Genomic DNA, 230,686 nt, shown 5'->3' on the forward strand with positions numbered 1-230,686 from the left:
GATGGGGGGCAGGTAGACGACGTCGAAGCCCATCGCGGCGATCGCGGGCAGCCGGCGGGCGGCGGTGCGGAAGGTGCCGTGCGGCTGCTCGGGGGTGCCCTCGGAGCGGGGGAAGAACTCGTACCAGGACCCGAACAGCGCCCGCTCCCGCTCCACCAGCAACGGCAGCGTCTCGGAGGCGGTGACCAGCTCGCGCAGCGGATGCCGGGCCAGCACCGCGTCCACCTCGGGCGTCAACGCCGCGGCGAGCCGTGACGCGGCGGGGCGGCTTTCGTCCCTCAGGGCCTCCACGGCGGCGAGGACCACCTCCCGCCCGTCGTCCTCGGGTACACCGGCCGCGGCCCGCTCGTACAGGCGCGCGCCCTCCTCCAGGACCAGGTCCGTGTCCATCCCCGCCGGGATCTTGATCTGGGCGTGGTGCCGCCAGGTGGTGACCGGATCGGCCCAGGCCTCCACCGTGTACGTCCACAGGCCGGGTTCCCCGGCGGTGACGGTGGCTCCCCAGCGATCGGTACCCGGAGCCAGTTCCCGCAGCGGCGTCCACGGTCCGGGACGCCCCTGCGGATCCTTCAGTACGACATTGGCGGCGACGGCGTCGTGCCCCTCCCGGAACACGGTGGCCGATATCTCGAACGACTCGCCGGTGACCGCCTTGGCGGGCCTGCGCCCGTGCTGGACGATCGGGCGGACGTCGAGGACGGGTATGCGCCCGACGGCGGTCGCCCCACCCGCCGAGGGTGGCTCCGGGGCCGGCGGACCGGCCGCGGCAGGGCGCACGGAAACTGCTTCGGTACTGGACGTCGGGGGTGCTGACGAGTGGTGCGTGGCGGGCATGACCGCTCCTGTCCGCGTCAACGTGGGTGGGCGGATGACTGTGGGGAGGTGGGTCCTGCGGGTCTACCTGTGAGGTGTACGGGTCTACCTGAGGGGTGTACCGGAGGAGCCTTCCCACACTCTTCGGGTGGGCAATCCGGCACTTTGTTAACTACTCACGCGTATGTCTACACACAAGACCGGCCTCGTCCGTCACGGACGAGGCCGGTTTCCGCACGCTCCGCTCACGAACGCGGCGCCTGCAGAAGTCTGTTCGGCGAATCGAGGCCCCGCCTCGACACTTTCCCGGACACCGCGCCCGCGACCAGCGCCTTCGACACCTGCGCCGGCGTGGCCCCGGGGTGGCCGGCCAGGTGGAGCGCGGCCGCACCGGCGGCGTGCGGCGACGCCATCGACGTACCGGAGCGGGACGCCTTCGCGGTGTCACTCGTGTGGGACGCCGAGGTGATCGCCACACCCGGGGCGAACAGGTCGAGCGCCGAGCCGAAGTTCGAGAAACTTGGCCGGACATCGTTCCTGTCGGTCGCGCCGACCGTGATCGCCTGCGGCACCCCGGCCGGGGAGTACCGGCCCGCCGGCCGCCCCTCGTTGCCCGCCGCGACCGTGTATGTGACGCCGGACGCGATGGAGGTGCGGACCGCGGCGTCCAGCTGGGCGTTGCGGGGGCCGCCCAGGCTCAGGTTGGCGACCGCCGGCTTCCTGGCGTGTCGCGTCACCCAGTCGATGCCGGCGATCACCTGGGCCGTGGTGCCCGAACCGGCGTCGTCGAGGACGCGCACGCCGACGATCCTCGCCTGCTTCGCGACGCCGTACGTCGTCCCGGCGACGATGCCCGCGACATGCGTGCCGTGCCCGTTGCCGTCCTGGGCCGTCCCGTCGTTCTGCACGAAGTCCCAGCCGTGGCTCGCCCGGCCGCCGAAGTCCCTGTGCGTGGTCCGGACGCCGGTGTCGATCACGTACACGGTCACGCCCCGGCCCGCCGCCCGTGGCCATGTGTAGTTCTCGTCCAGCGGCAGGTTCGGCTGGTCGACGCGGTCCAGGCCCCAGGAGGGCGGGCTCTTCCGGGCGTGGTCCAGGGTGACGCGGGTGTCCTGGACGACGGAGGCGACGCGGGAGTCGGCCGCGAGGAGCCGCGCCTGTCTGTCGTCGGCCCTGATCGCGTAGCCGTTCAGGACCGTGCCGTAGGTGTGGCTGATGTCCACCCCGTACTTCTCGGCCAGGCTCTTTCCGGCCGCCGACGGGGCCTTCGTTCCCTCCTTGAGGGTCACCAGGTAGCTTCCGGTCACGGAGCCGGGTGCTCCGGCGCCGAGTATCCGCCCCTCCGGTGCGGCGTGCGCGGGCAGGGTGGTGGCCGAAAGCGCCACGGCGCAGCTCACCGCGGCCAGACCCCCCGCCCGGCGCAGACGCCGTGTTCGCGTCCGTGCCATGGTGTGAGTTCCCCTCCTCAACCCGGCGTACGGCAGCCGTGGTTGGCCGGCTTGGCCGGATGCGCGGGCCGGTACGCCATGGGGCAGCCTTTCGTGGCGGGTGAAGCACCACAAGGGCGCCTGCAGGGGCGGAATCGGCCATATCGGTCATGGGGGGCGTGGGGCGGCCGGGGTGCTTTCGGGGCGGGGAGGCCAGGGCGCCCGGATGGGCGGGTCCTGCTTTCAGGTGGGTAGTGCGGCCAATGCGGGGCGCAATGTCCGGTGGTGGTCCTATGATCGGCTCCACGTGTGGTGACGAAGTGTGGGGGAGCCGGGGCATGGAGTCGTACCAGGGGGACGCGAACGGCGCGCAGGCCACGGAGGAGCTGGAGTTCCTGGTGGTCGACGACACGGGCGACGAGCACGGCGGCCGCGACAAGTCGTGGCGGCGCGGCGCCGGCGGCGACACCGAACCGGTGCAGCGGCGCCGCTTCAAACCGGCCGACCTGAACGCCCAGTTGACCCGCACCCTCAACGGACTGAGCGAGGCCTTCGACGGACTCCAGCAGGCGGGCCCCGACGGCTGGGGCATCTCCGAGGTGCAGGTGTCCTGCCAGCTGACCGCCTCCGGACAGCTCGTCGTCCTCGGTGTCGGCGCCCAGGCCCAGCGCACCGGCGGCATCCAGCTGACGCTGACGCCGCGGCCGGCCGGCAGTGAGCGGTAGCGGGGGCGGACCGGGCGGGAAAGAGGGACGGTTCCGCGCCCTGCTGGTGGGCGTGGACCACTACAGCGATCCCGGCTTCGGACCGATGCCCTTCATCACCAGCGAACTGCGGGGGCTGGCCGACGCGTTGAAGGCCGCCGGGTACCAGGACGCGCAGGTCCTCGACGCCGACGAACTGCACGGCACGGCGATCAAGACCGAGGTCGAGTCCTTCGTCTGCCACGCCGCACCCGGTGACCACCTGCTGCTCGTCCTGTCCGGCCACGGCCTCCACAAGGACGGAGCGGACTTCCTGGTCACGGGACCCGCGCGCAGCTCCTCCCGGCACTTCCTGGACACCTGCCTGCGGATCGAGTTCGGCGACTACCTGATGGATTCCAAGGCCGAACAGCTCGTCGTCGCCGTCGACGCCTGCCGCGTGGACTTCGAGGACATGTTCACCAAGTCCGGCCCCGACCAGCACGGCTGGGGCAAGGGCGGCACCGGCTACGGCGGACGCCCCCGGTACGCCCACGTCTACGCCTGCACCCGCTACGGGGTGGCCGGATTCGGCCCCGCGGCCGGACCACTGGAAGGCACACCCTCCGGGACCGAGTCCAAGGGGTTCTCGTACTTCACCAAGGCCCTCACCGAGATCGCGCAGGACCCGGCAGCTCCCGGTTCCCTCGACGCGATGGAGACCCTGCTCGACGACCGGGTGCGCACGATCGCCCAGGAGGACCGGGGGCGGTCCGACCAGGGCGTCCAGATCAACTTCGCCACCGGCAGGGAGGGCCTGCTGCTGTTCCCCGGCCGGGGACCCGGCGGGCTGGACCAGGCGCCGGAGCACCGCTGGCAGACGGCGGCCGTGGAACACGAGGCCTGGCGGCGGGTCGTGTGCGAACGGCTCGGCGACGAAGAGGCCGCCGATGCCGTCCGGCAGGTGCGCGACGCGGTGGCCCGGCTCGTCGGGCTGTGGGGGCGCGAGACCGACATCGCGGACGCGTGGCTCGCCGAGCACGGCGACATCTGGCGGCCCGCAGGCAGCGAGAGCCGGATGAGCCTCGCGATCACGAACATGCTGTACGAGTCGGCCCCCGCTTCCGGCCTGACCCTGACCGAGGCCGCGATGCTGGTCGCGGCTCCCTTCCTCTACACCGCGTTCGGCACCCGGTTCCCCTACCTGGCACGGGACATCTGGCCGTGGGCCCTGGTGGACGGCACATCCGCCGCCGAGGAATGCGGATTCGCCGACCGGGCGGCCTTCGACCGGTACTGTGCCGGGCACCTGGCCCTGATGGACCGCGAGCGCAGGGCCCGGCAGCGTGGCCGTGCCCCCGAGGCCCGCGCCATCGCCTGGTGGCTCGCCCGGCAGTGGCTGCTGCGGCTGCCCGCCACCCGGGAGGCCGTACGACGGTCCGGACTCGCCGGCCTGGAGACGCTGCCGGACCTCCCCGAGTTCGAGTCACCGCTCGTCCGCGAGGTGCTCAGCCCCGCCCGCCTGTGGCGGCTCGCCGAACTGATCGGCCTGGACCTGGAGCAGTGGCAGCCCCCGGAGCAGGACACCGTCGCCGCACAGCGCGGCGAGGAGCACACCCTCGACTGGGAGAAGACCGGCATCCTGCTCACCGTCGCCCACCACATGGCCGTCGACCCGATGCTGCTGTCCTCCCTGGTCGCAGAGCACCTGGGCATCAGCGCCCCGGTCGACGGCGAGGCCTTCCGGGCCGCGCTGCGGGACGTGACCTGGCAGCAGGACGGCCCGCGCCGCCGCGCCCTGTCCACCGCCTGCCCGCACCTCGCCGTGGAACTCGCCCTGCGTGACCACACCGACGCCCTCGACCGCGCCGTGCGCACGGTGCAGCGCGGCCCGGCCGGCGAACGCGCGGCGGCCTGGGGCGTCCCGGCCGCGTTCGGCGCGGGCAAGGTCACCCCCGCCCTCGACGAGAACCGCAGGCCCCGGTACGACAGGGCTGACGTACGGTTCCGGCTCGACGGCGACCGGGTCCGTGACCTGCTCATGGGGGAGCAGCTCTACCAGGACCGCACCCTCGCCCTGCGCGAGCTGTACCAGAACGCCCTGGACGCCTGCCGGTACCGCAAGGCCCGGACCGACCTGTGGAACGCGCGGCACCCCGACGAACCAGAAGACCCGTGGCAGGGGGAGATCGTCTTCACCCAGGGGGAGGAGGACGGCCGCCCCTTCATCGAATGCCGGGACAACGGCATCGGCATGGGCCGCCACGAACTGCGCCACCTGTTCGCCTTCGCGGGGAGCCGGTTCGTGGAGGAACGGCAGTTCCTGGAGGAGCAGGCGGAGTGGGCGAGGGCCGGGATCCCGTTCCATGCCAACAGCCGGTTCGGCATCGGTGTGCTGAGCTACTTCATGCTCGCCGACGAGATCCGGGTGACGACCAGCAGACTGCCGTCCGATTTCGGCCCCGGCGAAAAGCTGGTGGTGGACATCGACGGGCCCGGGGCGCTGTTCCGTATCACGCCGAAGGGGACGAGCCGGTGGTCGGGGACAGCGGTGCGGCTGTATCTGCGCAATCCCGACAAGACGGTGTCCTGCGGGGAGGCGATGCGCAAGCACCTGTGGGTGTCGGACTTCTCCGTGAAGGTGAAGGAAGGGGAGAACGAGCCGCTGGAGTGGCGGCCCGGAGTGCTTTCCGGGTATGTCGGCCGTGATTCCTCCGATCCGAGCGCGGTATGGCGCTACGAGGGGGACACCGCTCCCGTCCAGGACGCCGGGGACGGAGTCTGGTGGTGCGGTGGGCGCGGTGCGGTCCTCGCGGACGGACTGTGGGCCGGGGAGGCCCGCTTCGGATGCGTGGTCAACCTGACCGGGAAGCACGCCCCCAAGCTGCGCCTGGACCGCGGGGCCATGCTGGACGACCATGAGGAGTACGTGGCCGGACTCCTCGCCGAGAAGATCCCCGTGCTGTTCGAAGAGGGCGGACGGGTGCTGTCGCTGGAGTGGCTGCATGCCCTGGCCATCGGCGGATGGCCGGGACCGGGCGGTCGGACACCTCCCCCGGGCGCCAGAGACGCCCGGCGACAGACGCAGCTTGCTGATCTCATCGCGGCGCAGGCCGTGGCCCGCGGCCATGAGTTCCCGTTCGACACGCGCCACGAGGCAGGGGTGGTCGCTGACGCCGCGACCGTCGGCTGCTGTCCCGGGGACCTGCAGCTGGTCCGCCGCACCCGGACGGTCGGCGCAGTGCCCCTGATCGAGGAAGAGCCCAACATATTCGTCGAATGGCGGGCCCGAGTCTGGGCCGCCTCGGCGCCGGGCTCCGGAGTGCTGCCCCGCCGCCCGCTCCCCGTCGCGCGCCCTTCGGACGAACTGCTTTTGAGCGAGATCAGCGAGGACGATGGCAGTCCGCTTCCTCCGGGCGTGGTGCGGGCCGCTGCCCGGGCGAGCGGCCTGCCCTTCGTGGATGCCGTGGACCGCCTGAGGGAGTTCCGACTGGATCTGCCCGACGAAGAGATCCTGCGGAGGGTCGCCGATGTTCGAAATTCACGGTTTCTGAGCCGCGACGGGAACGGCATGCGCCCGTGGCTACCGGTGGGCGGCGAGGTGAGCGTCGCGGCCGTCCATAGCATGGCCCGGTTCGGCGAGGACGACCCTCGCTCCATCGTGCGCCTGCTCGCCGAGCTGGGCTTCCGCGTGCCCAGAGACGAGGAGCTCGACGCGCCGCCTTCGCCGTCGGTCGGCTGGCCGCCGGACCCGGAGCACCTCGCCAGGCTGGTGCTCCGGCGACATCTCGAACCGACCGGTCCCGAGCTGCCCCGGGACCGGCCCGTGACGCTCCCCCATCTGGTGCGGGCCGTGGCTGCCTTCCCCGGACAGAGAGCCAGGATCGAGGAGGTACTCGTCACAGCAGGCTACGAACTCCCGCAGGACCCAGTGCCCGACCAGGTGGACCAGTCCGATCTGGAAATCATCAGCCGGGACGGCGACGGTGCGCCGCCGTGGATCTCCGAGGAAGAGCCCTTTCCACTGCACCACCTGCTCAAGCTTTCCCGCAACCGCGAGGAAGGGGTGGAGCTGCTGGTCCAGCGGCTCGTTGCCCTGGGCTTCTCGCCGCCCGAACTGCCTCCCGCCGCGGAGCGGAACCTGTACTTGCGACTTGTCGACGACCTGTCCCGGTACTACCACATCGACGAGTACGGAGCCGTGACCTACCCGCGCCCGGTGGAGGCCAACGCCGTCCTGACCCTGGCCCGGAACCAGGACATGACCGACCGGGATGTCGCACGGCTGCTGACCGAACTCGGCTTTGTCGTGCCCGGCCTCGACGAGCACCCGCTCCAGCCCCGCGACTACCTCGACATGGTGCTGATGAGCCGGGACCACGATGGGGGGCCGCCCTGGCTGGACGCGGAGAGCCAGGTTCCCCGGCATCACGTGCTGCGAGCCGCGCACACGCTTGGTCTGTCGCCGGACGAGGTCGTCCACCGGTTGACCCGTTACGGCTACGACGTGGCGCGCGAACCGTCCGACGGCGACTGGTCGGCCCGTGATGACTGGGCCGTGCTCCGCAGAGGCTCACGGTATTCCGTGTGGCTCGATGCGGGAACCCCCGTCCCCCTCACCCACATCCTCCGCACCGCCCACCACCTCGGCCGCACCCCCACCGCCGTAGCCCGCCGCCTGGAACAACTCGGCCACGCACTCCCGGACGACATAGAGTTCACGGAACCTCACGATTCGTGACGAGGTGCCGCCTCGATCCGGCGACGGAGGGCGCGGAGCCCCAGCGAGGGTGACACCGACACCGGTACCGTCAAGAGAGACGACGACGCACACCGCCGTGCGTCATCCAGCGAAGCGGTGAGGTGGAATGTGAAGGCGATCCGTCGATTCACCGTCCGTCCAGTTCTCCCCGACCCCCTGCGGCCGCTCAGCGATCTGGCCCGCAACCTGCGCTGGTCCTGGCACGCGGAGACCCGCGACCTCTTCCAGTCCGTCGACCCGGAATGCTGGGCGGCCTCGGGCGGCGACCCCGTACGGCTGCTCGGTACCGTCCGCCCCGCGCGCCTGGCCGAGCTGGCCGAGGACCGCCGTTTCCTGCGCCGCCTCACCGCGGTCGCCGACGATCTGCACGACTACCTGACCGGCGACCGCTGGTACCAGGCCCAGCCCGCCGAACTCCCGGCCGCCGTCGCCTACTTCTCACCCGAGTTCGGCATCACAGCCGCCCTGCCCCAGTACTCCGGCGGCCTCGGCATCCTCGCCGGCGATCACCTGAAGGCGGCCAGCGATCTCGGTGTGCCTCTCATCGGGGTCGGGCTGCTCTACCGGCACGGTTACTTCCGGCAGACCCTGTCCCGCGACGGCTGGCAGCAGGAGCACTACCCCGTCCTCGACCCCCACGAGCTGCCGCTGGTCCTGCTCAAGGAGGCCGACGGCACCCCCGCCCAGGTCAGTCTCGCCCTGCCCGGGGGCAAGGAGCTGCGCGCCCGTGTCTGGCTGGCCCAGGTCGGCCGTGTCCCGCTGCTGATGCTGGACTCGGACGTGGAGGAGAACGACCTCGGCGAGCGCGGTGTGACCGACCGGCTCTACGGCGGCGGCAGCGAGCACCGGCTGCTGCAGGAGATGCTGCTCGGGATAGGAGGGGTCAGGGCGGTGCGGACGTACTGCCGGCTGACCGGGCATCCCGAGCCGGAGGTCTTCCACACCAACGAGGGCCACGCCGGCTTCCTCGGCCTGGAACGCATCGCCGAACTCTGCGCGGAGGGGCTGGACTTCGACTCCGCCCTGGAAGCGGTCCGGGCCGGGACCGTGTTCACCACGCACACCCCCGTCCCGGCCGGCATCGACCGCTTCGACCGCGAACTGGTCGCCCGCCACTTCGGCCCGGACGCCGAGCTTCCGCGTATCGACGTCGAGCGCGTCCTCAGGCTCGGCATGGAGACCTACCCCGAGGGCGAGCCCAACCTCTTCAACATGGCGGTGATGGGCCTGCGCCTCGCCCAGCGCGCCAACGGCGTCTCCCTCCTGCACGGCAACGTCAGCCGCGAGATGTTCTCCGGGCTGTGGCCCGGCTTCGACCCCGACGAGGTGCCGATCACCTCGGTCACCAACGGGGTGCACGCCCCCACCTGGGTCGCCCCCGAGGTCTTCCGGCTCGGCGCCCGGGAGATCGGCGTCCAGCGCACCGAGGACGCGCTGAGCGTCGGCGACTCGGAACGCTGGGACGCGGTCGCCGGCATCCCCGACCAGGACGTCTGGGAGCTGCGCCGGACGCTGCGCGAGCAGCTGGTGACGGAGGTGCGGGCGCGGCTGCGTGCCTCCTGGCGGCAGCGCGGCGCGGGCGAGGCCGAGCTGGGCTGGATCGACGGAGTGCTCGACCCGGAGGTCCTCACCATCGGGTTCGCGCGGCGCGTCCCGTCGTACAAGCGTCTGACGCTGATGCTCCGCGACCGCGACCGGCTCATGGACCTGCTGCTGCACCCCGAGCGGCCGATCCAGATCGTCGTCGCCGGCAAGGCGCATCCGGCGGACGACGGCGGCAAGCGGCTCATCCAGGAGCTGGTCCGTTTCGCCGACGACCCGCGCGTCCGGCACCGGATCGTGTTCCTGCCGGACTACGGCATGGCGATGGCGCAGAAGCTGTACCACGGCTGCGACGTCTGGCTGAACAACCCGCTCAGGCCGCTGGAGGCGTGCGGCACCAGCGGCATGAAGGCGGCGCTGAACGGCTGCCTCAACCTGTCGGTCCTGGACGGCTGGTGGGACGAGTGGTTCCAGCCGGACTTCGGCTGGGCGATCCCCACCGCCGACGGCGTCGGCACCGACCCGGACCACCGCGACTCCGTGGAGGCCGCCGCCCTCTACGACCTGCTGGAGCAGCGTGTGGCCCCCCGCTTCTACGAGCGGGGCCGCAACGGGCTGCCGGAACGCTGGATCGAGATGGTCCGCCAGACCCTGAGCCTGCTCGGGCCCAAGGTGCTGGCCGGGCGCATGGTCCGCGAGTACGTCGAGCGCCTCTACACCCCGGCGGCCCGGGCGCACCGCACGATGGACCCCGACTCGGCACGCGACCTCGCCGAGTGGAAGGCCAGGGTGCGGGCGGCCTGGCACGGCGTGACCGTCGACCACGTCGAGACGTCCGCCGCCACGCCCACCGCGGAGCTCGGCACGACGCTGGCGCTGCGGGTGCGGGTCGGCCTCGGCGACCTCGGCCCCGACGACGTCGAGGTGCAGGCGGTCTCCGGCCGGGTCGACTCCGAGGACCGCATCACCGACGCGACGGCGGTGCCGCTGAAACCGGTGGGCGGCCCGGACCCGGAGGGCCGCTGGGTGTACGAGGGCCCGCTCTCCCTGGACCGCACCGGCCCCTACGGCTACACGGTCCGTATCCTTCCCGCCCACCCGCTGCTGGCCTCGACCGCGGAGGTGGGGCTGGTGACGGTGCCGTCGGAGGAACTGGTGGAGGCGGCGGGGGTGCTGATGAGGTGACCGGGCAGCGGTCCGCGCGGCAGCGCGACCTGCGGCGGCCGCACCCCGTGGAATGACAACGGCCTCTCAGGGGCGGCCGCTCAGTGGTCCTTCTCGCCGCACAACCGCCGCAGCACCACCCCGCACCGCCGCGCGTACGCGTGCTGAAGTCCCCGCGTGGCGGGCCCGCCCGCCCGCGCGTACCACTTCGCACCGCGGCTGAAGGCGTTCACGGTCAGCCAGACCGTGCCGTCGCCCGTGCGGTTCACCACGAACGCCTCCTCGCCGCACTCCGGGTGGCCGGTCAGCGTGCCGTACGCCCATCCGGCGCGGCGGGGTTCCTGCACCGTCCACACCACACGGCAGGGGGCCTTGATCATGCCGGCGAGGGTGACGGTGACGTCGACGCCGGGCGCCGCCCGGTCCGCGCTCGCGTCTATGCCCACGCCCATGGCCCGGTGCATCTCCCAGGTGAGCACCGCCTCGGACGCCCGGCGGAAGACGTCCTCACCCTCCCCGAGTCGGGCACGTACGTGCAGGGGGTAGTAGCCCGGCGGGCAGAAGCCCTGCTCGCGGGTGGCGCCGACGTCGTCGTACGTGAAGGACATGGGCACCAAGACTAGGGCGGCACCCGGGACTGCCTTCCTCCCGGGTGCCGCCCTCAGCCGGTGGTTCGTCAGCCGACGTTGACGGCGGACCAGGCCGCCGCGACCGCCTTGTACTCGGTGCTGCTGGAGCCGTACAGAGCGGACGCCGCGTTCAGCGTCGCCGTGCGGGCGCCGGAGTACTTGGTCGTCGACGTCATGTACGTCGTCAGCGCCTTGTACCAGATCAGCAGGGCCTTGGTGCGGCCGATGCCGGTGACCGTGGAGCCGTTGGACGTGGGCGAGTTGTAGGTCACGCCGTTGATGGTCTTGGTGCCGCTGCCCTCCGAGAGGAGGTAGAAGAAGTGGTTCGCGGGGCCCGACGAGTAGTGCACGTCGAGGCCGCCCAGGCTGGAGGACCAGCTGTCCTTGGACGAGCCGTCCTTGCTGGGCTTGTCCATGTAGCGCAGCGGGCTGCCGTCGCCGTTGATGTCGATCTCCTCGCCGATGAGGTAGTCACCGATGTCGGAGGAGTTGTTGGCGTAGAACTCCACGCCCGTGCCGAAGATGTCCGAGGTCGCCTCGTTCAGGCCACCGGACTCGCCGCTGTAGTTCAGCCCGGCCGTGTTCGAGGTGACGCCGTGGCTCATCTCGTGCCCCGCCACGTCCAGCGAGGTCAGCGGGTGGGTGTTGCTCTCACCGTCGCCGTAGGTCATGCAGAAGCAGCTGTCGTCCCAGAACGCGTTGACGTACGCGTTGCCGTAGTGGACGCGCGAGTAGGCCGCCTTGCCGTCGTTCTTGATGCCGCTGCGGCCGAAGGTGTTCTTGTAGAAGTCCCAGGTGACCTGGGCGCCGTAGTGCGCGTCGGCGGCGGCGGTCTCCAGGTTGGACGGGTTGCCGGTGCCCCACACGTCGTCGGAGCCGGAGAAGAGCGTGCCGGTGCCGGAGGTGCGGCGGTTGAGGTTGTAGGTCTTGTGGCTGCCGCGCGTGCCGTCGGTGAGGGTGTACGTCGAGCCGGACTTGGTGGTGCCGAGGGTGACCGTGCCGGAGTACGTGGTGTTGCCGGTGCCGGTCTCGATGCCCTGGTACTCGTAGAGCTTCTTGCCGGTGGCCGCGTCGGTGATGACGTGCAGTTCGTTCGGGGTGCCGTCGTCCTGCAGGCCGCCGACGACCGTCTCGTAGGCCAGGGTCGGCCTGCCGTCCGCGGCCCAGATCACCTTGCGGGGCGCGGAGTCGGCCTCGGTCTTCTCCGAACCGGCGGCCTTCGCGGCCGTCAGTGCCTGCTTCTCGGCCTTGGCGGCGGGCAGCTCGGCCGTCGTCGAGGCGACCTTGATGGTCGCCTTGGTCGCCTTGGTGACGCCCTGGGTCTCGCCCGACTTCGACTCGTGCACGACGAGGTCGCCGCCGAGGACCGGCAGGCCCGCGTAGGTGCGCTCGTAGCGGGTGTGGACCGTACCGTCGGCGTCCTTGACGACGTCTCTGACGATCAGCTTCTCCTTGGCGCCGAGGCCTATCTCCCGGGCGGCCTCGGGCGCGTCGGCCTGCTGCTGCTTGATGAGGGACGCGCGGGCGGGAGCGGAGAGCAGGACGGGTGCGCCGGCCAGAGCCGGCTTCCCGGCCGCGGCGGGGCCGGCCGCGGCGCTGGTCGTGGTCAGGCCGGTGGTGAGCAGGGCGCCGGCCGCGACAGCGGTGGCGATGGCCAGGGTGGTGCGGTGGTGACGCGCGTAGCGGGGGGTCACACGAGCTCCTTTTGTGGGGGATGTGCTGTGGTGCTGTGCGGCGGGTGGAGGAAGAGTGACACCTGGGACGCGTACATGTCAGGAGGGGGTAGTGATGTTGGCCGAAAGTCGACCGGCCGGTGAATGTTTCGGGAACATGAACGGCGCCGCCCCGGCGGGAGTAGGCCCCCGGGGCGGCGCCTTCGCCTGGTCTACGGGAAGGTCAGCTTCCAGCTGTTGATGTAGCCGGTGTCCTGGGCCGCGTTGTCCTGGACCCGCAACTGCCAGACCCCGTTGGCGACTTCGGAGGAGGCGTCCACCGTGTACGTGGTGTTGAGGTTGTCGGCGCTCCCGCCGGTGCCGTACGCCTTCAGCGTGTACGCCGTGCCGTCGGGGGCGACCAGCTGCACCTGAAGGTCACCGATGTAGGTGTGGACGATGTCGACGGCCACCGCGAGGTTCGACGGCGCGTTGCCCGTCCGGCCGGAGACGGTGATCGACGACGTGACCGCTGCTCCCCTGTCCGGAATCGACACGTCGGCGGTGTTCTCGAAGGAGGTGCCGCCACCGCCCCCGCCGCCGGAGCGCGAGCCGACGTTGATGCCCGCCCACGCGTCCTGCACCGCCTTGTACTCGGCGCTGTCGGTGCCGTACAGCTCACCGGCCGCCGCGAGGGTGCCGGTGCGGGCGCCCGCGTAGTTGGTGGTCGAGGTGAACTTGGTGGTCAGCGCGCGGAACCAGATCTTCTCGGCCTTGGCCCGGCCGATCCCGGTGACCGGAAGACCGTCCGAGGTGGACGAGTTGTAGGTGACACCGTTGATGGTCTTGGTGCCGCTGCCCTCGCTCAGCAGGTAGAAGAAGTGGTTCGCGGGACCGGACGAGTAGTGCACGTCGATCGACCCGATGCCGGAGTACCAGCTGTCCTTGGACGAGCCGTCCTTGCTGGGCTTGTCCATGTAGCGCAGCGGGGTGCCGTCGCCGTTGATGTCGATCTCCTCGCCGATGAGGTAGTCACCGACGTCGGAGGCGTTGGCCGCGTAGAACTCGACCGCCGTGGCGAAGATGTCGGACGTGGCCTCGTTCAGGCCGCCGGACTCGCCGCTGTAGTTGAGGCCCGCGGTGTTGGAGGTGACGCCGTGGGTCATCTCGTGACCGGCCACGTCGATGGACGTCAGCGGGTGGGTGTTGCCCGAGCCGTCGCCGTACGTCATGCAGAAGCAACTGTCGGACCAGAACGCGTTGACGTAGTTGTTGCCGTAGTGGACCCGGCTGTACGCGCCCACGCCGTCACCGCGGATGCCGCTGCGGCCGTGCACGGTCTTGTAGTAGTCCCACGTCAGCGCCGCGCCGTAGTGCGCGTCGGCGCCCGCGGTCTCCGCGTTGGACGCGCTTGAGTTGCCCCACACGTCGTCCGCGCCGGAGAACAGCGTGCCGGTGCCGGAGCTGCCGCGGTTGAGGTTGTACGTCTTGTGGTTGCCGCGCGCCCCGTCGGTCAGGTTGTACGTGGATCCCGACTGCGTGGTGCCGAGGGTGACCGTGCCGCTGTACATGGTGTTGCCGGTGCCGGTCTCGATGGCCTGGTACTCGTAGAGCTTCTTGCCGGTGGCGGCGTCGGTGATGACGTGCAGTTCGTTCGGGGTGCCGTCCTCCTGGAGGCCGCCCACGACCGTCTCGTACGCGAGGACCGGCTTGCCGTCCGCGGCCCAGATCACCTTGCGGGGCGCCCGGTTGACGTCGGGGCTCTTGGCGTCGTCGGCCTTCGCGGCGGCCAGCGCCTGCTTCTCGGCCTTCGCGGCGCTGATCGCGGGCTTCAGCGTCGCCGGCTTGATGGCGGCCCGGGTGGCCTTGACGATGCCCGTGGTACGCCCGGCCTTCGACGTCTCGACGACCAGGTCCCCGCCGAGCACCGGCAGGCCGTCGTACGTGCGCTCGTACCGCGTGTGCAAGGTGCCGTCGCGGTCCTTGACCACGTCACGGACGACGAGCTTCTCCTTGGCGCCGAGGCCCAGGTCCTTCGCGGTGTCCGCTGTGGTGGCGTCGGCCTCGCGGATCAGCGCGGCGCGCTGGGCGGGGGTGAGCCGGACCGACTCCGAGCCCGGGGTGGCCTTGCCCGCGGCCGACGGTGCCTTCTCCGGGGCGGCGGTGGCGGCGCCCGTCTGGAACGCGGCGGCGATCAGCGCGGACACGCCGACGAGGGCGACGGCGGCGGCGCGGCGGGGCGACGTGGGGCGCTGTGCTGTGTGGGAGGTGCGTCTGTGGGAACTGCTGCTCAACACTGACTCCTTCTGCGCGGCCGCGGGTCGCGCGGCCAGGGGAGACCGGTCGGCGGGTGGGCCGTCCGGGCAGAACAAGGCGGTACGCAGAACCACGTGCAGAGGAACGTGTGTGGCGCTCCGGGGATGTCTCTGTGGGGTTTCTGTGGAGCGGCCGTGGGAAGAGTGGCAGCAGATGGCCCTTTCTGTCAGGAGCGCGTCAGGAAGTTGACCAGAATTCGTTCGTTGTCCGGGAGTTGCCGTCCGTTATGCGGAGCCGCTGCCGGGCCGGTCACCCGCCACCACAGGCTCACGCCAGACTGTCCCGCCAGGCCCGGTGCAGGTCCGCGAACCGGCCCGTGCCGCCGATGAGTTCGGCCGGGCTGCCGTCCTCGACGATCCGCCCGTGCTCCATCACCAGCACCCGGTCGGCGATCTCGACGGTCGACAGCCGGTGCGCGATGACGACCGCCGTCCGCCCCCTCAGCACCGTCGCCATGGCGCGCTGCACGGCCTTCTCGCCGGGGATGTCGAGGGAACTGGTCGCCTCGTCCAGGATCAGCACGGCCGGGTCGGCGAGCAACGCCCGGGCGAACGCGACCAGTTGGCGCTGACCGGCGGAGATACGACCACCCCGCTTGCGGACGTCGGTGTCGTAGCCGTCGGGCAGCGCGCTGATGAAGTCGTGCGCACCGATCGCCTTCGCGGCCCGCTCGATCTCCTCGCGGGACGCGTCGGGGCGGCCGATGGCGATGTTCTCGGCGACCGTGCCGGAGAACAGGAACGCCTCCTGCGTCACCATCACCACCCCGCGCCGCAGTTCCGGCACGGCGAGGTCGCGCAGGTCGACGCCGTCCAGCAGGACCCGTCCGCCGGTGGGGTCGTAGAACCGGGCGAGCAGCTTGGCCAGCGTCGACTTCCCCGCGCCGGTCGAGCCGACCACCGCGACCGTCTGCCCGGCCGGGACGGTGAGGTCGAAGCGGGGCAGGACCTCGCCGCCCGTGCGGTAGCCGAAGCGGACGCCGTCGAACACGACCTTCCGGCCGGGCTGCTCGCCCTCCAGGGGCGGGAGCTGCCGGGGAGCCGACGGCTCGGGCACGGACGGCGTCTGCGCGAGCAGCCCCGCGATCTTCTCCAGCGAGGCCGCCGCCGACTGGTACGAGTTCAGGAACATGCCGAGCCGGTCGATGGGGTCGTACAGCCGCCGCAGATACAGCACCGCCGCCGCCAGCACACCGAGGGCCAGCGTGCCGTCCGCCACCCGGTAGGCGCCCCACAGCACGATCGCCGCGACGGCCGTGTTGGCGATCAGCCGGGAGCCGGTGACATAGCGGGCCATCTCCAGCAGCGCGTCGCCGTTCCTGAGCTCGTGCCGCCGGTTCAGCGCGCCGAATTCGGCGTCGTTGGCGGCCTCCCGGCGAAAGGCCCGGACCGGCCGGATGCCGTTCATCGTCTCCACGAACTTCACGATCACGGCGGCGATGGCCGTGGACCGCTGCGTGTACACCCGCCCCGCACGCCGCCGGTACACCCGCACCAGCCCGTACAGCGGCACGAAGGACGCCACCGCGACGGCGCCTAGCCCCAGGTCCAGCCAGAGCAGCATCGCCGAGATGTAGACGAAGGACAGCACGATCGTGACCAGCTCCTGCAGGCCCTCGTCGAGCAGTTCCCGCAGCGACTCCACGTCCGTGGTGGAGCGGGAGATGAGCCGGCCCGAGGTGTAGCGCTCGTGGAAGTCGACGCTGAGGGCCTGCGCGTGCCGGAAGATCCGGCCGCGCAGGTCGAGCAGCACGTCCTGGTTGACGCGGGCGGAGGCGGCGATGAACGCGTACTGCAGCCCGCCGGAGGCCAGGGCGCACGCCAGGTAGGCCACGCCCACCGCGATCAGCGGCCCCCGGTCGTGGTCGCGGAGCGCGGGGACGGCGCTGTCGATGGCGTACGCCACCAGCAGCGGGCCCGCCTGCACCGCCGCCTGCTGGAGCAGCAGCAGAAGGGTCGTGACGGCTACGCGGGCCTTCATCGGGGCGAGCAGGGAGCGCAGCAGGGCGCCGGTGGCGCCCGGGGGAGAGGGCAGGACGTCCCGGTCGAAGGAGTCGCCCGCCGTGGGGGGTTCTTCGGCGGGCCGCTCCTGGTCGGGTGCGGTGGGCGTGGGCGTCGCCGTCATCGGTCGGCCTCCTCGGTCCCGGCCATCAGATGGGCGTACTCGGCGTTGGTGCGCAGCAGTTCCTGGTGGGTGCCGACGGCGGCGACCCGGCCGCCGGAGAGCAGGGCGACCCGGTCGGCGAGCAGGACCGTGGACGGGCGGTGCGCCACGATCAGCGCCGTGGTGTCCGCGAGCACCTGCCGCAGGGCGGCCTCCACGGCGGCCTCGGTGTGCACGTCCAGCGCGGACAGCGGGTCGTCGAGGACCAGGAACCTCGGCCGCCCGACGACCGCCCGCGCGAGCGCGAGGCGCTGCCGCTGGCCGCCGGACAGACTGAGCCCCTGCTCGCCGACCTGTGTGTCCGTGCCCTGCGGCAACGCGTGCACGAAGTCGGCCTGTGCGACCGCCAGGGCCCGCTCCAGCTCCGCCGGTCCGGCCGTGTCGCCGGCGCCCATGAGAACGTTGTCGCCGACGCTCGCGGAGAAGAGAGTGGGTTCCTCGAAGGCGACGGCGACCTTGGCGCGCAGCTCCTCGCGGGACATGTGGGTGATGTCCACGCCGTCCAGCGTGATCCGTCCCGACGTCAGCTCGTGGAGGCGGGGGATGAGAGCGGTGAGGGTCGTCTTCCCGCTTCCGGTGGCACCGACGAGGGCCATGGATTCGCCGGGGCGGATGTGGAGGTCGACGCGGTCCAGGACGGGCGGGGAGCCGGGCGGGGCGTCGGGGTAACGGAAGCGGACGTCGTGGAACCGCAGCCCGCTGTCCTTGGTCTCCGTCTCCGTCTCCGCCGAGCCGGTGCGCGGCACGGCGGCCGGTGACTCCGGCTCCGCGTCCATCACCTCGAAGTACCGCTCCGTCGCGGTCGCCGCCTCCTGACTCATCGCCAGCAGAAACCCGATCGAGTCCACCGGCCACCGCAGCGCGAGCGCCGTCGACAGGAACGCCACCAGCGTCCCCGCCGACAACTGGCCGTCCGCGACCTGCACGACCCCCAGCACCAGCGCCGCCCCGATCGCCACCTCCGGCAACGTCACGATGACGCCCCAGATCGTGGCGAGCAGCCGCGCCTTGTGCAGCTCGGTCCCCCGCAGCGTCCGCGACAGCTCCCGGAACGCCCGCGCCTGGCTGCGGTGCCGTCCGAAGCCCTTGATGATCCGGATGCCGAGCACGCTCTCCTCGACGACGGTCGTCAGATCGCCGACCTGGTCCTGCGCGCGCCGCGCGACGGCCGCGTACCGCCGCTCGAAGATCACACAGGTGATGACGACCGGCGCGGCGGGCCCGAGGATCACCAGCCCCAGCGTCCAGTCCTGCAGCAGCATGATGACCACGCCGACCAGGATCGTCACGCCGTTGACCAGCAGGAACGTCAGGGGGAAGGCGAGGAACATGCGCAGCAGCATCAGATCCGTCGTGCCCCGCGACAGCAGCTGCCCCGACGGCCACCGGTCGTGGAAGGCCACCGGCAGCCGCTGCAGATGCCGGTACAGATCCGCCCGCATCTCCGCCTCGACGTGCGACAGCGGCCGCGCCACCAGCCAGCGCCGCAGCCCGAACAGCAGCGCCTCGGTGAACCCGAGCAGCAGCAGGTACAGCGCCCCGAGCCACACGCCCGCCGGGTCCCGGTCGGCGACCGGCCCGTCCACCATCCACTTCAGGACGAGCGGGATCACCAGCCCCACGCAGGAGGCGAGGACCGCGACGAACGCGGCGGTGAACAGCCGGGCGCGCACGGGCCGCACGTACGGCCACAGGCGCAGCAACGTGTGTACGGCGGAACGCTTCTCGGAGTCCTTGGCGGTGGCACGAGTCGTGGACATCAGCAGCGAGCCTACGGACCGCCACTGACACTGCCCACCGGGTTTTGGCCGGACCGGGATCGGGCGCAGGTCCTACGACCTGCGTGTTCGAGGCGCGCCGCATCGGCAGTGCCCCTCACCCGAACACAGCTTTCACCCGGTCGCGCCGTCGGGGACGCCGGCGGGACCGGGCAGCACCAGTGCGTCAGCCGGCCACCCTCAGCAGCAGCACCGTCCGCGCCGGCACCGTGATCGCCGTTCCCGCCCGGTGCTCCACGCCCGGCGCCCCGGCCTGCTCCTCCCGGCCGGTGTCGACGACCACCTCGTACCGCTCCGCCCACGGCGGCCCCGGCAGCACGAAGCTCACCGGCCCGTCCCCGGCGTGCAGGACGGCCAGGAAGCTGTCGTCGACGATCGGCGCGCCGCGCTGGTCCCGGCCCGGGATGTCCAGGCCGGACAGGTACATGCCGAGGGTGGCGGCGGGGGCGTACCAGTCCCCTTCCGTCATCTCCGTGCCCCGGGGGGTGAACCAGGCCAGGTCCCGCAGGCCGTCCGCGGAGTGCGCCCGGCCGGAGAAGAAGGCCCGGCGGCGCAGCACCGGGTGCCGGTGGCGCAGGGCGATGAGGCGGGAGGTCAGGTCGAACAGGGCCTTCCAGCCCGGGTCCTGGAGCAGCCCCCAGTCGACCCAGCTGGTCTCGTTGTCCTGGCAGTAGGCGTTGTTGTTGCCGCGCTGCGTCCGCCCCAGCTCGTCGCCCGCGACCAGCATCGGCACTCCCGTCGACAGCAGCAGTGTCGTCAGCAGGTTCCGCAACTGGCGGCGCCGCAGCGCGCGGACGGGCTCGTCGTCCGTCTCCCCTTCGGTGCCGCAGTTCCAGGACCGGTTGTCGTCCGTCCCGTCCCGGTTGCCCTCGCCGTTGGCCTCGTTGTGCTTGCGGTCATAGCTCACCAGGTCCCGCAGGGTGAACCCGTCGTGCGAGGTGATGAAGTTGACCGACGCGTACGGCCTGCGCCCGCCCCAGGCGTACAGGTCGCTGGAGCCCGACAGGCGGTAGCCCATCTCCCGTACGTCCGGCAGGGCATGGCGCCAGAAGTCCCGTACGGCGTTGCGGTAGCGGTCGTTCCACTCCGTCCACAGCGGCGGGAACGCGCCCACCTGGTAGCCGCCGGAGCCGACGTCCCACGGCTCGGCGATCAGCTTCACCCGCCGCAGCACGGGGTCCTGGGCGATGACGGCGAGGAACGGGGACAGCATGTCCACGTCGTGCATGGAGCGGGCCAGCGCCGCCGCCAGGTCGAAGCGGAAGCCGTCCACGCCCATCTCCGTCACCCAGTAGCGCAGGGAGTCGGTGATCAGGCGCAGTACGTGCGGCTGGACGACGTGCAGGGTGTTGCCGCAGCCGGTGTAGTCGGCGTACCGGCGCGCGTCCGGCTGGAGGCGGTAGTAGCCGCGGTTGTCGATGCCCTTCAGGGAGAGCATGGGGCCCAGCTCGCCCGCCTCCGCGGTGTGGTTGTAGACCACGTCGAGGATGACCTCGATCCCGGCCGCGTGCAGCGCGCGCACCATCCGCCTGAACTCACCGACCTGCTCGCCGGTGGTGCCGGAGGCCGCGTAGGCGGCGTGCGGGGCGAAGTAGCCGATGGAGTTGTAACCCCAGTAGTTGCGCAGCCCCCTGCGCAACAGGTGGTCCTCGTGCGCGAACTGGTGCACCGGCAGCAGCTCCACCGCCGTCACGCCCAGCTTCACCAGGTGCTCGATCGCCGCCGGGTGCGCGAGACCGGCGTAGGTGCCGCGCAGCTCCCGAGGTATGCCGGGGTGCAGCTGGGTGAAGCCCTTGACGTGCAGCTCGTAGATCACCGAGTCCGCCCAGGGCGTCTTCGGCCGGCGGTCGTCCTCCCACTCGTCGTCGGGTGCGTCGTCGTGGACGACGACGCCCTTGGGGACGTACGGCGCCGAGTCCCGGTCGTCGCGCACGGTGTCGGCGACATGCTGCTCCGGCCAGTCCCGGACGTGCCCGTACACCTCCGGCGGCAGACTGCTGTAGTCCTGCCCCCGCGCTCCGTCCACCGCGCGCGCGTACGGGTCGAGGAGCAGCTTCGCCGGGTTCCAGCGGGCGCCGGTCCAGGGGTCCCAGCGGCCGTGCACCCGGTAGCCGTAGCGCTGCCCCGGCAGTACGCCCGGCACGAAGCCGTGCCAGATCTCGTGCGTCAGTTCGGTCAGCCGGGCGCGGGTCTCCACGCCCTGGGCATCGAACAGACACAGCTCGACCGCCTCCGCTCCGCCCGCCCACAACGCGAAGTTGGTCCCCGCCACCCCGTCCGGGCCGACCCGGAACCTGGCCCCCAGCGGCATCGGAGCCCCCGGCCACACGGGCACGCTCTGCGCCCTGTGCGGAGCGCCGTTCACGACGGAGGCGGGGCGCCCGTCCTCGGTCACCGTCTCCTGCTCGGCTGCGCTCGACACCTGTCAGCCTCCCACGGCTCGCGGAACGACGTGGACCGGGCGCGGCTCCCCATGCGCGTCGTCCTCCCCCCTGTTCTGCCCAGAGCTTGGCTCGCACTCACGTTTCCCCGGGGCGGGGCTGATCGTTGGGGTTGGACGTGAGGCACGTACATGGGCGCGCACGGCGCGCGAGGGCCGCGTTGGCCGCCGTACTGACATGGGCAGGACTGCTGACCGGAGCCGCCGGCTGCACTTCGGACGGCGCGGACGGGTTCGCCGCCCTCGGCAAACCCCCCGCACCCGAGGACGTCATCCGCGTCACCCCGGGCGACGGGACCAAGGGAGTCCGGCCCGACGAGAAGCTGACGGTAGGGGTGACCGGCGGGCGGCTGGAGTCGGTGCGGGTCGTCAAGTCCCAGGACGCGCAGGAGTCCGCGGTTCCCGGGCGCATCACCGACGGAGGCCGGCGCTGGGAACCCGACGACGACCGGCTCGCCCTCGCCGCCAAATACACGGTCGACGCCGTGGCCGTGGACCGCCACGGGCATCGTTCGGCACGCCACACGACCTTCACCACGTATGTCCCCGGCAAGCGGTTCATCGGATACGTCACTCCGGAGAACCGCGCCACGGTCGGCACCGGAATGATCGTCTCCGTGGAGTTCAACCGGGAGATCACCCGCCGGGCCGCCGTCGAACGCGCCGTCCGGGTGACGGCGAAGCCGGCCGTCGAGATCCGCCCCCACTGGTTCGGCAGGTCCCGCCTCGACTTCCGCCCCGAGCACTACTGGAGGCCCGGCACCGAGGTCACCGTCGCGCTGCGGTTCCGGGACGTCGAGGGGGCGCCAGGGGCGTACGGGCTGCAGTACAAGACGTTCTCCTTCACCGTCGGCCGCAGCCAGGTCTCCCTGGTCGACGCGGCCAAGCACACCATGGAGGTGCGGCGGGACGGCGAACTGCTCGCCACCGTGCCGGTCACCGCCGGGGCTCCGAAGGCCACCACGTACAACGGCAAGATGGTGGTGACGGAGATGCTGGAGGTCACCCGCATGAACGGGGCCACGGTCGGCTTCAGAAAGAGGGACGGCCAAAGCGAGTACGACATCCCGGACGTCCCGCACGCCATGCGCCTGACCGAATCCGGCACCTTCCTGCACGGCAACTACTGGGCGGCGCCCGAGGTCTTCGGCCGGTCCAACATCAGTCACGGCTGCGTCGGGCTGCGCGACGTGAAGGGCGGCGGCTCGGACACCCCGGCGGGCTGGTTCTTCGACCGGAGCCTCGTCGGGGATGTCGTCGAGGTCGTCCACAGCAACGACAAAGTGGTCGCTCCCGACAACGGGCTCGGAGGATGGAACATGAGCTGGAAGGCGTGGAAGGCGGGCAGCGCGGTGAAGTAACCCTTGAGAGGGGCGGGTTGACCCGACGTTCCGCTGAAGTTGGGACTGAACGGTGACAATCATGAGCCGCCGACGCCCCTGACCATGTGGTTACTATGCGCCGGTGCGCGCGGGACGCACCGGGGCGGGCCTGACCAGGCCCGGGGGAGGGGAGAAGACTTGAACGTGCGACCGATTCGGGGGGCGTCGGTTGACGCGCGGGGACGGGCCGGACGGGGGCTTCCGGCGCTGATACTCGGCGTGCTGCTGACCGTCACGGCCTGCGGCGGGGGAGAGTCGGGCTCCGGGTCCGGATCCGGAGCCGGTGACGGCAGCGGCACCTCCGGTACGGCACAGAGCAAGAAGTCGCAGGCCGTCGTCAGCATCGCGCCCAAGGACGGCGCCAAGTCCGTGGACACCGGCGGCGCCCTGAAGGTCAGCGTCGGCAAGGGCAGGTTGACCGAGGTCGAGGTCAAGGACGCCCACGGCGAGAAGGTCGACGGGAAGATATCCGGGGACGGCGCCACCTGGACGCCGTCCACTCACCTGGCCGCCTCCACCAAGTACACGGTGCGCGCGGTCGCCAAGGACTCCGAGGGCCGCGAGGCCACCGAGGACTCCAGCTTCACGACGCTCACCCCGAAAAACACCTTCCTCGGCTACTTCACCCCCGAGGACGGCTCCACGGTCGGCGTCGGTATGCCCTTCTCCCTCCGTTTCAGCCGGGGCATCACCCACCCCGAGGACGTCGAGAAGGCCATCAGCATCAAGACCGAGCCGGCCGTCGACGTCGAGGGCCACTGGTTCGGCAACGACCGCCTCGACTTCCGCCCCGAGAAGTACTGGAAGGCGGGCACCAAGGTCACCGTCGACCTCGGCCTCGACGGTGTCGAGGGCCGCGACGGCGTCTACGGCGAGCAGGACAAAACCGTCTCCTTCACCATCGGCCGCAACCAGGTCTCCGTCGTCGACGCCAAGAAGCTCACGATGAAGGTCAAGCGGGACGGCAAGGTGATCAAGACCCTTCCCGTCACCACCGGCAAGCCCGGCATGGAGACCTGGAACGGCCAGATGGTCATCAGCGAGAAGCACAAGGCGACCCGCATGAACGGCGAGACGGTCGGTTACGCCGGTGACTACGACATCAAGGACGTCCCGGACGCCATGCGGCTCACCAACTCCGGCACGTTCATCCACGGCAACTACTGGGCCGGTGGCGCCTTCGGCAACTACAACGCCAGCCACGGCTGCATCGGTCTGCGCGACGTCCGCGGCGGCTGGGACAAGAGCGCGCCGGGGGCCTGGTTCTTCAACAACTCGCTCATCGGCGACGTGGTGATCGTCAAGAACTCCGACGACGCCACCGTCGCCCCGGACAACGGGCTCAACGGCTGGAACATGTCCTGGGAGAAGTGGAAGGCCTGACAGGCCACTGACGTACGGGCCCGGCGCTGTCACGGACGGCACCGGGCCCGCTGCCGTTGCGGCCGAGTGTGAGCGACGGCACCCGACCGTGTGCCGTTAGTCCCCGTTAACCTGCCTGCATGACCGTGAATCTGGAAGTCGCCGAGGGCGTCGGCACGCTGCGCCTGGACCGCCCGCCCATGAACGCGCTGGACGTCGCCACGCAGGACCGGCTCAAGGAACTCGCCGAGGAGGCCACCCGCCGCGAGGACGTGCGCGCCGTGGTGGTCTACGGCGGCGAGAAGGTGTTCGCGGCGGGCGCGGACATCAAGGAGATGCAGGCCATGGACCACACGGCGATGGTCCTGCGGGCCCGCGCCCTGCAGGACTCCTTCACGGCGGTGGCCCGCATCCCCAAGCCGGTCGTGGCGGCCGTCACCGGCTATGCGCTCGGCGGCGGCTGCGAGCTCGCCCTGTGCGCCGACTACCGCATCGCCGCCGACAACGCCAAGCTGGGCCAGCCGGAGATCCTGCTCGGCCTCATCCCGGGAGCGGGCGGCACCCAGCGGCTGGCCCGGCTGATCGGCCCCTCGAAGGCCAAGGACCTCATCTTCACCGGCCGTATGGTCAAGGCGGACGAGGCCCTGACGCTCGGCCTGGTGGACCGGGTCGTCCCGGCAGCCGAGGTGTACGAGCAGGCGCATGCGTGGGCCGCGAAGCTCACGCAGGGACCGGCGCTCGCGCTGCGCGCGGCGAAGGAGGCCATCGACACGGGACTGGAGACGGACATCGAGACCGGCCTCGCGGTCGAACGCAACTGGTTCGCGGGACTGTTCGCCACGGAGGACCGCGAGCGCGGCATGCGCAGCTTCGTGGAGGAGGGGCCCGGCAAGGCCAAGTTCCTCTGAAGGTTCCGCCGGACTCCCCGCACAGGACGCGGTGTCCGACGCGGATCCCTCGATAGGGCGGTTTGTGGCAGCCTTGGCGGCCTTCGGCCCGCCTTGTCGAGGGAGTCCGTCGATTGCCGCGGGCCGAACCGTCCCCGCACGTCAGACGAGATGTCACCGGCGCCGAAGTGTCGGCGGCACATGCCGGGGGAATCTCATGGGTTAGGGGCGCGCAAGGGGCGCATTCGCCGGGAACGGCCCCTGGGGGCGCCCCGGGCGGCCATGATGGGGGCATGGCGGGGCTGGAGGGTACGGAACAGCCGCGGGGACACGGCCGTGCGACCGCCGCGGCACGCTGGTCGCCGGCGATCGAGGACGAACACGCGCTGAAGGCGCTGGAGTTGTTCGGCAACCCGACGGAGAGGGAGATCCTCCTGCCGTCCCGCCCCGAGTCCGCGGCCACCGCGCGCCGACTGGCCCAGGTCGTGGTCCTGCGTCAGTGGGGGCTCAGCCCGAAGACCACGGAAGACGTCGTGTTGCTCGTCTCGGAACTGGTGGGCAACGCCGTACGCCACACCGGCGCCCGCATCTTCGGCCTCCGTATGCGCCGCTTACGCGGCCGGATCCGCGTCGAGGTCCGCGACCCCTCCCGGGGGCTGCCCTGTCTGATGCCGGTTCAGGAGATGGATCTCAGCGGGCGGGGGCTGTTCCTGGTCGACAAGCTGTCCGACCGGTGGGGAGTCGATCTGCTGCCGCGGGGCAAGACGACCTGGTTCGAGATGCGGGTGGCGGACCGGTAGGCGTACGTCCGTAGCGCCGCGACCCAACGGGCCGCCGATCGGATCAATCGCCCGATTTTGTGCTTAATGCCCGTTAAATGGTGTGGGTGACCATGACCGACCGTCGAGCGGCACTGCGCGCGGGCGCCGCCGTCCACCCCGCCTGCTCGGCCAGTCCAGGCACCACCACGGAGCTGATCGGCTGATGCACCGGAAACTCGTCAAGACCATCCTGATCGCGGGTGCCGCCCTCGCCACTCTCGCCGCGCTCGCCGCCTGCGACAGCGAGGGCGGAGGCCGGGCCGCAGAGGTTCCCCGCACCAAGGCGGCCGTGCCCGCCCCGCCCGAGAAGAAGCGCGTCCAGGGGCTGCCCGGGATGCCTCCCGTCCTCGACCCGCGGGACGTGTACGCCGCCGACCGGCCGAACATGCTCTCCCCGGTGGTCAGGGACTTCCCGTCCCGGGTCTACGTCCCCAACACCGAGTCCGACACCGTCTCCGTCATCGACCCCGGGACGTACCAGATCATCGACACCATCCCCGTCGGCCGCCAGCCCCAGCACGTCGTACCCTCCTGGGACCTGAAGACCCTGTGGGTCAACAACAACCGCGGCCACACTCTCACCCCCATCGACCCGAGCACCGGCAAGGCGGGCAAGCCGGTCGAGGTCCACGACCCCTACAACCTCTACTTCACGCCCAACGGCAGATACGCCGTCGTCATGGCCTCCCTCGACCGCGAGCTGGTCTTCCGCGACCCCCATACCATGGAGCGGAAGAAGACCGTCCCGGTCACCTGCTACGGCGTCAACCACGCCGACTTCTCCCTCGACGGCCGCTACTTCATCGTCTCCTGCGAGTTCAGCGGCGAGCTGCTGAAGGTCGACACCGAGAAGATGGAGGTCGTCGGTCAGCAGCGGCTGCCACTGGAGGGCGCCATGCCGCAGGATGTGAAGGTCTCTCCCGACGGCAAGACGTTCTACGTCGCCGACATGGTGGCCGACGGCATGTGGATCGTGGACGGCGACACGTTCGGCACCCCCGGCTTCCTGCCCACCGGCAAGGGCGCCCACGGTCTGTACGTCAGCCGCGACTCGCGCGAGATGTACATCTCCAACCGCGGCGAAGGCACCGTCTCGGTCTTCGACTTCACCCAGCACAAGCTCACCAGGAAGTGGCACCTGCCCGACGGCGGCAGCCCCGACATGGGCGGCGTCTCCGCCGACGGCAACGTCCTGTGGCTCTCCGGCCGCTACGACGCCGAGGTGTACGCCATCGACACCCGCACCGGCGCCCAGCTCGCCCGCATCAAGGTCGGCGGCGGCCCGCACGGCCTCGCCGTCTACCCGCAGCCGGGCCGCTACTCGCTCGGCCACACCGGCATCTTCCGCTGAGCACTGCCTCGCTTCCCACCGGCGCACGGCCCGCCGCAGCCTCTCCCCTGCGCTCCTTGAGTCTCCACCCACTGGAAGGTCCAGACTCACCCACATGACCGACGACGGCACCGGACTTTTCACCATCGGAGAGCTGGCCCGGGCCACCGGACTGACCGTGCGGACCATCCGCTACTGGTCCGACGCGGGCGTCCTGACCCCGGTGACCCGCTCATCGGGCGGCTACCGCCTGTACGACGCCGCCTGTGCCGCCCGCCTGGAACTGATCCGCACCCTGCGGGAACTGGGCCTCGGCCTGGACGACGTGCGCAGGGTGCTGGCCGGGGAGCGGACGGTCGCGGAGGTCGCGGCGGCGCACGTCGCGGCGCTGGACGCGCAGATCCGGTCGCTGAAGGTGACCCGCGCGGTGCTGTCGACCGTGGCGCGACGCGGCTCGACCGCAGAGGAGATGACGCTCATGAACAAGCTGGCGCGGCTGTCGGCCGCCGAGCGCACGAGGATCGTCGAGGAGTTCCTGGCGGAGATCTTCGACGGCCTCGACGCGGCCGACCCCGACATCCGCACCCGGCTGCGGTTCCACGCCGCAGAGCTTCCGGACGACCCCACCCCCGAGCAGGTCGACGCCTGGGTGGAGCTCGCCGAGCTGATCCAGGACCCGGAGTTCCGGGCGCTGATGCGCAGCATGGTCGAGTTCAACGCGGCCGACCGCGGGCCGGAGGTCCCGGCGGGCACCTCCCTGTGGTTCATGAGCCGCCTGGTGCAGCTCGCGGGGGAGGCCCTGCGCGAGGGCGTCGCCCCCGAGGCCCCCGAGGCCGACCGGATCCTGCGCGGCCTCCTCGGCGACGCCGGCCGGGCCGCCGTACTGGAGCGGCTGACGGCCGCAGCGAACGAGCGGGTCGCCCGGTACCGGCAGTTGTCGGCCGTCCTGAACGGGCTCGGACCCCAGGCGTCGTACGAGGCGGAGTTCGGCTGGGTGGTCGCCGCGCTGCGCGCTCACCCGGACCGTTAATCTGACCTGCGTCAGCAAGACGGCAAAGCACGAGATGAGGGGCGGATCGGTGGCGGACATCGAGGAAGCGCGCACACACTTCGAGAGGATCGACACGGACGGTGACGGATTCATCACCGCTGCCGAGTTCAAGACGGCCCTGGCCCAGGGCGGCGACTGGAACGTCACCGAGTCGGTGGCCGAGGCGATCATCAACTCCCGTGACCTCAACGGCGACAAGGTCCTGTCGTTCGACGAGTTCTGGTCGCACCTGAACAAGTGACACCGGCGCCAGGGGCGCCCGCCCCGCGTGGACGGGCGCCCCTTTCGTCATGTCCGGCGCCGGATCCGTACGCTCCAGCGGCCGTCGTGACGCTCCAGCACCAGCGGCAGGTCGAAGCACTTGCCGACCTGGTCGCCGGTGAGCACCTCGGCCACCGGCCCCTGCGCGAGCGGGCGGCCGTCGCGCAGCAGCAGGGCGTGGGTGGTGCCGGAGGGGAGTTCCTCCAGGTGGTGGGTGACCAGGACCGTCGCCAGGTGCGGATGGTTCCGGCGCAGCTCGTCCAGCGAGCCGATCAGCTGCTCGCGGCCCGGCAGGTCCAGGCCGGTGGCGGGTTCGTCCAGGAGCAGCAGCCGGGGTTCCGGCATCAGGGCCCGGGCGATCAGGGTCCGGCCGCGCTGGCCCTGGGAGAGGGTGGGCCAGCGTGCCCCGCGCAGTTCGGCGAGCCCCAGTGTCCGGATGAGCCGTTCGGCCCGCTCCTCCTGGTCGGGCGTCGGGCGCCGGCGGGGGACGGGCTCCACGGAATTGGTCAGCCCCGTCAGGACCACGTCCCGTACCCGCAGCGGTGAGGCCGGCGCGTGGCGCGGGTCGACGTGGCCGACAAGGGCCCGCAGCTCCCGCAGGTCGACACGGCCCAGGCGGTGGCCGAGGACCTCCACCGTGCCCCGCGTGGGGTGCACCAGGGCGCCGAGCAGGCCGAGCAGGGTCGACTTGCCCGCGCCGTTGGCGCCGAGGAGCGCCCAGTGCTCGCCGGCCCGGACGGTGAGGGACACCTCCTGGAGGATCGGCCGGCCGTCGCGGACGACGTGGACGTCCTCGGCGCGCAGTACCTGAGTCACCGCATCGCCCGGTTCAGCGCGGACAGCACCGCCCGGACCGACGCCGCCAGAGCGGACGCGTCCTGGCCGGCACCCCAGCAGGTCGTGCCGCCGACGCGGCACTCGGCGTAGGCGAAGGTCTCGCCGCCGGCGGTGTGCTCGCTGAAGTCCAGGACGTCGACCGGGTGGCCGGCGGCGGTCAGGGCGTCGAGGAAGGCGGAGAGCGGGCCGGGGCCGGTGCCCTCGTAGTCACCGGTGCGGTCGGCGGTGCGCAGGGTGCAGACGAACCGGTGGGCGCCGGAGCTCTCGGGGTGCACGGACCAGGCGTCCAGCGCCACCTCCCCGTCGTCGATCACATACGCCGCCCGGAACATCTCGTACAGCTCCTTCGGCGTCATCTCCCGCCCGCTGACGTCCGTCGCCTCCTGTACGACCCGGGAGAAGTCCGGCCGCATACGCTCCGGCAGGTCGACGCCGTGGTGGGCGCGCAGCAGGTACGCCACCCCGCCCTTGCCCGACTGCGAGTTGACGCGGATCACCGCCTCGTACGAACGGCCCACGTCGGCCGGGTCGATCGGCAGGTACGGCACCGACCACGGCGCCTGCTCCTCAGGCACCCCCAACTCGGCCGCCCGGCGGGCGTGGTGGGCCAGGCCCTTGCTGATGGCGTCCTGGTGGGTGCCGGAGAAGGCGGTGTGGACCAGGTCGCCGGCGTAGGGGTGACGGGGATGCACCGGCAGCCGGTTGCAGTGCTCGACCGTCTCCTTCACCGCGTCGAGGTCGCCGAGGTCGAGCATGGGGTCGACGCCCTGCGCGTACAGGTTGAGGGCCAGGGTCACCAGGTCGACGTTGCCGGTGCGTTCGCCGTTGCCGAAGAGGCAGCCCTCGACGCGCTGGGCACCGGCCAGCACGGCGAGTTCGGCGCAGGCGACGCCGGTGCCGCGGTCGTTGTGCGGGTGGACGGAGAGGATCACCGACTCGCGCCGGGCCAGGTGCCGGTGCACGTACTCGATCTGGTCGGCGTAGACGTTCGGGGTGGCGACCTCGACCGTCGCCGGGAGGTTGTGCGTGACCGGCCGGTCGGGGCTCGCGTCCCACAGCTCGGTGAGGCCGTCGCACAGTTCGAGGACGAAGTCGGGCTCGGTCAGGTTGAAGGTCTCCGGGGAGAACTGGAAACGGACGTACGCGCCCTGGTCTGCGCGGCGCGCCATGTGCTCGGCCGCCTCCCGCACCGTCCGCCACACCTCGCCCCGGTCCCGGCCGAGGACGACGTCCCGCCACACCGGCGAGGTCGCGATGTACAGATGGACGACGGCCCTCGGCAGCCCCTCGATCGCGTCGAAGGTGCGGTCGATCAGTTCCCGCCGGGCCGGGGTGAAGACGACCGGTATGACGTCGTCCGGCACGGCGTCATCGGCCACCAGGTGCCGTACGAAGTCGAAGTCGGTGCGGCTCGCGGAGGGGTAGCCGACCTCGATCTCCTTGAAGCCCGTCGCGACCAGCAGGTCGAAGAAGCGGCGCTTGCGGGGCGTGTCCATCGGCTCGGCGAGGGCCTGGTTGCCGTCGCGCAGGTCGACGGGGACCCAGAGGGGAGCGCGCTCGATCCGGGCGGACGGCCAGCTCCGGTCCTCGGCGGGGACCCGCACGCGGTCGTCGAAGGGGCGGTAACGGTAGTACGGCATCGGGCCCGGACGCTGGGGGTTCCAGACCGGGGCAGGGGAGAGGGACATCGTCTGCTGGTGCCTTCGGCTCGGTCGGACGGTGACCGGCAGCACGGCGTCCCGCGGCGGGGTGCCGGTCGCGTCAGGCCCCGCCGCGGCAGCCGAGAAGAAGGAGACCGCGGAGCGTCATGCCCGGTACACTATCCACTGCTCAGGTCCTCAGACAAGTGGAAACCGCGTGGCGTCCGCGCGGGATCCGCTCACTCCTCAGACAAGTTGGTGAACCGCGCATGCCGCTAGGTGCCGTCCGCCCCAGCCCCCTGGTCGAACAGGCCACCGCACGCCTGCGCGAGCAGATCACCGGCGGCCACTGGCCGGTCGGCACCCGGCTCCCCGGCGAGACCACCCTGGCCAAGGAGCTCGGCGTGGGCCGCTCCACCGTCCGCGAGGCGCTGCGCGCGCTGGCCGGCGCGGGGCTCGTGCAGCCACGCCAGGGCGCCGGCGTCTTCGTCATCGCCACCGAGCCCGTCGAGGACTGGCCCACCCGGCTGCGCCGCGCCGCGGTGACCGACGTCTACGAGGTCCGCATGGCGGTCGAGGTCCACGCCGCCCGCCTGGCCGCGCACCGCCGCACCCCCGAGGACGTCACGGCCATCGAGACCGCGCTGGAGGGCCGTCGCGCCGCCTCCACCTCGGACGACGTGACGTTCGTCGACGCCGACATCGCCTTCCACGCGGCCGTCGTCGCCGCCGCCCACAACCCGGTGCTGGCCGACCTCTTCACCGAGTTCACCCCCGTCCTGCGCGAGGGCCTGGTGGACCTGCTGACCCTGACCGGCCTGCGCACGCACGACCCGAACACCGCCGACGAGGCCCACGAGTCGCTGGTCCGGGCTGTCGCGGACGGTGACGCGGAGGCCGCCGCGGAGATCCTGCGCAAGGAGCTGGAGGACCCGTTCGCCGGGTAGGGCCCTTGGGAGGATGCCTCAGGCTCCCCCGGCCCACTCCCGCAGCTCCGCCTCGCTGGAGAAGTCGGCCACGTTCTTGTCCAGCGGGTCGTCGGTGTACTGGTGGAAGCGCCACTTGGCCTTGATGCGGGGCTTGCCCGCGGTGACGTAGTCGGCGATCCAGAGCCCGTCGCCGGCGTACGACGTGGTGTCGACGTTCAGCCAGAAGTTGCGGTTGCAGTACAGAAGGACCCGGTTGTCCGGCCGCAGCTCCTTCACCTTCCGGATGAAGCGGTCCTTCTCGGCGTTGCTCGCGTGCGTGCCGTCCCCGGTCGTCTCCCAGTCGACGGCGAGGATGTCGCCGGCCCCCTCGGGAACCTTGCCGACGAAGTACTCGGCCTGGTCCGTGAGGTTGCCGGGCCAGAGGAAGTGGTAGAAGCCGACGGCCAGATCGGCGTCGCGGGCCACCTTCGTCTGGGCGGTGAGTCTGGGGTTGACGTACGAGCGGCCCTCCGTCGCCTTGATGAAGACGAAGGAGAGGCCGTCGGTGTCGTACGAGGAGGACTGGTAGGCGCTCACATCGATGCCGTGCAGCATGGGGGGCTCCCTGAAGTGGCCGTGGGGGAAGGGGAGTCGGCGTACTTTTCACCATTGCACAAGGGTCAGTCCTCGGCTTGCGTCTCGCTCTCCTTCGTCAGTTCCTGTCGCGGGACGCCGGCGATGGCCTGCTGGTCCTGGCGCAGCTCGCGCAGCCGTGCCAGGAGGTCCTGTACGGCGGTCATGGGCAGGGCCTGGACGTAGGCCGAGATGTCACCGCCCCCGATGTAGTCGGGCACGTCGAAGTTGGCGAACTCCCGGACGATGCGGATCATCGCGACGTTCTCCGGTCCCAGCAGACGCACCTCCTTCTCCAGTTCGAGGGCGACCCGCCGGTACTCCGACTGCGCCTCCAGCTCGTCGATGAGGTCTCTCAGCTGGGCCTGCTCCACACCCACCCTGAGGTTGTCGAGGTCGTTCTCGGCGTCGAACCTCTTCTTGAGGGCCTCGGGCAGGGAGGGGTCGGTGGGCGTGAACCGGCCGAGGCTGGTGTTGAGCGTCCGCACGCCGAGCTTCTCCAGCGCGTGGGTGACCTTGTCGGTGAGGTCCTTGCGGACGTCCTCGTACCTGCCCAGGAAGTCGAGGACGGAACTCGTCGTGGCGATCTCGCTGAAGTACCCGGAGACCGTCTCCCCGAGCACGTTGCGCACGAACCGCTGTACGGGCGCCGGGTCGTCCACCAGCCCGCCCAGCCCCGACGTGGGCACGCCGCCGAACTCGCTGACCAGCCTCGGCGCGACATCGCGCGGGATCTGCAGGTTCTGCGACAGCGCCACCTCAAGATCGAAGCCCTGGACGTTCACGACGATCTTCCCGAGGGCCACGTCGTAGTTGTCGGACTCGGACTCCTGCTTGTCGGCCCACTTGAGGAAGAGCATCCGCGTCGGGATGGGCAGGACCCTCACGAACCACGGGTTCAGCGCATACGTCGTGCCCTCGCCCAGCGTCTCCTCCTGGACGCCCCGCCACCCGCCGCCCGCCAGGAACACCCAGGGCAGACGGAAGCTGCGGTGTCCCTCCACCCGCGGGCCCACCGTGCCGTCGGCGTCCTGGCGCGGCTCGGCGCCGTCCAGCGTGACGACCACGCCGGTGTAGCCCTCCTCCAGGGAGATCTCCTGGAGGTGGGCCTCGGTCAGCCCGTCACGGGAGGCCGAGACGTTGTCGGTCGTGATGACCTGGAACAGCTCGGGGTTGATGTCGTAGTACGCCCCGCCGCCGAGCACGGCCAGCTGCCGCCCCTGCTCCCCGCCGCCGTCCAGGAACGCCTGCCCGTCCTGGAAGCTGTCGCACTCCACATGGCGCCCGAACCGCTGGTCGGCAGGCCGCACGGCCCCGGCCTTCGCCTGGACCAGGCCGACCGTGCCCGGCGGCACATAGGTGCGGGGCACCATCTCGACGTCGAACAGCCGGGTGTTGATGTAGTACGCCTGACCGCCGGTGAGCGTCGCCACCTGGACGCCCTGTTCACCACCGCCGAGCAGGAAGGCCTGCCCGTCCTGGAAGCCGTCGCAGTCGACGTGCCGGCCCAGGGTGCGGCCGTCGGTGCGGGTGCGGCCCTCCTTGGCCGTCACCAGGCCGATCATGCCCGCCGGCACGTGCACCCTGGGCACGAAGTCCACCGAGTACATCAGCGGTGTGAGCCAGTGGAAGCCGCCGGGCAGCAGGGTGCGGGCCAGTACGCCGCGTGCGGTGGCCGGGTTGACCTGCTTGAACGCGGGATTGGGGTGGGCGGGGCCCAGGCGGCGGGTGACGATGCCGACATGGTCGGCGGGCACCGCGACCCGCCCGGCCCAGCCGACCCAGCCGGCGGCGCCCAGCAGGGCCGCCAGCACCGCCAACAGGGGGATCATCATGAGCGGGCCTCCCACTCTCGCAGCCGCGCGTGCAGCGCCAGCACGGTCGAACTCCAACGGTCGTACCAGTCCGGATGGTTCTCGTGCTCCGGGTCACGCAGCGTGGGGAAGAACCCGGCCCGTCTGCCGGGCCCGGCGCGCCGTACGAAATCGCGGTACAGCCGGGGCACGGGAGCCTCGGCCGTCTCCCGCCAGCCCAGAGCGGCGCCCACCTCGGCGAAGCGCGGGCCCCGCCGACCCCCGGAGGGCACCAGCGCGAGCTGCCGGCGCAGGCCCTGGCGGCCCGAGGAGTGTGCGGTCCACAGCGCGTCGACGCCGGACAGCAGGTCCAGGCCGACAGCGGCGGCGTGCCGTTCGCTCAGCCAGCCCTCGGTGAGCCGGCCGGCCGCCTCCAGGACGAGCCGGGTGGTCAGCAGGTCGGCGTGCTCGTACTCGTCATCGGCGAGGTGGTCGCGGAGCCGTTCGAGTGCGGCCGGGGCGGGCAGGCGCACCACCGGGGCCGACGGGACGCGGCGCGCCTCGGGGAGCCGGACGGGGCGGCCCTGCCGCAGGTCCGCGTGCATCCGGCGCAGCAGGTCGAGCTCGGTCTCGTCGAGCAGCTGTCCGTCGCGGGCGTCCAGGTGCCAGGTGGCGGCGAGGTGGTAGTTCACCGCCCCGTCCAGCAGGACGGGGAGGAAGGTGCGGCCGTGCACCTGGCCCTCCAGGATCATGCGGGTGATGTCCTCGGACTCCTGGGACTGAGGGCTCATCACAACCACGACGGCCAGGGCGTGGCGGAGCTGCTGCCGGATGGTCCAGAACTGGGCGTCGCCGGGCCGCAGATCACCGGTCGACCACACCGGCAGCCCGGCCGCGCGCAGCTGCCCGGCCAGCGACCGGCCGTACACCGCGTCGGCGGGGGCATGGCACACGACGAAGGCGGGCTCCTCCGGCGCGGTGACCGGCCGTGGCGGGGAGGGGTGGGCGGCGGCGAGGTTGTCCGGTGAAGGCGTGCCGCCTTCCGGGGCCGGCCGTCCGGCGATCACGGCCGCCAGCTCGGCGACCTTGCCCGCGAACTCCGGACACTCCGGACCGCTCGCGTCGCTGAAGTCCCGCCACACCCGATGGGCGGCGAACGGCGGCACGGGCACGTGCCCGAGCAGCACGGGGATGAACCTCAGTCCGCGCGCGGCCGACGCGGTGGCCAGGGCCGCGTACTCGTCCATGGCCCGCGCATCACGCAGGGAGGCGGGGCTGATCACGGCGATGCCATGGCGGGAGGCGGCCAGTTCGGCCTCCGACCTGAGCAGTGTCACCTGGCCGGGCTCGACGCTCCACTCGACGAGGAACGGCGACAGCCCGTGCCCCTTGAGCTGTTCGGCCAAGGTTGTGGCCCAGGCGGCGTCGTCGGCCGCGTAGGAAAGGAACACGTCGTTCAACCGGCTGGTACCTCCTGGGCGTGCGAGGGGGGACCAAGGTAAGGGCGGAAGACCTCATTCCGCCGCGTTTCCCGCAATCACCATCACTTCGTGCGACAAGCTGCCCGTTGGGATCTTCCGGGCGTCGATTTCATGCCCCGGGCAGTGTTCAGGCGCCGGTACCGCCCCGCAGGCGGGTGGCGATCTCCGCCAGCCGGGCGACCTCGGCCGCGTAGCGCGGACCGCCGGGTTCGGTCAGGTCGACCGGCTGACGGATGGCGGCGAACCCCGGGAGCGTGACGTCCTCCGTCCGCGCCGGCACGAACCGGAGGCCGCGCTCGTAGACACCCGTCAGCAGGGCGGCGTACTCGTCCTGGATCCTGGCGTCGGCCATCGTCCCCGGGCCGAACAGCAGCACGCCCAGGGCGGCGCCCGCCAGCGCCCGTTCCGCCTCCAGCAGCGGCCGAAGCCCCGGCTCGACCCATCGCACCAGGAACACCGACGCCCCGGCCTCCTCCAGGTCACGCGCCAGCCGCTCCGCCACGTCGGCCTCGGCGGCCGCGTACGAGACGAACACGTCGTGCGATTCCCGCGGCTCCGGCGGCCGCGGGGCCTCACCGCGCGGGCGGCGGATCCTGCCGCGCACCGCCACATGGGCGAGATACGCGGACGCCACCCCGGCGATGGTGCCGACGGCCGTGAGCACCAGGGTGACGGGGTCCTCCATGAGGGGGAGTGTAGGGACACCGTCCCCACACCGGGGAGGAGTTGACGCCCGTCACCCGAGGGCGGTCAGCACTCGATGATGTTGACGGCCAGTCCGCCCCGGGCCGTCTCCTTGTACTTGACCGACATGTCGGCGCCGGTGTCCTTCATCGTCTTGATGACCTTGTCGAGGGACACCTTGTGCGAGCCGTCGCCCCGCATGGCCATCCGTGCGGCGGTGACCGCCTTCACCGCGGCCATGCCGTTGCGTTCGATGCAGGGGATCTGGACGAGGCCGCCGACCGGGTCGCAGGTCAGGCCGAGGTTGTGCTCCATGCCGATCTCGGCGGCGTTCTCGACCTGCTCGGGTGTGCCGCCGAGCACCTCGGCGAGCGCGCCCGCCGCCATCGAGCAGGCGGAGCCGACCTCGCCCTGGCAGCCGACCTCGGCTCCGGAGATGGACGCGTTCTCCTTGAAGAGCATGCCGATCGCGCCGGCGGCGAGCAGGAAGCGGACCACCCCGTCCTCGTCCGCGCCCGGCACGAAGTTCATGTAGTAGTGCAGGACCGCGGGGATGATCCCGGCGGCGCCGTTGGTCGGGGCGGTGACCACCCGGCCGCCGGCCGCGTTCTCCTCGTTCACCGCCATCGCGTAGAGCGTGATCCACTCCATCGCGCGGGCCGCCGGATCGCCCTCCGCGCGCAGCTGACGGGCCGTGACGGCGGCACGGCGGCGGACCTTCAGACCGCCCGGCAGGATGCCCTCGCGGGACATGCCGCGCGCCACGCACGCCTCCATCACCCGCCAGATCTCCAGCAGACCCTCGCGGATCTCCTCCTCGGTGCGCCAGGCCCGCTCGTTCTCCAGCATCAGGGAGGAGATGGACAGGCCCGTCTCCTTGGCCAGGCGCAGCAGCTCGTCGCCCGTGCGGAAGGGGTACTTCAGGACCGTGTCGTCGAGTTTTATGCGGTCCGCGCCCACCGCGTCCTCATCGACGACGAACCCGCCGCCGACCGAGTAGTACGTCTTGGTCAGCAGTTCGGCACCCGAGGCGTCGTACGCCCACAGGGCCATGCCGTTGGCGTGGTAGGGCAGGGCCTTACGGCGGTGCAGTTTCAGGTCCGCGTCGAAATCGAACGCGATGTCGTGCTCGCCGAGGAGCCGCAGACGGCCGTCGGCCCTGATCGCCTCCACCCGTTCGTCCGCCGTCTCCACGTCGACCGTGCGCGGAGAGTCGCCCTCCAGGCCGAGCAGCACCGCCTTGGGCGTGCCGTGACCGTGGCCGGTCGCGCCGAGGGAGCCGTACAGCTCGGCCCGTACCGACGTCACCGAGTCCAGCAGCCCTTCGTTGCGCAGCCGCCGGGCGAACATGCGCGCCGCGCGCATCGGGCCGACCGTGTGGGAGCTGGACGGGCCGATGCCGATCGAGAACAGGTCGAAGACCGAGATGGCCACGGTGACTCCTCAATACGGGGGGTGGTGGGGCACCCGGTCCGGGTGCCCCACCGGGGACTTACTTGTTCAGAGCGGGGTACAGCGGGTGCTTGTCGGCCAGGGCCGTGACCCGGGCCTTGAGCGCCTCCCTGTCGTAGGACGGCTTCAGCGCCTGAGCGATCACGTCCGCGACCTCGGTGAAGTCCTCGGCCGTGAAGCCGCGGGTGGCGAGGGCGGGCGTGCCGATGCGCAGGCCCGAGGTCACCATCGGCGGACGCGGGTCGTTCGGCACGGCGTTGCGGTTGACCGTGATGCCGACCTCGTGGAGGCGGTCCTCGGCCTGCCGGCCGTCCAGCTCGGACTCGCGCAGGTCGACCAGGATCAGATGCACGTCCGTGCCGCCGGACAGGACGTCCACCCCGGCCGCACGGGCGTCCGGCGCGGTCAGCCGCTCGGCCAGGATCCGCGCGCCCTCGACCGTACGGCGCTGACGCTCCTTGAACTCCTCCGAGGCGGCGACCTTGAAGGAGACCGCCTTGGCCGCGATGACGTGCTCCAGGGGGCCGCCCTGGAAGCCCGGGAAGACGGAGGAGTTCAGCTTCTTCGCGAAGTCCTTCCTGGCCAGGATGATGCCGCCGCGCGGCCCGCCCAGGGTCTTGTGCGTCGTGGAGGTGACCACGTCCGCGTACGGAACCGGGTTCGGGTGCAGGCCGGCCGCGACCAGCCCCGCGAAGTGCGCCATGTCGACCCACAGGAAGGCCCCGGCCTCGTCGGCGATCCGGCGGAACTCCGCGAAGTCCAGCTGCCGCGGGTACGCCGACCAGCCGGCGATGATCACCTTCGGCCGGTGCTCCTTGGCCAGGCGCTCGACCTCGGCCATGTCGACCAGACCGGTCTCCGGGTCCACGTGGTAGGCGACCACGTCGAACTGCTTGCCGGAGAAGTTCAGCCGCATCCCGTGGGTCAGGTGGCCGCCGTGGGCCAGGTCCAGGCCGAGGACGGTGTCGCCGGGCTGCGCCAGCGCGAAGAGCGCGGCCTGGTTGGCGGAGGCGCCCGAGTGCGGCTGCACGTTGGCGTACTCGGCGCCGAACAGCTCCTTGACCCGGTCGATCGCGATGCTCTCGACGACGTCGACGTGCTCACAGCCGCCGTAGTAGCGGCGGCCCGGGTAGCCCTCGGCGTACTTGTTGGTGAGGACCGAGCCCTGCGCCTCCATGACCGCGAGCGGCGCGAAGTTCTCCGAGGCGATCATCTCCAGCGTGGACTGCTGGCGCCGCACCTCGGCGTCGACGGCGGCGGCGACCTCGGGGTCGAGCTCGTGCAGGGGCGAGTTCAGAACAGTCATCTGCGGGCGTGCTCCTCAGCCGGCGATGTGGGAGTCGTACTCGTCGGCGGAGAGCAGGTCGGCCGGCTCCTCCGCGACGCGCACCTTGAACAGCCAGCCACCCTCGAAGGGGGCGGAGTTCACCAGCGAGGGGTCGTTCACCACGTCCTCGTTGACCTCCGTGATCTCACCGCTGACCGGGGAGTACAGGTCGCTGACCGACTTGGTCGACTCCAGCTCGCCGCAGGTCTCGCCCGCGGTCACGGTGTCCCCGACCTCCGGGAGCTGGACGAACACCACATCGCCGAGCGCGTTGGCCGCGTGCTCCGTGATGCCGACCGTCGCGACGCCGTCCTCGGCGGCCGACAGCCACTCGTGCTCCTTGCTGTAGCGCAGCTGCTGGGGGTTGCTCATGGCCTGAATTCTCCTGTACGCGGGGGAGTGCTGGTGAATGGGGGACTGCAGGGACAGCGGGTGAACAGCGCGAACGCGCTCACCCGCAGGCGCCCGGTGTCACTTCTGGCGCTGGTAGAACGGCAGTGCCACGACCTCGTACGGCTCGTGGGTGCCCCGGATGTCCACGGCGACGCCGGGCGTGCCGGGCGCGCGGTGCGCGGCGTCGACGTACGCCATGGCGATCGGCTTGCCGAGCGTGGGGGAGGGCGCACCGGAGGTGACCTCGCCGATCACCTCACCGCCGGCGACCACGGCGTATCCGGCGCGGGGGATGCGGCGGCCCTCGGCGACCAGGCCGACGAGGACGCGCGGGGGGTTCTCCGCGGCACGGGCGGCGGCCTGCTCCAGTGCCGCGCGGCCGACGAAGTCGCCCTCCTTCTCGAACTTCACGACCCGCCCGAGCCCCGCGTCGAACGGGGTCAGCGAGGTCGTGAGCTCGTGCCCGTACAGCGGCATGCCCGCCTCCAGGCGCAGCGTGTCCCGGCAGGACAGGCCACAGGGGACCAGGCCGGCGCCCTCGCCCGCCTTGGTCAGCGCCTGCCACAGCTCGACGGCGTGCTCCGGCTTCACGAACAGCTCGAAGCCGTCCTCGCCGGTGTAGCCCGTACGGGCGATGAGGGCGGGGACGCCGGCGACGGTGCCGGGCAGACCCGCGTAGTACTTCAGGCCGTCCAGGTCGGCGTCGGTGAGGGAGGCGAGGATGCCGGGGGACTCCGGACCCTGCACGGCGATGAGGGCGTAGGCGTCCCGGTCGTCGCGCACCCCGGCGTCGAAGCCGGCGGCCCGCTCGGTCAGCGCGTCCAGCACCACCTGGGCGTTGGAGGCGTTGGCGACCACCAGGTACTCGGTTTCGGCGAGCCGGTAGACGATCAGGTCGTCCAGGATGCCGCCGTCCTCCCGGCAGATCATGGTGTAGCGGGCACGGCCGGCCTTGACGCCCCCGATGTTGCCGACCAGGGCGTAGTCCAGCAGGGCGGCCGCCTGCGGGCCGGTGACGGTGATCTCGCCCATGTGGGAGAGGTCGAAGAGCCCGGCCCTCGTGCGCACGGCGTTGTGCTCGTCGCGCTCGGAGCCGTAGCGCAGGGGCATGTCCCAGCCGGCGAAGTCGGTCATCGTCGCGCCGAGCGCGCGATGCACGGCATCGAGGGCGGTACGGCGGAGTGGGGATTCAGTACTGCTCATCGGACGGTCGTCTCCCGGTGCATGACAGGCGAGGAAAGGTCCTCCCCATCTGTCATCGGAACCTGAGAGGTTCGCCATGACCACAGGTGGTCCTGGCTTGCACCTTGGGTGGAGCCACCGGAACGGCGGCCCGCTTTTCAGATGTGCCTCGCCCGCGCGGTAACGGGGCCTGAGAGATTCAAGGGAGGGACTTGCTCCTTCGGCGCCCCGGCGAAGCACTGCCAGGGACTCTCCCGCGCGGATTCAAACGGCCGGTATGCAGTTGGCGCGGACATCATCGCACGCCCCGGCAGTACGCGGCAGGCCGCATCTGTAACCGGCTTGTGGCACAACGTGCATGAAACCGCGAGACACCGGGCATTACCTTCTCTTTACACTCGGCGGGGATGGGACTCCATACCTGACCCCAGGGGAGGACGATCTAGGTGAACAGGACCACGGCGTACGCCACGACCTCGGGCCTCGCGCTGCCCAAGCAGCCCGCCGCCCCGGCCCGGGATGTGTGCGGCCCGCTGGCGGCGCCCGTCGTCCGCGATCTGCGAGACCGGGCCGGCCGCAGCCCGCACGCCCTGCTCTTCGGGCCCCGCGACCTCGTCGTGGTCACCGGCCTGCCCGGCAGCGGCAAGTCGACGCTGATGCGGCGCACGGTGCGGGGCACCCGCGTCGACTCCCAGGACACCCGCGACCGCTGGGACCGCCGCATGCCGCGCTTCCTGCCGTACGCGGTCTACCGCCCCCTCGTCCGCCTCGCCCACTACGCCGGGCTGCGCCGCGCGGTCCGCACCGGCGAGGGCGTCGTCGTGCACGACTGCGGTACACAGGCCTGGGTGCGCGCCTGGCTGGCCCGCGAGGCCCGCCGCCGGGGCGGCTCCCTGCACCTGCTGCTGCTCGACGTCACCGCCGAGGAGGCCCTCACCGGCCAGCGCGACCGAGGCCGCGGCGTGTCCCGGTACGCCTTCCTGCGTCACCGCTCGGCGACCGCCCGCCTCCTGCGCGCCACGGAGAAGGGCGACCTGCCCACCGGCTGCGCCTCGGCGATCCTCCTCGACCGGGCAGCGGCGAACGCGCTGCGCAGGATCGGGTTCACGGGCTGAAAAGAGTCATGACCCGAGGCGTTAGCCTTTCAGCCACAGCAGTGGTTCCAGGCAGGCGGTAGGCAGAGATGGACTTCCCGGCGGACTTCTCCGCGGACTTCCCGGCGCAGGTGCACCCCCATTCGCACGGAGGATGGCCCGGCAACGAGCTGGAGGAGGTGCTGTCGGCCTCCCTCGGCGTCGGACCGGCGGCCGGCGGCCGGATCGTCGAGGTGCTCGGCCGCAGCTTCGTGTGGGTGCCGCTGCCGAGCGGGGGCGGCCCGCACAGCGGCCCCCTCGACCTGCCCACGCTGGAGATCGAGGGCCAGGCGTACGTGCCGGTCTTCAGCTCGGAGGAGCAGCTCCGTCAGGTCGCGGGCTCCCACATGCCGTACACCATCGCCCCCGCCGTGGAGTTCGCCCGCGGCCTGCCCCCTCAGGTCGGCATCGCCGTGAACCCGGAGGGCGTGGTCGGCATCCCGCTGCCGCCGCCCGCCGTCGCCGAGCTGTGCCGGGCCGGCCGCACCCCCCTCGACGGTCCCGCGAGCGGCGGCCGGGTCCGTCTCTTCGAACCCGACTGGCAGGACGACCCGGTCGACTTCCTGGCCGCCGCCTCGGCCGAGTTCGCCGACACCGGTGTCGTCCTCACCGCCCGCCGCTGCCTCGCCGCCATCGAGACCGCCGACCCGGTCATGTTCATCGGCGTGGAACTCTCCCAGTGGGAGGGCGACCTGAGGGAACGCCCGCTGGACGCGCTGGGCCGCGCGCTGGGCAAGGTCCCGGTGGCATGGCCGGTCAACCTGGTCCTCATGGACGTGGCGCAGGATCCGGTGGGGGAGTGGATGCGCGAGCGGGTCCGCCCCTTCTATCAGTGGGGCCAGTAGAAGTACCTGGGGGACACCCCCGAGCTCGTGGGCCGCTGCTGTCGCCGGCCCACTTAAGCTGGTTTCATATCCGGGGCAACTTTTCGAAGGGGCGGTACAGGTGAGCGCCAGCGGCATCGCGACCGGACAGGTCGAGCACATGCTGCGCCAGGTCACGCCCGGGCGTTACGACGCCTACGAGGCACTCCTGCGCGCGCTCGCGACCCCGTCGTCCGGCCAGGTCTGGATGCTGCTGTGGCACGGTCAGGCCGGCTCGCCGGACGCCCAGTACGGCACCATGGAGGTCGACGGCTACGGCTACGCCCCCTGCGTGACCTCCGCCCAGGAGCTGTCGGCCAGCGGCTGGAACCGCTCGTACGAGGTGGTCGACGGAATCGACGTCGCCCGCGCCCTCTACCCCGACCACCACGGCCTCTGGCTCAACCCGCACGCCCCGGGCGGCGGTGTCGGCATCCCCTGGCTCGACCTGCGCCGCATCGCCACCGGCCTGGACCGCCAGCCCGCCGGCCCTCTGCGGCTGTCCGAACCGTCGATCGAGATCCCGCAGTTCTACGCCCTGCTCGCGCAGAACGCCCACCGCACCCCGGCCGTCCGCTCGCTGCGCCGCGCCTGGGTGCAGCCCGCGCTGGGGGCGCCGTACCTCGCCATCGGTCTCGATGTGTACGACACCGGCCCCCAGGCCGTCGACTCGGTGCGCGCGATGATGCAGCAGTCCATCGGCGCGGTCCCGGACGGGCTCCCGGTGTCGACCGTGGCGATGTCCGACGAGCACGACCCGGTCGCCATGTGGCTGCGCGCCCACGCCCGTCCCTTCTACGACCGTGAGGCGCACGCGGCCCCCGCGCAGGCCCCGGCGGCCGGGTACGGCTACCCGCCGGCGCAGGGCAGGTACTGACCGCCAGTCGGACGGCGCCGTCTGCCGCGGTAGATCTTCGCGCGTAGAGAGAGTCGGAACGTCTACTTCCATCCTTTTTATGTAAAATTGCCTGCGTCCGGCCCGCGTTACCTGCTGTCCGGATAACGGAACCCCCCAGACAGCATCACGTTTACGCATCCTTTCACCGCCAAGTCTGGCAACAGATCGCCAAAGCGTTGAAGACTCCCGCACCAGGGGTGGTTCACCCCTGCGTACGACGGACTGATCATGCCGCCACCGCGGCAAGTGCGGGCCGGCTACCGCCGGTTGAGAGGGGTCCCTGCCAGATGACGGCACCATTGCACGAGCCGACCGCCGAAGCGGCCCCGAGCGCGGCCGAGGAAGCGGCGGCGGCGAGCGGCGCGGCGAAGGCCGTACAGGGCCGCTCCCTTGGGCGGATCGCCTGGGAGCGCCTGAAGCGGGACAAGCTCGCCCTCACGGGCGGCATCGTGGTGCTCGTCCTGATCCTGGTCGCCGTGCTCGCGCCTGTGATCACGCACCTGGTCGGGCAGGACCCGGACACCTACCACGAGGACCTGATCGACCCTCTGTTCGGCACCCCCAAGGGGTCGCTGGGCGGCATCAGCGGTGACCACCTGCTGGGCGTCGAGCCGGTGAACGGCCGTGACATCTTCGCCCGCATCGTCTACGGCGCCCAGATCTCACTCCTCGTCGGCTTCCTGTCCGCGGTGGTCGCCGTCGTCATCGGCACTGTCCTGGGCATCCTGGCCGGCTTCTTCGGTGGCTGGGTCGACTCGGTCATCAGCCGTGTGATGGACGGTCTGCTGGCCTTCCCGCAGCTGCTGTTCACCATCGCACTGGTCTCCGTCATGCCGAACCAGCTGCTCGGTCTGACCGGCACGGGTGTGCGCGTGTTCGTGATGATCCTGGTCATCGGCTTCTTCGGCTGGCCCTACATCGGACGCGTGGTGCGCGGACAGACACTCTCGATGCGTGAGCGCGAGTACGTCGAGGCGGCCCGATCGCTGGGTGCCGGGCGGCTCTACATCCTCTTCAAGGAACTGCTGCCCAACCTGGTCGCGCCGATCATCGTGTACACGACGATGATGATCCCCACCAACATCCTCACCGAGGCGGCGCTCAGCTTCCTGGGCGTGGGCGTCAAGCCGCCCACGGCCTCCTGGGGGCAGATGCTCTCGAACGCGATCGACTACTACGAGTCGGACCCCATGTACATGGTGGTTCCGGGTCTGGCGATCTTCATCACCGTTCTTGCCTTCAACCTCTTCGGTGACGGCGTGCGCGACGCGCTGGACCCGAAGGGCTCCCGCTGACCTGCCGTACTCACCTGAACCCGTGGCACCCGGCACGGGGGCTCTCATCTAATCCGGAGGATCCGAGATCGTGACTACCCAACGCACCTCAGGGCGGCGCAAGCAGGCCATGGCCGCTGCCGGCGTGGTCGCCGCGCTGCTGGCCACGGCGGCGTGCGGCGGCGGCGGCGACGACAACGAGGGCTCGAAGACCGGCGCGCCCGGCTTCGACGCCGCGAACAACAAGGTCGCCCAGGCCTCGTTGGCCAAGAAGGGCGGCACGCTGAAGTTCGCCGGTGCCCAGGACGCCGACTCGTGGGACACCACGCGTGGCTACTACGGCTTCATGTGGAACTTCGCGCGCTACTACAGCCGCCAGCTCGTCACGAACAAGACGGAGCCGGGCAAGACCGGCGCCGAGCTGACGCCGGACCTCGCCACCGGGCTCGCCAAGGTCTCCGACGACGGCAAGACCTACACGTACACCCTGCGTGACGGCATCACGTGGGAGGACGGCAAGCCGATCACCTCCAAGGACGTCAAGTACGGCATCGAGCGTGTCTGGGCGCAGGACGTGCTCTCCGGCGGACCGACGTACCTCAAGGAGGTGCTCGACCCCAAGGGTGAGTACAAGGGCCCGTACAAGGACTCCTCCAAGGACAAGCTGGGTCTGAAGGCGATCGAGACGCCGGACGACAAGACCATCGTCTTCAAGCTGCCGAAGGCCAACTCGGACTTCGAGGAGATGCTGGCCCTGATCTCGGCCTCCCCGGTCCGCCAGGACAAGGACACCAAGTCCAAGTACGGCCTGAAGCCCTTCTCCTCCGGCCCGTACAAGTTCCAGTCGTACCAGCCGGGCAAGTCCCTGACCCTGGTCCGCAACACCGCGTGGAAGCCGGCCTCGGACCCGATCCGCAAGGCGTACCCGGACAAGATCACGGTCAACCTCTTCTCCAACGCCAACGACATGGACGCCCGTCTGATCGCGGGCGACTACGACCTGGACCTCAACCAGACCGGCATGTCGCCGCAGGGCCGCACCACCGCCCTGAAGCAGCACAAGGCCAACCTGGACAACCCGGTCTCCGGCTACATCCGCTACGCGGTCTTCCCGCAGAGCGTGAAGCCGTTCGACAACATCGAGTGCCGCAAGGCCGTGATCCTCGGCGCCGACCACGTGTCGCTGCAGACCGCGCGCGGCGGCCCCATCGCCGGTGGTGACATCGGCACCAACATGCTGCCGCCGTCCGTCCCGGGTGCCGAGGGCCAGAAGTACGACCCGTACGAGCTCAACGGCGCCAACAAGAGCGGCAACGTCGCCAAGGCCAAGGAAGCGCTGAAGGCCTGCGGCCAGCCGAACGGCTTCAAGACCACCATCGCCGTCCGCAACAACAAGCCGGCCGAGGTGGCCACCGCCCAGTCCCTGCAGGCCTCGCTGAAGAAGATCGGCATCACCGTCGACATCGACCAGTACGACGGCGCGCAGAACAACTCCATCATCGGCAGCCCCTCGAACGTGAAGAAGAAGGGCTACGGCATCATCATCATGGGCTGGGGCCCCGACTTCCCGACCGTCCAGGGCTACGGTCTGCCGCTGTGGGACAGCAAGTACATCCTGGAGAGCGGCAACAACAACTACGCCCTCATCAAGGACAAGACGATCGACGGCCTGTTCGACCAGTACACCACCACGCTGGACGACGCCGGCAAGGCCAAGATCGCCACGGAGATCAACCACAAGGTCATGGAGGGCGCGTACTACCTGCCCTTCGTCTTCGAGAAGTTCATCAACTGGCGCTCCAGCCGGCTGGCGAACGTCTACACCACGGACGCGTACAGCGGTATGTACGACTTCGTCAACCTCGGCCTGAAGTCCTCGAAGTAAACCCGGCACACCCGCCGTACGGCACGAAAGGCAGGTGAAGGCCGGCGCGGCGTGAGCGCGGGCCACCGGAAAACCTCCGGTGGCCCGCGGTCCGCGGCGGGCCGTAGCTGTGCTCGCTTACCTCATCAGGCGGCTGTTCGCCGCCGCAGTGATGCTCGTCGTCATCATCCTGGTGGTCTTCAGCATCTTCTTCCTCGTCCCCAAGTGGGCGGGGGTCGACATCGCCGCGTCCTTCGTCGGCAAGCAGGCAGACCCCGCGGCCGTCGAGGGCGTGCGGCAGAAGCTGAGCCTCGATGAGCCGATCTACACGCAGGTCTGGGAGTTCTTCAAGGGCCTCTTCGCGGGCCGCACCTACGTGGGCGGCGGTGACGTCACCCAGTGCTCGGCGCCGTGCTTCGGCTACTCCTTCCGCAGCGAGCAGGCCATCTGGCCGGTGCTGACCGACCGGTTCCCGGTGACCCTGAGCCTCGCGCTCGGCGCCGCCGTGCTGTGGCTGCTCTTCGGTGTCGCCGCCGGTGTGCTCTCCGCGCTGAAGCGGGGCACCCTGTGGGACCGCGGTGCGATGGTCGTCGCCCTCGCCGGTGTCTCCCTGCCCATCTACTTCACCGGTCTGCTCAGTCTCGCGATCTTCTCCTACGGACTGGGCTGGCTGGACGCGCAGTACGTGCCGCTGGACGAGAGCTTCACCGGCTGGCTCGGCGGCATGATCCTGCCGTGGATCACCCTCGCGTTCCTGTACGCGGCGATGTACGCCCGGATCACCCGCGCCACCATGCTGGAGATCCTCGGTGAGGACTACATCCGCACCGCCCGCGCCAAGGGCCTGCGCGAGCAGACCGTCATCGGCAAGCACGCCATGCGCTCGACGATGACGCCCATCCTGACCATGCTCGGCATGGACCTCGGCGCCCTCATCGGCGGTGCGATTCTCACCGAGTCCACGTTCAACCTGCCCGGTCTCGGCAGGGAGGTGCTCAACGCCATCAAGAACCTGGACCTGCCCGTCATCCTCGGTGTCACCCTGATCACCTCGATCGCCGTGCTCATCGCCAACCTCGTGGTGGACTTCCTGTACGCCGTGATCGACCCCCGAGTGAGGCTCGCATGACCGAACTCAGCAAGAGCGGAGCGGCCGTGGGCGAGCCCACGTCCGCCTCGCCCGCCCCGACCGCGTTCCTGGAAGTGCGCGACCTGAAGGTGCACTTCCCGACCGACGACGGCCTGGTCAAGTCCGTCGACGGGCTCAGCTTCCAGCTGGAGAAGGGCAAGACCCTCGGCATCGTGGGCGAGTCGGGCTCCGGCAAGTCGGTGACCTCGCTCGGCATCATGGGCCTGCACACCGCCGGCCAGTACGGCAGGCGCAAGGCGCAGATCTCCGGTGAGATCTGGCTGGACGGCACCGAGCTGCTGTCCGCCGACCCCGACAAGGTGCGCAAGCTACGCGGCCGTCAGATGGCGATGATCTTCCAGGACCCGCTGTCCGCGCTGCACCCGTACTACACGATCGGCCAGCAGATCGTGGAGGCGTACCGCATACACAACAACGTCGACAAGAAGACCGCCCGGCGCCGGGCGGTCGAGATGCTCGACCGGGTGGGCATCCCGCAGCCGGACAAGCGCGTCGACAACTACCCGCACGAGTTCTCCGGCGGTATGCGCCAGCGCGCGATGATCGCGATGTCGCTGGTCAACAACCCCGAACTGCTCATCGCGGACGAGCCGACCACCGCCCTCGACGTCACCGTCCAGGCGCAGATCCTCGACCTGATCCGCGATCTGCAGAAGGAGTTCGGCTCCGCGGTCATCATCATCACCCACGACCTGGGCGTCGTCGCCGAACTCGCCGACGACCTCCTGGTGATGTACGGCGGCCGCTGCGTCGAGCGGGGTCCGGCCGACAAGGTGTTCTACGAGCCCCGCCACCCCTACACCTGGGGCCTGCTCGGCTCGATGCCGCGTCTCGACCGCGAGCAGCAGGAGCGCCTCATCCCGGTCAAGGGCTCCCCGCCCTCCCTCATCAACGTCCCGTCCGGTTGCGCCTTCAACCCGCGCTGCCCGTACGCCGACGTGCCCAAGGACAACGTCACCCGCACGGTCCGTCCCGAGCTGGCCGAGGTCGGCAGCCGGCACTGGGCCGCCTGCCATATGACGCAGGAGCAGCGGGAGCGTATCTGGACCGAAGAGATTGCGCCGAAGCTGTGAGCGAGAACTCCAAGGACACGGCTGTGACCACTCCCGCCGAGAGCACCGGCGCGACTCTCACCAAGGACACCGCCGACGGCGAGATCCTGCTGAAGGTGACCGGGCTCCAGAAGCACTTCCCGATCAAGAAGGGCCTGCTCCAGCGGCAGGTCGGCGCGGTGCGCGCGGTCGACGGCATCGACTTCGAGGTCAGGGCCGGCGAGACCCTGGGCGTGGTGGGCGAGTCCGGCTGCGGCAAGTCGACGATGGGCCGGCTGATCACCCGGCTGCTCGAACCGAGCGCCGGCAAGGTCGAGTTCGAGGGCAAGGACATCACGCACCTCGGGGTGAGCGGGATGCGCCCGCTGCGCCGCGACGTGCAGATGATCTTTCAGGACCCGTACTCGTCGCTGAACCCGCGCCACACCATCGGCACCATCGTCGGCGCCCCCTTCCGGCTCCAGGGCGTCACGCCCGAGGGCGGCATCAAGAAGGAGGTCCAGCGGCTGCTGTCGGTGGTCGGTCTCAACCCCGAGCACTACAACCGCTACCCGCACGAGTTCTCCGGCGGTCAGCGCCAGCGCATCGGCATCGCCCGCGCGCTCGCGCTGAACCCGAAGCTGGTCGTGGCCGACGAGCCGGTCTCCGCGCTCGATGTGTCGATCCAGGCCCAGGTCGTCAACCTGCTCGACGACCTCCAGCAGGAGCTGGGCCTGACCTACGTGATCATCGCGCACGACCTGTCGGTCGTCCGGCACGTCTCGGACCGGATCGCGGTGATGTACCTCGGCAAGATCGTGGAGCTGGCCGACCGCGACCTGCTCTACCGGACGCCGATGCACCCGTACACCAAGGCGCTGATGTCGGCCGTGCCGATACCGGACCCGAAGCGCCGTACGGCCAAGAGCGAGCGCATCCTGCTCAAGGGTGACGTGCCCTCGCCGATCTCCCCGCCGAGCGGCTGCCGCTTCCACACCCGGTGCTGGAAGGCGACGGAGATCTGCAGGACGACCGAGCCGCCGCTGAAGGAGCTCCGGCCCGGTCAGCGGGTGGCGTGCCACCACCCGGAGAACTTCGAGGACCAGGCCCCGCAGGACACGGTGCTGCTGACCGCCGCGAAGGAGGCGGCGGAGCTGGTGGCGGACGAGGTCCTGGCGGAGTCGGCGGAGACGTCGGCGGCCGTGGCCAACGAGGTGTCCAAGGAGAAGTAGCCCAGACTGAGCCCTCGCCTTGCTTTGCAAGGCGGGGGTTTTTCTGTGCGTAAGAATGGAAGGGTGCTCCAGGAACTTTTCAGCCCCTCCGTCCAGCATGCGCTCGAACTGATCGGCATCTTCGTCTTCGCGATCTCCGGTGCCCTGCTGGCCGTCCGCAAGAACTTCGACGTCTTCGGCATCGCCGTCCTCGCCGAGGTCACCGCGCTCGGCGGAGGGCTCTTCCGTGACCTGGTCATCGGGGCCGTGCCGCCCGCGGCCTTCACGGACCTGGGGTACTTCGTCACCCCGCTGCTCGCCGCGCTCCTGGTCTTCTTCCTCCACCCGCAGGTGGAGCGCATCCAGGCCGGCGTGAACGTCTTCGACGCGGCCGGGCTCGGCCTGTTCTGCGTCGCCGGGACGACCAAGGCGTACGAGTACGGACTCGGCCTGACCGCCTCCGCCTGCCTCGGCCTCGCGACCGCGGTGGGCGGCGGCGTGCTGCGGGACGTGCTCGCCAACGAGGTGCCCTCGCTGCTGCGCTGGGACCGCGACCTGTACGCGGTCCCGGCGATCGTCGGCGCCACGATGGTCGCCCTGTGCATCCGCTACGACGCCCTCACCCCACTCACCAGCACCCTCGCGGCGGTCACGGCCTTCGTGCTGCGGTTGCTCGCGATGCGGTTCCACTGGCGGGCGCCGCGTGCGTGGAATCGGCGGTCCACGGTGCGGGAGGAATAGTGCGCGTGGTTCTGCCGGTGCCGGGGTGGGGTGGGTGCGGTTGCCGGGGTGTGTTGGCGGCGGTTGCCGGGCTGTGCCGGCGGTGGTCACGGCCTTCGTGCCGCGGTTGATCGTGGTGCGGTTCCACTGGCGAGCGCCGCGTGCGGGGAACCGGCGGTCGACGATGCGGGAGGAACAGGGCCGGTGCGGGCCTGTCCCATCAGTTCCGTGAGCCAGCGGAACGCCGGGACCACCTGGGGCCGCCACAGCGCCATCGTGTGGCCGCCCGCGCTCTTCGGGATGTACACCACGCGCACGGTGGTCGGCGCCTTGGCGATCTGTTCCAGGGACACGGCCGCCTCGTAGCCGTCGTGCGGCTGGCCGGAGAGGTAGAGGGCGATCGCGGGCGGGGTGCGGGACTCCCGCAGCAGCACATAGGGGTTGTTCGCGGCGCGCAGGGCCGGGTTCTGGGCGGCGAGCGAGGCACGTTCGTCGACCGGGTCGTTGTAGCCGGACAGGCTCACCGCGGCCCGGTAGCGGTCCGGGTGGGCGACGGCGAGCTTGACCGCGCAGTGCGCGCCCGCCGAGTACCCGGCGACCGCCCACCCGCGCGGCGCGGGCTCGGCCCGGAAGTTGTCCATGACCATCATCGGCACGTCCACGCTCAGCCAGGTGTCGGCGTCGACCGTGCCCGGGATGTTGGCGCAGCCGGTGTCCACCCCGGCCAGCAGATTGGTCCGCGGCGCCACCAGGATGAACGGCGCCACCTGGCCGCCGCGCATCAGCCGCCCCAGCTGCTGCTGCGCGTGCAGCGACCCGAACCAGGCCTTCGCCGAGCCCGGATACCCCGGCAGCAGTTCGACGACCGGGAACCTGTGGTGCCGGTAGGCGGGTTGGCCGTACTGCGGCGGCAGCCAGACATAGACCTCGGCGTTCACGCCCGACACCCGGCCCTTGAGCTGGGTGACCCGCACCCCGTTCATCCCCGGTCCGTTCGCGGGCCCGAAGGTCTGCCGGACCTTCGGCAGCCGCTTCAGCGCGATTCCGCCGGTGCCGTTCGTGCCCAGGTCCGCGGCCTGCTGCACATGGTTCCCGGTGCCGAGCAGGTCGGCCCAGTTGTCGTACAGATTGTTGGCGTTGTTCACCAGCACGAAGACCAGCGACACGGCCGTGCCCTGCGCGAACAGCAGCATCAGCACCCGGGCCACGGCGCGCAGGGCCCGGGGCCCCCGTATCCGCGACCACAGGACGAGCGGCAGCGCGACGGCCACGACGGACAGCACGATCAGCGTGTAGAGGAACGCAGTCCCGGTGAGGCTCATGCCCCCGTAGAGGCGAAGGGCGGGCCCGGGGTTCACGGACGAGTCCGGACACTTACCGAGAAATTGCCGGACCCTCACCCTCGGTCTCATCGCGACCCTCGGGCAAAAGCTACCGCTTAGTAATTTCTTGTTGTACCGTTCAGCCATGCCAGAAGCAGCCTTCGCAGCGGACACCCGGGCCACCGTCGGCGACAGCGAGTTCGACCGGGACACCGCGGTCACCCTGCGCGAACCCGGCGTCTACGAAGCGGACCTCTCCGCCGGCTGGACCGTCTTCGGCGCGGTCAACGGCGGCTATCTGCTGGCCGTCCTGGGCCGCGCCCTCGCGGACGCCCTGCCGCACCCCGACCCGTTCACCGTCTCGGCCCACTATCTGACCGCCTCCCGGCCGGGCCCGGCGGTCGTCCGCACCGACGTCGTGCGCACCGGGCGGACCCTGTCGACCGGCCAGGCCTCCCTCTTCCAGTACGACGAGCAGGGCCGAGAGGTCGAACGCATCCGCGTCCTCGCCTCCTACGGCGACCTGGACACGCTGCCGGCCGACGTCCGCACCACCGCCGAGCCGCCCGCCATCCCGCCGATGGAGCAGTGCTTCGGCCCCGAGGACGCACCGGCCCCCACCTCCGGCGGCGAGCCCATCGCCGACCGGCTGATGCTCAGGCTCGACCCGTCGACCCTGGGCTGGGCGCTGGGCAAGCCGTCGGGCAGGGGCGAGATGCGGTCCTGGTTCGGGCTCGCCGACGGCCGCGATGCCGACCCCTTCTCGCTGCTCCTGGCGGTCGACGCCCTGCCCCCGACCGCGTTCGAGCTGGGGCTGACCGGCTGGGTGCCGACGGTCGAGCTGACCGTGCACATCCGGTGCCGCCCGGCGCCCGGCCCGGTGCGGGTGTCGATCGCCACCCGCAACCTCGCCGGCGGCTTCCTGGAGGAGGACGCCGAGGTGTGGGACAGCGCCGGGCGGCTGGTGGCGCAGTCCCGGCAACTGGCGCGGGTCAGGCTCGGCTGAGGGGCCGGCGCCCCAGCCAGGCCGCCAACCGGCCGTGGGCGTCCGCCCCTTCCGGGGCGGGCAGCACCGCATCGAACGGGGTGTCGCCACCGCGACCCTCCTCCGGGAGCACCCGGTGCGCGACGGCGAGCGCGAACTCGGCAGGCTCCGGGTCGAGTACCAGCGGGTGGCCGAGGGCCTCGGAGAGGTCCCAGGTGTGGGCGACGGCCTCCATCACGTACCCCGCCAACGCGGCCCGCCCCGGTGCCTCGCCCCACGGCACCCGCACCGGCGCGTCCAGGCGTGCGCCGTCGGCCCAGGCCCGCTGCACACGCGTGCGTGCCTCGTCGTAGGCGGCCGGCCAGCCGTCGTCCTCGACGCCTTCCACGAACGGCCGAACGGACAGGCCGTCGCCGCCCTCGCCGACGACCGCGATGCGCAGCGTGCCGCCGACGAGGTGGCTCAGCAGCGCCCGCACGTCGAACTCGGTGCACGGGGTCGGCCCGTCCAACTGCTCCGGTCGCACGGTCTTGATGAGCGCGGCGGCCTGGTCCGCGGCGTGGGCGTAGAGGGGGCGGGGATCGGTGACGTTCATGGACGGCTCCTTTCGTCAGTGGCCGTGAGCTTCGCCGGATAACCTGACAACCTCCGTCAACATTTGCCGGAATCCCCGAGCAACGGGATTCTGAGTGCGTGAAGTCCGACCGCCTGCTGTCGATCCTGCTGCTCCTGCAGACCCGCGGCCGCGTCCCCGCACGCGAACTCGCCGAGCGGCTGGAGGTGTCGGTGCGCACCATCTACCGCGATGTGGAGGCCCTGTCCGCCGCCGGCGTGCCGGTGTACGCCGAACGGGGACGGCACGGCGGCATCGAGCTGCTCGCCGGGTTCCGTACGGACGTCACGGGGCTGACCGCCGACGAGTCCCGCGCGCTGTTCATTCTGGCCGCGCAGGGCGCGCACGCCGCCCTCGGTCTGGACGCCGCGCTCGGCTCGGCGCTGCGCAAGGTGATGGCGGCCCTTCCGGCACCGCACCGCCCGGCCGCCGAGGTGACCAGCCGGCGCGTCCTCGTCGACGCCACCCGCTGGAAGAGCGGCCCGCAGACGGCCGTGGACCTGGAGGTGCTCCAGGACGCGGTCTTCGCGGACCGCCGGCTGCGTCTGCGCTACCGGCACAGCGGCGAGCAGAAGACGCGGACCTACACCGTCGACCCGTACGGCCTCGTCTCCAAGGCGGGCGTCTGGTACCTGGTCGCCGACCGGCGGGCGGCGCCACGGCTCTTCCGAGCCGACCGGGTGCGCTCGGCGACCGTCCTGGACGACCCCGTGCGGCGCCGGCCGGGCGTCGAACTCGCCGACGCCTGGGAGGTGCTGCGCCGCCAGGTGGAGGAGCGCCCCGGCGGACTCGACGTCACCGTCCGTGTGCGCCGGGACCGCCTGGACATGTTCCTGCGCATCAACACGGCCTCGCTGGCCGCACCGCCCGAGCCGCCCGAGCCGTCCGGGGACGGTGGTGCGAGCGACTGGGTGACCGTCCGGCTGTCGTACGGCGTCGTCGGCGAGGCCCGTCAACTGCTGCAGTTCGCCGACACCGTGGAGGTCATCGCCCCGCCCGAGGTGCGTGAGGAACTGGCCCGGGCGGCTGCTTCTGTCACGGAGCTGTACCAGCGCGGCCCCGGCGAGGGGGACGGGGGTGCGGGGAGAAGGCCAGGTCAGATGGGCGCTCTTGGGTCTGCTTCGCCTCCCGCACAGGCCGGGCACAGGCCGGCCCCAAGTCAGCCCTAAGTGCCGTTGGTTGAGTGCCCGCCTCAGGTCTCCCTCATCGGTCTTGGAGCTGGTTCTCATGAAGCGTGCGCGTCTCGTCCCCGCCGTGACCCTGCTGGTGCTCGCCCCGCCGGCCCTGGTGGCCTGCGGCTCGGGCGACTCGGGATCGTCGTCCTCGAACAGCGGCAGCGCCGGGCAGCAGGCCTGCCAGGCGCCGTCCGGGATGACGAGCGGCAACCCGTCGGGGCGGCCGAGCGGGGCACCCTCGGGGGCGCCTTCCGGCGCTCCGTCCGGTGCTCCGTCGGCGGGCGCCTCGGGACGGCCGAGCGGAGCGCCCTCGGGCATGCCCAGCGGCGCCCCCGGGGGTGGTCAGGGCGGCCCGGGCGGTGGTCAGGGTGGGGGCTGCGGCGGACCGGGCGGCGGCGCGGGCGGACAGGGACAGCAGGGGCAGCAGGCTCGGCAGGGCTGACCCGGGAGTCGTACGGCAGGGGTGGCGTGCCCGGCGGACGGGCGTGCCGCCCCTGTGCGCTGCCGGCGGTCAGTCCAGCCAGTGGTGACGGCCGATGCTGATCAGGCGCATGCGGCGGGTCGCGAGCCGGGTGATCCGCGCCCGCTCCTCCTCCGGGGCTTCGAGCGCTTCCAGGAAGAGCGAGGCCGTGATCAGCATCTGGTCGACGTAGAGGCCCGCGAGCATCAGCAGGTCGTCGTCGCTCCAGCCCTCGGACGCCGGGTCCTTGGCGAGTTCGGTCTTGACCTCCTCGGCGAACCGGGCCAGTTGTTCCCGGATGGCCTCCCGGACCGGCTGGACTCCGCCATGTCGCTCGCGGGCGATAAACCGGACATGTGCGGGGTACGCGTTCACGTGGCGGGCGATCAGCTCGATGGCGCGTGTGATGCGTTCGTCGCTGTCGCCCGCCGTGGACACCGTCGTCCGGATCATCGGGTGCAGGCTGCCCAGAGCCTCCTCGACCAGCGCCACGCCGAGGTCGGCCGTGGAGCGGAAGTGCCGGTAGAAGGCGGTCGGGGCGACGCCGACCGCGCGCGTGACCTCGCGCAGGCCCAGGCTGCTCAGGCTCTGCTCCTCCAGCAGTTCCAGGGCCGCGTCCAGGAGTGACTGCCGGGTCTTCTGCTTCTGGGCCTGCCGGATGCCGAAGGTGTGACTCATACCATGCAGTTAACAACTGTTCTCTGTAATTGGAAAGCCGTAGGGGGCGCTAGACTGGGCAGTCAGTGAACAAGTGTAACTACAAACGTTCACCGAACCGTCCTCAACAGGACCCGGAAGGGATCTGGTCCCATGCTGTTCCTCGTCGCCGCACTGCTGATGCTGGGCGTGGTGGTGGGCACCGTGGCCCACGCACCGCTCGGCTTCAGTGTCGCCGTCGCCATCGGCATCGCCGTCTGGCTCGCCGTCTTCGCGATGCGCGAACGGCACGGCCGCCGCCGCGGCACGTCCCACTGACCACCACCTGTCCGTCCGAACGTCCCACTGACCGTCGGGAGCTGATCACCATGCACCTCACCGCACCGGCGACCCGCCGCACCGGTATCCGCGATGCCGACGGCATGGCCGTCGCGTCCTTCATCCTGGGCCTCATCGGCCTCCTCGTCTTCAACGTCTTCCTCGGCCCCGCCGCCATCGTGCTGGCCGGAGTGGCCCTGTGGCGCGGCACCGCCCGGCGTGGCCGCGCGTACCTGGGCATCGGCCTGGGCGTCGCCGACCTGCTGGTCCTGCTGGCCTTCGTGCAGGCCGACCACACGGTGTCCTGGAGCTTCTGAACCGCCGGCAGGGCCGCGACCGGCCGGGGACCCCGAGGACGACGGGGCGCGCGGCCGGACGACCGCCGGAGAACCGGCCGACCTTGACCTGAGACCGGCCAGGAACGCCCCGTAGAATCGGGGCACCATGGCTTACCTCGACCACGCCGCGACCACCCCGATGCTTCCCGAGGCAGTCGAGGCACTCACCGCGCACCTGAGCGTCACCGGCAACGCCTCCTCCCTCCACGCATCCGGCCGGCAGGCCCGCCGTACGGTCGAGGAGGCCCGCGAGACCCTCGCGGAAGCGCTCCGCGCCCGCCCGAGCGAGGTCGTCTTCACCTCCGGCGGCACCGAGGCCGACAACCTCGCGGTCAAGGGCCTGTACTGGTCCCGCCGCGGCGCCGACCCGGCCCGTACCCGCGTTCTGGCCAGCCCCGTCGAGCACCACGCCGTCCTGGACGCCGTCCACTGGCTCGGCGAGCACGAGGGCGCCACCGTCGAGTACCTCCCGGTCGACACCTACGGCCGCGTCCACCCCGAGGCCCTGCGCGAGGCCATCGCCCGCGACCCCGACGACGTGGCCCTGGCCACCGTGATGTGGGCGAACAACGAGATCGGCACGATCATGCCGGTCCGGGAACTCGCCGACGTCGCAGGGGAGTTCGGCGTCCCGCTGCACGCCGACGCGGTCCAGGCCTTCGGTCAGGTCCCCGTCGACTTCGCCGCCTCCGGCCTCGCCGCGATGACCGTGTCCGGCCACAAGATCGGCGGCCCCTACGGCATCGGCGCGCTGATCCTCGGCCGGGAGCACAGCCCCGTGCCCGTCCTGCACGGCGGCGGCCAGGAGCGCCACGTCCGCTCCGGCACCCTCGACGTCCCCGCGGTCGCCTCCTTCGCGGTCGCCGGCCGGCTGGCCGCCCAGCAGCGCGAGTGGTTCGCCCGCGAGATCGGCGCGCTGCGCGACGCCCTGGTCGAAGCGGTCCGTACGGCGGTCCCCGACGCGATCCTCGGCGGGGACCCGTCGCCCGAGGGGCGCCTTCCGGCCAACGCGCACTTCACCTTCCCGGGCTGCGAGGGCGACTCGCTGCTGCTCCTGCTGGACGCACAGGGCATCGAGTGCTCCACCGGCTCCGCCTGCACCGCGGGCGTCGCCCAGCCCAGCCACGTCCTCCTCGCCACCGGCACCGATCCCGACCTGGCCCGCGGCACCCTCCGCTTCTCCCTCGGCCACACCTCCACGGAAGCCGACGTCGAGGCCGTCGCGAAGGCCATCGGCCCGGCGGTCGAACGAGCTCGCGCGGCGGGGCTGACGTAACGGCCGGACCGACGTAGCAGCGCCGATGTGCCGGGGCGCTATGCCCGAGCCGTGTGCGCCCGCTCCACCAGCTTCATGTACCGGTCCCAGTCCCAGTGCGGCCCCGGATCGGTGTGGTCGGTGCCCGGGACCTCGACGTGGCCGATGATGTGCTCGCGGTCGACGGGGATGCCGTAGCGCTTGCATATCCCCGCCGTGAGCCGCGCGGAGGCCGCGTACATCTCGTCCGTGAAGTCCTGCGGGCGGTCCACGAAGCCCTCGTGCTCGATGCCGATGCTCCGCTCGTTGTAGTCGCGGTTGCCCGCGTGGTACGCCACGTCCAGTTCGCGGATCATCTGCGTGATGCGCCCGTCCTTGCGGACGATGTAGTGCGCGGCCGCCTGGTGCTCCGGGTCCTGGAACGCCTTCACCGCGCTGGCGAAGCTGCCCTGCGTCACATGGACGACCACCATGTCGATGCCGTAGTCGTCGGGCCGGTCCGCGAGCCGCCAGTTCGCCTCCGACGCCGCCACCCACCGGGCGCCGGTGTAGTCGACCTCGCCCGCCTTGCGGGGCTTCTCGACCCCGGGCACCCGCCACCACAGGCGGCCCAGCTCGTCACGGGCCAGCACGGCCGAGCCCACGGCGGCCGCCGTCCCGCCGATGAGCAGGGCCCGCCGCCCGATGCGCCGGTCCGCGTCCTTGGATGCTCGTCTCGCCCCCATGTGATCGTCAACGGATACCCGCGGGCTCCGGTTCCCGCGCCCCCGTACCCTGGAAGGGTTATGACTGACACCCCGCAGCGCACCCGTCCCCTCCGCGTCCTCGCCGCCATGTCGGGCGGGGTCGACTCCGCCGTCGCCGCCGCCCGCGCGGCCGAGGCGGGTCACGACGTGACCGGCGTCCATCTCGCGCTCTCCGCGAACCCGCAGTCCTTCCGGACGGGCGCGCGGGGCTGCTGCACCATCGAGGACTCGCGCGACGCCCGCCGCGCCGCCGACGTCATCGGCATCCCGTTCTACGTGTGGGACCTCGCCGACCGCTTCCGGGAGGACGTCGTCGAGGACTTCGTCGCCGAGTACGAGGCCGGCCGCACCCCGAACCCGTGCCTGCGCTGCAACGAGAAGATCAAGTTCGCGGCCCTGCTGGACAAGGCGCTGGCCCTGGGCTTCGACGCGGTGTGCACCGGCCACTACGCCAAGATCGTCACGCTCGCCGACGGCACCCGCGAACTGCACCGCGCGTCCGACATGGCCAAGGACCAGTCGTACGTCCTCGGTGTCCTGGACGACAAGCAGCTCGCCCACGCCATGTTCCCGCTCGGCGACACGGTCACCACCAAGGACGAGATCCGCGCGGAGGCCGAGCGCCGCGGGCTCGCCGTCGCCAAGAAGCCGGACTCGCACGACATCTGCTTCATCGCCGACGGCGACACGCAGGGCTTCCTGGCGCAGCGGCTGGGCAAGGCCGAGGGCGACATCGTCGACGAGGCCGGCAACAAACTGGGCACCCACGAGGGCGCGTACGGCTTCACGATCGGCCAGCGCAAGGGACTGCGCATCGGCACGCCCGCCCCCGACGGCAAGCCGCGCTACGTCCTCGACATCTCCCCGGTCAACAACACGGTGACGGTCGGCCCGGCCGACGCCCTGGACGTCACCGGGCTGCGCGCGATCAAGCCCCGCTGGTGCGGCGCCGCCCCCACCGGCCCCGGCACCTACACCGCCCAGCTCCGCGCCCACGGCGGCGAGACCGAGGTGACCGCCGAGCCGGTCGACGGCGACCTTCAGGTGTCGTTCGCACAGCCGGTCCGCGGTGTCGCCCCCGGCCAGGCGATCGTCCTGTACGACGGCACGCGCGTGGTGGGGTCGGCGACGATCGCGTCGACGGTGCGCGCGACGGCCGGCGTGGCCTGAGCCGAGCCGCCGGCCACGCGCGCGTGCCCGGCCGTTTCCGTCACGCCGCGAAGAACTCCGTCAGCACCGGCGCCAGAACCTCCGGCTCCACCATGTGGCTCTGGCCCGGCAGCGAGCGGTACGTGCCCTCGGGCACGGCCTGCGCCACAGCCTGGGCCGCCTCACGCAGCCAGGCGGGGCTCGCGCCGCCCGCCAGGGACAGCACGGGGACGGTCACCGAGGCCAGCCGGGACCGGGGGACCCGGGCGTCGCCCATGACGGCGTCGTCGTGCGCGAGGCTCGGGGCGATCGACTCCATACCCGCCCACATGGGGGACTGACGGGCGCCCCGGATGACGCCCTCGCCCAGACCGGTGAGCCTCAGGAACAGCTCGACCGCGTCCCCGCGCCGCCCCTCCGTCAGCGCCTTCGTCAGCCTTTCGGTGTACTCCGCGCGCTCCTTCACGCCGTCCTCGGACATCGCGTACGGCACCTCGTACACGGCGGCCCGGCGCACCGGCAGCCCGCCCGCCACCGCCTGAAGCACCAGCGCGCCGCCCGACGAGATGCCGTACAGCGACGCCTCACCGCCCGCTGCCTCGATCAGCGCCGCCAGGTCCTCGACCTCCCGCTCCACCGCGTACGGCGCCGTCTCACCGCTCTCGCCGCGGCCCCGGCGGTCGTACACGACGACGCTGAAACGCTCCGAGAGCGGCACGGCCAGCGGGGCCAGCGTGGCGCCCGTCGACATCGCGCCGCTCACGAGGATGACCGGGCGGCCCCGTCCGGTGGTTTCGTACGCGATGCGGGTGCCGTCCCGCGAAAGGGTGTTCTTGTCCATGGCTGTGCAGACTGCCGTACGGCACGCGATTAAGCGGTGCCGACACTTCCGGTCACACCACTTCCACTTCGTAGAAGCAGAGGTGGTCCTTGATCTCCGCCACGTCCGGCTTCGGGTCCGGATACGCCCAGACGAGGTCCGGTGCCTCCGGAAGGGACCAGTAGGACGCGGTCCCCTTGAAGGGGCAGTACGTGTGCGTGCCGGACGGCGTCAGCAGGTCGAGCCGTACGTCCTCGGCCGGGATGTAGTACCGGTCCGGACAGCCGGTCTCCCGCAGGACCAGGGGCCGGTCGCTCTCCGCCAGGACCTGCTCGCCGTGCACCACGCGCACGTGCCGGCTGCTCCGCTCGATGGTGATGTGGTGGCCTTCGGTCACGATCGACCCTCCTTGGGTAGCCGAGTCTCCGGATACAGCGCAGGCTGAAGCCGAGTTCTTCCCCTCCCCAGCAGGAGGCGTCCCATGGGAGCCACCGAACCCGCCAGGAACCGCAGCAGTCTCGCCCACCAGGTCCGCTACGCCCTGCGGTACCCGGAGCGCGTTCCCGCCCACGCCCGGCGGGCCCTGCGCGACGCGCTGCTGCGGATGCGGTACCGCGACCACATCTCGTACTACCGCGCCGTGATGGCCTCCGACACGGCACGCAGCGCCGAGGCGGCGGTGGGCCACAACCCCTCGCGCGAGAAGTGGGCGCGGGTCGGCCGGATGCAGTTCGACTACCTGATGCGGCACGGGCTGAAGCCGCAGGACCGGATGCTGGAGATCGGCTGCGGCAACCTGCGTGCCGGGCGGCTGTTCATCGAGTACCTCAACCACGGCAACTACTACGGCATCGACATCTCGCCGCACATCCTGCTCTCCGCCCAGGACACCCTGGTACGCGAGGGCCTGCAGTCCAAGCTGCCGTACCTGGTGCTCGCCGACGACCTCACCTTCGCCTTCCTGCCCGACGGGCACTTCGACGTCGTGCACGCGCACAGCGTCTTCTCGCACTCGCCCCGGCACGTCATCGAGGAGTGCTTCGCCCACGTCGGCCGCATCCTCGCACCCGGCGGGTTCTTCGACTTCACGTTCGACCGGACGAAGGGTGAGGAACACCACGTGCTGCACGAGGACTTCTACTACCGGGCCGAGACGCTCGTCGAACTCGCCGCGCAGTACGGCCTGTCGGCCCGGCTCATGCACGACTGGGAGCAACTCCCGCACCGCCAGTCGAAAATGCGGGTCACCGCGATGTCCGAGCAGGCCCGTACCGTGGGCTCATGAACATCTGCGTCTTTCTCTCCGCCGCCGACCTCGACGAGCGCTACACCCGCCCCGCGCGGGAGTTCGCGAAACTCCTCGGCAAGGGCGGGCACACCCTCGTGTGGGGCGGCTCGGACGTGGGCCTGATGAAGGTGGTCGCCGACGGCGTGCAGGAGGCCGGCGGCCGGCTGGTGGGCGTCTCCGTGCGGTTCCTCGCCGCCAAGGCGCGGCCGGGCGTCGACGAGATGGTGATCGCGAAGGACCTCGCCGAACGCAAGAGGCTCCTCCTGGAGAAGGCCGACGCCGTCGTGATCATGGTGGGCGGCACCGGCACGCTCGACGAGGCGACCGAGATCCTGGAGCTGAAGAAGCACGGGCACACCGACAAGCCGGTCGTGCTGCTCAACACCGCGGGCTTCTACGACGGCCTCAAGGAGCAGTTCCGCCGCATGGAGGACGAGGGGTTCCTCCCGCGCCCGCTCACCGACCTGGTGTTCTTCGCGGAGGAGCCGGTGGGGGCGCTGGCCTACCTGGAGGAGAGCCGGGGCGTGGAGTGAGCATCCGGTGATGCGAGCATGGCGGACATGGCTACTCATGTGATCACCGGAGCGGGTTCCGGCATCGGCGCGGCCGCGGCCCGCCGTCTGCACGCGCGCGGGGACGACCTCGTGCTGCACGCGCGTGACGCGGGCCGGGCGAAGGAGCTGGCGGCGCAGTTCCCCGGCGCCCGGACGCTGGTCGGCGACCTGGCGGACCCCGACAAGCTCTCCTGGGCGTTCTCGCACCAGTCGCTCCCGGACCGCGTGGACTCCCTGCTGCACATCGCCGGCGTGGTCGACCTCGGCCCGGTCGGCGAGCTGACCCCGAAGACCTGGCGCCACCAGCTCAACGTCAACCTGATCGCCCCCGCCGAGCTGACCCGCCACTTCCTGCCCCAGCTGCGTGCCGCCCGGGGCCACGTGGTGTTCGTCAACTCGGGCGCCGGCCTGAACGCCCACGCCGACTGGTCCGCGTACGCCGCCTCCAAGCACGGCCTGAAGGCCCTGGCCGATTCCCTGCGCCAGGAGGAACACCCCCACGGCGTCCGCGTCACCACCGTCTACCCCGGCCGCACCGCCAGCCCCATGCAGGCCAAGGTCCACCAGCAGGAGGGCAAGGAGTACGACCCCTCGAAGTGGATCGACCCCGAGTCGGTGGCGACGACCATCCTGATGGCCCTGGACCTGCCGAGGGACGCGGAGGTCAACGACCTGACGGTTCGGCCGGGGAGGTAGCGGCTCGATGCCGGTCGGTGAATCCAGCCCGTCCGGCGCTTGAGGACGAGGCCGTTCTGGCCGAAGCGGGGGTCTGGGCGCGCGGCCCCCAGCGGGGGTCCGGGGGCGGAGCCCCTGGCGGGGGCCGGGCAGCGCCCCGGGAGGGGACGGGCAGGGCGGCGGGGGCGAGAACCCCACGCAAGCGCCCCCCTACGTAGGCTTCCCCATGTGAACGCACACTTCAGCTTCAGCCCCGCAACCGGCATCGGCTCCATGCCCGGCGGCGACGCCAGGGAGGCCGCCAAGACAGTCACGGGCACCTTCGAGGACTTCCCGTTCCTGCCCGAGCTGCCCGCCCGCGGACCCGGCGCGGACATGATCGGCCGGACCGCCGGAATGCTCGTCGAGCTGTACGCGCGCGTGGAGCCCAGCGGCTGGCGGATCGGCGACCGGCCGGGCCGGGACAGCAAGCGGGCACGGTCCTGGCTCGGCGAGGACCTCGACGCGCTGGAGGAGTTCACGCAGGGCTACGAAGGCCCGCTGAAGGTGCAGGCCGTCGGACCCTGGACGCTGGCCGCGGCCCTGGAACTGAAGAACGGCGAGGCCGCCCTCTCCGACCCCGGCGCCTGCCGCGACCTCGCCGCCTCGCTCGCCGAGGGCCTGCGGCTGCACCTCGCCGAGGCACGGCGCCGCGTACCCGGCGCCCAGCTCGTGCTCCAGCTCGACGAGCCGTCCCTCACCGCCGTCCTGCGCGGACAGGTGAGGACCGCCAGCGGCTACCGCACCCACCGGGCCGTCGACCGCCAGATCGTCGAGGCCACGCTCCGGGACGTCGCCGGGGTGCACGGCGGCGGCCCGGTCGTCATCCACACCTGCGCGCCGGACGTCCCGTTCGCCCTCCTGCGCCGGGCGGGCGCGACGGCGATCTCCTTCGACTTCTCGCTCCTCACCGAGCGTGACGACGACGCGATCGGCGAGGCCGTGGAGGCCGGCACCCGGCTCTTCACCGGTGTGGTGCCGGGCACGGACGGCCCATTGTCAGACCCTGCCGGTAGCGTCATGGGTGTCAGGACGCTGTGGCGCAGGCTGGGGCTGCAACCGGGACGTCTCGCGGAGGCCGTCACGGTCACCCCGGCGTGCGGGCTCGCGGGGGCTTCCCCCGAGTACGCGCGCAGGGCGCTCGCCCACTGCGTCCGGGCGGCGAGATCCCTCGCGGACAACCCAGAGTAACGGGAGGACAACACGGTGGCCGGCGACAAGCAAGCTCAGACCACGGCGGTTCCCGCCGAGGCACGGGAGAAGCACGCCCAGCTCGCTGAGCAGATCGAGGAGCACCGCTTCCGGTACTACGTGAAGGACGCTCCCGTCATCAGCGACGCGGAATTCGACGAGCTCCTGCGCTCCTTGGAGGCGCTGGAGGACGAGCATCCCGAACTGCGCAGCCCCGACTCGCCGACCCAGAAGGTCGCCGGGTCGTACGCGACGGAGTTCACGGCGGTCGAGCACCGCCAGCGCATGCTCTCGCTCGACAACACGTTCAACGACGACGAACTCGCCGCCTGGGCCGACCGCATCGCCAGGGAACTCGGTGACCAGGACTACCACTTCCTGTGCGAACTCAAGGTCGACGGCCTCGCCGTCAACCTCACCTACGAGCACGGCCGCCTCACCCGCGCGGCGACCCGCGGCGACGGCCGCACCGGCGAGGACATCACGCCCAACGTCCGCACGATCGCCGAGATCCCGGAGCGCCTCAAGGGCGACCGCGTCCCGGACCTCGTGGAGATCCGCGGGGAGGTCTACTTCCCCATGGAGAAGTTCGAGGAGCTCAACGCCCGCCTGGTCGCGGCCGGCGACAAGCCCTTCGCCAACCCGCGCAACGCGGCGGCCGGTTCGCTGCGCCAGAAGGACCCGCGGGTCACCGCCACCCGTCCCCTGCACATGGTCGTCCACGGCATCGGCGCCCTGGAGGGCTTCAGCGGCCTCACCCGTCTCTCCGAGGCCTACGACCTGCTGAAGACCTGGGGCCTGCCCACCTCCCGGCACAACAAGGTGGTCGACGACCTCGACGGCGTACGGCAGTTCATCGCGCACTACGGCGAGAACCGGCACTCCGTGGAGCACGAGATCGACGGCGTGGTCGTCAAGCTCGACGAGATCCGCCTCCAGGGGCGGCTGGGCTCCACGGCCCGTGCGCCGCGCTGGGCGATCGCGTACAAGTACGCGCCGGAGGAGGTCAACACCAGGCTCGTCAACATCCGCGTCGGCGTCGGCCGTACGGGCCGGGTCACGCCGTACGCCCAGGTCGAGCCGGTCACGGTCGCGGGCTCCGAGGTCGAGTTCGCCACGCTGCACAACCAGGACGTGGTCAAGGCCAAGGGCGTGCTCATCGGCGACACGGTGGTGCTGCGCAAGGCCGGTGACGTCATCCCGGAGATCCTCGGCCCGGTCGTCGACCTGCGCGACGGCACCGAGCGCGAGTTCGTGATGCCGTCCGAGTGCCCCGAGTGCGGTACGCCGCTCGCACCGGCCAAGGAGGGCGACGTCGACCTGCGCTGCCCGAACTCCCGCACCTGCCCGGCACAGTTGCGCGAGCGCCTGTTCTACCTCGCGGGCCGCAAGGCGCTGGACATCGAGCACTTCGGCTATGTCGCCGCGGCCGCCCTCACCAAGCCGCTGGAGCCCGAGGAGCCGCCGCTGAAGGATGAGGGCGACCTGTTCGACCTCACCGTCGAACAGCTGCTGCCCATCAAGGCGTACGTCCTCGACCAGGACAGCGGCCTGCCCAAGCGCGACCCGAAGACGGGTGAGGAGAAGGTCGTCACGGTCTTCGCCAACCAGGAGGGCAACGCCAAGAAGAACGCGCTTGCCATGCTGGAGAACATCGCGGCGGCCAAACAGCGCCCGTTGGCCCGCGTCCTCACGGGCCTGTCGATCCGTCATGTCGGCCCGGTCGCCGCAGAGGCGCTGGCCCAGGCCTTCCGTTCGATCGACCGCATCGAGCAGGCGTCCGAGGAGGAGCTGAGGAACGCCGACGGTGTGGGCGAGATCGTCGCACGCTCCGTCAAGGAGTGGTTCGCCGAGGAGTGGCACCGCGAGATCATCCGTAAGTGGAAGGCGGCAGGCGTCCGCATGGAGGACGAGAGCACCGGTGAGGACCAGGGCCCGCGTCCGCTGGAGGGACTCACCGTCGTCGTCACCGGAACCCTCGAACACTTCACGCGCGACGGAGCCAAGGAGGCCCTGCAGAGCCGGGGAGCCAAGGTGACCGGATCTGTATCCAAGAAGACGTCTTTCGTCGTGGTGGGTGACAACCCGGGATCGAAATACGACAAGGCGATGCAACTCAAGGTGCCCGTCCTGGACGAGGACGGTTTCAGCGTTCTGCTCGAACAAGGGCCCGACGCAGCGGCCGAATCCGCGCTTTCGTCCGAGGAGTAGCGGTTGAAGGCCACCCGTTCGGCGCATACCAGATGCATACGGGTGGCTGGGGTGCATTCGGGCAACCGTCTACGACCGCTGCCCCTGGAAGCCTCCCGCGGCCTACTGTTGGGATGTGCGCCTGCCGTGCCCAGCTGCGGTCGGGGCATCCCCGTGCTCGTGCAGGGCGGGGGGAAGGGTTTTCCGACGCGGAGCCGTTGATGGTGGTCGAGGCGGGGGCCGCGTGGCGTGGGCACCGCCGGCTGTGAGAGGGACGGGAATGGAACCGACCGAGAGCGCCGCTCCGGACTCACGGCTGCGCCTGCGTCGTCTGGCCGGTGTGTGGCGGGGCGGCCGGCGGGCCGGTGGACCTTCGGAGCACGGTGGCACGGAGGGGCGCGCCGCCGGGCAGAACACCACCGCGGACGCCCGCGGCTCCGCGCAACTGGCCCAGCACGGCGCCGGACTGACACAGAGTGCCGACGCGGAACGGCACCTGTCGTGGCCCGCGCTGCCCGCCGCGATCGTCGCGGCGGCCGGGCTCGTCCTGGGCGCCGGGTTCTACCGGGCGTTCACCGGCAGCCACGCCCTCTTCCCGTCCGGCACCGTCGGCTGGTCCCTGGCCGTGCTGACCGGCATCATCGTCGGCCACCTCGTGATGCTGGGCCGCTCCCGCTGGTGGGGCGGCACCGGCTCGGGCGCCGCGCTCACCCTCGCCGTCCTGCTGCTGTACGGCTGGGTTCCGGCCGGCATGGTCAGCCTCACCGTCGTCGTCCTGGTCGGCGTGGCCCGCCGCGGCAGCTGGCGGCAGGGCGTGCTGCACGGCGCGGTGGACATCCTCGGCATCGGCGCCGGAGCCCTGGTGCTGGGCGCCCTCGGCTCCGTACCGTCCGTCGAGAAGCCGTCGCACCCCGAGACCTGGACGCTCTCCACCGCACCCGAGGTGGTGCTGGTCGCCGTCGCCTACCTCGCGGTCACCCGCACCCTGCTGTGGTATCTGCACGCCCCGCGCGCCGGACTGCCCACCGTCGCCCGTACCGCCCTGGTCAGACACGGCCTGGTCGCGATCGCGCTGCTCGGTATCGCACCGCTGGTCTGCGTGGTCGCCGTCGCGCAGCCGGTGCTGCTGCCGCTGTTCTCCATCCCGCTGATCGCCCTCGACTCCACCCTGTGGATAGCCCGCGCCAGGGCGGAGGAGCAGCTGCGCGACCCGCTGACCGGGCTGCCCAACCGGCAGTGGCTGCTGGAGCGGATCTGGACCGCGCTCGACGACGCCGAACGCATCGGTGCCCGCGCCGCCCTGATGCTGATCGACCTCGACCGGTTCCGATCGGTCAATGACACGCTCGGTCATCTCGCCGGTGACAGGCTGCTGTTGCAGATCGCCGACCGGCTGCGGCTGGCGCTGCCGCGCGGAGCGGAGGCCGCGCGGCTGGGCGGGGACGAGTTCGCCGTCTTACTCCCGGTCGCGGACTCCACGACGTCCGCGACCCGGGTCGCCCGCAATCTGGTCGCGGCGCTCAGCTCCCCGCTCGACCTCGACGGGCTCACCCTCGTCCTGGAGGCCAGCGCCGGTGTCGCCGTCTTCCCCGACCACGCCCTGGACGCCGAGGGGCTGCTCAGACGGGCGGACGTGGCGATGTACCAGGCGAAGCGGGACCGTACGGGCGTGGAGGTCTACGAGTCCAAGCGGGACTCGAACACCCCGGACCGGCTGGGTCTGCTGGGCGACCTGCGCCGAGCGCTGGACGCGCACGAGGTCGAGCTGCACTACCAGCCGAAGGTCCGCTTCGACGGACAGGTCGCCGGCCTGGAAGCCCTGGTCCGGTGGGTGCACCCCGAGCGCGGCAGGGTGCCACCGGACGAGTTCATAGCGATCGCCGAGTCCTCGGGGCTGATGCCCCATCTGACGGAGTACGTGCTGGAGACGGCGCTCGGGCAGGTCGCCGAGTGGCGTTCCAAGGGACTGTACGTGCCGGTCGCGGTCAATGTCTCCCCGCGTGACGTGCACACCCCCGGATTCGCGGGCTCGGTGGCCGCGCGGCTGGCCCGGCACGGCGTTCCCGCGGGAGCGCTCCAACTGGAGATAACGGAACACGTGCTCCTGGAGGACCCGCAGAAGGCCGCCGACACGCTGGCCGGGCTCACCGGGCACGGCGTGAAGATGTCCCTGGACGATTTCGGCACCGGCTACTCCTCGCTGGTGCATCTGCGCAGGCTCCCCGTCAGCGAACTCAAGATCGACCGCTCGTTCGTGGCCCGGCTGGCCGTCGACAACGAGGACGCGGAGATCGTGCGCTGCACGGTCGACCTGGCGCACTCGCTGGGCCTGCTCGTCGTCGCCGAGGGCGTCGAGGACGACGAGACCTGGGAGCGGCTGCGCGACCTCGGCTGCGACGCCGTGCAGGGCTGGCTGGTCGCTGCCGCGATGCCGCCGGAGGAGACGACGGCGTGGCTGCGGGCACGGGGCTCACGAGGGTGGCAGCGGCCCCGGGCGGCCCTGCCGGCCGCCGAGTAGTCCAGAGGGGCCCCGGTTCAGCCCACCCCCGCCGTGGCCTGCCGTCGTCCTCGGTGACGACCTGGTCTTCGCCGGAGCGCGTGCCGAGGCCTGGTTCGTGCTCTGCGTGGCACTCGTGCCGCTCGCCGACACGCTGACCGTTCTGCGGCGCGGCGGCACGAAGTCCGTGGCCTTCGGGAACCACTTCACCACGGCCGTCGTGGTGGTGATCATCGCCGTCCTGCTCTTCGCCTTCCGACGGCACCTGGAGGGAGCCGAGTCATGTCGCTGTTCGTTCCTGAGTTCGATGAGTCCGTCGTCGTCCGTGACGCCGACGCCGAGGTGGTGGGCGGTGCCCCCGTCGCCGTCAGACTGCTTGCCGACAGCAGCGCCTGCGGCGGTGCGCTGTCCACCGTGCGGGTCACCCTCGGCCAGGGAGCCGACGGTGCCCGCCCGCATCTGCACCGCAACTCCGCCGAGATGTTCTTCCTGCTGGACGGCGAGGCCGAGGTTCTGTCCGGCGACGACATCGTCACCGCCGAGCGCGGTGACCTCGTCATCGTCCCGCCCGGGAGGCCGCACGCCTTCGCCGCGGCCCCCGGCAGCGCCGCGGACCTCCTGATCGTCATCACGCCCGGCGTCGAACGCTTCGAGTACTTCCGCCATCTGCAGCGCGTCCGCCTCGGCGAGGCCGCCCCGGAGAGCCTCCTCGAAGTGCAGGAGCTGTACGACAACCACTTCCTGAAGAGCACGGCCTGGGAAGGAAGGCACTAGCGGCAAACCGTTTCACGGGCACAGGTCCCCGCCCCATAGGATTGAGGGGCTGGCGCCACATTCCCGCCTGCCTCGCGGCGCCTGGCACGCACGCTCGCCGCGTTGCCGAATCGCCCACGTGGCTCCGCCACGAGGGCGCTCCGGCGCCTTGCGATCGCACGCACCAGGCGCCGCGAGGCCCGCCCTTCGGGCGGACGGCGGGAATGCGACGCCAGCCCCCGGCCCCAAACCCATCACACTCACCCCAGAGGATCGCTGCATGCCTGGCATCACGCGCGAGGAGGTCGCCCACCTCGCCCGGCTGGCGCGTCTGGAGCTGAAGCCCGAAGAGCTTGATCACTTCGCCGGCCAGCTGGACGACATCATCGGCGCGGTGGCCCGCGTCAGCGAGGTCGCCGACCGAGACGTACCGCCGACCTCGCACCCGCTCCCGCTGACGAACGTCATGCGCCCGGACGAGGTCCGTCCGTCGCTCACCCCCGAGCAGGCGCTCTCCGGAGCCCCGGCCCAGGAGCAGCAGCGTTTCAAGGTGCCGCAGATCCTGGGGGAGGAGTAACCCGCCATGACGGACAGCCCCATCATCAAGCTCACCGCCGCCGAGATCGCCGAGAAGATCGCCTCCGGTGAGCTCACGGCCGTCGAGGTCACCGAGGCCCACCTCGCCCGCATCGAGGCCGTCGACGAGAAGGTGCACGCCTTCCTGCACGTCGACCGCGAGGGCGCCCTCGCCCAGGCCCGTGCCGTCGACGACAAGCGCGCCCGCGGCGAGAAGCTCGGCCCGCTGGCCGGTGTCCCCCTCGCGCTCAAGGACATCTTCACCACCGAGGGCGTCCCGACGACCGTCGGCTCGAAGATCCTCGAAGGCTGGATCCCGCCCTACGACGCGACGGTCACCAGGAAGCTGAAGGCCGCCGACGTCGTCATCCTCGGCAAGACCAACATGGACGAGTTCGCCATGGGGTCGAGCACCGAGAACAGCGCCTTCGGGCCGACCGGCAACCCCTGGGACCTGACCCGGATCCCCGGCGGTTCCGGCGGCGGTTCCTCCGCGGCCCTCGCCGCCTTCCAGGCCCCGCTCGCCATCGGCACCGACACCGGCGGCTCCATCCGCCAGCCCGCGGCCGTCACCGGCACGGTCGGCGTGAAGCCGACGTACGGCGGCGTCTCCCGCTACGGCATGGTCGCCTTCTCCTCCTCCCTCGACCAGGGCGGCCCCTGCGCCCGCACGGTCCTGGACGCGGCCCTGCTGCACGAGGTCATCGCCGGGCACGACCCGCTCGACTCCACCTCCATCGACGCCCCGGTCCCGCCGGTCGTCGAGGCCGCCCGGAGCGGCAGCGTCGAGGGCATGCGCGTCGGCGTCGTCAAGCAGTTCCGCGGCGAGGGCTACCAGGCCGGCGTCATCCAGCGGTTCGACGAGTCCGTCGCGCTGCTCAAGGAGCTGGGCGCCGAGATCGTCGAGCTGGACTGCCCGTCCTTCGACCTGGCCCTGTCGGCGTACTACCTGATCGCGCCGAGCGAGTGCTCCTCCAACCTCGCCCGCTTCGACGGCCTGCGCTACGGCCTCAGGACCGGCGACGACGGCGGGCACTCCGCCGAGGAGGTCACCTCGCTGACCCGCGCGGAGGGCTTCGGCCCCGAGGTCAAGCGCCGCATCATGCTCGGCACGTACGCGCTGAGCTCCGGCTACTACGACGCCTACTACGGCAGCGCCCAGAAGGTCCGGACCCTGATCAAGCAGGAGTTCGAGCAGGCCTTCGAGCAGGTCGACGTGATCGTCTCCCCGACGACTCCGACCACCGCCTTCCCGATCGGCGAGCGCGCCGACGACCCGATGGCGATGTACCTCGCCGACCTGTGCACCATTCCGACCAACCTGGCGGGCAACGCCGCCATGTCGCTGCCCTGCGGCCTCGCCCCGGAGGACAACCTCCCGGTCGGCCTGCAGATCATCGCCCCGGTCATGAAGGACGAGCGCCTCTACAAGGTCGGCGCGGCCGTCGAGGCCGCCTTCGTGGAAAAGTGGGGTCACCCGCTGCTCGAGGAGGCTCCGTCGCTGTGAGTGCACTGACCAAGGCCAAGGGCTTCAAGAAGTCCAAGTCCGGTACGTACCTGTCCATGGCCGCCACCGCCTTCGGCGCCATCGGTGTCGCCAAGCGGCTCAAGAAGGCCCGCGCCGAGAAGGACACGCTGGTCCTGATCGACGCCACCGTGTCCGCCGCCGCCATCGTCACCGGCCTCGCCATCCTCTACCGCGAGCTGAAGCGGCTGGGCGACGACGACGTCCTGCTGGGCTGAGAGGGAAGTTTTCACCGTGACCACCACGACCGACCTGGAGTCGTACGAGGACGCGCTGGCGGCGTACGACCCCGTCATGGGCCTTGAGGTCCATGTCGAACTCGGCACCAGGACCAAGATGTTCTGCGGCTGTTCCACCGCGCTGGGCGCCGAGCCGAACACCCAGACCTGCCCCACCTGCCTCGGCCTGCCCGGCTCGCTCCCGGTCGTCAACGCGACCGGCGTCGAGTCCGCGATCAAGATCGGTCTCGCGCTGAACTGCGAGATCGCCGAGTGGTGCCGCTTCGCCCGGAAGAACTACTTCTATCCGGACATGCCGAAGAACTTCCAGACCTCCCAGTACGACGAGCCGATCGCCTTCAACGGCTACCTCGACGTCCAGCTGGAGGACGGCGAGACCTTCCGCGTGGAGATCGAGCGCGCCCACATGGAGGAGGACACCGGCAAGTCGACGCACGTCGGCGGCGCCACCGGCCGTATCCACGGCGCGTCCCACTCCCTGCTGGACTACAACCGCGCCGGCATCCCGCTGATCGAGATCGTCACCAAGCCGATCGTCGGGGCGGGCGAGCGCGCCCCCGAGGTCGCCCGGGCGTACGTCCGTGAGCTGCGCGAGCTCATCCGGGCGCTCGGCGTCTCCGAGGCCCGTATGGAGATGGGCCAGATGCGCTGCGACGTGAACCTGTCGCTGATGCCGAAGGGCTCCGACACGTTCGGCACCCGCTCGGAGACCAAGAACGTCAACTCGCTGCGGTCCGTCGAGCGCGCCTGCCGCTACGAGATCCAGCGCCACGCCGCCGTGCTGAACAGCGGTGGCACGGTGGTCCAGGAGACCCGGCACTTCCACGAGGACACGGGGTCCACGACCTCGGGCCGCGTCAAGGAGGAGGCCGAGGACTACCGGTACTTCCCGGAGCCCGACCTCGTCCCGGTCGCCCCGACCCGCGAGTGGGTCGAGGAGATCCGCGCCGCGCTGCCCGAGCTGCCGCTGGTGCGCCGCAACCGGCTCCGCGAGGAGTGGGGGGTCTCGGCGACGGACATGCAGGCGATCCTCAACGCCGGCGCCCTGGACCCGATCGTCGCCACGATCGAGGCCGGTGCCGACGCCGCCTCCGCCCGCAAGTGGTGGATGGGTGAGCTCGCCCGCGCCGCCAACGAGTCCGGCAAGGCCCTGGACGAGCTGCCCATCACGCCGGAGCAGGTCGCCCGGGTCACCAAGCTGGTGGCCTCCGGCGATCTGAACGACAAGCTGGCCCGCCAGGTCATCGAGGGCGTCCTCGCCGGTGAGGGCACGCCGGACGAGGTCGTCGAGAAGCGCGGCCTGAAGGTCGTCTCCGACGAAGGCGCGCTGACCGCGGCCGTCGACGAGGCCATCGCCGGCAACCCGGCCATCGCGGACAAGATCCGTGGCGGCAAGGTGGCCGCGGCCGGCGCCCTGGTCGGCGCGGTCATGAAGGCCACGCGGGGTCAGGCCGACGCGGCCCGCGTCAAGGAACTGATCCTTCAGAAGCTGGGCGTCAGCGAGGGCTGAACACCGTTGCCGTGAACCCTGGGGGGATGCGTCGGACCCGATGCGTCCCCCCAGGTGTGCTTCACGGCCTGCGCCCCACCACCCGTACGAAACCCAGGGCGCGCCCCCGGTCGGCATCGAGCAGGGCCACCGACTCCCGGGCCATGTCCGCCCTCCGCGCGTCGGTGCTCTCCGCGGCGCAGACCTCGCTCCACAGCAGCCAGTCCCGCCAGCCGTCCGGCTGCCAGTCGGCGGCCTCGACCTCCACGGCCCCGCTGCGCGTCCAGTGGCGCCGCCACCAGCCGGCGGAGTGCCACGCCCAGAAGCCGGGGTCCCAGTGCGCCTTGAGATGCTCCGGCGGCTCGGCGCCCTCCGGTTCCTCCCGCAGTGCGGGCACCACGACGCCGATCCGTCCGCCGGGCTTCAGCAGCCGGGTCAGGGTGGGCAGGTACAGGTCGTCGGTGCCGAAGTACTGGTACGCGTCGACGCTCACGATCGCGTCGAAGCTGCCCTCGGCGAACGGCAGGTCGTGCGCCTCGGTGCGCACCGGCAGCACACGGTCCGCGAAGCCCGCCTCGGCGACGCGCCGCGCGTTCTCGTCGGCTTCGACCCACAGGTCGGCCGCCGTGACCTGGACGTCGTACTCCCTGGCCAGGAAGACGGAGGTCAGCGCGCGCCCGCAGCCCAGGTCGAGGACGCGGGCGCAGGGGCGCAGGGCGTCCAGGCCGAGGGCGGGGGCCAGCCACTCCAGCAGCCACAGCGGGTGCGGGCCCATCTGGTTCTCGATGATCCAGCGGACGTCGTAGCCGTTGCTGCGGGGGTAGCGGGCGTGGGCCAGTCGATCGGTGAGGTCGTCGGTCGGGGTCCTCGGGGGGATGTCGGGCATCGGTGCACGGGCTCCTTGAGTCCTGGGAGGCGGAAACGGATACGGAGGAGCTCGCCCGGACGCTCAACACATCGGCCGGACCGCCCGGCATCCGGTCTCCCGGCCGGACGCGCTACGCTCCCCCGCCATGAGTGGACGCGCTGATTCCGAGATATCGGAGACTCAGGAGGAGCAGGAAGACCTCGTCGACCCGGCGCAGGAAGCGCGGCGGGCGCGCTGGACGGCGCTCGTCACCGGGGCCGTACTGACCCTCGCCGGCCTGGCCGCGGCGGTGCTCCGCCTGGCGGGCACCGCGCCCGCCCTCGTCCCCGGCGCCTACGCCCTCGGCGCCGCCGTGTGTGCGCTCGCCGCGGTCCTCGGAGCCCGGGGGCGCACCCGGCGGGCGCTGTGGCTGCTGATCGTCGGTGTGATGGTGATGGCGCTGGGCGACCAGTTCGACTGAGAAGTGAGAAGTTCCCGGCTCGTCGACGTACCTGTGTGAGGAACGCCACCTGGGACGACACAGGCCCCCCGGATGTCCAGTGAGCTGCGTCCCATTGTTGTGAATAAGCCCACGAAAGCGGCAAATGATCACCACAGGCTGCCACAGTGGCTCACATCGCTCATGTGTTCTTTGCGGGCCGTTCACCCCATGAACGACTGTTCCCGGTCAAAGATCCACACATCGTCACCCCTCTGGGAGCACGTTCGTGGCAGCCCTCGCACGCTGGTGTGTCCGACGACGCCTCGTCACCGTTCTGCTCTGGCTGCTCGCGTTCGCCGGAGTCACCGCGGGCGCCACCGTCACGGGCTCCGCCTACTCGAACGACTACAAGGTCCCCGGTACCGAGTCGGGCCGCGCCACCCAGCTGCTCGGACAGGGCTTCCCGGGGCTCGGCGGCGACAGCGACACCGTCGTGTGGCACACCACGTCCGGCACCGTCCGCGCCGCCGACGTCGAGCAGACGATGACGCGCACCCTCGACAGGATCGAGAACCTGCCCGGGGTGGCCACCGTGGCCGGCCCGTACGACGGTCAGGGGGCGGGCCGGATCAGCAAGGACGGACACACGGCGTACGCCACGGTCACCTTCGAGGACCAGGCCCAGGACATCGACAAGTCCGAGGCGCAGGCCGTCGTCGAGGCCGCCAAGGCCGCCGAGACCGACGGGCTTCAGGTGGAGCTGGGCGGCAGCGCCGTGGGCCTCACCGAGTCGAGCGGCGGGCATCTCGCCGAGGCCGTCGGCGTGATCGTCGCCGCCGTCGTGCTGTTCCTCGCCTTCGGTTCCCTCGCCGCCTCCCTGTTGCCCATCGCCACCGCGCTGGTCGGCGTCGGCACCGCGTACGCCGGGATCGTGCTGCTCGGGCACACCATGACCGTCGCCGACTTCGCGCCCATGCTGGGCATGCTGATCGGACTCGGCGTCGGCATCGACTACGCGCTGTTCATCGTGACCAGACACCGGCGCGGACTGAAGCGGGGGATGTCCGTCACCGAGGCGGCCACGAACGCCGTGGCGACCACGGGACGCGCGGTCGTCTTCGCGGGCGCCACCGTGTGCATCGCCCTGCTGGGCATGCTGATCCTCCGGCTGAGCTTCCTCAACGGCGTCGCCGTCGCCGCCTCGCTGACCGTCGTGCTGACGGTCGCGGCCTCCGTCACCCTGCTGCCGGCCCTGCTGTACCTCATCGGCATGCGCGCACTCAGCCGCCGCGAACGCCGACGGCTCGACGAACACGGACCCGAACCAGAACTGCCGACCGGGCTCGCCGCCCGCTGGTCGGCGTTCGTCGAGCGCCACCCCAAGGCGCTCGGTGCCATCGCCCTGGCCGTCATCACCGTCCTCGCGCTGCCCACGCTCGGCCTGCGCCTGGGCACCTCCGACCAGGGCAACGACCCGCGGACCACGACCACCCGCCAGGCGTACGACCTGCTCGCCGACGGCTTCGGGCCCGGCGTGAACGGCCCCCTCACCCTGGTCACCAAGGTCCACGGCGCCGAGGACCGGCTCGCCCTGGACAACCTCGACAGCACGCTCCGCGCCACCGAGGGCGTCGCGTCGGCGACCCCGGTGACGTACGACTCCGGCGGCGACACCGGGTACCTCACCGTCGTCCCCGACTCGGCCCCGCAGTCCCGGACGACCAGCGACCTCGTCGACCGGCTGCGCGACGAGGTGCTGCCGCGCGCCGAGGCCGGTACCTCGCTGGACGTGCAGGTCGGTGGCGTGACGGCGGGCTACGACGACTTCGCCGCCGTCATCGTCGACAAGCTGCCCCTGTTCGTCGGGGTCGTCATCGGCCTGGGATGCCTGCTGCTCCTGCTGGCCTTCCGGTCCGTCGGCATACCGCTGAAGGCCGCCGCGATGAACGTGGCCGCCGTCGCCGCGGCCTTCGGCATCGTCGTCGCGATCTTCCAATGGGGCTGGGGCAGTGAACTGCTCGGCCTCGGACGGGCCGGGCCGATAGAGCCCTTCCTCCCCGTGATCATGGTCTCGGTCCTCTTCGGGCTCTCCATGGACTACCAGGTCTTCCTGGTCAGCCGGATGTACGAGGAGTGGCTGGAGACCGGCGACAACCGGCGTGCCGTCCGCGTCGGCCTCGCCGAGACCAGCCGGGTGATCAACTCCGCCGCGGTCATCATGATCTCGGTGTTCCTGGCCTTCGTCCTCAGCGGCGACCGCGTGATAGCCATGTTCGGCATCGCCCTGGCCGCGGCCGTCGCCCTCGACGCCTTCGTCCTGCGCACCCTTCTCGTGCCCGCCCTGATGCACCTGCTCGGCGGCGCCAACTGGTGGCTGCCCCGCTGGCTCGACCGGCGCATGCCGCGGATCAGCATCGAAGCGCCCGAGGCCCGTGCCGCCCATGAGAGGCTGGCCGCCGCGACGGACGCCGAGGTGGCTGACGTCCTGGCGGAGGAGGAGCGGCAGCGGGATGTACGCGATACCACTGGGTGACGACGGAGCCGAACTGCGTCCCCTGGAGCCCTGGCACGCCGAGGAGTTCCTGGCCCACCTGGACCGGGGGAGGGACTTCATCAACCGGTACGTCCCCTTCGGCGCCCACGCCACGGACGTGACCTCCGCGCGGGAGCTGCTCCAGAAGTACGCCGACCTGCGCGCCGCCGACACCGCGACCCTGCACGGTCTGTGGCTGGAGAACAAGCTCGTCGGCGGGGTGCTCACCCTCAACTTCGACGCCGCGAACGGCAACTGCGAGGTCGGCTGCTGGCTGGAGCCCGCCGGCACCGGACGCGGCCTGGTCACCCGCGCGATGCGCGTCCTCATCGACTGGGCGGTCGAGGAGCGCGGCATCCACCGCATCGAGTGGGTCGCCGCCTCGGGCAACCGGCCCAGCCTCGACGTCGCCCGGCGACTCGGCATGACCCGCGACGGCGTACGCCGCGAGGCACACCCGTATGGTGGCGTACGGCACGACCTCGAAGTGTGGTCCGTGCTCGCCCCCGAGTGGCGTGCCGCACGCGCGCGTGCCGCTCACAGCGATCATTAAGAGACCTCTCAGACAGCGTCCGTACGGTGCGAGGCATGGGAACCAAGACAGTGGACGAGACCGGAGCCGCAACCGGCACCGAGACCAGGACCGACGAGGACAAGGTGGCCGTCACCAAGACCGAGACCGTGGACGAGGTGACGGACACCGACGTCGAAGCGGCGGCGGAAGGCGCGGAAGGGGACGCCCGGGAAGAGGGCCCCTCAGGCGTCGGCCAGGGCGCCGGCGCCGTCGTCTCCGCGGCGCTCGGCATCGTCTCGCTGACCGGCAGCTGGGTCGGGACCGTGGCCTCCGCGCGCGAGTCGCTCATCGGCCAGCTGCAGACCTCGGGCTCCTCCGACGTCAGCAAGATGATCAAGGAGGGGTACGGCGACGCCTGGCAGGCCAACGCGCTGTGGGGCGGGCTGTTCGCCCTGGCCGCGCTGCTCGTGGGCGTCTTCGTGCTCGCCCGGCCCGCCTTCGGGGCGCCCGGCAGGCCCCAGGCCCCGTGGATCAAGTCGGTCGCCTGGGCGGGCGTCGCGCTCGGTGTCGTCGGCCTGTTCCTGGCCGTCCTCAAGTACACCGGCATCCTGCTCGGACTGCCGTCCGCGGGCTAGCCACCCCAGCACCTTCAGGGGCCTCAGGCCCTCCCAGAGCACCTTAGGGAGGACCTGAGGCCCCTCCCGTACGTCTAAGGCCCCGCCCGGCGCCGAAGATGCGGAACTTACCCGATGTGGCCGGCCCACCTGGGAGACGAAGGTTGAGGCATCGCAGGGCTCGCGGTCAGCGAAGCCGAAACCGACCTCTCACCAGGGGAGTGCCATGTTCGAGTACGACCTTCAGCGATTCCGCTCCGCCGAACTGATCCGCCAGGCCGACCACCAGCGGCAGGTCCGCGAGGCCGTCCGGGCCCGCCGCGCCGCACGCCGGGAAGCGGCCGCACGGCACGGCTCCGAGGCCGAGGACCATACCCGCCGCTTCCGCCGGCACCGGTTCGCCCGGGTAGCGTGAGCGCCGGGGCACGCCAGGACGGCCGTACGGCACGGTCCCTGCCCGGGAGCGGGTCACGGGACCTGCCCGGGAGGGCGCCACTGCTCCCCGTTCCCGGGCATGCCGCGGCCGCCCTGGCGAAAACCGGTGCCGCGCTGTCGGAGGCTCGTGCGATGCTCGGGCCCGTGCAGACCAGGTCCGTCAGTCCCGTGTTCGTCGGCCGCACCGACGAGTTGGGCACATTGAACGACGCGCTCGCCCGCGCCGACGCGGCGGGCGAGCCGCAGGCTCTGCTGCTCGGCGGCGAGGCCGGCGTCGGCAAGACCCGCCTCGTCGAGGAGTTCGCCACGGCCGCCACCCGCCGGGGCGCCGTCGTCGCGCTGGGCGGCTGCGTCGAGATCGGCGCCGACGGGCTGCCCTTCGCCCCGTTCTCCACCGCGCTGCGCGCCCTGCGCCGCGAACTGCCGGACGCCCTGGCCGCCGCGGCCGCCGGACAGGAGGAGGAACTGGCCCGGCTGCTGCCCGAACTGGGCGAAACCGGCGCCGGGCGGCACGACGAGGAGGGCATGGCCCGCCTCTTCGAACTCACCGCGCGCCTGCTGGAACGCGTCGCCGCCGAGCACACCGTCGTCATCGCCCTGGAGGACCTGCACTGGGCCGACGCCTCCACCCGCCACCTGCTCGCCTACCTCTTCCGCACGCTGCGTACCGGCCGCCTCGTCGTCCTCGCCACCTACCGCTCCGACGACATCCACCGCCGACACCCGCTGCGCCCGCTCCTCGCCGAGCTGGACCGGCTGCGCACGGTCCACCGCATCGAACTCGGCCGCTTCAACCGGGAGGAGGTGAGCCGCCAGATCGCCGGCATCCTCGCCTGCGAACCCGACCCGCGCCAGGTCGACGAGATCTTCGAACGCTCCGACGGCAACGCCTTCTTCGTCGAGGAGCTCGCCGTCGCCGCACACGAGGGCTGCTGCACCGGCCTCACCGACTCCCTGCGCGACCTGCTCCTGGTCCGCGTCGAGGGCCTGCCCGAGTCCGCCCAGCGGGTCGTCCGGATCGTCGCCGAGGGCGGCTCCACCGTCGAGCACCGGCTGCTCGCCGCCGTCGCCCGGCTCGCCGAGGACGACCTCATCGAGGCGCTGCGGGCCGCCGTCAACGCGAACATCCTCAGCCCCGCGCCCGACGGCGACGGCTACCGCTTCCGCCACTCCCTGGTCCGCGAGGCCGTCAGCGACGACCTGCTGCCCGGCGAGCGCTCCCGCCTCAACCGCCGCTACGCCGAGGCCCTCCAGGCCGATCCGACGCTCGTGCCCGCCGCCGAGCACGTGATGCGCCTGGCCAGCCACTGGTACCACGCGCACGACGCCGCCCGGGCCCTGCCCGCCGTACTGGACGCCTCCGTCGAGGCCCGCCGCCGCCACGCCTACTCCGAGCAACTGCGGCTCCTGGAGCGGGCCATGGAGCTGTGGGACAACGTCCCCGACGAGGTACGGGCCACCCTGCGTCCCGTCGACTACACCGAGGCCTACCCGCCTTGCGGCTGCGACCCGGCCACCACGCCCCTGCGCTACCTCGACCTCATGGCCGAGGCCGCCGTCGCCGGACGGCTGTGCGGGGAGCGGGAACGCGCCCTGAAGATCACCAAGCGGGCGCTGCACCTGCTGGAGGACGAGCGGGACCCCCTGCGCTCCGCCTGGTTCTGGATCCAGCGCTCCCGGCTGGTCCAGGCGCAGGCCCGCGGTGACGGCTGGAAGGAGATCGGCACCGCGCAGGAACTGGTCCGCGGGCTGCCGCCGTCCGAGGTGCACGCCGAGGTGCTGGCCATGGCCGCCGGTTGGGCGATGCTCCACGAGCCCGGACCCGAAGCCGTGACCGCCGCCGAACGCGCCGTGGAGTACGCGCGCATGGTGGGCGCCGCCGACATCGAGTTCAACGCACGGCTCACGCTCGGCGGCCTCATGGTCGACGCGGGCCATATCGAAGCCGGCCTCGCGCAGATGTACGAGGTGAGAGACCTGGTCGTGGAGCAGGGCCGGCCCGGAGTGGTGGGCCGCAGCCATGTGAACCTGCCGTCCGTCCTGGAGAGCGTCGGCCGCTCCGAGGAGGCCGTCGGCATCCTGCGCGAGGGCCTGCGCCTCACACAGAAGATGGGCCTGCTGGAGTCCGAGGCATGGGTGTGGGCCAACCTCGCCGAGTCGCTCTTCTCCCTGGGGCGCTGGGAGGAGGCGGCCGAGGCCGCGACCAAGGCCCGGACCACCGGACAGGCCGTCAAGCCACGCGGCGGCGCCTGCCTCACGTGCTCCGCCATCGCGCTCGCCCGCGGGGAGGTGACCGAGGCCGCCCGGCTGCTCGCCGAGGCCCGCGCCTCCTACGGCACGCACGACCCCATGCCGCAGAACACCCTGCCCCTGGCCACCCTCACCGTCGGCGTCGCCGCCGCGGAGGGCCGCCTCCTCGACGCCCGAGCCGAACTGGAGCGCGCCCTCGACACCGGCTTCCCGCCCGGCACCCAGCGCTACGCCTGGCCGCTCCTGCTGGCCGCCGCCACCGCGGAGGCCGACGCACGCGGGCTGCGCACCGCCGAACAGGGCCGAGCCGAGGTGCTCGAACGCCTCGTCACATCCGCCAAGTCACTCACGACGGCCGCCCCCGTCTGGCTCGCCCACGAGAAGTGGGTCCGCGCCGAACTCCACCGCGCGGAGGGCCGGGACACCCCGGACGCCTGGTCGGAGGCGGTCACCGCCTTCGAGTGCCTGGAACGTCCCTACGAACTCGCCCGCGTCCGGCACCGGCTGGCCGAAGCCCTGCTCACGGCCGACTCCGGCGAGGACGAACGCGCTCGCGCCACGGAACTGCTCCGTCTCGCCCACGCCGTCGCCGACCACCTCGGGGCCCGCCCGCTCGCCGACGCCGTCACCCTGCTCGCCCAGCGCGCCCGCCTCACCCTCAGCCGCACGCCCGACCCGGCCCCCGCCCCCGCCGACCCGGCCGAGACCCTCGGCCTCACCAGCCGCGAACGCGACGTCCTGCGCCTCGTCGCCGTCGGCCGCAGCAACCGCCAGATAGCCGAGGAACTCTTCATCTCCCCCAAGACGGCCAGCGTCCACGTCTCCAACATCCTGGCCAAGCTCGGCGTCTCGGGCCGGGGCGAGGCGGCGGCGGTGGCCCATCGGCTCGGGCTGTTTCCGACGGGGGCCGGGGGACGCCTGGGAACGGGATAATGGAGACAGGCCCACAAGGGAGGAGCCGTGTTGTACCAGGTCGAGTTCACCGAGCGTGCCGCGGCTCAGCGTGACGCGCTTCTCGAGGTCGCTCCCGGGATAACCGTCGACTACATGGTGCACCGCGCCTTCCTGATCCTGGTCTCCGTGGCGGTCCTCGACCGATCGCTCATCGACGAGTAACCGGAGCCGCAGGGCGGCCGGGGGAAGGAACGCGATGTTCAACGCTTTCGAGGAACTGTTCTCACCCGGCCGCAAGCACACCCGCGACGAGAAGAAACGCCTGGAGCTGACCCGGATGGATGTCGGGGACAACGACCCGGGGCGCGGGCCGATAGACCTCGCTTCCGGGAAGGTCGTCGTCCGGGCACCGAAGCCGCCCGAGGGGGAGTCCGCCGCGGACGCTGACTGAGCGCCCCGGACATCACTTCACCCGCAGCTCCAGGATCCGGTCGTCCCCGTCCTTCGGATTGCCCCGGCCGTCCGTGTTGCTGGTCGTCAGCCACAGCTTGTCGCCGCCCGCCGCGACCACCGTGCGCAGCCGTCCGTACTCGCCCTCCAGGAAGGCCTGCAGATCGGCCGAGGCCTCCGTGCCCTTCAAGGGGACACGCCACAGGCGCTGACCGCGCAGGCCCGCCATCCATATCGAGCCCTCGGCGTACGCGATACCGCTGGGGGAGGCCTCGTCCGTCGTCCACTGGTCGATCGGATTGTGGAACCGCCCGTCGTCGGACCTGCCCTCCGCCTCCGGCCAGCCGTAGTTGTCGCCCGGCTTGATGGCGTTCAGCTCGTCCCAGGTGTTCTGTCCGAACTCCGAGGCGAACAGGCGCTGTCTGCCGTCCCAGGCGAGGCCCTGCACATTGCGGTGGCCGTACGAGTAGACGGGGGAGTCCGGGAAGGGGTTGCCCGGTGCCGGCTCGCCCTCGGGGGTCAGGCGCAGGATCTTGCCGCCGACCGACTCCTTGTCCTGGGACAGCCCCGTGTCACCGCTCTCGCCCGTGCCCACGTACAGCATCCTGTCCGGGCCGAAGGCGATCCGGCCACCGTTGTGGATCACGCCCTTGGGGATGCCCTTGAAGAGCGTGTCGGGCGCGCCCAACTGCTCGCCGGACGGCTTCTTCTCGTCGTACAGCATGCGGACGATGCGGTTGTCCGAGGCGGAGGTGAAGTAGGCGTAGACCATGTGGTCCGAGGCGTAGTCGGGGGAGAGCGCGATGCCGAGCAGGCCGCCCTCGCCGGCCGGCGACACCCCCGGCACCTCGCCCAGCTCGGTCTTCCTGCCCGACTCGGCGTCGACCCGTGTGATCGTGCCGTCGTCGCGGGAGGCGACCAGCAGGTCGCCCTCGGGCAGCGGAGCGAGCCCCCAGGGGCTGTTCAGTCCCGTGGCGACCGTGCGGACCACCTTCACCGAGCCCTGGGCGGGAGGGGTCTCCTCGGCCTGCCGCGAGGACGACGACTGCGGTGCCGTACGGCTCGGGGACGCGCTCGCCTGTCCGGCCGGTCCTCCGCCGTCGGAGGAGCAGCCGGCCGTCAGCAGGAGCGCGGCGGCGGCCGACACGGCCGTCACGGCTCGACGTTGCACGATCTTGGTCCCTTCGACGCGGCGGGTTCTACCTGTCTTACACCGCTCGCGCCCCACAGGTTCCCGATCAGTGAAAGTCGAAGCGCCCACCCTTCAACGACCGGTCGACCGGGTGCCGTTTCAGTCCCACGACCCCTGAGCGGCCGGCAGCTCCGCCACCTCGGTCAGATCCTGTTCCGTCAGCCGGAGCCCGGCCGCGCCCGCGTTCTCGCTCACCCACCGCTCCTGCTTGGTGCCCGGCACCGCGACCACGTGCCGTCCCTGCGCCAGCACCCAGGCCAGCGCCACCTGCGCGGGCGTGACCCCGTCGCCGTGCCGGGCCGCGATGCGGCGCAGTCCCGCCACGATCGGCTGATTCGCGGCCATCATCTCGGCCGTGAAGCGGGGGTGCCGGGCGCGGAGGTCGTCCGGTTCGAAGCCCCCGCCGGGCGTCAGCGTGCCGGTCAGAAAGCCGTTGCCGAGCGGCATCGCGGCCAGGAAGCCGACACCGCGCGCCTCGCACCACGGAAGCAGCGCCTCCAGCGCCTCCGGCGACCACACCGACAGCTCCGCCTCCACCGCGCTCACCGGGAAGACCTGCTGCACCCGCTCCAGCTGCCGGATCGTCGTGTCGTGCAGCCGCGCCCCGGGCCGCCGCGCCGACCGCGCCCCCACCGCGCACAGCCCCAGGGCCCGGACCTTCCCGGCCCGGACGAGCTCCGCCATCGCCCCCCAGGTCTCCTCCACCGGAACCTCCGGGTCCGCCCGGTGCAGCTGGTAGAGGTCGATGACATCCGTCTGCAACCGCCTGAGCGAGGCGTCACAGGCCCGCCTCACATACCCGGGCCGGCCGTTGGCCACGATGTGCTGGTCGCCCACCAGCAGGCCGACCTTGGTCGACACGAAGGCGTCCTGGCGTCGCTCCTTGAGTGCCCGGCCCACCAGCAGCTCGTTGGTGAACGGGCCGTACATGTCGGCTGTGTCCAGCAGTGTCGAACCCAGGTCGAGCGCCCGGTGCACCGCCCTGAGCGACTCCTCGCCCCGCTGCCGCGAGGCGGTGTACGCCCAGCTCATCGGCATGCACCCGAGTCCGACGGCCCCCACCGCGAGCGCCGCCGCGCCGATCGTCCTGCGCTCCACCTGCTCGTGACCCTCCCTTTCCTGGCCACCCCAACCTAACCTCTGCGCGGACGTGTGCCTGACATAGCCTCCAGACCATGACTGCTGACGTGTGGCTGCCCATCCCGCCCGACGAGATCCAAGGTCTCCCCGAGGGGCCTCACTACCGCTTCTGGAACGGTGCCGAGGACTTCCCCGCGGACCCGGCCGACTGCGCGTTCTACGTCGTGCCCTACATGAAGCCCGCCGCGCTCTGCGTCCGCCCCCTGCCGGACATGACCTCCGTGCAGGTCGTCCAGACGCTCTCCGCCGGCACCGACAACGTCGAGCCCGGCCTGAAGCACCTGCGTCCGGGTGTACGGCTGTGCAACGCGCGCGGGGTGCACGAGGCCAGCACCGCGGAACTCACGCTCGCGCTGATCCTCGCGTCGCTGCGCGGCATCCCGGACTTCGTACGGGCCCAGGACCGGGGGGAGTGGCTCGGCGGGTTCCGGCCCGCGCTGGCCGACAAGAACGTCCTCATCGTGGGGTACGGATCGATCGGTGAGGCGATCGAGGACCGGCTCGTTCCCTTCGAGGTGGCGCGGGTGGCGCGCGTCGCGCGCTCTGAGCGCACCACGGCGCGCGGACCCGTGCACCCGCTCACCGACCTGCCCTCCCTGCTCCCCGAGGCCGACGTCGTCGTCCTGTCCACGCCGCTCACCGAGGCCACCCGCCACCTCGCGGGCGCGGAGTTCCTCGCCCGGATGAAGGACGGCGCCCTCCTCGTGAACGTGGCCCGCGGCCCCGTCATCGACACCAAGGCGCTGCTCGCCGAGCTGGAGACCGGCCGCATCACCGCCGCCCTCGACGTGACCGACCCCGAGCCGCTGCCGCCGGGGCACCCCCTGTGGCAGGCGCCCGGCCTGCTCATCAGCCCGCACGTCGGCGGGCCGACGTCCGCCTTCCGGCCGCGCGCCGAACGGCTGCTGGTGGACCAGTTGAGGCGTTTCGTGAACCGGGAGCCGCTGCGCAACGTGATCCTTACGACGGGCGCAACCGGCGCGTGACCGGCGCGACGGCGCATCCGTCGCACCCGGCACGCCATCGACTTCGGGCACCCTCCGCAATCTTCCGGATGCGGTGGGTATCCGTATTCCCAGTGGTGGTCACGGAGCGTAGAGAGGCTATGTCCCTGAGTGACGAGACTGGTGTATCGTCCCGACAGGGGCTGCGCCGCGCACCGTACGGCGCCGGGGATGGACACTTCAGAACTGTGAGGGGGGCGACGGGCGATGCACGGCCTATGGACGAACGATCCGACGCGGCGGGGCCGCCGGCGGCGACCCTGGCGGACGGCCGCGCGCGGGCGCGGTCAGCACGGCAGTCACCACAGCCATCACCAGCGCAGGCACGGCGGCCGCGGGAGGCATGCCCACCCGGCGCACCGGGACCCGCGGAACCCGGGTGCCCCGCGGACCTGGGGGACCCCGTGAGTGCCCCCCCGACGTCCACGCCCACCCTCGACGGAGCGCTGCGGCCACAGCCTTCGCCGAGGACGCCGCTGCCCCGCCCGCCGGCCTCCGGCAGCGGGTCGGGCCTGGTCCTCCAGCTGGTTCTGGCCCTGGTCTGCGCGGGATACGCCGTCGGTTCCGCGTTCGGCTGGGGCTCGGGCCGGCTCGCCCTGATCATGGGCGACTTCGGGCTGGCCGCCGCGGCGGGCGCCGCCGCCGTCTCCTGCTTCCTCTACGCCCGCAGCCGCCGCGTCCGCTTTCGACCCGCCTGGCTGCTGTTCGCCCTCTCCTCGGCGATGGCGGCCCTGGGCAACGTGGTCTGGGGGTGGTACGAGGTCGTCCTGGACCAGGAGGTACCCAGCCCCTCCTACGCCGACCTGTTCTTCCTGTGCTTCGCACCGCCCGCCATCGTGGGGCTGCTGGTGCTCGCCAAGCGGCCGGTGACGAAGGCGGGATGGGTCTGCCTGGCGCTGGACGCCTGGCTGATCGGCGGCTCGCTGCTGACCCTGTCCTGGAGCCTGGCACTCGCGCAGGCGGCCAAGGCCGACGGGTCGAGCGTGGCGCACACGGCGCTGTCGCTGGCGTACCCGCTGCTCGACATCGCCCTGGTCAGCATGGTGCTCGCGCTGCACTTCCGGCGCTCCGGGGTGAACCGTCCCGCGGTCAACACCGCGATCGGCGCGCTCGCCCTGACCGTCATGTGCGACGCCCTGTTCACCTCGCCGCTGCTGCACAACAACTACCACTCCGGCCAGTTGCTCGACGCCGGCTGGTTCGCCGGCTCGCTGCTGCTCGCGTACGCCCCCTGGGCGGGGGCCCGGCGCGGCCGGCCGACGGACGACGACGGGCACACGCGCGTGGTGCACGAGCACGTTCCGGGGCAGCGCTCCGCCGGTCACCACCCCTCCGTGCCCGCGCAGGGAGGTGAGCACAGCAGCAGGTACCTCGCCGGGCGGCCCACCGCGGGGTCCCTGGCCGCGCTCACGCCCTATCTCGCCGCGGCCGTCTGCACCCTGGGGATCCTGTACAACGTCCTCAACGGCCACAGCGTCGACCGCGTGGTGCTCCTGACCGGCGGCACGGTCGTGCTCGCCCTCGTGGTGCGCCAGGGCATCATGCTGATCGACAACATCACCCTCACCCAGGAACTGGCGCAGCAGGAGAACCACTTCCGCTCCCTGGTGCAGGGCTCCAGCGACGTCATCATGATCGCCGCGCCCAGCGGCATCCTGCGGTACGTCTCCCCGGCCGCCGCCGGGGTCTACGGACGCCCCGCCGAGGAACTGGTGGGGACGGAACTGGCCCATCTCATCCACCCGGAGGACCTGGGCTGCGTGGTCCACGAGGTGCGCCGCTTCCTCGCCGCCAACCCGGTCGAGGAGCCCACTACGCGCATCGAGTGCCGTTTCCGGTCCGGTGAGGGCGGCTGGCTGAACGTCGAGTCGACTGTCAACCGCCATCACGGCGGCCTCATCTTCAACAGCCGGGACGTGACCGAACGAGTCCGCCTGCAGGCGCAGCTCCAGCACAACGCCGAGCACGACCCGCTGACCGACCTGCCCAACCGCGCCCTGTTCACCAAGCGCGTCCAGCAGGCCCTGTCCGGCCGCCGCGCCACCGACCGGGGCACCGCCCTGCGCAACACGGCCGTCCTCTTCATCGACCTCGACGGCTTCAAGGCCGTCAACGACACCATCGGGCACCAGGCCGGCGACGAACTGCTCGTCCAGGCCGCCCGCAGACTCCACGAGGCGGTCCGGCAGGGCGACACCGCCTCCCGGCTGGGCGGCGACGAGTTCGCGGCCCTCATCGTCGGGGACTGCACACGTGACCGGTCCGCCCGGGAACGGCACATCCTGGAGCTCGCCGACCGCCTCAGGGTGACGCTGTCACAGCCGTACCTCATCGACGGCAACGACGTCCGTGTCAACGCCTCCATCGGCGTGGCCTTCGCCGAACCCGGCCTGGGCGCGGGCGAGTTGCTGCGCAACGCCGACCTCGCCATGTACCGCGCCAAGGCGGGCGGCAAGGGCCGTGTCGAGCTGTACAAGCCGCAGATGCAGCAGGACGTCGTACGCAAGGCGGAGCTCGCCACCCGTCTGCGGGCCGCGCTGCACGACGGCGAGTTCACGCTGCTGCACCAGCCGGTGGTGTGCCTGGAGAACGGCCGGATCGCGTCGGTCTCCGCCCAGGCGCGCTGGCGTTCCTCCCAGGGAGTGCTCTTCACCCCCGCCGAGTTCCTGCGCGTGGCCGAGGACAGCGACAAGGCCGCGGAGCTGGGCCGGTGGGTGCTGGAGGAGGCCGTCGAGCAGGCCGCCCAGCGGCAGGCGACCGGTCTGGCCGTGCCCGTGGGCGTGCGGATGAGCGCCCGCCGCCTGCTGGACCGGTCCATGCCGCTCGCCTCGATCGAGGCACTGCTGACCCGGCACGGGCTGCCGTCCGGAGCGCTGATGATCGAGCTGTCCGACACCGACCCGAGAGTCGGCCTGGACGACCTGGAGCGCCGGCTGAACGCCCTCAAGCGGATCGGCGTCCGGATCGCGCTGGACGGCTTCGGCAGCGGCTACGGGGCGATCACGGCTCTCAGGAGGCTCCCCGTCGACGTCCTCAAACTCGACCGCAGTCTGGTCGAGGGCGTCGTCGAGTCCGCGCGGCTGCACAAGATCACCAGTGGGCTGCTGCGGATCGCCGCCGACCTCGGGCTGCAGTCGGTGGCCGACGGGGTGGACCTTCCCGAGCAGGTCGACGCCCTGCGCGCGATGGGGTGCACGCACGGGCAGGGCATGGCCTTCTCGGCGCCGCTGGACGAGTACCGGCTGCGCCGGGTGCTGGGCCGCGGTCACTACCCGGTGCCGCACGGACCGGCCGAGCCCGCGTTCGCGGGCGGCGGTACGGGGGTGTACACCAATGGTGTGACGGCCAGTGGTGTGACCACCGTCTTCTCAGGCGGCACGGCCCTACGCTCACATAATGAGACTCCCGTCCCACCCACTTGACAGTGAGTGCGTGCCGGGGGGAGGGTCTGTGCCATGCGCACCCGAATTCTCGTACTTGGAAAGCGCGTCGGCTGACGCTGAGCTCTGACCGCTCAGCGATCCCACCCGGCGCGCTCCCCTCGCTTGCCCTATGGCACGAGGGGTTTTTTGTTGCACAGGCACCTGCCGTACAGCAGCCGCACTCCGCACAAACCTCGCAAAAACCCTCGCAAAAACCTCAGCATCGAGAAGAGAATGCCGATGACCGAGCAGGCCACCGGGGCCCAACACCCGCAGCCCCGGCCCCGACCCGGAGGACAGCAGTCCGCACCCGTCGAGCACGTCACGGGCGCGCAGTCCCTCATCCGCTCGCTTGAGGAGGTCGGCGCCGACACGGTATTCGGCATTCCCGGCGGTGCGATCCTTCCGGCGTACGACCCGCTGATGGACTCCACCAAGGTGCGCCACGTCCTCGCCCGGCACGAGCAGGGCGCCGGCCACGCCGCCACGGGATACGCGCAGGCCACCGGCAAGGTCGGCGTCTGCATGGCGACCTCCGGCCCCGGCGCCACCAACCTGGTCACGCCGATCGCCGACGCCCACATGGACTCGGTGCCGCTGGTCGCGATCACCGGCCAGGTCGCCTCCTCGGCCATCGGCACGGACGCCTTCCAGGAGGCGGACATCGTCGGCATCACCATGCCGGTCACCAAGCACAACTTCCTCGTCACCAAGGCCGAGGACATCCCGCGGGTCATCGCGCAGGCGTTCCACATCGCCTCCACCGGCCGCCCCGGCCCGGTCCTGGTCGACATCGCCAAGGACGCGCTCCAGGCGAAGACCACCTTCACCTGGCCGCCCACCATGGACCTGCCCGGCTACCGCCCGGTGACCAAGCCGCACGCCAAGCAGATCCGCGAGGCCGCCAAGCTGATCACCAGCGCCAGGCGGCCGGTCCTGTACGTCGGCGGCGGCGTCCTGAAGGCCCAGGCCACCGCTGAGCTGAAGGTCCTCGCGGAACTCACCGGAGCGCCCGTCGTCACCACCCTGATGGCACGCGGCGCCTTCCCCGACAGCCACTCGCTGCACGTGGGAATGCCGGGCATGCACGGTTCGGTCACCGCCGTCGCCGCGCTGCAGAAGGCCGACCTGATCGTCGCCCTCGGAGCCCGATTCGACGACCGCGTCACCGGCCGGCTGGACAGCTTCGCCCCGTACGCCAAGATCGTCCACGCCGATATCGACCCGGCCGAGATCGGCAAGAACCGCGCCGCCGACGTGCCGATCGTCGGTGACGCCCGCGAGGTCATCGCCGACCTGGTCCAGGCCGTGCAGAAGGAGCACAGCGAGGGCCACCAGGGCGACTACGCCGCCTGGTGGAAGGACCTCAACCGCTGGCGCGAGACCTACCCGCTCGGCTACGACGAGCCGGACGACGGCTCGCTCTCCCCGCAGCAGGTCATCGAGCGCATCGGGCAGCTCGCCCCGGAGGGCACGATCTTCGCCGCGGGCGTCGGCCAGCACCAGATGTGGGCCTCGCAGTTCATCAAGTACGAGAAGCCGGGCACCTGGCTGAACTCCGGCGGCGCCGGAACCATGGGCTACGCGGTTCCGGCCGCCATGGGCGCCAAGGCCGGAGCCCCGGACCGGGTGGTCTGGGCGATCGACGGCGACGGCTGCTTCCAGATGACCAACCAGGAGCTCACCACCTGCGCCCTGAACAACATCCCGATCAAGGTCGCCGTCATCAACAACGGCGCCCTCGGGATGGTCCGCCAGTGGCAGACGCTCTTCTACAACCAGCGGTACTCCAACACCGTCCTGCACTCCGGGCCCGACGACGTCAACCCGCAGGCCAGGGGCACCCGTATCCCCGACTTCGTGAAGCTGTCGGAGGCCATGGGCTGCCACGCCATCCGCTGCGAGGACCCGGCCGACCTCGACAAGGTCATCGAGGAGGCGAACTCCATCAACGACCGCCCGGTCGTCGTCGACTTCATCGTCCACGAGGACGCGATGGTGTGGCCGATGGTCGCCGCCGGCACCTCCAACGACGAGATCATGGCCGCCCGGGACGTCCGCCCCGACTTCGGCGACAACGAAGACGACTGAGAGCCGCAGGTAAAGGAAGCAGACCATGTCCAAGCACACGCTCTCCGTCCTGGTGGAGAACACGCCGGGCATCCTCGCCCGGATCGCCGCCCTGTTCTCCCGCCGCGGTTTCAACATCGACTCGCTCGCCGTCGGCGTCACCGAGCACCCCGACATCTCCCGCATCACCATCGTGGTGAACGTCGAGGACCTGCCGCTGGAGCAGGTGACCAAGCAGCTCAACAAGCTGGTCAACGTGCTGAAGATCGTCGAACTCGACCCGTCGCAGGCCGTCCAGCGCGAACTCGTCCTGGTGAAGGTCCGCGCCGACAACGAGACGCGCTCGCAGATCGTCGAGATCGTCCAGCTGTTCCGCGCCAAGACCGTCGACGTCTCCCCGGAGGCCGTCACCATCGAGGCCACGGGCAGCAGCGACAAGCTGTCGGCCATGCTGAAGATGCTGGAGCCGTACGGAATCAAGGAGCTCGTCCAGTCCGGCACGATCGCGATCGGACGCGGTGCCCGTTCGATCACGGACCGGTCTCTACGCGCACTCGACCGGTCGGCGTAACACTCGTCGACGAAGCATGCATGACCGGAAACGGGCGGCCCGGCGAGTCGTCGGCCGCCCGTATTCCGAGACCCCGAGACTTACCTCCCCCTCACCGTCATACGGTGGGACGCAACATCTGCACCCCAAGGAGAGAACCCAAAGTGGCCGAGCTGTTCTACGACGCCGACGCCGACCTGTCCATCATCCAGGGCCGCAAGGTCGCGGTCATCGGGTACGGCAGCCAGGGCCACGCCCACGCGCTGTCGCTCCGTGACTCGGGTGTCGACGTGCGTGTCGGTCTGCACGAGGGCTCGAAGTCCAAGGCCAAGGCCGAGGAGCAGGGCCTGCGCGTGGTGACCCCGTCCGAGGCCGCCGCCGAGGCCGACGTCATCATGATCCTCGTCCCGGACCCGATCCAGGCCCAGGTCTACGAGGAGCACATCGCGCCGAATCTGAACGACGGCGACGCCCTCTTCTTCGGCCATGGCTTCAACATCCGCTTCGGCTTCATCAAGCCCCCGGCCGGCGTGGACGTCTGCATGGTCGCCCCGAAGGGCCCGGGCCACCTGGTCCGCCGCCAGTACGAGGAGGGCCGCGGCGTGCCCTGCATCGCGGCCGTCGAGCAGGACGCCACGGGCAACGCCTTCGCCCTGGCCCTGTCGTACGCCAAGGGCATCGGCGGCACCCGCGCCGGCGTCATCAAGACGACCTTCACCGAGGAGACCGAGACCGACCTGTTCGGTGAGCAGGCCGTCCTCTGCGGTGGTACGGCCGCGCTGGTCAAGGCGGGCTTCGAGACGCTGACCGAGGCGGGCTACCAGCCGGAGATCGCCTACTTCGAGTGCCTGCACGAGCTGAAGCTCATCGTCGACCTCATGTACGAGGGCGGCCTGGAGAAGATGCGCTGGTCGATCTCCGAGACCGCCGAGTGGGGCGACTACGTCACCGGCCCGCGCATCATCACCGACGCCACCAAGGCCGAGATGAAGAAGGTCCTCGCCGAGATCCAGGACGGCTCCTTCGCCCAGAACTGGATGGACGAGTACCACGGCGGTCTGAAGAAGTACAACGAGTACAAGCAGCAGGACTCCGAGCACCTGCTGGAGACCACCGGCAAGGAGCTGCGCAAGCTCATGAGCTGGGTCAACGAGGAGGCGTGAGCCGCGGTCCGGCTGCGGCACCGGGTGAACCCCCGGTGGCCGCGGCCGGACCTTTTCTCGTCACTTCTCGCGTCACCTTTCCCATCCGGGTGATCCTTCCGCAGAGGCGTAAGACGACCTCCGCCACGCCACTAGACTGCTGTACAACAAACGCGTCAGGCCCACAGCGTCGTGCGTCTTCCACGCGGCCACCACCCCTCCACCGCCAGCGGCCGTCGGGACGGCCGTCCGCATTGGACATGTGAGGACTCACGTGAGCTCGAAACCCGTCGTACTCATCGCCGAAGAGCTGTCGCCCGCCACCGTCGACGCGCTCGGGCCGGACTTCGAGATCCGCCACTGCAACGGAGCGGACCGCGCCGAACTGCTCCCGGCCATCGCCGACGTGGACGCGATCCTGATCCGTTCGGCCACCAAGGTCGACGCCGAGGCGATCGCCGCCGCGAACAAGCTCAAGGTCGTCGCACGAGCCGGCGTCGGCCTGGACAACGTCGACGTCTCCGCCGCCACCAAGGCCGGCGTGATGGTCGTCAACGCCCCCACCTCGAACATCGTGACGGCCGCCGAGCTGGCCTGTGGCCTGATCCTCGCCAGCGCGCGCAACATCCCGCAGGCCAACGCCGCGCTGAAGAACGGCGAGTGGAAGCGCAGCAAGTACACGGGTGTGGAGCTCGCCGAGAAGACCCTCGGCGTGGTCGGCCTCGGCCGCATCGGCGCCCTCGTCGCGCAGCGCATGTCGGCCTTCGGCATGAAGGTCGTCGCCTACGACCCCTACGTACAGCCCGCGCGGGCCGCGCAGATGGGCGTCAAGGTGCTGTCGCTGGACGAGCTGCTCGAGGTCTCCGACTTCATCACCGTCCACCTGCCCAAGACCCCCGAGACCGTCGGCCTCATCGGCGACGAGGCGCTGCGCAAGGTCAAGCCGAGCGTGCGCATCGTCAACGCCGCGCGCGGCGGGATCGTCGACGAGGAGGCGCTGTACTCCGCGCTGAAGGAGGGCCGGGTCGCCGGTGCCGGTCTGGACGTGTACGCGAAGGAGCCGTGCACGGACTCGCCGCTGTTCGAGTTCGACCAGGTCGTGTGCACCCCGCACCTCGGCGCCTCCACCGACGAGGCGCAGGAGAAGGCCGGTATCGCCGTCGCCAAGTCGGTGCGCCTCGCCCTCGCCGGTGAGCTGGTCCCGGACGCGGTGAACGTCCAGGGCGGTGTCATCGCCGAGGACGTCAAGCCGGGTCTGCCGCTCGCCGAGCGCCTCGGCCGTATCTTCACCGCGCTCGCCGGTGAGGTCGCCGTCCGCCTCGACGTCGAGGTGTACGGCGAGATCACCCAGCACGACGTGAAGGTGCTGGAGCTCAGCGCCCTCAAGGGTGTGTTCGAGGACGTCGTGGACGAGACGGTGTCGTACGTCAACGCGCCGCTGTTCGCCCAGGAGCGGGGTGTCGAGGTCCGCCTCACCACCAGCTCCGAGGCGACCGACCACCGCAACGTCGTCACCGTGCGCGGCACCCTCTCGGACGGCGAGGAGGTGTCGGTCTCCGGCACGCTGGCCGGTCCCAAGCACCTCCAGAAGATCGTCGCCGTCGGCGAGTACGACGTCGACCTCGCGCTCGCCGAGCACATGGTCGTCCTGAAGTACGAGGACCGTCCGGGCGTCGTCGGTACCGTGGGCCGCATCCTCGGCGAGGCGGGCATCAACATCGCCGGCATGCAGGTCGCCCGCGCGGCGGCGGGCGGCGAGGCGCTGGCGGTGCTCACCGTCGACGACACGGTGTCCTCCGGGGTGCTGGCCGAGGTCGCGGAGGAGATCGGGGCCACGTCGGCCCGGTCGGTGAACCTGGTCTGACCTGACCTGACCTGACCTGACCTGACCTGACGTGACCGACCCGAACCTGATCAACACGAACGCCGGACGGGATGGACTGCCCGTCCGGCGTTCGTCGTGGGCGCGCCTGCTCAGACGGCGGCCTTCTCCGGCTCCGGTGTCTCCTCGCGCAGGCGCACCCGTCGCAGCGTGAGCGCCGCCGGTACCGACGCCCCCGCCAGCAGCACCGCTCCCGCGATCGCCGCCGCGTGCATACCGCTGGTGAAGGCCTCGCGGGCCGCCGTCGCCAGGGCGTCGCCCGCGCGGACCGGAAGCTGCTCCGCGACGGCCAGTGCGGTGCCCAACGTCTCGTCGGCCGGGGCCGGTGCCGAGACCGGCATCTCGTGGCGGTAGACCGCCGTACCGATGGAGCCGAGCACCGCCAGGCTCAGCGCGCCGCCGAACTCGGCGGCGGTCTCCATGAGGGACGAGGCCGAGCCCGCCTTCTCCACCGGTGCCGTGCCCATGACCAGGTCGGCGAGCTGGGACATCACCACGACGGCCCCGCAGGCCAGGGCGGCGCACGCGGCCAGCAGCAGCCACAGGGAGTCCGTGCCCGTGAGGATCAGCAGCCCGTAGCCGCCCGCGGTGGTCAGGAAGCCACCGGCGACGACGTGCGCCCGGTGCACTCCCCGCTGCACGAGCCGGTTCGCGATGACTCCCGCGAAGCCGATCGGCACCGACGGCAGCAGGCTCCACAGCGCCGCCTCCAGGGCGCTCTTGCCGAGGACCGACTGGATGTACTGCGTGGTGAAGTAGGCGGAGCCCATCATCCCGAAGGCGGAGACGAGGTAGAGGACGAGCGCCGGACCGAAGCCGGGGCCGCGGAACAGCGCCGGTGAGACGAGCGGGGAGTGGCTCGTGCGCTGGCGGTGGACGAAGAGCGCGGCGAAGAGCAGGCCGACGGTCACCGACAGCACGTACCGCACGTTCCAGCCCTCCGAGGGGATCTCCTTCAGGCCGTAGATCACCGGCAGGACCGCCGCCATGGACAGCGGCACGCTCAGCAGGTCGAAGCGGCCCGGCTCGGGGTTCCTCGCCTCGGGCAGCAGCACCGGGCCGACGGCCAGGAGCAGCACCATCGCGGGCAGGTTGACCAGGAAGACCGAGCCCCACCAGAAGTGCTCGACGAGCAGGCCGCTCATCACCGAGCCGAGCGCGATCCCGGCCGTCATCACGCCGGACCACAGGCCGAGCGCCTTCGCACGCTCATCCGGGTCCGTGAACATCGTGCGGATCAGCGCCATCGTGGACGGCATCAGTGTCGCGCCCCCGAGGCCGAGGACCGCTCGGGCCGCGATCAGTGTCTCGGCGCTGTTCGCGTACGCCGCCAGCAGCGAGGCCGCGCCGAAGGCGGCGGCGCCGATCAGCAGCAGCCTGCGGCGGCCGATGCGGTCGCCGAGCGAGCCCATCGTCATCAGCAGGCCGGCCAGTACGAATCCGTAGATGTCGAAGATCCACAGCTGTTGTGTGCCGCTCGGCTGCAGGTCCGCGCTGATCGCCGGGATGGCGAAGTAGAGGACGGAGACGTCCATGGAGACCAGGAGCAGCGGCAGCATCAGCACGCCCAGGGCGGTCCATTCGCGGCGGCCGGCACGGGGCCCGGGAGCGGTGCTCGTCGAGTTCGTCATGCCGGTGACTGTACGAGCGTATTAAACGTCTGTCTAGAACAACTGTATAAGTCATGCGTATAGGACGGCTGTATGGATCGGCGGTAGGGTGGCCCGCATGGGACACCGTGAGGATCTGCTCGAAGGCGCCAAGCGCTGCCTGCTGGCCAAGGGCTTCGTGCGCACCACCGCGCGCGACATCGTCAAGGAGTCGGGGACCAACCTGGCCTCGATCGGCTACCACTACGGCTCGAAGGACGCGCTGCTCGCGCAGGCGTACGTCGAGATGGTCGAGGGAATGTCCGGCGCCTTCGACGGGGGCGGTGAGATCCGTGGGGAGCCCGGCTCGCTGGAGCGCTTCGCCGAGGTGTGGTCGAACATCATCGGCACCATGCGGGAGCCCGGTTCGATGTGGCGGCTCAGCATGGAGATCGTGGCCATGGGGGACCAGCTGCCCGAGGTGCGGGAGCATCTGGCGCGGGCCCAGCGGGAGGGCGCGCGCGGCATCGTCACGATCTTCCACGGCGGGCGTGAGGAGGACCTTCCGGAAGAGACCGTGGACACCCTCGGCTACTTCTACCTGACCCTGATGATGGGGCTCATGGCGCAGTGGACCTTCGATCCCAAGAGCGCGCCCGAGGCCGGCCAGTTGACGGAAGGGCTTCGCCAGGTGATCGAGGGCGTCAGGCGGAGCTGATCCGCCCGTCCCGCATCTCGATCACCCGGTCCGCGAAACGCCGTACGACCGCCCGGTCGTGGCAGATGAACAGGTAGCCGAGGCCGAGGTCGTCCTGGAGGTCGGCGAGCAGGTTCAGCACGCCGGCCCGCACCGAGGGGTCGAGGGCGGAGACCGGTTCGTCGAGGACGAGCAGGCGCGGTCCGGAGGCCAGCGCCCGTGCTATTCCGGCGCGCTGGCACTGGCCGCCGGACAGTTCGTGCGGCAGGCGGTCCCCGTACGACGGGTCGAGGCCGACCCGGTCGAGCAGTTCGGCCACGCGGGCAGGACCGTCGGCGCTCCAGCGGCCCTGGACCTTCAGCGGTTCCGCCACCGCGTCGCGGATGCGGTGGCGGGGGCTGAGGGAGCCGTAGGGGTCCTGGAAGACGGGCTGCATACGGGGGCGGAGCGGGCGCAGCTCGCGTTCCGTCAGGCCGGTCAACTCCCGCCCCTCGAAGCGGACTTCACCCCCGTCCGAGCGGCGCAGCCGGAGTACCGCCAGAGCCGTGGAGGACTTGCCGCAGCCGGAGGGGCCGTTCAGGGCGAGGGTCTCCCCGGCGTCCAGCGTGAAGGAGACGTGGTCCACCGCCGTCACCGTCCCGTACCGGACGACGAGGTCACGGACGTCGAGCAGGGGAGTGCTCATGCGGGCTGCTCCTCCTGGAACAACGCGAAGGCGGGGTGCGGGAGCTCGTCCGGGCGGTGGCAGGCGACCAGCCGTCCGTCCATCGCCGTCGGCTCCGGTTCCCGCTGATGGCAGAGGTCCGCCGCGAGCGGGCAGCGCGGCGCGAAGGCGCAGCCCGGCGGCAGGGTGCCCGGGGCGGGCGGGGTGCCGCGCAGGGCGGGGAGGCGGCGGCCGGGGGGCGCGTGCTGGGGGAGGGAGGCCAGCAGGCCCGCCGTGTAGGGGGCCCGGGGACGGCCCAGCACCTGATCGGCCGGGCCGAGTTCGGTGAGGCGCCCGGCGTACATGACCAGGACGCGGTCCGCCTGGTCCCGTACGACGTCCATGTCGTGCGTGACGAGGACCAGCGCGGCGCCGACCGCCTCCCGCTGTTCGGCCAGCACCCGGAGCACCTGGTCCCGGTGCTCCTCGTCCAGTGCGGTGGTGGGCTCGTCGGCGACCACCACGTCCGGCTCGTTGATCGTGGCCATGGCGACGACCGCCCGCTGCCGCATGCCGCCGGAGTACTCGTGGGGATAGGCCCGCGCCCTGCGGGCGGCGTCCGGGATGCCGACGCGCTCCAGTGCCGCGACCGCCCGGGCCCGGGCCCGGGCGCGGGAGACGCGGGTCACCGACCGTACGGCGGCGGCGAGTTGGTCGCCGACGGGGTGGACGGGGGAGAGGGCGGACAGGGCGTCCTGCGGGACGAGGGCGATACGGCGGCCGCGGTGTGCCGACAGATCGGGCCGTATCGTCCCGCTCGTCGTCGCGCCGCGCGGCACCATCCCCAGCAGCGCCCTCGCCGTGAGGGACTTGCCCGCCCCCGACTCGCCGACGAGGGCGAGCACTTCGCGCGGTCGGACGTCGAAGGACAGGCCGCGCACTGCCTCGACCCCGCCGAAGGCGATCCGCAGATCGCGCACCGACAGCAGCGGCCCGGACTCCCACGTCTCCGACTTCAACGGCACTGACTGCGACGGCACTGACTGCAACGGCTCAGACTCCACCGGGGGCCTCCTTCACGGCCATGTTCCTGGTCACGCTCCGGCCTTGTGCGTACGCCGCTCCCGACACCGCCAGCCCCGCCAGGAGGGCCAGTGCCACGGCCGGGGCGAGGGCAGCCCAGGGGGCGCGTTCCACGTAGGCGCGGGACTCGTCGAGCAGCAGTCCCCACTCGGGGGCGGGCGGCTGGGCGCCGAGGCCGAGGAAACCGAGGGACGCCAGGGCGAGGGCGATGCCGGGCAGGCGCAGCAGGGCGTGGCGGGCGACCGGGGCGGCGACCGTCGGCAGGACGTGCCGGGTGAGGATCCACAACGGGCTCGCGCCGATGGCCCGTTGTGCCGTCAGGAACGCCGACGCGCGCACCTCCTGCACGAGTGCCGCGGCGTGCGCGGACAACGCCGGCCAGGAGATCAGGGCGACCGCCAGGGCCGCCCCGCCCGTGCCGGGGCCGACGGCGGCGGCGACCAGGATGCCGACGATCACCGGGGGCAGCGCGTTGGCGATGTCCGCCGCGCCCGCCGCGACACCGGGTACGAAGCCCAGTGCGAGCGCGACCAGCAGACTCAGCAGGCAGATCGCGGCGGCCGTGCCGACCGTCGAGGCGGCGCCATGGCCGAGCCGGGCGAGCACATCACGGCCGAGGGCGTCGGTGCCGAGCGGGTGCGCCCAGGAGGGGGTGGCGAGGCGGGCCGTGGTGTCCACGGTGTACGGGTCGCGCAGCAGGCCCCAGCCGATCGTGAGCGCGAGCAGTGTGAACAGGGACGACGGGATCGCCGGGTGTGTACGGACCGGGCGGGCAGGAGGCAGCGCGAGGGCGGCGTCACGCAGGGCCGGGCCCAGCAGCCGGCGCCGTGTGAACGCCGCCACCGCGCCCGTGACCAGGCCGAGCGCCAGCAGGGCCAGAACGGAGCCCTGGAGCAGCGGCAGATCCTGCGACTTGGCCGCACCGAGGGCGGTCCGTCCGATGCCGGGCACCGCGAACACCGTCTCCACGGCGACCGCGCCGCCGGTCAGGCCGACGGCGACCATCCCGAACTGCGGCACCAGCGGCGGCAGGACGCGCCGCAGGGCTGCCCCCGCGATCCGCGCCCGGCTCACCCCGGCGCCCCGCCACAGCTCCACCCACCGCTCGTCCAGCACGGCAGGCAGCGCGTCCGCGACCAACCGCCCGAGCAGCCCGCCCGCGGGGACGCCGAGGGCGATCGCGGGCAGCACCAGATGAACGGGGCCCTGCCAGCCGGATGTCGGCAACCACCCCAGCCACACGCCACACACCAGCAGCGCGACAGTGGCCAGCAGGAACTCGGGTACGGCGGCCGGCATGGCGGCGAAGGCGCCGGCCGACCCCCGTCCCCGTACCAGCACCGGCGCCACCAGCGTGGCGGCCAGCAGCACCGCCACGCCGAGTGCCGCGCCCATCAGTCCCAGCGAGACCTGGACCCCGGCGACCACGGATGGCAGGACGTCGGTTCCCGACACCCAGGAGGTGCCGAAGTCGCCGCGGAGCAGGTCGGTGGCCCAACTCCCCAGCAGGGAAACGGGACCGGCGTCCAGGCCGAGGTCCTCGCGGATCGCGGCCAGGGCCTCCTCGGTCGCCTCCTGCTCGGCCGACCGGGCGCGCAGCACCGAGAGCGCCGGGTCCCGGCGGGAGAGCCAGGGCAGCAGGCCGACGGCGGCCAGGACGGCGACCCCACAGAGCAGGCGGGCCGGCACCGCCGGGCTGACCGCTTTCCTTGTCATGCCCTTCACTTGACGTACGTGTCCACGGTGACGAGTTCGCGCTCGCGCGGGTCGTGCGCGGCGCCCACCACACCCTCCGCATCGCCCTGGATCACGCGCTCGTGGAGCATCGGGACGGCCGCGTCCTGGGCGAGTACGGCAGCCTCGGCCTCGATGATCGCCTTGCGGCGGGCGTCGCCGACCGCGGTCCGGGAGGCCTTCCTCAGGGCTTTGTCGACCTCCTGGTCGGTGAACCGGGAGAGGTTGAAGGTGCCGTCGGAGGCGAAGTCGCTGTACAGGTACGCGGCAGCGTCACCGGAGTCGAGCACGGTCGCCCGGGAGAGGATGAATGCGTCGAACCGGCCCGCGAGCACGTCGGATTCGATGTTCGCGTACTCGCGGACGTCGAGCTTCACCTTGAACCCGGCCTTCTGGAGCTGCTGCTGCAGCGCGGCCGCGACCTCGGGCATCTCGGACCGGTCGGTGTAGGTACCGATGGTGATCGCCCTGCCGTCGGGTGCACCGGCCTCGGCCCGCCGCACCGGCTTGCGCAGTTCGGCCGCCCACGGCAGCGCGGGCCCCAGCAGCCCCTCGGCGACGTCGGCGCGCCCCTCGTACACGCCCTTCACGATCGATTCGGCGTCGATCGCCTCCCGGGCGGCGGCACGCAGCGAGGCGTCCTTGAAGACGCCCTTGCCGGTGTTCAGGTACAGCGTGTTGGTGCGCGGCATCGGGACCTCGGTGATCAGGTCCTGGTCGAGCACGGCGGCCTGGGAGACCGGTACCGCCTCGACGATGTCGGCCTCGCCGCTGCGCAGGGCGGCGGCGCGGGCGGTGCCGTCCGGGACGAACTTCACGTCGATGCCGGGGGCTGCGGCCTTCTTGCCCCAGTAGTCGTCGTAGCGGTCGAGGGCGGCGGAGGAGGTGCCGTTGACCTTCGTCAGCTCGAAGGGGCCGGTGCCCGCGCCGACGGGGTCGACCGTCTTCCCCCGGTACGCCTTCGCCGCGAGGATCGACAGCTGCGGGGAGCTGAGCCGCTGCGGAACGAGGGGGTCCTCGGTGGCGGTGGTGACGGTGACCTTGCCGCCGTCGGCCTGGGCGGTGAGGTCCACGCCGTCGAGGATGCGGGGCTTGGGGGAGGCGGTGGCGGCCTTGGTGAGGGAGCGGACGACGGCCTCGGCGGTGAGTTCCGTCCCGTCGTGGAAGGTGACGCCGTCCCGTATCTCGAAGGTCCAGCTTCGGCCGCTCTGCTTCCAGGACGTGGCCAGCGCGGGCTGGGCGTCGCCCTCCGCGTCCAGCTTCACGAGTGTCTCCGCCGTTGACCAGCGGGACAGCTTGAACGCGTCGTCGGACAGCGGGGACAGCCCTGATCTCGGCGGCTGGAACATCGCCACGCGTAGGCGTCCGCCCTCGCCGGAGGCGGAGGTGCCGTCGGCCCCGGCGAAGCATCCGGTGAGAAGGACGGAGGCCGCGGTGGCCGCGGAGAGGGGGAGGAGACGGGCGGGCAGGCGCACGGGACACTCCGGGTAAAGGGACGGTCAAGGGTGGGTGCGCCGACCGTAGCACGATGACAATCGTTTTCAATAACTGGGTCCGCTGTGCGTCCGCTCACCGGAACCTCCGGGCAAGGGGCGTGCGGAGTGAAGGAGGCGCAGAGCCCCTCAAGGGCCCTGCAGCCGTGCCCCCTTGAGGGCCATGTGCAGCAGCAGCCGGTCCTCGCCGTCGTCCAGGTCCAGGCCCGTGAGCTGCTCGACCCGGGAGAGGCGGTAGTAGAGGGTCTGGCGGTGGATGCCCAGCTCGGCGGCCGTGCGGCCGGCCTGGCCCGCGCAGTCGAGGTAGACCTCGGCGGTGCGGGCCAGTTCCTGATGGGCGGGGGAGAGCAGGGCGTGGACCACGGGGTCCCGGGCGGTTTCCGGGGACAGCGAGGTGAGCAGGCGGAACGGGCCGATCGACGCCCACTCGGCGACCGGGCCGAGCCGGGGCTCCGCCCGCGCCGCCCGCGCCGCCGCCGACGCCTCCCGCCAGGCCGCGCCCAGCTCCGCGATCCCGGTACGCGCGGCGGCGATGCCGGCGGCCGGGCCGGCCGGCGAGGCCTTGGTGTCGGGGCCGCTCCCGGAGCGGGCCCGCTCCAGCAGCCGGGCCGCCGCCGACACCGCCGGGGTCAGGACGTCCGCCGAGCGCAGGCGCACCAGCAGTGCCAGCGACTGGGCCGTCGCCCCCCACGGCACCGTGCACAGTGCCGTCGCCCCCGGCACCGTACGGACCGACGGCGCGTCGTCCGGGTCGGCGGACGGCCAGGGGGTCACGCACACCACCGTGTGCAGGGCGTCCGCGCGGGCGCCGAGGGCCGTGCGGAGCTCCGCGACCGCCATGTCGCCCTGCCAGCCGCGCTCGGCGGTGAGCACCGCCCTCAGCTCGCGGCTGAGGTCCGCGCCGTGCTGGGCCTCGTCCGCGAGCAGCGCGCCGATGCGGGGCGTCACCTCCATGGCCGCCGCCAGCTGCTGCTCCGTCGGGCCGGGATCGTCGTCCAGGAGCCAGACGTATCCGAAGACGACGCCCCGATGGCGTACCGGGAGGCAGATGCGTCCCCGGTACACCCCCGCCTCCGGCGTCGGCGGGATACGGACCGGGTCCGTCGCGCGCGTGATGCCGAAGCCCTCGAACCAGGCGCGGACCGCGGCGGTGGAGCGGCGGGTGAGGATCGAGCGGGTGCGCACGGGGTCCAGGGCCGACGGGTCGAGGTCGCCCTCGCTGTCGTACGCGCCGAAGGCGATCAGCTCGAAGTCGCGGTTCTCCAGCGTCGCGGGGACGCCGAGAAGCTCGGAGAGCTCGTCGACCAGCTCCTGGTAGTCACCGAGGCTTTTGAAGGGAACGGCATCCGACGTCATCCGGGCATTCTGCCCCATGCCCGGGAGGCCTTCATACATCTGTCTGAGATCTGCGGCACGGATGCGTGACAGCTGTCGATGGCCCACGATCGGAGGGATCCTTAGGTTTCACGGTGGTTCTCCGTGCCGTCCCCGATCCGTCGGGTTTCGGCCTTCTGGTGCTTGTTTGTGGAGGTGCCCCGTGCTGGGTCCCGTGATTCTCGCCGCGTCGCGCAGCGACCGGGTGCGACGCCTGATCTCGGCGGCCCCGGGAACCCGGCAGGTCGTCGACCGCTTCATCCCCGGCGAGACGGTCGACGAGGTCCTGCCGATCATCCAGAACCTCACGGCAGGTGGCCTGGAGCTGACCATGGACGTCGTCGGTGAGGACATCACCACGCCCGGGCAGGCCGCCGCCGCCCGCGACGCCTACCTGGAGCTCATCGACCGGCTCAAACCGCTGGAGCTGGGCACGCGCGCGGAGATGTCCGTGAAGCTGTCCATGTTCGGCCAGGCGCTGGACGACGGCCACGAACTGGCGCTCAAGAACGTCCGCCCGGTCGTCGAGGCCGCCGCCGAGATCGGCACCACGGTCACCCTGGACGCGGAGGACCACACCACCCTCGACTCGATGTTCGCCATCCACGAGGAGTTGCGGAAGGACTTCCCGCAGACCGGCTGCGTCATCCAGGCCTACCTCTTCCGCACCGAGGCCGACGCCCGCCGCCTCGCCGCGGACGGCAGCCGGGTACGGCTGGTCAAGGGCGCGTACAAGGAGCCGGCCGGGGTCGCGTACCAGGACAGGCACGAGATCGACAAGGCGTACGTGCGCGTCCTGCGGACCCTGATGGAGGGCGAGGGCTACCCGATGATCGGGTCCCACGACCCGCGCCTGATCTCCATCGCCCAGGAGCTCGCTCACCGCGCCGGGCGCAAGCTCGACGAGTACGAGTTCCAGATGCTGTACGGCATCAGGACCGACGAGCACCAGCGGCTGGCCGCCGAGGGCCACCGCATGCGCGTCTACACGGCGTACGGCACCGACTGGTACGGCTACTTCATGCGGCGCCTCGCGGAGAAGCCGGCGAACCTGCGCTTCTTCGTGCGCAGCATGGTCACCAAGGGCTGAGACCGAACCACCGCTCAGTTAAGGAGTTACGGAAAACATGGACGCTGTGACCCAGGTCCCCACCCCCGTCAACGAGCCGGTGCACGGCTATGCCCCCGGCTCCCCCGAGCGGGCCCGGCTGGAGGCCAAGCTGAAGGAGCTGGCCGACAACCCGGTCGACCTGCCCTGCACCATCGGCGGGGAGAAGCGGATGGGCGGCGGTGAACGCTTCGACGTCGTCCAGCCGCACAACCACAAGGCGGTGCTCGGCACGTACGGCAACGCCACCCAGCAGGACGCCCAGGACGCCATCGACGCGGCCCTCGCCGCCGCGCCCGCCTGGCGCGCCCTGTCCTTCGACGACCGCGCGGCGATCTTCCTGCGCGCCGCCGAGCTGCTGTCCGGCCCGTGGCGCGAGACGCTGGCCGCGTCCACCATGCTCGGCCAGTCCAAGACCGCCCAGCAGGCCGAGATCGACACTCCCTGTGAGCTGATCGACTTCTGGCGCTTCAACGTCCACTACGCCCGGCAGATCCTGGCCGAGCAGCCCCCGGCCAACTCCCCGGGCGTGTGGAACCGCCTCGACCACCGCCCGCTGGAGGGCTTCGTCTACGCGATCACGCCGTTCAACTTCAGCGCCATCGCGGGCAACCTGCCCACCGCGCCCGCGCTGATGGGCAACGTCGTCGTCTGGAAGCCGTCCCCGACGCAGACCCACGCCGCCGTGCTGCTGATGCAGCTGCTGGAGGAGGCCGGTCTGCCCAAGGGCGTCATCAACCTCCTCACCGGTGACGGCGTCGAGGTCTCCCAGGTCGCCCTGGAGCACCGCGATTTCGCCGGCATCCACTTCACCGGTTCGACCAAGACCTTCCAGTACCTGTGGAAGACGGTCGGCAACAACATCGAGAAGTACCGCTGCTACCCGCGCCTGGTCGGGGAGACCGGCGGCAAGGACTTCGTCGTCGCCCACCCGAGTGCCGACCGCGCCGTCCTCAAGACCGCCCTGACCCGGGGCGCCTTCGAGTACCAGGGCCAGAAGTGCAGCGCCACCTCCCGGGCCTACATCCCGGCCTCGATCTGGAACTCCGGCTTCAAGGAGGAGTTCGCCGCCGAGGTCGACGGCATCGCCATGGGTGACGTCACCGACCTGTCGAACTTCATCGGTGCCGTCATCGACGAGCGTGCCTTCGCCAAGAACAAGGCCGCCATCGACCGTGCCAAGGAGGACGCGGCCTGCACGATCGTCGCCGGCGGCTCCTACGACGACTCGGTGGGCTACTTCGTCCGCCCGACCGTCATCGAGTGCACCGACCCGGAGAACGAGGTCTTCCGCACCGAGTACTTCGGCCCGATCCTCGCCGTGCACGTCTACGAGGACGACAAGTACGACGAGATGCTGACGCAGATGGAGTCGGTGTCGGACTACGCGCTGACCGGCTCGGTCATCGCGAACGACCGCGCGGCGGCGGCGTACACGGCCGAGAAGCTCCGCTACGCGGCCGGCAACTTCTACATCAACGACAAGTCGACCGGCGCCGTCGTCGGCCAGCAGCCCTTCGGCGGCGGCCGTGCCTCCGGCACCAACGACAAGGCCGGCGCCCCGCAGAACCTGCTGCGCTGGACGCTGACCCGCGCGATCAAGGAGACGCTGGTCCCGCCGACCGACTACACCTACCCGCACATGGGCTGACGCCCACCGCACGCCTGCGGGCCAGGCCGCCCCGCCGACCTGGCCCGCAGGCGTGTGCGGGCGGAGAATCGCCCCATGACCCGGACGCGGAGCGAGACGGAGACGGTCACGGCAGACGACGGCGTCCGGCTGTGGGCCGCACGGTCGGGACGGGGCGAGCCACTGGTGCTGTGCCACGGCGGGCCCGGTCTGTGGGACATGTTCGAGGACGTGGCCGGGCTCCTGGAGGACCGGGCCACGGTCGTGCGCTGGGACCAGCGCGGCTGCGGGCGCTCGGAACGCTGCGCCGGGCCCTGGACGAGCGAGCGGTTCGTGGCCGATCTCGACGCGGTACGGCGGCACTTCGGGCTGGAGCGGACGGCCCTGCTCGGCCACTCGTGGGGCGCGCAACTGGCGCTCAGCTACGCGCTGGCCCACCCGGAGCGGGTGAGCGCGCTGGTGTACGTGGCCGGAACGGGCATCGGGCCGGACAGCGACTGGCACGGCGCCCACCGGGAGAACTTCCTCGCCCGGCTCGGCGAGCACCCCGAACGGCTGGACCGCTGGCAGGAGCTGATGGCCCGTCCGCGGCGGACCGAGGAGGAGGACCGGGAGTCGGCGGTGCTCCAGTGGTCCGCCGAGTTCACCGACCGCGAGCGCGCCCTGGAACACGCCGGGCGCATGGCCGACCCCTGGCTGGGGATCAACGACGAGTGCAACAAGGCCCTGAACGCCGAGCGGAAACGCGCCTGGGGCACCCCCGAGCTCTCCGCCGCCTGCCGGGCCCTCGACGTGCCGGTGCTCATCGTCGACGGCGCGCGCGACATCCGGCCGCGCTCGGCGGTGGACTCGCTGGAGCGGGCCCTGCCGCGCGTGCGGCGGGTGGTGTTCCCGGACGCCGGGCATCTGCCGTGGGTGGAGGAGCCGCGGGGCTTCCGGGCGGCGGTGACCGCGGTGCTGTGATCCGGCGGCAGGGGTCAGTCGGGCATCACCAGCACGATCCTGCCCTTGGCGTGTCCCGCCTGGCCCAGCTCATGCGCCCTGGCCGCCTCCGCGAACGGGAGGGCGGCCTCGATGTGCAGGCGGACGCGCCCGTCGGCCAGCAGGCCGGCGATCCTCGCCAGCCGTTCTCCCGAGGGCTCGGCCTGGACGACCGCGAAGCGCATGCCGCGGGCCTCCACGTCCTCCGGGGCCAGGCCCAGGTCGCCGGGGACCGCGCAGAGCAGCAGACCGCCCGGGCGCAGGACGTTGAGAGTGCGCGGGCCGTAGCCGCCGCCGATCAGGTCGAGGGCGGCGTCGACCTCGTGCACGGTCTCGGCGAAGTCGGTGGCCGTGTGGTCGACGACCTCGTCCGCGCCCAGCTCGCGGAGAAAACCGTGCTGGTCGGCGCGGGCGGTGCCGATGACGTACGCGCCCTCCGCCTTGGCCAGTTGCACCGCCGCGTGCCCGATGCCGCCGGCCGCCGCGTGGACCAGCACCCGGGTGCCCGGGCCGACCCGGGCGATCTCGATCAGGGCCTGCCAGGCGGTGAGCGTCGCCGTGGGGGCGGCGGCCGCGTGGACGTGGTCCAGCGTCGCGGGCTTGGCGGCGACATGGGTGGCGGGCGCGGTGACGTACGTGGCGTAGCCACCGCCGTCCAGCCTGCCGAACACCTCGTCGCCGGGCCGGAAGCGGGTGACCTCCGGACCGGCCGCCTCCACCACGCCGGACACGTCCTGTCCCAGCGTGAACGGCGGCTCCCCGTACAGCGGGGCGGTCCCCGAACGTGCCAGCCAGTCCACCGGATTGACGCCCACCGCGCGCACGCGCAGCAGCACCTCGTCCGGGGCGGGCACGGGGCGCGGCCGGTCCTCGATCTCCAGGACGTCCGGCCCGCCGAAACGATGCTGTGTGATCACCAGGCTCGTGGTCATCGGATCTCCCTCCCGGATCGGAGCCGGGGTCGGCGGCCACGGCCGCTTCCGTCCATCGTGACCCCGACGACCGGCCGTCGCACGGTGCCCGTGCCGGGCCGGGGCACACCCCACGGGTGCCCCTGCGGACCGGACCCACTCGGCCCGCCCGCCGGCCGAGGACCGGCCTGAATGTCACCCCGCTCGCCGGTACGCCCCTGATACTGAGCCGATGACGCCTCCCTCCCGCCGCCTGCGCACCGCGCACACCGCCGACCTCACCCCGGCCGAGCTCGGCTCCGCCCGCGCCCTCCTGGACGCCGCCTTCGACGGTGACTTCTCCGACGAGGACTGGGACCACGGGCTGGGCGGCATGCACTGCCTCGTGCACGACGACCACGGGCTCGCCGCGCACGGCTCGGTCGTCATGCGCCGGGTACGGCACCGCGGCCGCTGGTTGCGGGTCGGCTACGTCGAGGCGGTCGCCGTCCGCGCCGACGTGCGCCGCACCGGCCTCGGCGGGCAGGTCATGGCCGAGCTGGAGCGGATCATCGACCGCGCCTACGACGCCGGCATGCTCTCCGCCAGCGACGAGGGCGCCCGCCTCTACACCGCCCGCGGCTGGCAGCTGTGGACCGGCCGGGTCTGCGCCCTCGGTCCCGAGGGCGTCGTCCACCTCCCGGACGAGGAGGACACCACCTACGTCCGCCCCGCTCTCGCCGGTCCGCTCGACCCCGCCCACGAACTGCTCTTCGACTGGCGCGACGGCGACGTGCTCTGACGGCCGACCAGGAAAAGGCCAGGTCAGCCCGATGTGAGCCATCCCACCGTCTCAGATAGTAGGAAGCCCAAGTATTTGTGGAGACAGAAGCGTCGTCCTCCCTTACTTTTGTAGAAGCCGAACGTCTCGCTCGACCAAGCGAATGGCGGTCGTGAGCCGGGCCCCGCGCAGGCAACCCCTGCGGCACCGCAGCTCCCCGCCCCCTCCGGTGTCTCGTGTAACCCCCCATTCCGCACTCCGCCTGTGCCCGAAGGAGTCGATCCTCATGGCCGAGACGACCGTCCGCCGCCGAGTCCGTCACGTCTCCCGTACGAGCGAGTCCGACCGCAAGAACGCCGCCGCCGCCCTCCAGCGCGCCCTGGACCGCCGTGACAACGGCGGCGCGACCGGGCACTGAGCCGCACCCCGCCGAAGCCGGGAGCCGCACCCGTCACGAGGTGCGGCGCGTGGTCTCACGCCCCGCGCCGCACCTCGAAATGGTCGATGCGCTCACCGGACGACGCCAGTGCCGAGACCTTGAGCCGCGGTGCCGTACCGCTCTCCGCCTCCACGGAGAGGAACGAGAACCCCCGGTAGCGCACCCGCGACCACTCCACCGACTCGGCCCTGGTGTCCCGGGACTTGGTCCACCGGAAGGTGCCGACCGGCTCGTGGTCGCTCTCGTTCCCCTCGTAGCTCTCCTTGACGCCCGCCGGGAAGCCGTACAGCTCCTTGCCGCCCCCGCCCGCGGTGACGTACACGATCCCGTCCCGGGTCGGGTCCGTCGACGCGCCGATCGGCACCGGCCTGCCCACCTCGCCGCCCTTCACGGCGTCGGTCCGCTCGTACACGTGGTTGTGCCCGTTGATCACCAGGTCCACCTGGTGCTTGGCGAACAGCGGCAGCCATGCGGCACGCACCCCGCCGTCGGAGGCGTGCGTCGAGGTCGAGTAGGCGCAGTGGTGGAAGAAGACGACGACGAAGTCGACCTCCTCGGCCGCCCGCAGCTCGCCGAGCTTCCGGTCCAGCCACTTCGTCTGCCTGCCGTCCGTGTAGCCGAGGTTGGCGGGGATCTCGTACGACACGTCGTTCGCGTCCAGCGCCACGACGCCGACGTTGCCGTACGTGAACGCGTACACGCCGGGTGCCCTGCGCGGGTCGAAACCGCTGTCCGGGAGGGAGAAGCGGGCCAGTTGTCCGCCGTAGCCGTCCGGTGAGTACCAGGCCTCCATGTCGTGGTTGCCGGTCGTCACCATCCACGGCACCGACCTCGTCACCGGTTCGTTCTGCTTCATGAACAGGTCCCAGTACGTGGCGTCGTACGCGTCCGACTCCTTGCCCTTGCCGGTCGGGTCCGCGTAGCAGATGTCGCCGGCGTGGAGGTGGAAGGCGGGCTTCTGGCGCAGCAGCGTCCGGTCGTTCTCGGCCGCGTCCCGGCCGACACCCTGGTCGCCGAACGCGGTGAACACGAACCGTTCCGGGCGCGCGGGCGCCGTGCGGAACGAGGCGATGGTGGACCGGTGTTGCGGGGCGGCCGGGTCGAAGTCCTCGTGGCCGACGCCGTAGTAGTACGTCGTGCCGGGGCTGAGCCCGTCCAGGGCCGCGTGCAGGTAGTACTGCTCGACCGCCGCACGCACGCCCCTCAGCTCCGGGGTGTGCAGGTCGCGCAGTTCCGCCTCGATCTTCCGGCTCAGGTCGTCGGGCCTGAGGCCCACCCGCACATACGGCTTCCGCACCGCTAGCGGCACCTGCCAGGAGATCCGCATCTGCGTCTTCGGGTCCGCGCCGAAGGCCAGGTGGCGGCCGAAGGGGGCGATCACCGAGCCGTGCACACGGCCGGTGGCGGAAGGGGACGCCGAGGTCGTGGCGGTGCCGGTCGACCCGGAACCCGAACAGCCGGTCAGCAGCCCGCCCGCCACCGCGCCGGCCGTCACCAGCGTGCGGCGCCGGGACAGGCGTGTGCGCAGGTACTCGTGCTGTTCCGCCATGCTCATCCGGTCCGCGAGCCGGGGCGGGATGCCGAAGTCAGGGATCTCCATGCCGGTGAACTTCCCAGCGCGTCCCAACAACCGCACTGCATACGGGTGAACGGAAATCGACGCGTGAGGGCCGTCCGCCACCCGGGTGTCCGCATCGCGGACGGGCCGTGTCATCCCATGGGACGAGGAGTAGGGTGCCCGCATGTCTCGCAGCATCAATCTCGCAGTGATCCCCGGTGACGGCATCGGCCAGGAGGTCGTGGCCGAAGGCCTGAAGGTCCTCTCCGCCGTCCTCCCGCAGGATGTGAAGCTGGAGACCAAGGAGTACGACTTCGGCGCCAAGCGCTACCACGCCACCGGTGAGACCCTCACCGACGCCGACCTCGACGCCCTGAAGCAGCACGACGCCATCCTGCTCGGCGCGATCGGCGACCCGTCGGTGCCGTCCGGCGTCCTGGAGCGCGGCTTCCTGCTCAAGCTCCGCTTCGCCTTCGACCACCACGTCAACCTGCGTCCGTCGAAGCTGCTGCCGGGTGTCGCCACCCCGCTGGCCGGCGAGCCGCAGATCGACTTCATCGTCGTCCGCGAGGGCACCGAGGGCCCGTACACCGGCAACGGCGGCACCATCCGCAAGGGCACCGAGCACGCGGTCGCCACCGAGGTCTCCGTCAACACGGCCTTCGGTGTCGAGCGCGTGGTCCGCGACGCCTTCGCCCGCGCCCAGGCCCGCCCGCGCAAGAAGCTCGCACTGATCCACAAGAACAACGTGCTGACCTTCGCGGGTCACCTCTGGACCGACGTCTTCAACAAGGTGGCCAAGGAATTCCCCGAGGTCACCACCGAGTACATGCACGTGGACGCGGCGACGATCTACCTCGTCACCCAGCCCGAGCGCTTCGATGTGATCGTCACCGACAACCTCTTCGGCGACATCATCACCGACCTCGCCGCGGCCGTCTCCGGCGGCATCGGCGTCGCCGCGAGCGGGAACATCAACCCCTCCGGCGCGTTCCCGTCCATGTTCGAGCCGGTCCACGGCTCGGCCCCGGACATCGCCGGCCAGGGCAAGGCCGACCCCACCGCCACGGTCCTGTCCGTCGCCCTGCTGCTGCGCCACCTCGGCTACGAGGCCGAGGCGGCCCGCATCGAGGACGCGGTCTCGGCCGACCTCGGCGAGCGCGCGGGCAAGCCCGCCCGCAGCACGAGCGAGATCGGCGACGCGCTCGCCGGGCGAGTAGCCGGCTGACCCGGCCGCGCCTCTCGAACCACACGTCGAAGCCGCCGGGTCACCTTCCGTGCCCGGCGGCTTCCCCATGTCCCCGCCGGGTGCCACCATCAACCTCTGGGCCGTATGCACGCCGATTTCTTCCGCGGACCCCGCTTGCGATAATCGGACGCGGAGCCGCGGATTGAGGGAATGCTCGGACGTCCTAGCACTGGCCACCGGCCGTACGGGCGTGAGCGCGGCCCGTCACTAAAACAACCGGTGAAGGACAGCTACCCATGACGACGCCCACGATCGAGCTCAAGCCGTCAGCCCACCCGCTCTCCGCCGCGGAGCGCGAGGCGATCCTGGCCAACCCCGGCTTCGGCCGTCACTTCACCGACCACATGGTGACGATCAAATGGACGGAGGGCCGCGGCTGGCACGACGGCCAGCTCGTTCCGTACGCGCCGATCCCGCTCGACCCGGCGACCAACGTCCTGCACTACGCCCAGGAGATCTTCGAGGGCCTGAAGGCCTACCGCCGGCCCGACGGGTCCGTCGCCACCTTCCGCCCGGACCAGAACGCCAAGCGTTTCCAGCGCTCCGCCCGCCGCCTCGCGATGCCCGAACTGCCGGTCGAGACGTTCATCGAGGCGTGTGACGTCCTCGTCCAGCAGGACAAGGCGTGGGTGCCGGCCCATGGTGGCGAGGAGTCCCTCTACCTGCGCCCCTTCATGATCGCGACCGAGGTCGGCCTGGGCGTCAAGCCGGCCAACGAGTACCTGTTCCTCGTCATCGCCTCACCGGCCGGCGCGTACTTCCCCGGTGGCGTCCAGCCCGTCTCCATCTGGGTCTCCGAGGACCACGTCCGCGCCGTCCCCGGCGGCATGGGCGACGCGAAGACGGGCGGCAACTACGCCGCATCCCTGCTCGCCCAGGCCGAGGCCGCCGCCGAGGGCTGCGCCCAGGTCTGCTACCTGGACGCGGTCGAGCGCAAGTGGGTCGAGGAACTCGGCGGCATGAACCTGTACTTCGTGTACGGCAACAAGATCATCACCCCGTCCCTCACCGGCTCCATCCTGGAGGGCGTCACCCGCGACTCCCTGCTGACCGTCGCCCGGGACCTCGGCTACGAGGCCGAGGAGGGCCGCGTCTCCATCGACCAGTGGCAGCGCGACTCCGAGAACGGCACCCTCACCGAGGTCTTCGCCTGCGGCACGGCCGCGGTCATCACCCCGGTCGGCACGGTCAAGCGCACCGGCGCCGCATGGCAGCAGTCGGGCGGTGAGCCCGGGGAGGTCACCCTCCGGCTCCGCCAGGCCCTCCTCGACATCCAGCGCGGCACCGCCGAGGACCGGCACGGCTGGATGCACACGCTGGGCTGACCTCCGCGGTCCCGCCGCCGCGGACCCCGGAGTCCGCGGCGGCACCGCCGGGTGCGCCGACCGGACCGGTGCTCGCATCCTGAGACGGACGGTGAGCACGGGGACAGGTTGTGCCAGACTGCCCCCGTGCTCTCGTTCGCCATGATTATTGGCAGCAGGCGCGCCGGTCCGCAGTGACCGCCACGTACGACCAGGTACGGGCGGACACCGTCGTCCTCGACCCGCGCGCAGACCTCTCGCACCCGCGAGAGGTTTTTCGCATTTCTGGCCCACCCGCAGCCGGAGGCGAGAGCGCAAGGGACCATGAGTGGACGGTGGAGCCGGTCATTCCGGTAGACCGAGATCCAACACAGGAGCCTTCAAGACCATGACCGAAACCAGCGAGCTCGACGACTCGTTCCACGTCTTCGACACCACCCTGCGCGACGGCGCCCAGCGTGAGGGCATCAACCTCACGGTCGCGGACAAGCTGGCCATCGCACGGCACCTGGACGACTTCGGCGTGGGCTTCATCGAGGGCGGCTGGCCCGGCGCGAACCCACGGGACACCGAGTTCTTCGCCCGCGCCCAGCAGGAGATCGACTTCAAGCACGCCCAGCTCGTGGCCTTCGGCTCCACCCGCCGCGCCGGCACCACCGCCGCCGAGGACCCCCAGGTCAGGGCGCTCCTGGACGCCGGCGCCGAGGTGATCACCCTGGTGGCCAAGTCGCACGACCGGCACGTCGAACTCGCTCTGCGCACCACCCTGGACGAGAACCTGGAGATGGTCCGCGACACAGTGGCCTTCCTGAAGGAACAGGGCCGCCGGGTCTTCGTCGACTGCGAGCACTTCTTCGACGGCTACCGCGCCAACCCCGCGTACGCCAAAGCGGTCGTCCGTACGGCCGCGGAGGCGGGCGCCGACGTGGTCGTCCTCTGCGACACCAACGGCGGCATGCTCCCTGCGCAGATCCAGGCGGTCGTCGCCACGGTGCTGGCGGACACCGGCGCCCGGCTCGGCATCCACGCCCAGGACGACACGGGCTGCGCGGTCGCCAACACCCTCGCCGCGGTCGACGCGGGCGCGACCCACGTGCAGTGCACGGCGAACGGCTACGGCGAGCGCGTCGGCAACGCCAACCTCTTCCCCGTCGTGGCGGCCCTGGAGCTGAAGTACGGCAAGAAGGTCCTGCCCGACGGCCGGCTGCGCGAGATGACCCGCATCTCGCACGCCATCGCCGAGGTCGTCAACCTCACCCCCTCCACGCACCAGCCCTACGTCGGCGTCTCCGCCTTCGCGCACAAGGCGGGCCTGCACGCCTCCGCCATCAAGGTCGACCCGGACCTGTACCAGCACATCGACCCCGAGCTGGTCGGCAACACCATGCGCATGCTGGTCTCCGACATGGCCGGCCGCGCCTCCATCGAGCTCAAGGGCAAGGAACTCGGCATCGACCTCGGCGGCGACCGCGAACTGGTCGGCCGGGTCGTCGAGCGCGTCAAGGAACGCGAACTCAAGGGCTACACCTACGAGGCGGCGGACGCCAGCTTCGAACTGCTGCTGCGCACGGAGGCCGAGGGCAAGCCCCTCAAGTACTTCGAGGTCGAGTCGTGGCGTGCCATCGTCGAGGACCGCCCCGACGGCACCCACGCCAACGAGGCCACGGTCAAGATCTGGGCCAAGAGCGAGCGCATCGTCGCCACGGCCGAGGGCAACGGCCCGGTCAACGCTCTGGACCGCGCCCTGCGCGTCGCCCTGGAGAAGATCTACCCCCAGCTCGCCAAGCTGGAGCTGGTCGACTACAAGGTCCGCATCCTGGAGGGCAAGCACGGCACCAACTCCACCACCCGGGTCCTGATCGCCACGTCCGACGGAGCCGGGGAGTGGTCCACGGTGGGCGTCGCGGACAACGTCATCGCCGCGTCGTGGCAGGCCCTGGAGGACGCGTACACGTACGGGCTGCTGCGGGCCGGGGTGACGCCGGCCGAGTAGGCCGAACGGACCTCGCCGCCACCCCCGGGCCCGACATCCACGGCACGGTGGAGCCATGGACGACATGGACACGGACGCCGGGACCCTCCTGGCCCGGGGGCACGTGGCGACCCGCCCGCCCAGGACCTGGAGCGGACGCCGCGCTCCCGCGCCGGGACGTTCACTTCCCGAAGGGACAACGCGCCGGATCCGGCCGGGAGTTGCCGCCCAACCGGTCCTGACGTGAAGTCTTGACGCCTGCGCGGAGCGCCAGTTCACTCACGCCGTGACATGAGTCGTTTGTGGACTACGAGAGTAGAGGGACGTTCCATGCGTAGAACCGCCCTGCTCGCCTGTGCCACCCTCCTCACCGGACTGCTCCCGCTGGCCTCCGCACGCGCGGCCGGCGATCCCGCCCCCGCTCCCCTCGACCACTTCGAGGGCGAGGTGCCCTTCGCGGACCCGCCCGCCGAGGGCGTCTTCACCTGGGGCTCCGACAACGACGACCCACCCGCTCTGCGCCTGGCCGCCCGGGAGGACGCCCCCGAGGGCGACAAGGTCCTCTCCGGTACCTACGACATCAGCGGCTACGGCGGCTTCACCCACGGCTTCGCCCACGCCGAGCCCGCCCACGACTGGTCCGCCCACAAGGGCGTCCGCTTCTGGTGGGAGGGCCGGAACAACGGCCGGAAGATCGCCTTCGAGATCAGGGACGGCGGCGCCAACGGCGAGGCGTCCGAGCTCTGGACGACCTCGTTCACCGACGACTTCAGCGGCTGGAAACAGATCGAGATCCCCTTCACCGACTTCACGTATCGCACGGACTACCAGCCCGTCGGCGGCATCGACCAGATCCTCGGGCTCACCGCGATGTGGGGATACGCCGTCACGCTCCCGGCGGGCGCCAAGGGCGACTTCGCCATGGACGGCGTGGAGTTGTACGGCAAGGCCGACCAGTCCCTGCGCGCCTCCGTCACCACGGACGCCGCCGTGTACCCCGTGCGGGAGGGCGCCGCGGCGAGCGTGCGGCTCACCGTCGCCACGACCGGCAACGCCCCGCTCGCCGAGCCCGTGACCGTCACCTACGAGACCACCGGCGGCACCGCCGACCCGGGCAAGGACTACACCCCCGTCACGGGCGAGGTCACCTTCCCCGCCGGTACGGCCTCCGGCGCCACCCGCACCCTCCGGGTCCCCACCCTGAAGGACCGGTCCGCCGAGACGGCCGAGACCGTTCCCCTGAAGCTCACGGTCAGGGGCGCCAAGCCCCCGGCGGGGACCCCGCAGATCGTGGTCGACGCGCACGGACTGCCCTACCTGGACAGCCGGTTACCGGTGCGGGAGCGCGTGGCCGATCTCCTCGGGCGGATGTCCCTGGAGGAGAAGGCGGGCCAGATGACCCAGGCGGAGCGCGGCGCGCTCACCGAGGCCGGGGACATCGAGAAGTACGCCCTCGGCTCGCTCCTGTCCGGCGGCGGCTCGACGCCGACCCCGAACACCCCGGCCGGCTGGGCGAAGATGATCGACGCCTTCCAGCTGCGGGCGCAGGCCACCCGCCTCCAGATCCCCCTGATCTACGGCGTCGACGCCGTGCACGGCCACAACAACCTGGCCGGCGCCACGATCATGCCGCACAACATCGGCCTCGGCGCCACCCGCGATCCCCGGATCGCCCACCGGGCGGGCGCGGTGACCGCCGCCGAGACCAGGGCCACCGGCATCCCCTGGGACTTCGCCCCCTGCCTGTGCGTGGCCCGCGACGAACGCTGGGGCCGCACCTACGAGTCCTTCGGCGAGGACCCGGCCCTCGTCGACTCCATGGAGACGATCATCCAGGGTCTCCAGGGCAAGGCGGACGGACGGGACCTGGACCGGAGCGACAAGGTCCTCGCCACCGCCAAGCACTTCGTCGCCGACGGCGGCACCGAGTACGGCTCCTCGACCACCGGCACGTACACCATCGACCAGGGCGTCACCAAGATCACCCGGCAGCAGCTGGAGGCCGTCCACCTCGCCCCGTACCGGACGGCCGTGGACCGGGGCGTCGGCACGGTCATGCCGTCGTTCTCCTCCCTGGACCTGATCGGCGACGGCCGGGGCCCGGTGAAGATGCACGCCCGCGCCGACATGATCAACGGCGTGCTCAAGGACCGTATGGGCTTCGACGGCTTCGTCATCAGTGACTGGCAGGCCATCGACCAGATCCCCGGCGACTACGCCTCCGACGTCCGTACGTCGGTCAACGCGGGACTCGACATGATCATGGTTCCGTACGCGTACCAGGACTTCCACGCGACGCTCGTCGACGAGGTGAGGGCGGGACGGATCAGCGAGCGGCGGATCGACGACGCCGTCTCCCGCATCCTGACCCAGAAGTTCCGGCTCGGCCTCTTCGAGCACCCGTACGCCGACACCGGCGGCGCCGCGAAGATCGGCTCCGCCGCGCACCGGGCCGTGGCGCGCGAGGCCGCCGCCGCGTCGCAGGTGCTGCTGAAGAACGCCGGCGGGGTGCTGCCGCTGAAGAAGAGCCAGAAGGTGTACGTCGCCGGATCCAACGCCGACGACATCGGCAACCAGAGCGGCGGCTGGACCGTCACCTGGCAGGGCTCCTCCGGTGACATCACCGAGGGCACGACCATCCTGGAGGGCCTGCGCGGGGCGGGTGGCGACATCACCTACTCGAAGGACGCCTCCCAGCCCGTGAACGGCTACGACGTCGGTGTGGTCGTGGTCGGGGAGACCCCGTACGCCGAGGGCGCCGGCGATGTCGGCAACGGGCACGACCTGGAACTGTCCTCCGCCGACCGCGCGGCCGTCGACAAGGTGTGCGCCGCCATGAAGTGCGCGGTGCTGATCGTCTCCGGCCGCCCGCAGCTGATCGGCGACCGGCTCGGCGACATCGACGCGCTGGTGGCGTCCTGGCTGCCGGGCACGGAGGGCGACGGCGTGGCCGACGTGCTGTACGGCAGGCGGCCCTTCACCGGGCAGCTCCCCGTCACGTGGCCGAAGTCCGAGGCCCAGCTGCCGATCAACGTCGGCGACGCCTCGTACGACCCGCAGTTCCCGTACGGCTGGGGCCTGACCACTCTGACCAGGGTTCCGGAGGGCGGTGCGGCCACGCTGAAGGCGCTCCGGGTCGCGGCCGGGGCGGCGGAGCGGGCCGGGGCGGAGCAGGCGGGCCGCTCGCTCGTCACCAAGGCGCGGCTGATCGTCCAGCGGAAGGTGGGCGGGAACATCACGGCCGCGGTGGCGGGGCCCTTCGCCGACGCGGACCACCTGCTGCTGACCGGCCGGTACACAGCGGCGGTCGAGAAGCTGACGCAGGCCTGGCGGGCGGCCTGAGGAACCTGCCCACGGCCCGAGAACCACGAAGCACAATGACCATTTCCGGGTGATTTCGGGTAGTTTCGTGGTATGAAGGCCGCGATACCTACCCGAGGTCCGACCGGACTGCTCATCGCGCTGGCGCTCGCCGTCCTGACCGCTCTGTCGGTCCTGACGGCGGGTGCTCCAGGCGCCTCCGCGGCCACCGGCGTCCAGGCCGTTGCCGAAGCCCTGCAGAAGAACCCGGTCTACGTCGACCCGGCCGCGGCCGACGAGTTGCCGGAGTCCGACGCGGACGCCCTGGCCAAGCAGATCGAGGGTGCCGACAAGCCGCTGTTCGTGGCGGTGCTCCCGGACGGCTTCCCCACCGAGAACCTCTTCACGGACCTGCGTACCGCCACCGGCGTCACCGGCCTGTACGCCGTCCGCCTCGGCGACCGGTTCGACGCCCGCGCCGACTCCTCGGTCCTGCCGCGCAACGCCGTGCAGAACCTGGTGACCAGCGTGCGCGGCGAGGACGACGTGCGGACCCAGCTCGACGACTTCACCGACCGGGCGCTGGCCAACATGGGCGGCTCGGCCCCCGCCGGCTGGTCCACCTCCGGTGACGGGGGCGGGGTGTCGACCACCGGGCTGATCGTCGCCGGCGCGGTCCTGGCGGCCGGTGGTGCGGGTGCCTACACGCTCGTCCGCCGCAACCGCCGCCGCCACGAGGAGGAGCAGCGGCAGGCGCTGGAGAGGCTGCGCGTGGTGGTCGACGAGGACATCACGGCCTTCGGCGAGGAACTGGACCGCCTGGACTTCCACCCCGGCGAGCCGGGCGCCGACGACTTGATGCGCGCGGACTACGAGCGTGCCCTGGATTCCTACGACAAGGCGAAGACGTCCATGGCTCAGGCCCGCAGACCGGAGGACGTCCGTACGGTCACCGAGGCCCTGGAGGACGGCCGTTTCTCGCTGGTCCAGCTCGCCGCCCGCCGCGAGCACAGGCCGCTGCCCGAGCGCCGGCCGCCCTGCTTCTTCGACCCGCGCCACGGCCCCTCGGTCGCCGACGCCACCTGGACACCCCCGGGCGGCGCGGCCCGCGAGGTCCCGGTCTGCGCCGCCGACCGGACCCGTCTGGCCGACGGCCGCGATCCCGTCATCCGCGAGGTGGACACCGACTACGGCCGCCGCCCGTACTGGGATGCCGGACCCGCCTACGGCCCCTGGGCGGGCGGCTACTTCGGCGGCGGCATCCTGCCGGGCCTGCTGGTCGGCACACTGCTCGGCAGCATGATGGCGGGCCCCGCCTACGCGGCCGACTACGGCGGCGGGTACGGCGACTTCGGCGGTTACGAGGGCGGCGACGTCTCCGGCGCCGACTTCGACTCCGGTGACTTCGGTGACTTCGGCGGCGGCTTCGGCGGTGGGGACTTCGGCGGGGGCGGGGACTTCGGCGGCGGGTTCTGAGCGGTCCCGCCCCTGGCCGGGTCGTCCTGATCCGTCAGTGCCCGGGCCCAGTGGCGGGCGAGGTCGACGGTGTGCGCGCGGGGCGCGTCCGCGACCACCGTGCAGCGCACGGTGTCCGGGGTGCGGGTGAAGGAGAGGTACACCGGAGTCCGGTCGCCGATGCTGAGCACCATGGAGGCGGTGTCGAGCCGCGCGCCGAAACTGACGAAGGCCACCGGGAAGGTCACGCTGCTGGTGAGCAGCGGGTACACCCGGGGCCCGAGCACGCCGCGCAGCAGGCCGGCGCTCGGTCCCAGCGGCCTGGGCAGGTCGAGCAGGGCGCGGACGGCATGCCGGCGCTGTGTCCGCCGCAGGACCTCGGTCTGGCGGTGCACCGCCTCCAGCGCGGCGCCGAGGGTGGTGGCCGTGCGGGGCAGCGCGACCAGGGAACCCGCCACGCGGTTGCCGGGCCCGTACTGTTCGTGCGTCCGGCGGGTGGACATGATCATCAGGGTGCGCTGATCGGATGTGGCGGTGGGCGCCTTCCAGGACCGCAGCGCGAGGGCGAGGGCGGCGAGGCTGACGTCGTTGACGGTGACGCCGTGGCTCGTGGCGAGGTCGCGCAGCCGTGCCGTGGGCACGTCGTGATGGCTCCACAGGGGCGCTGCCCGGCCCGGCGGTGCGCTGCCCAGGTGCTGCCCGGCACGGTCGGTGCGCACGGCGGGCGAGGCGACTCCCCAGGCCGCCCGCAGCAGCGCGCCGGGGCCCGGCCTCTCGGTGCCGTGCAGGCGGGGGCCCTCGACGGGTGCGTCGGCGAGCAGCGCGATCAGGGCGTGGGCGGCGCCGACACCGTCGAGGAAGGCGTGATGCACCCGGAAGCAGACACGGAACCGGTCCGGCGCGTCCCGCCGGGTGAGCAGCCAGCAGTCCCACTGCGGGTGCCGCCGTCCGGGCAGGGGATGCCCGATGAGGCTCTCGCACACGTCGGCGAGCGCCTGCGGACCGCCCGTCGGCACCTCGCGGTGATGGACGTGGACCGCCTGATCCAGGTCACCGCCCTGGGCGGGCCAGATCCGTGCCCCGCGAGGAGGGAAGAGGTGCCGCAGGGCAGGCAGCCGCCGGGCCTCCCGCAGGACGCGCGCGGCCAGGTCGTCGTACGACGGCGGCGGCCCGAGGAAGTCGAGGAAGAACCCGACGACCGGCGGCTGGTCGTCGGGCATGCTCAGGAACGCCCGGTCCATGGCTCCGATGGCATGCATGGAGCAGCACTGTAGTGACACACAGTGACGTGTGCCGGAAGAACGGGGAATCTCCCGGCGTCTGCTGTCGGCAGATCGGCGGCGGCGGAGCGGGGGCGCGCGGCTACCGTGAGCGCATGCCGCACACACCCGCGCTCCTCGTGCTCGACATGCAGAACGCGCTGATGGCCGTCGCCGACCGCGCCGCCGAGACCGTCGCCGCCATCGCCGGGCTACGGGAGCGCGCCCGGGCCGCCGGTGTGCCGGTGGTGACGATCCAGCACCGGGGCGAGGGGCTGGAGGCCGGCAGCGAGGGCTGGCGGATCGTGCCCGAGCTCCGGCCCGCCGAAGGGGAGACCGTCGTCCACAAGACCGGCGCGGACGCCTTCGTGGACACCGGCCTCGACCGGATCCTCACGGCGCTGGGCGTCACCGAGGTGGTGGTCACCGGGTACGCGACCGAGTTCTGCGTGGACAGCACGGCACGGCAGGCGCTGAGCCGCCGCTACGACCTCATCCTGGTCGCCGACGGCCACACCACGAAGGCACGGCCCGACGCCGACGGCCTGGTCTCGTCGGACCGTGCGATCGCCCATCACAACGCCGTGTACCGGTACATCGGCTACACCGGACGCCGTATCCGCGTCCTGCCCGCGTCCGAGGTGGACTTCGCCGCTCCCGGCCCGCCCGTCAGGCGTTCCTGATCGCCGAGATGTCGAAGTTCAGCTTGATCTTGTCGGACACCAGCACCCCGCCGGTCTCCAGGGCCGCGTTCCAGGTCAGGCCCCACTCGGAGCGCAGGAGCTGCGCCTTGCCCTCGAAGCCGACGCGCTCGTTGCCGAAGGGGTCCTTGGCGGCGCCGTTGAACTCCAGGTCGATGGTGATCGGCCTGGTGGTGCCGAGGATCGTCAGGTCGCCGGTGATGCGGTAGTCGTCGCCGCCGAGGGACTCCGCGCCGGTGGAGCGGAAGGTCATCGTCGGGAACTGGTCCGTCTTGAAGAAGTCCGAGCTCTTGAGGTGGCCGTCGCGGTCGGCGGAACCCGTGTCGATGCTGTCCATCTTCACGTCGAGGGACGCCGTGGACCGGGACGGGTCGGTGCCGTCGAGGTGCAGTTCGCCGCTGAAGTCGAGGAACTTGCCCTTGACGTTGGTGACCATGGCGTGACGCGCGGTGAAGCCGAGCGTGGAGTGGGCCGGGTCGATCGTGTAGTCGCCGGTCAGGCGGGCCAGGTCCGGGTTCGTGCCCATGCTTTGCTCCTCTGCCAGAATGTTGAACCTTTAACTAGTCCAACACGGGGGACTGTAGACCTATTCCGTTCCGCCTTCAACCGTCTGCGCCGTGCGTCCGCGATGTCCACACCCGTGCCGGACACCGATTGGAAAACCGGGCGAAGTGGTACCCGTGCACCATGTCCTCGGTCGCGGTCTTGGTCGAGCTGGTCCGCAGCGACACGGCGGGTGGCCACGTCAAGTGCTGGGAACGGTTCGCGGAAAGCGCCGCCCGGCTGCCGGACCCCCACGGGCTCGATCTCACCGTCTACTTCCTCGGCGAGCGGGAGCGGACGCAGAGCCTCTCGCCGCACGTACGGTTCGTCACGCTGCGGCCCGTGCTCAGCTCGGCCGCCCTGGTGTCGGCCGACGGAGCGGAGGACGTCACCGACCTCGCCCCGTACCACCCGCGCCTCGCCGGGCTGCTCCCACGGCACGACGTCTGGCATCTGACGCACAGCTTCGCCTACGCCGCCACCGCGGCCCGGCTCGCCCGGCGTACGGCCCGGCGGCCCAGACTCCTGGGCTCGCTGCACACCGATGTCCCGGCACTGGCCTCGGTGTACACCCGCTACCTCGCCGGCCACCGGCTGCCCGCCTCCGCCCGCGCGCCCGTCGGCTACCTCGCGGACCGGACGGCGGACGGCGCCGAGGCCTGGATGCGGCGACGCCGGGACCGGCTGCTGCGCCGGTGCGAACGGGTGCTCGTCCCCACCCCGGCGGGGCGCGAGGAGCTCGCCCGCGCGCTGGGCGCGGACCGGATCTCCCTGCTCCGCCGCGGCATCGACCACGAGCGCTTCCACCCCGACCCCACGGCCCGCGCCCGGCTCGCCCGGCAGTACGACGTGCCGCCGGACCGTCCGCTGGTGCTGTTCGCCGGACGCCTGGACGCGTCCAAGGGTGTGCCGCTGCTGGTGGAGAGCGTACGGCGGCTGCGGGACCGGGGCCGCGGCGTGCACCTCGTGACGGCGGGCTCCGGGGCGGAGGCGGACCCGGCACGGCGGACCCTCGGCCCGGACGTCACCCTCCTCGGCCCTCTCCCGCAGCACCGGCTGGCGGACGTCTACGCGGGCTGCGACATCTTCGCCTTCCCGTCCCGTACGGAGACCGCCGGCAATGTCGTCGCCGAGGCGATGGCGAGCGGCCTGGCGGTCGTCCTGCCCGAGGGCGCCACGACCACGCAGTGGCTGACCGCCCCCGGCCGCGACGGCCTCGTGGTACCGCACGACGACCCCGGGGAGTGGTCGGACGCCCTGCGCGCCCTGATCGACCGCCCGACCCGACTCGACTCCCTGCGCCACCACGCCGCGGCCACGGCCCGCTCCACGCATCCCACCTGGGACCGGGTCCTCACCGAGGACCTCCTGCCGGTGTGGTCGCCGCCTGTCCGGTCGTGTCGGGGCGGCGACGAGTGGACGGCCTGACCGTGACGCATGCCGCTCAGTCGCCGTCACGGCGCCCTCCGTGCAGCGCCGCCACCAGCGGTGACGAGTCCAGGCTGACGATTCCGGCGATCACCAGGGCCAGCCCTGCCGCCGTGACGGCGGTGACGGGCCAGCCGGTGCGGACGGTCTCGCCGAAGACCGCCGTGCCGACGGTCACCGCCACCACCGGCTCGGCGGCGTCGATCACCGTCATGCTCGCGGCCAACGGCCCCTGCTGGAACGCGCTCTGGATGAGCAGCAGCCCCACCACGCTGGCGACGACGAGGGCGTACGTCTCCCAGGCGGCGAGCGCGGTCGGCAGCCCGTGCCGGAGCCGTCCGACCGTCGCGGCCAGCAGCACGGACTGGGTGCCCATGACCGCCCCGGCCGCCAGCGCCAGCGCCGACGTCCGCCAGGGCCCGTGCAGCAGCCGCGCGGTCGCCAGCGCGCAGCAGACCAGGGCGGCGGTCGCGCCCAGCACCAGCAGCCAGGACAGGAGATCCGTCGCACCGGGGTGCCCTCCGTGCGGGCGGGCCGAGGCGAGGGCCAGCGCCAGGCCCGCGGCCACCGCGAGGGTGCCGAACCACTCCCGGGCCCCCAGCCGCATGCGGTACAGCCGCGCGGACAGCGGAACCGCGAACACCAGCTCGGTGACGATCAGCGGCTGCACCAGGCTGAGCGGCCCGAACGCCAGCGCCAGCGACTGGAAGCCGTAGGCGAGCACGGCCAGAGCGATGCCGTACCGCCACAGCCGGTCCCGTACCAGGTGGGCCAGCAGACGCGGGGAGAGCGCCTCCTCGTCCGGACGGGCGCCCGCGGCCCGTTGCTGGAGCACACCCGCGACCGCGAAGCAGACCCCGGCGGCGAGCGACGCGAGGACGGCGATCGTCATGGCCGGCGGGGCGTCGCCCCCCGGGTGTGGACGTACAGGCGGCGCCGGTCGCCGACGTCGACGGGCTGCGGCAGGGGCAGCTCGTACCGCACGGGCAGGGCGTGGTCGGCGAGCTGCCGGCGCGGGTTGTAGACCTGGTTGAACTTCCACAGCATGCGCGCGAAGTTCGTCTGCCCGTGCAGCAGGTTGCGGGTCAGCACGCGTGCCGCGCCGAACGCCGTGCGCAGCCCCAGGTGCTTGCGGTTGATCACCGCCTGGGTGCGCACCAGCTCCTCGTAGAACCGCTCCAGCGGCAGCTTCGTCGGGACCACGGCGTGCTGGATGTCGAAGAGGCGGTAGTCCCGCGTGGTGAGCCGGCGCGACTCCGTGTGCCAGATCTCCGTACCGGGATACGGCGTCATCACCGTGAAGTGGACGATCTCCGGCACGGACAGCGCGAACTCCCGGACGACCCGGAAGCGTTCCTCGTCCCACCCCGGGTCGACGATCAGGTTGATGGCGACGTTGATGCCCATGCGGCGGGCGACCTGAAGGGCCCGGAGGTTCTCGTCGGGGCTGACTCTCTTGCGGAACAGCTCCAGCCCCTCCGCGTCGATGGCCTCCATCCCCAGGAACATGTAGCGCAGCCCCAGCCGCGCCCACCGCTCGAACACCTCCGGGTGGCGCAGCAGCACATCGCTGCGGGTCTCCAGGTAGTACCGCTTGCGGATACCGCGCCGCTCCACCTCCGCGGCGATGGCGTCGCCGTGCTCCGGCCGGATGAAGGCGACGTCGTCCACGATGAACACGTTGGGCTCACGGATGCCCGCCAGGTCCTCGGCCGCCGCCTCGGGGGAAGCCTTGCGGTAACTGCGGCCGTAGAACGTCCAGGCCGAGCAGAACGAGCAGTCCCACGGGCAGCCGCGCGTGAACTCGATCGAGGCACACGGGTCGAGCTCCCCGATGAAGTAGCGGCGCCGGCCCCGCATCAGGTCGCGCGCCGGGCGCGGGGCGTCGATGCCGTGCAGCATCAGCGGTGCCGGCCCGCGCCCGGAGGCCGTGACGATCCCGGGCACCCCGTCCACCCCACCGTCCCGGACCGCCTGAAGCAGCGGCGCGATCGCCGGCTCGCCCTCGCCCCGGACCACCGCGTCCACCGCACCGCGCGCCTGCTCGATGACCTCCTCGGCGACGAAGGAGACGCTGTGCCCGCCCAGGAAGACGAAGCAGCCGGGCACGGCCCGCTTCACCGCCGCGGCCAGGCCGATCGCCTCGGGGACGTTCGCCAGGTAGTTCAGCGAGATGCCGAGCGCCTGAGGCCGGAACGACCGCACCTCACGCGCCAGCCTGGACCGGCTGAGCACCTGGAGGTCCACGACCCGGACCTCGTGCCCCGCTTCCCGGGCCGCGCCCGCCACCCGCTCCAGGCCCAGGGGCTCCAGCCGGAGGAAGATCTCGGAGTACATCAGGGCACTGGGGTGGACGAGCAGCACACGCATGGTCACCTCGTCACGGGATCGGGCTGGAACCGGAACGGAGGGGAACCGGAACGTCAGAGGTATCCCCTTGGTATCCCGGCCCCTCCGCCCCGCGCACCGCCCATACCCCCGCCTGGCCGCACCGGGCGGCACTCACGGGTGGTTCACCGCGCCGGAACCCCCCCGGCCGCCGACCGCCCGCGTCCCGCGAATGGCCGCTGAACTGGCGCCGGTGTTCCGGTCGGCGGTGTCCTGTAACTCCAGCGACCTGTAGCTCCAGCGCGGGGAGACCATCGTGACCCACCCACGTCCCCCTTCCCTCACCCACCCGCCGACGGCCACCGCCCCCGCACCCGGACGTCCGGCACTCCGGCACCCGGACCGGCCCGTGGCCCTGATCACCGGCGCCTCCTCGGGGATCGGCGCCTCCACGGCACGCCGCTTCGCCGCCGGGGGCTGGCACCTGCTGCTCAGCGGACGGGACCGGCGCCGCCTGGAGCAGACCGCCGTCGGCACGTCGGCCGTCGTCCTGCCCGCCGACCTCGCCACACCCGAGGGTCCGCGGGGACTGGCACGGGCCGCGCTGGAGGCGTCGGGCCGGATCGACCTGCTGGTGGCGGGAGCGGGCATCGGCTGGGCCGGTCCCTTCACCGCGATGCCGCACACGGCCATCGACGAGGTGCTGGGCCTGGACCTGGTCGCCACCGTCCACCTCGTACGGGAGGTGCTGCCCGCCATGGTGGAGGCGGGCCGGGGACGCGTGGTCCTCGTCGGCTCGGTCGCGGGCACCGTGGGCGTACGGGAGGAGGCGGTGTACTCCGCCGCCAAGGCCGGCGTCGCCGCGTTCGCCGAGGCGCTGCGGCAGGAACTGCGGGGGACCGGCGTGGGAGTGACCCACCTCGTGCCGGGCCCGGTGGACACCCCCTTCTTCGAACACCGCGGCACCCCCTACCAGCGGTCCCGGCCGCGCCCCACCTCGCCCGGCCGGATCGCCGGCGCTGTCTGGGACGCCGTCGAACACGGGCGCGACGACGTCCACGTGCCCGGCTGGCTGACCCTGCCGGGCCGGGTGCGCGGCCTGACGCCCACCCTGTACCGGCGCCTGCTCAACCGCTTCGGCTGACCCACGCTCGCCCGCGTGATAGACGGCTGGGCATGACTCCCACGCGTCGAGCCGTCCTCGCCGCCGCCGGCCTCCTGGCGGCCCTCACCGCAGGAACCGCCCGCGCCGCCGCCTCCGACCGCTACGTCACCCTCCGCGGACGCTGGCTGGACCTCGCCCTCGGCACCGGCTACGACCCCGCCGCCGAACCGTACGCCTCCCGCCTCGCCGAGATCGGCGAACTCGCCCGCGCCTTCCAGGCCACCATGGCCCCCACCCCCACCTCCCTCTGGCCCGAACGTCCCTTCGACCCGCCCTCCGGCATCACCTTCAGCTACGGCCGGCTGTGGACCATGACCCAGGCGTACGTCCAGCAGGGCACCGGCTGCACGGGCGACGACACCCTCCTCGCGGACATCCTGCGCGGCCTCGACCACCTCTCCGCCACGGTCTACAACCCCTCCACCACCCGCTACGGCAACTGGTGGGAGTGGCAGATCGGCAGCCCCCGCCTCCTGATGGACATCACGGCCGCCCTGTACGACCAGCTCGGCGCGCCCCGGATCACCGCCGCCTGCGCCGCCGTGGACCACTTCATCCCGGACAGCATGCTCCGCGACTACTCCGGCACCTCGACCGGCGCCAACCGCGTCGATCTGTGCCGCTCCGTCGCCCTGCGCGGCGTCCTGGGACGCGCTCCCGCCAGGATCGCCCTCGCCCGGGACGCGCTCTCGCCGGTCTTCCCGTACGTCACCGGCGGAGACGGCCTCTACGCCGACGGCTCCTTCGTCCAGCACACCTGGGTCGCCTATTCGGGGACGTACGGACAGGTCCTGCTCGACGGGCTCGGCCGCCTCTTCGCCCTGTTCGCCGGGTCGGACTGGGAGGTCACGGACCCGAACCGGCAGATCGTCCTGGACAGCGTCGAGCACGCCTACGCGCCGCTCCTCCACGACGGGCTGGTCATGGACAGCGTCAGCGGCCGGGCGATCAGCCGGGGGCACCTCAAGAGCGACGACCGGCACGTGATGCGCGGCGACCACTTCCACGGGCAGCAGCTCATCGCGGCCATCGCGCTGCTGGCGGCCGGGGCGAGCGAGGCGGAACGGACGCGCTGGCACGCGCGCGTGAAGGGCTGGATCGAGCGAGACACCGTCAGCCCCATCCTGTCGGCACGACAGTTCGGGACCGCGGACCTGGCCCGCCTGCACGCCATCGCCGCCTCACCGGTCGCGCCCGCTCCCGAACCCGTCGGACACCACCTCTTCGCCGCCATGGACCGCGCCGTGCACCGCCGCCCCGGCTTCGTGGCGAACATCGCCATGTCCAGCGACCGCATCGCGCATTACGAGTGCGGCAACGGCGAGAACCCGCGCGGCTGGCACACCGGCGCCGGGATGCTCTCCTGGTGGGCCGGTGCGACCGACCAGTACACCGACTGGTTCTGGCCCACCGTCGACTGGTACCGCCTGCCCGGCACCACCGTCTCCACCACACGCCTGCCGGACCGCGCGGGGGGCGAGTGGGGCGAGCCCAAGCCGGACGTGCGGTGGGTCGGCGGCATCACCGACGGCGAGTACGCGGCGATCGGGCAGCACCTGAAGGGACTCGGCTCGACCCTGCGGGCCCACAAGTCCTGGTTCTGCGTCGCGGACGCGGTGATCTGCCTCGGGGCGGGCATCACCTGCACCGACGGCACCCCGGTCGAGACGATCGTCGACAACCGCAACCTCGGCGAGGGCGGCACCCAGACCTTCGTACGGGGCAGGGGCTGGGCCCATCTGGAGGGACACGGCGGCTGGCTGATCCCCGAGGGCGAGCTGCGCACCCTCCGCGAGGACCGCACCGGCGCCTGGTCCGACATCAACACCGCCGGCGGCACCGAGCGCCGCACCCGCCGCTGGCAGACCCTCTGGCTGGACCACGGCACGGACCCGGCGGACGCCAGGTACGTCTACGTCCTGATGCCCGGCGCCACGCGCCAGGCGGTCGCCCGCCGCGCCGCCGACCACCGCTGGCTGCCGATCCTCGCCAACGACAGCAGATGCCAGGCGGTGGCCGTGCCCTCCCTGGGCCTGACGGCCGCGAACTTCTGGCAGGCCGGTACGGCGGGTCCGCTCGGCGCAACGGCCGGCGCGAGCCTGCTCCTCCGCCGCCAGGGCCGTACGGCTACTCTCTGCGTGAGCGAGCCGCCGCGCACGGGCCGGCCGCTGGAGATCACCTGGGACCACCCCGTGCGCGCGGTCGTCCGGACCGACGACTCGGTCGAGGTTCTCTCCGCGGGCCGCCGGTTGAGGCTCCGTGTCACTCCGGGGGAGGCATGCGCAGGCCACCGATGTGAGGTGGTTCTCAGCTGAGGACTTGTGCGACCCCTACAAGCGCCAGGCCCTCTGAGCAGTCGAAACGGCTGCATGCCGCGGTGGTTCTGTTCAGGGGTACCAGGAAAACACGCCGGAGACTGTGAGGAGTCGACGGCTCGCTTTCGCCGGTCTGCTTCGTAAGGTCGCTACATGACCGTTTTGGATGAGGCGCCGGGTGAGCCGACGGACGCGCGCGGGCGAGTGGCCGAACTGCACGAGATCCGTGCACAGGCGCTGGCGGGCCCCAGCGAAAGGGCGACCGAGGCGCAGCACGCCAAGGGCAAGCTGACCGCACGGGAGCGCATCGAGCTGCTGCTGGACCCGGGTTCCTTCCGGGAGGTCGAACAGCTGCGCCGGCACCGGGCCACCGGCTTCGGCCTGGAGGCCAAGAAGCCGTACACCGACGGTGTGATCACCGGCTGGGGCACGGTGGAGGGCCGTACGGTCTTCGTCTACGCCCATGACTTCCGGATCTTCGGCGGCGCGCTGGGCGAGGCCCACGCCACCAAGATCCACAAAATCATGGACATGGCCATCGCGGCCGGTGCCCCGCTGGTCTCGCTGAACGACGGTGCGGGCGCGCGCATCCAGGAGGGCGTCTCGGCCCTCGCCGGCTACGGCGGCATCTTCCAGCGCAACACCAAGGCGAGCGGTGTCATCCCGCAGATCAGCGTGATGCTCGGCCCGTGCGCGGGCGGCGCGGCGTACAGCCCCGCCCTGACGGACTTCGTGTTCATGGTCCGTGAGACCTCGCAGATGTTCATCACCGGCCCGGACGTGGTCAAGGCGGTGACGGGCGAGGAGATCACCCAGAACGGCCTGGGCGGCGCGGACGTCCACGCCGAGACCTCGGGCGTCTGCCACTTCGCCTACGACGACGAGGAGACGTGCATCGCGGAGGTCCGCTACCTCCTGTCGCTCCTCCCGCAGAACAACCGGGAGAACCCGCCGAGGGTGCAGAGCACGGACCCGGTGGACAGGCGGTCGGACGTCCTGCTGGACCTGGTCCCGGCCGACGGCAACCGGCCGTACGACATGGTCAAGGTCATCGAGGAGATCGTCGACGACGGTGAGTACCTGGAGGTCCACGAGCGCTGGGCGCGCAACATCATCTGCGCGCTGGGCCGGATGGACGGCCAGGTCGTCGGCATCATCGCCAACCAGCCGCAGGTGCTGGCGGGTGTGCTGGACATCGAGGCGAGTGAAAAAGCTGCGCGCTTTGTCCAGATGTGCGACGCTTTCAACATCCCGATCATCACGTTCCTGGACGTCCCGGGCTTCCTCCCGGGTGTCGACCAGGAACACGGCGGCATCATCAGGCACGGCGCGAAGCTGCTCTACGCCTACTGCAACGCGACCGTGCCGAGGATCTCGCTGATCCTGCGCAAGGCGTACGGAGGTGCGTACATCGTGATGGACAGCCAGTCCATCGGCGCGGACCTCACCTACGCCTGGCCGACCAACGAGATCGCGGTGATGGGCGCCGAGGGCGCGGCCAACGTCATCTTCCGCCGGCAGATCGCCGACGCCGAGGACCCCGAGGCGATGCGGCAGAAGATGGTCAAGGAGTACAAGTCCGAGCTGATGCACCCGTACTACGCGGCGGAGCGCGGCCTGGTCGACGACGTGATCGACCCGGCGGAGACCCGCGAGGTGCTGATCAAGTCCCTGGCGATGCTGCAGACCAAGCACGCCGACCTGCCCTCCCGCAAGCACGGCAACCCCCCGCAGTAACCCAGCGGACCCGTCGCGGCAACCCCGCCGACCTCTCTCTCACGGAGACTGACACCCATGGACACCCCTGACATCCGCGTCGAGAAGGGCCACGCCGAGCCCGAGGAAGTCGCCGCCATCACGGCCATCCTCCTGGCCCGCGCCGCAGCCCGCCCGTCCACGACCACTCCGGCCCACCGCGGCCGCGTGAAGGCCGGCTGGCGCCGCCTGGAGCGCGAGCCGGGCTTCCGGGCGCCGCACAGCTGGCGCTGAGCCTTTCGGCCTACCCACGGCCCCGTTCTCCTTCGGGAGGGCGGGGCCGTACGCCATCGCCTCCGGCGCCGCGAGCGACTGACGCACCCCGTGCCGCAGTGACGGCCGGGATCGCAGCAAGGTCGTGCATCCGCGGACAGGAGGGCCCGGACCGGTTCGGCCATCGACAGCTGCCGCGCCTGCTGCCGCCTCCGCGCTCATCCACGTCCGTCCCAGAAACGGCTCACGGCCCCCGCTCCTCCAACCGGAGAAAACGGGGGCCGTGGGCGAAAACCCGCGGAGCGCTACCGCAGCCGCGCCATCAAGGCGTGCTCCACCAACGTGATCAGCGTCGACTTCGCGTCCGCCCGATGGCGCGCGTCCGTCGTGATGATCGGGGTGTCGGGGCCGATCTGCAGCGCCTCGCGCACCTCGTCCGGCGTGTACGGCTGCTGGCCGTCGAAGCCGTTGAGGGCGATGACGAACGGCAGGCCGCTGTTCTCGAAGTAGTCCACCGCCGGGAAGCAGTCGGCCAGGCGCCGGGTGTCCACCAGGACCACCGCGCCAATGGCGCCGCGCACCAGGTCGTCCCACATGAACCAGAAGCGGTCCTGGCCCGGCGTACCGAACAGGTACAGGATCAGGTCCTGGTCCAGGGTGATACGGCCGAAGTCCATGGCGACCGTGGTGGTCGTCTTGTCCCCGGTGTGGGTGAGGTCGTCGATGCCCGCCGAAGCAGACGTCATGACGGCCTCCGTGCGCAGCGGGTTGATCTCCGAGACGGCGCCGACGAACGTGGTCTTGCCCACGCCGAAGCCGCCCGCCACCACGATCTTTGCGGAGGTGGTGGAGCGGGAAGGACCGCCGCTAGAGCTTGCGAAGTCCACTGAGCACCCTTTCGAGCAGTGTCACGTCTGGCTGGCCGCCGGCGTTCTCGTCGCCGCCGGGCTGATGGATGGCGACCAGTCCCGCCTCCGCCAAGTCGGCGACGAGGATCCTGGCCACGCCGAGAGGGATCGTGAGCAGAGCCGAGATCTCGGCTACCGACTTGATCTCACGGCAGAGGTTGCAGATCCGCTGATGCTCGGGCAACTGGCCCTGCATCTGGTGCGGCTGCGCAGTGGTGTGCACCAGCGCCTCGATGGCGAGCTGGTAGCGCGGGCGAGTCCGGCCGCCGGTCATGGCGTACGGACGCACCAACGGGTTGTTCGACGCCCCGGCGGGCGCCGGCTCTGGGGTGCGGCGCTGCGGCTGCACGGGCTGGATGCGCGGTGCCGGTGGCTGGTCGTACGGCGACGGGCCGGGGCCCTGCGGCGCGTACGGCTGCCGGTGGCTCGGTGCGGAGGGGAAGTTGTACCGGTTCTGGGAACCATCGTTCGGACCCTGGGCAGGCCCGTACGACCAGTTGCCCGAAGACGAACCGCCTGGGGGTGTTGCCACTTTCTCCTCCTCCGACTGTGCCGGGCACCCATCCCTGTGGAGCCGCGTCCCGAAACCTTACGGCCACGGGGCGCAATAACGCACCGTCCGCCCGTTAGTTGAGCAGGCTCCCCTGGAGCTCCGCACGAAGGTCCGGTGTCAGGACCGTACCGGCTCGGTCCACCAGAAGGGCCATCTCGTACCCGATAAGACCGATGTCCGCCTCCGGGTGCGCGAGAACCGCGAGCGACGAACCGTCGGAGATGGACATGATGAAGAGGAATCCCCGCTCCATCTCCACAACCGTCTGGTTCACGCTGCCGCCCTCGAAGATCCGGGAGGCGCCTGCCGTCAGAGACGTCAGACCGGAGGCGACGGCCGCGAGCTGGTCGGCTCGGTCGCGGGGGAAGCCTTCGGACATCGCCAGAAGGAGTCCGTCGGCGGAGACCACCACCGTGTGGGACACCCCCGGGGTGTTGTCCACGAAGTTGGTGATCAACCAGTTCAGGTTCTGTGCCGCCTGGCTCATCGGGCTCACACTAACGCTCCTGGTTGTAGGTGCTGTCAGGACCGAAGCCCTGGCCGTTCGTTTCACTGCCTGCGTTGCGGCCTCGCTGTACGCCGCGGCGCAGGTTGCTCAGCCTGCCCCGGACGTCCTCCGGAGCGCGGGAGACCTGTGGGCCTCCCTGGGGGGTGGTTTCGGCGGCACCCTCGACCAGGTTGGCCCTGGGTACCCGCCGCGGCAGGCCGGAGGAGGTGACCCCGCCCGCCTTGGGCTTCCGGAGCTGAGCGGCCTGCTGCCAGCGCTGGTCGTTCGCCGAGCGCCAGCTGCTGTCGCCGTTGCTCTCCGGGGCGGAAGCCGGCGCTTCCTGGTTCACGTGCCGCGCGCCGCCCGTCGCGCCGGTCGCGGTGGACCCGCGGCGGGGCAGCCCGGAGTCGGTCAGTGCGTGAGCGGCGGAGGCGGCCGGTCCCGGACGGTCGAAGCCTACGCGGTCCGCCTCGGTCGCGTCAGCGGCCTGCGCAGATTCCGTTTCCGGAGCGTACTCGGAGGGATAGCCGTTCTGGTAGCCGTCCTGCTGCGGCCAGTCGTCCTGGTGGCGCCGCTGTTCGAAGGCAGGGAAGCTCTCCCGGGCAGCGGGAGCCGCCGGAGCGGGCTCCTCCTGCACCGGCTCCGCATACGAAGGCTCGGGGTAGCCGCCGTTCGACGGGAAACCATCGCCCTGCGGCAGGCCGGTGTTCTGCGTGAAGTACTGGTCCTCGTACGACGGCGGCCGCTGCTCCTCGTACGCGATCTGCTGCTGTTCCTCGTACGTCGGCTGCCGGTCGTACGAGGAGGGCAGCTCCTGGTAGCCGGTTCGGCCACCGTCGTACTCCTGCTGGGCGGAGAACTGGTCCGGGTACCCGGACTGCTCCGCGGGCTCCTGGGGAGTCTGCTGGGGCTGCTGGCCGTGTGTCTGGGCCTCCAGGGCCGCACGGCGCCCCTCGCGCATCAGGGAGCGGCCGACGGGATCGAGCTCGCGTATGTCGTCGGGGACCTCGGCGTAGCGGCTGTCGTCGAAGCCGAGCTCCGCGGCCGTCCGCATCGGCTGGTTGAAGTCCTCGCCGCCGAAGTTCTGCTCCGGGATGATCTGCGAGACGGTGAACTCGTCGCCGCCCATGTGCTGCTCGCCGCCACCGCCGTGCGTGATGGCGTCGGGGAGCATGACCAGCGAGGTCGTCCCGGCCTGCTCGCCGGAGGGGCGCAGCTGGACGCGGATGCCGTGCCGGTCGGACAGGCGGCCGACCACGAACAGGCCCATGCGCTGCGAGATCGCGGCGTCCACGGTCGGCGGGTTGGCCAGCTTGTGGTTGATGTCCGCGAAGTCCTCGGCCGTGAGGCCGATGCCCTTGTCGTGGATCTCGATCATCACGCGGCCGTCGGGGAGACGGGTCGCGGTGACGCGGACCTTGGTCTGCGGGGAGGAGAACGTGGTGGCGTTCTCCAGCAGCTCGGCCAGCAGGTGCACGAGGTCGGTCACGGCCCGGCCGTGGATCTCGGCCTCCGGGACGCCCTGCAGTTCGATGCGCTCGTACTGCTCCACCTCGGAGGAGGCGGCGCGCAGCACGTCGATCAGCGGCACCGGCTGGTCCCACCGGCGGCCGGGCTCCTCGCCCGCGAGGACGAGGAGGTTCTCGCCGTTGCGGCGCATACGGGTCGCGAGGTGGTCCAGCTTGAAGAGGTTCTCCAGCTGATCCGGGTCGGCCTCGTTGTTCTCCAGGTCGGTGATCAGGGTCAGCTGGCCCTCGATCAGCGACTGGTTGCGGCGCGAGAGGTTGGTGAAGATCGCGTTGATGTTGCCCCGCAGCAGGGCCTGCTCGGCGGCGAGCCGGACGGCCTCGCGGTGGACCTGGTCGAAGGCGCGGGCGACTTCGCCGATCTCGTCGGTCGAGGCGATCGGGATGGGCGCCACCCGGGTGTCGACCCGGCCGGGGTCGGTGCGGGAGAGCTGGTCGACCAGCATCGGCAGGCGCTGCTCGGCGATACCGAAGGCGGCGTTGCGCAGCTGGCGCATCGAGCGGCTCATCTGGCGGGCCACCATGCCGGCCAGGATGAACGCGGCGAGCAGGGCGACGACGACGGCGGCACCGGTGATGTAGGCGTCGCGCTGGGCGTCGTCGGCGATGGTGGAGGCCTCGTTCACCGCCGCGTCGGCCATGTCGGCCTCGATCTTGCGGTAGGCGTCGAACTTGAGGGTGTTGACCGCCCACCAGTTCTGCGCGGTGATGCCCTTCTCGGCCAGCGCGGCCCGTGCGCTCGGGTCGGTGGAGTCGAGCTGGGAGAGCTCCGAGACCATCGTGGTGGTCTTCTCGGGCGGCGGCACGTAGCTCGGGTCCTTGGCCTTGGCCTCCCTGGCCATCGCCGCACCGTCGGCCCTGATCTGCGTCTCGGCCGCCTTCAGCTTGGCCGCGTCCGCCTCGGTGCCACCGCCGATGTACTCCTCGACGGCGATGCCCTCCAGGTAGGCGTAGGAGGAGAGGGCGACGCGCTGGCTGGCGAGGCTGCCGTCGCCCGGGCCGGGCTTGACCAGCAGCTGCATGCCGATGGAACGCTCCAGCGACAGCGCCGCCTTGGTCAGCGAGATCGCGTAGACGGTCCGGCCGTAGCTGGTGATGTTGCCGGTGCCCAGACCGAGCTCGTTGGCGAACTCCATCAGGGGGTGCGCGACCTGGACGTAGCCTTCCTGGGTCTTCACACCGGTGAGCTGGGTGGTGTACGCGGCGGCGCGCAGCGTCTGGAGCTTGGGCTCCTCGTCGCGGAACAGCTTCAGACGGCGCTCCAGGCCGGCCTTCGCCGGCATGTTCTGCGCGGCCGCGTCGAAGGCGTCGGCGGCGTCGTCGGTGGCCTTGCGGGCGGCGACGACGGTCTTGTCCTGCTGGCCCTTGCCCTGCAGCAGGGGAGCGGCGGTGACGTCGCGCTCGTTGTAGAGGGCGTTGGCGTAGGTGAGGGAGGCCCGCACCAGGCGCGCGGTGTTCTCCGCGTCCTCGGCCTCCTGCCAGGTGTCGATCGAGCTCTTCACCTGGAAGCCGCCCATGACGAGGCCGACCAGCACGGGTATGAGCAGGATCGCGTTGAGCCGGGTCGCCACGCGCCAGTTGCGCGGGGAGAGACGGCCACCGCTGGGTGCGGGCGCGGCCGCTGGCTCCGAACCGGGCACGGGGGCGGGCGCCGCTGCGCGCGGCGGCGGGGTGAAGTTGCCCCGGGCCGACGGCTCGGGACTGTTCTTGCTTCGCCTCACTCGACCAACAACCTCTCGGCGGCGGGCACCAACGTTGTGCCGCAGTGTCTCAGAGCCCAGTACGCCATTGAGTACGCAGTACCGCTGAGTACGTCTTTGACTATTGGGCAGTTCAGGCATTCCAGCACGACGACCTGCGCTCTTCCAAACACTGGAACGCGATGATTCGGAGTGATGTAAGCCCCAGATAAAACGGTCATAAAGAGCGAGCCCCGCCAAAAGACGGGGCCTTTGTGCGCGCAGCGACACCAATTGACCGCGACGCGTGGCCGTACCACCCGATTCCTCTGCCGAAACGTTATGAACACCGGAGCCGACCGTGTCAAAGGACACAGTCGGCTCCGTCACATATACGACAACTGCCGTATGGTGCTGCCGACTTGACTGCTACCTCAGCCGTGCCATCAGGGCGTGCTCGACCAGCGTGATCAGGGCACTCTTGGCGTCGGCGCGGTGCCGGGCGTCGGTGGTGATGATCGGGGTGTCCGGTCCGATCTGCAACGCCTCGCGCACCTCCTCGGGCGCATAGGGCTGCTGGCCGTCGAAGCCGTTCAGCGCGACGACGAAGGGAAGGCCGCTGTTCTCGAAGTAGTCCACCGCCGGGAAGCAGTCGGCCAGGCGCCGGGTGTCCACCAGCACCACCGCGCCGATGGCGCCGCGCACCAGGTCGTCCCACATGAACCAGAAGCGGTCCTGGCCCGGCGTACCGAACAGGTACAGGATCAGGTCCTGGTCCAGGGTGATACGGCCGAAGTCCATGGCGACCGTGGTGGTCGTCTTGCCCCCGGTGTGGGTGAGGTCGTCGATGCCCGCGCTCGCGGACGTCATGACGGCCTCCGTGCGCAGCGGGTTGATCTCCGAGACGGCGCCGACGAACGTGGTCTTGCCCACGCCGAAGCCGCCGGCCACCACGATCTTCGCGGAGGTGGTCGCCCGGCCCCCGTCAGAGCTTGCGAAGTCCACTGAGCACCCTTTCGAGCAGTGTCACGTCCGGCGCGCCGGTGTTCTCGTCGCCGCCCGGCTGGTGGATGGCGACGAGGCCGGCCTCGGCCAGGTCCGCGACGAGGATCCTGGCCACGCCCAGCGGCATGTTCAGCAGCGCCGACACCTCGGCGACCGACTTCACTTCGCGGCACAGGTGGCAGATGCGCTGGTGCTCAGGGAGCAGTCCCATGAGCGCTGCCGGGTCGGCCGTCGTACTGATCAGTGCCTCGATGGCGAGCTGATAGCGCGGCCTGGTCCGGCCACCGGTCATCGCGTACGGACGGACCAGCGGCTGGTCGCCCTCGTCCTCGTACGGCTCCGCGTACGGATCATGAGAGGCGGTGGGCGGGGTCATGAATCCTCCGGGCGGGACAGCAAGTCGGTCAATCAAGCCGTCTGACGGGGCCGGTGGGGGGATTGTGGCGGCCGGACGGTGTTTTGGTGATGTAGGTGGTGCCGGGGACTGTCAGTGGAGCAAACTGCCCTGGAGCTCGGCGCGCAGGTCGGGGGTGAGTACCGCGCCCGCGCGGTCGACCAGCAGCGCCATCTCGTAGCCGACCAGGCCGATGTCGCACTCGGGGTGGGCGAGCACGGCCAGGGACGAGCCGTCCGAGATGGACATCAGGAACAGGAACCCGCGTTCCATCTCGACCACGGTCTGCGCCACGGTGCCGCCCTCGAAGATCCGGGAGGCCCCGGCCGTCAGCGAGGTCAGCCCCGAGGCGACGGCCGCGAGCTGGTCGGCGCGGTCACGGGGGAAGCCTTCGGACATCGCCAGAAGGAGTCCGTCGGCGGACACGACGACGGTGTGGGACACGCCCGGTGTGTTGTCCACGAAGTTCGTGATCAACCAGTTCAGATTCTGTGCCGCCTGGCTCATCGGGCTCAACTAACGCTCCTGCTGGTGAGTGGGCCGCGAGAAGCTGCCGGTCTGACCGGAGCCTGCCTGACGACCTTGTGCGATACCCCGACGAAGATTGGTCAGTCGGCCGCGCACGTCGTCGGGCGCGCGCGAGACCTGCGGACCGCTCTGGTGGGTTTGCTGCTGAGCCGTGCCCGGGACGAGGTTCGCCCGGGGCACCCGGCGCGGCAGGCCGGAGGTGGTGACACCGCCCGCGGCCGGCTGCCGGACGCGCTCGGCCTGCCGGACGAGGTCGTCGTTCGGCGAGCTGCGCCAAGCGGCGGAGGCGGGACGCTGAGGGCCCGAGGAGGCCTGCGGCTGCTGCGGGGCCGGAGCCGAGCTGTTGCTCTGCTGCTCCTGGTCCTCACCACGGCCGCCACGGAACCAGTTGGTCTCCAGCGTGTCGTACAGCGGCGTACGCCCGTCACCGGGACCGGACGCCGGAGGCAGGGCCTCGGGCTCCTGGCGGACCGGACGCTGCTGCGGAACCGGAGGCCGCGGCGCCCCGAAGTCGGCGGCCCCGCCACGCGTGCCGTTGACCTGCGGGCGCTCGAACTGGCCGGTCTGCGCCGGGTCCAGCCGGTCCGGCAGGGCGTGCCGGCCCGTGGAGGCGTTGTCGTAGTCCTGCGGGGTCGCGTACCGGCCCGTCGTGGACGGCGCCGCCGGGCCACCCGGTCCGTTCGGCGCGCCGAAGACGTCCGGGCGGACGAACTGACCGTTGTTCTGCTGGGTGTTCTCGTCCTGGCCGAACGGGTCCGCGGGCTGCCGGCCGTTCACCCCGGGCTGGGCGAACCGGCCCGTGCTCTGCGGGCTGCCGGCGTCGAAGTCCGGGCGGGCGAACTCGGAGGTGGAGCCCGGACCCTGCCGGTCGTCGAACCGCGGGATCTCGGAGGTGGAGCCCGGACCCTGCCGGTCGTCGAACCGCGGCATCCGGGAGGTCTGTGCCGGGTCCTGCTCGTCGTGGCCGCGCGGGGTGTCCAGCGAGGCGCGCGGCACCGGCGGCTGCGCGTTCTCGTCACTCCAGTTCGGCGTGCGCGGCTGCGGGTTGCCGCCGGGCAGCTCGGCCCGCGGGCCACCCTGCGGCGGCAGCTGCGGACGACGGCCGCCCTGCTCGGCGTCGCCGCCGGAGCGCTGCGGCGGGCGAGCCTGATCCAGGCCGGGAGCCCGGCCGCCCCCGAAGGGATCCTGGTCCTGCGGCGCGCTCGTGCCCGCGGCCTGCAGGCCCTGCGGGGCACCCGGCGCCTGACCGAAACCGGCGCCCGCGGGGGACGGCCGGCCCTGCTGGGGTGCCGCGGGAGACTGCGGTCCGCGCGCTCCGTCCGGCGCACCGGGACGGCCGCCCGCGTCGCGCCCGGGCAGCGCGGCCCGCGGGCCCTGACCGGCGCCGAGCCGGCCACCGCCGGCCGGAGCGCCGGCACCGAGGGAACCGCCGTTCTGGCCGGCGCCGGCGGCACGCCGGGCCGCGGCCGCACCGGCGGCGGCCTGCGCGGCGGCCGGACCGCCGGACCCACCGCCCTGACCGGGCTTCGGCTGCGGCTTCTTGCCGCCCTGGGCGACATCGACGGGCAGCATGACCAGCGCGGTAGTGCCACCGGAGTCGGACGGGCGCAGCTGGATCCGGATGCCGTGGCGCTGCGACAGACGGCCGACCACGAACAGACCCATGCGGCGGGAGACCGACACGTCCACGGTGGGCGGCGAGGCGAGCCGCTCGTTGATCGCGGCCAGGTCCTCCGGCGACAGACCGATTCCGGTGTCGTGGATCTCGATCAGCACCCGGCCGTCGGGCAGCGCGTGACCGGTGACCCTGACCTTGGTCTGCGGCGAGGAGAACGAGGTCGCGTTCTCCAACAGCTCGGCGAGCAGGTGCACGAGGTCGTTGACGACCCGGCCGGCCACTTCGGTGGTCGGCACGGCGGCCAGCTCGATGCGCTCGTACTGCTCCACCTCGGAGGCGGCGGCGCGGAGCACGTCGACCAGCGGCACCGGACGGGTCCACCGGCGGCCGGGCTCCTCACCCGCGAGGACGAGGAGGTTCTCACCGTTACGGCGCATACGGGTCGCGAGGTGGTCCAGCTTGAACAGCGAGGACAGCTGGTCCGGGTCGGCCTCGCGGGACTCCAGCTCGGAGATCAGCGACAGCTGGCGCTGGATCAGACCCTGGGAGCGACGCGAGAGGTTGGTGAACATCGCGTTGACGTTGCCCCGCAGCAGGGCCTGCTCGGCGGCGAGGCGGACCGCCTCGCGGTGCACGTCGTCGAAGGCCGCGGCCACCCGGCCGATCTCGTCCTTGGAGTGGACGCCGACCGACTCCACGGAGGTGTCGACGTCCTGCGGGTCGGACTCCGAGAGCTGCTTGACCAGCTCGGGCAGGCGGTCCTGGGCGACCCTGGTGGCGGTCTCCTCCAGGCGGCGCAGCGAGCGGATCATGCCTCGGGCCACGACGAAGGCGCCGACCAGCGACACACCGAGCACGAGCAGGATCAGGGCACCGGAGATGATCGCGTCACGCTCGGTGGCGCTGCGCAGCTCACGGGCCTTCTGCTCCATGTCCTCCAGCAGCGTGTGCTCGATGTTCTTCATCTGCTGGATCTTGGTGGAGCTGTCGTCCAGCCAGTCCTGGTACGAGCGCTTGTCCAGACCGGCGAGGCCGTCCTTGCTGGCGAGGGCGCGGCTGGCGTAGGTGTCGGTCGCCTCGATCGTCGGGTTGTTCTCCTCGATGGGCTGGAGGAGTTCCTCGGCACCGTCGCCGTAGATGCTGGTGAAGGCGCGGATATCGGACTTCTGGCTCTGCAGCGCCGACTGGGCGTAGAGGCGGTCGTTCTCGGAGAGGTCGCCGGCCGTGCGGTTGGTCGGGGGCAGCGCCGCGGCGAGGACGGCGCGCTGGACGGAGGCGTACTCCTTGGCCGACGAGAAGGCCGACAGGGCGCGCGTCCGCTGGATCATCTCGGGGTTGCTGGTCGCCTCCGCCATGTCCTGCGAGAGGTCGAGCAGACCGGTGATCAGGCGGTGGTAGGCCTCGACCGTCTGCGTCGAGTTGCCTTCCTGCTGGTAGGCGGTGCTGCGGATCTTGTTGAGGTCGATCAGGTCCCGCGCGATGCCGACCACGCTGTCCCGGACGCCCTGGAGGTTGCCGTCCTTGCTGGCGGCGTCGATCTCCTCCGACTGGTCCAGGAAGTTCTTCATGGCCCGGTCGGTCTTCTCACGGTCGCCCTTCACCGTGAGGTTGCTGGCCTTCGAGCCGTGCGCCAGCGGACCGGCGGACTGGTCGCGCTCCTCCTGGAGCGCGGCGGCCAGCTCGGTGGCCTGCTTGGTCATGTCCGTCAGCAGCTTCATGTTGTCGAGCTGCTGGATGTCGTCCATGGACTGGTTGATACGCAGCGCGCCCAGCGAGGTGGCCGCGACCACGGGCAGCGCGAGCAGCGACACCAGACGGGTGGAGATACGCCAGTTGCGCAGAGCTATTCGCGAGCCGGGGCCGCTCGGGCCCTTCGGCGGCTTCATCGCCGGCGCCGGGCCGGCACCCCCCGAAGGTGCCGACGCGCCGGGGCGCCCGGGGCGCTCGCCGCCGTCGCCGGACGGGGCCGGGCCCGGGTTCTGGGCGTGCTGGGGGGAGGGGCTGCCCTTTATGGGGCCAGTCCCGCCGTGCGGCTCCGGCTCCGCCGAAGCGCTGCCATCCCTCTTGAAACGTCCCTGCACTAGCGTCGCAACCTCTGGACCAGGCGTCCCTCCGGGTGAAGGGAAGGACGGTGTCGGCGTGGTGGGAACGCCCTGAACGCGCTCCCTGGTGGTCGATGGGTGACCGGCGCTGGCTCCCCCTTCTCGCCGCCACTCGGCGCTCTGTGCGCCCCCTGTGCGCCGGCTCGATCCTGCGGCGGTCCGTGGAATTCCAGCACAGTGCCGGATCTCCAACAAGGCCCGTAGGCCATGCCGTGACCTACGTGACACGACGTGAGGGGTGAGTCACCGGCGGTAGAAAGAGCACTCACGCAAAACGGACATGTACCCGCGAGTTGCGAGGGTGCGAGAGGTGTCCCAGTCGCCATGATCAGGAGCGGAATGATGGCTTCAGGGGGGCAATGTCCGTTTAGGGGTGGTGAGCCGCAGGTCCGAATTGACCGGTTTACCCATGGTTAAGTGAGCAAACTCACATGCGGATGGGGAGCCCTCCGTGCCTTCCGCGGGGAATCGCATGTTTAGCCTGACGCTTTACAGAGATGGCAAAACCGACAACCCGCGCCTTGTGGGAGGCCTGGCCTCCCGGCGCCCGTACAGGACAGGGTCTCGTACAACCGTGAAGACGACGATGATGTTCCGCCAGATCGCCAACCCGCGACGCACGACGCTGGCGCACCTGAAGGACGCCGACGAACTGCAGACGCCGGAGCAGCCGGAGCACCCCGTCGAGCTCCCCACCCAGACCGCGAACCCCAAGCGCACCGTCCTCATGGAGGTCCCCGTCCAGACCTCCGCCTCAGCGTAGTAGTACGCCGTAGTACGCACGCGGGCCGCCTCCTGCTCAAGGCGGCCCGCCCCTGTGCGCCGTAATGCGCGAGGCCCGGCCCCCCTGCCGCGTTAGCCTGGAGCGTCAGACTCCAGCCAGCTCAGTCAAGGGGCCAAGCACCCGTGCGCATCGCCAGGTTCTCCATCGACGGGAACGTCGCCTTCGGCGCGGTCGAGGGCGACAAGCCGGACGAGCTCGTCCTCGACATCATCAAGGGCATCCCGTTCGCGGACTTCGAGCTCTCCGGCACGAAGGTCCCGCTGAGCAAGGTCCGGCTGCTGCCGCCCGTGCTCCCCAACAAGGTCGTGGCCTTCGGCCGCAACTACGCCGAGCACGCGAAGGAGCTGGGCAACGAGGTGCCCGACGCCCCGTTCGCCTTCTTCAAGCCCTCCACCTCGGTGATCGGCCCCGGCGACGAGATCCAGTACCCCTCCTTCTCCGAGGAGCTCCACCACGAGGCCGAGCTGGCCGTGGTGATCGGCCGCATGTGCCGTGAGGTCCCGCGCGAGCGCGTCAGGGACGTGATCCTCGGCTACACCTGCGCGAACGACATCACCGCCCGCGACGTCCAGCGGCGCGAGAAGCAGTGGGCCAGGGCCAAGGGCTTCGACAGCTCCTGCCCGCTCGGCCCCTGGGTGGAGACGGACCTGGAACCGTCCGACCTCACCATCCAGCTCACCGTCAACGGGCAGCAGCGCCAGCTCGGCCGGACCAGCGAGATGATCCACCCCATCGAGGATCTGATCGTCAACATCTCCGAGGCCATGACGCTGCTCCCCGGCGACGTGATCCTCACGGGCACCCCCGCGGGGGTCGGCCCCCTCAACGTCGGCGACGAGGTCGCCGTCACCATCGAAGGCATCGGCACTCTCACCAACAAGGTTGTCAAGCGTGGCTAGCGCACCCGTCCGCGTACGTTTCTGTCCGTCGCCCACCGGTAACCCCCATGTGGGCCTGGTCCGCACCGCCCTGTTCAACTGGGCGTTCGCCCGGCACCACGGCGGCACCCTGGTCTTCCGCATCGAGGACACCGACGCGGCCCGCGACTCGGAGGAGTCGTACGACCAGCTGCTCGACTCGATGCGCTGGCTGGGCTTCGACTGGGACGAGGGCCCCGAGGTCGGCGGCCCGCACGCGCCGTACCGCCAGTCGCAGCGCATGGACCTCTACCGGGACGTGGCGCAGAAGCTGCTGGACGGCGGTCACGCCTACCGCTGCTACTGCTCCCAGGAGGAGCTGGACACCCGCCGCGAGGCCGCCCGCGCCGCCGGCAAGCCGTCCGGCTACGACGGCCACTGCCGGGACCTGAGCCCCGAGCAGGTCGAGGAGTACCAGGCCCAGGGCCGCACCCCGATCGTCCGCTTCCGCATGCCCGACGAGACAATCACCTTCACGGACCTGGTCCGCGGCGAGCTGACGTTCACACCGGAGAACGTGCCGGACTACGGCATCGTGCGCGCCAACGGCGCCCCGCTCTACACGCTCGTGAACCCGGTCGACGACGCCCTGATGGAGATCACCCACGTGCTGCGCGGCGAGGACCTGCTCTCCTCGACCCCGCGCCAGATCGCCCTCTACAAGGCGCTGATCGAGCTCGGCATCGCGAAGCGGATCCCGGAGTTCGGTCATCTGCCGTACGTGATGGGCGAGGGCAACAAGAAGCTCTCGAAGCGGGACCCGCAGTCGTCGCTGAACCTCTACCGCGAGCGCGGCTTCCTCCCCGAGGGCCTGCTCAACTACCTGTCGCTGCTGGGCTGGTCCCTCTCGGCCGACCAGGACATCTTCACCACGGACCAGATGGTCGCGGCCTTCGACATCAAGGACGTGAACCCCAACCCGGCCCGCTTCGACCTGAAGAAGTGCGAGGCGATCAACGGCGACCACATCCGCATGCTGGATGTGAAGGAGTTCACCGAGCGCTGCCGCCCGTGGCTGCAGGCCCCGTTCGCCCCCTGGGCCCCGGAGGCCTTCGACGAGGCCAAGTGGCAGGCCATCGCCCCGCACGCACAGACCCGCCTGAAGGTCCTCTCGGAGATCACGGACAACGTCGACTTCCTGTTCCTCCCCGAGCCGGTCGAGGACGAGGCGAGCTGGGCCAAGGCCATGAAGGAGGGCAGCGACGCGCTGCTGAGCACGGCCCGCGAGAAGCTCTCCGCGGCCGACTGGACCAGCGCCGAGTCGCTCAAGGAGGCCGTCCTGGCCGCCGGCGAGGTCCACGGCCTGAAGCTCGGCAAGGCCCAGGCCCCCGTCCGCGTCGCCGTCACCGGCCGCACGGTCGGTCTGCCGCTCTTCGAGTCCCTTGAGGTCCTGGGCAAGGAGAAGTCGCTGGCCCGCATCGACGCGGCGCTGGCCAAGCTGACGGCGTGATGTGACGCACGCGCGCGTGAGGGGCGGCACCCGGACCCGGGTGCCGCCCCTTCGCCGTTCCCCGGACGCGTCCGCCACCCACGCGTTACCGTCGGATCATGAGCATCCGCGCCGTGGTCTGGGACATCGACGACACCCTTTTCGATTACACGACCGCGGACCGCCTGGGCATGCGCGACCATCTGACGGCCGAGGGCCTGCTCGACGAGTACGACAGCGTCGAGCAGGCCATCGCACAGTGGCGGGCGATCACCGACGAGCAGTGGGCCCGGTTCTCGGCCGGGGAGGTCTCCTTCCAGGACCAGCGGCGCGACCGCGTACGGGTGTTCCTGGGCGAGGAGCTGAGCGACGCCGAGGCCGACGCGTGGTTCGAGCGGTACATCGGGCACTACGAGACGGCCTGGGCCCTCTTCCCGGACGTCCTGCCCGCCCTCGACGCCCTCGCCGCCAGCCACCGGCACGCGGTGCTGTCCAACTCCAGCATCCACGTCCAGGACCGCAAGCTGCGCGTCCTCGGTGTCCACGACCGCTTCGAGGCGATCCTGTGCGCCGCCGAACTCGGTGTCTCCAAGCCCGAGGCCCGGGCCTTCCTGGCGGCCTGCGAGGCCCTGGGCCTGCCCCCGCAGCAGGTGGCGTACGTCGGCGACCACCCGGAGATCGACGGCCGCGGCGCCGCCGACGCCGGGCTGCTGTCGGTGTGGATCGACCGAGGTGACGCGTACGCGGCCGTCGAGCCGCCCGTGGGGCCACGCCGTATCGCGTCCCTCGCCGAACTCCCCGCGATCCTCGGCGCCGATACTCGTTTTGGAGCCCCGTCCACCTTCGGGTAATGTTCTTCCTGCGCCGCCGGGGAGCGGGCCGGAAGGCCGGAACCCCAGGCGCAAAGCTAGAACAAGATCCCCTCTGGGGCTTGCGTTCCAGTGGCCTATGGTGTAATTGGCAGCACGACTGATTCTGGTTCAGTTAGTCTTGGTTCGAGTCCAGGTAGGCCAGCTCGCAGAGCTTATCTGCGCCCGCGGATATCATCCGCAAGCCCCCGTTGTGTAGCGGCCTAGCACGCTGCCCTCTCAAGGCAGTAGCGCCGGTTCGAATCCGGTCGGGGGTACGGATCCTTCGGGATCAAGGCCCCCGTTGTGTAGCGGCCTAGCACGCCGCCCTCTCAAGGCGGTAGCGCCGGTTCGAATCCGGTCGGGGGTACTGACTGGTCTAAACCATCATTGGTCTATGGTGTAATTGGCAGCACGACTGATTCTGGTTCAGTTAGTCTTGGTTCGAGTCCAGGTAGACCAGCTCGGACCTGCGGAAACGCAGAGTCCACGCCCCCGTTGTGTAGCGGCCTAGCACGCCGCCCTCTCAAGGCGGTAGCGCCGGTTCGAATCCGGTCGGGGGTACGCACAGCGAAGGCCCTCCGCTTCGGCGGGGGGCCTTCCGCGTTCCCCGGGTCACTTCCCGCTGAACCTGCGGCCCGACTCCGCCGCCTCCGCGAGCCGGCGCAGGCTGAGCAGTACGGGCTCGTACAGCACGGTCAGCGCGACCGCGGCCTCCACCTGCTCGTCCGGCGTCCCGTACCGCTCCACCAGATCCAGGTCGGTCACGGCGATGCGCTCCATCGCGCGGGCGTACGGCTCCAAGTCGTCGACACCGCACGGGTACCCGAGCCGCGACAGCGTGGCGATCGCGGTGACCAGCATCCGGTAGGCGGGGGAAGCCGCCTCTCCCGACTCTCCGTAGCCCCATCCGAGCCGTTCCAGCAGCGTGTCGGCGCTGCGCCGGGCCGCCTCTGTGGCGGGGTCGCCCTCGTCCGGTTCGGGGCCGTGCGGCAGCGCCCACACGGCGGTGCCCAGGCGCTCGTGCCGGTCCAGTTCCTCGTCCCCCAGGGCGGTGAGCACCTCCCGGGCTGAGCTCACCGGGATCCGCCCCACCTGGATCAGTGCTCGCACCAGCCTCAGGCGCCGCAGATGCTCCTCGTCGTACTCGGCCTGTGTGGCCGTGACCCGGCGGCCGGGGTGCAACAGGCCTTCGCGCAGGTAGTACTTGATCGTCGCCGTGGAGACGCCGCTGCGTGCGCTCAGCTCCGCCAGTTGCATATCCGCCCCACACCTGCTTTCCGCTTGCGTTCGCTCATGGAGAGTGCCACTATCCAAACATGGATAGCGACGCTATCCAATCTTCTCGGGTCGGACGAGGAACGTTGGGGGACGTGATGAGCACCAAGCCGATCGAAGGGCGTATGACCGCGGCGGGACAGGACGATGTCGTCGTCTTCCTCATCGGGATGCGGATCAACAGCTTCGCCGCACTGCGCAGTTGGCTCCCGGTGGCCAAGGCCATGGGTCCGATGCTCGCGGAACTGTCGCGGGAGAAGGGCAGCGGGCTGCTCCACTACCAGACCCTGCTGGGCTTTCCGCGCGTGCTGTACCTCGTGCAGTACTGGGACTCGAAGGAGAAGCTCCTCGCGTACGCCTCCGCGCCGGACAAGCGGCACCGGCCGGCCTGGGCCGCCTTCAACCGGCGGCTGCGTGAGGGCAGGGGGAAGGTCGGCTTCTGGCACGAGACCTACGTCGTGCCGGCCGGGTCGTACGGGTCGATCTACCTGAACATGCCCGAGTTCGGGCTGGGCAGGGCCACGGGAGTGGTGCCCGTCGGGCGCCGGGGCGATCGGGCCGCTGAGCGGCTCCGGATGTCCTAGGCCGTTGGGGAGGACCTGCCGCGGCGTTGAGGCCGGTCCTTCCCCGGACGTGTCGGCAGACGGTCAGCCGGAGCGGCGCAGGGCCTCCGAGAGGCGGGCGGCGGCGTCGATGACCGCCTGGGCGTGCATACGGCCCGGGTGGCGCGTCAGACGCTCGATGGGGCCGGAGACCGAGACGGCGGCCACCACGCGGTTGGAGGGGCCGCGTACGGGGGCGGAGACGGACGCGACGCCCGGCTCCCGCTCGCCGATGGACTGGGCCCAGCCCCGGCGCCGTACTCCCGACAGGGCGGTCGCCGTGAAGCGGGCGCCCTGCAGGCCGCGGTGCAGCCGCTCCGGCTCCTCCCAGGCCAGCAGGATCTGGGCGGACGAGCCGGCCTTCATCGTGAGCGTGGAACCCACCGGGACCGTGTCCCGAAGGCCGGACAGGCGCTCCGCCGCGGCGACGCAGATACGCATGTCGCCCTGGCGGCGGTAGAGCTGCGCGCTCTCGCCCGTGATGTCCCGGAGGTGGGTGAGTACGGGGCCGGCGGTGGCCAGGAGGCGGTCCTCGCCCGCCGCCGCGGCCAGCTCGGCCAGACGCGGGCCCAGAATGAAACGGCCCTGCATGTCGCGCGCCACCATGCGGTGGTGTTCCAAGGCCACGGCCAGGCGGTGAGCCGTGGGTCGTGCCAGCCCGGTGGCCCCGACCAGACCCGCGAGGGTGGCCGGACCGGACTCCAGAGCGCTCAGGACGAGGGCCGCCTTGTCCAGAACGCCGACGCCGCTACTGTTGTCCATGCAACGATACTTGCGTCTCACTCTGTGAAACGCAAGTTCAATTTTCCGTGGAACGCGCCACCCTGGATGGCACGAAGTCACAAAGGCCCGTGACGTACGGGCCTGGCGGCGGATGCCCGGAATCAGGGGCGACGGGAGCCGCCTCCTCAAGATCTCTAGTTGGGCCGGCGGATCGTCGTCGGCCGGAGGGAACAGCGATGGGTAGGACACTCGCGGAGAAAGTCTGGGACGACCATGTCGTCCGGCGCGCCGAGGGCGAGCCCGACCTTCTCTTCATCGATCTGCACCTGCTGCACGAGGTGACCAGCCCGCAGGCCTTCGACGGCCTCCGCAAGAGCGGCCGCACGGTGCGCCGCCTCGACCTCACCATCGCGACCGAGGACCACAACACCCCGACCCTCGACATCGACAAGCCCATCGCCGACCCGGTCTCCCGCGCCCAGCTGGAGACGCTGCGCAAGAACTGCGCCGAGTTCGGCGTCCGCCTGCACCCGCTCGGCGACGTCGAGCAGGGCGTCGTGCACGTCGTCGGCCCGCAGCTGGGCCTGACCCAGCCCGGCACGACCGTCGTCTGCGGTGACTCGCACACCTCCACGCACGGCGCCTTCGGCGCGCTGGCGTTCGGCATCGGCACCTCCCAGGTGGAGCACGTGCTGGCCACCCAGACGCTGCCCATGGCCCGCCCGAAGACCATGGCGATCACGGTCAACGGCGAACTGCCCGAGGGCGTCACGGCCAAGGACCTGATCCTGGCGATCATCGCGAAGATCGGTACCGGGGGCGGCCAGGGCTACATCCTGGAGTACCGCGGCGAGGCCATCGAGAAGCTCTCGATGGAGGCCCGGATGACCATCTGCAACATGTCGATCGAGGCCGGCGCCCGCGCGGGCATGATCGCCCCGGACGAGACGACCTTCGCGTACATCAAGGGCCGCGCGCACGCCCCCCAGGGCGCCGACTGGGACGCGGCGGTGGAGTACTGGAAGACGCTGCGCACCGACGACGACGCCGAGTTCGACGCCGAGGTGGTCATCGACGCCGCGGAACTGTCGCCGTTCGTCACCTGGGGCACCAACCCCGGCCAGGGCGCGCCGCTTTCGGCGTCCGTCCCCGACCCGGCTTCGTACGAAGACGCTTCGGAGCGCTACGCCGCCGAAAAGGCCCTGGAGTACATGGGGTTGGAGGCCGGACAGCCGCTGCGCTCCATCAAGGTGGACACCGTCTTCGTAGGCTCCTGCACCAACGGCCGCATCGAGGACCTGCGCGCCGCCGCCGAGATCCTCAAGGACCGCAAAGTCGCCGACGGCGTACGCATGCTGGTCGTCCCGGGCTCCGCTCGCGTGGGTCTGCAGGCCGTCTCCGAGGGTCTGGACGTGGTCTTCAAGGAGGCCGGCGCCGAGTGGCGGCATGCGGGCTGCTCGATGTGTCTGGGCATGAACCCCGACCAGCTGGCCCCGGGTGAGCGCTCCGCGTCCACCTCCAACCGCAACTTCGAGGGCCGGCAGGGCAAGGGCGGCCGCACCCACCTGGTGTCGCCGCAGGTGGCCGCCGCGACGGCCGTCCTCGGTCACCTGGCCTCCCCGGCCGACCTGTCCGCCGCCGACGCCCCCACGCCCGCTGGAGTCTGATCAGTCATGGAAGCATTCACCACGCACACCGGCCGGGCCGTCCCGCTGCGCCGCAGCAACGTCGACACCGACCAGATCATCCCCGCCCACTGGCTCAAGAAGGTCACGCGGGACGGGTTCGAGGACGGGCTGTTCGAGGCCTGGCGCAAGGACCCGGAGTTCGTGCTCAACCGCCCCGAGCGGCAGGGCGCCACGGTGCTGGTCGCCGGCCCCGACTTCGGCACCGGCTCCTCCCGTGAGCATGCCGTGTGGGCGCTGCAGAACTACGGCTTCAAGGCCGTGATCTCCTCGCGCTTCGCCGACATCTTCCGCGGCAACTCCCTGAAGAACGGCCTGCTCACGGTGGTTCTGGAGCAGAAGATCGTGGACGCGCTGTGGGAGCTCACGGAGAAGGACCCCGAGGCCGAGATCACGGTCGACCTGGTCGAGCGCGAGGTGCGCGCCGAGGGCATCGCCGCCTCCTTCGAGCTGGACGAGAACTCCCGCTGGCGGCTGCTGAACGGCCTCGACGACATCTCGATCACGCTCCGGAACGAGGACGACATCGCCGCGTACGAGGCGAAGCGCCCGTCCTTCAAGCCGCGGACGCTCCAGGTCTGACCAGGCCGTCGCCCGCAAGGCGACTTTCGGCCACTTCAACATCCCCGCTGTACCCCCGATCAGCCCGATCGGGGGTACAGCCGTTTCTTGACCCATCCGCCTCACCTGCAACGGGGCCGTTCTCAACTTCCCACGTTATGCCGGTGGTTGTTGGGGTACGCGAGGGTTGTAGCCACGGCTTCCGCATGTGCCTGGAAGGCCGTCTGAGGCGGCAGTTGCCCCCTGCGCAGGCGACAACTCGCCCCAGATGGCACAATCTGTGCATGGAACACGACGGCCAACTCGAGCTCTATGCGGCGGTCGCGGTCCAACTCAAGGAAGCGCACGCAAAGGTGCGCGCACTGCAAGTCCCGGAGGGCGTACGGATGGCGCTGACCCGGAAGCTGCTGGTCATTACGGCCGCGGCCAAACACGATCTCGCCGACGCGGCAAGGCGGCTGGAGCGGTTCAACGCGGACCTCGACGAGGGTCGACTCCCCGACGAGGAACGCTGAACGGGCCGGGACAGTCGAGTCCGCTGCGGCACAAGGGTGATAAGCCCGTTTCGTGTTTGATTTGCGGTATATATCTGCCTAACGTGCGAAAAAGCTTGAACACTTTCGTTCTGGCAATGTCTCCGAAGGGGAAGACGTGAACAAGGCGCAGCTCGTAGAAGCGATTGCCGACAAGATGGGTGGCCGCCAGCAGGCCGCCGATGCTGTCGACGCTGTCCTGGACGCCATCGTCCGCGCGGTGGTCGGGGGTGACCGGGTCTCGGTCACCGGCTTCGGTTCGTTCGAGAAGGTCGACCGGCCGGCCCGCTACGCCCGCAACCCCCAGACGGGCGAGCGGGTTCGGGTCAAGAAGACCTCCGTTCCGCGCTTCCGCGCGGGTCAGGGCTTCAAGGACCTGGTGAGCGGCTCGAAGAAGCTGCCGAAGGGCGACATCGCCGTCAAGAAGGCGCCCAAGGGCAGCCTCACCGGTGGTGCTGCCGCGACGGTCAAGAAGGCCGCCGCGAAGAAGGCCACCACGAAGACGGCCGCCGCGAAGAAGACGACCGCGAAGAAGACGACGGCCAAGAAGACCACGGCCGCCGCCAAGAAGACGACGGCCAAGAAGGCGCCCGCCAAGAAGACCACGGCGACCGCCAAGACCACCGCCGCGAAGAAGACCACCGCCAAGAAGGCCCCGGCGAAGAAGGCGACGGCCAAGAAGGCCCCCGCCAAGAAGGCGACGGCCCGCAAGACCACCGCCAAGAAGACCACTGCCCGCAAGAGGTAGGGGCGCCAGGGCACTCACGCGCCGGGCCGGACTCCCTGTCGGAGTCCGGCCCGCGGTGCGTTCGCATGGTGCGGCAGGTGCTGGAGGGTTCAGAGGGTCTGCAGCGTCACCAGGGTGATCCGCCGGCCCTGGCCCTCGCCCTCGGTCTCGATGCGCACCCGCTGCCCGGGACGCAGCAGCCTCAGCCCCCCGGCGTCGAAGGCCGCCGCGTCGAAGGGTACGGGAGTGCCGTCGTCCAGGAGCACCTGCCCGCTGCGGCTTTCGGGGTCGTACGTGTATGCGGTCGCCTGCATGACGGCAGCCTACTGCCCCGGGATCAGCAGCCGCGCGGCCATCGCGGCCGTGCAGGGACCCACCCCCAGCGCCAGCGCGGCCCGCAGGTCGTCGCCGGTGTCCACGTCCTGCCGTACGGAATCCACCGCGTCGAGGCGGAGTTCCGCCGCCCCGGACGCGCGATGGCGGGCCCGGGAGTCGGTGCCGAAAGCCGGACGCAATTCCCGGCCCGGAGCGGCGGCCAGCAGAGTCGTCCCGATTGCGGCCGCATCGGGCAGAAAAGCGCGCGGGAATTGTGCGGCCGCGTCCAGAACGCGGGCCAATTCCCGGGGACGCAGCGCCGGGAGATCGGCGTTCAGGGCCGCCACGGGGCTTTCGGGCCGCGACGCCCTCACGACCGCCGCCGCGTGCGCCAGAGCGGCGTTCAGGCCGCCGCCCGGCTCGTCGGGGACGATCCCGGCCCCCAGCGCGGCCAGCTCACGGCCGGCCACGGCGTCGTCCGTGACGACTGCCACATCCCGTACGGCCGCACAGGCCAGCACCGCCGCCACGGTGTCCTGGGCGAAGGCGAGGGCGAGACCCGGACGCAGCCCGTCGTCCGCCGTGTCCGCGAGCCTGCTTTTGGCTCGCGCCAGGGGCTTGAGCGGTATGACCACGATCCACTGCACAGATGTTCGTCCCTCTCTTGTCGCGGCCATTGTCACCCGGCGCATCCGGTCGCCGCGGTGTCGGGGCGTACGGTGTTCTCGACAGACCGGCGGCCTGGGGCGACACTTGTGCGGCCCCCCTGGCCCCTGGTTCCAGGCCCTAGAGGAAGGTGTCCGCGTGCCCCGCCGCAGAATCGGCTTCTGGTACCGCTTCGCCGCGGTGATCTGTAAACCGCCGCTGGTGCTTCTGCTCAAGCGGGACTGGCGTGGAATGGAGAACATTCCGGTCGACGGCGGATTTATCACGGCTGTTAACCATAATTCACACATTGATCCCTTCGCGTACGCGCACTTTCAGTACAACACCGGGCGCGTGCCGCGATTCCTGGCAAAGAGCGGTCTTTTCAAGAAAGGCTTCGTCGGAGCCGCCATGCGCGGCACCGGGCAGATCCCCGTCTACCGCGAGAGCACGGACGCGCTCAGCGCCTTCCGTGCCGCCATCGACGCCGTGGAGCGCGGCGAGTGCGTCGCCTTCTACCCCGAGGGCACCCTCACCCGCGACCCGGACGGCTGGCCCATGACCGGCAAGACCGGTGCCGCACGCGTCGCCTTGCAGACCAAGTGCCCGGTCATCCCGGTCGCCCAGTGGGGCTGCAACGAACTGCTGCCGCCGTACGCCAAGAAGCCGCACCTCCTCCCGCGCAAGACCAGCCGCGTGCTCGCGGGACCGCCCGTGGACCTCTCGCGCTTCTACGACAAGGAGATGACCGCGGAGCTCCTGAAGGAGGCGACCGAGGTCATCATGGCCGCCATCACCCGCCAGCTGGAGGAGATCCGCGGCGAGAAGGCGCCGGACACCCCCTACGACCCACGCCGGGAGCGGATCGAGCAGCGCCGCAGGACGCAGGCGCAGACGCAGACGCAGCGGAACGCCGTACAGGCCGGACAGGAAGAGGGGCGGGGCAAGTGAGCAAGCCGGTCAAGGCGGCGGTCTTCAGCGCCGGTTCGTGGGGCACGGCGTTCGGCATGGTGCTCGCCGACGCGGGCTGCGAGGTCGTCCTGTGGGCGCGCCGCCCGGAGGTCGCGGAAGCGATCAACTCCACCCGGATCAACCCCGACTATCTGCCGGGCGTCGAGCTGCCGGAGAACCTGCGGGCCACCACGGACCCGGCCGAGGCCGCCGCGGACGCCGACTTCACCGTCCTGTCGGTCCCCTCGCAGACCATGCGCGGCAACCTCGCCGAGTGGGCGCCGCTGCTCGCGCCCGACACCGTGCTCGTGTCGCTGATGAAGGGCATCGAACTCGGCTCCGCCATGCGGATGAGCGAGGTCATCGAGGAGGTGGCCAAGGTGCGCGCCGACCGCATCGCCGTGGTCACCGGGCCCAACCTCGCCCGCGAGATAGCCGCCCGCATGCCGGCCGCCTCGGTGGTCGCCTGCACCGACGAGGCCGTCGCCCAGCGGCTCCAGGCCGTCTGCCACACCCCGTACTTCCGCCCGTACACCAACACGGACGTGGTCGGGTGCGAACTCGGCGGAGCGGTGAAGAACGTCATCGGCCTCGCCGTCGGCATCGCGGACGGCATGGGACTCGGCGACAACGCCAAGGGCTCGCTCATCACCCGCGGCCTCGCGGAGACCACGCGGCTCGGTGTCGCCCTGGGCGCCGACCCGCTCACCTTCTCCGGACTCGCCGGCCTCGGCGACCTGGTGGCCACCTGCTCCTCGCCGCTGTCCCGCAACCACACCTTCGGGACCAACCTCGGCAGGGGCATGACCCTGCAGGAGACCATCGCGGTCACCAAGCAGACCGCCGAGGGCGTCAAGTCCTGCCAGTCGGTGCTGGATCTGGCCCGGCGGCACGGTGTCGACATGCCCATCACGGAGACGGTCGTCGGCATCGTCCACGAGGGCAAGCCGCCGGTGGTCGCGCTCAAGGAGCTGATGTCGCGCAGCGCGAAGCCCGAACGACGCTGAGCGAGCGGCCCCCCATGGCCTCTCGGCGCCGGCACGCCCCTTCGGCTCGCCCGCCGCCTGTCGCACGCTGTCTTGGGGCCCTACCAAGGGGTACTCTCATCGCGATATGAGCACCGAGAACCTCCCCCAGAGCCCAGAGCAGCCGTCCCGCAAGCCGCGTGTGGCCGTCGTGTTCGGCGGGCGCAGCTCCGAACACGGGATCTCCATGGTCACCGCCGGCGCCGTGCTGAGGGCCATCGACCGGACCAAGTACGACGTGCTGCCGATCGGCATCACCCGGGAAGGCCGTTGGGTGCTCACCGCCGACGAACCGGAACGCATGGCGATCACCGAGCGCCGTACGCCCAGCGTCGAGCAACTCGCCGAGTCGACCGAGGGCGGCGTGGTGCTGCCCGTCGATCCCGCCAGCCGCGAAGTCGTCTACACCGAGCCCGGGTCGGTCCCCAAGGCGCTCGGCGAGGTCGACGTGGTCTTCCCGGTGCTGCACGGCCCGTACGGCGAGGACGGCACCCTCCAGGGCCTCCTGGAGCTCTCCGGCGTGCCGTACGTGGGCTCCGGTGTGCTCGCCTCGGCCGTGGGCCAGGACAAGGAGTACATGAAGCGGGTGTTCGCCTCCTTCGGGCTCAAGGTGGGGCCGTACGTGGTGATCCGGCCGCGCGAGTGGGAGCGCGACGAGCAGGCCGCCCGCAAGAAGATCGTCGACTTCGCCGGTGAGCACGGATGGCCGCTGTTCGTGAAGCCCGCGCGCGCGGGCTCGTCGATCGGCATCACCAAGGTCGACGGCATCTCCGGCCTCGCCGAGGCGATCGAGGAGGCCCAGCGGCACGACCCGAAGATCCTCGTGGAGGCGGCGCTGCGCGGCCGGGAGATCGAGTGCGGGGTGCTGGAGTTCGAGGACGGCCCGCGGGCCTCCGTACCCGCCGAGATCCCGCCGCCCGACGCGCACGCCTACTACGACTTCGAGGCCAAGTACATCGACTCCACGCCCGGCATCGTGCCCGCGCCGCTGACGCCCGAGGAGACCGCCGAGGTGCAGAAGCTGGCGGTGGAGGCGTTCGAGGCGGCGTCCTGCGAGGGGCTGGTGCGTGCGGACTTCTTCCTCACCGAGGACGGCGAGTTCGTGATCAACGAGATCAACACGATGCCCGGTTTCACGCCGATCTCGATGTACCCGCAGATGTGGCAGGCGAGCGGGATCAGCTACCCCGAGCTGGTGGACCGGTTGGTGCAGGCGGCGCTGCGGCGGTCCACCGGGCTGCGCTGAGCGCCGGGCCCCGCGACGCCGGGATGATCCAAAGGACAGGGCCTAGTCGGCGATCCCTTCGGGGATCGCCTTCTTGACGGCCGGCGCCAGGTCGACCAGCACGCCGGAGGTGTCCCGCCCCTTCGGTACGGTGACCTCGACATACGCCAGCCGGTTCGCGGTGGTGAAACGGTACGCCCCGTCGTCCTGCTTCTCCATCAGCCAGTCCACGCCGTTCACGCCCCCGGCGAGGGCGTCCGGGTCGCCGCCTTCGGCCACCTTCGGGTCGATCATCTTCGGAGGCCGCGGGACACCGCAGCGCAGTATGATCGCCGGGCTTCCCCAGCCAGCCGTCAGCGCGGACGCGGGCTCGGGATCGTCGCGGCTCACATCGTCCACCTTCGCCGGCAGTACCTTGTCCAGGTTCCGGCACAGCTTCGTGACCTTCGTGTCCGGGCTGGGAACCGCCGCCGACCCGCTGTCGTCTGCTGAGGAGCAGCCCGCGGCGGTGATCAGCAGGACGAGCGCGGGCAGGCCGAGGAGCCGGTGACGGTAGGAGTTCACCGGCACAGGGTAGACGGGGGCTACAGATGGACGACCGGGCAGGTCAGGGTGCGGGTGATGCCGTCCACCTGCTGGACCTTCGCCACCACCATGCGGCCCAGGTCGTCGACCGTGTCGGCCTGGGCCCGCACGATCACGTCGTACGGGCCCGTCACGTCCTCGGCCTGGATGACTCCAGGGATCTTGCTGATCGTCTCGGCGACGGTCGACGCCTTGCCGACCTCCGTCTGGATCAGGATGTACGCCTGTACCACGGAACCTCCAGGGCGGCCACGAGGATCATGTGGGGAAAAGGAACGCCACGGTATCGCGTCGCCGCGCGCCGCGGGGAGACCTGCGGGGGTGGGGGCTCGCGCGCCGGGGCGCGGGGACGACACGAGTTGACGGTCACGTCGGTCGCGACGACGGTCTCTTCGACAACGACGACGGTCTCTTCGACCGTAACGAGGACCGTGATGACGCGCGACCGGGCACGGACAGGGACAGAAGGGGAGAAAGGGCAATGAAGGGCACTGTTGGTGAGCTCGGGGAGTTCGGGCTCATCAGGGAGCTCACCTCCCGTCTCACCACCACCCCGGCGGTCCGGGTCGGCCCCGGCGACGACGCCGCGGTGGTCGCCGCGCCCGACCGCAGGGTCGTGGCCAGCACCGACATCCTCGTGGAGGGCCGGCACTTCCGCCGCGACTGGTCCACGGCCTACGACGTGGGCCGCAAGGCGGCCGCGCAGAACCTCGCCGACATCGCCGCCATGGGCGCCGTACCGACCGCGCTGCTGCTCGGCCTGGTGGTGCCCGCCGAACTGCCGGTGACCTGGCCGAGCGAGCTGATGGACGGGCTGCGGGACGAGTGCCAGGTGGCGGGCGCCGCCGTGGTCGGCGGGGACGTCGTACGGGGCGACACGATCACGGTGTCGATCACCGCGCTCGGCGACCTGCGCAACCAGGAGCCCGTGACACGGGCCGGCGCGCAGCCCGGCGACCTCGTGGCGGTGACCGGCTGGCTGGGCTGGTCCGCGGCCGGGTACGCGGTGCTGTCCCGGGGCTTCCGCTCGCCCCGCGCCTTCGTGGAGGCCCACCGGCGCCCCGAGCCGCCGTACCACGCCGGCCCGGCCGCCGCCGCGCTGGGCGCGACCGCGATGTGCGACGTCAGCGACGGGCTGATCGCCGACCTGGGGCACATCGCCGAGGCCAGCAAGGTGCGCATCGACATCCGCTCCGGGGCGATCGACATCCCGACCCAGATGAACGACATCGGGCAGGCCGTCGGCGTCGACCCCATGCAGTGGGTGCTGACCGGGGGAGAGGACCACGCGATCGTGGCGACCTTCCCGCCGGACGTGAAGCTGCCCGCCCGCTGGAAGGTCATCGGCGAGGTCCTGAACCCCTCCGCGCTGCCCCAGGTGACGGTCGACGGGGCGCCGTGGACCGCCAAGGGCGGCTGGGACCACTTCGGGGACATCGAGTCATGAGCCTGCCGAGGGTCCTCACGGTGGCGGGCTCCGACTCCGGCGGGGGCGCGGGCATCCAGGCCGACCTGAAGACGATGCTCGCGCTCGGCGTGCACGGCATGAGCGTCGTCACGGCGGTGACCGCGCAGAACTCCCTCGGCGTGCAGGGCGCCTGGGAACTGCCCGTGGAGGCGGTGCGGGCCCAGTACCGCAGTGTGGTCGACGACATCGGCGTCCAGGCCGTCAAGACCGGGATGCTCGCCTCGGCCGGACTCGTCGAGGCGGTGGCGGAGTTGATCGGCGGGACGGACGCTCCGGCCGTCGTCGATCCGGTGGGGGTGTCGAAGCACGGGGATCCGCTGCTGGCCGCCTCCGCCCTGGACTCCGTGCGGTCGAAGCTGCTGCCGGTCGCGACCGTCGCCACGCCGAACCTCGACGAGGTGGCCCAACTGACCGGTGTGCGGGTCGAGTCGGAGTCCGGGATGCGCGAGGCCGCCGCGGCCGTGCTGGCGTACGGGCCGCGCTGGGTGCTGATCAAGGGCGGTCATCTGTCCGGAGAGGCCGTGGACTTGCTCACCGACGGCTCCGAGGAGCACTGGCTGCGCGCGCCGCGGTACGACAACCGGCACACGCACGGCACGGGCTGCACCCTCGCCTCCGCGATCGCCTCACAGCTCGCGAAGGGCCGGTCCGTGCCGGAGGCGGTGGCCGCGGCCAAGGAGTACGTCACTGGGGCGATCGCGGCCGGGTTCGCGCTGGGCGGGGGCATCGGGCCGGTGGATCATGGATGGCGCCTGCGGACGGGGAGCGGCGCGTAAACGCTTGCGCGAGCGTTGACGCGGGCTGCCGGAGGCGACCAGCGGGGCCTCACTGCGGCCTCGTCCCCGTCTGCGGGGCCCGGCGCCTGCGGAGGCGGAAGCTCAGCGACCTGGAGGGCGTGGGCGGCCCGGCGGGCGCTCAGCGCCGCACAGGCCGTCGTGTGGAGGCGGGAACGGCAAAAAGCCGGTCCACCGTCGGTGGACCGGCTCTGTGCAGCGAACCAGGCAGTGGCCGCGCGCGGATGGGGGTCCCCCCTGCTCCTTCGAGCCTGGGGGGAAGACGCGTCAGCGCGAGACCTTGCCGGCCTTGATGCACGAGGTGCAAGCGTTCACGCGCTTCGGCGTCCCGCCGACCACGGTACGCACACGCTGGATGTTCGGGTTCCAGCGGCGGGACGTACGGCGGTGCGAGTGCGAGATGTTGTTGCCGAAGCCCGGCCCCTTGCCGCAGACGTCGCAGTTGGCAGCCACGGGTCACTCCAAAGACTTCAGATGCACTTACGGTTAATCCCGGCATGCCGGGATCGAGATCTTAGGCTCCAAGAGCGGATCTGAGATCTGAGTGGCGCTGCCAGGGGGAAAGCCCGATCAGGATCGGACAACCGGAGCAGCATACAACGGCTGCGCCCGTACAACGAAACTACCATGGCAGCTCAGAGGCCCGCTCCCTGCACTCTTCCGTTCCGCACCCACCCTGGGTCTACGCTGCGTGCCACGTCCAGCAGCTCCAGGAGGCACAGGTGGCGCAGGTGCCGCAGAGGTTCTTCGATGCTCTCGCGGTGCGCACCTGGTGCGGTCTGGCGCTTCAGGCACTGGGGCGGGCGCGGGAGGAGATCGACTCGATCAACGTCTATCCCGTGGCGGACGGGGACACCGGTACCAACCTGTATCTGACCGTGGAGTCGGCCGCCGCCGCCGTGGAGGCGGTGTTCGCGGGCCACGAGGTGGGCTCCGCGCGCGCGGAGGCCTCCGTCGGGCCGTCACTGGCCGATGCCGCGCGGGCGATGGCGCACGGCGCGCTGATCGGGGCCCGGGGCAACTCCGGCACGATCCTCGCGCAGCTGCTGCGCGGCATGGCCCAGGTGCTCGCGGCCCAGGGTGAGAGTGCTCACACCGACGGACAGGCGCTGCGGCTCGCCCTGCGGCGCGCGGCCGACTCCGCCCGCCAGGCCGTCGCCCACCCCGTCGAGGGCACGGTCCTCACGGTCGCCTCGGCCGCCGCCGACGCGGCAGGCGGCGCCGAGGGCGACTGCGGATCGGTCGCCAGGGCCGCCTACGAGGGCGCCCGCGCGGCGCTCGCCGCGACGCCCGGCCAGCTGGCGGTCCTGGAGCGTGCCGGAGTGGTCGACGCCGGTGGACGGGGGCTGGTGGCGGTGCTCGCGGCCCTGGTGGAGACGTTCACGGGGGAGGCACCGCGGACGCCGGCGGCTTCGGGGCCGTACGCGCGCGTGGCGCACGGGGACGGTCATGCCGGCCAGGAGGCCCCCGAGGAGTGCGCGGCGGACGGGAGCGGTCCCGCCTTCGAGGTGATCTACCTCCTGGAGGCCGAGGACGCGGCCGTGGCCCGGCTGCGCACACGGCTCGACGCCCTCGGGGACTCCCTCGTCGTGGTCGGCGGCGACGGGCTGTGGAACGTCCATGTGCACGTCGACGACGCGGGCGCCGCCGTGGAGGCGGGCGTCGAGGCGGGACGGCCGTACCGGATCCGGATCACGCACTTCGGGGCGGGCGACGTACACACCACCGGCACCGAGCGACCGCCCCGGGAGCGGACCCAGCGGGCCGTGGTGGCCGTCGTGCCCGGCGAGGGCCTGGCCGGGCTGTACACCGAGGCCGGCGCGACCACCGTGCTCGCGCGCCCCGGCGAGCCGCCCGCGAGCGGGGAGCTCGTCGAGGCGGTACGGCGGGCCCACGCGCGCGAGGTCGTGCTGCTGCCGAACGACGCCGAACTGCGGCACACCGCGGCCGCGGCGGCCGAGCAGGCCCGCGCGGAGGGCGTCCGCGTGGCCCTCATCCCCACCCGCTCCGCGGTCCAGGGCATCGCCGCCCTCGCCGTGCACGAACCGGAGCGCCGCTTCGACGAGGACGTGGTGTCGATGACCTCGGCGGCCGGCGCCACCCGCTACGCCGAGGTCACCATCGCCGAACGCCAGTCCTGGACCATGGCCGGCATCTGTCAGGCCGGTGACGTCCTCGGCCTCATCGACGGCGACGTGGCCGTGATCGGCTCCGACATCACCGCCGCCGCGGAGACCGTCCTCGACCGCATGCTCCAGGCAGGCGGCGAGATGGTCACCCTCGTGCTGGGCGACGAGGCCCCCGACGCGATCGCCGAGCACCTCGAAGCTCGCGTGAGGGAGTCCTACCTCGCCGTCGACACGGTGGTGTACCGGGGCGGGCGGCAGGGAGCGCTGCTGCTGATCGGCGTGGAGTAGCGGCGCGCCAAAGCCTGTCGTCCTAGTAGTGCTTCGTTAGGTTCTGGGTTGTCCATGCCTGCTCCGCCATCAGCCGGAGCAGGTGCTCCGCCTCCGCGCGCCGGTCGCGCACCGCCTCCTCGTCGCCGTCCCAGTCGTCGTACGCCGCCAGCACCCCACGCGCGCGTGCGGTCGCCTCGGCAGGGCGGCCCAGGTCGGCCTCGAGCCAGCCGGCGGCGAGTTCGGCGCCGGTACGGCTGTGCAGGGCGGCGTCGCCGAGAGGGGCGAACACCTCGATCGCCCGCTCCATCTGGGTGAGGGCCTGCTCCAACGGGGCCCGGGCCGGGCCGTCCTCGGCGTTCCCGTCGACGGGCCGGGCGAGCAGGTCGCCGAACTGCCGGTGGGTGTGGCCGAGTTCGGCGACGAGCCGCTGCCGGGCCTCCTCGTCGGCCGCGGCGTCCAGCGCGGCCTCGCACTCCCGCACCGCGCCCGCCATCAACTCCCGTGCGCCGTCCCGGCCGCCCTCCGCGCGCAGCTCCAGCCACGCGCGGGCGCGCAGGGAACGGACCAGACCGGGCACGTTGCCGAGCTCACGCCACAGGTCGCCCGCGCGCGCGTAGGCCCGGTCCGCCTCCGCATGCAGCCCCGCCTGCCCGAGGGACTCGGCGGCGAGGTGCGCGAGGGTCGCGTGGTCCTGCTGCTCGGGCCAGTGCCGGGCGATCTCGGCGGCCTGCAGACGCCGTTCGGCGGCCGCGCGGTGCTCTCCCAGCTCGCTCAGACAGTCGCCCAGCCACCACTGTGTCTGGACGATCGCACCGTCGCCGTGCGTCTCGACCGTCAGATCCGGCAGCGCCGACTCCAGCACCTCCGCGGCCTCGGCCCACCGCTCCTGCCGCAGCAGGAACCCGCCGAGCTGGTGCCGCGCCCACGCGCCGAGCGTCGGCCCCTCACCGGCCTCGTCGGCCCAGTGCGCGGCCTCCAGGGCGTGTACGGCGGCCTCCCCGGCCTCGCCCCGCCCGCCGAGCACTTCGGCGAGCTGGAGGTGCAGCTGCGCCCTCCCGACCGCCTCCACATGCGGTCCGCCGTGCTCCAGGGCCGCCCGCAGCGCCCGTTCCGTCTCCGCGACGTCCCCGAGGTGGTGCGCGAGCTGGGCGAGCCGGGCCTCGTACTCCACCGCGAACCACGGCAGCCCCGCCCCGACGAACGCCTCCGCGGCCCGCGCGAACAGCCCCGCGGCCGCCTCCACGTCCCCGGCGCGGCCCGCCAGTTCCGCGAGCATCGCCTGTGCCTCCGCCGCCCGCGCGGCGAGCCGCACGTCCTCCCCGGTGCGTCCCTCGACGAGCGCCAGCACCTCCCGCACGGCCGCCTCGGCCTCGGCGGCGACCGTGTCCTCCACCGGCCCGTCGCCCTCGTGCACCCGTCGCATCAGAATCCGCGCCCGGCCCATCAGCACGGACGCCGCCTGCCGTACCCCCGTACCGCCCCGGGCGTACAGCGCGAGCGCCTCGCCACAGGGCTCCGCGACCGCCGCGAGGGCTTCGCCGATCTCGCCCCCCAGCGCCCGCACGTACGCCGCACGCGCGCGTGCCGCCAGCGCCTCCCCGGGGTCGCCGGCCTTCGCGTACAGCTCGGCCGCCCGCTCGAACAGCTCGGCGCCCTCGGGGCCGAGGCCCATCGCCTCGTGGTCGGCGATCTCCGCACGGTCACGCGCGTCCAGCTCGACGCCCTCCGCGGCCCGCGAGACCGCCGCCCACGCCTCCAGGGCGTTCGGCTGCAGGGTCTCCGACAGCCGCCGCGCCTCGGCGAGCAGAGCGGCGAGATCCCGCTCGCCGGGTGCCTCGACCACCGGGGGAGCCACAGGAGCCGGGACGGGCCGCGTCGTACGCACTCCCAGGGGCAGCCGTTCCACCAGTGGCGCCTGGTCCATACGCGCGCGTGCCCGCTCACTGACGTACGAGGTGCCGTTGCGCCGGTCGAAACGCGCCGCCAGCGCCAGGGCCTCCGCACGCGCGTGCGTGGCCAGTTCGCGCGCGGTCCACACCCGGCCGGACGGGCCGGGCACCTGCCGGTCACCCAGCCCCAGCCCGGTCAGGCGGTCCATGAGCAGGGCCACCACCGACATGAACTCCAGCTTGCTGCGCGGATGCCCGTCGTCCGTGAAGTACGCGGGCCGCTCGGCGAGCAGCTCAAGACCGCGCGCCTCGTTGCCGGTCAGCGCACAGAACTCCACGTGGTCCGCGTACGCGCCGCGCATGCTCTCCATGGCCCGCACGAGCCGGAAGCCCCGCAGATGGTGGGCGCGCGCCTCCTCCAGGCGGCCCAGCCTCAACAGCGGCACCAGCGAGGAGGCGAGGGCGGTGTGCGGCTCGTGGGCGCAGGTGAACTCGCCCTCCAGGACGGGCCGCCACAGCTGGAGGGCCTCCTCGTCCCGGCCGCGCTCGGCGTTCCACCAGCCCTGCCCGTGCAGCTCGCACGCGTGGCAGTCGGCCATGCCGTCCCGGTCGGCGGCCAGCCAGGCGGTGTACGCCCGCTCGGCCCGCGCCAGATCCCCCACGTGCGCCGCCACGCTGAACTCGGCGCTGCGCACGGCCCGTTCGGAGTGACCGGCGAGCCGGTAGCGGTGTTCCATCTCGCCGAGCCACTTCTCGATGGAGGCGAGCGGGATGTGCGGCTGGTCGAGCATGCCGGCCGACATCCACTTGAAGACCCAGTGCAGGGAGTGGGTCTCGTACTCGTCGAAGTCCTCGGGGCGCTCGTCCCACATGCGCAGCAGCCGCGCGAAGGGGACGAACATCTTGTCCTTCTCGGAGCTGTAGTTGTAGACCTTCAGCTGGTGCCCGAGCGCCTCTATCACCGCGAGCGGGATGTTCAGCTTCTCCGCCTCGGTGAGCAGCTGCTCCGCGCGCGCGTTGCGGGCCGGTCCCTCCGGCTGCTCGGAGTTCTCCGCCATCGCCAGGCGGAGGGAGTCGAAGTCCGTGATCCCAGCCATCAGTGACCGTCCTCGCTGTGCGTGGCCCACTCCAACAGGCCGATGAACGCCCGGTTCAGCAGCGCCGAGTCCGCCGGCCTGAGAGGCCGCTGCGCCATCAGCAGGGCCTGCCCGTACAGCGACTCGGTGGCGGTGCCGATCAGCTCCGGGTCACCGAGCGAACCGATCCGCCGCACCAGCGGGTTGAGGTGGTTGAGCACCAGACGCGCGCGCGGGGCGCTGCCGCGCAGCGAGCCGAGGATGCCCGCCCACAGCTCGTCCGCCTGCTCCTCCGCCTCCGCGCGGGCCTGCTCGTGCCGGGCCTGCCGGTCGTCCAGGTGCAGCGCGGGCACGGACAGGGGATGGAAGGCGCGCAGGACGACGTCACAGCCCAGCGGGTCCAGCTTGGCCCGCGCCGCCGCCAGGAAGCCCGACAGGGCCAGCTCCTCGCCCGGGTCGACCGCGTCCAGGTGCGCCGTCACCGTGTCCGCGTCCAGCTCGGCGACCACCGTGCCGGGCCGCACCGAGGGCAGCGCCTCCACCAGCTCGCTGTCGTAGGTGTAACCGCCGTTGATCACACCGATGCCCTGCGCGGAGGCGATCGGCGCGACCTGCCGGTACTCCTCGACGGTCCGCGTGAAGTGCACCACCGGGTGCCGCTGCGCGAACTCCTCCAGGGACAGCCGCCCGTCGGTGGTCTCGAAGGGCAGCCACGGCAGCATCGTGCGCAGCATCTCCCGGTCGTGCCGCGCCAGCGACTTCACGCCCAGGTAGTGCACCGACAGGAACGCCGCCAGCCGCTCCGGGTCACCGGCCGCCAGACCCGTCAGCCACGCGCGGATCCGCTCGCCCAGCGCCTCCCGCACGGCGGCCAGCGTCTCGTCCTCGTACAGCGACTCGCGCGAGGCCGTGGGCCGCAGGCTGTCGGTGTCCAGGACGCAGCGCACGAAGAACGCCCAGTCGGGCAGCAGCTGTTCGGCCCGCTCGGTCAGCAGCATGCCCTTCAGATGCACGCGGTGACGCGCGCGCTGGGCGGGGCTGACCGCCGACGGCAGGACGTAGGCCACCCCGCGGATCCCGGCCAGCGGCACGTCCAGGTCGATCGTGTCCAGCGGCGTGAAACCGAACAGGTCGTGGCAGTGGCGGGCGAGGGCCACCCGGCGGGTGGCGGGGGAGGGGTACGAGCGGTCCCAGGGCGCCGGCAGGTCGGTGACCGCCTCGTCGCCCACCCGCACGTCGTACGGCAGCAGCGAGCCGAAGTCCCGGGCCAGCTCCAGCACACGCTTCTCGGCCAGCCACTCGGTGGCCCCGGCCCGCGCCACCAGGTGCACGGTCGTGCCGGGCTCGGGCCGGGCCTCGTGCGGCAGGGTCCGTACGACGTACGAGCCGTCGTCGCGCGCCGTCCACTCCACGGGCGGCGCGTCCGGCGTACGGGCGCTGCGGCTGACGACGCGGATCCGCTCGGCGACCACGAAGCAGGCGAGCAGACCGATGCCGAACTGCCCGAGGAAGTCGGAACGCGCCTCCTGCAGCCCCTCGGCACGCTTGGAACTGCGCCCGATCGTGGCGAGCAGATGGTGCACGTCCGTCTCGCTGAGCCCCACGCCGGTGTCCTCCACGCGCAGGGCACCGCCGTCCGCGTACAGCCGCACCCGGGCCGGGGCGTCGGGCTGCTCCGCACGCCGGGCGGTGATGGCGTCGACCGCGTTCTGCAGCAGCTCGCGCAGGTAGACCTTGGGGCTGGAGTACAGGTGGTGGGAGAGCAGGTCCACCAGGCCGCGCAGGTCGACCTGGAACGTATGAGGTGGCTGAGGTGACTGGGGTGCCTGGGATGACTGTGAGGTCTGGGAGTCCATCGTCACAGCGCCGGTGGGGGGACGGGCGACGGCGCGGGGTCGGGCGGTCCCGGTGAGGCGGTGACCGCGGGGGATGGCCGGAGCGCGCCATCCTAAAGCCCGAACGGGCCGCCTGACCAGGGATTTCCGGGACGTTTACGATGACGGCCCCGCGGCCTCTACGGCATTGTCAGTGGTGTGGTGTGCAATGGATCTCGTGCCCGCACTGGAAGAACCACTGAAGAAGGTGCTCGGCCCCGCCACCGCGAAGGTGATGGCCGAGCACCTCGGCCTGCTCACCGTCGGCGACCTCCTCCACCACTACCCGCGCAGATACGAGGAGCGCGGCCAGCTCACCCACCTCTCCGACCTCCCCATGGACGAGCACGTCACCGTGGTCGCCCAGGTCGCCGACGCCCGCCTGCACACCTTCGCCTCCGGCAAGGCCCCGCGCGGCAAGGGCCAGCGACTCGAAGTGACCATCACGGACGGCAGCGGCCGGCTCCAACTGGTCTTCTTCGGCAACGGCGTTCACAAGCCCCACAAGGAGCTCCTGCCGGGCACGCGCGCGATGTTCGCGGGCAAGGTCTCCGTCTTCAACCGCCGTCTCCAACTCGCCCACCCGGCCTATGAGTTGCTGCGGGGAGACGGTGATGGCGCGGCGGAATCCGTCGAGAGCTGGGCAGGCGCCCTCATCCCCATCTACCCCGCCACCGCCAAGCTGGAGTCCTGGAAGATCGGCAAGGCCGTCCAGACCGTCCTGCCCAGCGCGCAGGAGGCCGTCGACCCGCTCCCGCCCTCCCTCCGGCAGGGCCGGGGCCTGGTCCCCCTCCCCGAGGCCCTGCTCAAGATCCACCGGCCGCACACCAAGGCGGACATCGCCGACGCCCGCGACCGCCTCAAGTGGGACGAGGCCTTCGTCCTCCAGGTCGCCCTCGCCCGCCGCCGCCACGCCGACACCCAACTCCCGGCGGTCCCCCGCAGACCCGGGCCGGACGGCCTCCTCGCCGCCTTCGACGACCGCCTGCCCTTCACCCTCACCGAGGGCCAGCGGAAGGTCTCCGAGGAGATCTTCGACGACCTCGCGACCGAGCATCCGATGCACCGGCTGCTCCAGGGAGAGGTCGGTTCGGGAAAGACCATGGTGGCCCTGCGCGCCATGCTCGCCGTCGTCGACGCCGGTGGGCAGGCCGCGATGCTCGCGCCCACCGAGGTGCTCGCCCAGCAGCACCACCGGTCGATCGTCGAGATGATGGGGGAGCTGGCCGAGGGTGGGATGCTCGGCGGGGCGGAGGACGCCACCAAGGTGGTGCTGCTCACCGGGTCGATGGGAGCCGCCGCACGCCGGCAGGCCCTGCTCGACCTGACCACCGGCGAGGCCGGCATCGTGATCGGCACCCATGCGCTGATCGAGGACAAGGTGCAGTTCCACGACCTCGGACTCGTCGTCGTCGACGAACAGCACCGCTTCGGCGTGGAGCAGCGCGACGCCCTGCGCGGCAAGGGCAAACAGCCGCCGCACCTGCTGGTCATGACCGCCACGCCCATTCCGCGGACGGTCGCCATGACCGTCTTCGGCGACCTGGAGACCTCCGTCCTCGACCAGCTCCCCGCAGGCCGTTCGCCGATCGCCAGCCATGTCGTGCCCGCCGCCGACAAGCCCCACTTCCTCGCCCGGGCCTGGGAGCGGGTGCGCGAAGAGGTCGCCAAGGGGCACCAGGCGTACGTCGTCTGCCCGCGCATCGGGGACGAGGAGGACGATCCGAAGAAGAGCGGCAAGAAGAAGTCCGCCGAGGACGAGGCCGACAAGCGCCCGCCGCTCGCCGTGCTGGACGTCGCCGGGCAGCTCGCCGAGGGGCCGTTGCGCGGCCTGCGGGTCGAGGTCCTGCACGGCCGCATGCAGCCCGACGACAAGGACGCGGTCATGCGCCGTTTCGCCGCCGGCGAGACCGACGTCCTGGTCGCCACGACCGTCATCGAGGTCGGCGTCAACGTGCCCAACGCCACCGTGATGGTGATCATGGACGCCGACCGCTTCGGCGTCTCCCAGCTGCACCAGCTGCGCGGCCGCGTCGGCCGTGGCTCCGCCCCCGGCCTGTGCCTGCTGGTCACCGAGATGCCCGAGGCGAGCGCGGCCAGGCAGCGGCTGAACGCGGTGGCGTCCACCCTCGACGGCTTCGAACTCTCCCGCATCGACCTCGAACAGCGCCGCGAGGGCGACGTCCTCGGCCAGGCCCAGTCCGGCACCCGTTCCTCCCTGCGGATGCTCGCCGTCATCGACGACGAGGAGATCATCGCCGAGGCCCGCGAGGAGGCCACCAAGGTCGTCGCCGCCGACCCCGACCTGGAGCACCTGCCCGCCCTGCGCACAGCGCTGGACGCCTTGCTGGACGAGGAGCGGGAGCAGTACCTGGAGAAGGGCTGACACACTGGAAACGGCCACCCTCTGAGCACACGACCACCACCCGAGCACACCGACAAGGACCGAGAAATGACCCGCGTGATCGCCGGCCGGGCCGGTGGACGCCGCCTTGCCGTACCGCCGGGGAACGGGACCCGCCCCACCTCCGACCGCGCGCGCGAAGGCCTGTTCTCCACCTGGCAGTCCCTCCTCGGCGGCCCCCTGGACGGCGAGCGGGTCCTCGACCTGTACGCCGGCTCGGGAGCCGTCGGCCTGGAGGCCCTGTCCCGGGGCGCCGGCCACACCCTGCTCGTCGAGGCCGACGCCCGAGCCGCCCGCACCGTCCGCGAGAACGTGAAAACCCTGGGCCTGCCCGGCGCCGAGGTCAGAGCGGGCAAAGCGGAACAGATCATCCGCGCGGCACCGCCGGCCCAGTCGTACGACATCGTCTTCCTCGACCCGCCCTACGCCGTCTCGGACGACGATCTTCGCGAGATTCTGCTCACACTCCGCACGGAGGGGTGGCTCGCGGAGGAAGCCCTCGTCACCGTGGAGCGCAGCACCAGAGGCGGTCAATTCCGGTGGCCGGACGGCTTCGAGGCGATCCGGGCCCGTCGCTACGGCGAGGGAACGTTTTGGTACGGTCGCGCCGCCTCTACGTGCGAAGACGCACGATGACCGGACCGGAGAGCGAGGGATCACAAGTGCGCCGCGCCGTCTGTCCCGGGTCGTTCGACCCGATCACCAACGGACATCTCGACATCATCTCCCGCGCCTCCAGGCTGTACGACGAGGTCTACGTCGCGGTGATGATCAACAAGGCCAAGAAGGGCCTGTTCGAGATCGACGAGCGGATCGACCTGATCCGCCAGGTCACCGCCGAGTACGGAAACGTCCGCGTCGAGGCCTTCCACGGCCTGCTCGTCGACTTCTGCAAGCAGCGCGACATCCCGGCCATCGTCAAGGGCCTGCGCGCGGTCAGCGACTTCGACTACGAACTGCAGATGGCCCAGATGAACAACGGCCTCTCCGGCGTCGAGACCCTCTTCATCCCCACCAATCCCACCTACAGCTTCCTGTCGTCCTCCCTGGTCAAGGAGGTCGCGACCTGGGGCGGCGACGTCTCCCACCTGGTGCCGCCGCAGGTCCTCAAGGCCCTCGCCAAGCGCCTGAAGAACGACTGAGCGCACCCGGGAAACGCCTCGGAGGCTGACAATCCGTCACCCGGTGTCCGGCGGGCACCCCAGGGTCGTACAGTCGTCCCGTCCGTCTCCAACACAGCTGTAGAGAGTGGCGAGCACCTGGTGGACGTACAGAAGAAGCTCGACGAGATCGTCACGATGGTCTCCGGGGCCCGGGGCATGCCCATGTCGGCCTCGTGCGTGGTCAACCGCGCCGAACTGCTCTCGATGCTTCAGGAGGTGCGGGCGGCGCTGCCCGACTCGCTCGCCCAGGCCCAGGAGCTGATCGGCGACCGCGAGCAGATGGTCGCGCAGGCCCGGCAGGAGGCCGAGCGGATCATCGAGAGCGCACACGCCGAGCGCGGCTCCCTGATCTCCGACACCGAGGTCGCCCGCCGCTCCCAGGCCGAGGCCGACCGGATCCTCGCCGAGGCCCGCCAGGAGGCCGAGGAGATCCGCGCCGAGGCCGACGACTACGTCGACTCCAAGCTCGCCAACTTCGAGGTCGTCCTCACCAAGACCCTCGGCTCCGTCGGCCGCGGCCGCGAGAAGCTCCTCGGCACCGGCCCCGGCACCGACGAGAACGGCTACGAGGACGAGGACGCCCCCGAGCGCAGCCACGACCCGGAGACCCTGCGCCGCGACGCCGACGCGTACGTCGACGCCAAGCTCGGCGCCTTCGAGGCCGTCCTCGCCAAGACCCTGGAGGCGGTCGGCCGCGGCCGCGAGAAGCTGCACGGCCGGATCGCCACCGACGACCTCGGCGCCCTCGCCGACGACACCTCCACCGTCCAGCACTCCAGCGACGCCGACTACCTCGCCGGCCTCGCGGCGGTCGCGGACGCCCCGGCCCCGCAGCAGCCCCAGCAGCAGGACTACGCCCAGCCGGAACCCGCGTACGGCTATCAGCAGCAGCCCGACCCGTACGGCGGCTACCAGCAGCAGTACTCCGGCCAGCAGGACCCGTACGGCTACCAGCAGGCCGACCCGTACGGCTACCAGGGCTACGACGCCCAGCAGGCCGCATACGACCCGAACCAGGCGCAGCAGGGGTACGCCCAGCCGCAGTCGCACACCCTGGACGAGACCAGCCTCTTCGACACCAGCATGATCAGTGCGGAGCAGTTGCGGGCCTACGAGCAGGAGCGCGGCACCACCTGAGCCGGTCGGCGGCCGGGAGCGCACACCGGATTGGGCCGTAGGCGAAAGGTCCAGTATCCTGGCTCTTCGGTCGCGCGTACGTCCGCGATCAACGCTGCCCGGGGGACACCGAAGGGCGGCGTCCCCGAGAGCTCAGAAGATCGAAAGCAGGAATGGCTCTGAACGCCCGCCTCGACCACCGCAACCCCCTCGTGTTCGACACGCACGAGCTGGGTCGGCGGCCTGGTGCGCTGCAGCGCCTGACCCGCACGGTCGACGCTCCCAAGGACTTCGGTCTGAAGGGCGTCGTCGGAGTGCCGGAAGGCGCGCCGGTGGAGCTCGAACTCCGCCTTGAGTCGGTCATGGAGGGTGTGCTGGTCACAGGCACCGCCCGTGCACGGGCCGAGGGGGAGTGCGTAAGGTGTCTGGAGCCGCTTGAGCTGGAGCTCGAAGCGGACTTCCAGGAGATGTTCTCGTACCCTGACGCCGACGACCGGGGCCGCGTGATCGCGGAACCCGGCGACGACGCCGAGGACGACGAGGACAGGCTCTTCCTCGAGGACGGCCTGTTCGACCTCGAACCCGTGCTGCGCGATGGGGTGGTGCTCGCACTGCCGATGCAGCCGGTGTGCCAGGAAGACTGCCCGGGTCTGTGCTCCGAGTGCGGAGCGCGGCTGGCGGACGACCCGGACCACCATCACGACGCCGTCGACATCCGTTGGGCGGCTTTGCAGGGACTCGCCGGCCAGCTCCAGGACGGCGACAAGGACGAGACGAGCGGCGCCGAAGCGGGCGTCGACGAGAAGCAGGAGAAGTAGCCGTGGCTGTTCCGAAGCGGAAGATGTCGCGCAGCAACACGCGCCACCGCCGGTCGCAGTGGAAGGCTGCGGTCCCCACCCTGGTTGCGTGCGAGCGCTGCCACGAGCCGAAGCTGCAGCACATCGCGTGCCCGTCGTGCGGCACCTACAACAAGCGCCAGGTCCTCGAGGTCTGAGCGGCTGGTGAGAGGCACTGTGACTGACGCCAAAGAGAGCAGTCCCCGTCAACGCGGGGGTCGTCCGGCGGACAACCAGGCCTCGTCCCACACCCTTCTGGAAGGGCGGCTCGGCTACAAGGTCGAGTCCGCCCTTCTGGTGCGAGCACTGACCCACCGTTCCTACGCATACGAGAACGGCGGTCTGCCCACCAACGAGCGGCTGGAGTTCCTCGGGGACTCCGTCCTCGGCCTGGTGGTCACGGACACGCTGTATCGCACCCACCCCGACCTGCCCGAAGGCCAGCTGGCCAAGCTGCGGGCCGCGGTGGTCAACTCGCGTGCGCTGGCAGAGGTGGGGCGCGGCCTCGACCTGGGTTCCTTCATCCGGCTCGGCCGCGGTGAAGAGGGCACGGGCGGGCGGGACAAGGCGTCCATCCTCGCCGACACCCTGGAAGCGGTGATCGGCGCGGTCTATCTCGACCAGGGCCTGGACTCGGCGGCGGAGCTGGTGCACCGTCTGTTCGACCCGTTGATCGAGAAGTCCTCGAACCTCGGAGCCGGCCTGGACTGGAAGACCAGCCTCCAGGAACTCACCGCGACCGAAGGGCTCGGCGTCCCCGAGTACCTGGTCACGGAGACCGGCCCCGACCACGAGAAGACCTTCACTGCTGCCGCCCGCGTCGGAGGCGTCTCGTACGGCACCGGCACCGGCCGCAGCAAGAAGGAGGCGGAACAGCAGGCCGCCGAGTCCGCGTGGCGGTCCATCCGGGCCGCGGCGGACCAGCGCGCCAAGGCAGCGGCGGCCGAGGCCGCCGAGCTTGCGGGGGGCGCCGACGCCCCCTCTGCCTCCGTCTGACCGAACAGAAGAGCGCACCCGAGCGCCCGTCCCTGCTTGGGGGCGGGCGCTCGGTTCATCCACCGCCCGCGTGTCGGGGGAGTACGGGGGAGCCCCATGCCCGAATTGCCCGAGGTCGAGGTCGTCCGGCGCGGTCTGGAGCGCTGGGTCGCCCATCGCACCGTCGCCGAAGCCGAGGTGCTGCACCCGCGCGCGGTGCGCCGCCACCTCGCGGGCGCCGACGACTTCGCGCACCGCCTGCGGGGCCACCGCATCGGCACGCCCAGCCGCCGCGGCAAGTACCTCTGGTTGCCCCTGGAGGACACGGACCAGTCGATCCTGGCCCACCTCGGTATGAGCGGCCAGCTCCTCGTCCAGCCGCACGAGGCGCCCGACGAGAAACACCTGCGCATCCGCGTCCGGTTCGCCGACGACCTCCAGACCGAACTGCGCTTCGTGGACCAGCGCACCTTCGGCGGCCTGTCGCTGCACGACACCACCCCCGACGGCCTGCCCGACGTCATCGCGCACATCGCCCGCGACCCCCTCGACCCGCTCTTCGACGACGAGGCCTTCCACCAGGCGCTGCGCCGCAAGCGCACCACGATCAAGCGCGCCCTGCTCGACCAGTCGCTGATCAGCGGCGTCGGCAACATCTACGCGGACGAGGCCCTGTGGCGGGCCCGCCTCCACTACGAGCGCCCCACGGCCACCTTCACACGCCCCCGCACCTTCCAACTCCTCGGTCACGTGCGGGACGTGATGAACGCGGCCCTCTCGGTGGGCGGCACCAGCTTCGACAGCCTGTACGTCAACGTCAACGGCGAGTCCGGCTACTTCGACCGGTCCCTCGACGCGTACGGCCGCACGGGCCTGCCCTGCCGCCGGTGCGCCACGCCGATGCGCCGGCGCCCGTGGATGAACCGGTCCAGCTATTACTGCCCGAAGTGTCAGCGGGCGCCGCGCGTCATGCCGTGACAGCGGCTACGCGTCACGCTTCTCGTCGTACCGCCGGCGCGCGTCCAGCACGTCGTCCATGCGTCCCTCCAGAAACTGGATGAGGCCGATCAGCCGCTGGGCCACCTCACGCCCCAGAGGGGTCAGCTCGTAGTCCACGCGGGGCGGGTTGGTGGGCTGGGCCTCGCGGTGGACCAGCCCGTCGCGCTCCAGGGCGTGCAGGGTCTGGGACAGCATCTTCTCGCTCACGCCGTCGACGCGGCGGCGCAGCTCGTTGAAGCGGAAGGACCCCTCGTACAGGGCGCCGAGCGTGAGTGCGCCCCAACGACCGGTGATGTGCTCCAGGGTGCCGCGCGAGGGGCAGGCCTTGGAGAACACGTCGTACGGGAGGTTCGGGTCCTCCGCGCGCTCCTGCGTGGTCGTCATGGCTCCAGCGTACTCCAACGCAGCGCCAACCCGCGGGTTGCGCTAACCAAAAGTTAGTGCTTTCCTTTTCTCGCCGTCGATGAACTGCGTGTTCGTCGCGGCGCCCCTTGCCGTCCCCAGAGGAGTACCTACGTGACCACCCCAGTTGTCTCCATCGCCTACCACTCCGGCTACGGCCACACCGCCGTCCTCGCCGAGGCCGTCCGCTCCGGTGCCGCCGATGCCGGCGCCGAGGTGCACCTGATCAAGGTCGACGAGATCACCGAGGAACAGTGGGAAACCCTCGACAACTCGGACGCCATCGTCTTCGGTTCGCCCACCTACATGGGCACCGCGTCCGGTGCCTTCCACGCCTTCGCCGAGGCGACCTCGAAGCGCTGGGCCGTCCAGGCCTGGAAGGACAAGCTGGCCGCCGGCTTCACCAACTCCGCCTCCAAGAGCGGCGACAAGCTGCACACCCTGCAGTTCTTCCAGATCCTCGCGGCGCAGCTCGGCATGCACTGGGTCAACCTCGGCCTGCTGCCCGGCTGGAACAGCAGCACCGCCTCCGAGACCGACCTCAACCGCCTCGGCGTCTTCGCGGGTGCCGCCGCCCAGACCAACGCCGACGAGGGTCCGGAGGCCGTCCACAAGGCGGACATCGCGACGGCGGAGCACCTGGGGCGCAGGGTCGCGGAGACGGCGAAGGTGTTCGCGCGCGGGCGCACCCTGACGGCCGCGTAAGCGATTGCCCGAACGATTGCGCGCAGGTCCGCGCACGTCCGCCCCTGCACGCGAGCGGCTCCCACCGGTCACCGGTGGGAGCCGCTCGCTGTCGGTCTGCGCCCGATGTGCCTAGTAGCCGAAGTCCTGCGTCCACCACGGGCCACCCGACCCGAAGTGCACGCCGACTCCCAGGGTCTTGAAGTCGCAGTTCAGGATGTTGGCCCGGTGTCCCGGGCTGTTCATCCAGGCGTCCATGACGGCCGCCGCGTCGGCCTGGCCCCGGGCTATGTTCTCGCCGCCGAGGTCGGTTATCCCGGCCTTGTCGGCCCGGTCCCAGGGGCTCGCGCCACTGGGGTCGGTGTGGTCGAAGAAGCCCTGCGCGGCCATGGCGTCGCTGAAGTCCTCGGCCAGTTCCCCGAGCGCGCTGTTCGCGGAGACCGCGCTGCAGCCCGCCTTGGACCGCTCCTCGTTGACGAGCTTGAGCACCTGGGCCTCGGCGGCGGCCTCCGCGGAGACGGTCACCGGCGCGCTGGACGACGACCGCTCCGGCTTCCCGGTGGCCGTCTGCGAAGCGGGCGGCTTCGGCTTCTCGGTGCCGGGCGTCGTCGCCGGCTTCTTCGACGGTGTCCTGGTCGGCGTCTTGGCCGGCGTCTTGGTCGGTGTCTTGGTCGGCGTGGCCTTCGAGGTCGAAGGAGACGCCGAGGGCGAGGCGGGGCGCTCGGAGTCCCGGCTCGTGGCCGTGCCGCCGGCACGGCTGTCCGCGCTGCCGGAGGTACCGCCCTGCTCGGTCGGGACGTTGGTCGGCGAGTCCGCGGCCTGCACCTTGTCGGCGCTGTTGTTCCCACCGCCGAGCTTGTAGTTGTCGAGGCCGGGCACCGCACCCGTGGCCACGGCGACCGTGCCGATGGCGACCGCCGCGGAGACGCCGAGCAGACCGGTCTTGACCGGCACCGCCTTCTTCTTCCGGCGCCGGTGCGCCCCCGCGCGCCGGGGGCCGTCGGAGGGCGTGAAGCCGTCGCCGGCGAAGACCGCGGTGTCGTCGGCCCGGGTGTCACCGTCGTCCGCCGCGAAGAGGTAGGCCTCGGTCTCCGCATACGTACCGGCGTACGCCTCGGGGTTCAGATAGGGCGCGATGCCCATCGTGGGGCGGTCTTCACCGTACGAGCCCAGGGCGTCGTGACCTTCCGTGGCGTAGCCGTCCGTCTGTGTGACCTCCGCGGCGCGGCCCGTGGCGGCGCGGCCGGCGGCGGAGCGTCGGTGGCGTCCCATGTCCTGGCCTTCCTCGTCCTGTGCGGTTGACTCGTCCTCTGCGGTCAGACCCAGATGCCTCACAAAACTCACACGATCTAGTGAGTTTCGTATGAGATTCGTTGGGTGGGGACGGTACCGCATGGCGCCCGGAGGTGGACGTGCCCTGAGTGACTTGGGCCCGTTAGGTTGCAGTCATGAGCGAGGATGTGCGACTGGTCGCCTGGGTGCGTGGACGCGTCCAAGGTGTGGGTTTCCGCTGGTTCACGCGGGCCAAGGCCCTGGAGATCGGCGGTCTGAGTGGTTTTGCTCTCAATTTGGGCGACGGGCGGGTCCAGGTGGTCGCGGAGGGCCCGAAGGACCGCTGCCGGGGTCTCCTCGACTGGCTCCAGGGCGACGACACGCCCGGCCGCGTGGACGGTGTCACCGAGATCTGGGACACACCTCGCGGCGGCTACGACGGCTTCGCCATCCGCTGATGCCGTGCCCTGCGGCGGCTCGTCGGCGGGCTCCGAACCCCCCGCCGAGGGCCACCCGCACCAGAAACTCCCTGGTGATTGCCGAGAACCCCTTGCCGTGGCAGGCTCCACGCGCAAAGATGATCGCCTCGCCCTGAGGCCCCGCAGGAGTCGCAGCGTCGCCGTTCGTGGCCGCGCGCTCCCGGGCTGCCCGCCCACGCAGGGCGTGATCGTGTTGACCGTCAAACTTTTTGGTGAGACGCTGAAAGCCCGAGCACCTTGGCTGTTTGGCGCGTAAGAACGGCAGCACAACTCCACAATGCCAAGCACCACGGGTGCGAATCCCTCACGACCCACACCGCTTCGGTCGGTCACTCAGTGTGGAGGACCATCCATCATGGCAAAGGCGCTTCTCGGTTACGTCGGCGGCTCCGACCCTCGACTCCTCGCCGAGATGCGACGGCTCCAGCAGCGCGTCCAGGACCTGGAATCCGAGCTCGTACGGATCCAGGCGGAGAACGACGCCCTGACGGCTGCCGCTTCTCACGACAGGATCATGGAGAGCGTTGACGCACACCAGGCGGAGCCTGCGCTCACCTGATCACTGCATCGCTCCACGAAAGCACAAGCAGTGGTTGGGCTGCCCGTACAACCGCTCACTTGTCAGAGTTGCAAGGGACGCCTCGGCGTCCCTTCTTTCTTGCCCCCACGCATCCTTTCACCGTCTTTAACGTTTGGTGTGCCCTGCGCGTTCACCGGCGAAACCGTGGGTTCATGGAGTGAGACGAACCCGGGGGGTAGAGTCCAGCGGCGTGCACCTCAAGGCCCTGACCCTCCGAGGGTTCAAGTCGTTCGCCTCGGCGACCACGCTCCGGTTCGAACCGGGGATCACGTGCGTCGTCGGACCGAACGGCTCGGGCAAGTCCAACGTCGTGGACGCGCTCAGCTGGGTCATGGGTGAGCAGGGTGCCAAGTCGCTGCGCGGCGGCAAGATGGAGGACGTCATCTTCGCCGGCACCACCGGCCGCCCGCCGCTGGGCCGGGCCGAGGTGTCCCTGACCATCGACAACTCCGACGGGGCCCTGCCCATCGAGTACTCCGAGGTCACCATCACGCGGATCATGTTCCGCAACGGCGGCAGCGAATACCAGATCAACGGCGACACCTGCCGCCTCCTCGACATCCAGGAGCTGCTCTCCGACTCCGGCATCGGCCGCGAGATGCACGTCATCGTCGGCCAGGGCCAGCTCGACTCCGTGCTGCACGCCGACCCCATGGGCCGCCGCGCCTTCATCGAGGAGGCCGCCGGAGTCCTCAAGCACCGCAAGCGCAAGGAGAAGGCGCTGCGGAAGCTGGACGCCATGCAGGCCAACCTCGCGCGCGTGCAGGACCTGACGGACGAGCTGCGCAGGCAGCTCAAGCCCCTCGGCCGCCAGGCGGCGGTGGCGCGACGGGCCGCCGTCATCCAGGCCGACCTCCGGGACGCGCGCCTGAGACTCCTCGCCGACGACCTCGTACGGCTCCGGGAGGCGCTCCAGGCCGAGATCGCCGACGAGGCAGCCCTGAAGGAGCGCAAGGAAGCCGCCGAGCAGGAGCTGAAGAAGGCGCTCCAGCGCGAGGCCCTCCTGGAGGACGAGGTACGGCAGCTCACCCCGCGCCTCCAGCGCGCCCAGCAGACCTGGTACGAACTGTCCCAGCTGGCCGAGCGGGTGCGCGGCACGATCTCGCTGGCCGACGCGCGTGTGAAGAGCGCCACCTCGGCCCCGGTGGAGGAGCGGCGCGGCCGTGACCCCGAGGACCTGGAGCGGGAGGCCGCCCGCATCCGCGAGCAGGAGGCCGAACTCGAAGCGGCCCTGGAGGCTGCCGAGCGCGCCCTGGAGGACACCGTCGCCCACCGCGCCGAACTGGAGCGTGAGTTGGCGCAGGAGGAGCGGCGGCTGAAGGACGCGGCCCGCGCCATCGCCGACCGCCGCGAGGGCCTGGCCCGGTTGAAGGGGCAGGTGGGCGCGGCCCGTTCGCGCGCCGCCGCGGCCCAGGCCGAGATCGAGCGGCTGGCCGCCGCCCGCGACGAGGCCCAGGAACGGGCCGTCGCCGCCCAGGAGGAGTACGAGGCGCTCCAGGCCGAGGTCGACGGCCTCGACGCCGGCGACCAGGAACTCGCCGAACAGCACGAGGCGGCGAAGCGGCAGCTCGCGGAGGCGGAGGCCGCCCTCACGGCCGCGCGGGAGGCGGCCACCGCGGTCGAGCGCAAGCGCGCCGCGACCCAGGCCCGCCACGAAACCCTGGCGATGGGCCTGCGCCGCAAGGACGGCACGGGCGCGCTGCTGACGGCGAAGGAGCGTCTCTCCGGCCTGCTGGGCCCGGCCGCCGAGCTGCTGACCGTGACGCACGGATACGAGGTCCCCCTCGCCGCCGCCTTCGGCGCCGCCGCGGACGCCGTCGCCGTCACGACCCCCTCCGCCGCCGCCGACGCGATCCGCCTGTTGCGCAAGCAGGACGCGGGACGGGCGGCGCTGTTGCTCGCCGGGGCGCCCGAGGACACGCACACGGACGCGGGGACGGCCGCCGGTGCCGTGACCGCGCACTCCCCGCGCACCGGCGCCGCCACGGCCACCGCACCCACCGGCCCCGGGAACGGCCCGGGTGTGAAAGCACCCGACGCGTCCGAGGAACCGCACCCCGCCGGGCACCCCTTCGCCGCCGACCTCGTCCGAGGTCCCTCCGATCTCATGCCCGCCGTACGGCGCCTGCTGCGCGGGATCGTCGTCGTCAACACCCTGGAGGACGCCGAGGACCTCGTGTACACGCGGCCCGACCTCACCGCCGTCACCGCCGAAGGCGACCTGCTGGGCGCCCACTTCGCGCAGGGCGGCTCCGCCGGGGCACCGAGCCTCCTGGAGGTGCAGGCGTCCGTGGACGAGGCCGCCGCCGAGCTGGAGGAACTCGCCGTGCGGTGCGAGGAACTCACGGCGGAGCAGAGCACGGCGGCCGAGCGGCGTACGGAGTGTGCCGCGCTCGTGGAGGAGTTGGGGGAGCGGCGCCGGGCCGCCGACCGGGAGAAGTCGTCCGTCGCCCAGCAGCTCGGGCGGCTCGCCGGGCAGGCGCGGGGCGCCGCCGGTGAGGCAGAACGCTCCGCCGCCGCGGCGACGCGGGCCCAGGAGGCGCTCGACACCGCCCTGGCCGAGGTCGAGGAACTCGCCGAACGGCTCGCCGTCGCCGAGGAGATGCCGATCGAGGAGGAGCCCGACACATCGGTGCGGGACCGTCTCGCCGCCGACGGGGCCAACGCCCGCCAGACCGAGATGGAGGCCCGCCTCCAGGTCCGTACGCACGAGGAGCGGGTCAAGGGGCTGGCCGGGCGGGCCGACTCCCTCGACCGTGCCGCCCGCGCGGAACGGGAGGCACGCGCGCGTGCCGAGCAGCGGCGCGCCCGGCTGCGCCACGAGGCGGCCGTCGCCGAGGCCGTGGCCTCCGGTGCCCGGCAACTGCTCGCGCACGTCGAGGTGTCCCTCGCCCGCGCCGAGCAGGAGCGCACCGCGGCCGAGGCGGCCAAGGCCCGCCGCGAGCAGGAACTGGCCCGGGCGCGGGCCGAGGGACGCGACCTCAAGGCCGAACTCGACAAGTTGACGGATTCGGTCCACCGCGGTGAGGTACTCGGCGCCGAGAAACGGCTGCGGATCGAGCAGCTGGAGACAAAGGCGCTGGAGGAACTCGGTGTCGAACCGGCGGGGCTCATGGCCGAGTACGGCCCGCACCAGATGGTGCCGCCCTCGCCCCCCGCCGAGGGGGAGGAACTCCCCGAGGATCCGGAGCACCCGCGCAACCAGCCGAAGCCTTTCGTCCGCGCCGAGCAGGAGAAGCGGCTGAAGGCGGCCGAACGCGCGTACCAGCAGCTCGGCAAGGTCAACCCGCTCGCCCTGGAGGAGTTCGCGGCGCTGGAGGAGCGTCACAAGTTCCTCAGCGAGCAACTGGAGGACCTGAAGAAGACCCGCGCCGACCTGCTCCAGGTCGTCAAGGAGGTCGACGAGCGCGTCGAGCAGGTCTTCACCGAGGCCTACCGGGACACCGCCCGCGAGTTCGAGGGCGTGTTCAGCCGGCTGTTCCCGGGTGGCGAGGGACGGCTGGTCCTGACCGATCCCGACAACATGCTCACCACGGGCGTGGACGTCGAGGCCCGGCCGCCGGGCAAGAAGGTCAAGCGGCTCTCCCTGCTCTCCGGCGGTGAGCGCTCACTGACCGCCGTGGCCATGCTCGTGTCGATCTTCAAGGCGCGGCCCAGCCCGTTCTACGTCATGGACGAGGTCGAGGCGGCGCTCGACGACACCAACCTGCAGCGGCTGATCCGGATCATGCAGGAGCTGCAGGAGACCTCGCAGCTGATCGTGATCACGCACCAGAAGCGCACGATGGAGGTCGCCGACGCGCTGTATGGCGTGTCCATGCAGGGCGACGGTGTGTCGAAGGTCATCTCCCAGCGCCTCCGCTAGTGCGTGTGGTCTACACCGGTCTCGACCTGCGTCTCTGAGAAGCATCTTCAAAAATCTTCAACTCTTGAACACAAGGCCGTTACGGGTAGCTGAAAGTTCACAGCACGCGGCCTATTGACTTCGAAACTTGAAGGCATAGTCTCTGCAACGTTGCTTTTACCTTCAGGTACCTTCAGGTGGACCTCGAAGGGCTGACCCCATCCGGCAGCGTTGCCGGTGGCCCGAGGAGTACACGTGACCAGCACAGCGCAGGCACCCAAGTCAGGAGCCAGGACGGCTCACCCCGATCATCTCGGGCACGTCATCTTCATCGCGGCGGCGGCCGCGATGGGCGGCTTCCTCTTCGGCTACGACAGTTCCGTGATCAACGGTGCCGTCGAGGCGATCCGGGACCGCTACGACATCGGCTCCGCGGCGCTGGCCCAGGTCATCGCCATCGCACTGATCGGCTGCGCCGTCGGCGCCGCGACCGCCGGCCGCATAGCCGACCGCATAGGCCGCATCCGGTGCATGCAGATCGCCGCGGCCCTCTTCACGGTCAGCGCCGTCGGCTCGGCCCTGCCCTTCTCGCTGTACGACCTCGCCTTCTGGCGCGTCGTCGGCGGCTTCGCCATCGGCATGGCCTCCGTGATCGGCCCCGCCTACATCGCCGAGGTCGCCCCGCCCGCCTACCGCGGCCGCCTCGGCTCCTTCCAGCAGGCCGCGATCGTCGTCGGCATCGCGGTGTCGCAGCTGGTCAACTGGGGTCTGCTGAACGCCGCCGACGGCGACCAGCGCGGCACCCTGATGGGCCTTGAGGCCTGGCAGCTCATGCTCGGCGTCATGGTCGTCCCGGCCGTCCTCTACGGCCTGCTCTCCTTCGCGATCCCCGAGTCCCCCCGCTTCCTGATCTCCGTCGGCAAGCAGGAGCGCGCCCGCGAGATCCTCGCCGAGGTCGAGGGCAAGGACGTCGACCTGGACGCCCGTGTCGCCGAGATCGAGTCCGCGATGCGGCGCGAGGAGAAGTCCAGCTTCAAGGACCTGCTCGGCGGCAGCTTCTTCTTCAAGCCGATCGTCTGGATCGGCATCGGCCTGTCGGTCTTCCAGCAGTTCGTCGGCATCAACGTCGCGTTCTACTACTCCTCGACGCTGTGGCAGTCGGTCGGCGTCGACCCGACGGACTCGTTCTTCTACTCCTTCACGACGTCGATCATCAACATCGTCGGCACCGTGATCGCGATGATCTTCGTGGACCGCATCGGCCGCAAGCCGCTCGCGATCATCGGCTCGGTCGGCATGGTCGTCGGCCTGGCGCTGGAGGCCTGGGCGTTCTCCTACGACCTCGTCGGCGGCAAGCTGCCGGCCACCCAGGGCTGGGTCGCCCTGATCGCCGCCCACATCTTCGTCCTCTTCTTCGCCCTGTCCTGGGGCGTGGTCGTCTGGGTCATGCTCGGCGAGATGTTCCCGAACAAGATCCGCGCCGCGGCCCTGGGCGTGGCCGCCTCCGCGCAGTGGATCGCCAACTGGGCCATCACCGCGAGCTTCCCGTCGCTGTCCGACTGGAACCTCTCCGCGACCTACGTCATCTACACGGTCTTCGCGGCGCTCTCCATCCCCTTCGTCCTGAAGTTCGTGACGGAGACGAAGGGCAAGGCGCTGGAGGAGATGGGCTGATCCGCAGCCCGGCCCCACAGCTCGGGGAGGAGGGCCAAGTCCCCGCTGCCCCTCTCCCCGTCACCACGCCGCCGCCCCGCCCCGGCCACTGCCCGGGCCGGGGCGGCGGTGTCGTACGACCCGATGCCGCAGCGAGGCCCCGATGCCCGGCGCGTCACCCCTCCAGCCGGGGCAGCACCCCCTCCGTGAACAGCCGCAGACTCCGCCACCCCTCCGCCACCGGCATCCCGCCCGACAGCGGATGCAGCACATAGGAGTCGTGCCCCAGCGCCACGCACTCGTCCGGGGTGAGGATCCGGTACACGCCCTCGGTGCGCAGCTCGTCCACGGTCGTGGCCGCCGACCTCACCGCCGACCGGATGCCTCCCGACTGCCACGAGGCGTACGTCCGGGCCTCGTGCAGGAAGTGCTCGCCGTACTCGGCCCAGGCCCGGTCCGGGTCCTCGGCGATGTGCAGCAGCGGCGTCCGTACCGCGGGCATCATGGTCCAGCCCTCGGTGCCGTACTCGGCGAGCCGCTCCTTGTAGTAGGTCTCCAGCTCCGGCAGGTGCGCGCTGGGGAAGAAGGGCAGGCCGAGACGGGCGGCCCGGCGGGCGGCGGGCTTGGAGGAGCCGCCGACCAGGAGCAGGGGGTGCGGCTCGGTGAACGGGCGAGGCGTGACCCGTACCGTGCGGCCCCGGTACGCGAACGGCTCGCCCGTCCAGGCCTTGAGCAGCGTCTCCAGCAGCTCGTCCTGGAGCCTGCCGCGCAGCTGCCACTCCACACCGAACTGGGCGTACTCCTCGCGCCGGTACCCGATCCCGGCGACCGTCACCAGCCGACCCCCGCTCAGCAGGTCCAGCACCGCGATGTCCTCGGCCAGCCGCAGCGGATCGTGCAGCGGGCCGATGACCGCCGAGACCGTCACCGAGATCCGGCGGGTCGCCCCGAAGACCGCGCCCGCGAAGGCGAACGGCGACGGCAGCCAGTTGTTGCCGGCCCCGTGGTGTTCCTCGGTCTGGACGGTGGTGAGGCCGTGCTCGTCGGCGTACGCGGCCATCTCCAGAGCCGCCCGGTAGCGCGCGCCGAGCGCGGCGGGGGTGGCGCCGGGTGCGACGAGGTTGAAACGTACGACCGTGACGGGCATGGGAACGCCCCTTTCGCCGGGCGGGTGGCAGGGGACATTAGCTGACGGTACGTCAGATATCCAGACCGTGCCCTTCTGCCCTTTGGAGGAAGCAACGAGGTGCCTCAGGGGTCCATGGCTGATACTGGACGGGTTATGGACATCGTCATCCTTGCTGTAGTCATCGCCGTGGTCGTGCTCGGCGCGCTCGGCGGGCTCGTCATCGGCAGCCGCCGGAAGAAGTCGCCGCCTCCGCCGCCACCCGCCGCGCCCGACATCACCGCCCCCCCGGCCGAGCCGCATGTCGGCGACGAGGCCGAGACACCGCGCGAGGAACCTCGCCGGACGATAGAGGAGGTGGACCTTCCGGGTGGCCCGGGCGGCGTGACCGTCGAGGAGCCGCCCTCCGTCGAAGAGCTCGTGGCCCCTCCGATCGAGGTCCCCGAGCCCACCGCCGGCCGCCTGGTCCGGCTCCGTGCCCGCCTGTCCCGCTCGCAGAACGCCCTCGGCAAGGGCCTGCTCACCCTGCTGTCGCGCGAGCACCTCGACGAGGAGACCTGGGAGGAGATCGAGGACACGCTGCTCACCGCCGACGTCGGCGTACAGCCCACCCAGGAACTGGTGGAGCAGCTGCGCGAGCGTGTGAAGGTGCTCGGCACCCGCACGCCGGACGAGCTGCGCGGCCTGCTCCGCGAGGAGCTGATCAAGCTGGTCGGCCCCGACCTGGACCGCACGGTCAGGACCGAGCCCGAGACGAGCAAGCCCGGCATCGTGATGGTCGTCGGCGTCAACGGCACCGGCAAGACCACCACCACCGGCAAGCTCGCCCGGGTGCTGGTGGCCGACGGCCGCAGTGTCGTCCTCGGTGCCGCCGACACCTTCCGCGCCGCCGCCGCCGACCAGCTGCAGACCTGGGGCGAGCGGGTCGGTGCCCATACCGTGCGCGGCCCGGAGGGCGGTGACCCGGCCTCCGTCGCCTTCGACGCGGTCAAGGAGGGCAAGGAGATCGGCGCCGACGTCGTCCTCATCGACACCGCCGGGCGCCTGCACACCAAGACCGGGCTCATGGACGAGCTCGGCAAGGTCAAGCGCGTGGTCGAGAAGCATGCCCCGCTGGACGAGGTGCTGCTCGTGCTCGACGCCACCACGGGCCAGAACGGCCTGGTCCAGGCCCGTGTCTTCGCCGAGGTCGTCGACATCACGGGCATCGTGCTCACCAAGCTGGACGGCACGGCCAAGGGCGGCATCGTGGTCGCCGTGCAGCGCGAGCTGGGCGTGCCGGTCAAGCTGGTCGGTCTCGGCGAGGGAGCCGACGACCTGGCGCCGTTCGAGCCGGAGGCGTTCGTTGACGCCCTTATCGGGGAGTGAGCACCTCCGAACGTCCGCATGCCGCGGACAAGCGCCCGCCCCCCGAGGCAACGGGGGACGGGCGCTTCGCTGTGTGCGTCTCTCTGTCCGTTCTTCGTCCGCTCTACGCCCGCGACCGGTGTGCCAGGTACGCCAGCGTCCCCAGCAGTAACCGGGCCGCCGGTGGCTTCGTCGCCGAGTCCAGGGCGGGCGGGCGCAGCCAGCGCACCGGGCCGAGACCGCCGCGGTCGGAGGGCGGGGCCGTGATGTACGTACCCGGGCCGAGGCCGTGCAGGTCGAGGGCCGAGGGATCGTCCCAGCCCATGCGGTAGAGCAGCTCGGGCAGGCCGGCCGCGGCGCCGGGCGCGACGAAGAAGTGGACGCGGCCCTGAGGGGTCACGGTGACCGGACCGAGGGGGAGGCCCATGCGCTCCAGCCGGGTCAGGGCGCGTCGCCCGGCCGGCTCGGCCACCTCGATCACGTCGAAGGTCCGCCCGACCGGCAGCATCACCGAGGCGCCCGGGACCTCTCCCCAGGCCTCGGTCACCTGGTCCAGCGTCGCCCCCGCGGGGATCCGGGACGCGAAGCCGAGCGGATGAGCACCCGGCGCCCGGCAGTCGCGGCGGCCGCAGGAGCAGGCGCCCGCGGCGGCCCGCGCCCCCGGGACCACGTCCCACCCCCACAGTCCGGTGAACTCGGCCACGGCGGTGCACTCCGACGAGCGGCCGCGGCGGCGCGAGCCGGACCGGATGTCGCGGATCCCCCGGCTGCTGCCGATCGTGAAGCCCATGCCCCCTCCAACGGGTCCGACGCATCGCTGGTTACGCAGCGGACGCGGAGCGTGACTCTCTGTTCAGGTTCCTCTGTTTCCGCATCCCCGGAACCGAGCGGTCTAGACGGCGCCTTGCAGCGCTCGGGGTGGCATGTTCGGCGACGCGCGCCCCTGGATGCATCGCTTCGCCCGCCCCGGCCGTCCTGTGTCAAGTCAATCGCGCGAAGGCGATCGCGAGTTCATTCGAAGGGGTGGCGAATGGTGGCGTTTCCGGGTCAGCCGTGGCAGGGCGGGTGATCGTAGGATTACTGTGTGTGCACGAGTCCTGGGGGCACATGCACGTGTGGGTATGCCGGAGGCAAGTCGGCTTTCCGTTCGAAGGGTGGCAATCACCGGACGGGCGCCGCTGAACGGCGGCATTCTGATAGGGCTTGGCGCACTCAGCGACAAGTGGTCTCAGGGATGGGGGCGTTCCAGTGAGCGGCAACGGCGATGGCGGGACGAGCGCTGGACACGTGACGCACACTGACAAGCGACCCAACGAACTGCTCACGTCCTGGTTCGTGCGCAGCGGCTGGTCCAAGGGCGAGCTCGCCCGGCAGGTCAACCGCCGGGCACGCCAGCTGGGCGCCAACCACATCTCCACGGACACCTCACGCGTGCGTCGCTGGCTCGACGGCGAGAACCCGCGCGAGCCGATCCCCAGGATCCTGTCCGAACTGTTCTCGGAACGCTTCGGCGTCGTCGTCTCCATCGAGGACCTGGGCCTGCGCACCGCACGCCAGTCCCCGTCCACGACCGGCGTCGACCTGCCCTGGACGGGCCCGCAGACCGTGGCCCTGCTCAGCGAGTTCTCGCGCAGCGACCTGATGCTGGCGCGGCGCGGCTTCCTCGGAACCTCGCTGGCCCTCTCCGCGGGCCCGTCCCTCATCGAGCCCATGCAGCGCTGGCTCGTGCCCTCGCCCCCGGCCCCACGACCGGAACCGGATCCCGCACCGGCCACGCGCGCGCGTGGCCGCCTCTCCAAACCGGAGCTGGACCTCCTGGAGTCCACCACCGTGATGTTCCGGCAGTGGGACGCCCAGTGCGGCGGCGGCCTGCGCCGCAAGGCGGTCGTCGGCCAGCTGCACGAGGTGACCGACCTCCTCCAGGAGCCCCAGCCCGAGGCGACCACCAGGAAGCTGTTCAAGGTCGCCGCCGAGCTCGCCGAGCTGGCCGGCTGGATGTCGTACGACATCGGGCTGCAGCCCACCGCGCAGAAGTACTTCGTCCTCGCGCTGCACGCCGCCAAGGAGGCGGGCGACCGGCCGCTCGGCTCGTACATCCTCTCCAGCATGAGCCGCCAGATGATCCACCTCGGGCGGCCCGACGACGCCCTGGAACTGATCCACCTCGCGCAGTACGGCAGCCGCGACTGCGCGAGCCCGCGCACCCAGTCCATGCTGTATGCGATGGAGGCCCGCGCCTACGCCAACATGGGCCAGCCCGGCAAGTGCAAACGGGCGGTGCGGATGGCCGAGGACACCTTCGCCGAGGCCGACGAGTGGGACGAGCCGGACCCCGACTGGATCCGCTTCTTCTCCGAGGCCGAGCTGTACGGCGAGAACTCCCACTCCTTCCGCGACCTCGCCTATGTCGCCGGCCGCAGCCCCACGTACGCCTCCCTGGCCGAGCCGCTGATGCGGCGCTCGGTGGAGCTGTTCGCCGAGGACGACGAGCACCAGCGGTCGTATGCGCTGAACCTGATCGGCATGGCCACCGTGCACCTGCTGCGACGCGAGCCCGAGGAGAGCACGGTTTTCGCCACGCGTGCCATGCAGGTCGCCAAGAAGGTCCGCTCCGAGCGCGTCAACACTCGTATTCGAAAGACGGTCGACACAGCCGTACGCGACTTCGGCGACCTCGCCGAGGTCATGGACCTCACCGACCGGCTCGCCGCAGAGCTGCCGGAGACCGCCGAGGCGGTCTGACCCCTTCAACCCCGGCCGTGGCCGGCCCTCCCGAACTGCCCGACTCGGCTCCCCCATGCCAGGTCATCGGAAGGCCGCCGCGGCCGGTCCGCGGCGCTCCAGGCGCCGCCACCGGTGAAGGTTGCGCCACGATAACGATCCGGCGGCCGGACATCTCGCAGTTCATCAACGCGTAACACACAAGGCGCCTTCGTCACGGCGGCGAAACAACGAGGGGCTTCGACCGAAACCGCGCTGCGCCAATCTCGTGGCGCATAACCGGCCCACCCCTCAATTCCGCTCAGGCTTCGCCCGCACGGGGCCGTACCACATGACGAGGAGACGCCGATGGCACCAGCCATCATGATGGCGGCAGACAAGGTAGAGCTGTCGCCCGCAAACACAGGTTTCATGCTCATCTGTTCCGCCCTGGTGATGCTCATGACCCCGGGCCTGGCCTTCTTCTACGGAGGCATGGTCCGCGTCAAGAGCACCCTGAACATGCTGATGATGAGCTTCATCAGCCTCGGGATCGTCACCATCCTGTGGACGTTGTACGGCTTCTCCCTCGCCTTCGGCACGGACTCCGGCCATGTCATCGGCTGGAACTCCGACTGGGTCGGCCTCAGCAACATCGGTCTGACCGAGCTCTGGGGCACGTACAACATCCCGATCTTCGTGTTCATGGTCTTCCAGCTCATGTTCGCGATCATCACGCCCGCCCTGATCAGCGGTGCTCTCGCCGACCGTGTGAAGTTCACGGCGTGGGCGCTGTTCGTCGCGCTGTGGGCCACGGTCGTGTACTTCCCCGTCGCCCACTGGGTGTGGGGTGAGGGCGGCTGGGCCTTCGACATGGGCGTGATCGACTTCGCCGGTGGTACGGCGGTTCACATCAACGCCGGTGCCGCGGCACTCGGTGTGATCCTGGTCATCGGCAAGCGCGTCGGCTTCAAGAAGGACCCGATGCGCCCGCACAGCCTGCCGCTGGTCATGCTCGGCGCGGGTCTGCTGTGGTTCGGCTGGTTCGGCTTCAACGCCGGCTCGTGGCTCGGCAACGACGACGGCGTCGGCGCCCTGATGTTCGTCAACACGCAGATCGCCACCGCCGCCGCCATGCTGGCCTGGCTCATCTACGAGAAGATCCGCCACGGCGCGTTCACCACGCTGGGCGCCGCCTCCGGCGCGGTCGCCGGTCTGGTCGCCATCACCCCGTCCGGTGGTGCGGTCTCCCCGCTCGGCGCGATCGCCGTCGGCGCCATCGCCGGTGTCCTGTGCGCCATGGCCGTCGGCCTGAAGTACAAGTTCGGCTACGACGACTCGCTCGACGTCGTCGGCGTCCACCTGGTCGGCGGTGTCGTCGGCTCCTTGCTGATCGGTCTCTTCGCCAGCGGCCACGGCCAGTCCACGGTCGAGGGCCTCTTCTACGGCGGCGGCCTGACCCAGTTCTGGAAGCAGTGCGCCGGTGTCTTCGCGGTCCTCGCCTACTCGCTGGTGGCCTCCGCGATCCTCGCCTTCCTCCTCGACAAGACCATCGGCATGCGGGTCACCGAGGACGAGGAGGTGGCCGGCATCGACCAGGCCGAGCACGCCGAGACCGCTTACGACTTCAGCGGCGCGGGCGGCGGTGTCGCCGGATCCGCTCCCGCCCCGGCCCTGGCCGCCGCTCAGAGCAAGAAGGTGGACGCATGAAGCTCATCACCGCCGTCGTCAAGCCGCACCGGCTCGACGAGATCAAGGAGGCCCTGCAGGCCTTCGGCGTACACGGCCTGACGGTCACCGAGGCCAGCGGCTACGGTCGGCAGAGGGGCCACACCGAGGTCTACCGCGGTGCCGAGTACACCGTCGACCTGGTCCCCAAGATCCGCATCGAGGTGCTGGTCGAGGACGACGACGCCGAACAGCTGATCGACGTCATCGTCAAGGCGGCCCGCACCGGCAAGATCGGTGACGGCAAGGTCTGGTCACTCCCGGTCGAGACGGCCGTGCGGGTGCGGACCGGCGAGCGCGGGCCGGACGCCCTCTAGGACCGCGCTGCAAGGCAGGGAAACAGAACAGGAGTCGCTGGGTGACGAGTACGGACGTGCAGAAAGAAGCAGAGGACTCGGGACCCAGCGGCTACGCGGCGGCCCGGCTGCGTCTCCTCACGGAGGGGGCGCAGTCCGGGCCGCCGCGCCGTGCGGCTCTCGCGGAACTCACGGACGAGTGGCTGGCCGGTCTGTTCAACGGGGCGGCCGAAGGGCTCAGGGGCGTCTCGCTGATCGCGGTCGGCGGGTACGGCCGCGGCGAACTGTCCCCGCGCAGCGACCTGGACCTCCTGCTGCTGCACGACGGCAGTGACACCAAGGCGGTCGCCTCCCTGGCCGACCGCCTCTGGTACCCCGTGTGGGACCTGGGCCTCGCCCTCGACCACTCCGTGCGGACACCGGCCGAGGCCCGTAAGACGGCCGGCGAGGACCTCAAGGTCCAGCTGGGCCTGCTGGACGCCCGCCACCTCGCGGGCGACCTCGGCCTCACGGCCGGCCTGCGCACCGCGGTCCTCGCCGACTGGCGCAACCAGGCGCCGAAGCGCCTGCCCGAACTCCAGGAGCTGTGCGCGGAACGCGCCGAGCGCCAGGGCGAGCTGCAGTACCTCCTGGAACCCGACCTCAAGGAGGCCCGCGGCGGCCTCCGCGACGCCACCGCCCTGCGCGCCGTAGCCGCCTCCTGGCTCGCCGACGCCCCACGCGAGGGCCTTGCCGACGCCCGACGCCGGCTGCTCGACGTACGGGACGCGCTGCACCTGACGACCGGGCGCGCGACCGACCGGCTCGCGCTCCAGGAGCAGGACCAGGTCGCGGCCGAGCTGGGCCTGCTGGACGCCGACACCTTGCTGCGGCAGGTGTACGAGTCGGCGCGGGTCATCTCGTACGCCAGTGATGTCACGTGGCGTGAAGTGGGGCGCGTGCTGCGGTCGCGCGCCGTGCGGCCGCGTCTGCGCGCCATGCTCGGTGGCGGCAAGCCGGTTGCCGAAAGGTCTCCTCTGGCGGAGGGCGTGGTCGAGCAGGACGGCGAGGTGGTGCTCGCCCGTGCCGCGCGCCCCGAGCGCGACCCCGTGCTCCCGCTGCGTGCCGCGGCCGCCGCCGCGCAGGCCGGGCTGCCGCTCTCCCTGCACGCCGTACGGCGCATGGCGGCCACCGTGCGCCCCCTGCCCACTCCGTGGCCCGCCGAGGCGCGTGAGCAACTGGTGACCCTGCTGGGCTCCGGCCGCCCCACCGTCGACGTCTGGGAGGCGCTGGAGGCCGAGGGGCTGATCACCCGTCTGCTGCCCGACTGGGAGCGGGTCCGCTGCCGCCCGCAGCGCAACGCCGTGCACGTATGGACCGTCGACCGGCACCTCATCGAGACCGCCGTCCGCGCCTCCGAGTTCACCCGCCGGGTCAGCCGCCCGGACCTCCTCCTGGTCGCCGCCCTGCTGCACGACATCGGCAAGGGCTGGCCCGGCGACCACTCCGTCGCCGGCGAGATCATCGCCAAGGACGTGGCCGCCCGCATCGGCTTCGACCGCGCGGACGTGGCCGTGCTGGCCGGCCTCGTACGCCACCATCTGCTGCTCATCGACACCGCCACCCGGCGTGATCTGGAGGATCCGGCCACCGTGCGGTCGGTCGCCGAGGCGGTCGGCTCGCAGACCACCCTGGAGCTGCTGCACGCCCTCACCGAGGCGGACGCCCTGGCCACCGGGCCGGCCGCCTGGTCGTCCTGGCGTGGCTCGCTCGTCGCCGAGCTGGTGAAGCGGGTCTCGGCGGTCCTCGCCGGGGACGCCCCGGAGGAACCCGAGCCCGCGGCGCCCACCGCCGAGCAGGAGCGGCTCGCCATCGAGGCGGTCGCCACGGGCGGCCCGGTGCTGTCGCTGCGCGCGCAGACCGAGCCGCCCGCCGGGGAGCCGTCCGGGGACCCGGAGCCGCTCGGCGTGGAGCTGCTGATCGCCGTCCCCGACCAGCCGGGCGTGCTGCCCGCGGTCGCCGGTGTCCTGGCCATGCACCGCCTGACCGTCCGCACGGCCGAGCTGCGGACCCTCGACCTGCCGGACGGCGTCGAGGGCTCCGTGCTGCTGCTGGACTGGCGGGTCGCCGCCGAGTACGGCTCCCTGCCCCAGGCCGCCCGGCTGCGCGCCGACCTCGTACGGGCCCTGGACGGGTCCCTGGACATCGCCGGCCGGCTCGCCGAGCGGGACGCCGCCTATCCCCGGCGCCGGGGCGTGGTCGCGCCTCCGCCGCGGGTGTCGGTCCACCCGGCCGCTTCCCGCCTCGCCACGGTGATCGAGGTGCGCGCCCAGGACGCTCCGGGACTGCTGTTCCGGATCGGGCGGGCGCTGGAGGACGCGAAGGTGCGGGTGCGCAGTGCGCATGTGTCGACGCTGGGCTCCAACGCGGTCGACGCTTTCTACGTGACCAGTCACAGGGGAGCCCCGCTGCCCGGGGAGGAGGCGGCCACCGTGGCGCGGAAGCTGGAAGAGACGCTGCGCGTGTGACCCGGTGGCCCTGCCGGGCGTTGACCGACCGTCCCCGCCCGCCGGATCCGGCGGGCAGGGACGATTGTCTTGCGGAGCCAGATACCCTGGAAGACGCTCACACTGCCCCCGACTCCGAGGACCGACGCCGCCGTGTTCGATACCCTCTCCGACCGCCTCAGCGCGACCTTCAAAAATCTCCGCGGCAAGGGCAGGTTGTCCGAGGCGGACATCGACGCCACGGCGCGTGAAATCCGCATCGCGCTCCTCGAAGCGGACGTGGCCCTGCCCGTCGTCCGGACGTTCATCAAGAACGTCAAGGAGCGCGCCCTCGGCGCCGAGGTCTCCCGGGCCCTGAACCCGGCCCAGCAGGTCCTCAAGATCGTCAACGAGGAACTGGTCACCATCCTCGGCGGCGAGACGCGGCGCCTGCGCTTCGCCAAGCAGCCGCCGACCGTGATCATGCTGGCCGGTCTGCAGGGTGCCGGTAAGACCACCCTCGCGGGCAAGCTCGGCCGGTGGCTCAAGGAGCAGGGCCACTCGCCCCTGCTCGTCGCCTGTGACCTCCAGCGCCCCAACGCCGTCAACCAGCTCAGCGTCGTCGCCGAGCGGGCCGGCGTCGCGGTCTACGCGCCGGAGCCGGGCAACGGCGTCGGCGACCCGGTCAAGGTCGCCAAGGACTCCATCGAGTTCGCCAAGGTCAAGGTCCACGACATCGTGATCGTGGACACCGCCGGCCGGCTCGGCATCGACCAGGAGATGATGCAGCAGGCCGCGGACATCCGGGACGCGGTCTCGCCGGACGAGATCCTCTTCGTCGTCGACGCGATGATCGGTCAGGACGCCGTCAACACCGCCGAGGCCTTCCGTGACGGCGTCGGCTTCGACGGCGTGGTCCTGTCCAAGCTCGACGGTGACGCCCGCGGTGGTGCGGCCCTGTCGATCCGCCAGATCACCGGCAAGCCGATCATGTTCGCGTCGAACGGTGAGAAGCTCGACGACTTCGACGCCTTCCACCCGGACCGGATGGCCTCCCGCATCCTCGACATGGGTGACCTGCTCACCCTGATCGAGCAGGCGGAGAAGACCTTCAGCCAGGCCGAGGCCGAGAAGATGGCCTCCAAGCTGGCGTCCAAGAAGGGCCAGGACTTCACCCTGGACGACTTCCTGGCCCAGATGGAGCAGGTCCGGAAGATGGGCTCCATCTCCAAGCTGCTCGGCATGCTCCCGGGCATGGGCCAGATGAAGGACCAGATCAACAACATCGACGAGCGGGACGTCGACCGCACGGCCGCCATCATCAAGTCGATGACCCCGGGCGAGCGCCAGGACCCGACGATCATCAACGGCTCCCGCCGTGCCCGTATCGCGCGCGGTTCCGGTGTCGAGGTCAGCGCGGTGAAGAACCTGGTCGAGCGGTTCTTCGAGGCCCGCAAGATGATGTCGCGCATGGCCCAGGGCGGTGGCATGCCGGGCATGCCGGGGATGCCGGGCATGGGCGGCGGCCCCGGCCGGCAGAAGAAGCAGCAGAAGAAGGCCAAGGGCAAGCAGCGCTCCGGCAACCCGATGAAGCGCAAGCAGCAGGAGCAGGAGGAGGCCGCCCGGCGCGCGGCCGCCGCGCAGGGCGGCGGCGCCTTCGGGCTTCCGCAGCAGGGCGGCAAGGACTTCGAACTGCCGGACGAGTTCAAGAAGTTCATGGGCTGACGGCCCGGCCTTCTGACGGGCCTGTACGTCACTGGGGGCGCCCCCCGCCGGAGGGACGCCCCCAGCCGCGTGTCCCTACGGCACGCGCGCGATGAGGTACCGGAACACGTTCGGCATCCACACCGTCCCGTCCGGGCGCTGGTACGGGTGCAGGGCTTCCGTCAGCTCCTTGTCGACCTGCGCCTGGTCCGTCGCGGTGATCGCCGCGTCGAACAGTCCCGTCGACTTCAGGCCGCGCACCGCGCTGTCGGTGTCGGCGTACCCGAAGGGGCACGCCACCCGGCCGGAACCGTCCGGCCTGAGGCCGACGCGCTGGGCGACATCCTCCAGGTCGTCGCGCAGGGCGAGGCGCCAGCTGCCCGTACTGCGCAGCGGATCGGCCAGCTTGGTGGCCACCCGCAGCACCGACGACGTGGCGCACCGTTCCGGCGGACCCCAGCCGGCCAGCACCACGGCCGCTCCCCGTGCGGCGAGCGGCACGGCCTCCGCCAGCAGCTCGCCCAGCCCCTCCGAGTCGCCCGCGAGGCACCCGATGGGCTCGAAGGCCGTCACCAGGGTGTACGCCGGTGTCTTGGGGGCGTCCGCGTCCCGGGGCGAGCCGTCGACGATCCGGGCCTCCGCACGCGCGCGCGTGCCCCACGCCTCGGGCAGCAGCCGCTCCCGCGCGAGGGCCAGGCGTTCCGGGAAGTACGAGTCGACACCGGTGACCGCGGCACCCCGCGTGGCGGCCATCAGCAGGGCGAGCCCGGAACCGCAGCCCAGGCCCAGCAGCCGCGCACCACGGCCCACTTCCAGTCGCTCGTAGACGGCCTCGTAGAGCGGCACGAGCATGCGCTCCTGAATCTCGGACCAGTCACGCGCGCGTGCACGCAGGTCCACCCGGGGGGCGGCACCCGCGTGAGGTAGGTGCTGCCGCACGAGCGTTGGTGTCATATGTAAGCGCCCCAATCCGACGAGAGTTGCCGCTGTGCCGTGATTCCGTGGCCCCCGTACAGTGCGCTCGCACTCCCCGTATGCCAGGAAACTCCGGGCTCGGCGTGGCGTCCAGTGGTAATGGGGGCCGGATTGCGGGATCCCCGCCCAAGTGACGAGATTTCACATTCCGGCAACCTGGGCCCGTACCATCGCGCCATGGCCAAGGCACCCGTTCTCACGCCGCAGGCGGACGACTTCCCGCGCTGGTACCAGGACCTGATCAACAAGGCCGAGCTGGCCGACAACGGGCCGGTGCGCGGCACCATGGTCATCCGGCCGTACGGGTACGGGCTGTGGGAGCGGATGCAGCAGGAGATGGACGCCCGCATCAAGGAGGCGGGCGCCTCGAACGCCTACTTCCCGCTGTTCATCCCGCAGGCCTACCTGACGAAGGAGGCCGAGCACGTCGAGGGCTTCGCCCCCGAGCTCGCCGTCGTCACGCACGGCGGCGGCAAGGAGCTGGAGGAGCCGGTCGTGGTCCGGCCCACCTCCGAGACGATCATCAACGACTACTTCTCCAAGTGGGTGCAGAGCTACCGCGACCTGCCGCTGCTGATCAACCAGTGGGCGAACGTGGTGCGCTGGGAGATGCGCCCGCGCGTGTTCCTGCGGACGACGGAGTTCCTCTGGCAGGAGGGCCACACCGCCCACGCCACCTACGAGGACGCCCGGGACTACGCCGCGTACATTCACAAGGAGGTGTACGCCGACTTCATGGTCGACGTCCTCGGCATCGACGTGGTGCTGGGCCGCAAGACCGCGAGCGAGCGCTTCGCCGGCGCCATCAACACCCTCACCCTGGAGGCGATGATGGGCGACGGCAAGGCCCTGCAGATGGGCACCAGCCATGAGCTGGGGCAGAACTTCGCCAAGGCCTTCCACACCCGGTACCTGTCGAAGGACGGCCGGCAGGAGTACGTCTGGCAGACCTCCTGGGGTTCCTCCACCCGCATGGTGGGGGGCCTGATCATGGCGCACGGCGACGACAGCGGATTGCGGGTGCCGCCGCGCCTGGCGCCGGTCCAGGCGGTCGTCCTCGCCGTCAAGGGCGACGACGCGGTTGTGGCCAAGGTCCGTGAGACCGGCGACCGGCTCAGGGCGGCGGGCGTCCGCGTCCAGGTCGACGACCGCACGGACACGCCGTTCGGGCGCCGAGCCGTCGACTGGGAGCTCAAGGGCGTGCCCGTGCGGGTCGAGGTCGGGCCCCGTGATCTGGAGAGCGGCACGGCGATGCTGGCGCGGCGCATCGCAGGAGGCAAGGAGCCGGTCCCCCTGGACTCCCTGGTGTCGCGGCTGCCGGAGATCCTCGACGAGGACCAGGCGCTGCTGCTGCGGCAGTCCCGCGAACGCCGCGAGTCCCGTACGTCGGACGTGTCGACCGTCGAGGAGGCCGTGGAGGCCGCCACCGCCGGCAACTGGGCGCGCATCCCCTGGGCGCTGCTCGGCGAGGAGGGCGAGGCCAGGCTGGCCGAGCAGGCGGTGACCGTACGGTGTCTGGTCGCCGAGGACGGGTCGGTGCCCGACGCCGACGACGCGCCCGGTAACGTCGCGGTCGTCGCGCGCGCTTACTGAGGTACGGACCTCGCGACGGAGCACGACCGAAACGCCTCTTGCGCACCTGCGGACGACAGGTGCCCCGGCGCGTGACACGGCGTACGGGCCGGTCAAGAGGGGCGGCCCGAAAGGGCCTCGGTTGAGGGTGGTGGCGGGAGACGGGTGGGCGTACATGACACTACGCACCACCTTGGTAGGAGCTGTGCGGCTTCTCCGCAGATCAGCGCACCCGCCCTCGTCGGGACGCATCAGCGGCAACTGACGGGTACGTGCAAATTATTTGGGATGCCCCGGAATCGGAACACAGCGGCACCCCGGCTCGTTGTCATTACGTGAGCACGACACAGACACCACCTGTTCTCGCCGCAGAGCTGGCGCAGGCGTGGGCCGACATTCAGCGGTACCACCCCGAGCTGCCCGATCTTGCCGCGCCAGAGTCCCTGATCGGGGAGTCGTCGTCCGCGTGCGGTCACGAGCTCTCCTTCGAACGACTGCTCCATGAGGCAGTCCATGGCATCGCCGCCGCGCGCGGCGTCCGCGACACCTCCCGTGCCGGCCGCTACCACAACCGCAGATTCCTCGCGATCGCCGAGGAGCTGGGCCTGGACCACCCCGAGGAACCGCACCCCAGCAGCGGCTTCTCGCTGGTCACGCTCACCCCCGAGGCGAAGCGCCGCTACCGCCCGACCATGGAGCGCCTGCAGCGCGCCCTGAAGGCGCACATGGCAGCCACGTCCGCCGACACCGCCAAGAGCTTCCGGGGCCCGGCGGCCCGTCACGGCTCCTCCGGGGGCGGTGTGCGGGTGAAAGCGGTCTGCGACTGCGGCCGCAATGTGCGCGTCGTTCCCTCGGTCCTGGCCCAGGCCCCGATCGTCTGCGGCGGCTGCGGCAAGCCGTTCCGCATCCCGGAGGTCGTGGGCGCGGGGGCGCGCTGACGCCCGTGCGGGCACCGGCATCTCGTGGCTGCCGGTCGAGTACGGGGCGCTCGGGTGCCGTCGGTGACGGCACCCCGTCGCGCCGGGCTGCGCACCCGACGCAGGTCACCTCCACGCCGGGTGCCGCTCGACCCTGCCCAGCGCACGCCCCCTCGGTCCGGAGCGACCCGCAGGGTATGGCACAATGGCTAGCTGTACTCGACAGCCGCACAGGACCCCTCTCTCCTCCGGCTGACGCGTCCATCGGGCACTCGGGTACCGCAACCCCACGCGGCCATCTCGCCGTGCCCAACCACGTCAAATCCAGGAGAACCCACTCCCGTGGCAGTCAAGATCAAGCTGAAGCGTCTGGGCAAGATCCGTTCGCCTCACTACCGCATCGTCGTCGCCGACTCCCGTACCCGCCGTGACGGCCGGGCCATCGAGGAGATCGGCAAGTACCACCCGACGTACAACCCGTCGGTGATGGAGGTCGACTCCGAGCGCGTGGCGTACTGGCTCTCCGTGGGCGCCCAGCCCACCGAGCCCGTGCTCGCCATCCTGAAGAAGACCGGCGACTGGCAGAAGTTCAAGGGCGAGCCCGCCCCGGCTCCGCTGCTGACGGCGGCCGAGAAGCCCGCGCGTCCGTCGTTCGAGGCTCTCGGTGGCGACGACGAGGGCAAGGGTGAGGCGATCACCCAGAAGAAGAAGGCTGAGAAGAAGGACGAGGCCGCCGCTGAGTCCTCTTCGTCTGAGTCGACCGAGGCCTGAGCATGCTCGAGGAGGCTCTCGAGCACCTCGTGAAGGGCATCGTCGACAACCCTGACGATGTGCAGGTCGCCTCGCGCAACCTGCGCCGCGGGCGTGTGCTCGAGGTCCGGGTCCACCCGGACGACCTCGGCAAGGTGATCGGCCGCAACGGCCGCACCGCACGCGCTCTGCGTACCGTCGTGGGCGCCATCGGCGGCCGCGGTGTCCGTGTCGACCTCGTCGACGTGGACCACGTTCGCTGACGCATCGCAGCACCGGCTCGGGCCGGGGAGGGCCGCAGGGCCGTCCCCGGCCCGACGTCGTACGGCCGGTCGTAAGACAGGAGATCTTCACAAGTGCAGCTGGTAGTCGCACGGATCGGCCGCGCCCACGGCATCAAGGGCGAGGTCACCGTCGAGGTACGTACCGACGAGCCCGAACTCAGGCTCGCCCCTGGCGCCGTCCTGGCCACCGACCCGGCCTCCATCGGACCGCTGACCATCGAGACCGGCCGTGTCCACAGCGGCCGCCTCCTGCTGCGCTTCGAAGGCGTGCGCGACCGCACCGCGGCCGAGGCGCTGCGCAACACCCTCCTGATCGCCGAGGTGGACCCGGACGAGCTGCCCGAGGAAGAGGACGAGTACTACGACCACCAGCTGATCGATCTGGACGTGGTCACCAAGGACGGCGTCGAGGTCGGCCGCATCACCGAGATCTCGCATCTGCCCTCCCAGGACCTCTTCATCGTCGAGCGGCCGGACGGCAGCGAGGTGTTCGTGCCGTTCGTGGCGGACATCGTCACCGAGATCGACCTGGAGGAGCAGCGGGCGGTCATCGACCCGCCGCCCGGACTCATCGACGACCGCGCCGAGATCGCCTCCTCCAGGGATGACAGCGCATGAGGCTCGACGTCGTCACGATCTTCCCCGAGTACCTGGAACCGCTGAACGTCTCCCTCGTCGGGAAGGCACGCGCGCGTGGACAGCTGAATGTGCACGTGCACGACCTGCGCTCCTGGACGTACGACCGGCACAACACCGTCGACGACACCCCGTACGGCGGCGGTCCCGGCATGGTCATGAAGACCGAGCCATGGGGAGACGCACTGGACTCCGTCCTGGCGGACGGCTACGAAACGGGCTCCCACGAGCCCGCTCTCATCGTCCCCACCCCCAGCGGTCGCCCGTTCACCCAGGAACTCGCCGTCGCGCTCTCCGAGCGCCCCTGGCTGATCTTCACGCCCGCCCGCTACGAGGGCATCGACCGCCGCGTCATCGACGAGTACGCGACCCGGATACCGGTGTACGAGGTCTCCATCGGCGACTACGTCCTCGCCGGCGGCGAGGCGGCCGTCCTCGTCGTCACCGAGGCCGTGGCACGGCTGCTGCCCGGTGTCCTGGGCAACGCCGAGTCCCACCGGGACGACTCCTTCGCCCCCGGGGCCATGGCCAACCTCCTGGAGGGGCCCGTCTACACCAAGCCGCCCGAGTGGCGCGGCCGCGGGATCCCGGAGGTGCTGCTCAGCGGCCACCACGGGAAGATCGCCCGCTGGCGGCGCGACGAGGCCCTCAGGCGTACGACGGCCCACCGGCCCGACCTCATCGAGAGCTGCGACCCCAAGGCCTTCGACAAGAAGGACCGCGAGATGCTCTCGATCCTGGGCTGGGAACCGGACCCGGAGGGGGAGCGGTACGGCCGATTTTGGCGCAGGACGGACGGCGTGGAAGAATAGGTCGCTGTTGTGCGTCCGTCCGGCGTGCGCCCCTGCCACAGGGGGAGACGACGTCCGTCCCGACCCGCACAACCCTGATCCGAACGCCTAGTTCCCGTTGATGACCTGTGGCATCAGCGAAGAAAGCAGACGAAATGTCTCACCTGCTCGACACCGTCGACGCCGCGTCGCTGCGCAGCGACGTCCCGGCCTTCCGCCCGGGTGACACCGTCAACGTCCATGTCCGCGTCATCGAGGGCAACCGCTCCCGTGTGCAGCAGTTCAAGGGTGTGGTGATTCGCCGACAGGGTTCCGGCGTCCGCGAGACCTTCACGGTCCGCAAGGTCTCCTTCTCCGTCGGCGTCGAGCGCACCTTCCCGGTGCACACCCCGATCGTCGAGAAGATCGAGCTCGTCACCAAGGGTGACGTCCGCCGTGCCAAGCTGTACTACCTGCGCGAGCTGCGCGGCAAGGCCGCGAAGATCAAGGAGAAGCGCGAGAACTGAGCGCTTCCGGGGGTTCTTCCTCGCCGGGTCCACAGGGGCGCCGGATAGCATCTGGCCCCGATGGACACCGAAGCACAGCCGACGGAACGCGACCGCTCCTCCCTCCCTTCCGAACCCGAGGACACCTCGGGCCCGGAGGGACCGGAGGGACGGTCGCGTTTCGCGTTGGTGGCGCGGATCACGGACTGGCTGCCGGGTGGGCGGATCTCCCTGAGTCTGCTGGTCTGCCTGCTGTTTTTGCTGATCCTCAACACGTTCGTGGTGAAACCATTCCAGATTCCCAGCGGATCCATGGAGAACGGATTGAGGATCGGTGACCGCGTTCTCGTAAATAGGTTGGCGTACCGTTTCGGAGCCGAGCCGCAGCGCGGTGACGTGGTTGTGTTCGACGGCACTGGGTATTTCGGGGACGCCGACTACATCAAACGCGTTGTCGGTGTGGGCGGAGACCACGTGGTCTGCTGTGACCAGGAGGGGAGGATCCAGGTGAACGGCCGGTCGGTCGACGAGTCGACCTTCCTGCACCCCGGCGACAGCCCGTCCACGGTGCGCTTCGACGTCGTCGTGCCCGACGGCACCCTGTTCGTCCTCGGCGATCACCGCAGCGACTCCAGCGACTCGCGCGACCATCTGGGCTCACCGGGCGGCGGCATGATCCCCGTCGCCGAGGTCATCGGCCGCGCCGACTGGATCGTATGGCCCCTCGGCCACGCCACCCGTCTGCACCGCCCCGACGCCTACGCGCGCGTGCCGGTACCGGAGGGCGCCCATGGGTAACCGCGGCAAACCGCGCGGCGTGCCCAGCAGTGCCGCGGACAACCTGCTGCCCACCGGTGCGCGGCGTGCCGCCGGTCCGGCCGGCGGTCGCACCCGTGCCGAGCGGCGCAAGCTCCAGCGCAAGGTCAAGAGACGTCGTCGGCGCAGTGCCGTCAAGGAGATCCCCCTCCTCGTCGGCGTCGCCGTCCTCATAGCCCTCGTGCTGAAGACGTTCCTCGTCCAGGCCTTCGTGATTCCGTCGGGCTCCATGGAGCAGACGATCCAGATCGGCGACCGGGTCCTGGTCGACAAGCTCACCCCCTGGTTCGGCTCCAAGCCTCAGCGCGGGGACGTCGTCGTGTTCAAGGACCCCGGCGGCTGGCTGCAGGACGAGCAGACCACCCAGAAGGACGATCCCGTGGTCGTCAAGCAGGTCAAGGAAGGGCTCACCTTCATCGGCCTGCTGCCGTCCGAGGACGAGCAGGACCTGATCAAGCGGGTCGTCGGCGTCGGCGGCGACCACGTGAAGTGCTGCGACGCACAGGGGCGGGTGACCGTCAACGGTGTCCCCCTGGACGAGGGGGCCTACCTGTACCCCGGCAACGCCCCGTCCGCCACGCCGTTCGACATCACCGTCCCCCAGGGCCGGCTGTGGGTGATGGGCGACCACCGGGCCAACTCCGCCGACTCCCGCGCGCATCAGGACACCGACTACGGCGGCACGGTCTCCGAGGACGAGGTGGTGGGACGGGCCATGGTGATCGCCTGGCCGTTCAACCACTGGACTACGCTGGAGGAGCCGAACACATACGCCTCCGTGTCCGACTCGGCCTCCGGGTCGACCGCTGCTCCCCGGCTGTCGCATAGGGTTGCCTCCGACGATCCGAACGGAACGATCCAGCTCCCGAGCCCTGCGGAACTCCCGCTCGTTATGGGAGTGGTGGGCCTGCGCCGGATCCGGGGCAGGCGGCGGCACAGAGTAAGGAGTTGGCGTGGGGGATGTTGCGGTTGGCGCACGATCCGGACACGACGGCGAGGAACACCGCGGACGCCCCGTGGAAGCGGCTGCCCCGGCCGCGGACAGCGCCGTGACCTCAGGGAGTGACTCCGGGGCAGCCGAGGGCGACAGGGTGAGCGAGCAGACCAGCACCGAAGGCCAGGGCCCGGGTGGCACGGCCCCCAAGACCAAGAAGCAGCGCTCCTTCTGGAAGGAGTTGCCGATCCTGATCGGCATCGCGCTGGTGCTCGCGCTGCTGATCAAGACGTTCCTGGTGCAGGCGTTCTCGATCCCCTCCGACTCCATGCAGAACACCCTCCAGCGGGGTGACCGCGTGCTGGTCGACAAGCTCACCCCCTGGTTCGGCTCCGAGCCCGAGCGCGGTGAGGTCGTCGTCTTCCACGACCCCGACAACTGGCTCGCGGGCGAGCCGACGACGGAGCCGAACGCGCTGCAGACCTTCCTCAGCTGGATCGGCCTGATGCCGTCCCCGTCGGAGAAGGACCTCATCAAGCGCGTCATCGGGGTCGGCGGCGACACCGTCGAGTGCAAGGGCACCGGCCCGCTGACGGTCAACGGCAAGGTGCTGAACGAGCCGTACGTGTTCCCGGGCAACACGCCGTGCACCGACGACGACCAGGGCGGCCGGTTCAAGGTGAAGGTGCCCGAGGGCTACATCTGGGTCATGGGCGACCACCGGCAGAACTCACGGGACTCCCGCTACAACCAGTCCGACCGGCACAAGGGCATGGTCCCGGTGAGCCAGGTCGTCGGACGGGCCATCGTCATCGCCTGGCCGATCACCCGCTGGGACACCCTGCCGGTTCCGGACACTTTCGACCAGAGCGGCCTGAACGACCAGTCGGCAGCGGCCGCCGCCCTGTCGGTCGCGCCCCAGGGCATCGCCCTGGCCGGTGTGGTGCCGGTGGCCCTGTGGCGCCGCAGGCGGATCGCCGCAGCCGAGACCCGCTGAGGCGGATGTACCGGGCGGGACGTTCCCGCCGCGGTGTCGGGCCTTGTGAAGCCCTTACGGAGGCTTGACCTCGGGTGCCCCGGAGGGGCTGACCGGGTCAGTAACCGCCGGGTAGGGTGCGGGTCCATGAGTGGCGAGAGCACGACACGTACGGCCCCGCGCAGCGGCGGCACGAACCAGGGCCCGGTGGGCAGCCGGACCGGACAGCGGGTGTCCGGGCTGGCCGTCGCACTGGGTCTGGTGCTGTTCCTCGGAGGGTTCCTCTGGGGAGCGGTGGTCTACCGGCCGTACACCGTGCCGACCAGCTCGATGTCGCCGACGATCGAGGCGGGCGACCGGGTGCTGGCGCAGCGCATCGACGGCGGTGACGTCCGCCGCGGCGATGTCGTCGTCTTCCGGGAGGAGGACTGGTCCAACGTGCCGTTGGTCAAGCGCGTGGTCGCCGTCGGCGGTGACACCGTCTCCTGCTGCCAGGACGGCAAGCTGAAGGTCAACGGCAAGGAGATCGACGAGCCGTATCTCGCCAAGGGCACGCCGGCCGAGATCACGAACTTCTCCGACGTGACCGTCCCCAAGGGGCGCCTGTTCCTTCTGGGTGACGAGCGCAGCAGCTCCCTGGACTCCACCGCCCACCTCACGGACGCCGCCCGCGGCACGGTGCCCAGAGGAGCCGTGGACGCCCGCGTCGACGCCGTGGTCTGGCCCATGAACGGCATGCTGGAGCGGCCCACCGGCTTCGAGGCACTCGGCACCCTTTCGTCGCCGGGGCCGCTCCGTACGATGCTCACGCTGGTGGTCGCCGGGGCCGTGCTGATCTTCGGCGGCGCCGCCTACGGCCCGGTCGCCAAGCGGACCGGCGCCGCCCGTACCCGGGCGCGGTCGGAGCCCGCCGGTGCCCGCTGAGGCACGGACGGGCGCGGGGAGCGACCCGTACGAAGGCGGTCTGCGCAAGGTCGCCCGGGTGGTCCTGCTGGACCCGCGGGACCGCATCCTGCTCCTGCACGGCCATGAACCGGACGATCCGGCCGACGACTGGTGGTTCACACCCGGCGGCGGCCTGGAGGGCGCCGAGACCCGTGAAGAGGCCGCCTTGAGGGAACTCGCGGAGGAGACCGGCATCACCGAGGTGGAGCTCGGCCCGGTGCTGTGGCGGCGCAGGTGCTCCTTCCCGTTCGCGGGCCGCCGCTGGGACCAGGACGAGTGGTACTACCTGGCCCGTACGACCCGGACCGAGACCGAGGCGGTGGGGCTGACCGAACTGGAGCGGCGCAGTGTCGCCGGAGCACGCTGGTGGACGTGTCAGGAACTGACCCGGGCACATGAGACGGTGTATCCGACCAGACTCGCCGAGCTGCTGCGCACGCTGCTCGACGAAGGTCCCCCGGCCGGGCCCGTGACCCTTGACCCAGAAATCGTCTAGGTGCTTACGGGACTGGCGCACAATGGGGGGATCGCACGGCTGAAGGGGAACATGCCATGAGCGCCGAGGACCTCGAGAAGTACGAGACCGAGATGGAGCTCAAGCTCTACCGGGAGTACCGCGATGTCGTCGGTCTGTTCAAATACGTGATCGAGACCGAGCGGCGCTTCTATCTGACCAACGACTACGAGATGCAGGTGCACTCGGTCCAGGGTGAGGTGTTCTTCGAGGTGTCCATGGCGGACGCCTGGGTGTGGGACATGTACCGGCCGGCTCGCTTCGTGAAGCAGGTCCGTGTCCTGACGTTCAAGGACGTGAACATTGAGGAGCTGAACAAGAGCGATCTGGAGCTGCCGGGTGGATGACATTCCCGAGGGCTTCCCTCGTAAGGGTGACGAAGTTGTCCACAGGTCGGGGGTTGTCCACCAAGATCCAATAGCTCGCTGAGCCGCCCTCATCGTTGGCGCCGGAGGTGGTGCCGACATGAACGCACGAGGTGCGATGGGCAAGTACGGCGAGGACCTGGCCGCGCGGCGGCTGGCCGAGGCCGGGATGACGGTCCTGGAGCGCAACTGGCGCTGCGGCAGGACCGGTGAGATCGACATCGTGGCCCGGGACGGGGACGTCCTGGTCGTCTGTGAGGTCAAGACCCGCAGGGGCGGCCGCTTCGAACACCCGATGGCAGCGGTGACCCCGGAGAAGGCGGAGCGGCTGCGGCATCTCGCCGAGCGCTGGATCCAGACCCACGGGGGAGCGCCGCCCGGCGGGGCACGTATCGATCTGGTCGGGGTGGTCCTCCCCGAGCGCGGTGCCCCGGTGGTCGAGCATGTGCGGGGGGTGGCGTGATGGGTTTCGCGCGTACGTGCTCGGTGGCGCTGGTCGGCGTCGAGGGAGTCGTCGTCGAGGTCCAGGCCGACCTCGAACCGGGCGTCGCGGCGTTCACGCTGGTGGGGCTGCCGGACAAGAGCCTGACCGAGAGCCGGGACCGGGTTCGGGCCGCTGTGGTGAATTCGGGGGCGGAGTGGCCCCAGAAGAAGCTGACCGTGGGACTCAGCCCGGCATCCGTGCCGAAGGCGGGCAGCGGCTTCGACGTGGCCGTCGCCTGCGCGGTTCTCGGCGCGGCCGAGCGGATCGATCCCCGAGTGCTCGCCGACATCGTGATGATCGGGGAGCTGGGCCTGGACGGACGGGTACGGCCCGTGCGGGGCATCCTGCCCGCGGTGCTGGCCGCGGCGGACGCCGGCTACGAACAGGTGGTCGTGCCGGAATGCGCCGCCGCCGAGGCGTCCCTGGTACCCGGTGTGTCGGTGCTGGGCGTCCGTAGCCTGCGCCAGCTGATCGCCATCCTCGCGGACGAGCCCGTGCCCGACGAGGAGCCGGACGAGGTGGGCCGCCCGGATCCGCTCCTCGCCGGCCTCCGGGTGCCCGGCACGGGAGCGGCCACCGGAATGCACAGTGTGGGTGCGGCGCAGCAGGACCACGGCCATGACCTCGCCGACGTCGTGGGCCAGATCTCGGCCCGCACGGCCGTGGAGGTCGCCGCGGCGGGCGGACACCACCTGTTCCTCGAGGGGCCGCCGGGGGCCGGGAAGACGATGTTGGCGGAGCGGCTGCCCGCCATCCTGCCCCGGCTCGGCCGGGAGGCGTCGCTGGAGGTCACGGCGGTGCACTCGGTGGCCGGACTGCTCCCACCGGGCAAACCCCTGATCGACGTGGCCCCCTACTGCGCCCCGCACCACTCGGCCACGATGCAGGCACTCGTCGGCGGCGGTCCCGGCATCGCGCGGCCCGGTGCCGTGTCGCTCTCCCACCGGGGCGTTCTCTTCCTGGACGAAGCGCGTGAGACAGACTTACTCCGCGATCAAGGTACACGACCGATCCGGTCCAGCGTGGCCCGTTCCGTGCAGCGTGCCAGCGGCCCTCTCGCGCCCCGCCATCTCCCCGCACCGGCTTCGCCCCGTCCGAGCCGCACGCGCCCGCCACGCGCCCGCACAGGGCGGCGACGGCTGCGCTTACGTCGGAGGCCACGGGTTCATGCAACAACGTGAATACCCACGTTCGCGCATGGACGGCTGTGCATGACGCCCGTACGGTCGTGTTCAACGGGGCCTGACAGGGGCCACTGACCAGGGGGTTACGCATGTCCGAGCGTGCAGGACTTACCCGCCTCACCGGCAACGGGAATGGGGAGTGCGGGCAGGGTGACTGCCCGAACGTGTACCTCACCGAAAAGGGATCGTTCGTGGTGCAGGGCGACATGTTCGACGGGTTCACTCCGCCCGAAGGGGAGGGGCTTGTCGAGATCCCGGAAAGCGTACTGAGGGAGGCTTTCCGTGTTCTTGGATGGTGAGGACTGGCAGGCCAAGTTCCGCGACTTCCGTACGGAAGCGTGGCGGCTGGAGACCCTGCCGACTTACCGGGTACCGCAAGAGGCTGAGGAGTTCTCCCGATTCCTGGCCGGCGAGCGATTCCCGGGACCGTACGAGGATTCGTGGACGGAGATGATCCAGCGGCGCAAGGAAACTGGGGGAAGCGTCGGACGAGTGCACATCCTGACTCGGCCGCTCTCCGATTACCTGCGCTTCGAGTTCGAGCGGTACTACCGCCATCAGGCACCCATCGGGGAAGACATCCGAATCCTCGACGTGACCGAGCGGGAGAATCCACTTCCGGGAGCTCAAGACTTCTGGATGTTCGACCGCTCCACGGTCGTCCTCATGCATTACGAAGAGGATGGAACACAGATCGGCCGAGAGCTGTACGAGGGCGACCCGGCCCCGTTCATCGAATACCAGCGAATCGCCATCGCCGAGTCCGTCCCCTTCCTCGAATACGCGGAGCGCGTGACGGGGTGACGTTCGAGCCCGAGGAGCTTGGCCAGTCCTGGCAAGAGCTGGGGGCCATGCTCCGTGATCTACGCAAAGCGGCCGGTCTCTCCGGAGACCGGCTTGCCGCGCGTTGCAACATGTCTCAGTCCAAGGTGAGCCGCATTGAGAACGGCAGGGCACGGCCGAGTCTCCTCGACATCGAGACCCTGTTGACTGCCCTCGATGCTCCGCCCCAAGTTGTGGCGGAGGTATCCGCCCTTGCCCGCACAGCGAACACGGAATGGCAGGACGCGAGAGGGCTCCGCCGAAAAGGGCTCGACAAGAAACAGCGGGAGTTGGCAGGGCTCGAAGCGTCCTCGACCGACTTCCGATTCTTCCTGCTCTCCATGATTACTGCCCTGCTCTCGACGCCTGAGTACATCCGGGCCAGCCTCGCTCACATCCCCGGAGACCACAGCAAAGCAATCGCGAGGAAACTGGAACGGCAGGAAATTCTTTACGACCGCTCGAAGCGATTCACGTTCATTCTGACCGAGCAGGCGGCACGCTCCCCGTTCCTGCCTCCCGATGCGATGGCCGTGCAGCTTGACCGGTTGGCATCGCTCACCCATCTACCGAATGTGCGTCTCGGTGTGATTCCACTCAACACCCCAATGCCGGGGTGTCCGCTGAATACCTTCACCATCTACGATGACCGATTGGCTACGGCAGAGATGTCGACCGGCGTGATGGTGTTCCGGGACCCGAGGGACGTACGGGCATACGCCGAGGAATTCGCCGGATACGAGGAACGTGCTCTGTTCGGGGAGAACGCCAGAGCGAAACTCTCGGAATGGTCGGCTGTCTGCCGAGCGTGATCTTTACCCAATGACGTGACTGAGGCGCATGAAGGGCCACCACTCGGCGGATCATTGCTGGGCACGGGCAACCCATGCCAGGGAGGTTCTCGGATGGCGGCACGCAGACAACAGGGCTCCACGCTCTCGCCCTTTCGGCGGGAGCCTGCGCCCGTGCCCGGTTGTTCGGAATGTCTCGGGATTGCGAATCGTCGACAGAATGCCCGGTCCGTGTCGGACCACAGCGCGGTGACGGACGCGAACGTGTACCTGCGTCGGCACCTGAACGCACAGCACGGGGAGCCTGGCAACGATGGGTAGTCGCACGATCCTGCGGTACGTGAAGCACCGGATCACGCAGCACCCGGACACCGACGTCACCTTTGAGGCCGAGTGCCTTCACTGCAAGTGGACGGCCACGCCCTCGACGGACGGTGCGGCGGTCGACGTGGAGTGCATGAGCCACACCGGCCGGAGCGGACACGCGGGGTTCCGGCGCATCTGTACATCGTTCGCGATGGTCGTCCGGGACGAGTGACCGACCGCGCCCCTGTGCTGGCCCCTGTCGGCTCCCCCCGTGGTCGGCAGGGGCCGTCTCCTCCGAACTCCTGTACGCGCCCCACAGGGGCGCAGAGAGGCTTGTGATGCGACGGCTACGGGTGTTGGTCCTGGTGCTCGCGGAGCACCCCAAGGGGCCGCGTGTCCTCATGGTCAAGGACCTGTCCACCGGGGCATGGTCCCTGCCGGGTGCCGAGGTGCCCGAGGGTGAAGCCATACCCGATGTGGGGGCGCGGGTGCTGGAGCGACAGACAGGGTTGGCTCTGCGCCTTGCTCGGGTGCTGGCCCTCGACCACTCGCCGGGCGGAACGTTCGCCAGTGAGCCGGACACGCTGACCGTGGTCATGGACGGCGGATTCGTGGGGCAGGATCGGGCGCGCACGCTGGCACGGCTCCCCTCCCGTGTGGGGGCCCTGCTCCCCATGCGATGGGCGACGCTGACCGAGGCAGAGACAGAGCCGGGGCACGTCCGCCATGCCGTCGTTGCCAGCGCTCAGGGCACGCCCCTGCCCGTGCTGGTCGATGGTGTGTCCGACATGGAGACGGCTACGCGGTAGGGGAACGCGAACGGCCCCCGACAAGGGGGCCGCTCTGGTGTGGGATGCGCCTGTGTGCGCCTGTCTCAGGCGCTCTCGCCGAGGTGGCGGTACAGGGTGGCACGGGAGATCCCGAGGGCCTTGGCAATCGCGCTCACGCTCTCGCCCTTCGCCTGCCTGGCACGGGCCACCGTGAGCACGTCCTCACTCACGACGGACGGCCGTCCGCCGGTACGCCCCTGCGCCTTGGCTGCGTCGAGTCCGGCACGGGTGCGCTCCTTGATCAGGCTGCGCTCAAACTCCGCCATGGCCCCGACCACCTGAAGCATGAGACGGCCGTCCGCCGTGCCGGGGTCGATGTTGGCCAGTGCACCTGTGAGCACCTTGAACCCGATGCCCCGCTCTCGAAGGGTGTCGACCATGGTCACAAGGTCGATGAGCGACCGGGCGAAGCGGTCGAGCTTCCACACGCACAGGGTGTCGCCGGGTCTGGCGTAGTCCAGCGCGGCCGTGAGCTCTGGCCGGTTGGTGTTCTTCCCGCTGGCCTTGTCCTCGAAGATACGGGCGCACCCTGCGGCCGTCAGTGCGTCGCGCTGCAACTGCGCTTCCTGGTCATCGGTCGAGACGCGGGCGTATCCGATGAGCTGACCGGTGATCGTGTTCGTCGTCATGGCCGGGACTGTCTCAGAACTCGTCTCAATACGTCAAGCCTGAGACGGGAGTTTCGAGACGGGTTTTGAACAGTGCTGCGCCCCCTTCCGGGGTGCCTGTCGTCTCGTCTCACAAACCTTGGTTTTCGAGACGCCCGTTACTCGTCACGCTGCGCCACGGTCGGGCTGTGCTCTCTGCCGCGTGTTGGCCAGCGCTGCGCGTGTCCGCAACGGCAAGAGGCTGTGAGCCTGTCTGCCTGCCTGTCGCTGTGCTCTCGCCTGACTGCCAGGGGCACAGCCTGTCAGCCGCTCACGCTGGCGCACAGCCGTTCGCTTGCCACGGGACGCGGGCCGCTGGCCAGCCTCTCGACGGCGGAGGAGAGGCAACGGCGAAGGGGGTGGGGTATGACCCCTTGGAGGGTCCTTGCTCGACCGCCGTGTCTTACCGGCTCAAATCCTGCCACGGTTTCAGGGCCTTTCAGGGTGGCCTGTACTCCAGCCGGCTGCGGCGTAGCGCCTGGTCAAAGGCCTGTGCTGCCTCCTTGGCGACGGCGAAGGAGTGCACAGAACGAAGCCTTACGTCCTTGCCTGTGGGGCGCGGCAGCGCCCCCCTTGGGCTTGCTCCTGTCGGCCCCTGCGGGGCCGCACTGTCGTAGAGGCTTCAGGCTGTGGCGGCCATCCGGCCGCCCATGCTGCCTACTACTTCGCCGATGCCTGTCTCATGGGGCGCTGCCGCGCCCCCACTCCGCTTGCCGTAGGTCGAAGGTGCTTCCCTCTGTCGGCCCCTTCGGGGCCCCACCTGTGAGGACAAAAAGAAGAGAGAAGAGGCGAACGTTTCCGCAGGTCAGTGACCATGCTGCTACACGTACGGCGTGTGCTGGCTACACCTGCGGTGTGTGGTCACCGGTCTTGATGGACGCGGCACGGTACCGGTGCACCCTTCCCCTTCTGGAAGAAGTGATTACCAAGGACAAGGCAAGCGGCACCCGACCGGGGCGAGACGAGCCCCCACCTCTTGGCGCGGTTGACCGCGTTGGTCGTGCTCTGGTCGGACAGGGGCTTGCCCTCCTTGCCCAGCAGAGCGGCCAGCTTCCCAGGGTCGAAGGATGCATGACCCTGGCGGTCAGCCCAGCCCAGCGCAGCGAAGTGCACTCGGTAGGCAAGCGGGTGCCAGGGTTCCTGCGCCATGCGCCGGTACTCGCGCTGGGAGACTCCGCCCCACGGGCGGTCATGACCGAAGCTGATGGCCACTGGTTGTGGCTCCTTCCTGTGAGGCGCACACGGGTGCGCCAGCGACCCCCGCCGGACGGCGGGACATGTGTCTCCCTTCTTCGCGGGGGTGGCCGTGCGGAAGGCACAGCGCGCTTCACAGGTGGGCGCCCAAGGCTTCGGGCCTGGACTCGGTCTCTTGCAGTCGGGAGCGACGGCGGCGACCTGGCCCGGCATCGTACAACATGCTGCGACGGGAGAGGCTGCCTGGCGGGTCCTCCCTTGCTTGCTCGCTCAGCTTCGGGTGGGACGACGAAGCCCCGCCCTCGGGTGAGAGCGGGGCCGGTCGGGGCCTACGAGCAAGGGCTACGCGACGTGCTCAGCGGCGAAGCCGCGCACTCGGTCGTAGAGATCCCTCGGGAGCAGGAGCTCGATCCTCCCGAGCGTGTGACGCACTGTCCCCTCGGTCTCGCCGATCTCCGCCAAGGGGAGCGCCCAGGGGAGTTCCTCCCTGTGGACGATCGCCTTCACGCCCGCCTCGCGCAGCTCCTTGTTCTTCTCCGCTGGGGACGTGAGCTCTGCCCACCTGTCCGCGTACGTCTGACCGGTCGGGGTCTCCTCCCACCGGTCCGGCACTACCGGCATGGCGGCGAGTGCTTCGCGCTTCGCTTCGAGTCGGAGGTACTCCTCTCGGTACTCCTTCTTGCCGAGCTCGGAGGAGTAGAGCCCTGCCTCGCGATCCTCGCGGAGTTCGGCCAGGGCGCGCGTCACCTCCTCGACATCCTTGGTGTGGTCGACTCCGGGGCGGAAGGTCCGACGGATGATCTGCATGTGACCAACCGCCCGGAGGAACGCCTCCTCGACGGCCTCCTCCAGCAGCTTCGCCCGTATGGCTTCGTTCTGGCCGCACTCGGCGCCGGAAATGTTCCGGGAGCTGCACCGGTAGTACATCCAGTTACGGCCGTTGTTCCGGTACATCGCACGGCCACAGGTGCAGAACGCCACCTGGAGCAAAGGGGAGCGGTCGTAGCGGTTGCCCGCCCGAGGGTTGCTGTTCGCCTTCAACTTCGCCTGAAGCTGCTCCCACTCCCGCTCTGTGATGAGCGGCTCCGCCCGCTGAAGCGGGAGCCCTTCGGCATCCCGCACAAGCCGAGTCCTCTTCTCCTTCTTCCCGTCCGGGAGCATGACCTCCTCGGTCATCTCGACTCGGCCGAGAAGCGTGTGCGACTGAAGCATCCGGAGCAGGTTGCCGACGCGCCAGACAGCGCCCTTCGGCTCCTTGCCTGCCCTGATCCGCTGCGCGTCGAGCGGGGGAGGGGTCTTGGTGTGGTCCTCGTTCAGCCAGCGGCAGACAGCGTTCGTCGCCTCCCCGTCCTCGACGATCCGCCGGACGATCTCTCGGACGACCTTTGCCGTAGCCGTGCCGTACTCGTCCGGCTCCAGCTTCCACCCTTCGCCCTCGGCGTCCTTCACGGCCCGGTACCCGTACGGCACGAAGCCGCCACGCCAGCGGCCCGACTTCATCAGGTGCACGTACGAAGACTTGGCGCGCACCTTGATCGCTTCGAGCTCACCCTCTGCAAAGGCGGCGATGAGCTGAAACAGGATCTTGCCCATGGGCGAAGAGAGATCGAAGCCGTCTTCTGCGGCGGCGATCTCCTTGTTGTTCTCGCCTGCCCACTCCACAAGCTGGGCGATGTGGAGGACTCGACGCGAGATCCGGTCGAGCTTCCAGCCGCAGAGGATGTCCCACTCGTCGACTCGGGAGAGTTCCCACGCGAGGCGCTCCTCTACTGCGCTCACGTCGTTGCCGATGGTGGACGGGAGCCACTGGCCGAGACCCGGTCGCTCCCAAGGGGCGATGGCTCCGGACACGTCTACGTCCTCGACCCAACCAACGACGGTGTGCCCCCGGCTGTCCGCCCATCGTTGGATTGCGACCTTCTGTCGCACGACCGAGGTCGACTCGTCCGACGCCCTCGACAGGCGCAGCGCGCCCAGAACCCTTGCCATACTCCGTGTTCCTCCTGCTCAGGCCAGCACCTTACGTGCTGGCACATGGGGCGGAGTAAGTGCGGCTCCCTGGATGAGACGCCGGAATTCAGCAGCCAGGCCCTCGACGCCCTCCGGCAGCCTCTGGAGGCAGGACATGTCGTGATCGCGCGGAGCGCGGGCGTCGTGCGCTTCCCGGCGAAGTTCCTGATGGTCCTCGCGGCCAACCCCTGTCCCTGCGGCCGCTTCTCGCAGAAGGACGACCTGTGCGAGTGCCCGCCCTCGGCGATCCGCCGCTACCAGGCCAGGCTGTCCGGCCCGCTGCTCGACCGGGTCGACCTGCGTGTCGAGGTGGACCGCGTCACGCGCCACGAACTGACCGCGTGCGGTGCCCGGGGCGAATCCACCGCGACGGTCGCCGACCGGGTGCGGGCGGCCCGGGAGCGGGCTGCGGCACGCCTCGCCGGCACTCCGTGGCGCACCAACAGCGACGTCCCCGGACGTGAGCTGCGCAGCCGCTGGTACGCCGCACCCGGCGCGATGGACGAGGCGGAACGGAGCCTGGAGCGGGGCGTTCTCACCGCCCGCGGCCTCGACCGTGTCCTGCGCGTCGCCTGGACCGTCGCCGACCTCGTCGGTCACGACCGGCCCGACGCGACGGACGTCGCCCTGGCGCTGCAACTGCGCACCGGGGTGCCGCGGGGCGTACCCATGGCCATCGGGGCACTGACGTGAACGGCGACGACGAGCCGGACGACGAGCTGCTCGACCGGGTCTTTCTCACCCGTGTCATCGAGCCCGGCGACGAGGTCGGTGGGCGCTGGGTGCGGGAGTGGGGGGTGCGTGAGGTGGCGCGGAGGCTGCGGAGAGGAGGCCCGGCGCTGCCCGGGGTGAGTGAGACGCGGTGGGCGGGGCTGCGGGCTCGGGCCGGGCGGGCCGAGCCGTGCCGGGATCTCGCGGTCGCGCAGGAGACGGGGGTGCGGTTCGTGGGCCCCGGGACGGCCGAGTGGCCGGGGCAGCTCGACGATCTCGGGGACGCCCGGCCCCTCGGCCTGTGGGTGCGCGGGCGTCCCAGCCTGCGGATGTGGGCCCTCAGATCGGTGGCCGTCGTGGGCGCGCGCGCCTGCACCGAATACGGCGCCCACATGGCGGCCGGCCTCGCCGCCGGGCTCGCCGAACGCGGCTGGGTCGTGGTGTCCGGCGGCGCCTACGGGGTCGACGGCGCCGCCCACCGGGGCGCCCTCGGCGCGGGCGGCGCCACCGTCGCCGTCCTGGCCTGCGGTGTGGACCGGCCCTACCCCCGCGGTCACACCGCGCTGATCACCAGAATCGCGGACCAGGGGCTGGTGGTCGGGGAGCTGCCGCCCGGGGACCATCCGACGCCGAGCAGGTTCATTCTGCGGAACAGGGTGATCGCCGCGGTCACCCGGGGAACCGTCGTCGTCGAGGCCGCCCATCGGAGCGGCTCGCTGGTCACGGCCCGGGCGGCGCAGCGTCTGGGCCGCCACACGATGGGAGTACCCGGCCCTGTCACCAGCGGGCAGTCCGCCGGCGTGCACGAGCTCCTGCGCGGGGACGCCGTGCTCGTCACCGACGCCGCGGAGGTCGTCGAACTGGTCGGTGACATGGGGGAACTGGCCCCGGACCGGCGCGGGCCGGTGCTGCCCAGAGACCTGCTGGAGCCGCGCGCCCGCCAGGTACTGGCCGCGCTGCCGGCGCGCCGAGCCGCGGCGGCGCGGGAGATCGCACATGGTGCGCATACGACTCAGGACGACGCGATCGCGAGACTGTACGAACTCCGAGCACTCGGTTACGTCGAACGACATGGCGACGGCTGGAAGTTGACACGCCAGGCGATGATCTCCGTCCGCAGTGGCCGGCACCCGTGCTGACCGAGCGTGTTCGGCCGTCCGGGGGAACCCCGACGGCCTTGGGGTTTGGCGCAGTTGAGGTATCCGCACGATCACACAGAGCGATCGTCGTGCCCTGGCGGGGCGCCCAGATGAACGTATCTGCGCATGGCCCGCGCCCCGCCCTTCGCGCACCGCGACGCTCCAGTCACGCTACGCTCACGAGGATCCCGACAGGAACAGGCACCTACATCACCAGACCGACGGCGTACCCAGGCACCACCACTTCACGGCAGAACGGCACAAGGCGACGAATGCCCCAGCACACCTCCGGGTCCGACCGGGCGGCGATCCCCCCAGCCGCCCGCGACGGTGGCAGCGCGCGGCCGCCCGCTCCCTCGACACTCGACGAGCTGTGGCGGTCGTACAAAGCGACGGGGGACGAGCAGCTGCGGGAGCAGCTGATCCTGCACTACTCGCCGCTCGTGAAGTACGTGGCGGGTCGCGTGAGCGTGGGCCTGCCGCCCAACGTCGAGCAGGCGGACTTCGTCTCGTCCGGGGTGTTCGGGCTGATCGACGCGATCGAGAAGTTCGACATCGACCGGGAGATCAAGTTCGAGACGTACGCGATCACACGCATCCGCGGCGCGATGATCGACGAGCTGCGGGCGCTGGACTGGATCCCGCGCTCGGTGCGGCAGAAGGCGCGGAACGTGGAGCGGGCGTACGCGACGCTGGAGGCGCGCCTGAGGCGGACGCCGACGGAGAGCGAGGTGGCCGCCGAGATGGGGATCGCCGTGGAGGAACTCCACGCGGTCTTCAGCCAGTTGTCGCTGGCCAACGTGGTGGCCCTGGAGGAGCTGCTGCACGTCGGGGGTGAGGGCGGCGACCGGCTGAGCCTCATGGACACGCTGGAGGACACCGCCGCCGACAACCCGGTGGAGGTGGCCGAGGACCGGGAGCTGCGGCGGTTCCTGGCGCGGGCGATCAACACGCTGCCCGAACGGGAGAAGACCGTCGTCACGCTGTACTACTACGAGGGGCTCACGCTCGCCGAGATCGGGAACGTGCTGGGTGTGACCGAGAGCCGGGTCAGCCAGATCCACACCAAGTCGGTGTTGCAGCTGCGTGCGAAGCTGGCGAGCTTCGGACGGTGACCGGGCCGGGTGACCGGCAGTCGGGTGGAGTCACTCCCCTCGAAGGGGGTCCATCCGTAAAGTGGTTGACGTGCCAAGGATTCGAGCGGCCTCTGTGGCCGAGCACCGGTCGATGCAGCGAGCCGCCCTGCTGGACGCGGCTCGTTCCCTGTTGTCCGAGGGTGGGACGGACGCGCTGACCTTCCCGGCCCTCGCCGAGCGGACGGGGCTGGCGCGGTCCAGCGTCTACGAGTACTTCCGGTCCCGGGCCGCCGTCGTCGAGGAGCTGTGCGAGGTCGACTTCCCGGTCTGGGCCGCGGAGGTGTCGGCGGCGATGGAGCAGCAGGACACCCCCGAGGGCAAGGTCGAGGCGTATGTGCGGGGGCAGCTCGCGCTCGTCGGGGACCGGCGGCACCGGGCCGTGGTGGCGATCTCCGCGAGCGAGCTGGACGCCGGGGCCCGGGAGAAGATCCGGGCGGCGCACGGCGGGCTGGTCGCGATGATCGTCGAGGCGCTGGGGGAGATGGGGCACGAGGAGCCCCGGCTGGCGGCGATGCTGCTGCAGGGTGTGGTGGACGCCGCTGTACGGAGGATCGAGCTGGGGGCGGCGGAGGAGCCCGCGGCGATTGCCGAGGCGGCTGTCGCCATGGCTCTGAGGGGCGTTCGCGGCTGACGTCCGTCGTGCTGGGGCTACGCGGGCGGTACCCCCAGCACCGGCAGCAGTCTCGACGGCCCCCTGCGCAGCAGCCACGGGGGCAGCAGCGACAGCGGGTCCAGGTAGGCATCCGCTCTGCGCAAGCCCCAGTGCACGCAGGTGACAGCGCAGTGCGAGCCGGTCGCCTCCACTGTGCCGACCACGTCTCCCGCCCTCACCTCGTCCCCCTTTTCCACCGACGCCCGCACCGGCTCGTACGTCGTCCGCAACGGCGGATCACCCGTCCCCGCCAGCTCCACCGACACGACCCCCTTTCCGGCCACGCGGCCCGCGAAGGTCACCCGGCCGGCCGCCACCGCCCGTACCGCTGTGCCCGGCGGCGCCGCGAGATCCACTCCGCGGTGGCCGGGGCCGTACGGTGCCGCCGGAGGGGCCCAGCCTCGTAGGACCGGTGGGCGGGTGCCGACGGGCCAGGTGCGGGCGATGGCCGGTACCGCGGGGCCCGGGGGCGGTGCGGCGGCGGTGCCCGCCGCGGTCGGCTCCCACCTCGGCAGCGGGGGCAGGACCGTCAGGACCAGCAGCAACGCCGTCCACGTACACACACGTACACATCGCTTCGCTCGCATGCGAGAACCGTGCCGCAAGCCGCCCGATCATGGCCGAAGCCTGTGGACAACTCCTCTGTTGTGGACATCGGCGTCACCCGGCGCCCCGCCGGTCCCGTACACTTCTGGTGGCGACCCGGGTCACCGGGTCGACTTCGCACGCCCCGATACCAGGCCGGAAACGGCCCGTATCAGCGCCTCTCGGTCCTTCGTGGCACGGCGCACCGTGGGCGTCAGGCGCGGGAGCCGTCCGGCACCCGCGGCACAACCGGGAAATTCAAGGAGAGTACGGCCATGGCCGTCGTCACGATGCGGGAGCTGCTGGAGAGCGGCGTCCACTTCGGTCACCAGACCCGCCGTTGGAACCCGAAGATGAAGCGCTTCATCTTCACCGAGCGCAACGGCATCTACATCATCGACCTGCTCCAGTCGCTGTCGTACATCGACCGCGCCTACGAGTTCGTCAAGGAGACCGTCGCCCACGGCGGCACGGTCATGTTCGTCGGCACGAAGAAGCAGGCGCAGGAGGCCATCGCCGAGCAGGCCACCCGCGTCGGCATGCCCTACGTCAACCAGCGCTGGCTGGGCGGCATGCTCACCAACTTCTCGACCGTCTACAAGCGCCTGCAGCGCCTGAAGGAGCTTGAGCAGATCGACTTCGAGGACGTCGCGTCCTCCGGTCTGACCAAGAAGGAACTTCTGGTCCTCTCCCGCGAGAAGGCCAAGCTGGAGAAGACCCTCGGTGGTATCCGCGAGATGCAGAAGGTGCCCAGCGCCGTCTGGATCGTGGACACCAAGAAGGAGCACATCGCCGTTGGTGAGGCCCGGAAGCTGAACATTCCGGTCGTCGCGATCCTCGACACCAACTGCGACCCCGACGAGGTCGACTACAAGATCCCGGGCAACGACGACGCGATCCGCTCCGTCACCCTGCTCACCCGCGTGATCGCCGACGCCGTCGCCGAGGGCCTCATCGCCCGCTCCGGTGTCGCCACCGAGGGCAAGGGCGAGAAGGCCGCGGGCGAGCCGCTCGCCGAGTGGGAGCGCGACCTGCTGGAGGGCGAGAAGAAGGCAGACGAGGCCGAGAAGCCGGCGGAGGCCGCTGCTGAGGCCCCGGCCGCCGAGGCCCCGGACGCCGAGGCTCCGGCCGCCGAGGCTCCGGCCGCCGAGGCCGAGCAGGCCTGACCGTCCCGTCAGCGTCGACGGCGGGAGCGGTGACATGAACTCCGCTCCCGCCGTTCACCCGTAGGTCAGCGGAGGTCAGCGGTCCCCGTTGTTCCATGGGGGCCGCAGACCCCGTAGATCTTCGATCTTCCAGACTTCGAGAAAGATTCACAGACTCATGGCGAACTACACCGCCGCCGACGTCAAGAAGCTCCGCGAGCTCACCGGCGCCGGCATGATGGACTGCAAGAAGGCGCTGGACGAGGCCGAGGGCAACGTCGAGAAGGCCGTCGAGGCGCTCCGCATCAAGGGCCAGAAGGGCGTCGCCAAGCGTGAGGGCCGCTCCGCCGAGAACGGCGCCGTGGTCTCCATCATCGCCGACGACAACTCCTCCGGTGTCCTCGTCGAGCTGAAGTGCGAGACGGACTTCGTCGCCAAGGGTGACAAGTTCCAGGCCGTCGCCACCGCGATCGCCGAGCACGTCGCCAAGACCTCCCCGGCCGACCTCGAAGCCCTGCTCGCCTCCGAGATCGAGGCCGGCAAGACCGTCCAGGCGTTCGTGGACGAGGCCAACGCCAACCTCGGCGAGAAGATCGTCCTGGACCGCTTCGCGCAGTTCGCCGACGGCTTCGTGCTCGCCTACATGCACCGCACGATGCCCGACCTGCCCCCCCAGATCGGTGTCCTCGTCGAGCTGGACAAGCCGAACGCCGAGGTCGCCAAGGGCGTCGCCCAGCACATCGCCGCCTTCGCGCCGAAGTACCTCTCCAAGGAGGACGTCCCGGCCGAGGTCGTCGAGGCCGAGCGCCGCATCGCCGAGGAGACCACCCGCGCCGAGGGCAAGCCCGAGGCCGCCCTGCCGAAGATCGTCGAGGGCCGCCTCAACGGCTTCTTCAAGGACGCCACGCTGCTCGGCCAGCCGTACGCGCTCGACAACAAGAAGTCCGTCCAGAAGGTCCTGGACGAGGCCGGTGTCACCCTGAAGCGCTTCACGCGCATCAAGGTCGGCATCTGAGTCGGTACCGCGACAGACGCCCGACCCCGGTAGGGTCGACAGCAGTCGTTCGGGTACGCCGTCAGGCACGCGGGCGTGCCGGACGACAGCAGATCTGACGAGGAGGCCATTGCCGCGTATGGGATGCGAACCAGTCCCCACCGGCAATGGCCTTCTTCGTATGTGCAGCACGTGACAAAGGCGGGATCTCCATGACCACCAAGGCCGAGAAGAGCGACGACGGCAAAGTACGCGGCCGGTTTCTGCTGAAGCTGTCCGGAGAGGCCTTCTCCGGTGGCGGGGGACTGGGCGTCGACCCCGACGTGGTGCACGCCATCGCCCGTGAGGTCGCCGCCGTCGTACGCGACGGGGCACAGATCGCGGTCGTCATCGGCGGCGGCAACTTCTTCCGCGGGGCCGAGCTGCAGCAGCGCGGCATGGACCGGGCCCGCTCTGACTACATGGGCATGCTCGGCACCGTGATGAACTGCCTCGCCCTGCAGGACTTCCTGGAGAAGGAGGGCGTGGACTGCCGCGTGCAGACCGCCATCACCATGGGGCAGGTCGCCGAGCCGTACATCCCGCTGCGCGCCGTGCGCCACCTGGAGAAGGGCCGTGTGGTCATCTTCGGTGCCGGTATGGGCATGCCGTACTTCTCCACCGACACCACCGCCGCGCAGCGCGCCCTGGAGATCGACGCCGAGGCGCTGCTGATGGGCAAGAACGGTGTGGACGGGGTCTACGACTCCGACCCGAAGACCAACCCGGACGCCGTGAAGTTCGACTCGCTGGGCTACGGCGAGGTCATCACGCGCGATCTGAAGGTCGCCGATGCCACGGCCATCACCCTGTGCCGCGACAACAAGCTCCCGATCGTGGTCTTCGAGCTCCTGAAGGAGGGCAATATCGCCCGCGCCGTCAAGGGTGAGAAGATCGGCACGCTTGTGGGTGACCAAGGCAGCCGGGCCTGACCTGAGAACCACCCCCGTCCGAGGGACGGCACCTGTCCGGGCGACGGACGGGACGGAGACGGGCCGGGGGATGGACAATGTCCTGCCGGTCGGGAACCGTGCAGGAAGAAGACGCGACGCAGCCGGCCGCCGCCCCGACAAGGAACCGCAGCCGGGCCTACTCAAGACACGCAGGAGCAAGTGGTGATCGAAGAGACCCTCCTCGAAGCCGAGGAGAAGATGGAGAAGGCCGTCGTGGTCGCCAAGGAGGATTTCGCAGCGATCCGCACCGGCCGTGCGCACCCGGCGATGTTCAACAAGATCGTGGCCGACTACTACGGCGCGCCGACCCCGATCAACCAGCTGGCCTCGTTCTCGGTGCCCGAGCCGCGCATGGCCGTGGTGACCCCGTTCGACAAGAGCGCGCTGCGCAACATCGAGCAGGCCATCCGCGACTCCGACCTGGGCGTCAACCCCACCAACGACGGCAACATCATCCGCGTGGTGTTCCCCGAGCTGACGGAGGAGCGCCGCCGCGAGTACATCAAGGTCGCCAAGGGCAAGGGCGAGGACGCGAAGATCTCGATCCGCTCCGTCCGCCGCAAGGCCAAGGACAGCATCGACAAGCTGATCAAGGACGGCGAGATCGGTGAGGACGAGGGCCGCCGCGCGGAGAAGGAGCTCGACGACACCACCGCGAAGTACGTCGCTCAGGTGGACGAGCTCCTGAAGCACAAGGAAGCGGAGCTGCTCGAGGTCTGATGAACGACTCTTCCTGGGGGGCGCCGCCGCAGACCGGGTACTGGGGGCCGTCCGACCGGGGACCCGTCCCGGGGGCTGCCCCGGCGGGTCCCGCGTACGATGCGCATGACGCGCAGCAGACTCGCCCCATGCCCATCGCGCCCGACGTACCCGGCCACGGCGGAGACCAGGATGACGACCGGGGGGCCGCTCGGCTGAGCGGCCCCTTGTTCCGCAACGAGACGCACGAGAACCCGTCGGCGCAGGCCTTCGCGGCGGCGCCGCAGAATCCGGAGCCCATGCCCGACGCCCCGCAGCCGGCACCCAAGCGGCAGAAGAAGAGCGCGGGGCGCGACCTGAGTGCGGCGATAGGGGTCGGGCTCGGGCTCGGCGTGGTGATCGTCGCGTCGCTGTTCATCGTCAAGGCCGTGTTCGTCGGCGTGATCGCGGTGGCCGTCGTGGTGGGCCTGTGGGAGCTGACCAAGCGGCTGGAGGAGCGCAAGGGCATCAGGGCGCCCCTCGTGCCGCTGGCGCTCGGCGGTGCGGCGATGGTGGTCGCGGGGTACGTCCGGGGCGCCGAGGGCGCCTGGGTGGCGATGGCGCTGACCGCGCTGGCCGTGCTGGTCTGGCGCATGACGGAACCGCCGGAGGGCTACCTCAAGGACGTCACGGCCGGGATCTTCGCGGCGTTCTACGTGCCCTTCCTGGCCACGTTCGTGGCGATGATGCTCACCGCCGACGACGGCCCGAACCGCGTGCTGACGTTCCTGCTGCTGACGGTCGTCAGCGACACCGGCGCGTACGCCGTCGGCTGGCGCTTCGGCCGGCACAAGCTCGCTCCGCGCATCAGTCCCGGCAAGACCCGCGAGGGCCTGGCCGGCGCGGTCGCGTTCGCGATGGTCGTGGGCGCGCTGTGCCTGCAGTTCCTGATCGACGACGGCGCCTGGTGGCAGGGCCTGCTGCTCGGCCTCGCGGTCGCGGCCAGCGCCACGCTGGGCGACCTCGGCGAGTCCATGATCAAGCGGGACCTGGGCATCAAGGACATGGGCACGCTGCTGCCGGGCCACGGCGGCATCATGGACCGGCTTGATTCGCTGCTGCCCACGGCGCCTGTGGTGTGGCTGCTGCTGGTGCTCTTCGTCGGGTCCGGCTGAACAGGTCGCCATGCCCGTGAGCCCCCGCCCTGTCCAGGGCGGGGGCTCCTCTGCTCAGGGCGCCTCATTCCGGCGATGGCGCGCCGGTCGGGCAAGTGGGACGATTCGGGTGTAAGTCATCAAAGCGGATCACCCGGAAAGGGGGACGTCATGTCCGCCATCCGAGAAGAGATCGTCGTCGACCGCACCCCTGAAGACGTCTACACCTACGTCACCGACTTCTCGCACGTACCCGAATGGCAGCTCAGCGCCGTCTCCGCGGAGCGGCTGGACGAGGGGCCGTTCGGCGAGGGCTCCCGGATCCGGATCATGCGGCGCATCGGCACCCGCGAGATCCCGATGACCATGGAGTGCACCGAGTACGAACCGCCGTACAGCTGGGGGCTGCACGGCATCGACGGCCCCGTCAGGGCACGCGTCCACGGCGAGATCGAGCCGCTCGACGAGGGCCGGCGGTCCCGCGTGACCATGGAACTCGACTTCGAGGGACACGGCCTCGGCAAGGCCCTGGTGCCCCTGGTCGCCCGCCCGCAGGCCCGCAAGGAACTCCCGCGCGACGAGCAGATCCTCAAGGACACACTGGAGCACGCCGGCGAGTAGACCACCGCTCCACAGCAGGGCCGGCGCCTGCCACGCCGTACGGACGTCCGTGATTCCGTCGGCCGCGGCGTCGGTCCTGTTCCACCGGATCCGGGTCACACGGTTCGATCTGCGACACTGGTTGAGCCATGCCTAAGCCCGGAGAACTCACATTCGTCGCCCCGCGCGGAGCCAAGAAGCCGCCGCGGCACCTTGCCGACCTCACGCCCGCCGAGCGTAAGGAGGCGGTCGCCGCGATCGGTGAGAAGCCGTTTCGCGCCAAGCAGCTCTCGCAGCACTACTTCGCGCGGTACGCGCACGCCCCGGAGCAGTGGACCGACATCCCGGCCGGTTCCCGCGGCAGGCTCCAGGAGGCGTTGCTTCCGGAGCTGATGACGGTCGTCCGGCATCTGTCGACCGACCAGGGCACCACGCGCAAGACGCTGTGGCGGCTGTTCGACGGGACGCTCGTCGAGTCGGTGCTCATGCGCTATCCGGACCGGGTGACCATGTGCATCAGCTCCCAGGCGGGCTGCGGCATGAACTGTCCGTTCTGCGCCACCGGGCAGGCGGGGCTGGACCGGAACCTGTCGACCGCGGAGATCGTGCACCAGATCGTGGACGGCATGCGGGCGCTCAGGGACGGCGAGGTGCCCGGCGGTCCGGCGCGGCTCAGCAACATCGTGTTCATGGGCATGGGTGAGCCGCTCGCCAACTACAACCGGGTCGTCGGAGCCATCCGCCGGCTCACCGACCCCGAGCCGGACGGGCTCGGTCTGTCGCAGCGCGGGATCACCGTCTCGACCGTCGGCCTCGTCCCGGCCATCCACCGCTTCGCCGACGAGGGCTTCAAGTGCCGCCTCGCGATCTCGCTGCACGCGCCCGACGACGAGCTGCGCGACACTCTCGTCCCCGTGAACACGCGGTGGAAGGTGCGGGAGGTGCTCGACGCCGGCTTCGACTACACGGCCAGGTCCGGGCGGCGGCTGTCGATCGAGTACGCGCTGATCCGGGACATCAACGACCAGGCCTGGCGCGGCGACCGGCTCGGGCGGCTGCTCAAGGGCAAGCCGGTGCACGTCAACCTGATCCCGCTGAACCCCACGCCCGGCTCCAAGTGGACCGCGTCCCGGCCCGAGGACGAGAAGGCGTTCGTGGAGGCGATCGCAGCGCATGGTGTGCCGGTGACCATCCGGGACACCCGTGGGCAGGAGATCGACGGGGCCTGCGGTCAGCTCGCCGCGAGCGAGCGGTAGTCTGACCGACGTAAGGGCCGTATAAGTACGTCAGCGCACGTCCGCATACGGTGTAGGAAACATCTGCATATTCCGACAGGGGAGCGCCACAGCGCTGAGAGTGCGGCACCGGCCGCAGACCCTCTGAACCTCGCCCAGGTCATTCTGGGTAGGGAGATCGGTCATCACTCAAGCTGTTGCGCCCTGCCCGGGACACCTGTCTCAAGGTCCCGGGCAGGGCCGCGTCTCTTCCTGGTAACCCAGGAGGAATCCAGTGGGCATCACCAAGAAGCGGTTCACGGCCGTGGTCCTCGGGCTGGGCATGGTCGGTTCTCTGGCCGCGTGCGGTTCGTCCGGCGACCAGGGGTCCGGCGGCGGGTCGAAGACCGTGACCCTCGTCAGCCACGACTCGTGGGCCGTGTCGAAGAGCGTCATCGCCGCCTTCGAGAAGAGTTCCGGGTACAAGGTCAGGGTCCTCAAGGACGGCGACGCCGGGCAGGCCGTCAACAAGGCCATCCTGACCAAGGACAACCCGCAGGGCGATGTCTTCTTCGGCGTCGACAACACGCTGCTGTCGCGTGCGCTCGACAACGGGCTGTTCCAGCCGTACGAGGCCAAGGGACTGGGCCAGGTCGACGCGCAGTACCAGCTCGACGGGGACAAGCACCGGGTCACGCCGGTCGACTACGGCGACATCTGCGTCAACTACGACAAGGAGTGGTTCAGCAAGCACAAGCTGACGCCGCCGGCCTCGTACGACGACCTCGTCAAGGCCGAGTACAAGAACCTGCTCGTCACCGAGAACGCGTCCACGTCCTCGCCCGGCCTCGGCTTCCTGCTCGGCACCGCCGCCCGGTACGGCGACGACGGCTGGCAGGACTACTGGAAGAAGCTCAAGGCGAACGGCGTGAAGGTCGTCGACGGCTGGGAGCAGGCCTACAACGAGGAGTTCTCCGGCTCCAGCGGTGGCAAGAAGGCCAAGGGCGACCGCCCGCTCGTGGTCTCCTACGCCTCCTCGCCGCCCGCCGAGGTCATCTACGCCGACCCGAAGCCGAAGACCGCGCCCACCGGGGTCGCGGACGGCACCTGCTTCCGGCAGATCGAGTTCGCGGGGCTGCTGAGCAACGCGAAGAACACCGAGGGCGGCAAGGCGCTCATCGACTTCCTGGTGAGCAAGCGGTTCCAGGAGGACATGCCGCTGAACATGTTCGTCTACCCGGTGGTCGAGGGCGCGAAGGTGCCCGCCGAGTTCACCCAGTACGGGCCCGCCGCCAAGGACCCCGGGACGATGGACCCGGCGAAGATCGCCGACAACCGTGACCAGTGGGTCAAGTCGTGGAACTCGCTCGTACTGAGGTGACCCCGCGCTTCACCCGCCGCTTCAAGGGGAGCGCGGCGCGGCTCGGGCTGATGGCCGTGCCCGTCGCGTTCTTCGCGGTGTTCTTCGCCTACCCCGTCGCCGCCATCGTCGCGCGCGGCCTCAAGGCCGACGGGGGCTGGAGGTTCGGGCGGCTGTGGGACGTGCTCGCGCAGTCCGACATCCGGCACGTGCTGTGGTTCACCACCTGGCAGGCATGCGTCTCCACCGCCCTCACCCTGCTGGTCGCGCTGCCCGGCGCGTACGTCTTCGCCCGCCTCGAATTCCCCGGCAAGCAGCTGCTGCGGGCCGTGGTGACCGTCCCGTTCGTGCTGCCGACGGTCGTCGTCGGTACGGCGTTCCTGGCGCTGGTCGGACGGGGCGGTCTGCTCGACGAGCTGTGGGGCGTACGGCTCGACACGACCGTGTGGGCGATCCTGCTCGCGCATGTCTTCTTCAACTACGCCGTCGTGATACGGACCGTCGGCGGGCTGTGGGCGCAGCTCGACCCCCGGCAGGAGGAGGCCGCGCGGATGCTCGGCGCCTCGCCGCTGAAGGCCTGGCGGCAGGTCACCCTGCCCGCGCTCGCGCCCGCCGTGGCCGCCGCCGCGCTGATGGTCTTCCTGTTCACCTTCACCTCCTTCGGCGTCGTGCAGATCCTCGGCGGCCCCACCTTCTCGACGCTGGAGGTGGAGATCTACCGGCAGACGTCCGAGATCTTCGACCTTTCCACGGCCGCCGTGCTGACGCTGGTCCAGTTCGTCGCGGTCGGCGCGATCCTCGCCCTGCACGCCTGGACCGTACGGCGTCGGGAGACCGCCCTGAAGCTGGTGGACGCGGCAGTGACCGCACGCCGGCCGCGCGGGGCCGGGCAGTGGGCGCTGCTGGCCGGCGTCCTCGGCACCGTCGTCGTACTGCTCCTGCTGCCGCCGGCCGTGCTGGTCCAGCGGTCCCTGGGCGCCCCCGACTTCGGCTACTACCGGGCGCTGACCAGCGAGGACGGCGGAACCTTCCTCGTCCCGCCGATCGATGCGATCGGCAATTCGCTCCAGTACGCCGTCGCCGCCACCGCCATCGCCGTGGTGATCGGCTCGCTCGCCGCCGCCGCGCTCACCCGACGGGACGCCGGCCGGTTGGTGCGCGGCTTCGACGCGCTGCTGATGCTGCCGCTCGGGGTGTCCGCGGTGACGGTCGGCTTCGGGTTCCTGATCGCGCTGGACGAACCCCCGCTGGACCTCAGGGGTTCCTGGATCCTCGTGCCGCTCGCGCAGGCACTGGTCGGTGTGCCCTTCGTCGTACGGACCATGCTTCCGGTGCTGCGGGCGGTGGACCACCGGCTGCGGGAGGCGGCCTCGGTGCTCGGGGCGTCGCCGTGGCGGGTGTGGCGGGAGGTGGATCTGCCGATGGTGCGGCGGGCACTGCTGATCGCGGCCGGGTTCGCCTTCGCGGTGTCGCTGGGGGAGTTCGGGGCGACGGTGTTCATCGCGCGGCCCGACAACCCCACGCTGCCGGTCGCCGTCGCGCGGCTGCTGGGGCGTCCGGGGGACCTCAACTACGGCCAGGCGATGGCCCTGTCGACGATTCTGATGGTGGTGTGCGCGGTGGCGCTGCTGGTGCTGGAGCGACTCCGTACCAACCGGACCGGGGAGTTCTAGATGCTGCTGAGCCTGGAAGGCGCGACCGTCCGCTTCGGCGGGCGGGCCGCCCTCGACGCCGTCGACCTGGAAGTCGGCGAGCAGGAGATCGTGTGCGTGCTCGGGCCCAGTGGCAGCGGCAAGTCGACGCTGCTGCGTGCGGTGGCCGGGCTGCAGCCCCTCGACGCCGGGCGGGTGGTGCTGAGCGGACGGGACCAGGCGGGGGTGCCCACGCACAAGCGGGGGATCGGTCTGATGTTCCAGGACCATCAGCTGTTCCCGCAGCGGGACGTGGGCGGGAACGTGGCGTTCGGGCTGCGGATGCACGGCGCCTCGCGCGGGGAGCGGCAGGACCGGGTGCGGGAGTTGCTGGACCTCGTCGGGCTGCCGGGGGCCACGCGCAGGCCCGTCGCCGAGCTGTCCGGCGGTGAGCAGCAGCGGGTGGCGCTGGCCCGGGCCCTCGCCCCCCGGCCGCGGCTGCTGATGCTGGACGAGCCGCTCGGCCAGCTCGACCGCTCGCTGCGGGAGCGGCTGGTGGTCGAACTGCGGGAGCTGTTCGGGCGGTTGGGCACCACCGTGCTCGCCGTGACGCACGACCAGGGCGAGGCCTTCGCGCTGGCCGACCGGGTCGTGGTGATGCGGGACGGGCGGATCGCCCAGTCCGGCACGCCCCTTGAGGTGTGGCAGCGGCCCGCCGACGCGTTCGTGGCCCGCTTCCTCGGCTTCGAGAACGTGGTCGAGGCGACCGTGGCGGGGGAGGCCGCGGACACGCCGTGGGGCAAGGTGCCGGTCGCCGAGGACGCTCCGCAGGGGGCGCGCACCCTGCTTGTCCGGCCCGCCGGCGTGCGCCTGGTGCCCGCCGACGAGGGCCTGCGCTGCACGGTGACCGCACGTACCTTCAAGGGCACCCATGTCGCCGTGCACCTCCAGCCCGAGGACGCGCCCCGGCTGGAGGCGGCCTGCGCGCTGCGGGTGGCGCCGGAGGTCGGGGCGCAGGTCGGCGTGGAGTTCGACGCGGCCGAAATCGTCGTGCTGCGGTGATCGTTCCGCTCGTAGGGTGAGCGGCATGACGTTACTCGCACATGACCGCTATTGCGACGAAATCGCTCACCAGGTGGGTCAGTTGAGGGCCCTGGTGACCTCCGGCGCCGACCTCTCCGTCACTGTGCCGACCTGCCCGGACTGGTCCTTGGAGCAGCTCGTACGGCACACGGGCGGTGCACTGCGCTGGGTGGAGCTGCTCGTGCGGACCCGGGCCCAGGAGGAGATCCCTCAGGAGCAGGTGCCGGGCCACGGCGGCCCCGAGGGCCAGGGGGACGCCGCGGCGCTCGACGCCTGGCTCGCGGAGACCAGTGAGGCGGTCGTCGGCACGCTGCGCCAGGCCGGGCCGGACGCGAAGGTCTGGGGGTGGACCGGGGCCCTCACCACCGGATTCTGGGCGCGCCGTATGGCACACGAGATCACCGTCCACCGAGCCGACGCGACGCTCGCCGTGGGCCGGAGTTACGAGGTCGCGCCCGACATCGCCGCCGACGCGGTCGACGAGTGGCTGGAGATCGTGCAGTGGGGACAGCGGACGCTGCCGCCCACCCCCGCGCGGGATCTGCGGCGCCCGGGGAAGAGCATCCATCTGCACGCCACCGACACCGCACCGGCGCTGAACGCCGAGTGGTTCGTCGAGCTGGACGAGGGTGTCATCGCCTGGCGGCGCGGGCACGAGAAGGCGACGGTCGTGCTCCGGGGGCCGCTCACCGCGGTGCTGCTGGCCTTCTACGGCCGGCTGCCGCTGGACAGCCCGGAGCTGGAGGTGCTCGGCGAGCGGGAGCTGCTGGAGTTCTGGCGGGAGCGGGCGACGTTCGGGTGAGGTGCCGAAAGGCCAGTGGCCCGTCCCCCCACGAAGGAGACGGGCCACCAGCACATGCCGAGAGGGCGTCAGCGGTCGCTGTTCGCCCCGCGGCGGCGCATGCCGAAGAAGACCGCGCCGCCGCCGACGACGACCAGCGCGGCCGCGATGCCGGCGATCACACCGGTGTTGGAGTTCGCACCGGTCTCGGCGAGGTTGGACTCACCGGCCGCGGGCGACGGGGCGTTGCTCGCGGTGTCCGCCGGGGTGGTGCTCTCGCTCTGAGAGGCCTCCGGGGCCGGCGTCCCGGACTCCTCGGCCGGCGTCGAGGCGGAGTCCGACGGCGTCGGGGTGTCCGACGGGGCCGGCGGCTCCTCCTTCTCCTTCTCCTTCTTGCAGGCCGTGGACGGGGTGGTCAGGTTCGGCTTGATGTCCGCGTCGACGTAGCCCTTGGCCGTGACGTGGACGCGGTACTCGGCGTTCGGCTTCCAGTTCTCGGCGAAGGTGATGGTGACGCCCTCGCGCGAGCCCTCGACCA

At 71.1% G+C, this 230,686-nt stretch carries 200 protein-coding genes, 5 tRNA genes, 5 pseudogenes and 2 riboswitches (1 of these 212 cut by a window edge); of the genes and pseudogenes, 145 read left to right on the forward strand and 65 right to left on the reverse strand.

What is annotated here, in order from left to right:
* On the reverse strand, positions 1 to 834 hold an 834-nt coding region (locus NW895_RS31655), incomplete at its 3' end, for a maltotransferase domain-containing protein (protein ID WP_289939934.1).
* 224 nt (positions 835 to 1,058) lie between these two features.
* Positions 1,059 to 2,261 carry a S8 family peptidase gene (locus NW895_RS31660; RefSeq protein WP_289939936.1) on the reverse strand — a complete coding sequence of 401 codons (1,203 nt, stop codon included), beginning with the start codon at positions 2,259 to 2,261 and terminating at the stop codon, positions 1,059 to 1,061.
* Between the two features lie 317 nt (positions 2,262 to 2,578).
* Here NW895_RS31660 and NW895_RS31665 point away from each other — a divergent pair, with 317 nt between their 5' ends.
* From NW895_RS31665 to NW895_RS31675, 3 genes are all read left to right on the forward strand, one after another.
* The gene (locus tag NW895_RS31665; RefSeq protein WP_289939937.1) at positions 2,579 to 2,965 is read left to right on the forward strand and encodes a hypothetical protein; all 387 of its coding nucleotides are present in this window, start codon (positions 2,579 to 2,581) and stop codon (positions 2,963 to 2,965) included.
* Complete coding sequence (locus NW895_RS31670) at positions 2,955 to 7,664, forward strand: caspase family protein (protein ID WP_289939938.1); 4,710 nt, start codon at positions 2,955 to 2,957, stop codon at positions 7,662 to 7,664. The genes NW895_RS31665 and NW895_RS31670 overlap by 11 nt, the downstream gene beginning before the upstream one ends.
* A 129-nt stretch (positions 7,665 to 7,793) precedes the next feature.
* Positions 7,794 to 10,412, forward strand: a complete 2,619-nt coding sequence (locus NW895_RS31675; RefSeq protein ID WP_289939939.1) for a glycosyltransferase family 1 protein — start codon at positions 7,794 to 7,796, stop codon at positions 10,410 to 10,412.
* Positions 10,413 to 10,492: 80 nt separating this feature from the next.
* Here NW895_RS31675 and NW895_RS31680 read toward each other — a convergent pair whose 3' ends face one another.
* From NW895_RS31680 to glgX, 6 genes are all read right to left on the reverse strand, one after another.
* Positions 10,493 to 10,999, reverse strand: coding sequence for a DUF1990 domain-containing protein (locus tag NW895_RS31680; RefSeq protein WP_289939940.1), 507 nt, complete (start codon positions 10,997 to 10,999; stop codon positions 10,493 to 10,495).
* Between the two features lie 68 nt (positions 11,000 to 11,067).
* The gene (locus tag NW895_RS31685; protein ID WP_289939941.1) at positions 11,068 to 12,714 is read right to left on the reverse strand and encodes a M4 family metallopeptidase; all 1,647 of its coding nucleotides are present in this window, start codon (positions 12,712 to 12,714) and stop codon (positions 11,068 to 11,070) included.
* Positions 12,715 to 12,905: 191 nt separating this feature from the next.
* A complete protein-coding gene (locus tag NW895_RS31690; protein WP_289939944.1) occupies positions 12,906 to 14,969 on the reverse strand; it encodes a M4 family metallopeptidase in 2,064 nt (687 codons plus the stop codon).
* A 286-nt stretch (positions 14,970 to 15,255) separates the two neighbouring features.
* The gene (locus tag NW895_RS31695) at positions 15,256 to 17,112 is read right to left on the reverse strand and encodes an ABC transporter ATP-binding protein (protein ID WP_289939945.1); all 1,857 of its coding nucleotides are present in this window, start codon (positions 17,110 to 17,112) and stop codon (positions 15,256 to 15,258) included.
* On the reverse strand, positions 17,109 to 18,911 hold the full coding sequence (locus tag NW895_RS31700) for an ABC transporter ATP-binding protein (protein WP_289939946.1): 1,803 nt from the start codon (positions 18,909 to 18,911) through the stop codon (positions 17,109 to 17,111). Before NW895_RS31700 ends, NW895_RS31695 begins: the two co-directional genes overlap by 4 nt.
* 184 nt (positions 18,912 to 19,095) lie before the next feature.
* The gene (gene glgX, locus NW895_RS31705; protein WP_289939947.1) at positions 19,096 to 21,351 is read right to left on the reverse strand and encodes a glycogen debranching protein GlgX; all 2,256 of its coding nucleotides are present in this window, start codon (positions 21,349 to 21,351) and stop codon (positions 19,096 to 19,098) included.
* Between the two features lie 137 nt (positions 21,352 to 21,488).
* On the opposite strand from glgX, the gene NW895_RS31710 reads away from it, so the two are divergent.
* The 7 genes from NW895_RS31710 to NW895_RS31740 all read left to right on the forward strand — a co-directional run bounded on the left by NW895_RS31710 (position 21,489) and on the right by NW895_RS31740 (position 28,443).
* Positions 21,489 to 22,730, forward strand: coding sequence for an Ig-like domain-containing protein (locus NW895_RS31710; RefSeq protein ID WP_289939950.1), 1,242 nt, complete (start codon positions 21,489 to 21,491; stop codon positions 22,728 to 22,730).
* A 159-nt stretch (positions 22,731 to 22,889) separates the two neighbouring features.
* Positions 22,890 to 24,134: an Ig-like domain-containing protein gene (locus tag NW895_RS31715; RefSeq protein ID WP_289939951.1), complete on the forward strand. Its 1,245-nt coding sequence runs from the start codon at positions 22,890 to 22,892 to the stop codon at positions 24,132 to 24,134.
* A gap of 119 nt (positions 24,135 to 24,253) precedes the next feature.
* Positions 24,254 to 25,021, forward strand: a complete 768-nt coding sequence (locus NW895_RS31720) for an enoyl-CoA hydratase-related protein (RefSeq protein ID WP_289939952.1) — start codon at positions 24,254 to 24,256, stop codon at positions 25,019 to 25,021.
* A 272-nt stretch (positions 25,022 to 25,293) separates the two neighbouring features.
* Entirely contained in the window at positions 25,294 to 25,800 is a 507-nt protein-coding gene (locus NW895_RS31725; protein WP_289939954.1) for an ATP-binding protein, read from the forward strand.
* 184 nt (positions 25,801 to 25,984) lie between these two features.
* Positions 25,985 to 27,172: a YncE family protein gene (locus tag NW895_RS31730; protein WP_289939955.1), complete on the forward strand. Its 1,188-nt coding sequence runs from the start codon at positions 25,985 to 25,987 to the stop codon at positions 27,170 to 27,172.
* Positions 27,173 to 27,266: 94 nt separating this feature from the next.
* Positions 27,267 to 28,181 carry a MerR family transcriptional regulator gene (locus NW895_RS31735; protein ID WP_289939956.1) on the forward strand — a complete coding sequence of 305 codons (915 nt, stop codon included), beginning with the start codon at positions 27,267 to 27,269 and terminating at the stop codon, positions 28,179 to 28,181.
* A 49-nt stretch (positions 28,182 to 28,230) separates the two neighbouring features.
* Positions 28,231 to 28,443, forward strand: coding sequence for an EF-hand domain-containing protein (locus NW895_RS31740; RefSeq protein ID WP_289939957.1), 213 nt, complete (start codon positions 28,231 to 28,233; stop codon positions 28,441 to 28,443).
* 47 nt (positions 28,444 to 28,490) lie between these two features.
* Here NW895_RS31740 and NW895_RS31745 read toward each other — a convergent pair whose 3' ends face one another.
* Both NW895_RS31745 and NW895_RS31750 read right to left on the reverse strand, forming a co-directional pair.
* The gene (locus NW895_RS31745) at positions 28,491 to 29,279 is read right to left on the reverse strand and encodes an ATP-binding cassette domain-containing protein (protein WP_289939958.1); all 789 of its coding nucleotides are present in this window, start codon (positions 29,277 to 29,279) and stop codon (positions 28,491 to 28,493) included.
* Positions 29,276 to 30,988: a 2-isopropylmalate synthase gene (locus NW895_RS31750; protein ID WP_289939959.1), complete on the reverse strand. Its 1,713-nt coding sequence runs from the start codon at positions 30,986 to 30,988 to the stop codon at positions 29,276 to 29,278. The genes NW895_RS31745 and NW895_RS31750 overlap by 4 nt, the downstream gene beginning before the upstream one ends.
* A gap of 221 nt (positions 30,989 to 31,209) precedes the next feature.
* On the opposite strand from NW895_RS31750, the gene NW895_RS31755 reads away from it, so the two are divergent.
* Positions 31,210 to 31,887, forward strand: coding sequence for an FCD domain-containing protein (locus NW895_RS31755; protein WP_289939960.1), 678 nt, complete (start codon positions 31,210 to 31,212; stop codon positions 31,885 to 31,887).
* A gap of 18 nt (positions 31,888 to 31,905) precedes the next feature.
* On the opposite strand, the gene NW895_RS31760 is transcribed toward NW895_RS31755, so the two are convergent.
* The 8 genes from NW895_RS31760 to gcvT all read right to left on the reverse strand — a co-directional run bounded on the left by NW895_RS31760 (position 31,906) and on the right by gcvT (position 40,814).
* On the reverse strand, positions 31,906 to 32,463 hold the full coding sequence (locus NW895_RS31760; RefSeq protein WP_289939962.1) for a glycoside hydrolase family 25 protein: 558 nt from the start codon (positions 32,461 to 32,463) through the stop codon (positions 31,906 to 31,908).
* Positions 32,464 to 32,528: 65 nt separating this feature from the next.
* Positions 32,529 to 34,316, reverse strand: a complete 1,788-nt coding sequence (locus NW895_RS31765) for an SPFH domain-containing protein (protein ID WP_289939964.1) — start codon at positions 34,314 to 34,316, stop codon at positions 32,529 to 32,531.
* Complete coding sequence (locus NW895_RS31770; protein ID WP_289940340.1) at positions 34,313 to 35,725, reverse strand: TIR domain-containing protein; 1,413 nt, start codon at positions 35,723 to 35,725, stop codon at positions 34,313 to 34,315. The genes NW895_RS31765 and NW895_RS31770 overlap by 4 nt, the downstream gene beginning before the upstream one ends.
* Before the next feature lie 157 nt (positions 35,726 to 35,882).
* Positions 35,883 to 36,440, reverse strand: coding sequence for a toll/interleukin-1 receptor domain-containing protein (locus NW895_RS31775; protein WP_289939965.1), 558 nt, complete (start codon positions 36,438 to 36,440; stop codon positions 35,883 to 35,885).
* A 65-nt stretch (positions 36,441 to 36,505) separates the two neighbouring features.
* Complete coding sequence (locus NW895_RS31780) at positions 36,506 to 37,873, reverse strand: L-serine ammonia-lyase (protein WP_289939966.1); 1,368 nt, start codon at positions 37,871 to 37,873, stop codon at positions 36,506 to 36,508.
* Positions 37,874 to 37,931: 58 nt separating this feature from the next.
* The gene (glyA, locus tag NW895_RS31785; RefSeq protein ID WP_289939967.1) at positions 37,932 to 39,197 is read right to left on the reverse strand and encodes a serine hydroxymethyltransferase; all 1,266 of its coding nucleotides are present in this window, start codon (positions 39,195 to 39,197) and stop codon (positions 37,932 to 37,934) included.
* Between the two features lie 15 nt (positions 39,198 to 39,212).
* Positions 39,213 to 39,590 carry a glycine cleavage system protein GcvH gene (gene gcvH / locus NW895_RS31790; RefSeq protein ID WP_289939969.1) on the reverse strand — a complete coding sequence of 126 codons (378 nt, stop codon included), beginning with the start codon at positions 39,588 to 39,590 and terminating at the stop codon, positions 39,213 to 39,215.
* Positions 39,591 to 39,689: 99 nt separating this feature from the next.
* Positions 39,690 to 40,814, reverse strand: coding sequence for a glycine cleavage system aminomethyltransferase GcvT (gcvT, locus tag NW895_RS31795; protein WP_289939971.1), 1,125 nt, complete (start codon positions 40,812 to 40,814; stop codon positions 39,690 to 39,692).
* Between the two features lie 147 nt (positions 40,815 to 40,961).
* Positions 40,962 to 41,060, reverse strand: a riboswitch (glycine riboswitch).
* A gap of 179 nt (positions 41,061 to 41,239) precedes the next feature.
* On the opposite strand from gcvT, the gene NW895_RS31800 reads away from it, so the two are divergent.
* The 10 genes and pseudogenes from NW895_RS31800 to NW895_RS41310 all read left to right on the forward strand — a co-directional run.
* Positions 41,240 to 41,908, forward strand: coding sequence for an AAA family ATPase (locus NW895_RS31800; RefSeq protein ID WP_289939972.1), 669 nt, complete (start codon positions 41,240 to 41,242; stop codon positions 41,906 to 41,908).
* A gap of 68 nt (positions 41,909 to 41,976) precedes the next feature.
* A complete protein-coding gene (locus NW895_RS31805; RefSeq protein ID WP_289939974.1) occupies positions 41,977 to 42,771 on the forward strand; it encodes an enhanced serine sensitivity protein SseB in 795 nt (264 codons plus the stop codon).
* A gap of 100 nt (positions 42,772 to 42,871) precedes the next feature.
* A complete protein-coding gene (locus NW895_RS31810; RefSeq protein WP_289939975.1) occupies positions 42,872 to 43,666 on the forward strand; it encodes an enhanced serine sensitivity protein SseB C-terminal domain-containing protein in 795 nt (264 codons plus the stop codon).
* A 308-nt stretch (positions 43,667 to 43,974) separates the two neighbouring features.
* Entirely contained in the window at positions 43,975 to 44,982 is a 1,008-nt protein-coding gene (locus tag NW895_RS31815; protein ID WP_289939976.1) for an ABC transporter permease, read from the forward strand.
* A 70-nt stretch (positions 44,983 to 45,052) separates the two neighbouring features.
* Positions 45,053 to 46,846 carry an ABC transporter substrate-binding protein gene (locus NW895_RS31820; protein ID WP_289939977.1) on the forward strand — a complete coding sequence of 598 codons (1,794 nt, stop codon included), beginning with the start codon at positions 45,053 to 45,055 and terminating at the stop codon, positions 46,844 to 46,846.
* Between the two features lie 109 nt (positions 46,847 to 46,955).
* Positions 46,956 to 47,954, forward strand: coding sequence for an ABC transporter permease (locus NW895_RS31825; protein ID WP_289939978.1), 999 nt, complete (start codon positions 46,956 to 46,958; stop codon positions 47,952 to 47,954).
* Positions 47,951 to 49,048 carry an ABC transporter ATP-binding protein gene (locus NW895_RS31830; protein WP_289939981.1) on the forward strand — a complete coding sequence of 366 codons (1,098 nt, stop codon included), beginning with the start codon at positions 47,951 to 47,953 and terminating at the stop codon, positions 49,046 to 49,048. The genes NW895_RS31825 and NW895_RS31830 overlap by 4 nt, the downstream gene beginning before the upstream one ends.
* Before the next feature lie 23 nt (positions 49,049 to 49,071).
* A complete protein-coding gene (locus NW895_RS31835; RefSeq protein WP_289939982.1) occupies positions 49,072 to 50,238 on the forward strand; it encodes a dipeptide ABC transporter ATP-binding protein in 1,167 nt (388 codons plus the stop codon).
* Between the two features lie 63 nt (positions 50,239 to 50,301).
* The gene (locus NW895_RS31840) at positions 50,302 to 50,958 is read left to right on the forward strand and encodes a trimeric intracellular cation channel family protein (protein WP_289939983.1); all 657 of its coding nucleotides are present in this window, start codon (positions 50,302 to 50,304) and stop codon (positions 50,956 to 50,958) included.
* Positions 50,959 to 51,037: 79 nt separating this feature from the next.
* Positions 51,038 to 51,169, forward strand: a pseudogene (locus NW895_RS41310) (trimeric intracellular cation channel family protein); the annotation flags it as partial.
* A 61-nt stretch (positions 51,170 to 51,230) separates the two neighbouring features.
* Here NW895_RS41310 and NW895_RS31845 read toward each other — a convergent pair.
* A pseudogene (locus tag NW895_RS31845) lies at positions 51,231 to 52,406 on the reverse strand (alpha/beta hydrolase-fold protein); the annotation flags it as partial.
* Between NW895_RS31845 and NW895_RS31850 the strand changes: the two are divergent.
* Positions 52,405 to 53,265, forward strand: coding sequence for a thioesterase family protein (locus NW895_RS31850; RefSeq protein WP_289939985.1), 861 nt, complete (start codon positions 52,405 to 52,407; stop codon positions 53,263 to 53,265). The pseudogene NW895_RS31845 and the gene NW895_RS31850 overlap by 2 nt on opposite strands.
* On the opposite strand, the gene NW895_RS31855 is transcribed toward NW895_RS31850, so the two are convergent.
* Positions 53,252 to 53,839, reverse strand: coding sequence for a TIGR03086 family metal-binding protein (locus NW895_RS31855; RefSeq protein WP_289939986.1), 588 nt, complete (start codon positions 53,837 to 53,839; stop codon positions 53,252 to 53,254). The genes NW895_RS31850 and NW895_RS31855 overlap by 14 nt on opposite strands.
* Positions 53,840 to 53,937: 98 nt before the next feature.
* Between NW895_RS31855 and NW895_RS31860 the strand changes: the two genes are divergently transcribed.
* Positions 53,938 to 55,026 (forward strand): YafY family protein, encoded by a 1,089-nt coding sequence (locus tag NW895_RS31860; protein ID WP_289939987.1) that lies wholly within the window; start codon positions 53,938 to 53,940, stop codon positions 55,024 to 55,026.
* Between the two features lie 58 nt (positions 55,027 to 55,084).
* Complete coding sequence (locus NW895_RS31865) at positions 55,085 to 55,474, forward strand: hypothetical protein (RefSeq protein ID WP_289939988.1); 390 nt, start codon at positions 55,085 to 55,087, stop codon at positions 55,472 to 55,474.
* 69 nt (positions 55,475 to 55,543) lie between these two features.
* On the opposite strand, the gene NW895_RS31870 is transcribed toward NW895_RS31865, so the two are convergent.
* Positions 55,544 to 56,170, reverse strand: coding sequence for a TetR family transcriptional regulator (locus NW895_RS31870; protein ID WP_289939990.1), 627 nt, complete (start codon positions 56,168 to 56,170; stop codon positions 55,544 to 55,546).
* A gap of 132 nt (positions 56,171 to 56,302) precedes the next feature.
* Between NW895_RS31870 and NW895_RS31875 the strand changes: the two genes are divergently transcribed.
* The 3 genes from NW895_RS31875 (at position 56,303) to NW895_RS31885 (ending at position 58,081) form a co-directional block, all read left to right on the forward strand.
* Complete coding sequence (locus NW895_RS31875; RefSeq protein WP_289939992.1) at positions 56,303 to 56,467, forward strand: hypothetical protein; 165 nt, start codon at positions 56,303 to 56,305, stop codon at positions 56,465 to 56,467.
* A 50-nt stretch (positions 56,468 to 56,517) separates the two neighbouring features.
* Complete coding sequence (locus NW895_RS31880) at positions 56,518 to 56,784, forward strand: DUF4190 domain-containing protein (RefSeq protein ID WP_289939994.1); 267 nt, start codon at positions 56,518 to 56,520, stop codon at positions 56,782 to 56,784.
* A 127-nt stretch (positions 56,785 to 56,911) separates the two neighbouring features.
* Complete coding sequence (locus tag NW895_RS31885) at positions 56,912 to 58,081, forward strand: cysteine desulfurase family protein (RefSeq protein ID WP_289939995.1); 1,170 nt, start codon at positions 56,912 to 56,914, stop codon at positions 58,079 to 58,081.
* Positions 58,082 to 58,119: 38 nt separating this feature from the next.
* Here NW895_RS31885 and NW895_RS31890 read toward each other — a convergent pair whose 3' ends face one another.
* The gene (locus NW895_RS31890) at positions 58,120 to 58,785 is read right to left on the reverse strand and encodes an N-acetylmuramoyl-L-alanine amidase (protein ID WP_289939997.1); all 666 of its coding nucleotides are present in this window, start codon (positions 58,783 to 58,785) and stop codon (positions 58,120 to 58,122) included.
* A gap of 60 nt (positions 58,786 to 58,845) precedes the next feature.
* Between NW895_RS31890 and mnmA the strand changes: the two genes are divergently transcribed.
* Positions 58,846 to 59,976, forward strand: coding sequence for a tRNA 2-thiouridine(34) synthase MnmA (gene mnmA / locus NW895_RS31895; protein ID WP_289939998.1), 1,131 nt, complete (start codon positions 58,846 to 58,848; stop codon positions 59,974 to 59,976).
* 40 nt (positions 59,977 to 60,016) lie between these two features.
* On the opposite strand, the gene NW895_RS31900 is transcribed toward mnmA, so the two are convergent.
* Together NW895_RS31900 and NW895_RS31905 are read right to left on the reverse strand one after the other, a co-directional pair.
* Entirely contained in the window at positions 60,017 to 60,796 is a 780-nt protein-coding gene (locus tag NW895_RS31900) for an alpha/beta hydrolase (protein WP_289940001.1), read from the reverse strand.
* Positions 60,797 to 60,848: 52 nt separating this feature from the next.
* Positions 60,849 to 61,172: a DUF427 domain-containing protein gene (locus NW895_RS31905; RefSeq protein WP_289940002.1), complete on the reverse strand. Its 324-nt coding sequence runs from the start codon at positions 61,170 to 61,172 to the stop codon at positions 60,849 to 60,851.
* 84 nt (positions 61,173 to 61,256) lie between these two features.
* On the opposite strand from NW895_RS31905, the gene NW895_RS31910 reads away from it, so the two are divergent.
* From NW895_RS31910 to gatB, 12 genes and pseudogenes are all read left to right on the forward strand, one after another.
* Positions 61,257 to 62,060, forward strand: a complete 804-nt coding sequence (locus tag NW895_RS31910) for a class I SAM-dependent methyltransferase (protein WP_289940003.1) — start codon at positions 61,257 to 61,259, stop codon at positions 62,058 to 62,060.
* Positions 62,057 to 62,596: a TIGR00730 family Rossman fold protein gene (locus tag NW895_RS31915; protein WP_289940004.1), complete on the forward strand. Its 540-nt coding sequence runs from the start codon at positions 62,057 to 62,059 to the stop codon at positions 62,594 to 62,596. The genes NW895_RS31910 and NW895_RS31915 overlap by 4 nt, the downstream gene beginning before the upstream one ends.
* A gap of 18 nt (positions 62,597 to 62,614) precedes the next feature.
* Positions 62,615 to 63,313, forward strand: coding sequence for an SDR family oxidoreductase (locus NW895_RS31920; RefSeq protein ID WP_289940007.1), 699 nt, complete (start codon positions 62,615 to 62,617; stop codon positions 63,311 to 63,313).
* 207 nt (positions 63,314 to 63,520) lie between these two features.
* Entirely contained in the window at positions 63,521 to 64,522 is a 1,002-nt protein-coding gene (locus NW895_RS31925) for a methionine synthase (RefSeq protein WP_289940009.1), read from the forward strand.
* Positions 64,523 to 64,537: 15 nt separating this feature from the next.
* The gene (gene ligA / locus NW895_RS31930; RefSeq protein WP_289940010.1) at positions 64,538 to 66,733 is read left to right on the forward strand and encodes an NAD-dependent DNA ligase LigA; all 2,196 of its coding nucleotides are present in this window, start codon (positions 64,538 to 64,540) and stop codon (positions 66,731 to 66,733) included.
* A 259-nt stretch (positions 66,734 to 66,992) separates the two neighbouring features.
* A complete protein-coding gene (locus tag NW895_RS31935) occupies positions 66,993 to 69,230 on the forward strand; it encodes a bifunctional diguanylate cyclase/phosphodiesterase (RefSeq protein WP_289940012.1) in 2,238 nt (745 codons plus the stop codon).
* A gap of 61 nt (positions 69,231 to 69,291) precedes the next feature.
* Positions 69,292 to 69,462, forward strand: a pseudogene (locus NW895_RS31940) (DUF4267 domain-containing protein); the annotation flags it as partial.
* Positions 69,463 to 69,491: 29 nt separating this feature from the next.
* Positions 69,492 to 69,983 carry a cupin domain-containing protein gene (locus NW895_RS31945; RefSeq protein WP_289940013.1) on the forward strand — a complete coding sequence of 164 codons (492 nt, stop codon included), beginning with the start codon at positions 69,492 to 69,494 and terminating at the stop codon, positions 69,981 to 69,983.
* A 259-nt stretch (positions 69,984 to 70,242) separates the two neighbouring features.
* Positions 70,243 to 70,539: an Asp-tRNA(Asn)/Glu-tRNA(Gln) amidotransferase subunit GatC gene (gatC, locus tag NW895_RS31950; protein WP_289940015.1), complete on the forward strand. Its 297-nt coding sequence runs from the start codon at positions 70,243 to 70,245 to the stop codon at positions 70,537 to 70,539.
* Positions 70,540 to 70,545: 6 nt separating this feature from the next.
* The gene (gene gatA / locus NW895_RS31955) at positions 70,546 to 72,045 is read left to right on the forward strand and encodes an Asp-tRNA(Asn)/Glu-tRNA(Gln) amidotransferase subunit GatA (protein WP_289940017.1); all 1,500 of its coding nucleotides are present in this window, start codon (positions 70,546 to 70,548) and stop codon (positions 72,043 to 72,045) included.
* On the forward strand, positions 72,042 to 72,281 hold the full coding sequence (locus tag NW895_RS31960; protein WP_289940019.1) for a hypothetical protein: 240 nt from the start codon (positions 72,042 to 72,044) through the stop codon (positions 72,279 to 72,281). Before gatA ends, NW895_RS31960 begins: the two co-directional genes overlap by 4 nt.
* 16 nt (positions 72,282 to 72,297) lie before the next feature.
* A complete protein-coding gene (gene gatB / locus NW895_RS31965; protein ID WP_289940020.1) occupies positions 72,298 to 73,812 on the forward strand; it encodes an Asp-tRNA(Asn)/Glu-tRNA(Gln) amidotransferase subunit GatB in 1,515 nt (504 codons plus the stop codon).
* 61 nt (positions 73,813 to 73,873) lie between these two features.
* Here the strand turns inward: gatB and NW895_RS31970 are convergent, their stop codons facing one another.
* Positions 73,874 to 74,677, reverse strand: a complete 804-nt coding sequence (locus NW895_RS31970) for a methyltransferase domain-containing protein (RefSeq protein ID WP_289940022.1) — start codon at positions 74,675 to 74,677, stop codon at positions 73,874 to 73,876.
* A gap of 127 nt (positions 74,678 to 74,804) precedes the next feature.
* Between NW895_RS31970 and NW895_RS31975 the strand changes: the two genes are divergently transcribed.
* The 8 genes from NW895_RS31975 to NW895_RS32010 all read left to right on the forward strand — a co-directional run bounded on the left by NW895_RS31975 (position 74,805) and on the right by NW895_RS32010 (position 82,771).
* Positions 74,805 to 75,119 carry a hypothetical protein gene (locus tag NW895_RS31975; protein ID WP_289940023.1) on the forward strand — a complete coding sequence of 105 codons (315 nt, stop codon included), beginning with the start codon at positions 74,805 to 74,807 and terminating at the stop codon, positions 75,117 to 75,119.
* A 247-nt stretch (positions 75,120 to 75,366) separates the two neighbouring features.
* Positions 75,367 to 77,613 carry an MMPL family transporter gene (locus tag NW895_RS31980; protein WP_289940024.1) on the forward strand — a complete coding sequence of 749 codons (2,247 nt, stop codon included), beginning with the start codon at positions 75,367 to 75,369 and terminating at the stop codon, positions 77,611 to 77,613.
* Entirely contained in the window at positions 77,591 to 78,166 is a 576-nt protein-coding gene (locus NW895_RS31985; RefSeq protein ID WP_289940025.1) for a GNAT family protein, read from the forward strand. The genes NW895_RS31980 and NW895_RS31985 overlap by 23 nt, the downstream gene beginning before the upstream one ends.
* Positions 78,167 to 78,201: 35 nt before the next feature.
* The gene (locus NW895_RS31990) at positions 78,202 to 78,762 is read left to right on the forward strand and encodes a hypothetical protein (RefSeq protein WP_289940026.1); all 561 of its coding nucleotides are present in this window, start codon (positions 78,202 to 78,204) and stop codon (positions 78,760 to 78,762) included.
* 205 nt (positions 78,763 to 78,967) lie between these two features.
* Positions 78,968 to 79,156, forward strand: a complete 189-nt coding sequence (locus NW895_RS31995) for a hypothetical protein (RefSeq protein WP_289940027.1) — start codon at positions 78,968 to 78,970, stop codon at positions 79,154 to 79,156.
* A 152-nt stretch (positions 79,157 to 79,308) separates the two neighbouring features.
* The gene (locus NW895_RS32000; RefSeq protein WP_289940028.1) at positions 79,309 to 82,359 is read left to right on the forward strand and encodes a helix-turn-helix transcriptional regulator; all 3,051 of its coding nucleotides are present in this window, start codon (positions 79,309 to 79,311) and stop codon (positions 82,357 to 82,359) included.
* 27 nt (positions 82,360 to 82,386) lie between these two features.
* Positions 82,387 to 82,542, forward strand: a complete 156-nt coding sequence (locus NW895_RS32005) for a hypothetical protein (protein ID WP_289940029.1) — start codon at positions 82,387 to 82,389, stop codon at positions 82,540 to 82,542.
* Positions 82,543 to 82,576: 34 nt separating this feature from the next.
* Positions 82,577 to 82,771 carry a DUF6191 domain-containing protein gene (locus NW895_RS32010; protein ID WP_289940030.1) on the forward strand — a complete coding sequence of 65 codons (195 nt, stop codon included), beginning with the start codon at positions 82,577 to 82,579 and terminating at the stop codon, positions 82,769 to 82,771.
* A gap of 12 nt (positions 82,772 to 82,783) precedes the next feature.
* Here the strand turns inward: NW895_RS32010 and NW895_RS32015 are convergent, their stop codons facing one another.
* Positions 82,784 to 83,941, reverse strand: coding sequence for a PQQ-dependent sugar dehydrogenase (locus NW895_RS32015; RefSeq protein WP_289940032.1), 1,158 nt, complete (start codon positions 83,939 to 83,941; stop codon positions 82,784 to 82,786).
* A 120-nt stretch (positions 83,942 to 84,061) separates the two neighbouring features.
* Positions 84,062 to 85,060 (reverse strand): aldo/keto reductase, encoded by a 999-nt coding sequence (locus NW895_RS32020; RefSeq protein ID WP_289940033.1) that lies wholly within the window; start codon positions 85,058 to 85,060, stop codon positions 84,062 to 84,064.
* A 77-nt stretch (positions 85,061 to 85,137) separates the two neighbouring features.
* Between NW895_RS32020 and NW895_RS32025 the strand changes: the two genes are divergently transcribed.
* From NW895_RS32025 to serA, 6 genes are all read left to right on the forward strand, one after another.
* On the forward strand, positions 85,138 to 86,088 hold the full coding sequence (locus NW895_RS32025; RefSeq protein ID WP_289940035.1) for a 2-hydroxyacid dehydrogenase: 951 nt from the start codon (positions 85,138 to 85,140) through the stop codon (positions 86,086 to 86,088).
* 422 nt (positions 86,089 to 86,510) lie between these two features.
* Positions 86,511 to 89,528 carry an EAL domain-containing protein gene (locus NW895_RS32030; protein ID WP_289940037.1) on the forward strand — a complete coding sequence of 1,006 codons (3,018 nt, stop codon included), beginning with the start codon at positions 86,511 to 86,513 and terminating at the stop codon, positions 89,526 to 89,528.
* 240 nt (positions 89,529 to 89,768) lie between these two features.
* Complete coding sequence (locus NW895_RS32035) at positions 89,769 to 91,619, forward strand: acetolactate synthase large subunit (protein ID WP_289940039.1); 1,851 nt, start codon at positions 89,769 to 89,771, stop codon at positions 91,617 to 91,619.
* 25 nt (positions 91,620 to 91,644) lie between these two features.
* Complete coding sequence (gene ilvN / locus NW895_RS32040) at positions 91,645 to 92,169, forward strand: acetolactate synthase small subunit (RefSeq protein WP_289940040.1); 525 nt, start codon at positions 91,645 to 91,647, stop codon at positions 92,167 to 92,169.
* A 143-nt stretch (positions 92,170 to 92,312) separates the two neighbouring features.
* Positions 92,313 to 93,311, forward strand: coding sequence for a ketol-acid reductoisomerase (gene ilvC / locus NW895_RS32045; RefSeq protein ID WP_289940041.1), 999 nt, complete (start codon positions 92,313 to 92,315; stop codon positions 93,309 to 93,311).
* A 253-nt stretch (positions 93,312 to 93,564) separates the two neighbouring features.
* Entirely contained in the window at positions 93,565 to 95,154 is a 1,590-nt protein-coding gene (gene serA / locus NW895_RS32050) for a phosphoglycerate dehydrogenase (RefSeq protein ID WP_289940042.1), read from the forward strand.
* A gap of 110 nt (positions 95,155 to 95,264) precedes the next feature.
* Here the strand turns inward: serA and NW895_RS32055 are convergent, their stop codons facing one another.
* On the reverse strand, positions 95,265 to 96,803 hold the full coding sequence (locus tag NW895_RS32055; protein ID WP_289940044.1) for an MFS transporter: 1,539 nt from the start codon (positions 96,801 to 96,803) through the stop codon (positions 95,265 to 95,267).
* A 97-nt stretch (positions 96,804 to 96,900) separates the two neighbouring features.
* On the opposite strand from NW895_RS32055, the gene NW895_RS32060 reads away from it, so the two are divergent.
* Positions 96,901 to 97,479: a TetR/AcrR family transcriptional regulator gene (locus NW895_RS32060; RefSeq protein WP_289940045.1), complete on the forward strand. Its 579-nt coding sequence runs from the start codon at positions 96,901 to 96,903 to the stop codon at positions 97,477 to 97,479.
* Here the strand turns inward: NW895_RS32060 and NW895_RS32065 are convergent.
* The 5 genes from NW895_RS32065 to NW895_RS32085 form a co-directional block, all read right to left on the reverse strand.
* Positions 97,466 to 98,143, reverse strand: a complete 678-nt coding sequence (locus NW895_RS32065; protein ID WP_289940046.1) for a dipeptide/oligopeptide/nickel ABC transporter ATP-binding protein — start codon at positions 98,141 to 98,143, stop codon at positions 97,466 to 97,468. The two genes, NW895_RS32060 and NW895_RS32065, sit on opposite strands and share 14 nt — an antisense overlap.
* Entirely contained in the window at positions 98,140 to 99,120 is a 981-nt protein-coding gene (locus tag NW895_RS32070) for an ABC transporter ATP-binding protein (protein WP_289940047.1), read from the reverse strand. Before NW895_RS32070 ends, NW895_RS32065 begins: the two co-directional genes overlap by 4 nt.
* Before the next feature lie 34 nt (positions 99,121 to 99,154).
* Entirely contained in the window at positions 99,155 to 100,900 is a 1,746-nt protein-coding gene (locus NW895_RS32075) for an ABC transporter permease subunit (RefSeq protein ID WP_289940049.1), read from the reverse strand.
* A 5-nt stretch (positions 100,901 to 100,905) separates the two neighbouring features.
* The gene (locus NW895_RS32080; protein ID WP_289940050.1) at positions 100,906 to 102,393 is read right to left on the reverse strand and encodes an ABC transporter substrate-binding protein; all 1,488 of its coding nucleotides are present in this window, start codon (positions 102,391 to 102,393) and stop codon (positions 100,906 to 100,908) included.
* A gap of 147 nt (positions 102,394 to 102,540) precedes the next feature.
* Entirely contained in the window at positions 102,541 to 103,785 is a 1,245-nt protein-coding gene (locus NW895_RS32085; RefSeq protein ID WP_289940053.1) for a helix-turn-helix domain-containing protein, read from the reverse strand.
* A gap of 163 nt (positions 103,786 to 103,948) precedes the next feature.
* Here NW895_RS32085 and NW895_RS32090 point away from each other — a divergent pair, with 163 nt between their 5' ends.
* The 3 genes from NW895_RS32090 (at position 103,949) to NW895_RS32100 (ending at position 107,486) form a co-directional block, all read left to right on the forward strand.
* Positions 103,949 to 104,875: a proline dehydrogenase family protein gene (locus tag NW895_RS32090; RefSeq protein WP_289940055.1), complete on the forward strand. Its 927-nt coding sequence runs from the start codon at positions 103,949 to 103,951 to the stop codon at positions 104,873 to 104,875.
* Positions 104,876 to 104,912: 37 nt separating this feature from the next.
* Positions 104,913 to 106,544: an L-glutamate gamma-semialdehyde dehydrogenase gene (gene pruA, locus NW895_RS32095; protein WP_289940056.1), complete on the forward strand. Its 1,632-nt coding sequence runs from the start codon at positions 104,913 to 104,915 to the stop codon at positions 106,542 to 106,544.
* Positions 106,545 to 106,619: 75 nt separating this feature from the next.
* A complete protein-coding gene (locus NW895_RS32100; RefSeq protein WP_289940058.1) occupies positions 106,620 to 107,486 on the forward strand; it encodes an alpha/beta hydrolase in 867 nt (288 codons plus the stop codon).
* 14 nt (positions 107,487 to 107,500) lie between these two features.
* Here the strand turns inward: NW895_RS32100 and NW895_RS32105 are convergent, their stop codons facing one another.
* Positions 107,501 to 108,436: an NADP-dependent oxidoreductase gene (locus tag NW895_RS32105; protein WP_289940060.1), complete on the reverse strand. Its 936-nt coding sequence runs from the start codon at positions 108,434 to 108,436 to the stop codon at positions 107,501 to 107,503.
* Between the two features lie 211 nt (positions 108,437 to 108,647).
* On the opposite strand from NW895_RS32105, the gene NW895_RS32110 reads away from it, so the two are divergent.
* Positions 108,648 to 109,196, forward strand: coding sequence for a GNAT family N-acetyltransferase (locus tag NW895_RS32110; protein ID WP_289940063.1), 549 nt, complete (start codon positions 108,648 to 108,650; stop codon positions 109,194 to 109,196).
* Positions 109,197 to 109,461: 265 nt separating this feature from the next.
* On the forward strand, positions 109,462 to 109,593 hold the full coding sequence (locus NW895_RS32115; RefSeq protein ID WP_103782913.1) for a hypothetical protein: 132 nt from the start codon (positions 109,462 to 109,464) through the stop codon (positions 109,591 to 109,593).
* 55 nt (positions 109,594 to 109,648) lie between these two features.
* Here the strand turns inward: NW895_RS32115 and NW895_RS32120 are convergent, their stop codons facing one another.
* Positions 109,649 to 111,214 carry a metallophosphoesterase family protein gene (locus NW895_RS32120; RefSeq protein ID WP_289940068.1) on the reverse strand — a complete coding sequence of 522 codons (1,566 nt, stop codon included), beginning with the start codon at positions 111,212 to 111,214 and terminating at the stop codon, positions 109,649 to 109,651.
* A 142-nt stretch (positions 111,215 to 111,356) separates the two neighbouring features.
* Here NW895_RS32120 and NW895_RS32125 point away from each other — a divergent pair, with 142 nt between their 5' ends.
* The 5 genes from NW895_RS32125 (at position 111,357) to NW895_RS32145 (ending at position 120,473) form a co-directional block, all read left to right on the forward strand.
* Entirely contained in the window at positions 111,357 to 112,400 is a 1,044-nt protein-coding gene (locus tag NW895_RS32125) for a 3-isopropylmalate dehydrogenase (protein ID WP_289940069.1), read from the forward strand.
* Positions 112,401 to 112,657: 257 nt separating this feature from the next.
* Positions 112,658 to 113,746, forward strand: a complete 1,089-nt coding sequence (locus tag NW895_RS32130; protein WP_289940070.1) for a branched-chain amino acid aminotransferase — start codon at positions 112,658 to 112,660, stop codon at positions 113,744 to 113,746.
* Between the two features lie 367 nt (positions 113,747 to 114,113).
* Complete coding sequence (gene cimA, locus NW895_RS32135) at positions 114,114 to 115,718, forward strand: citramalate synthase (RefSeq protein WP_289940075.1); 1,605 nt, start codon at positions 114,114 to 114,116, stop codon at positions 115,716 to 115,718.
* A gap of 309 nt (positions 115,719 to 116,027) precedes the next feature.
* Positions 116,028 to 119,039, forward strand: coding sequence for a glycoside hydrolase family 3 N-terminal domain-containing protein (locus NW895_RS32140; RefSeq protein ID WP_289940076.1), 3,012 nt, complete (start codon positions 116,028 to 116,030; stop codon positions 119,037 to 119,039).
* A 72-nt stretch (positions 119,040 to 119,111) separates the two neighbouring features.
* Positions 119,112 to 120,473 carry a hypothetical protein gene (locus NW895_RS32145; RefSeq protein ID WP_289940077.1) on the forward strand — a complete coding sequence of 454 codons (1,362 nt, stop codon included), beginning with the start codon at positions 119,112 to 119,114 and terminating at the stop codon, positions 120,471 to 120,473.
* Here the strand turns inward: NW895_RS32145 and NW895_RS32150 are convergent.
* Positions 120,356 to 121,711 (reverse strand): wax ester/triacylglycerol synthase domain-containing protein, encoded by a 1,356-nt coding sequence (locus NW895_RS32150; protein WP_289940078.1) that lies wholly within the window; start codon positions 121,709 to 121,711, stop codon positions 120,356 to 120,358. The genes NW895_RS32145 and NW895_RS32150 overlap by 118 nt on opposite strands.
* A 116-nt stretch (positions 121,712 to 121,827) precedes the next feature.
* Here NW895_RS32150 and NW895_RS32155 point away from each other — a divergent pair, with 116 nt between their 5' ends.
* Positions 121,828 to 122,394, forward strand: coding sequence for a cysteine hydrolase family protein (locus NW895_RS32155; RefSeq protein WP_289940079.1), 567 nt, complete (start codon positions 121,828 to 121,830; stop codon positions 122,392 to 122,394).
* Here the strand turns inward: NW895_RS32155 and NW895_RS32160 are convergent.
* Complete coding sequence (locus NW895_RS32160) at positions 122,381 to 122,938, reverse strand: YceI family protein (RefSeq protein ID WP_289940080.1); 558 nt, start codon at positions 122,936 to 122,938, stop codon at positions 122,381 to 122,383. The two genes, NW895_RS32155 and NW895_RS32160, sit on opposite strands and share 14 nt — an antisense overlap.
* A gap of 161 nt (positions 122,939 to 123,099) precedes the next feature.
* Between NW895_RS32160 and NW895_RS32165 the strand changes: the two genes are divergently transcribed.
* On the forward strand, positions 123,100 to 124,383 hold the full coding sequence (locus tag NW895_RS32165; RefSeq protein ID WP_289940081.1) for a glycosyltransferase: 1,284 nt from the start codon (positions 123,100 to 123,102) through the stop codon (positions 124,381 to 124,383).
* A gap of 16 nt (positions 124,384 to 124,399) precedes the next feature.
* Here the strand turns inward: NW895_RS32165 and NW895_RS32170 are convergent, their stop codons facing one another.
* Together NW895_RS32170 and hpnR are read right to left on the reverse strand one after the other, a co-directional pair.
* Positions 124,400 to 125,275, reverse strand: a complete 876-nt coding sequence (locus NW895_RS32170; protein ID WP_289940082.1) for a DMT family transporter — start codon at positions 125,273 to 125,275, stop codon at positions 124,400 to 124,402.
* On the reverse strand, positions 125,272 to 126,753 hold the full coding sequence (gene hpnR / locus NW895_RS32175) for a hopanoid C-3 methylase HpnR (protein ID WP_289940341.1): 1,482 nt from the start codon (positions 126,751 to 126,753) through the stop codon (positions 125,272 to 125,274). Before hpnR ends, NW895_RS32170 begins: the two co-directional genes overlap by 4 nt.
* A 274-nt stretch (positions 126,754 to 127,027) precedes the next feature.
* Here hpnR and NW895_RS32180 point away from each other — a divergent pair, with 274 nt between their 5' ends.
* The 4 genes from NW895_RS32180 to NW895_RS32195 all read left to right on the forward strand — a co-directional run bounded on the left by NW895_RS32180 (position 127,028) and on the right by NW895_RS32195 (position 132,180).
* On the forward strand, positions 127,028 to 127,855 hold the full coding sequence (locus tag NW895_RS32180; protein ID WP_289940083.1) for an SDR family NAD(P)-dependent oxidoreductase: 828 nt from the start codon (positions 127,028 to 127,030) through the stop codon (positions 127,853 to 127,855).
* A 32-nt stretch (positions 127,856 to 127,887) separates the two neighbouring features.
* The gene (locus tag NW895_RS32185; RefSeq protein WP_289940084.1) at positions 127,888 to 130,191 is read left to right on the forward strand and encodes a polysaccharide lyase 8 family protein; all 2,304 of its coding nucleotides are present in this window, start codon (positions 127,888 to 127,890) and stop codon (positions 130,189 to 130,191) included.
* Between the two features lie 153 nt (positions 130,192 to 130,344).
* Positions 130,345 to 131,928 carry an acyl-CoA carboxylase subunit beta gene (locus tag NW895_RS32190; protein ID WP_289940085.1) on the forward strand — a complete coding sequence of 528 codons (1,584 nt, stop codon included), beginning with the start codon at positions 130,345 to 130,347 and terminating at the stop codon, positions 131,926 to 131,928.
* A 57-nt stretch (positions 131,929 to 131,985) separates the two neighbouring features.
* Entirely contained in the window at positions 131,986 to 132,180 is a 195-nt protein-coding gene (locus NW895_RS32195; protein ID WP_289940086.1) for an acyl-CoA carboxylase subunit epsilon, read from the forward strand.
* Between the two features lie 284 nt (positions 132,181 to 132,464).
* On the opposite strand, the gene NW895_RS32200 is transcribed toward NW895_RS32195, so the two are convergent.
* The 8 genes from NW895_RS32200 to NW895_RS32235 form a co-directional block, all read right to left on the reverse strand.
* Complete coding sequence (locus NW895_RS32200; protein ID WP_114255509.1) at positions 132,465 to 133,046, reverse strand: ATP/GTP-binding protein; 582 nt, start codon at positions 133,044 to 133,046, stop codon at positions 132,465 to 132,467.
* Positions 133,027 to 133,599: a DUF742 domain-containing protein gene (locus tag NW895_RS32205; RefSeq protein WP_289940087.1), complete on the reverse strand. Its 573-nt coding sequence runs from the start codon at positions 133,597 to 133,599 to the stop codon at positions 133,027 to 133,029. The genes NW895_RS32200 and NW895_RS32205 overlap by 20 nt, the downstream gene beginning before the upstream one ends.
* A gap of 94 nt (positions 133,600 to 133,693) precedes the next feature.
* Positions 133,694 to 134,107 carry a roadblock/LC7 domain-containing protein gene (locus tag NW895_RS32210; RefSeq protein WP_004983065.1) on the reverse strand — a complete coding sequence of 138 codons (414 nt, stop codon included), beginning with the start codon at positions 134,105 to 134,107 and terminating at the stop codon, positions 133,694 to 133,696.
* Between the two features lie 10 nt (positions 134,108 to 134,117).
* The gene (locus tag NW895_RS32215; protein ID WP_289940088.1) at positions 134,118 to 137,354 is read right to left on the reverse strand and encodes a nitrate- and nitrite sensing domain-containing protein; all 3,237 of its coding nucleotides are present in this window, start codon (positions 137,352 to 137,354) and stop codon (positions 134,118 to 134,120) included.
* Positions 137,355 to 137,741: 387 nt separating this feature from the next.
* The gene (locus NW895_RS32220; RefSeq protein WP_289940089.1) at positions 137,742 to 138,317 is read right to left on the reverse strand and encodes an ATP/GTP-binding protein; all 576 of its coding nucleotides are present in this window, start codon (positions 138,315 to 138,317) and stop codon (positions 137,742 to 137,744) included.
* Entirely contained in the window at positions 138,298 to 138,693 is a 396-nt protein-coding gene (locus NW895_RS32225) for a DUF742 domain-containing protein (protein ID WP_289940090.1), read from the reverse strand. Before NW895_RS32225 ends, NW895_RS32220 begins: the two co-directional genes overlap by 20 nt.
* A gap of 111 nt (positions 138,694 to 138,804) precedes the next feature.
* Complete coding sequence (locus NW895_RS32230) at positions 138,805 to 139,218, reverse strand: roadblock/LC7 domain-containing protein (protein WP_037654657.1); 414 nt, start codon at positions 139,216 to 139,218, stop codon at positions 138,805 to 138,807.
* Between the two features lie 9 nt (positions 139,219 to 139,227).
* Positions 139,228 to 142,938: a nitrate- and nitrite sensing domain-containing protein gene (locus tag NW895_RS32235; RefSeq protein ID WP_289940091.1), complete on the reverse strand. Its 3,711-nt coding sequence runs from the start codon at positions 142,936 to 142,938 to the stop codon at positions 139,228 to 139,230.
* Between the two features lie 595 nt (positions 142,939 to 143,533).
* On the opposite strand from NW895_RS32235, the gene NW895_RS32240 reads away from it, so the two are divergent.
* The 9 genes from NW895_RS32240 to NW895_RS32280 all read left to right on the forward strand — a co-directional run bounded on the left by NW895_RS32240 (position 143,534) and on the right by NW895_RS32280 (position 147,501).
* The gene (locus tag NW895_RS32240; protein ID WP_289940092.1) at positions 143,534 to 143,722 is read left to right on the forward strand and encodes a hypothetical protein; all 189 of its coding nucleotides are present in this window, start codon (positions 143,534 to 143,536) and stop codon (positions 143,720 to 143,722) included.
* A 143-nt stretch (positions 143,723 to 143,865) separates the two neighbouring features.
* Positions 143,866 to 144,642, forward strand: coding sequence for a fumarylacetoacetate hydrolase family protein (locus tag NW895_RS32245; protein WP_289940093.1), 777 nt, complete (start codon positions 143,866 to 143,868; stop codon positions 144,640 to 144,642).
* Entirely contained in the window at positions 144,626 to 146,110 is a 1,485-nt protein-coding gene (gltX, locus tag NW895_RS32250; protein WP_289940094.1) for a glutamate--tRNA ligase, read from the forward strand. The genes NW895_RS32245 and gltX overlap by 17 nt, the downstream gene beginning before the upstream one ends.
* Positions 146,111 to 146,208: 98 nt before the next feature.
* Positions 146,209 to 146,940 carry an HAD family hydrolase gene (locus NW895_RS32255; RefSeq protein ID WP_289940095.1) on the forward strand — a complete coding sequence of 244 codons (732 nt, stop codon included), beginning with the start codon at positions 146,209 to 146,211 and terminating at the stop codon, positions 146,938 to 146,940.
* A gap of 91 nt (positions 146,941 to 147,031) precedes the next feature.
* Positions 147,032 to 147,103, forward strand: a tRNA-Gln gene (locus tag NW895_RS32260).
* A gap of 39 nt (positions 147,104 to 147,142) precedes the next feature.
* Positions 147,143 to 147,215, forward strand: a tRNA-Glu gene (locus tag NW895_RS32265).
* 19 nt (positions 147,216 to 147,234) lie between these two features.
* Positions 147,235 to 147,307: transfer RNA gene (locus tag NW895_RS32270), tRNA-Glu, on the forward strand.
* Positions 147,308 to 147,328: 21 nt separating this feature from the next.
* A tRNA-Gln gene (locus NW895_RS32275) sits at positions 147,329 to 147,400 on the forward strand.
* 28 nt (positions 147,401 to 147,428) lie between these two features.
* Positions 147,429 to 147,501: transfer RNA gene (locus NW895_RS32280), tRNA-Glu, on the forward strand.
* Between the two features lie 51 nt (positions 147,502 to 147,552).
* On the opposite strand, the gene NW895_RS32285 is transcribed toward NW895_RS32280, so the two are convergent.
* Entirely contained in the window at positions 147,553 to 148,197 is a 645-nt protein-coding gene (locus tag NW895_RS32285; RefSeq protein ID WP_289940096.1) for a MerR family transcriptional regulator, read from the reverse strand.
* Positions 148,198 to 148,313: 116 nt separating this feature from the next.
* Here NW895_RS32285 and NW895_RS32290 point away from each other — a divergent pair, with 116 nt between their 5' ends.
* Positions 148,314 to 148,799 carry a DUF4188 domain-containing protein gene (locus tag NW895_RS32290; protein WP_289940097.1) on the forward strand — a complete coding sequence of 162 codons (486 nt, stop codon included), beginning with the start codon at positions 148,314 to 148,316 and terminating at the stop codon, positions 148,797 to 148,799.
* A gap of 63 nt (positions 148,800 to 148,862) precedes the next feature.
* On the opposite strand, the gene ndgR is transcribed toward NW895_RS32290, so the two are convergent.
* Positions 148,863 to 149,579, reverse strand: coding sequence for an IclR family transcriptional regulator NdgR (ndgR, locus tag NW895_RS32295; protein WP_039656563.1), 717 nt, complete (start codon positions 149,577 to 149,579; stop codon positions 148,863 to 148,865).
* Positions 149,580 to 149,776: 197 nt separating this feature from the next.
* On the opposite strand from ndgR, the gene leuC reads away from it, so the two are divergent.
* The 4 genes from leuC to NW895_RS32315 all read left to right on the forward strand — a co-directional run bounded on the left by leuC (position 149,777) and on the right by NW895_RS32315 (position 153,067).
* Positions 149,777 to 151,207, forward strand: coding sequence for a 3-isopropylmalate dehydratase large subunit (gene leuC, locus NW895_RS32300; protein WP_289940101.1), 1,431 nt, complete (start codon positions 149,777 to 149,779; stop codon positions 151,205 to 151,207).
* A gap of 6 nt (positions 151,208 to 151,213) precedes the next feature.
* Positions 151,214 to 151,807: a 3-isopropylmalate dehydratase small subunit gene (gene leuD, locus NW895_RS32305; RefSeq protein ID WP_289940102.1), complete on the forward strand. Its 594-nt coding sequence runs from the start codon at positions 151,214 to 151,216 to the stop codon at positions 151,805 to 151,807.
* Between the two features lie 263 nt (positions 151,808 to 152,070).
* Positions 152,071 to 152,301: a hypothetical protein gene (locus NW895_RS32310; protein WP_289940103.1), complete on the forward strand. Its 231-nt coding sequence runs from the start codon at positions 152,071 to 152,073 to the stop codon at positions 152,299 to 152,301.
* Between the two features lie 136 nt (positions 152,302 to 152,437).
* On the forward strand, positions 152,438 to 153,067 hold the full coding sequence (locus tag NW895_RS32315) for an HU family DNA-binding protein (RefSeq protein ID WP_289940104.1): 630 nt from the start codon (positions 152,438 to 152,440) through the stop codon (positions 153,065 to 153,067).
* A gap of 89 nt (positions 153,068 to 153,156) precedes the next feature.
* Here NW895_RS32315 and NW895_RS32320 read toward each other — a convergent pair whose 3' ends face one another.
* Together NW895_RS32320 and cofC are read right to left on the reverse strand one after the other, a co-directional pair.
* Positions 153,157 to 153,360, reverse strand: coding sequence for a hypothetical protein (locus tag NW895_RS32320; protein WP_289940105.1), 204 nt, complete (start codon positions 153,358 to 153,360; stop codon positions 153,157 to 153,159).
* Between the two features lie 9 nt (positions 153,361 to 153,369).
* A complete protein-coding gene (gene cofC, locus NW895_RS32325) occupies positions 153,370 to 154,008 on the reverse strand; it encodes a 2-phospho-L-lactate guanylyltransferase (protein ID WP_289940108.1) in 639 nt (212 codons plus the stop codon).
* A 157-nt stretch (positions 154,009 to 154,165) separates the two neighbouring features.
* Between cofC and NW895_RS32330 the strand changes: the two genes are divergently transcribed.
* The 3 genes from NW895_RS32330 (at position 154,166) to NW895_RS32340 (ending at position 157,228) form a co-directional block, all read left to right on the forward strand.
* On the forward strand, positions 154,166 to 154,957 hold the full coding sequence (locus NW895_RS32330; RefSeq protein ID WP_289940110.1) for a lysophospholipid acyltransferase family protein: 792 nt from the start codon (positions 154,166 to 154,168) through the stop codon (positions 154,955 to 154,957).
* A complete protein-coding gene (locus NW895_RS32335) occupies positions 154,954 to 155,964 on the forward strand; it encodes an NAD(P)H-dependent glycerol-3-phosphate dehydrogenase (RefSeq protein ID WP_289940111.1) in 1,011 nt (336 codons plus the stop codon). The genes NW895_RS32330 and NW895_RS32335 overlap by 4 nt, the downstream gene beginning before the upstream one ends.
* Positions 155,965 to 156,070: 106 nt before the next feature.
* A complete protein-coding gene (locus tag NW895_RS32340; protein WP_289940112.1) occupies positions 156,071 to 157,228 on the forward strand; it encodes a D-alanine--D-alanine ligase family protein in 1,158 nt (385 codons plus the stop codon).
* Between the two features lie 42 nt (positions 157,229 to 157,270).
* Here the strand turns inward: NW895_RS32340 and NW895_RS32345 are convergent, their stop codons facing one another.
* Together NW895_RS32345 and NW895_RS32350 are read right to left on the reverse strand one after the other, a co-directional pair.
* A complete protein-coding gene (locus NW895_RS32345) occupies positions 157,271 to 157,771 on the reverse strand; it encodes a DUF3515 domain-containing protein (RefSeq protein WP_289940113.1) in 501 nt (166 codons plus the stop codon).
* Positions 157,772 to 157,791: 20 nt separating this feature from the next.
* Positions 157,792 to 158,025 carry an Lrp/AsnC ligand binding domain-containing protein gene (locus NW895_RS32350; RefSeq protein ID WP_003997603.1) on the reverse strand — a complete coding sequence of 78 codons (234 nt, stop codon included), beginning with the start codon at positions 158,023 to 158,025 and terminating at the stop codon, positions 157,792 to 157,794.
* A 248-nt stretch (positions 158,026 to 158,273) separates the two neighbouring features.
* On the opposite strand from NW895_RS32350, the gene NW895_RS32355 reads away from it, so the two are divergent.
* Together NW895_RS32355 and thiD are read left to right on the forward strand one after the other, a co-directional pair.
* Entirely contained in the window at positions 158,274 to 159,239 is a 966-nt protein-coding gene (locus tag NW895_RS32355; protein WP_289940114.1) for a thiamine-phosphate kinase, read from the forward strand.
* Positions 159,236 to 160,036 (forward strand): bifunctional hydroxymethylpyrimidine kinase/phosphomethylpyrimidine kinase, encoded by an 801-nt coding sequence (thiD, locus tag NW895_RS32360; RefSeq protein WP_289940115.1) that lies wholly within the window; start codon positions 159,236 to 159,238, stop codon positions 160,034 to 160,036. Before NW895_RS32355 ends, thiD begins: the two co-directional genes overlap by 4 nt.
* Positions 160,037 to 160,321: 285 nt before the next feature.
* Here the strand turns inward: thiD and rpmB are convergent, their stop codons facing one another.
* The gene (gene rpmB / locus NW895_RS32365; RefSeq protein WP_003993230.1) at positions 160,322 to 160,507 is read right to left on the reverse strand and encodes a 50S ribosomal protein L28; all 186 of its coding nucleotides are present in this window, start codon (positions 160,505 to 160,507) and stop codon (positions 160,322 to 160,324) included.
* Positions 160,508 to 160,776: 269 nt separating this feature from the next.
* Between rpmB and NW895_RS32370 the strand changes: the two genes are divergently transcribed.
* Entirely contained in the window at positions 160,777 to 162,471 is a 1,695-nt protein-coding gene (locus tag NW895_RS32370) for a DAK2 domain-containing protein (protein WP_289940117.1), read from the forward strand.
* Positions 162,472 to 162,493: 22 nt separating this feature from the next.
* Here the strand turns inward: NW895_RS32370 and NW895_RS32375 are convergent, their stop codons facing one another.
* Positions 162,494 to 165,439, reverse strand: a complete 2,946-nt coding sequence (locus tag NW895_RS32375; RefSeq protein ID WP_289940118.1) for a tetratricopeptide repeat protein — start codon at positions 165,437 to 165,439, stop codon at positions 162,494 to 162,496.
* Positions 165,439 to 167,274, reverse strand: coding sequence for an HSP90 family protein (locus NW895_RS32380; RefSeq protein WP_289940120.1), 1,836 nt, complete (start codon positions 167,272 to 167,274; stop codon positions 165,439 to 165,441). The genes NW895_RS32375 and NW895_RS32380 overlap by 1 nt, the downstream gene beginning before the upstream one ends.
* 187 nt (positions 167,275 to 167,461) lie before the next feature.
* On the opposite strand from NW895_RS32380, the gene recG reads away from it, so the two are divergent.
* The 8 genes from recG (at position 167,462) to mutM (ending at position 174,764) form a co-directional block, all read left to right on the forward strand.
* The gene (recG, locus tag NW895_RS32385; RefSeq protein WP_289940123.1) at positions 167,462 to 169,678 is read left to right on the forward strand and encodes an ATP-dependent DNA helicase RecG; all 2,217 of its coding nucleotides are present in this window, start codon (positions 167,462 to 167,464) and stop codon (positions 169,676 to 169,678) included.
* Positions 169,679 to 169,744: 66 nt separating this feature from the next.
* A complete protein-coding gene (rsmD, locus tag NW895_RS32390; RefSeq protein WP_289940125.1) occupies positions 169,745 to 170,332 on the forward strand; it encodes a 16S rRNA (guanine(966)-N(2))-methyltransferase RsmD in 588 nt (195 codons plus the stop codon).
* Positions 170,333 to 170,358: 26 nt separating this feature from the next.
* Positions 170,359 to 170,838, forward strand: coding sequence for a pantetheine-phosphate adenylyltransferase (gene coaD, locus NW895_RS32395; protein WP_289940126.1), 480 nt, complete (start codon positions 170,359 to 170,361; stop codon positions 170,836 to 170,838).
* A gap of 120 nt (positions 170,839 to 170,958) precedes the next feature.
* Positions 170,959 to 171,996 (forward strand): cell division initiation protein, encoded by a 1,038-nt coding sequence (locus NW895_RS32400; protein WP_289940127.1) that lies wholly within the window; start codon positions 170,959 to 170,961, stop codon positions 171,994 to 171,996.
* A gap of 152 nt (positions 171,997 to 172,148) precedes the next feature.
* A complete protein-coding gene (locus tag NW895_RS32405) occupies positions 172,149 to 172,793 on the forward strand; it encodes a YceD family protein (protein ID WP_289940128.1) in 645 nt (214 codons plus the stop codon).
* Between the two features lie 2 nt (positions 172,794 to 172,795).
* Positions 172,796 to 172,969 (forward strand): 50S ribosomal protein L32, encoded by a 174-nt coding sequence (rpmF, locus tag NW895_RS32410; protein WP_007493396.1) that lies wholly within the window; start codon positions 172,796 to 172,798, stop codon positions 172,967 to 172,969.
* A 19-nt stretch (positions 172,970 to 172,988) separates the two neighbouring features.
* A complete protein-coding gene (gene rnc, locus NW895_RS32415; RefSeq protein WP_289940136.1) occupies positions 172,989 to 173,807 on the forward strand; it encodes a ribonuclease III in 819 nt (272 codons plus the stop codon).
* A gap of 96 nt (positions 173,808 to 173,903) precedes the next feature.
* Positions 173,904 to 174,764 carry a bifunctional DNA-formamidopyrimidine glycosylase/DNA-(apurinic or apyrimidinic site) lyase gene (mutM, locus tag NW895_RS32420; RefSeq protein WP_289940137.1) on the forward strand — a complete coding sequence of 287 codons (861 nt, stop codon included), beginning with the start codon at positions 173,904 to 173,906 and terminating at the stop codon, positions 174,762 to 174,764.
* A 6-nt stretch (positions 174,765 to 174,770) separates the two neighbouring features.
* Here the strand turns inward: mutM and NW895_RS32425 are convergent, their stop codons facing one another.
* Positions 174,771 to 175,169, reverse strand: coding sequence for a helix-turn-helix domain-containing protein (locus tag NW895_RS32425; protein ID WP_289940138.1), 399 nt, complete (start codon positions 175,167 to 175,169; stop codon positions 174,771 to 174,773).
* 132 nt (positions 175,170 to 175,301) lie between these two features.
* On the opposite strand from NW895_RS32425, the gene NW895_RS32430 reads away from it, so the two are divergent.
* Complete coding sequence (locus NW895_RS32430; protein WP_289940139.1) at positions 175,302 to 175,892, forward strand: flavodoxin family protein; 591 nt, start codon at positions 175,302 to 175,304, stop codon at positions 175,890 to 175,892.
* Positions 175,893 to 176,003: 111 nt separating this feature from the next.
* Here NW895_RS32430 and NW895_RS32435 read toward each other — a convergent pair whose 3' ends face one another.
* Positions 176,004 to 177,143 (reverse strand): CAP domain-containing protein, encoded by a 1,140-nt coding sequence (locus tag NW895_RS32435; protein WP_289940140.1) that lies wholly within the window; start codon positions 177,141 to 177,143, stop codon positions 176,004 to 176,006.
* 176 nt (positions 177,144 to 177,319) lie between these two features.
* On the opposite strand from NW895_RS32435, the gene NW895_RS32440 reads away from it, so the two are divergent.
* The 4 genes from NW895_RS32440 to NW895_RS32455 all read left to right on the forward strand — a co-directional run bounded on the left by NW895_RS32440 (position 177,320) and on the right by NW895_RS32455 (position 183,720).
* Positions 177,320 to 177,601 (forward strand): acylphosphatase, encoded by a 282-nt coding sequence (locus tag NW895_RS32440; RefSeq protein ID WP_289940141.1) that lies wholly within the window; start codon positions 177,320 to 177,322, stop codon positions 177,599 to 177,601.
* Between the two features lie 376 nt (positions 177,602 to 177,977).
* The gene (locus tag NW895_RS32445; RefSeq protein WP_142192916.1) at positions 177,978 to 178,181 is read left to right on the forward strand and encodes a hypothetical protein; all 204 of its coding nucleotides are present in this window, start codon (positions 177,978 to 177,980) and stop codon (positions 178,179 to 178,181) included.
* A gap of 211 nt (positions 178,182 to 178,392) precedes the next feature.
* Positions 178,393 to 182,067: an AAA family ATPase gene (locus NW895_RS32450; RefSeq protein ID WP_289940143.1), complete on the forward strand. Its 3,675-nt coding sequence runs from the start codon at positions 178,393 to 178,395 to the stop codon at positions 182,065 to 182,067.
* Positions 182,068 to 182,301: 234 nt separating this feature from the next.
* Positions 182,302 to 183,720: a sugar porter family MFS transporter gene (locus tag NW895_RS32455; RefSeq protein WP_289940144.1), complete on the forward strand. Its 1,419-nt coding sequence runs from the start codon at positions 182,302 to 182,304 to the stop codon at positions 183,718 to 183,720.
* A gap of 154 nt (positions 183,721 to 183,874) precedes the next feature.
* On the opposite strand, the gene NW895_RS32460 is transcribed toward NW895_RS32455, so the two are convergent.
* Positions 183,875 to 184,846 carry an LLM class flavin-dependent oxidoreductase gene (locus NW895_RS32460; RefSeq protein ID WP_289940145.1) on the reverse strand — a complete coding sequence of 324 codons (972 nt, stop codon included), beginning with the start codon at positions 184,844 to 184,846 and terminating at the stop codon, positions 183,875 to 183,877.
* 135 nt (positions 184,847 to 184,981) lie between these two features.
* Between NW895_RS32460 and ftsY the strand changes: the two genes are divergently transcribed.
* On the forward strand, positions 184,982 to 186,193 hold the full coding sequence (ftsY, locus tag NW895_RS32465; protein ID WP_289940346.1) for a signal recognition particle-docking protein FtsY: 1,212 nt from the start codon (positions 184,982 to 184,984) through the stop codon (positions 186,191 to 186,193).
* A 103-nt stretch (positions 186,194 to 186,296) separates the two neighbouring features.
* On the opposite strand, the gene NW895_RS32470 is transcribed toward ftsY, so the two are convergent.
* Complete coding sequence (locus NW895_RS32470; protein ID WP_289940146.1) at positions 186,297 to 186,962, reverse strand: bifunctional DNA primase/polymerase; 666 nt, start codon at positions 186,960 to 186,962, stop codon at positions 186,297 to 186,299.
* Positions 186,963 to 187,420: 458 nt separating this feature from the next.
* Between NW895_RS32470 and NW895_RS32475 the strand changes: the two genes are divergently transcribed.
* From NW895_RS32475 to ffh, 5 genes are all read left to right on the forward strand, one after another.
* Complete coding sequence (locus NW895_RS32475) at positions 187,421 to 188,914, forward strand: hypothetical protein (RefSeq protein WP_289940147.1); 1,494 nt, start codon at positions 187,421 to 187,423, stop codon at positions 188,912 to 188,914.
* A gap of 327 nt (positions 188,915 to 189,241) precedes the next feature.
* Positions 189,242 to 190,582, forward strand: coding sequence for an ammonium transporter (locus NW895_RS32480; RefSeq protein ID WP_289940148.1), 1,341 nt, complete (start codon positions 189,242 to 189,244; stop codon positions 190,580 to 190,582).
* Positions 190,579 to 190,917, forward strand: a complete 339-nt coding sequence (locus NW895_RS32485; RefSeq protein ID WP_289940149.1) for a P-II family nitrogen regulator — start codon at positions 190,579 to 190,581, stop codon at positions 190,915 to 190,917. The genes NW895_RS32480 and NW895_RS32485 overlap by 4 nt, the downstream gene beginning before the upstream one ends.
* 41 nt (positions 190,918 to 190,958) lie before the next feature.
* Positions 190,959 to 193,403 carry a [protein-PII] uridylyltransferase gene (locus tag NW895_RS32490; RefSeq protein ID WP_289940150.1) on the forward strand — a complete coding sequence of 815 codons (2,445 nt, stop codon included), beginning with the start codon at positions 190,959 to 190,961 and terminating at the stop codon, positions 193,401 to 193,403.
* Positions 193,404 to 193,535: 132 nt separating this feature from the next.
* Positions 193,536 to 195,086: a signal recognition particle protein gene (gene ffh, locus NW895_RS32495; RefSeq protein WP_289940151.1), complete on the forward strand. Its 1,551-nt coding sequence runs from the start codon at positions 193,536 to 193,538 to the stop codon at positions 195,084 to 195,086.
* Positions 195,087 to 195,161: 75 nt separating this feature from the next.
* Here ffh and NW895_RS32500 read toward each other — a convergent pair whose 3' ends face one another.
* Positions 195,162 to 196,019 carry an SAM-dependent methyltransferase gene (locus tag NW895_RS32500; protein ID WP_289940152.1) on the reverse strand — a complete coding sequence of 286 codons (858 nt, stop codon included), beginning with the start codon at positions 196,017 to 196,019 and terminating at the stop codon, positions 195,162 to 195,164.
* 198 nt (positions 196,020 to 196,217) lie between these two features.
* Between NW895_RS32500 and proS the strand changes: the two genes are divergently transcribed.
* The 20 genes and pseudogenes from proS to NW895_RS32600 all read left to right on the forward strand — a co-directional run bounded on the left by proS (position 196,218) and on the right by NW895_RS32600 (position 210,421).
* Positions 196,218 to 197,633: a proline--tRNA ligase gene (gene proS / locus NW895_RS32505; protein WP_289940153.1), complete on the forward strand. Its 1,416-nt coding sequence runs from the start codon at positions 196,218 to 196,220 to the stop codon at positions 197,631 to 197,633.
* A 314-nt stretch (positions 197,634 to 197,947) separates the two neighbouring features.
* Positions 197,948 to 198,550 (forward strand): hypothetical protein, encoded by a 603-nt coding sequence (locus tag NW895_RS32510; RefSeq protein WP_289940154.1) that lies wholly within the window; start codon positions 197,948 to 197,950, stop codon positions 198,548 to 198,550.
* A 321-nt stretch (positions 198,551 to 198,871) separates the two neighbouring features.
* Positions 198,872 to 199,300: a 30S ribosomal protein S16 gene (rpsP, locus tag NW895_RS32515; RefSeq protein ID WP_289940155.1), complete on the forward strand. Its 429-nt coding sequence runs from the start codon at positions 198,872 to 198,874 to the stop codon at positions 199,298 to 199,300.
* 2 nt (positions 199,301 to 199,302) lie between these two features.
* Positions 199,303 to 199,542, forward strand: a complete 240-nt coding sequence (locus tag NW895_RS32520) for an RNA-binding protein (protein WP_003973401.1) — start codon at positions 199,303 to 199,305, stop codon at positions 199,540 to 199,542.
* Between the two features lie 93 nt (positions 199,543 to 199,635).
* Positions 199,636 to 200,181, forward strand: coding sequence for a ribosome maturation factor RimM (rimM, locus tag NW895_RS32525; RefSeq protein ID WP_289940156.1), 546 nt, complete (start codon positions 199,636 to 199,638; stop codon positions 200,179 to 200,181).
* Positions 200,178 to 201,011, forward strand: a complete 834-nt coding sequence (trmD, locus tag NW895_RS32530; RefSeq protein ID WP_289940157.1) for a tRNA (guanosine(37)-N1)-methyltransferase TrmD — start codon at positions 200,178 to 200,180, stop codon at positions 201,009 to 201,011. The genes rimM and trmD overlap by 4 nt, the downstream gene beginning before the upstream one ends.
* A gap of 134 nt (positions 201,012 to 201,145) precedes the next feature.
* The gene (rplS, locus tag NW895_RS32535; protein ID WP_289940158.1) at positions 201,146 to 201,496 is read left to right on the forward strand and encodes a 50S ribosomal protein L19; all 351 of its coding nucleotides are present in this window, start codon (positions 201,146 to 201,148) and stop codon (positions 201,494 to 201,496) included.
* A gap of 60 nt (positions 201,497 to 201,556) precedes the next feature.
* Positions 201,557 to 202,273, forward strand: coding sequence for a signal peptidase I (gene lepB, locus NW895_RS32540; protein WP_289940159.1), 717 nt, complete (start codon positions 201,557 to 201,559; stop codon positions 202,271 to 202,273).
* Positions 202,266 to 203,357 (forward strand): signal peptidase I, encoded by a 1,092-nt coding sequence (gene lepB, locus NW895_RS32545; RefSeq protein WP_289940160.1) that lies wholly within the window; start codon positions 202,266 to 202,268, stop codon positions 203,355 to 203,357. The genes lepB (NW895_RS32540) and lepB (NW895_RS32545) overlap by 8 nt, the downstream gene beginning before the upstream one ends.
* Positions 203,245 to 204,222: a signal peptidase I gene (gene lepB / locus NW895_RS32550; protein ID WP_289940161.1), complete on the forward strand. Its 978-nt coding sequence runs from the start codon at positions 203,245 to 203,247 to the stop codon at positions 204,220 to 204,222. The genes lepB (NW895_RS32545) and lepB (NW895_RS32550) overlap by 113 nt, the downstream gene beginning before the upstream one ends.
* A gap of 126 nt (positions 204,223 to 204,348) precedes the next feature.
* The gene (gene lepB / locus NW895_RS32555) at positions 204,349 to 205,125 is read left to right on the forward strand and encodes a signal peptidase I (RefSeq protein ID WP_289940163.1); all 777 of its coding nucleotides are present in this window, start codon (positions 204,349 to 204,351) and stop codon (positions 205,123 to 205,125) included.
* The gene (locus tag NW895_RS32560) at positions 205,115 to 205,642 is read left to right on the forward strand and encodes an NUDIX hydrolase (protein WP_289940164.1); all 528 of its coding nucleotides are present in this window, start codon (positions 205,115 to 205,117) and stop codon (positions 205,640 to 205,642) included. Before lepB (NW895_RS32555) ends, NW895_RS32560 begins: the two co-directional genes overlap by 11 nt.
* A gap of 56 nt (positions 205,643 to 205,698) precedes the next feature.
* A complete protein-coding gene (locus NW895_RS32565) occupies positions 205,699 to 206,007 on the forward strand; it encodes a DUF2469 domain-containing protein (protein WP_003965949.1) in 309 nt (102 codons plus the stop codon).
* Positions 206,008 to 206,125: 118 nt separating this feature from the next.
* On the forward strand, positions 206,126 to 206,488 hold the full coding sequence (locus NW895_RS32570; protein ID WP_289940249.1) for a YraN family protein: 363 nt from the start codon (positions 206,126 to 206,128) through the stop codon (positions 206,486 to 206,488).
* Positions 206,488 to 207,477: pseudogene (locus NW895_RS32575) on the forward strand (ATP-binding protein); the annotation flags it as partial. The gene NW895_RS32570 and the pseudogene NW895_RS32575, both read left to right, overlap by 1 nt.
* Before the next feature lie 305 nt (positions 207,478 to 207,782).
* Positions 207,783 to 207,992, forward strand: a complete 210-nt coding sequence (locus tag NW895_RS32580) for a hypothetical protein (RefSeq protein ID WP_289940250.1) — start codon at positions 207,783 to 207,785, stop codon at positions 207,990 to 207,992.
* A complete protein-coding gene (locus NW895_RS32585; protein WP_289940251.1) occupies positions 207,976 to 208,497 on the forward strand; it encodes a DUF6879 family protein in 522 nt (173 codons plus the stop codon). Before NW895_RS32580 ends, NW895_RS32585 begins: the two co-directional genes overlap by 17 nt.
* Positions 208,494 to 209,327: a helix-turn-helix transcriptional regulator gene (locus NW895_RS32590; protein ID WP_289940252.1), complete on the forward strand. Its 834-nt coding sequence runs from the start codon at positions 208,494 to 208,496 to the stop codon at positions 209,325 to 209,327. The genes NW895_RS32585 and NW895_RS32590 overlap by 4 nt, the downstream gene beginning before the upstream one ends.
* Positions 209,328 to 209,619: 292 nt before the next feature.
* Positions 209,620 to 209,844: a hypothetical protein gene (locus NW895_RS32595; protein ID WP_289940253.1), complete on the forward strand. Its 225-nt coding sequence runs from the start codon at positions 209,620 to 209,622 to the stop codon at positions 209,842 to 209,844.
* 106 nt (positions 209,845 to 209,950) lie between these two features.
* Complete coding sequence (locus NW895_RS32600) at positions 209,951 to 210,421, forward strand: NUDIX domain-containing protein (RefSeq protein ID WP_289940255.1); 471 nt, start codon at positions 209,951 to 209,953, stop codon at positions 210,419 to 210,421.
* Positions 210,422 to 210,486: 65 nt separating this feature from the next.
* Here the strand turns inward: NW895_RS32600 and NW895_RS32605 are convergent, their stop codons facing one another.
* Entirely contained in the window at positions 210,487 to 211,071 is a 585-nt protein-coding gene (locus tag NW895_RS32605; protein WP_289940256.1) for a recombinase family protein, read from the reverse strand.
* Between the two features lie 1,554 nt (positions 211,072 to 212,625).
* Entirely contained in the window at positions 212,626 to 214,272 is a 1,647-nt protein-coding gene (locus NW895_RS32610) for a recombinase family protein (protein ID WP_289940257.1), read from the reverse strand.
* 69 nt (positions 214,273 to 214,341) lie between these two features.
* Here NW895_RS32610 and NW895_RS32615 point away from each other — a divergent pair.
* The 4 genes and pseudogenes from NW895_RS32615 to NW895_RS32630 form a co-directional block, all read left to right on the forward strand.
* A pseudogene (locus NW895_RS32615) lies at positions 214,342 to 214,986 on the forward strand (ATP-binding protein); the annotation flags it as partial.
* Entirely contained in the window at positions 214,983 to 216,143 is a 1,161-nt protein-coding gene (gene dprA / locus NW895_RS32620) for a DNA-processing protein DprA (protein WP_289940258.1), read from the forward strand. The pseudogene NW895_RS32615 and the gene dprA, both read left to right, overlap by 4 nt.
* Positions 216,144 to 216,415: 272 nt before the next feature.
* Positions 216,416 to 217,258: an RNA polymerase sigma factor WhiG gene (gene whiG / locus NW895_RS32625; protein ID WP_289940259.1), complete on the forward strand. Its 843-nt coding sequence runs from the start codon at positions 216,416 to 216,418 to the stop codon at positions 217,256 to 217,258.
* Positions 217,259 to 217,352: 94 nt separating this feature from the next.
* A complete protein-coding gene (locus NW895_RS32630; RefSeq protein ID WP_289940348.1) occupies positions 217,353 to 217,910 on the forward strand; it encodes a TetR/AcrR family transcriptional regulator in 558 nt (185 codons plus the stop codon).
* A gap of 17 nt (positions 217,911 to 217,927) precedes the next feature.
* On the opposite strand, the gene NW895_RS32635 is transcribed toward NW895_RS32630, so the two are convergent.
* On the reverse strand, positions 217,928 to 218,518 hold the full coding sequence (locus NW895_RS32635; protein ID WP_289940260.1) for a M23 family metallopeptidase: 591 nt from the start codon (positions 218,516 to 218,518) through the stop codon (positions 217,928 to 217,930).
* Between the two features lie 273 nt (positions 218,519 to 218,791).
* Between NW895_RS32635 and rpsB the strand changes: the two genes are divergently transcribed.
* From rpsB to NW895_RS32690, 11 genes are all read left to right on the forward strand, one after another.
* Positions 218,792 to 219,682, forward strand: coding sequence for a 30S ribosomal protein S2 (gene rpsB / locus NW895_RS32640; protein ID WP_289940262.1), 891 nt, complete (start codon positions 218,792 to 218,794; stop codon positions 219,680 to 219,682).
* 157 nt (positions 219,683 to 219,839) lie between these two features.
* The gene (gene tsf / locus NW895_RS32645; protein ID WP_289940263.1) at positions 219,840 to 220,676 is read left to right on the forward strand and encodes a translation elongation factor Ts; all 837 of its coding nucleotides are present in this window, start codon (positions 219,840 to 219,842) and stop codon (positions 220,674 to 220,676) included.
* A gap of 191 nt (positions 220,677 to 220,867) precedes the next feature.
* Entirely contained in the window at positions 220,868 to 221,626 is a 759-nt protein-coding gene (gene pyrH, locus NW895_RS32650) for a UMP kinase (protein WP_289940265.1), read from the forward strand.
* 183 nt (positions 221,627 to 221,809) lie between these two features.
* Complete coding sequence (gene frr / locus NW895_RS32655; protein ID WP_289940268.1) at positions 221,810 to 222,367, forward strand: ribosome recycling factor; 558 nt, start codon at positions 221,810 to 221,812, stop codon at positions 222,365 to 222,367.
* Positions 222,367 to 223,500 (forward strand): phosphatidate cytidylyltransferase, encoded by a 1,134-nt coding sequence (locus tag NW895_RS32660; RefSeq protein ID WP_289940270.1) that lies wholly within the window; start codon positions 222,367 to 222,369, stop codon positions 223,498 to 223,500. The genes frr and NW895_RS32660 overlap by 1 nt, the downstream gene beginning before the upstream one ends.
* Before the next feature lie 150 nt (positions 223,501 to 223,650).
* Positions 223,651 to 224,100: an SRPBCC family protein gene (locus tag NW895_RS32665; protein WP_289940271.1), complete on the forward strand. Its 450-nt coding sequence runs from the start codon at positions 223,651 to 223,653 to the stop codon at positions 224,098 to 224,100.
* A gap of 128 nt (positions 224,101 to 224,228) precedes the next feature.
* Positions 224,229 to 225,335, forward strand: coding sequence for a 23S rRNA (adenine(2503)-C(2))-methyltransferase RlmN (gene rlmN, locus NW895_RS32670; RefSeq protein WP_289940272.1), 1,107 nt, complete (start codon positions 224,229 to 224,231; stop codon positions 225,333 to 225,335).
* Between the two features lie 67 nt (positions 225,336 to 225,402).
* Positions 225,403 to 225,508, forward strand: a riboswitch (TPP riboswitch).
* 80 nt (positions 225,509 to 225,588) lie between these two features.
* Positions 225,589 to 226,674, forward strand: a complete 1,086-nt coding sequence (locus NW895_RS32675; protein ID WP_289940274.1) for a thiamine ABC transporter substrate-binding protein — start codon at positions 225,589 to 225,591, stop codon at positions 226,672 to 226,674.
* Between the two features lie 50 nt (positions 226,675 to 226,724).
* On the forward strand, positions 226,725 to 228,326 hold the full coding sequence (locus NW895_RS32680) for an iron ABC transporter permease (protein WP_289940349.1): 1,602 nt from the start codon (positions 226,725 to 226,727) through the stop codon (positions 228,324 to 228,326).
* Positions 228,327 to 229,346: an ABC transporter ATP-binding protein gene (locus NW895_RS32685; RefSeq protein WP_289940275.1), complete on the forward strand. Its 1,020-nt coding sequence runs from the start codon at positions 228,327 to 228,329 to the stop codon at positions 229,344 to 229,346.
* A 25-nt stretch (positions 229,347 to 229,371) separates the two neighbouring features.
* On the forward strand, positions 229,372 to 230,169 hold the full coding sequence (locus NW895_RS32690) for a maleylpyruvate isomerase family mycothiol-dependent enzyme (protein ID WP_289940276.1): 798 nt from the start codon (positions 229,372 to 229,374) through the stop codon (positions 230,167 to 230,169).
* 68 nt (positions 230,170 to 230,237) lie between these two features.
* On the opposite strand, the gene NW895_RS32695 is transcribed toward NW895_RS32690, so the two are convergent.
* Positions 230,238 to 230,686, reverse strand: the 3' portion of a protein-coding gene (locus tag NW895_RS32695; protein ID WP_289940277.1) for an LAETG motif-containing sortase-dependent surface protein. Its footprint extends 220 nt past the window's final position; only the last 449 of its 669 coding nucleotides appear in the window; its start codon lies off the right edge, out of view; its stop codon occupies positions 230,238 to 230,240.

This window comes from Streptomyces sp. S.PNR 29 (genome assembly GCF_030386795.1).
Taxonomy (GTDB): Bacteria; Actinomycetota; Actinomycetes; order Streptomycetales; family Streptomycetaceae; genus Streptomyces.

Bases quoted from the DNA above. Each gene is read 5' to 3' on its own strand.
- NW895_RS31935 (WP_289940012.1), top strand. From the start codon at position 66,993: ATGGAACCGACCGAGAGCGCCGCTCCGGACTCACGGCTGCGCCTGCGT.
- gatC (WP_289940015.1), top strand. From the start codon at position 70,243: ATGCCTGGCATCACGCGCGAGGAGGTCGCCCACCTCGCCCGGCTGGCG.
- NW895_RS32035 (WP_289940039.1), top strand. From the start codon at position 89,769: ATGACCGAGCAGGCCACCGGGGCCCAACACCCGCAGCCCCGGCCCCGA.
- NW895_RS31805 (WP_289939974.1), top strand. From the start codon at position 41,977: ATGGACTTCCCGGCGGACTTCTCCGCGGACTTCCCGGCGCAGGTGCAC.
- NW895_RS31680 (WP_289939940.1), bottom strand. From the start codon at position 10,999: ATGTCCTTCACGTACGACGACGTCGGCGCCACCCGCGAGCAGGGCTTC.
- NW895_RS32120 (WP_289940068.1), bottom strand. From the start codon at position 111,214: ATGGAGATCCCTGACTTCGGCATCCCGCCCCGGCTCGCGGACCGGATG.
- NW895_RS31730 (WP_289939955.1), top strand. From the start codon at position 25,985: ATGCACCGGAAACTCGTCAAGACCATCCTGATCGCGGGTGCCGCCCTC.
- ilvN (WP_289940040.1), top strand. From the start codon at position 91,645: ATGTCCAAGCACACGCTCTCCGTCCTGGTGGAGAACACGCCGGGCATC.
- NW895_RS32380 (WP_289940120.1), bottom strand. From the start codon at position 167,274: ATGGACTCCCAGACCTCACAGTCATCCCAGGCACCCCAGTCACCTCAG.
- NW895_RS32170 (WP_289940082.1), bottom strand. From the start codon at position 125,275: ATGACGATCGCCGTCCTCGCGTCGCTCGCCGCCGGGGTCTGCTTCGCG.
- NW895_RS32085 (WP_289940053.1), bottom strand. From the start codon at position 103,785: ATGGGGCAGAATGCCCGGATGACGTCGGATGCCGTTCCCTTCAAAAGC.
- NW895_RS32075 (WP_289940049.1), bottom strand. From the start codon at position 100,900: ATGACAAGGAAAGCGGTCAGCCCGGCGGTGCCGGCCCGCCTGCTCTGT.
- NW895_RS31885 (WP_289939995.1), top strand. From the start codon at position 56,912: ATGGCTTACCTCGACCACGCCGCGACCACCCCGATGCTTCCCGAGGCA.
- NW895_RS32580 (WP_289940250.1), top strand. From the start codon at position 207,783: ATGTCCGAGCGTGCAGGACTTACCCGCCTCACCGGCAACGGGAATGGG.
- NW895_RS31865 (WP_289939988.1), top strand. From the start codon at position 55,085: ATGAAGCGTGCGCGTCTCGTCCCCGCCGTGACCCTGCTGGTGCTCGCC.
- NW895_RS32210 (WP_004983065.1), bottom strand. From the start codon at position 134,107: ATGAGCCAGGCGGCACAGAACCTGAACTGGTTGATCACCAACTTCGTG.
- NW895_RS31660 (WP_289939936.1), bottom strand. From the start codon at position 2,261: ATGGCACGGACGCGAACACGGCGTCTGCGCCGGGCGGGGGGTCTGGCC.
- NW895_RS31755 (WP_289939960.1), top strand. From the start codon at position 31,210: ATGCCGCTAGGTGCCGTCCGCCCCAGCCCCCTGGTCGAACAGGCCACC.
- NW895_RS31700 (WP_289939946.1), bottom strand. From the start codon at position 18,911: ATGTCCACGACTCGTGCCACCGCCAAGGACTCCGAGAAGCGTTCCGCC.
- NW895_RS31900 (WP_289940001.1), bottom strand. From the start codon at position 60,796: ATGGACAAGAACACCCTTTCGCGGGACGGCACCCGCATCGCGTACGAA.
- NW895_RS32435 (WP_289940140.1), bottom strand. From the start codon at position 177,143: ATGGGACGCCACCGACGCTCCGCCGCCGGCCGCGCCGCCACGGGCCGC.
- NW895_RS32440 (WP_289940141.1), top strand. From the start codon at position 177,320: ATGAGCGAGGATGTGCGACTGGTCGCCTGGGTGCGTGGACGCGTCCAA.
- NW895_RS32130 (WP_289940070.1), top strand. From the start codon at position 112,658: ATGACGACGCCCACGATCGAGCTCAAGCCGTCAGCCCACCCGCTCTCC.
- NW895_RS32065 (WP_289940046.1), bottom strand. From the start codon at position 98,143: ATGAGCACTCCCCTGCTCGACGTCCGTGACCTCGTCGTCCGGTACGGG.
- NW895_RS32110 (WP_289940063.1), top strand. From the start codon at position 108,648: ATGACGCCTCCCTCCCGCCGCCTGCGCACCGCGCACACCGCCGACCTC.
- gatA (WP_289940017.1), top strand. From the start codon at position 70,546: ATGACGGACAGCCCCATCATCAAGCTCACCGCCGCCGAGATCGCCGAG.
- NW895_RS31915 (WP_289940004.1), top strand. From the start codon at position 62,057: ATGAACATCTGCGTCTTTCTCTCCGCCGCCGACCTCGACGAGCGCTAC.
- NW895_RS32425 (WP_289940138.1), bottom strand. From the start codon at position 175,169: ATGACGACCACGCAGGAGCGCGCGGAGGACCCGAACCTCCCGTACGAC.
- NW895_RS32665 (WP_289940271.1), top strand. From the start codon at position 223,651: ATGTCCGCCATCCGAGAAGAGATCGTCGTCGACCGCACCCCTGAAGAC.
- NW895_RS31665 (WP_289939937.1), top strand. From the start codon at position 2,579: ATGGAGTCGTACCAGGGGGACGCGAACGGCGCGCAGGCCACGGAGGAG.
- NW895_RS32500 (WP_289940152.1), bottom strand. From the start codon at position 196,019: ATGACACCAACGCTCGTGCGGCAGCACCTACCTCACGCGGGTGCCGCC.
- NW895_RS32480 (WP_289940148.1), top strand. From the start codon at position 189,242: ATGGCACCAGCCATCATGATGGCGGCAGACAAGGTAGAGCTGTCGCCC.
- NW895_RS32405 (WP_289940128.1), top strand. From the start codon at position 172,149: ATGGCTCTGAACGCCCGCCTCGACCACCGCAACCCCCTCGTGTTCGAC.
- NW895_RS32605 (WP_289940256.1), bottom strand. From the start codon at position 211,071: ATGACGACGAACACGATCACCGGTCAGCTCATCGGATACGCCCGCGTC.
- NW895_RS31990 (WP_289940026.1), top strand. From the start codon at position 78,202: ATGGGAACCAAGACAGTGGACGAGACCGGAGCCGCAACCGGCACCGAG.
- NW895_RS32485 (WP_289940149.1), top strand. From the start codon at position 190,579: ATGAAGCTCATCACCGCCGTCGTCAAGCCGCACCGGCTCGACGAGATC.
- NW895_RS31855 (WP_289939986.1), bottom strand. From the start codon at position 53,839: ATGAACGTCACCGATCCCCGCCCCCTCTACGCCCACGCCGCGGACCAG.
- NW895_RS32290 (WP_289940097.1), top strand. From the start codon at position 148,314: ATGAGCACCAAGCCGATCGAAGGGCGTATGACCGCGGCGGGACAGGAC.
- NW895_RS31880 (WP_289939994.1), top strand. From the start codon at position 56,518: ATGCACCTCACCGCACCGGCGACCCGCCGCACCGGTATCCGCGATGCC.
- NW895_RS32195 (WP_289940086.1), top strand. From the start codon at position 131,986: ATGGACACCCCTGACATCCGCGTCGAGAAGGGCCACGCCGAGCCCGAG.
- lepB (WP_289940163.1), top strand. From the start codon at position 204,349: ATGAGTGGCGAGAGCACGACACGTACGGCCCCGCGCAGCGGCGGCACG.
- NW895_RS32150 (WP_289940078.1), bottom strand. From the start codon at position 121,711: ATGCATGCCATCGGAGCCATGGACCGGGCGTTCCTGAGCATGCCCGAC.
- recG (WP_289940123.1), top strand. From the start codon at position 167,462: ATGGATCTCGTGCCCGCACTGGAAGAACCACTGAAGAAGGTGCTCGGC.
- NW895_RS32460 (WP_289940145.1), bottom strand. From the start codon at position 184,846: ATGCCCGTCACGGTCGTACGTTTCAACCTCGTCGCACCCGGCGCCACC.
- NW895_RS32470 (WP_289940146.1), bottom strand. From the start codon at position 186,962: ATGGGCTTCACGATCGGCAGCAGCCGGGGGATCCGCGACATCCGGTCC.
- NW895_RS32340 (WP_289940112.1), top strand. From the start codon at position 156,071: ATGAGCACCGAGAACCTCCCCCAGAGCCCAGAGCAGCCGTCCCGCAAG.
- glyA (WP_289939967.1), bottom strand. From the start codon at position 39,197: ATGACTGTTCTGAACTCGCCCCTGCACGAGCTCGACCCCGAGGTCGCC.
- rpsB (WP_289940262.1), top strand. From the start codon at position 218,792: ATGGCCGTCGTCACGATGCGGGAGCTGCTGGAGAGCGGCGTCCACTTC.
- NW895_RS31995 (WP_289940027.1), top strand. From the start codon at position 78,968: ATGTTCGAGTACGACCTTCAGCGATTCCGCTCCGCCGAACTGATCCGC.
- NW895_RS31870 (WP_289939990.1), bottom strand. From the start codon at position 56,170: ATGAGTCACACCTTCGGCATCCGGCAGGCCCAGAAGCAGAAGACCCGG.
- NW895_RS32600 (WP_289940255.1), top strand. From the start codon at position 209,951: ATGCGACGGCTACGGGTGTTGGTCCTGGTGCTCGCGGAGCACCCCAAG.
- NW895_RS31890 (WP_289939997.1), bottom strand. From the start codon at position 58,785: ATGGGGGCGAGACGAGCATCCAAGGACGCGGACCGGCGCATCGGGCGG.
- NW895_RS32165 (WP_289940081.1), top strand. From the start codon at position 123,100: ATGTCCTCGGTCGCGGTCTTGGTCGAGCTGGTCCGCAGCGACACGGCG.
- NW895_RS32115 (WP_103782913.1), top strand. From the start codon at position 109,462: ATGGCCGAGACGACCGTCCGCCGCCGAGTCCGTCACGTCTCCCGTACG.
- lepB (WP_289940160.1), top strand. From the start codon at position 202,266: ATGGGTAACCGCGGCAAACCGCGCGGCGTGCCCAGCAGTGCCGCGGAC.
- pyrH (WP_289940265.1), top strand. From the start codon at position 220,868: ATGACCACCAAGGCCGAGAAGAGCGACGACGGCAAAGTACGCGGCCGG.
- NW895_RS31970 (WP_289940022.1), bottom strand. From the start codon at position 74,677: ATGCCCGACATCCCCCCGAGGACCCCGACCGACGACCTCACCGATCGA.
- pruA (WP_289940056.1), top strand. From the start codon at position 104,913: ATGGACGCTGTGACCCAGGTCCCCACCCCCGTCAACGAGCCGGTGCAC.
- NW895_RS32105 (WP_289940060.1), bottom strand. From the start codon at position 108,436: ATGACCACGAGCCTGGTGATCACACAGCATCGTTTCGGCGGGCCGGAC.
- NW895_RS31875 (WP_289939992.1), top strand. From the start codon at position 56,303: ATGCTGTTCCTCGTCGCCGCACTGCTGATGCTGGGCGTGGTGGTGGGC.
- NW895_RS32690 (WP_289940276.1), top strand. From the start codon at position 229,372: ATGACGTTACTCGCACATGACCGCTATTGCGACGAAATCGCTCACCAG.
- gcvT (WP_289939971.1), bottom strand. From the start codon at position 40,814: ATGAGCAGTACTGAATCCCCACTCCGCCGTACCGCCCTCGATGCCGTG.
- thiD (WP_289940115.1), top strand. From the start codon at position 159,236: ATGAGCCTGCCGAGGGTCCTCACGGTGGCGGGCTCCGACTCCGGCGGG.
- NW895_RS32230 (WP_037654657.1), bottom strand. From the start codon at position 139,218: ATGAGCCAGGCGGCACAGAATCTGAACTGGTTGATCACGAACTTCGTG.
- NW895_RS32520 (WP_003973401.1), top strand. From the start codon at position 199,303: ATGCTCGAGGAGGCTCTCGAGCACCTCGTGAAGGGCATCGTCGACAAC.
- NW895_RS31760 (WP_289939962.1), bottom strand. From the start codon at position 32,463: ATGCTGCACGGCATCGATGTGAGCGCCTACCAGTCCTCCTCGTACGAC.
- NW895_RS32445 (WP_142192916.1), top strand. From the start codon at position 177,978: ATGGCAAAGGCGCTTCTCGGTTACGTCGGCGGCTCCGACCCTCGACTC.
- NW895_RS31975 (WP_289940023.1), top strand. From the start codon at position 74,805: ATGAGTGGACGCGCTGATTCCGAGATATCGGAGACTCAGGAGGAGCAG.
- rsmD (WP_289940125.1), top strand. From the start codon at position 169,745: ATGACCCGCGTGATCGCCGGCCGGGCCGGTGGACGCCGCCTTGCCGTA.
- NW895_RS32320 (WP_289940105.1), bottom strand. From the start codon at position 153,360: ATGCAGGCGACCGCATACACGTACGACCCCGAAAGCCGCAGCGGGCAG.
- NW895_RS32160 (WP_289940080.1), bottom strand. From the start codon at position 122,938: ATGGGCACGAACCCGGACCTGGCCCGCCTGACCGGCGACTACACGATC.
- NW895_RS32685 (WP_289940275.1), top strand. From the start codon at position 228,327: ATGCTGCTGAGCCTGGAAGGCGCGACCGTCCGCTTCGGCGGGCGGGCC.
- ndgR (WP_039656563.1), bottom strand. From the start codon at position 149,579: ATGGACAACAGTAGCGGCGTCGGCGTTCTGGACAAGGCGGCCCTCGTC.
- NW895_RS31775 (WP_289939965.1), bottom strand. From the start codon at position 36,440: ATGGAGGACCCCGTCACCCTGGTGCTCACGGCCGTCGGCACCATCGCC.
- leuD (WP_289940102.1), top strand. From the start codon at position 151,214: ATGGAAGCATTCACCACGCACACCGGCCGGGCCGTCCCGCTGCGCCGC.
- NW895_RS31945 (WP_289940013.1), top strand. From the start codon at position 69,492: ATGTCGCTGTTCGTTCCTGAGTTCGATGAGTCCGTCGTCGTCCGTGAC.
- NW895_RS31850 (WP_289939985.1), top strand. From the start codon at position 52,405: ATGCCAGAAGCAGCCTTCGCAGCGGACACCCGGGCCACCGTCGGCGAC.
- NW895_RS31725 (WP_289939954.1), top strand. From the start codon at position 25,294: ATGGCGGGGCTGGAGGGTACGGAACAGCCGCGGGGACACGGCCGTGCG.
- NW895_RS32355 (WP_289940114.1), top strand. From the start codon at position 158,274: ATGAAGGGCACTGTTGGTGAGCTCGGGGAGTTCGGGCTCATCAGGGAG.
- NW895_RS31910 (WP_289940003.1), top strand. From the start codon at position 61,257: ATGGGAGCCACCGAACCCGCCAGGAACCGCAGCAGTCTCGCCCACCAG.
- NW895_RS32145 (WP_289940077.1), top strand. From the start codon at position 119,112: ATGAAGGCCGCGATACCTACCCGAGGTCCGACCGGACTGCTCATCGCG.
- NW895_RS32570 (WP_289940249.1), top strand. From the start codon at position 206,126: ATGAACGCACGAGGTGCGATGGGCAAGTACGGCGAGGACCTGGCCGCG.
- NW895_RS31985 (WP_289940025.1), top strand. From the start codon at position 77,591: ATGTACGCGATACCACTGGGTGACGACGGAGCCGAACTGCGTCCCCTG.
- lepB (WP_289940159.1), top strand. From the start codon at position 201,557: ATGGACACCGAAGCACAGCCGACGGAACGCGACCGCTCCTCCCTCCCT.
- NW895_RS32125 (WP_289940069.1), top strand. From the start codon at position 111,357: ATGTCTCGCAGCATCAATCTCGCAGTGATCCCCGGTGACGGCATCGGC.
- proS (WP_289940153.1), top strand. From the start codon at position 196,218: ATGGCCAAGGCACCCGTTCTCACGCCGCAGGCGGACGACTTCCCGCGC.
- NW895_RS32225 (WP_289940090.1), bottom strand. From the start codon at position 138,693: ATGACCCCGCCCACCGCCTCTCATGATCCGTACGCGGAGCCGTACGAG.
- NW895_RS32310 (WP_289940103.1), top strand. From the start codon at position 152,071: ATGGAACACGACGGCCAACTCGAGCTCTATGCGGCGGTCGCGGTCCAA.
- NW895_RS32100 (WP_289940058.1), top strand. From the start codon at position 106,620: ATGACCCGGACGCGGAGCGAGACGGAGACGGTCACGGCAGACGACGGC.
- NW895_RS31735 (WP_289939956.1), top strand. From the start codon at position 27,267: ATGACCGACGACGGCACCGGACTTTTCACCATCGGAGAGCTGGCCCGG.
- NW895_RS32680 (WP_289940349.1), top strand. From the start codon at position 226,725: ATGGCCGTGCCCGTCGCGTTCTTCGCGGTGTTCTTCGCCTACCCCGTC.
- NW895_RS32660 (WP_289940270.1), top strand. From the start codon at position 222,367: ATGAACGACTCTTCCTGGGGGGCGCCGCCGCAGACCGGGTACTGGGGG.
- NW895_RS32010 (WP_289940030.1), top strand. From the start codon at position 82,577: ATGTTCAACGCTTTCGAGGAACTGTTCTCACCCGGCCGCAAGCACACC.
- NW895_RS32375 (WP_289940118.1), bottom strand. From the start codon at position 165,439: ATGGCTGGGATCACGGACTTCGACTCCCTCCGCCTGGCGATGGCGGAG.
- NW895_RS31750 (WP_289939959.1), bottom strand. From the start codon at position 30,988: ATGTCCCTCTCCCCTGCCCCGGTCTGGAACCCCCAGCGTCCGGGCCCG.
- NW895_RS32060 (WP_289940045.1), top strand. From the start codon at position 96,901: ATGGGACACCGTGAGGATCTGCTCGAAGGCGCCAAGCGCTGCCTGCTG.
- NW895_RS32000 (WP_289940028.1), top strand. From the start codon at position 79,309: ATGCTCGGGCCCGTGCAGACCAGGTCCGTCAGTCCCGTGTTCGTCGGC.
- NW895_RS32025 (WP_289940035.1), top strand. From the start codon at position 85,138: ATGACTGCTGACGTGTGGCTGCCCATCCCGCCCGACGAGATCCAAGGT.
- NW895_RS32610 (WP_289940257.1), bottom strand. From the start codon at position 214,272: ATGGCAAGGGTTCTGGGCGCGCTGCGCCTGTCGAGGGCGTCGGACGAG.
- rlmN (WP_289940272.1), top strand. From the start codon at position 224,229: ATGCCTAAGCCCGGAGAACTCACATTCGTCGCCCCGCGCGGAGCCAAG.
- gcvH (WP_289939969.1), bottom strand. From the start codon at position 39,590: ATGAGCAACCCCCAGCAGCTGCGCTACAGCAAGGAGCACGAGTGGCTG.
- trmD (WP_289940157.1), top strand. From the start codon at position 200,178: ATGAGGCTCGACGTCGTCACGATCTTCCCCGAGTACCTGGAACCGCTG.
- NW895_RS32285 (WP_289940096.1), bottom strand. From the start codon at position 148,197: ATGCAACTGGCGGAGCTGAGCGCACGCAGCGGCGTCTCCACGGCGACG.
- cimA (WP_289940075.1), top strand. From the start codon at position 114,114: ATGACCGAAACCAGCGAGCTCGACGACTCGTTCCACGTCTTCGACACC.
- NW895_RS31720 (WP_289939952.1), top strand. From the start codon at position 24,254: ATGACCGTGAATCTGGAAGTCGCCGAGGGCGTCGGCACGCTGCGCCTG.
- NW895_RS32185 (WP_289940084.1), top strand. From the start codon at position 127,888: ATGACTCCCACGCGTCGAGCCGTCCTCGCCGCCGCCGGCCTCCTGGCG.
- NW895_RS32565 (WP_003965949.1), top strand. From the start codon at position 205,699: ATGAGCGCCGAGGACCTCGAGAAGTACGAGACCGAGATGGAGCTCAAG.
- NW895_RS31815 (WP_289939976.1), top strand. From the start codon at position 43,975: ATGACGGCACCATTGCACGAGCCGACCGCCGAAGCGGCCCCGAGCGCG.
- NW895_RS32140 (WP_289940076.1), top strand. From the start codon at position 116,028: ATGCGTAGAACCGCCCTGCTCGCCTGTGCCACCCTCCTCACCGGACTG.
- mnmA (WP_289939998.1), top strand. From the start codon at position 58,846: ATGACTGACACCCCGCAGCGCACCCGTCCCCTCCGCGTCCTCGCCGCC.
- NW895_RS31765 (WP_289939964.1), bottom strand. From the start codon at position 34,316: ATGATGATCCCCCTGTTGGCGGTGCTGGCGGCCCTGCTGGGCGCCGCC.
- rplS (WP_289940158.1), top strand. From the start codon at position 201,146: ATGTCTCACCTGCTCGACACCGTCGACGCCGCGTCGCTGCGCAGCGAC.
- NW895_RS32255 (WP_289940095.1), top strand. From the start codon at position 146,209: ATGAGCATCCGCGCCGTGGTCTGGGACATCGACGACACCCTTTTCGAT.
- tsf (WP_289940263.1), top strand. From the start codon at position 219,840: ATGGCGAACTACACCGCCGCCGACGTCAAGAAGCTCCGCGAGCTCACC.
- ftsY (WP_289940346.1), top strand. From the start codon at position 184,982: ATGGACATCGTCATCCTTGCTGTAGTCATCGCCGTGGTCGTGCTCGGC.
- NW895_RS32190 (WP_289940085.1), top strand. From the start codon at position 130,345: ATGACCGTTTTGGATGAGGCGCCGGGTGAGCCGACGGACGCGCGCGGG.
- hpnR (WP_289940341.1), bottom strand. From the start codon at position 126,753: ATGCGTGTGCTGCTCGTCCACCCCAGTGCCCTGATGTACTCCGAGATC.
- NW895_RS32635 (WP_289940260.1), bottom strand. From the start codon at position 218,518: ATGCGAGCGAAGCGATGTGTACGTGTGTGTACGTGGACGGCGTTGCTG.
- NW895_RS31920 (WP_289940007.1), top strand. From the start codon at position 62,615: ATGGCGGACATGGCTACTCATGTGATCACCGGAGCGGGTTCCGGCATC.
- NW895_RS31830 (WP_289939981.1), top strand. From the start codon at position 47,951: ATGACCGAACTCAGCAAGAGCGGAGCGGCCGTGGGCGAGCCCACGTCC.
- leuC (WP_289940101.1), top strand. From the start codon at position 149,777: ATGGGTAGGACACTCGCGGAGAAAGTCTGGGACGACCATGTCGTCCGG.
- NW895_RS32155 (WP_289940079.1), top strand. From the start codon at position 121,828: ATGCCGCACACACCCGCGCTCCTCGTGCTCGACATGCAGAACGCGCTG.
- NW895_RS32055 (WP_289940044.1), bottom strand. From the start codon at position 96,803: ATGACGAACTCGACGAGCACCGCTCCCGGGCCCCGTGCCGGCCGCCGC.
- mutM (WP_289940137.1), top strand. From the start codon at position 173,904: ATGCCCGAATTGCCCGAGGTCGAGGTCGTCCGGCGCGGTCTGGAGCGC.
- NW895_RS31695 (WP_289939945.1), bottom strand. From the start codon at position 17,112: ATGACGGCGACGCCCACGCCCACCGCACCCGACCAGGAGCGGCCCGCC.
- whiG (WP_289940259.1), top strand. From the start codon at position 216,416: ATGCCCCAGCACACCTCCGGGTCCGACCGGGCGGCGATCCCCCCAGCC.
- NW895_RS32595 (WP_289940253.1), top strand. From the start codon at position 209,620: ATGGGTAGTCGCACGATCCTGCGGTACGTGAAGCACCGGATCACGCAG.